This window comes from Neobacillus niacini (assembly GCF_030817695.1).
Classification (GTDB): Bacteria; Bacillota; Bacilli; order Bacillales; family Cytobacillaceae; genus Neobacillus; species Neobacillus niacini_F.
Genome location: NZ_JAUSZQ010000003.1, coordinates 300,858 through 531,543, shown reverse-complemented (window position 1 = coordinate 531,543; position 230,686 = coordinate 300,858). Strand labels below are relative to the sequence as shown.

The 230,686-nt window shown below is 38.7% G+C and carries 215 protein-coding genes, 7 tRNA genes, 3 rRNA genes, 2 pseudogenes, 2 riboswitches and 1 other annotated feature (1 of these 230 running past the window's edge); of the genes and pseudogenes, 68 read left to right on the top strand and 159 right to left on the bottom strand.

Annotated elements, in window-relative coordinates; translation table 11 throughout:
- Positions 1 to 74: 74 nt before the first annotated feature.
- The 3 genes from QFZ28_RS26085 to QFZ28_RS26075 all read right to left on the bottom strand — a co-directional run bounded on the left by QFZ28_RS26085 (position 75) and on the right by QFZ28_RS26075 (position 1,156).
- Positions 75 to 512 (bottom strand): DUF2085 domain-containing protein, encoded by a 438-nt coding sequence (locus QFZ28_RS26085; protein ID WP_307197541.1) that lies wholly within the window; start codon positions 510 to 512, stop codon positions 75 to 77.
- Positions 509 to 655, bottom strand: coding sequence for a hypothetical protein (locus QFZ28_RS26080; RefSeq protein WP_307197540.1), 147 nt, complete (start codon positions 653 to 655; stop codon positions 509 to 511). The genes QFZ28_RS26085 and QFZ28_RS26080 overlap by 4 nt, the downstream gene beginning before the upstream one ends.
- Positions 656 to 841: 186 nt before the next feature.
- Complete coding sequence (locus QFZ28_RS26075) at positions 842 to 1,156, bottom strand: DUF3892 domain-containing protein (RefSeq protein WP_307197539.1); 315 nt, start codon at positions 1,154 to 1,156, stop codon at positions 842 to 844.
- A gap of 552 nt (positions 1,157 to 1,708) precedes the next feature.
- Between QFZ28_RS26075 and QFZ28_RS26070 the strand changes: the two genes are divergently transcribed.
- Positions 1,709 to 3,253 (top strand): glycosyl hydrolase family 28-related protein, encoded by a 1,545-nt coding sequence (locus QFZ28_RS26070; RefSeq protein WP_307197538.1) that lies wholly within the window; start codon positions 1,709 to 1,711, stop codon positions 3,251 to 3,253.
- Between the two features lie 21 nt (positions 3,254 to 3,274).
- Here the strand turns inward: QFZ28_RS26070 and QFZ28_RS26065 are convergent, their stop codons facing one another.
- A complete protein-coding gene (locus tag QFZ28_RS26065; RefSeq protein WP_307197537.1) occupies positions 3,275 to 3,865 on the bottom strand; it encodes a DUF1836 domain-containing protein in 591 nt (196 codons plus the stop codon).
- A gap of 131 nt (positions 3,866 to 3,996) precedes the next feature.
- On the opposite strand from QFZ28_RS26065, the gene trhA reads away from it, so the two are divergent.
- Complete coding sequence (gene trhA, locus QFZ28_RS26060) at positions 3,997 to 4,644, top strand: PAQR family membrane homeostasis protein TrhA (protein ID WP_307197536.1); 648 nt, start codon at positions 3,997 to 3,999, stop codon at positions 4,642 to 4,644.
- Between the two features lie 39 nt (positions 4,645 to 4,683).
- On the opposite strand, the gene QFZ28_RS26055 is transcribed toward trhA, so the two are convergent.
- The 6 genes from QFZ28_RS26055 to QFZ28_RS26030 all read right to left on the bottom strand — a co-directional run bounded on the left by QFZ28_RS26055 (position 4,684) and on the right by QFZ28_RS26030 (position 8,777).
- A complete protein-coding gene (locus QFZ28_RS26055; protein ID WP_307197535.1) occupies positions 4,684 to 4,818 on the bottom strand; it encodes a hypothetical protein in 135 nt (44 codons plus the stop codon).
- Between the two features lie 186 nt (positions 4,819 to 5,004).
- Positions 5,005 to 5,472 carry an SRPBCC family protein gene (locus QFZ28_RS26050; protein WP_307197534.1) on the bottom strand — a complete coding sequence of 156 codons (468 nt, stop codon included), beginning with the start codon at positions 5,470 to 5,472 and terminating at the stop codon, positions 5,005 to 5,007.
- Positions 5,473 to 5,524: 52 nt separating this feature from the next.
- Complete coding sequence (locus QFZ28_RS26045; protein ID WP_307197533.1) at positions 5,525 to 6,247, bottom strand: GDSL-type esterase/lipase family protein; 723 nt, start codon at positions 6,245 to 6,247, stop codon at positions 5,525 to 5,527.
- 331 nt (positions 6,248 to 6,578) lie between these two features.
- Complete coding sequence (locus QFZ28_RS26040; protein ID WP_307197532.1) at positions 6,579 to 6,809, bottom strand: excisionase family DNA-binding protein; 231 nt, start codon at positions 6,807 to 6,809, stop codon at positions 6,579 to 6,581.
- Between the two features lie 4 nt (positions 6,810 to 6,813).
- Positions 6,814 to 7,842: a DmpA family aminopeptidase gene (locus tag QFZ28_RS26035; protein WP_307197531.1), complete on the bottom strand. Its 1,029-nt coding sequence runs from the start codon at positions 7,840 to 7,842 to the stop codon at positions 6,814 to 6,816.
- Positions 7,839 to 8,777, bottom strand: a complete 939-nt coding sequence (locus QFZ28_RS26030) for a dipeptidase (RefSeq protein WP_307197530.1) — start codon at positions 8,775 to 8,777, stop codon at positions 7,839 to 7,841. The genes QFZ28_RS26035 and QFZ28_RS26030 overlap by 4 nt, the downstream gene beginning before the upstream one ends.
- 201 nt (positions 8,778 to 8,978) lie before the next feature.
- Between QFZ28_RS26030 and QFZ28_RS26025 the strand changes: the two genes are divergently transcribed.
- Positions 8,979 to 9,128, top strand: coding sequence for a hypothetical protein (locus QFZ28_RS26025; protein ID WP_307197529.1), 150 nt, complete (start codon positions 8,979 to 8,981; stop codon positions 9,126 to 9,128).
- Between the two features lie 131 nt (positions 9,129 to 9,259).
- The gene (locus QFZ28_RS26020; RefSeq protein WP_307197528.1) at positions 9,260 to 9,895 is read left to right on the top strand and encodes an FMN-dependent NADH-azoreductase; all 636 of its coding nucleotides are present in this window, start codon (positions 9,260 to 9,262) and stop codon (positions 9,893 to 9,895) included.
- 37 nt (positions 9,896 to 9,932) lie between these two features.
- Here QFZ28_RS26020 and QFZ28_RS26015 read toward each other — a convergent pair whose 3' ends face one another.
- The 6 genes from QFZ28_RS26015 to uraD form a co-directional block, all read right to left on the bottom strand.
- Complete coding sequence (locus QFZ28_RS26015; protein ID WP_307197527.1) at positions 9,933 to 11,174, bottom strand: ArgE/DapE family deacylase; 1,242 nt, start codon at positions 11,172 to 11,174, stop codon at positions 9,933 to 9,935.
- Positions 11,175 to 11,186: 12 nt separating this feature from the next.
- A complete protein-coding gene (locus tag QFZ28_RS26010; RefSeq protein WP_307197526.1) occupies positions 11,187 to 12,401 on the bottom strand; it encodes a M20 family metallo-hydrolase in 1,215 nt (404 codons plus the stop codon).
- A 4-nt stretch (positions 12,402 to 12,405) separates the two neighbouring features.
- Positions 12,406 to 13,779, bottom strand: coding sequence for an allantoinase AllB (gene allB / locus QFZ28_RS26005; RefSeq protein ID WP_307197525.1), 1,374 nt, complete (start codon positions 13,777 to 13,779; stop codon positions 12,406 to 12,408).
- A 7-nt stretch (positions 13,780 to 13,786) separates the two neighbouring features.
- Positions 13,787 to 14,146: a hydroxyisourate hydrolase gene (gene uraH / locus QFZ28_RS26000; protein ID WP_307197524.1), complete on the bottom strand. Its 360-nt coding sequence runs from the start codon at positions 14,144 to 14,146 to the stop codon at positions 13,787 to 13,789.
- Positions 14,143 to 15,096, bottom strand: a complete 954-nt coding sequence (gene pucL / locus QFZ28_RS25995; RefSeq protein ID WP_307197523.1) for a factor-independent urate hydroxylase — start codon at positions 15,094 to 15,096, stop codon at positions 14,143 to 14,145. Before pucL ends, uraH begins: the two co-directional genes overlap by 4 nt.
- Before the next feature lie 205 nt (positions 15,097 to 15,301).
- On the bottom strand, positions 15,302 to 15,787 hold the full coding sequence (gene uraD, locus QFZ28_RS25990) for a 2-oxo-4-hydroxy-4-carboxy-5-ureidoimidazoline decarboxylase (RefSeq protein ID WP_307197522.1): 486 nt from the start codon (positions 15,785 to 15,787) through the stop codon (positions 15,302 to 15,304).
- 379 nt (positions 15,788 to 16,166) lie between these two features.
- On the opposite strand from uraD, the gene QFZ28_RS25985 reads away from it, so the two are divergent.
- The 5 genes from QFZ28_RS25985 (at position 16,167) to adhE (ending at position 22,037) form a co-directional block, all read left to right on the top strand.
- Positions 16,167 to 16,637, top strand: a complete 471-nt coding sequence (locus tag QFZ28_RS25985; protein WP_307197521.1) for a nucleoside deaminase — start codon at positions 16,167 to 16,169, stop codon at positions 16,635 to 16,637.
- Positions 16,638 to 16,661: 24 nt separating this feature from the next.
- Positions 16,662 to 18,401, top strand: a complete 1,740-nt coding sequence (ade, locus tag QFZ28_RS25980; RefSeq protein WP_307197520.1) for an adenine deaminase — start codon at positions 16,662 to 16,664, stop codon at positions 18,399 to 18,401.
- Between the two features lie 152 nt (positions 18,402 to 18,553).
- Positions 18,554 to 18,943 carry an SET domain-containing protein gene (locus QFZ28_RS25975; RefSeq protein ID WP_307197519.1) on the top strand — a complete coding sequence of 130 codons (390 nt, stop codon included), beginning with the start codon at positions 18,554 to 18,556 and terminating at the stop codon, positions 18,941 to 18,943.
- A 167-nt stretch (positions 18,944 to 19,110) separates the two neighbouring features.
- On the top strand, positions 19,111 to 19,338 hold the full coding sequence (locus QFZ28_RS25970) for a hypothetical protein (RefSeq protein ID WP_307197518.1): 228 nt from the start codon (positions 19,111 to 19,113) through the stop codon (positions 19,336 to 19,338).
- Positions 19,339 to 19,433: 95 nt separating this feature from the next.
- Entirely contained in the window at positions 19,434 to 22,037 is a 2,604-nt protein-coding gene (gene adhE, locus QFZ28_RS25965) for a bifunctional acetaldehyde-CoA/alcohol dehydrogenase (RefSeq protein ID WP_307197517.1), read from the top strand.
- A 57-nt stretch (positions 22,038 to 22,094) separates the two neighbouring features.
- Here the strand turns inward: adhE and htpG are convergent, their stop codons facing one another.
- The 4 genes from htpG to QFZ28_RS25945 all read right to left on the bottom strand — a co-directional run bounded on the left by htpG (position 22,095) and on the right by QFZ28_RS25945 (position 26,062).
- Positions 22,095 to 23,975 (bottom strand): molecular chaperone HtpG, encoded by a 1,881-nt coding sequence (htpG, locus tag QFZ28_RS25960; RefSeq protein ID WP_307197516.1) that lies wholly within the window; start codon positions 23,973 to 23,975, stop codon positions 22,095 to 22,097.
- Between the two features lie 153 nt (positions 23,976 to 24,128).
- Positions 24,129 to 24,467 carry an ArsR/SmtB family transcription factor gene (locus QFZ28_RS25955; RefSeq protein WP_307197515.1) on the bottom strand — a complete coding sequence of 113 codons (339 nt, stop codon included), beginning with the start codon at positions 24,465 to 24,467 and terminating at the stop codon, positions 24,129 to 24,131.
- Positions 24,468 to 24,887: an SRPBCC family protein gene (locus QFZ28_RS25950; RefSeq protein WP_307197514.1), complete on the bottom strand. Its 420-nt coding sequence runs from the start codon at positions 24,885 to 24,887 to the stop codon at positions 24,468 to 24,470.
- Positions 24,888 to 25,075: 188 nt separating this feature from the next.
- On the bottom strand, positions 25,076 to 26,062 hold the full coding sequence (locus tag QFZ28_RS25945; protein WP_307197513.1) for a bile acid:sodium symporter family protein: 987 nt from the start codon (positions 26,060 to 26,062) through the stop codon (positions 25,076 to 25,078).
- 201 nt (positions 26,063 to 26,263) lie between these two features.
- Between QFZ28_RS25945 and QFZ28_RS25940 the strand changes: the two genes are divergently transcribed.
- On the top strand, positions 26,264 to 26,653 hold the full coding sequence (locus tag QFZ28_RS25940) for a hypothetical protein (protein WP_307197512.1): 390 nt from the start codon (positions 26,264 to 26,266) through the stop codon (positions 26,651 to 26,653).
- 52 nt (positions 26,654 to 26,705) lie between these two features.
- Here the strand turns inward: QFZ28_RS25940 and QFZ28_RS25935 are convergent, their stop codons facing one another.
- The 9 genes and pseudogenes from QFZ28_RS25935 to QFZ28_RS25895 form a co-directional block, all read right to left on the bottom strand.
- Entirely contained in the window at positions 26,706 to 28,940 is a 2,235-nt protein-coding gene (locus QFZ28_RS25935; protein ID WP_307197511.1) for a sensor domain-containing protein, read from the bottom strand.
- Between the two features lie 545 nt (positions 28,941 to 29,485).
- The gene (locus tag QFZ28_RS25930; protein ID WP_307197510.1) at positions 29,486 to 31,156 is read right to left on the bottom strand and encodes a glycoside hydrolase family 13 protein; all 1,671 of its coding nucleotides are present in this window, start codon (positions 31,154 to 31,156) and stop codon (positions 29,486 to 29,488) included.
- A 22-nt stretch (positions 31,157 to 31,178) separates the two neighbouring features.
- Positions 31,179 to 32,147, bottom strand: coding sequence for a sugar phosphate isomerase/epimerase family protein (locus tag QFZ28_RS25925; protein WP_307197509.1), 969 nt, complete (start codon positions 32,145 to 32,147; stop codon positions 31,179 to 31,181).
- Positions 32,144 to 33,163 (bottom strand): Gfo/Idh/MocA family protein, encoded by a 1,020-nt coding sequence (locus QFZ28_RS25920; RefSeq protein WP_307197508.1) that lies wholly within the window; start codon positions 33,161 to 33,163, stop codon positions 32,144 to 32,146. The genes QFZ28_RS25925 and QFZ28_RS25920 overlap by 4 nt, the downstream gene beginning before the upstream one ends.
- Positions 33,160 to 34,194: a Gfo/Idh/MocA family protein gene (locus QFZ28_RS25915; protein ID WP_307197507.1), complete on the bottom strand. Its 1,035-nt coding sequence runs from the start codon at positions 34,192 to 34,194 to the stop codon at positions 33,160 to 33,162. The genes QFZ28_RS25920 and QFZ28_RS25915 overlap by 4 nt, the downstream gene beginning before the upstream one ends.
- 2 nt (positions 34,195 to 34,196) lie before the next feature.
- Entirely contained in the window at positions 34,197 to 34,919 is a 723-nt protein-coding gene (locus QFZ28_RS25910) for a ThuA domain-containing protein (RefSeq protein WP_307197506.1), read from the bottom strand.
- Positions 34,920 to 35,031: 112 nt separating this feature from the next.
- Positions 35,032 to 35,229, bottom strand: coding sequence for a hypothetical protein (locus QFZ28_RS25905; RefSeq protein ID WP_307197505.1), 198 nt, complete (start codon positions 35,227 to 35,229; stop codon positions 35,032 to 35,034).
- A gap of 41 nt (positions 35,230 to 35,270) precedes the next feature.
- Positions 35,271 to 36,248 carry an ROK family glucokinase gene (locus tag QFZ28_RS25900; protein WP_307197504.1) on the bottom strand — a complete coding sequence of 326 codons (978 nt, stop codon included), beginning with the start codon at positions 36,246 to 36,248 and terminating at the stop codon, positions 35,271 to 35,273.
- Positions 36,249 to 36,280: 32 nt separating this feature from the next.
- Positions 36,281 to 36,523, bottom strand: a pseudogene (locus QFZ28_RS25895) (sugar phosphate isomerase/epimerase family protein); the annotation flags it as partial.
- A 161-nt stretch (positions 36,524 to 36,684) separates the two neighbouring features.
- Here QFZ28_RS25895 and QFZ28_RS25890 point away from each other — a divergent pair.
- On the top strand, positions 36,685 to 37,458 hold the full coding sequence (locus QFZ28_RS25890) for an AraC family transcriptional regulator (protein ID WP_307197503.1): 774 nt from the start codon (positions 36,685 to 36,687) through the stop codon (positions 37,456 to 37,458).
- A gap of 39 nt (positions 37,459 to 37,497) precedes the next feature.
- Entirely contained in the window at positions 37,498 to 37,593 is a 96-nt protein-coding gene (locus QFZ28_RS29900) for an AraC family transcriptional regulator (RefSeq protein WP_373428169.1), read from the top strand.
- 129 nt (positions 37,594 to 37,722) lie between these two features.
- Here the strand turns inward: QFZ28_RS29900 and QFZ28_RS25885 are convergent, their stop codons facing one another.
- Both QFZ28_RS25885 and QFZ28_RS25880 read right to left on the bottom strand, forming a co-directional pair.
- Positions 37,723 to 38,895, bottom strand: coding sequence for a Ger(x)C family spore germination protein (locus QFZ28_RS25885; RefSeq protein WP_307197502.1), 1,173 nt, complete (start codon positions 38,893 to 38,895; stop codon positions 37,723 to 37,725).
- 27 nt (positions 38,896 to 38,922) lie between these two features.
- A complete protein-coding gene (locus QFZ28_RS25880; RefSeq protein WP_307197501.1) occupies positions 38,923 to 40,524 on the bottom strand; it encodes a spore germination protein in 1,602 nt (533 codons plus the stop codon).
- 121 nt (positions 40,525 to 40,645) lie between these two features.
- Between QFZ28_RS25880 and QFZ28_RS25875 the strand changes: the two genes are divergently transcribed.
- Positions 40,646 to 41,749, top strand: a complete 1,104-nt coding sequence (locus QFZ28_RS25875; RefSeq protein ID WP_307197500.1) for a GerAB/ArcD/ProY family transporter — start codon at positions 40,646 to 40,648, stop codon at positions 41,747 to 41,749.
- 307 nt (positions 41,750 to 42,056) lie between these two features.
- Positions 42,057 to 42,356, top strand: coding sequence for a helix-turn-helix domain-containing protein (locus QFZ28_RS25870; RefSeq protein ID WP_373428168.1), 300 nt, complete (start codon positions 42,057 to 42,059; stop codon positions 42,354 to 42,356).
- Between the two features lie 45 nt (positions 42,357 to 42,401).
- Here QFZ28_RS25870 and QFZ28_RS25865 read toward each other — a convergent pair whose 3' ends face one another.
- From QFZ28_RS25865 to QFZ28_RS25850, 4 genes are all read right to left on the bottom strand, one after another.
- Positions 42,402 to 43,229, bottom strand: coding sequence for a glycerophosphodiester phosphodiesterase (locus QFZ28_RS25865; protein ID WP_307197499.1), 828 nt, complete (start codon positions 43,227 to 43,229; stop codon positions 42,402 to 42,404).
- A 203-nt stretch (positions 43,230 to 43,432) separates the two neighbouring features.
- A complete protein-coding gene (locus tag QFZ28_RS25860) occupies positions 43,433 to 45,019 on the bottom strand; it encodes a response regulator transcription factor (protein ID WP_307197498.1) in 1,587 nt (528 codons plus the stop codon).
- Positions 45,016 to 45,903, bottom strand: a complete 888-nt coding sequence (locus QFZ28_RS25855; protein ID WP_307197497.1) for a sensor histidine kinase — start codon at positions 45,901 to 45,903, stop codon at positions 45,016 to 45,018. Before QFZ28_RS25855 ends, QFZ28_RS25860 begins: the two co-directional genes overlap by 4 nt.
- 145 nt (positions 45,904 to 46,048) lie before the next feature.
- A complete protein-coding gene (locus QFZ28_RS25850) occupies positions 46,049 to 46,837 on the bottom strand; it encodes a hypothetical protein (RefSeq protein WP_307197496.1) in 789 nt (262 codons plus the stop codon).
- A 194-nt stretch (positions 46,838 to 47,031) separates the two neighbouring features.
- Between QFZ28_RS25850 and QFZ28_RS25845 the strand changes: the two genes are divergently transcribed.
- The 4 genes from QFZ28_RS25845 to QFZ28_RS25830 all read left to right on the top strand — a co-directional run bounded on the left by QFZ28_RS25845 (position 47,032) and on the right by QFZ28_RS25830 (position 51,115).
- Positions 47,032 to 48,000, top strand: a complete 969-nt coding sequence (locus tag QFZ28_RS25845; protein WP_307197495.1) for a carbohydrate ABC transporter permease — start codon at positions 47,032 to 47,034, stop codon at positions 47,998 to 48,000.
- Positions 48,000 to 48,827: a carbohydrate ABC transporter permease gene (locus QFZ28_RS25840; RefSeq protein ID WP_307197494.1), complete on the top strand. Its 828-nt coding sequence runs from the start codon at positions 48,000 to 48,002 to the stop codon at positions 48,825 to 48,827. The genes QFZ28_RS25845 and QFZ28_RS25840 overlap by 1 nt, the downstream gene beginning before the upstream one ends.
- Positions 48,828 to 48,913: 86 nt before the next feature.
- Positions 48,914 to 50,206 (top strand): ABC transporter substrate-binding protein, encoded by a 1,293-nt coding sequence (locus tag QFZ28_RS25835; protein ID WP_307197493.1) that lies wholly within the window; start codon positions 48,914 to 48,916, stop codon positions 50,204 to 50,206.
- Positions 50,207 to 50,359: 153 nt separating this feature from the next.
- Positions 50,360 to 51,115, top strand: coding sequence for an SDR family oxidoreductase (locus QFZ28_RS25830; RefSeq protein WP_307197764.1), 756 nt, complete (start codon positions 50,360 to 50,362; stop codon positions 51,113 to 51,115).
- A 631-nt stretch (positions 51,116 to 51,746) separates the two neighbouring features.
- Here the strand turns inward: QFZ28_RS25830 and QFZ28_RS25825 are convergent.
- The 19 genes from QFZ28_RS25825 to QFZ28_RS25735 form a co-directional block, all read right to left on the bottom strand.
- Entirely contained in the window at positions 51,747 to 52,139 is a 393-nt protein-coding gene (locus tag QFZ28_RS25825; protein WP_307197492.1) for a globin domain-containing protein, read from the bottom strand.
- A gap of 103 nt (positions 52,140 to 52,242) precedes the next feature.
- Positions 52,243 to 53,898 (bottom strand): SWIM zinc finger family protein, encoded by a 1,656-nt coding sequence (locus tag QFZ28_RS25820; RefSeq protein WP_307197491.1) that lies wholly within the window; start codon positions 53,896 to 53,898, stop codon positions 52,243 to 52,245.
- Between the two features lie 75 nt (positions 53,899 to 53,973).
- A complete protein-coding gene (locus QFZ28_RS25815) occupies positions 53,974 to 54,522 on the bottom strand; it encodes an ECF transporter S component (RefSeq protein WP_307197490.1) in 549 nt (182 codons plus the stop codon).
- Positions 54,523 to 54,547: 25 nt separating this feature from the next.
- Complete coding sequence (locus tag QFZ28_RS25810) at positions 54,548 to 55,390, bottom strand: energy-coupling factor transporter transmembrane component T family protein (protein WP_307197489.1); 843 nt, start codon at positions 55,388 to 55,390, stop codon at positions 54,548 to 54,550.
- Positions 55,380 to 56,267 carry an energy-coupling factor transporter ATPase gene (locus QFZ28_RS25805; protein ID WP_307197488.1) on the bottom strand — a complete coding sequence of 296 codons (888 nt, stop codon included), beginning with the start codon at positions 56,265 to 56,267 and terminating at the stop codon, positions 55,380 to 55,382. The genes QFZ28_RS25810 and QFZ28_RS25805 overlap by 11 nt, the downstream gene beginning before the upstream one ends.
- Positions 56,267 to 57,127 carry an energy-coupling factor transporter ATPase gene (locus QFZ28_RS25800; RefSeq protein ID WP_307197487.1) on the bottom strand — a complete coding sequence of 287 codons (861 nt, stop codon included), beginning with the start codon at positions 57,125 to 57,127 and terminating at the stop codon, positions 56,267 to 56,269. The genes QFZ28_RS25805 and QFZ28_RS25800 overlap by 1 nt, the downstream gene beginning before the upstream one ends.
- A 396-nt stretch (positions 57,128 to 57,523) precedes the next feature.
- Positions 57,524 to 59,794, bottom strand: a complete 2,271-nt coding sequence (locus QFZ28_RS25795; RefSeq protein WP_307197486.1) for a glycoside hydrolase family 3 protein — start codon at positions 59,792 to 59,794, stop codon at positions 57,524 to 57,526.
- A 213-nt stretch (positions 59,795 to 60,007) separates the two neighbouring features.
- Positions 60,008 to 60,778, bottom strand: a complete 771-nt coding sequence (locus QFZ28_RS25790) for a response regulator transcription factor (protein ID WP_307197485.1) — start codon at positions 60,776 to 60,778, stop codon at positions 60,008 to 60,010.
- Complete coding sequence (locus QFZ28_RS25785; protein WP_307197484.1) at positions 60,775 to 62,604, bottom strand: sensor histidine kinase; 1,830 nt, start codon at positions 62,602 to 62,604, stop codon at positions 60,775 to 60,777. Before QFZ28_RS25785 ends, QFZ28_RS25790 begins: the two co-directional genes overlap by 4 nt.
- A gap of 105 nt (positions 62,605 to 62,709) precedes the next feature.
- Positions 62,710 to 63,738 (bottom strand): TRAP transporter substrate-binding protein, encoded by a 1,029-nt coding sequence (locus tag QFZ28_RS25780; RefSeq protein ID WP_307197483.1) that lies wholly within the window; start codon positions 63,736 to 63,738, stop codon positions 62,710 to 62,712.
- A gap of 50 nt (positions 63,739 to 63,788) precedes the next feature.
- Positions 63,789 to 65,084: a TRAP transporter large permease gene (locus tag QFZ28_RS25775; RefSeq protein ID WP_307197482.1), complete on the bottom strand. Its 1,296-nt coding sequence runs from the start codon at positions 65,082 to 65,084 to the stop codon at positions 63,789 to 63,791.
- Positions 65,085 to 65,582 carry a TRAP transporter small permease gene (locus tag QFZ28_RS25770; RefSeq protein ID WP_307197481.1) on the bottom strand — a complete coding sequence of 166 codons (498 nt, stop codon included), beginning with the start codon at positions 65,580 to 65,582 and terminating at the stop codon, positions 65,085 to 65,087.
- A 283-nt stretch (positions 65,583 to 65,865) separates the two neighbouring features.
- On the bottom strand, positions 65,866 to 66,333 hold the full coding sequence (larC, locus tag QFZ28_RS25765) for a nickel insertion protein (protein WP_307197480.1): 468 nt from the start codon (positions 66,331 to 66,333) through the stop codon (positions 65,866 to 65,868).
- Positions 66,334 to 66,349: 16 nt separating this feature from the next.
- A complete protein-coding gene (larC, locus tag QFZ28_RS25760) occupies positions 66,350 to 67,402 on the bottom strand; it encodes a LarC family nickel insertion protein (RefSeq protein ID WP_307197479.1) in 1,053 nt (350 codons plus the stop codon).
- A complete protein-coding gene (gene larB / locus QFZ28_RS25755; protein ID WP_307197478.1) occupies positions 67,383 to 68,153 on the bottom strand; it encodes a nickel pincer cofactor biosynthesis protein LarB in 771 nt (256 codons plus the stop codon). Before larB ends, larC (QFZ28_RS25760) begins: the two co-directional genes overlap by 20 nt.
- 479 nt (positions 68,154 to 68,632) lie before the next feature.
- Positions 68,633 to 70,105 carry a gluconokinase gene (locus QFZ28_RS25750; protein WP_307197477.1) on the bottom strand — a complete coding sequence of 491 codons (1,473 nt, stop codon included), beginning with the start codon at positions 70,103 to 70,105 and terminating at the stop codon, positions 68,633 to 68,635.
- 81 nt (positions 70,106 to 70,186) lie between these two features.
- On the bottom strand, positions 70,187 to 70,987 hold the full coding sequence (larE, locus tag QFZ28_RS25745; protein WP_307197763.1) for an ATP-dependent sacrificial sulfur transferase LarE: 801 nt from the start codon (positions 70,985 to 70,987) through the stop codon (positions 70,187 to 70,189).
- A 77-nt stretch (positions 70,988 to 71,064) separates the two neighbouring features.
- The gene (locus tag QFZ28_RS25740; protein ID WP_307197476.1) at positions 71,065 to 71,835 is read right to left on the bottom strand and encodes an SDR family oxidoreductase; all 771 of its coding nucleotides are present in this window, start codon (positions 71,833 to 71,835) and stop codon (positions 71,065 to 71,067) included.
- A gap of 19 nt (positions 71,836 to 71,854) precedes the next feature.
- The gene (locus QFZ28_RS25735) at positions 71,855 to 73,123 is read right to left on the bottom strand and encodes a lactate racemase domain-containing protein (protein WP_307197475.1); all 1,269 of its coding nucleotides are present in this window, start codon (positions 73,121 to 73,123) and stop codon (positions 71,855 to 71,857) included.
- 271 nt (positions 73,124 to 73,394) lie between these two features.
- Here QFZ28_RS25735 and QFZ28_RS25730 point away from each other — a divergent pair, with 271 nt between their 5' ends.
- Positions 73,395 to 74,588 carry an ROK family transcriptional regulator gene (locus QFZ28_RS25730; protein WP_307197474.1) on the top strand — a complete coding sequence of 398 codons (1,194 nt, stop codon included), beginning with the start codon at positions 73,395 to 73,397 and terminating at the stop codon, positions 74,586 to 74,588.
- Positions 74,589 to 74,965: 377 nt separating this feature from the next.
- Here the strand turns inward: QFZ28_RS25730 and QFZ28_RS25725 are convergent, their stop codons facing one another.
- The 9 genes from QFZ28_RS25725 to uxaC all read right to left on the bottom strand — a co-directional run bounded on the left by QFZ28_RS25725 (position 74,966) and on the right by uxaC (position 87,461).
- Positions 74,966 to 76,444 (bottom strand): MFS transporter, encoded by a 1,479-nt coding sequence (locus tag QFZ28_RS25725; protein ID WP_307197473.1) that lies wholly within the window; start codon positions 76,442 to 76,444, stop codon positions 74,966 to 74,968.
- A gap of 829 nt (positions 76,445 to 77,273) precedes the next feature.
- Complete coding sequence (locus QFZ28_RS25720) at positions 77,274 to 78,731, bottom strand: MFS transporter (protein ID WP_307197472.1); 1,458 nt, start codon at positions 78,729 to 78,731, stop codon at positions 77,274 to 77,276.
- A gap of 477 nt (positions 78,732 to 79,208) precedes the next feature.
- On the bottom strand, positions 79,209 to 80,072 hold the full coding sequence (locus tag QFZ28_RS25715) for a sugar phosphate isomerase/epimerase family protein (RefSeq protein WP_307197471.1): 864 nt from the start codon (positions 80,070 to 80,072) through the stop codon (positions 79,209 to 79,211).
- A complete protein-coding gene (locus QFZ28_RS25710; protein WP_307197470.1) occupies positions 80,069 to 81,079 on the bottom strand; it encodes a Gfo/Idh/MocA family protein in 1,011 nt (336 codons plus the stop codon). Before QFZ28_RS25710 ends, QFZ28_RS25715 begins: the two co-directional genes overlap by 4 nt.
- 69 nt (positions 81,080 to 81,148) lie before the next feature.
- Positions 81,149 to 82,309: a Gfo/Idh/MocA family protein gene (locus QFZ28_RS25705; RefSeq protein ID WP_307197469.1), complete on the bottom strand. Its 1,161-nt coding sequence runs from the start codon at positions 82,307 to 82,309 to the stop codon at positions 81,149 to 81,151.
- A 2-nt stretch (positions 82,310 to 82,311) separates the two neighbouring features.
- Positions 82,312 to 83,199, bottom strand: a complete 888-nt coding sequence (locus QFZ28_RS25700; RefSeq protein WP_307197468.1) for a sugar phosphate isomerase/epimerase family protein — start codon at positions 83,197 to 83,199, stop codon at positions 82,312 to 82,314.
- Positions 83,196 to 84,110 carry an AraC family transcriptional regulator gene (locus QFZ28_RS25695; protein ID WP_307197467.1) on the bottom strand — a complete coding sequence of 305 codons (915 nt, stop codon included), beginning with the start codon at positions 84,108 to 84,110 and terminating at the stop codon, positions 83,196 to 83,198. The genes QFZ28_RS25700 and QFZ28_RS25695 overlap by 4 nt, the downstream gene beginning before the upstream one ends.
- Before the next feature lie 265 nt (positions 84,111 to 84,375).
- Entirely contained in the window at positions 84,376 to 85,788 is a 1,413-nt protein-coding gene (gene gndA, locus QFZ28_RS25690) for an NADP-dependent phosphogluconate dehydrogenase (RefSeq protein ID WP_307197466.1), read from the bottom strand.
- 269 nt (positions 85,789 to 86,057) lie between these two features.
- Entirely contained in the window at positions 86,058 to 87,461 is a 1,404-nt protein-coding gene (gene uxaC, locus QFZ28_RS25685) for a glucuronate isomerase (protein ID WP_307197465.1), read from the bottom strand.
- A 236-nt stretch (positions 87,462 to 87,697) separates the two neighbouring features.
- On the opposite strand from uxaC, the gene QFZ28_RS25680 reads away from it, so the two are divergent.
- Positions 87,698 to 88,894: an ROK family transcriptional regulator gene (locus QFZ28_RS25680; protein ID WP_307197464.1), complete on the top strand. Its 1,197-nt coding sequence runs from the start codon at positions 87,698 to 87,700 to the stop codon at positions 88,892 to 88,894.
- Between the two features lie 145 nt (positions 88,895 to 89,039).
- On the opposite strand, the gene QFZ28_RS25675 is transcribed toward QFZ28_RS25680, so the two are convergent.
- Both QFZ28_RS25675 and QFZ28_RS25670 read right to left on the bottom strand, forming a co-directional pair.
- Entirely contained in the window at positions 89,040 to 90,446 is a 1,407-nt protein-coding gene (locus QFZ28_RS25675) for an MFS transporter (protein WP_307197463.1), read from the bottom strand.
- Positions 90,447 to 90,659: 213 nt separating this feature from the next.
- Positions 90,660 to 92,069 (bottom strand): MFS transporter, encoded by a 1,410-nt coding sequence (locus tag QFZ28_RS25670; RefSeq protein ID WP_307197462.1) that lies wholly within the window; start codon positions 92,067 to 92,069, stop codon positions 90,660 to 90,662.
- A gap of 384 nt (positions 92,070 to 92,453) precedes the next feature.
- Here QFZ28_RS25670 and QFZ28_RS25665 point away from each other — a divergent pair, with 384 nt between their 5' ends.
- Positions 92,454 to 92,972 carry a DinB family protein gene (locus QFZ28_RS25665; protein WP_307197461.1) on the top strand — a complete coding sequence of 173 codons (519 nt, stop codon included), beginning with the start codon at positions 92,454 to 92,456 and terminating at the stop codon, positions 92,970 to 92,972.
- A gap of 625 nt (positions 92,973 to 93,597) precedes the next feature.
- On the opposite strand, the gene QFZ28_RS25660 is transcribed toward QFZ28_RS25665, so the two are convergent.
- The 3 genes from QFZ28_RS25660 to QFZ28_RS25650 all read right to left on the bottom strand — a co-directional run bounded on the left by QFZ28_RS25660 (position 93,598) and on the right by QFZ28_RS25650 (position 95,643).
- Positions 93,598 to 94,206 (bottom strand): exonuclease domain-containing protein, encoded by a 609-nt coding sequence (locus tag QFZ28_RS25660; protein WP_307197460.1) that lies wholly within the window; start codon positions 94,204 to 94,206, stop codon positions 93,598 to 93,600.
- 145 nt (positions 94,207 to 94,351) lie between these two features.
- Positions 94,352 to 94,921, bottom strand: a complete 570-nt coding sequence (locus QFZ28_RS25655; protein WP_307197459.1) for a TetR/AcrR family transcriptional regulator — start codon at positions 94,919 to 94,921, stop codon at positions 94,352 to 94,354.
- 14 nt (positions 94,922 to 94,935) lie between these two features.
- A complete protein-coding gene (locus QFZ28_RS25650; RefSeq protein WP_307197458.1) occupies positions 94,936 to 95,643 on the bottom strand; it encodes an MBL fold metallo-hydrolase in 708 nt (235 codons plus the stop codon).
- 285 nt (positions 95,644 to 95,928) lie between these two features.
- Between QFZ28_RS25650 and QFZ28_RS25645 the strand changes: the two genes are divergently transcribed.
- Positions 95,929 to 96,441, top strand: a complete 513-nt coding sequence (locus QFZ28_RS25645) for a DoxX family membrane protein (protein ID WP_307197457.1) — start codon at positions 95,929 to 95,931, stop codon at positions 96,439 to 96,441.
- A gap of 40 nt (positions 96,442 to 96,481) precedes the next feature.
- Here the strand turns inward: QFZ28_RS25645 and QFZ28_RS25640 are convergent, their stop codons facing one another.
- The gene (locus QFZ28_RS25640; protein ID WP_307197456.1) at positions 96,482 to 96,727 is read right to left on the bottom strand and encodes a hypothetical protein; all 246 of its coding nucleotides are present in this window, start codon (positions 96,725 to 96,727) and stop codon (positions 96,482 to 96,484) included.
- Between the two features lie 285 nt (positions 96,728 to 97,012).
- On the opposite strand from QFZ28_RS25640, the gene QFZ28_RS25635 reads away from it, so the two are divergent.
- Together QFZ28_RS25635 and QFZ28_RS25630 are read left to right on the top strand one after the other, a co-directional pair.
- Positions 97,013 to 97,807 (top strand): nucleotidyltransferase domain-containing protein, encoded by a 795-nt coding sequence (locus tag QFZ28_RS25635; RefSeq protein ID WP_307197455.1) that lies wholly within the window; start codon positions 97,013 to 97,015, stop codon positions 97,805 to 97,807.
- 123 nt (positions 97,808 to 97,930) lie between these two features.
- The gene (locus QFZ28_RS25630) at positions 97,931 to 99,226 is read left to right on the top strand and encodes an NCS2 family permease (protein WP_307197454.1); all 1,296 of its coding nucleotides are present in this window, start codon (positions 97,931 to 97,933) and stop codon (positions 99,224 to 99,226) included.
- Positions 99,227 to 99,264: 38 nt separating this feature from the next.
- Here QFZ28_RS25630 and QFZ28_RS25625 read toward each other — a convergent pair whose 3' ends face one another.
- Positions 99,265 to 99,915, bottom strand: a complete 651-nt coding sequence (locus QFZ28_RS25625; RefSeq protein ID WP_307197453.1) for a glycosyltransferase — start codon at positions 99,913 to 99,915, stop codon at positions 99,265 to 99,267.
- A gap of 344 nt (positions 99,916 to 100,259) precedes the next feature.
- On the opposite strand from QFZ28_RS25625, the gene QFZ28_RS25620 reads away from it, so the two are divergent.
- Together QFZ28_RS25620 and QFZ28_RS25615 are read left to right on the top strand one after the other, a co-directional pair.
- Positions 100,260 to 100,559 carry a YfjL-like protein gene (locus tag QFZ28_RS25620; protein WP_307197452.1) on the top strand — a complete coding sequence of 100 codons (300 nt, stop codon included), beginning with the start codon at positions 100,260 to 100,262 and terminating at the stop codon, positions 100,557 to 100,559.
- A gap of 73 nt (positions 100,560 to 100,632) precedes the next feature.
- A complete protein-coding gene (locus tag QFZ28_RS25615; RefSeq protein ID WP_307197451.1) occupies positions 100,633 to 100,926 on the top strand; it encodes a hypothetical protein in 294 nt (97 codons plus the stop codon).
- Between the two features lie 1,009 nt (positions 100,927 to 101,935).
- Here QFZ28_RS25615 and QFZ28_RS25610 read toward each other — a convergent pair.
- Positions 101,936 to 104,014, bottom strand: coding sequence for a helix-turn-helix domain-containing protein (locus tag QFZ28_RS25610; protein ID WP_307197450.1), 2,079 nt, complete (start codon positions 104,012 to 104,014; stop codon positions 101,936 to 101,938).
- Between the two features lie 163 nt (positions 104,015 to 104,177).
- Between QFZ28_RS25610 and QFZ28_RS25605 the strand changes: the two genes are divergently transcribed.
- From QFZ28_RS25605 to QFZ28_RS25590, 4 genes are all read left to right on the top strand, one after another.
- A complete protein-coding gene (locus QFZ28_RS25605; protein WP_307197449.1) occupies positions 104,178 to 105,413 on the top strand; it encodes an MFS transporter in 1,236 nt (411 codons plus the stop codon).
- Positions 105,414 to 105,586: 173 nt separating this feature from the next.
- Positions 105,587 to 107,020 carry an amidohydrolase gene (locus QFZ28_RS25600; protein WP_307197448.1) on the top strand — a complete coding sequence of 478 codons (1,434 nt, stop codon included), beginning with the start codon at positions 105,587 to 105,589 and terminating at the stop codon, positions 107,018 to 107,020.
- Between the two features lie 444 nt (positions 107,021 to 107,464).
- Positions 107,465 to 107,938: a hypothetical protein gene (locus QFZ28_RS25595; protein ID WP_307197447.1), complete on the top strand. Its 474-nt coding sequence runs from the start codon at positions 107,465 to 107,467 to the stop codon at positions 107,936 to 107,938.
- Between the two features lie 162 nt (positions 107,939 to 108,100).
- Positions 108,101 to 108,307, top strand: a complete 207-nt coding sequence (locus tag QFZ28_RS25590; RefSeq protein ID WP_307197446.1) for a hypothetical protein — start codon at positions 108,101 to 108,103, stop codon at positions 108,305 to 108,307.
- Between the two features lie 51 nt (positions 108,308 to 108,358).
- On the opposite strand, the gene QFZ28_RS25585 is transcribed toward QFZ28_RS25590, so the two are convergent.
- On the bottom strand, positions 108,359 to 109,036 hold the full coding sequence (locus QFZ28_RS25585) for an AlkZ-related protein (RefSeq protein ID WP_307197445.1): 678 nt from the start codon (positions 109,034 to 109,036) through the stop codon (positions 108,359 to 108,361).
- Position 109,037: 1 nt separating this feature from the next.
- A complete protein-coding gene (locus QFZ28_RS25580) occupies positions 109,038 to 109,583 on the bottom strand; it encodes an HD domain-containing protein (protein ID WP_307197444.1) in 546 nt (181 codons plus the stop codon).
- 187 nt (positions 109,584 to 109,770) lie between these two features.
- Between QFZ28_RS25580 and QFZ28_RS25575 the strand changes: the two genes are divergently transcribed.
- Together QFZ28_RS25575 and QFZ28_RS25570 are read left to right on the top strand one after the other, a co-directional pair.
- Positions 109,771 to 109,947: a hypothetical protein gene (locus QFZ28_RS25575; protein ID WP_307197443.1), complete on the top strand. Its 177-nt coding sequence runs from the start codon at positions 109,771 to 109,773 to the stop codon at positions 109,945 to 109,947.
- Between the two features lie 133 nt (positions 109,948 to 110,080).
- Positions 110,081 to 110,857: an alpha/beta hydrolase gene (locus QFZ28_RS25570; protein WP_307197442.1), complete on the top strand. Its 777-nt coding sequence runs from the start codon at positions 110,081 to 110,083 to the stop codon at positions 110,855 to 110,857.
- Positions 110,858 to 111,083: 226 nt separating this feature from the next.
- Here the strand turns inward: QFZ28_RS25570 and QFZ28_RS25565 are convergent, their stop codons facing one another.
- On the bottom strand, positions 111,084 to 111,551 hold the full coding sequence (locus tag QFZ28_RS25565; protein WP_307197441.1) for a DUF2269 family protein: 468 nt from the start codon (positions 111,549 to 111,551) through the stop codon (positions 111,084 to 111,086).
- A gap of 124 nt (positions 111,552 to 111,675) precedes the next feature.
- On the opposite strand from QFZ28_RS25565, the gene QFZ28_RS25560 reads away from it, so the two are divergent.
- The gene (locus QFZ28_RS25560) at positions 111,676 to 112,059 is read left to right on the top strand and encodes a DUF454 family protein (protein WP_307197440.1); all 384 of its coding nucleotides are present in this window, start codon (positions 111,676 to 111,678) and stop codon (positions 112,057 to 112,059) included.
- 185 nt (positions 112,060 to 112,244) lie between these two features.
- Here the strand turns inward: QFZ28_RS25560 and QFZ28_RS25555 are convergent, their stop codons facing one another.
- The 6 genes from QFZ28_RS25555 to QFZ28_RS25530 form a co-directional block, all read right to left on the bottom strand.
- On the bottom strand, positions 112,245 to 112,754 hold the full coding sequence (locus QFZ28_RS25555; protein ID WP_307197439.1) for a GNAT family N-acetyltransferase: 510 nt from the start codon (positions 112,752 to 112,754) through the stop codon (positions 112,245 to 112,247).
- 9 nt (positions 112,755 to 112,763) lie between these two features.
- The gene (locus QFZ28_RS25550) at positions 112,764 to 113,765 is read right to left on the bottom strand and encodes a glutathione S-transferase family protein (protein WP_307197438.1); all 1,002 of its coding nucleotides are present in this window, start codon (positions 113,763 to 113,765) and stop codon (positions 112,764 to 112,766) included.
- Positions 113,766 to 113,781: 16 nt separating this feature from the next.
- A complete protein-coding gene (locus QFZ28_RS25545; protein ID WP_307197437.1) occupies positions 113,782 to 114,231 on the bottom strand; it encodes a GNAT family N-acetyltransferase in 450 nt (149 codons plus the stop codon).
- On the bottom strand, positions 114,228 to 114,737 hold the full coding sequence (locus tag QFZ28_RS25540) for a GNAT family N-acetyltransferase (RefSeq protein ID WP_307197436.1): 510 nt from the start codon (positions 114,735 to 114,737) through the stop codon (positions 114,228 to 114,230). Before QFZ28_RS25540 ends, QFZ28_RS25545 begins: the two co-directional genes overlap by 4 nt.
- 175 nt (positions 114,738 to 114,912) lie before the next feature.
- Positions 114,913 to 116,547 (bottom strand): methionine--tRNA ligase, encoded by a 1,635-nt coding sequence (gene metG / locus QFZ28_RS25535; RefSeq protein WP_307197435.1) that lies wholly within the window; start codon positions 116,545 to 116,547, stop codon positions 114,913 to 114,915.
- Positions 116,548 to 116,597: 50 nt separating this feature from the next.
- Positions 116,598 to 116,873: a binding site (T-box leader), on the bottom strand.
- Positions 116,874 to 116,973: 100 nt separating this feature from the next.
- A complete protein-coding gene (locus QFZ28_RS25530; protein ID WP_307197434.1) occupies positions 116,974 to 117,105 on the bottom strand; it encodes a hypothetical protein in 132 nt (43 codons plus the stop codon).
- Positions 117,106 to 117,326: 221 nt separating this feature from the next.
- Between QFZ28_RS25530 and QFZ28_RS25525 the strand changes: the two genes are divergently transcribed.
- Entirely contained in the window at positions 117,327 to 118,103 is a 777-nt protein-coding gene (locus tag QFZ28_RS25525; protein WP_307197433.1) for a GntR family transcriptional regulator, read from the top strand.
- Positions 118,104 to 118,177: 74 nt separating this feature from the next.
- On the opposite strand, the gene QFZ28_RS25520 is transcribed toward QFZ28_RS25525, so the two are convergent.
- The 3 genes from QFZ28_RS25520 to ttdA are packed head-to-tail and all read right to left on the bottom strand — an operon-like array spanning position 118,178 to position 120,515.
- Positions 118,178 to 118,975: a fumarylacetoacetate hydrolase family protein gene (locus tag QFZ28_RS25520; RefSeq protein ID WP_307197432.1), complete on the bottom strand. Its 798-nt coding sequence runs from the start codon at positions 118,973 to 118,975 to the stop codon at positions 118,178 to 118,180.
- A gap of 20 nt (positions 118,976 to 118,995) precedes the next feature.
- Positions 118,996 to 119,607: a L(+)-tartrate dehydratase subunit beta gene (gene ttdB, locus QFZ28_RS25515; protein ID WP_307197431.1), complete on the bottom strand. Its 612-nt coding sequence runs from the start codon at positions 119,605 to 119,607 to the stop codon at positions 118,996 to 118,998.
- The gene (gene ttdA, locus QFZ28_RS25510; protein ID WP_307197430.1) at positions 119,604 to 120,515 is read right to left on the bottom strand and encodes a L(+)-tartrate dehydratase subunit alpha; all 912 of its coding nucleotides are present in this window, start codon (positions 120,513 to 120,515) and stop codon (positions 119,604 to 119,606) included. The genes ttdB and ttdA overlap by 4 nt, the downstream gene beginning before the upstream one ends.
- A gap of 746 nt (positions 120,516 to 121,261) precedes the next feature.
- Between ttdA and QFZ28_RS25505 the strand changes: the two genes are divergently transcribed.
- Positions 121,262 to 122,626 (top strand): citrate:proton symporter, encoded by a 1,365-nt coding sequence (locus tag QFZ28_RS25505; protein WP_307197429.1) that lies wholly within the window; start codon positions 121,262 to 121,264, stop codon positions 122,624 to 122,626.
- Between the two features lie 129 nt (positions 122,627 to 122,755).
- On the opposite strand, the gene QFZ28_RS25500 is transcribed toward QFZ28_RS25505, so the two are convergent.
- The 4 genes from QFZ28_RS25500 to QFZ28_RS25485 all read right to left on the bottom strand — a co-directional run bounded on the left by QFZ28_RS25500 (position 122,756) and on the right by QFZ28_RS25485 (position 124,528).
- The gene (locus QFZ28_RS25500; RefSeq protein ID WP_307197428.1) at positions 122,756 to 123,193 is read right to left on the bottom strand and encodes a GNAT family N-acetyltransferase; all 438 of its coding nucleotides are present in this window, start codon (positions 123,191 to 123,193) and stop codon (positions 122,756 to 122,758) included.
- Between the two features lie 19 nt (positions 123,194 to 123,212).
- Positions 123,213 to 123,821: a hypothetical protein gene (locus QFZ28_RS25495; RefSeq protein ID WP_307197427.1), complete on the bottom strand. Its 609-nt coding sequence runs from the start codon at positions 123,819 to 123,821 to the stop codon at positions 123,213 to 123,215.
- Positions 123,772 to 124,083, bottom strand: coding sequence for an NAD-dependent epimerase/dehydratase family protein (locus tag QFZ28_RS25490; RefSeq protein WP_307197426.1), 312 nt, complete (start codon positions 124,081 to 124,083; stop codon positions 123,772 to 123,774). Before QFZ28_RS25490 ends, QFZ28_RS25495 begins: the two co-directional genes overlap by 50 nt.
- A 160-nt stretch (positions 124,084 to 124,243) precedes the next feature.
- On the bottom strand, positions 124,244 to 124,528 hold the full coding sequence (locus tag QFZ28_RS25485; RefSeq protein WP_307197425.1) for a YggT family protein: 285 nt from the start codon (positions 124,526 to 124,528) through the stop codon (positions 124,244 to 124,246).
- A gap of 565 nt (positions 124,529 to 125,093) precedes the next feature.
- Between QFZ28_RS25485 and QFZ28_RS25480 the strand changes: the two genes are divergently transcribed.
- The 3 genes from QFZ28_RS25480 to QFZ28_RS25470 are packed head-to-tail and all read left to right on the top strand — an operon-like array spanning position 125,094 to position 128,643.
- Complete coding sequence (locus tag QFZ28_RS25480) at positions 125,094 to 125,843, top strand: DeoR/GlpR family DNA-binding transcription regulator (RefSeq protein ID WP_307197424.1); 750 nt, start codon at positions 125,094 to 125,096, stop codon at positions 125,841 to 125,843.
- Positions 125,840 to 126,766 carry a 1-phosphofructokinase gene (gene pfkB / locus QFZ28_RS25475; protein ID WP_307197423.1) on the top strand — a complete coding sequence of 309 codons (927 nt, stop codon included), beginning with the start codon at positions 125,840 to 125,842 and terminating at the stop codon, positions 126,764 to 126,766. Before QFZ28_RS25480 ends, pfkB begins: the two co-directional genes overlap by 4 nt.
- A 2-nt stretch (positions 126,767 to 126,768) precedes the next feature.
- Entirely contained in the window at positions 126,769 to 128,643 is a 1,875-nt protein-coding gene (locus tag QFZ28_RS25470) for a PTS fructose transporter subunit IIABC (protein ID WP_307197422.1), read from the top strand.
- Positions 128,644 to 128,974: 331 nt separating this feature from the next.
- Here the strand turns inward: QFZ28_RS25470 and QFZ28_RS25465 are convergent, their stop codons facing one another.
- From QFZ28_RS25465 to QFZ28_RS25450, 4 genes are all read right to left on the bottom strand, one after another.
- A complete protein-coding gene (locus QFZ28_RS25465; protein ID WP_307197421.1) occupies positions 128,975 to 129,772 on the bottom strand; it encodes an HAD family hydrolase in 798 nt (265 codons plus the stop codon).
- A gap of 99 nt (positions 129,773 to 129,871) precedes the next feature.
- Positions 129,872 to 130,264: a hypothetical protein gene (locus tag QFZ28_RS25460; RefSeq protein ID WP_307197420.1), complete on the bottom strand. Its 393-nt coding sequence runs from the start codon at positions 130,262 to 130,264 to the stop codon at positions 129,872 to 129,874.
- A 380-nt stretch (positions 130,265 to 130,644) separates the two neighbouring features.
- A complete protein-coding gene (locus QFZ28_RS25455) occupies positions 130,645 to 130,833 on the bottom strand; it encodes a hypothetical protein (protein ID WP_307197419.1) in 189 nt (62 codons plus the stop codon).
- A gap of 136 nt (positions 130,834 to 130,969) precedes the next feature.
- Positions 130,970 to 131,377 carry an NUDIX hydrolase gene (locus QFZ28_RS25450; RefSeq protein WP_307197418.1) on the bottom strand — a complete coding sequence of 136 codons (408 nt, stop codon included), beginning with the start codon at positions 131,375 to 131,377 and terminating at the stop codon, positions 130,970 to 130,972.
- Between the two features lie 98 nt (positions 131,378 to 131,475).
- Between QFZ28_RS25450 and QFZ28_RS25445 the strand changes: the two genes are divergently transcribed.
- The 4 genes from QFZ28_RS25445 to QFZ28_RS25430 all read left to right on the top strand — a co-directional run bounded on the left by QFZ28_RS25445 (position 131,476) and on the right by QFZ28_RS25430 (position 134,521).
- The gene (locus QFZ28_RS25445; RefSeq protein ID WP_307197417.1) at positions 131,476 to 131,610 is read left to right on the top strand and encodes a hypothetical protein; all 135 of its coding nucleotides are present in this window, start codon (positions 131,476 to 131,478) and stop codon (positions 131,608 to 131,610) included.
- A gap of 234 nt (positions 131,611 to 131,844) precedes the next feature.
- The gene (locus QFZ28_RS25440; protein WP_307197416.1) at positions 131,845 to 133,098 is read left to right on the top strand and encodes a dicarboxylate/amino acid:cation symporter; all 1,254 of its coding nucleotides are present in this window, start codon (positions 131,845 to 131,847) and stop codon (positions 133,096 to 133,098) included.
- Between the two features lie 237 nt (positions 133,099 to 133,335).
- Positions 133,336 to 133,959: a chromate transporter gene (locus QFZ28_RS25435; protein WP_307197415.1), complete on the top strand. Its 624-nt coding sequence runs from the start codon at positions 133,336 to 133,338 to the stop codon at positions 133,957 to 133,959.
- 19 nt (positions 133,960 to 133,978) lie between these two features.
- Positions 133,979 to 134,521: a chromate transporter gene (locus QFZ28_RS25430; protein ID WP_307197414.1), complete on the top strand. Its 543-nt coding sequence runs from the start codon at positions 133,979 to 133,981 to the stop codon at positions 134,519 to 134,521.
- 29 nt (positions 134,522 to 134,550) lie between these two features.
- On the opposite strand, the gene QFZ28_RS25425 is transcribed toward QFZ28_RS25430, so the two are convergent.
- From QFZ28_RS25425 to QFZ28_RS25395, 7 genes are all read right to left on the bottom strand, one after another.
- Positions 134,551 to 135,264 (bottom strand): response regulator, encoded by a 714-nt coding sequence (locus QFZ28_RS25425; RefSeq protein ID WP_307197413.1) that lies wholly within the window; start codon positions 135,262 to 135,264, stop codon positions 134,551 to 134,553.
- Entirely contained in the window at positions 135,257 to 136,867 is a 1,611-nt protein-coding gene (gene dcuS, locus QFZ28_RS25420) for a DcuS/MalK family sensor histidine kinase (RefSeq protein WP_307197412.1), read from the bottom strand. The genes QFZ28_RS25425 and dcuS overlap by 8 nt, the downstream gene beginning before the upstream one ends.
- Before the next feature lie 193 nt (positions 136,868 to 137,060).
- The gene (locus QFZ28_RS25415) at positions 137,061 to 137,588 is read right to left on the bottom strand and encodes a DUF3231 family protein (protein WP_307197411.1); all 528 of its coding nucleotides are present in this window, start codon (positions 137,586 to 137,588) and stop codon (positions 137,061 to 137,063) included.
- Positions 137,589 to 137,655: 67 nt separating this feature from the next.
- Complete coding sequence (locus tag QFZ28_RS25410) at positions 137,656 to 139,359, bottom strand: GMC family oxidoreductase N-terminal domain-containing protein (protein WP_307197410.1); 1,704 nt, start codon at positions 139,357 to 139,359, stop codon at positions 137,656 to 137,658.
- Complete coding sequence (locus QFZ28_RS25405) at positions 139,359 to 140,021, bottom strand: hypothetical protein (protein ID WP_307197409.1); 663 nt, start codon at positions 140,019 to 140,021, stop codon at positions 139,359 to 139,361. The genes QFZ28_RS25410 and QFZ28_RS25405 overlap by 1 nt, the downstream gene beginning before the upstream one ends.
- A gap of 235 nt (positions 140,022 to 140,256) precedes the next feature.
- Complete coding sequence (locus QFZ28_RS25400; RefSeq protein ID WP_307197408.1) at positions 140,257 to 141,189, bottom strand: LCP family glycopolymer transferase; 933 nt, start codon at positions 141,187 to 141,189, stop codon at positions 140,257 to 140,259.
- A 332-nt stretch (positions 141,190 to 141,521) separates the two neighbouring features.
- Positions 141,522 to 142,235 carry a CAP domain-containing protein gene (locus tag QFZ28_RS25395; protein ID WP_307197407.1) on the bottom strand — a complete coding sequence of 238 codons (714 nt, stop codon included), beginning with the start codon at positions 142,233 to 142,235 and terminating at the stop codon, positions 141,522 to 141,524.
- 718 nt (positions 142,236 to 142,953) lie between these two features.
- Positions 142,954 to 143,068, top strand: a riboswitch (TPP riboswitch).
- Between the two features lie 144 nt (positions 143,069 to 143,212).
- On the opposite strand from QFZ28_RS25395, the gene thiC reads away from it, so the two are divergent.
- Positions 143,213 to 144,991 (top strand): phosphomethylpyrimidine synthase ThiC, encoded by a 1,779-nt coding sequence (gene thiC, locus QFZ28_RS25390; protein WP_307197406.1) that lies wholly within the window; start codon positions 143,213 to 143,215, stop codon positions 144,989 to 144,991.
- Positions 144,992 to 145,046: 55 nt separating this feature from the next.
- Here the strand turns inward: thiC and QFZ28_RS25385 are convergent, their stop codons facing one another.
- Positions 145,047 to 146,111 (bottom strand): Gfo/Idh/MocA family protein, encoded by a 1,065-nt coding sequence (locus QFZ28_RS25385; RefSeq protein ID WP_307197405.1) that lies wholly within the window; start codon positions 146,109 to 146,111, stop codon positions 145,047 to 145,049.
- Between the two features lie 169 nt (positions 146,112 to 146,280).
- Between QFZ28_RS25385 and QFZ28_RS25380 the strand changes: the two genes are divergently transcribed.
- On the top strand, positions 146,281 to 147,045 hold the full coding sequence (locus QFZ28_RS25380) for an IclR family transcriptional regulator (RefSeq protein ID WP_307197404.1): 765 nt from the start codon (positions 146,281 to 146,283) through the stop codon (positions 147,043 to 147,045).
- A 61-nt stretch (positions 147,046 to 147,106) separates the two neighbouring features.
- On the opposite strand, the gene QFZ28_RS25375 is transcribed toward QFZ28_RS25380, so the two are convergent.
- From QFZ28_RS25375 to rpiA, 5 genes are all read right to left on the bottom strand, one after another.
- The gene (locus QFZ28_RS25375) at positions 147,107 to 147,739 is read right to left on the bottom strand and encodes an FMN-dependent NADH-azoreductase (protein ID WP_307197403.1); all 633 of its coding nucleotides are present in this window, start codon (positions 147,737 to 147,739) and stop codon (positions 147,107 to 147,109) included.
- A gap of 195 nt (positions 147,740 to 147,934) precedes the next feature.
- Positions 147,935 to 148,354: a DoxX family protein gene (locus QFZ28_RS25370; RefSeq protein WP_307197402.1), complete on the bottom strand. Its 420-nt coding sequence runs from the start codon at positions 148,352 to 148,354 to the stop codon at positions 147,935 to 147,937.
- 57 nt (positions 148,355 to 148,411) lie between these two features.
- The gene (locus QFZ28_RS25365; RefSeq protein WP_307197401.1) at positions 148,412 to 148,840 is read right to left on the bottom strand and encodes a MarR family winged helix-turn-helix transcriptional regulator; all 429 of its coding nucleotides are present in this window, start codon (positions 148,838 to 148,840) and stop codon (positions 148,412 to 148,414) included.
- 293 nt (positions 148,841 to 149,133) lie between these two features.
- On the bottom strand, positions 149,134 to 149,793 hold the full coding sequence (gene fsa / locus QFZ28_RS25360) for a fructose-6-phosphate aldolase (RefSeq protein WP_307197400.1): 660 nt from the start codon (positions 149,791 to 149,793) through the stop codon (positions 149,134 to 149,136).
- Positions 149,794 to 150,151: 358 nt separating this feature from the next.
- A complete protein-coding gene (gene rpiA, locus QFZ28_RS25355) occupies positions 150,152 to 150,820 on the bottom strand; it encodes a ribose-5-phosphate isomerase RpiA (protein WP_307197399.1) in 669 nt (222 codons plus the stop codon).
- A 227-nt stretch (positions 150,821 to 151,047) separates the two neighbouring features.
- On the opposite strand from rpiA, the gene QFZ28_RS25350 reads away from it, so the two are divergent.
- On the top strand, positions 151,048 to 151,488 hold the full coding sequence (locus QFZ28_RS25350; protein ID WP_307197398.1) for a YaiI/YqxD family protein: 441 nt from the start codon (positions 151,048 to 151,050) through the stop codon (positions 151,486 to 151,488).
- 80 nt (positions 151,489 to 151,568) lie between these two features.
- Here the strand turns inward: QFZ28_RS25350 and QFZ28_RS25345 are convergent, their stop codons facing one another.
- Positions 151,569 to 152,792, bottom strand: coding sequence for a helix-turn-helix transcriptional regulator (locus QFZ28_RS25345; protein WP_307197397.1), 1,224 nt, complete (start codon positions 152,790 to 152,792; stop codon positions 151,569 to 151,571).
- A 209-nt stretch (positions 152,793 to 153,001) separates the two neighbouring features.
- On the opposite strand from QFZ28_RS25345, the gene QFZ28_RS25340 reads away from it, so the two are divergent.
- The gene (locus QFZ28_RS25340) at positions 153,002 to 154,120 is read left to right on the top strand and encodes a PTS transporter subunit EIIC (protein WP_307197396.1); all 1,119 of its coding nucleotides are present in this window, start codon (positions 153,002 to 153,004) and stop codon (positions 154,118 to 154,120) included.
- Between the two features lie 63 nt (positions 154,121 to 154,183).
- Here the strand turns inward: QFZ28_RS25340 and QFZ28_RS25335 are convergent.
- From QFZ28_RS25335 to acsA, 11 genes and pseudogenes are all read right to left on the bottom strand, one after another.
- Positions 154,184 to 154,276: pseudogene (locus tag QFZ28_RS25335) on the bottom strand (fructokinase); the annotation flags it as partial.
- 86 nt (positions 154,277 to 154,362) lie between these two features.
- The gene (locus QFZ28_RS25330) at positions 154,363 to 155,796 is read right to left on the bottom strand and encodes a glycoside hydrolase family 32 protein (RefSeq protein WP_307197395.1); all 1,434 of its coding nucleotides are present in this window, start codon (positions 155,794 to 155,796) and stop codon (positions 154,363 to 154,365) included.
- A 12-nt stretch (positions 155,797 to 155,808) separates the two neighbouring features.
- Complete coding sequence (locus QFZ28_RS25325; protein ID WP_307197394.1) at positions 155,809 to 156,642, bottom strand: carbohydrate ABC transporter permease; 834 nt, start codon at positions 156,640 to 156,642, stop codon at positions 155,809 to 155,811.
- The gene (locus QFZ28_RS25320) at positions 156,639 to 157,580 is read right to left on the bottom strand and encodes a carbohydrate ABC transporter permease (RefSeq protein WP_192651042.1); all 942 of its coding nucleotides are present in this window, start codon (positions 157,578 to 157,580) and stop codon (positions 156,639 to 156,641) included. Before QFZ28_RS25320 ends, QFZ28_RS25325 begins: the two co-directional genes overlap by 4 nt.
- A 68-nt stretch (positions 157,581 to 157,648) precedes the next feature.
- The gene (locus QFZ28_RS25315) at positions 157,649 to 159,028 is read right to left on the bottom strand and encodes an ABC transporter substrate-binding protein (protein WP_307197393.1); all 1,380 of its coding nucleotides are present in this window, start codon (positions 159,026 to 159,028) and stop codon (positions 157,649 to 157,651) included.
- Between the two features lie 221 nt (positions 159,029 to 159,249).
- On the bottom strand, positions 159,250 to 160,437 hold the full coding sequence (locus QFZ28_RS25310; protein ID WP_307197392.1) for a response regulator transcription factor: 1,188 nt from the start codon (positions 160,435 to 160,437) through the stop codon (positions 159,250 to 159,252).
- Complete coding sequence (locus QFZ28_RS25305; protein WP_307197391.1) at positions 160,438 to 162,192, bottom strand: cache domain-containing sensor histidine kinase; 1,755 nt, start codon at positions 162,190 to 162,192, stop codon at positions 160,438 to 160,440.
- A 17-nt stretch (positions 162,193 to 162,209) separates the two neighbouring features.
- On the bottom strand, positions 162,210 to 163,445 hold the full coding sequence (locus QFZ28_RS25300) for an ABC transporter substrate-binding protein (RefSeq protein ID WP_307197390.1): 1,236 nt from the start codon (positions 163,443 to 163,445) through the stop codon (positions 162,210 to 162,212).
- 118 nt (positions 163,446 to 163,563) lie between these two features.
- Positions 163,564 to 164,349, bottom strand: coding sequence for a DUF4240 domain-containing protein (locus tag QFZ28_RS25295; RefSeq protein ID WP_307197389.1), 786 nt, complete (start codon positions 164,347 to 164,349; stop codon positions 163,564 to 163,566).
- A 460-nt stretch (positions 164,350 to 164,809) separates the two neighbouring features.
- Positions 164,810 to 166,075 carry an L-lactate MFS transporter gene (locus QFZ28_RS25290; RefSeq protein WP_307197388.1) on the bottom strand — a complete coding sequence of 422 codons (1,266 nt, stop codon included), beginning with the start codon at positions 166,073 to 166,075 and terminating at the stop codon, positions 164,810 to 164,812.
- Between the two features lie 95 nt (positions 166,076 to 166,170).
- Complete coding sequence (gene acsA / locus QFZ28_RS25285) at positions 166,171 to 167,886, bottom strand: acetate--CoA ligase (protein WP_307197387.1); 1,716 nt, start codon at positions 167,884 to 167,886, stop codon at positions 166,171 to 166,173.
- A 279-nt stretch (positions 167,887 to 168,165) separates the two neighbouring features.
- On the opposite strand from acsA, the gene QFZ28_RS25280 reads away from it, so the two are divergent.
- Positions 168,166 to 168,828 (top strand): LytTR family DNA-binding domain-containing protein, encoded by a 663-nt coding sequence (locus tag QFZ28_RS25280; protein WP_307197386.1) that lies wholly within the window; start codon positions 168,166 to 168,168, stop codon positions 168,826 to 168,828.
- A 94-nt stretch (positions 168,829 to 168,922) separates the two neighbouring features.
- Here the strand turns inward: QFZ28_RS25280 and QFZ28_RS25275 are convergent, their stop codons facing one another.
- The 3 genes from QFZ28_RS25275 to QFZ28_RS25265 all read right to left on the bottom strand — a co-directional run bounded on the left by QFZ28_RS25275 (position 168,923) and on the right by QFZ28_RS25265 (position 170,087).
- A complete protein-coding gene (locus QFZ28_RS25275) occupies positions 168,923 to 169,153 on the bottom strand; it encodes an ankyrin repeat domain-containing protein (RefSeq protein ID WP_307197385.1) in 231 nt (76 codons plus the stop codon).
- Between the two features lie 86 nt (positions 169,154 to 169,239).
- Positions 169,240 to 169,707, bottom strand: coding sequence for a MazG nucleotide pyrophosphohydrolase domain-containing protein (locus tag QFZ28_RS25270; RefSeq protein ID WP_307197384.1), 468 nt, complete (start codon positions 169,705 to 169,707; stop codon positions 169,240 to 169,242).
- 77 nt (positions 169,708 to 169,784) lie between these two features.
- A complete protein-coding gene (locus QFZ28_RS25265) occupies positions 169,785 to 170,087 on the bottom strand; it encodes a hypothetical protein (protein ID WP_307197383.1) in 303 nt (100 codons plus the stop codon).
- 196 nt (positions 170,088 to 170,283) lie between these two features.
- Between QFZ28_RS25265 and QFZ28_RS25260 the strand changes: the two genes are divergently transcribed.
- Entirely contained in the window at positions 170,284 to 170,682 is a 399-nt protein-coding gene (locus QFZ28_RS25260) for a (deoxy)nucleoside triphosphate pyrophosphohydrolase (protein WP_307197382.1), read from the top strand.
- Between the two features lie 244 nt (positions 170,683 to 170,926).
- Here QFZ28_RS25260 and QFZ28_RS25255 read toward each other — a convergent pair whose 3' ends face one another.
- On the bottom strand, positions 170,927 to 171,298 hold the full coding sequence (locus QFZ28_RS25255; RefSeq protein ID WP_307197381.1) for a phospholipase D-like domain-containing protein: 372 nt from the start codon (positions 171,296 to 171,298) through the stop codon (positions 170,927 to 170,929).
- A 185-nt stretch (positions 171,299 to 171,483) separates the two neighbouring features.
- Positions 171,484 to 172,158, bottom strand: coding sequence for a uracil-DNA glycosylase (locus tag QFZ28_RS25250; protein WP_307197380.1), 675 nt, complete (start codon positions 172,156 to 172,158; stop codon positions 171,484 to 171,486).
- Between the two features lie 263 nt (positions 172,159 to 172,421).
- Between QFZ28_RS25250 and QFZ28_RS25245 the strand changes: the two genes are divergently transcribed.
- Together QFZ28_RS25245 and QFZ28_RS25240 are read left to right on the top strand one after the other, a co-directional pair.
- Positions 172,422 to 172,709 (top strand): hypothetical protein, encoded by a 288-nt coding sequence (locus tag QFZ28_RS25245; RefSeq protein WP_307197379.1) that lies wholly within the window; start codon positions 172,422 to 172,424, stop codon positions 172,707 to 172,709.
- A gap of 102 nt (positions 172,710 to 172,811) precedes the next feature.
- The gene (locus QFZ28_RS25240) at positions 172,812 to 173,264 is read left to right on the top strand and encodes a hypothetical protein (protein WP_307197378.1); all 453 of its coding nucleotides are present in this window, start codon (positions 172,812 to 172,814) and stop codon (positions 173,262 to 173,264) included.
- 699 nt (positions 173,265 to 173,963) lie between these two features.
- On the opposite strand, the gene QFZ28_RS25235 is transcribed toward QFZ28_RS25240, so the two are convergent.
- The 6 genes from QFZ28_RS25235 to QFZ28_RS25210 all read right to left on the bottom strand — a co-directional run bounded on the left by QFZ28_RS25235 (position 173,964) and on the right by QFZ28_RS25210 (position 181,257).
- On the bottom strand, positions 173,964 to 175,466 hold the full coding sequence (locus tag QFZ28_RS25235; RefSeq protein ID WP_307197377.1) for an alanine/glycine:cation symporter family protein: 1,503 nt from the start codon (positions 175,464 to 175,466) through the stop codon (positions 173,964 to 173,966).
- A 156-nt stretch (positions 175,467 to 175,622) separates the two neighbouring features.
- Complete coding sequence (locus QFZ28_RS25230) at positions 175,623 to 177,125, bottom strand: aldehyde dehydrogenase family protein (RefSeq protein ID WP_307197376.1); 1,503 nt, start codon at positions 177,123 to 177,125, stop codon at positions 175,623 to 175,625.
- An 18-nt stretch (positions 177,126 to 177,143) separates the two neighbouring features.
- A complete protein-coding gene (gene dapA / locus QFZ28_RS25225; RefSeq protein WP_307197375.1) occupies positions 177,144 to 178,037 on the bottom strand; it encodes a 4-hydroxy-tetrahydrodipicolinate synthase in 894 nt (297 codons plus the stop codon).
- Positions 178,038 to 178,067: 30 nt separating this feature from the next.
- Positions 178,068 to 179,021, bottom strand: coding sequence for a proline racemase family protein (locus QFZ28_RS25220; RefSeq protein WP_307197374.1), 954 nt, complete (start codon positions 179,019 to 179,021; stop codon positions 178,068 to 178,070).
- Entirely contained in the window at positions 179,018 to 180,055 is a 1,038-nt protein-coding gene (locus QFZ28_RS25215) for a proline racemase family protein (protein ID WP_307197373.1), read from the bottom strand. The genes QFZ28_RS25220 and QFZ28_RS25215 overlap by 4 nt, the downstream gene beginning before the upstream one ends.
- Complete coding sequence (locus QFZ28_RS25210) at positions 180,055 to 181,257, bottom strand: NAD(P)/FAD-dependent oxidoreductase (protein ID WP_373428161.1); 1,203 nt, start codon at positions 181,255 to 181,257, stop codon at positions 180,055 to 180,057. The genes QFZ28_RS25215 and QFZ28_RS25210 overlap by 1 nt, the downstream gene beginning before the upstream one ends.
- Before the next feature lie 184 nt (positions 181,258 to 181,441).
- Here QFZ28_RS25210 and QFZ28_RS25205 point away from each other — a divergent pair, with 184 nt between their 5' ends.
- From QFZ28_RS25205 to QFZ28_RS25190, 4 genes are all read left to right on the top strand, one after another.
- Positions 181,442 to 183,055 carry a sigma-54 interaction domain-containing protein gene (locus QFZ28_RS25205; RefSeq protein WP_373428160.1) on the top strand — a complete coding sequence of 538 codons (1,614 nt, stop codon included), beginning with the start codon at positions 181,442 to 181,444 and terminating at the stop codon, positions 183,053 to 183,055.
- A gap of 77 nt (positions 183,056 to 183,132) precedes the next feature.
- Positions 183,133 to 183,408 (top strand): (2Fe-2S)-binding protein, encoded by a 276-nt coding sequence (locus tag QFZ28_RS25200; RefSeq protein ID WP_307197371.1) that lies wholly within the window; start codon positions 183,133 to 183,135, stop codon positions 183,406 to 183,408.
- Complete coding sequence (locus QFZ28_RS25195; protein ID WP_307197370.1) at positions 183,401 to 183,733, top strand: (2Fe-2S)-binding protein; 333 nt, start codon at positions 183,401 to 183,403, stop codon at positions 183,731 to 183,733. The genes QFZ28_RS25200 and QFZ28_RS25195 overlap by 8 nt, the downstream gene beginning before the upstream one ends.
- Positions 183,730 to 184,968, top strand: coding sequence for an NAD(P)/FAD-dependent oxidoreductase (locus tag QFZ28_RS25190; RefSeq protein WP_307197369.1), 1,239 nt, complete (start codon positions 183,730 to 183,732; stop codon positions 184,966 to 184,968). The genes QFZ28_RS25195 and QFZ28_RS25190 overlap by 4 nt, the downstream gene beginning before the upstream one ends.
- Before the next feature lie 375 nt (positions 184,969 to 185,343).
- Here the strand turns inward: QFZ28_RS25190 and QFZ28_RS25185 are convergent, their stop codons facing one another.
- The 3 genes from QFZ28_RS25185 to QFZ28_RS25175 all read right to left on the bottom strand — a co-directional run bounded on the left by QFZ28_RS25185 (position 185,344) and on the right by QFZ28_RS25175 (position 188,214).
- Positions 185,344 to 186,459 carry an amidohydrolase gene (locus QFZ28_RS25185; protein WP_307197368.1) on the bottom strand — a complete coding sequence of 372 codons (1,116 nt, stop codon included), beginning with the start codon at positions 186,457 to 186,459 and terminating at the stop codon, positions 185,344 to 185,346.
- Between the two features lie 177 nt (positions 186,460 to 186,636).
- Positions 186,637 to 187,065 (bottom strand): DUF6508 domain-containing protein, encoded by a 429-nt coding sequence (locus tag QFZ28_RS25180; RefSeq protein WP_307197367.1) that lies wholly within the window; start codon positions 187,063 to 187,065, stop codon positions 186,637 to 186,639.
- A 183-nt stretch (positions 187,066 to 187,248) separates the two neighbouring features.
- Positions 187,249 to 188,214, bottom strand: coding sequence for an SHOCT domain-containing protein (locus tag QFZ28_RS25175; RefSeq protein WP_307197366.1), 966 nt, complete (start codon positions 188,212 to 188,214; stop codon positions 187,249 to 187,251).
- Positions 188,215 to 188,515: 301 nt separating this feature from the next.
- Between QFZ28_RS25175 and QFZ28_RS25170 the strand changes: the two genes are divergently transcribed.
- The 3 genes from QFZ28_RS25170 (at position 188,516) to QFZ28_RS25160 (ending at position 190,814) form a co-directional block, all read left to right on the top strand.
- On the top strand, positions 188,516 to 189,082 hold the full coding sequence (locus QFZ28_RS25170) for a hypothetical protein (protein WP_307197365.1): 567 nt from the start codon (positions 188,516 to 188,518) through the stop codon (positions 189,080 to 189,082).
- 144 nt (positions 189,083 to 189,226) lie between these two features.
- Complete coding sequence (locus tag QFZ28_RS25165; protein ID WP_307197364.1) at positions 189,227 to 190,432, top strand: thiamine pyrophosphate-binding protein; 1,206 nt, start codon at positions 189,227 to 189,229, stop codon at positions 190,430 to 190,432.
- Positions 190,383 to 190,814, top strand: a complete 432-nt coding sequence (locus tag QFZ28_RS25160) for a thiamine pyrophosphate-dependent enzyme (RefSeq protein WP_307197363.1) — start codon at positions 190,383 to 190,385, stop codon at positions 190,812 to 190,814. The genes QFZ28_RS25165 and QFZ28_RS25160 overlap by 50 nt, the downstream gene beginning before the upstream one ends.
- A gap of 367 nt (positions 190,815 to 191,181) precedes the next feature.
- On the opposite strand, the gene QFZ28_RS25155 is transcribed toward QFZ28_RS25160, so the two are convergent.
- The gene (locus QFZ28_RS25155) at positions 191,182 to 191,745 is read right to left on the bottom strand and encodes a YhcN/YlaJ family sporulation lipoprotein (RefSeq protein WP_307197362.1); all 564 of its coding nucleotides are present in this window, start codon (positions 191,743 to 191,745) and stop codon (positions 191,182 to 191,184) included.
- A gap of 148 nt (positions 191,746 to 191,893) precedes the next feature.
- On the opposite strand from QFZ28_RS25155, the gene guaC reads away from it, so the two are divergent.
- Complete coding sequence (gene guaC, locus QFZ28_RS25150; RefSeq protein WP_307197361.1) at positions 191,894 to 192,877, top strand: GMP reductase; 984 nt, start codon at positions 191,894 to 191,896, stop codon at positions 192,875 to 192,877.
- Between the two features lie 42 nt (positions 192,878 to 192,919).
- Here the strand turns inward: guaC and QFZ28_RS25145 are convergent, their stop codons facing one another.
- A complete protein-coding gene (locus QFZ28_RS25145; protein ID WP_307197360.1) occupies positions 192,920 to 193,780 on the bottom strand; it encodes an EamA family transporter in 861 nt (286 codons plus the stop codon).
- Positions 193,781 to 194,182: 402 nt separating this feature from the next.
- Positions 194,183 to 195,031, bottom strand: coding sequence for a DegV family protein (locus QFZ28_RS25140; protein WP_307197359.1), 849 nt, complete (start codon positions 195,029 to 195,031; stop codon positions 194,183 to 194,185).
- A 329-nt stretch (positions 195,032 to 195,360) separates the two neighbouring features.
- Between QFZ28_RS25140 and QFZ28_RS25135 the strand changes: the two genes are divergently transcribed.
- The 6 genes from QFZ28_RS25135 to QFZ28_RS25110 all read left to right on the top strand — a co-directional run bounded on the left by QFZ28_RS25135 (position 195,361) and on the right by QFZ28_RS25110 (position 200,320).
- On the top strand, positions 195,361 to 196,443 hold the full coding sequence (locus tag QFZ28_RS25135) for a branched-chain amino acid aminotransferase (RefSeq protein ID WP_307197358.1): 1,083 nt from the start codon (positions 195,361 to 195,363) through the stop codon (positions 196,441 to 196,443).
- A 206-nt stretch (positions 196,444 to 196,649) separates the two neighbouring features.
- Positions 196,650 to 196,830: riboswitch (Lysine riboswitch) on the top strand.
- A gap of 127 nt (positions 196,831 to 196,957) precedes the next feature.
- Positions 196,958 to 197,836 (top strand): 4-hydroxy-tetrahydrodipicolinate synthase, encoded by an 879-nt coding sequence (gene dapA, locus QFZ28_RS25130; protein ID WP_307197357.1) that lies wholly within the window; start codon positions 196,958 to 196,960, stop codon positions 197,834 to 197,836.
- A gap of 117 nt (positions 197,837 to 197,953) precedes the next feature.
- On the top strand, positions 197,954 to 198,580 hold the full coding sequence (locus tag QFZ28_RS25125) for a class I SAM-dependent methyltransferase (protein WP_307197356.1): 627 nt from the start codon (positions 197,954 to 197,956) through the stop codon (positions 198,578 to 198,580).
- Positions 198,581 to 198,720: 140 nt separating this feature from the next.
- Positions 198,721 to 199,200 carry a DUF2243 domain-containing protein gene (locus QFZ28_RS25120; RefSeq protein WP_307197355.1) on the top strand — a complete coding sequence of 160 codons (480 nt, stop codon included), beginning with the start codon at positions 198,721 to 198,723 and terminating at the stop codon, positions 199,198 to 199,200.
- Positions 199,201 to 199,989, top strand: coding sequence for a cytochrome c oxidase assembly protein (locus QFZ28_RS25115; RefSeq protein WP_307197354.1), 789 nt, complete (start codon positions 199,201 to 199,203; stop codon positions 199,987 to 199,989). It abuts the gene before it with no gap.
- Positions 199,990 to 200,131: 142 nt separating this feature from the next.
- Positions 200,132 to 200,320, top strand: a complete 189-nt coding sequence (locus QFZ28_RS25110) for a hypothetical protein (RefSeq protein WP_307197353.1) — start codon at positions 200,132 to 200,134, stop codon at positions 200,318 to 200,320.
- A gap of 142 nt (positions 200,321 to 200,462) precedes the next feature.
- On the opposite strand, the gene QFZ28_RS25105 is transcribed toward QFZ28_RS25110, so the two are convergent.
- The 12 genes from QFZ28_RS25105 to QFZ28_RS25050 all read right to left on the bottom strand — a co-directional run bounded on the left by QFZ28_RS25105 (position 200,463) and on the right by QFZ28_RS25050 (position 211,022).
- The gene (locus tag QFZ28_RS25105) at positions 200,463 to 201,326 is read right to left on the bottom strand and encodes a nitroreductase family protein (RefSeq protein ID WP_307197352.1); all 864 of its coding nucleotides are present in this window, start codon (positions 201,324 to 201,326) and stop codon (positions 200,463 to 200,465) included.
- Between the two features lie 263 nt (positions 201,327 to 201,589).
- Positions 201,590 to 201,663 (bottom strand) — tRNA-Ile (locus QFZ28_RS25100).
- Positions 201,664 to 201,671: 8 nt separating this feature from the next.
- Positions 201,672 to 201,745: transfer RNA gene (locus QFZ28_RS25095), tRNA-Gly, on the bottom strand.
- Positions 201,746 to 201,759: 14 nt separating this feature from the next.
- A tRNA-Gln gene (locus QFZ28_RS25090) sits at positions 201,760 to 201,834 on the bottom strand.
- 10 nt (positions 201,835 to 201,844) lie between these two features.
- Positions 201,845 to 201,920: transfer RNA gene (locus tag QFZ28_RS25085), tRNA-His, on the bottom strand.
- A 49-nt stretch (positions 201,921 to 201,969) separates the two neighbouring features.
- Positions 201,970 to 202,046, bottom strand: a tRNA-Met gene (locus QFZ28_RS25080).
- Between the two features lie 30 nt (positions 202,047 to 202,076).
- Positions 202,077 to 202,152 (bottom strand) — tRNA-Val (locus QFZ28_RS25075).
- 93 nt (positions 202,153 to 202,245) lie between these two features.
- Positions 202,246 to 202,320, bottom strand: a tRNA-Glu gene (locus tag QFZ28_RS25070).
- Between the two features lie 39 nt (positions 202,321 to 202,359).
- A 5S ribosomal RNA gene (rrf, locus tag QFZ28_RS25065) occupies positions 202,360 to 202,475 on the bottom strand.
- A gap of 78 nt (positions 202,476 to 202,553) precedes the next feature.
- A 23S ribosomal RNA gene (locus QFZ28_RS25060) occupies positions 202,554 to 205,490 on the bottom strand.
- A 299-nt stretch (positions 205,491 to 205,789) separates the two neighbouring features.
- Positions 205,790 to 207,339, bottom strand: a 16S ribosomal RNA gene (locus QFZ28_RS25055).
- The 16S, 23S and 5S rRNA genes sit together here with 7 tRNA genes alongside, the layout of an rRNA operon.
- 458 nt (positions 207,340 to 207,797) lie before the next feature.
- Positions 207,798 to 211,022, bottom strand: coding sequence for a DEAD/DEAH box helicase (locus QFZ28_RS25050; protein ID WP_307197351.1), 3,225 nt, complete (start codon positions 211,020 to 211,022; stop codon positions 207,798 to 207,800).
- A gap of 217 nt (positions 211,023 to 211,239) precedes the next feature.
- On the opposite strand from QFZ28_RS25050, the gene QFZ28_RS25045 reads away from it, so the two are divergent.
- Positions 211,240 to 212,139 carry a DMT family transporter gene (locus QFZ28_RS25045; protein ID WP_307197350.1) on the top strand — a complete coding sequence of 300 codons (900 nt, stop codon included), beginning with the start codon at positions 211,240 to 211,242 and terminating at the stop codon, positions 212,137 to 212,139.
- A 71-nt stretch (positions 212,140 to 212,210) separates the two neighbouring features.
- Here the strand turns inward: QFZ28_RS25045 and QFZ28_RS25040 are convergent, their stop codons facing one another.
- Complete coding sequence (locus QFZ28_RS25040; protein WP_307197349.1) at positions 212,211 to 213,053, bottom strand: VOC family protein; 843 nt, start codon at positions 213,051 to 213,053, stop codon at positions 212,211 to 212,213.
- A 651-nt stretch (positions 213,054 to 213,704) separates the two neighbouring features.
- Between QFZ28_RS25040 and QFZ28_RS25035 the strand changes: the two genes are divergently transcribed.
- The 3 genes from QFZ28_RS25035 to tatC all read left to right on the top strand — a co-directional run bounded on the left by QFZ28_RS25035 (position 213,705) and on the right by tatC (position 216,525).
- Complete coding sequence (locus tag QFZ28_RS25035) at positions 213,705 to 215,321, top strand: PhoX family protein (protein ID WP_307197348.1); 1,617 nt, start codon at positions 213,705 to 213,707, stop codon at positions 215,319 to 215,321.
- Between the two features lie 213 nt (positions 215,322 to 215,534).
- Positions 215,535 to 215,732, top strand: coding sequence for a twin-arginine translocase TatA/TatE family subunit (locus QFZ28_RS25030; protein ID WP_307197347.1), 198 nt, complete (start codon positions 215,535 to 215,537; stop codon positions 215,730 to 215,732).
- A 67-nt stretch (positions 215,733 to 215,799) separates the two neighbouring features.
- On the top strand, positions 215,800 to 216,525 hold the full coding sequence (tatC, locus tag QFZ28_RS25025; protein ID WP_307197346.1) for a twin-arginine translocase subunit TatC: 726 nt from the start codon (positions 215,800 to 215,802) through the stop codon (positions 216,523 to 216,525).
- Between the two features lie 49 nt (positions 216,526 to 216,574).
- On the opposite strand, the gene QFZ28_RS25020 is transcribed toward tatC, so the two are convergent.
- From QFZ28_RS25020 to araD, 13 genes are all read right to left on the bottom strand, one after another.
- Complete coding sequence (locus QFZ28_RS25020) at positions 216,575 to 217,516, bottom strand: family 43 glycosylhydrolase (RefSeq protein WP_307197345.1); 942 nt, start codon at positions 217,514 to 217,516, stop codon at positions 216,575 to 216,577.
- A gap of 48 nt (positions 217,517 to 217,564) precedes the next feature.
- Positions 217,565 to 218,413, bottom strand: a complete 849-nt coding sequence (locus QFZ28_RS25015; RefSeq protein ID WP_307197344.1) for an MBL fold metallo-hydrolase — start codon at positions 218,411 to 218,413, stop codon at positions 217,565 to 217,567.
- 31 nt (positions 218,414 to 218,444) lie between these two features.
- A complete protein-coding gene (locus QFZ28_RS25010; RefSeq protein ID WP_307197343.1) occupies positions 218,445 to 219,419 on the bottom strand; it encodes an aldo/keto reductase family protein in 975 nt (324 codons plus the stop codon).
- Positions 219,420 to 219,441: 22 nt separating this feature from the next.
- A complete protein-coding gene (locus tag QFZ28_RS25005) occupies positions 219,442 to 220,812 on the bottom strand; it encodes an MATE family efflux transporter (RefSeq protein ID WP_307197342.1) in 1,371 nt (456 codons plus the stop codon).
- 80 nt (positions 220,813 to 220,892) lie between these two features.
- The gene (locus QFZ28_RS25000) at positions 220,893 to 221,858 is read right to left on the bottom strand and encodes a glycoside hydrolase family 43 protein (RefSeq protein WP_307197341.1); all 966 of its coding nucleotides are present in this window, start codon (positions 221,856 to 221,858) and stop codon (positions 220,893 to 220,895) included.
- A gap of 39 nt (positions 221,859 to 221,897) precedes the next feature.
- Entirely contained in the window at positions 221,898 to 222,848 is a 951-nt protein-coding gene (locus QFZ28_RS24995) for a glycoside hydrolase family 43 protein (protein ID WP_307197340.1), read from the bottom strand.
- Between the two features lie 25 nt (positions 222,849 to 222,873).
- Positions 222,874 to 224,073 (bottom strand): sn-glycerol-1-phosphate dehydrogenase, encoded by a 1,200-nt coding sequence (locus QFZ28_RS24990; protein ID WP_307197339.1) that lies wholly within the window; start codon positions 224,071 to 224,073, stop codon positions 222,874 to 222,876.
- Between the two features lie 30 nt (positions 224,074 to 224,103).
- Positions 224,104 to 225,156 carry an aldose epimerase family protein gene (locus QFZ28_RS24985; protein ID WP_307197338.1) on the bottom strand — a complete coding sequence of 351 codons (1,053 nt, stop codon included), beginning with the start codon at positions 225,154 to 225,156 and terminating at the stop codon, positions 224,104 to 224,106.
- 85 nt (positions 225,157 to 225,241) lie between these two features.
- A complete protein-coding gene (arfA, locus tag QFZ28_RS24980; protein ID WP_307197337.1) occupies positions 225,242 to 226,756 on the bottom strand; it encodes an arabinosylfuranosidase ArfA in 1,515 nt (504 codons plus the stop codon).
- A gap of 72 nt (positions 226,757 to 226,828) precedes the next feature.
- Complete coding sequence (locus tag QFZ28_RS24975) at positions 226,829 to 227,101, bottom strand: DUF6171 family protein (protein ID WP_307197336.1); 273 nt, start codon at positions 227,099 to 227,101, stop codon at positions 226,829 to 226,831.
- Between the two features lie 21 nt (positions 227,102 to 227,122).
- Positions 227,123 to 228,610: an alpha-N-arabinofuranosidase gene (locus QFZ28_RS24970; protein WP_307197335.1), complete on the bottom strand. Its 1,488-nt coding sequence runs from the start codon at positions 228,608 to 228,610 to the stop codon at positions 227,123 to 227,125.
- Between the two features lie 85 nt (positions 228,611 to 228,695).
- The gene (gene araA / locus QFZ28_RS24965) at positions 228,696 to 230,180 is read right to left on the bottom strand and encodes an L-arabinose isomerase (protein ID WP_307197334.1); all 1,485 of its coding nucleotides are present in this window, start codon (positions 230,178 to 230,180) and stop codon (positions 228,696 to 228,698) included.
- A 78-nt stretch (positions 230,181 to 230,258) separates the two neighbouring features.
- Positions 230,259 to 230,686: the 3' portion of an L-ribulose-5-phosphate 4-epimerase gene (gene araD / locus QFZ28_RS24960; protein WP_307197333.1), read on the bottom strand. It continues 292 nt past the right edge of the window; the window shows 428 of its 720 coding nt (coding positions 293-720); its start codon lies beyond the right edge, outside the window — the gene reads right to left on this strand; the stop codon is at positions 230,259 to 230,261.

Sequence of the window (230,686 nt, the reverse complement as noted above, 5' to 3'; positions counted from 1 at the left end):
ATACTTCCTTTCATAACGTCCTAATTTATACTATGCTTTCTAGGACGAGCATGAAACGGGTAGTGGTTTACTTTTTACAATAAAATTGAAAGAATAATTTGACTCAGACTAACGATTATGATGCTCTGACCAAAGCCGCTCACGATACCAGTTGATAATCTCAATGTGTTATTACTCATTCGAACTTTCTTTTTTTGGGTCCATCCATCCAAAACCATTGGAACATTTAAAATGATCCCTAGCCAAAGTGGAAAATATAAATTCAAAAAAAACAGTAAAGGAAAGAATAAATATCCTAATAAAATTCCCGTGCACCTAGCACATATGGGCAGTGTATATCCTTTTATTGTTAGACTCCTAGACTTCATACGATGACAAGGTACAATGTCAGTCATCCACTTCAGATTAATTACAATTTGGTCCACAATCACAATCCGGTCCCCCATCACAATCTGATTTACGGTCACAGTCCGGTCCACAATCAAAAGTCGGACAGTCTGGAGTACAATCATCCTTCTTTTTGCGATCCTTCTTTCTCCGATAATAAAACAGTATAAAACAGCAAAAATAATATACCTAGTACAGTGGCGAGTATGCCAAAGACCATTTCACCATTTATTAATAACGTAGTACCAACTACAAATGAAATTATCATCCCTGTCAGCAATAAAAAAAACATAGAGGCTCACCTTTTCTCTAGGAAATTCTCTTATTCTTTAAAATTATGATTCCTAAAATAAGTAAAACACAGTTAATTATTTATATTCCATTGTTTTGTTAAAAAACCTTTTTCTAAAGAAAGAAAAAGAGAGCAGCAACGTTGTGCCACTCCCTTTGCAAACTAAAATTCGGGAAGTCGATCAAGATTGTTTTCTTTTATCCCATCTGGTTCGCTTCGAATAATATCTCTGCCGTATTTATGAAAAACATCGACGTGGGCAATCTCACCTGATTTCGCTTCCGTTAAGGCAGTGATGTAATCCAGCTCCCTGCCTGAGCTGGTTTTGAAAGCGATGATGTCCCCGTCGTTATTTTTCCTCACAGCGACAAATTCCTCTTTTCCATCAGGATTGCTTTGACTTGCCTCTGCCTGCGCTTCGTGCTCACTTTGCTGCTTGTATTCTTCATAGATTTTTTCGTAATCCTTATCTTCCATAGTTTCCACCTCCGAACGTATGTTAGTATTCTGCTGTTTAAGGTCAATAAATATTCAAAATACACAAAACTGACAAAAAAGGTCAATTGTCAGGGATGGTCTATTGGAGGAGGCGATGAAATGAAATCAAATAATGAAAATGTTTGGTTTTTTATTAAGGATTCTCAACAACAAGGACCTGTCTGCCTTTTCGAATTAAGGAAGTTACATTTAATATAAAATAAGCGGAGATTTTTCGGTTAGATTCAGAATGGAGCTCGTTTCGGGGTATATAAGGGGAGGTTTTCCGACTATGCAAAGCAAAATCTCCCATATTCGAATTTTCCGAGCCAATAGGCGGAATCACTCCGTCTATTTAAGCCTTTTTAAATAATAATTATTAATTAAGCGGAATTTTTCCGTCTATTGATTAGCTCAGGTGCTTAATCTAACCTGATCCCCTACCGATAAGTGCGGACTCTCTTATTCCTAGATACGGAATCAGCAGCTAGAGCTTTTCCTTTTAATCAGCCATAATAGTTATATTATGTTTGTTCTTGGAGTGAAGAAGAAATGATGAATTTCAATAAATTCCATGACCCACGAGAAAATGGAAAACTGCTTTCAGAGATTACAGGGAAACATCTTGATATAGCAAAAGTCATTACGGAGACACAGCAGCTTTTTCAGCAATGTCTGAAGAAAGAGCCGGCTCCTCAATTCAACAAGCCATTAATCACAGTTCCCTTTTCAAAAAAAATAAAAGAAGGATTGTTTCGATTATTTGCCAAGCCCTATAGTATATTAGACCCTACACAGATTTACGTCGATGCTGAAGGGAATGTATATCCTGAATGGAAACGTAAACTGGATGACGAGTACGAAGACTTATTGGCTAGCATTACTGAGGAGGTAAATATTGAAGATTATGGCGGGATTGGGGATGGAATTACAGATAACACCGCCGCATTTAAAAAAGCTCTTGGGCATGGGCGGGTAAAAGTAATAGTTCCTGAGGGCGTCTTTATCACAAGAGGTATTCGTCTTCCTTCTAGGACATGCCTTATTGGTTCCGGAAAGGGAAAAACAACGATTAAACTGCATGAGAGTGCCCCCAGAGGAACTAGATTAATTACCAATGCCAACCATTGGAAAGGAAATCATCATGTATATGTGCAGGGAATGAGTCTAGATTGGAATGTCGAAAGGCTTAGGGATGTAAAAAAGACGAGTACGTGGGGTAACCATTCAAGCTGTCTAACATATGCAAACGTCAGCTATGGCTGGGTAAAAGATGTTGAAGCAATCAACCCAGGTCTCCATTGTTTTGATATTTCCTCTACCTTGTACAATTATGCCGGAGACGGATTTCGTGCCAAAGGTGGCAGCCAGTATGTTTGGCTCGATAATCTAAATGGGTATGGTTTTGGTGATGATGGAATTACTACCCATCATAGTGATTACATACTTATTTCAAATTCTCATATGTGTGATCCTAGCGGCCGTGCTCATCAGAAGGGTTTTTCAAATTCAAATGGGTTTGAAATAGATGATGGTTCTAGGAATGTTATATTAGTTAATAATTCATCAGCAAGGTGCTTTGGGGGCATTGAAAGTAAGGCCCATCAAAACTCATCTGCTGCGTCTAATGTGCAAATCGTTGGACATATTTCGGTAAACGATAACCGTTCCTATAACTTCCGCCATATCGGACACCACAAAAGTACAGATACAGAATCAAAGTCGGCTTACAATATTACGGCTGTGAATCTTGCTGCAATTAGACCGATTTTTACAGAGTTATATAAATACTCCACGCCTAGAGGCTTAGTGGTATCAGCGTATAAAAATGTTGTTATCAACCACTTTACTTTGATTGGTGACCCCGATTATGACTACAAAGGCAACCCTGTTATTGCGGTTCAATTCCGTGCAAGGAATGTGGTCCTAAATAATCTTTCATTCAAAGGGTTTAAAAGTGCTAGTACCGATATTAAAATTTACGGAGGGACAAACCGGGCTGATTCCGTCTCCATCATGAATGTTTTGGTTTATGATTCTGCACCCAACTTAATTGATATTGGCAAAGAAGTTAAAGATATACTGGTGAAAAAGTGAATGAACATAAAAAAGCGTCAATTATTTATGACGCTTTCCTTCTTTTTCCACTACAATTTCGTCAACCAGCTTTTCTGCGACTTTACGATATAGGTTACTCATGTGTACCAGCGAAGAAATCATAAGTACCTGCTCGAGATAAGGAGCGTTACGATCTTCCATTTTTGCTACTTCTTCATTAACATCCTTTACCCGCTCATTAATATCCTCATTAAAATCAGCAACATTTTTTTGCGAGAGGTTTAAATAACTATTGTACAAAGAATCTATCTCTATATCCTCTTTGATAATCCTTTTATTTAGCCCATCAAGTGTTCTCTGAATATCGTTAATAGAAAGAGCCCCTTTTAATTGATAAATTAAACTCATCAAAATCAAATGCTCTTTTGAGTACTTCTTATTTTTTATCGGAAAAATAAGCTTCCCTTTCGCATAGTTATTAATCATGGTTTTGGTAAGAATCTTTTCCTCATCATTACGTTTTGAATCTGCAAATTTATTCTCAAATAACTGAATTACTTGATCCATGTATAAATCAATATTCGGTATTTCATCTAGTTTAAGATTGGACTCCAGCCCAAGTCCCTCGAGTATTTCATTGATTTTCTCCATAATAATAACTCCGATCGTGTGTTATCTGATTAACATTATATCGTAACAATTATTCGTTGACTAGTTGTTGTTTTACAAGTATCATTATAAGTAGTTATTAAAACTACATGTTGTATTAGGAGGGTTTTTTCTTGAGTAATTTTATTCGGGAACCGATTAATGGACTGACTCATTTAACGGGAGCGCTGTTATCGTTTGTAGGACTTCTTGCGATGGTAATTAAAGTATCGAGTACAACCTCGTCAACGATGGCCATTGCGGCAGTCATCATTTTCGGAGTCAGCATGATTCTTCTTTATTCTGCATCGGCCACCTACCATATGGTAATAGCGAAAGATCATGTAATTGCTTTTTTAAGACGACTTGACCACTCGATGATTTTTATTTTGATTGCAGGTACCTATACACCTTTTTGCTTCATCAGTTTAAATGGAACAACCGGCAATATTCTATTTTCGATTATTGCAGCGGTAGCTTTAAGCGGGGTTGTTTTTAAGATGGTGTGGTTTAATTGTCCACGCTGGATATCAACAGCGTTGTATCTTGTCATGGGTTGGATGATTGTGTTTGTTTTCTCACCATTAGCCGGGAGCTTGGATCCGAAAGGTTTATTCCTATTAATACTCGGAGGAATTTTTTATACCATTGGCGGTGTCATATATGGAGCTAAGCCAAAATTCCTTCAATCCAAGTACATGGGTTTTCATGAAATCTTCCATATTTTTATCATGCTTGGGAGTTTGTCTCACTTCTTATGTGTGTTTTACTTTGTAATATAAAATAGAAAAACGCCCCTGGAGGCGTTTTTCTATTTACAATTATAAGTTCTTTTTATCTGCTCTTGCAGCTTGTTTCCTTGCTTTTTTACTTAGTCCTTGTTCTGCACCAAATTCCGTATCTGCTTTACTTCCACCCGTATGCGGTTGGTTACGATTGTTATTCTTATTGGTCACTGTTTTATTTCCTCCCTTTATGTAAAGTGGCTAGCAACAACATCTATATACTGCATAAATCAGTAGGAAATTATACCTATTTTTCTTTATTTCTTTATCACAGCAAAGCTTCGTAATATTAGTAGATTAATTGGTTTTGAAAAACGGCAGAATGTATTCCTTGTGGATTTAGCTGCCTCTTTCCTTTCACCAATTTACGTTCGCATCTGGTGCCTTGTCGGCTACGAGATTTAGTTGAATGTTATGCTCTAGATATGCCTTTAATCCGGAGAGTACCATTATATACCCTCCCATAGAATCAATGGCTTGAGCGACCATTTCATCGCCACTCCCAGAAAAGCCAAAGTTTGTAATCGAAACAAACGTTTCATTATCGGTTCGAGAAGTAAATACCCACTCAACCTGGGTGCCATCGGTCCATTCAATCCTTATTAGCTTGTTTTGCTCTAATTCCTTAACATATAATTCATCCCCGACACCATACATTTCCCAGTCCCACCTAATCGTTTTACCTTCTTCTAATCTTCCGCTGCTTTTAGTGAACCAGAATTTTGTAGTGATTTCAGGGTTGATAAATGCTTCATATACTTCCTCAACTGGTCTGCGTATAAGCATTTCTGCTTTTACAATTGGTATTTCGTTTAGTGTTATCATTTGTATATCTCCTTTTCCTATAGCACTATATCTATGTTTTCTCGTTCATTTCTTATTTAAAACTAAATTCCTTTACTACTTTTTCAGATAAGCGATCGGCGATTAATTGATATCCGGCTGGATTCAAATGTAAGGAATCACTGAAATAGGTGCTTTTTGGTCTATCTTGAAAAAGATCAAGCGTAGGAACAAAGTGAGTTCGGTCAAAATTACCAGCTATCTTAACAATCCAATTGTTCCAATCATTTATGGTGTATAAAATTTGCTCGCGATTCGAGTATTCTACATATGGTTGATATAAACCTAAAACAAAAATAGGAGCAACAGAATTGTCTTTTCTAATGTTCTCTAGGATCTTATAAAGGTTTGTTGAGAAAAGAACTTTACCCTCATTTATTCTTTTTACATCAAGTGGATTAAATTGATAATTGGCACTTTTTCTAAAATCATTCGTACCGATATAAAGAATAATACAATTTGCCTTTTTTATTTGTGCCGTGATTTTCTCATCCTGCATTTGTTCAAGAACTTTATCTGTTGAATACCTTGGTATAGCAAAATTACTCACCTTGATAGGAGTCTTATGTAGTTCTTCCAATTTCACTTTAACTCCTTCTATATATCCCTTCTTTGCAGGGTCCCCTACTCCATGTGTGATGGAATCACCGAGGGCTACAAGGTTAATGACCTTTGTACTAGCTGAAGAACCACGAAAACCGGTATAGGTGCCAAACAGGACCAAAATAATACACAATAAAAAGATATAATTTTTCATAATAAAACTCCCAATTGTGTGATTTATTTAGGAGTTTTCCCCGTGACACCCCGACTCATGTAGTATCTGTGAGATTAACTCCATTCATATTGTTATTCTTTAAAGGCACCAAAAAACCATTTATATCTCTTACATATTCAAGAAATTCATGCAATAATCCTCTAAAAAATATGGACATAAATAAAAGAGGAGCCCCTTTATTATTGCGGGCACCTCTTCTATGCATTTACATCATCTATAATTCGGTTTTAGGTTTTTGAGGGCAGTGTCCATACCAGGTGGACACTGTCCACGGATGGTGACAGGCACCATATCATTGGCACCATATCATTTAGTCCTCGTCTTTTATGTCTAGGTCTTCGGGGATGGGTTCGTTTAGGATTTCTTCGATTAGATGTTTGTATTTTTCGATTTGTTTTAAATGGGTGTTGAATTGGTCTTTGTTAATAATCCAATTTTCTCCGTCATGGATGGCGCGGATTTTTTTTTGTTTGATTAGGTCTTCTATTTTTGATTCTGTCATTGATAAATATTCAGCTGTTTCTTTTATTGTTAGATACATGTATTCATTCCTCATCGGTAAAGGTGATTTTATTTACTATTCTTCCTGCTCTTCCTTTTGTTGTGACTGCCTGTGACAGCGAGTTTAAGATCGCTTCCTCTGTTGCTTCTGCGGCTCCCGTAAATAATTGATTCACAAAGGGATGGTCTTCTCGAAGTTGGATTCTTTGTTCCGTCAGTTCATCTGTAAAATGCTCTGACATGTGAGCAGTGGAAAAGGCGATGACGATATCACCGCTGCCATGGCTAAAATGACTGCCTGTTCTTCCCAGACCAATTCCACAGCGTTTTGAAATACGCAAAAGCTGCCTATCACTTAACGGGGCATTTGTTGCCATCACAATAATTATAGAGCCATCTGCAGGATCTGAAAGCCCCTCTACTTTTGAATAGTGAAACTTCTGGTGCTCCTCCTTTTTACCAAAGTTGGTTAGGACTAAGCACCCGATTGTGTACTCTCCAATCATACGAGAGGAAGAACCAATTCCGCCTTTATATCCAAAGCAAATCATCCCTTTTCCGGCTCCAACCGCACCTTCCTCTGTCTGCTGGCCAGAAGCCTTTCTAATCGCTTCAATTGCATGCTCTGGTTTAACTGCAAATTCCCTTATTGAATTCAAATAACTATCATTGCATTCTCCGACTACTATATTAATCGTGCCAGTGGTTTCTCCAATTTCAGGATTCTGAGCCAGCATATATTCTAATGTTCCTTGGGTAACAGCAGGTACTGCAAAAGTATTCGTTAACATAATCGGAGATTCAAGCTGTCCTAATTCATTCACTTGAACAAGCCCGGTCGTTTTTCCAAACCCATTTATGACATAACTTGCAGCGGTCACTTTTTGTCTAAAAACATTTCCAGGATGAGGCAGCACCGCTGTAACACCCGTACAGGCATATTCTTTTCCGGCTGCGTCAAGCGGATAATCAAGCGTTACATGACCTACCATTACACCCTCTACATCCGTTATGCAATTTTTATGTCCGGTTGGCAGTACACCAACAGTTATTCCTGTCTGTCTAACCTTCATCCTAACACTCCCGGCCGATGGTTAAGGAAGTTTTGATAAGCAAATCCTCTCACCTCATCCTCTTTGAAATGCTTCAATAATTCGTTAATGAGATTCTGCGTTTTTGAGGCGTCCTCTAAATCCGTTATAAATGTTCCAATCCCATCAAAATCAGACCCTAATCCAATATGATTTACACCACCTAATGAGCAGAAATAATCGATATGCCTTATTAGATCAGAAATCGTTACCTCTCCTGCTTCTGCTTTTACAAATGGAGGAAAATAAACAACATGAATCATGGCGTTTCTTTTAAACATTGCTTGTGCCTGTTCATCCGTTAAATTACGGAGGTGATGACAAAGTGTTCGTGAATTAGAATGGCTTGCAATTGGATACTTGGCTAATTCGATAACCTCCCAAATCCCTTTATCGCTAAGATGAGATATATCTGTCAAAATTTGATGTTCATTATTAAACTGCACAATCTCTTTTCCAAAAAGCGTTAGCCCGCCACCACGTGGTTCTCCAGCACCATCTGCTGCTAGGTTTGCATTATTCCATGTCAAACCCACTGAACGAACACCCAGCTGATATAAGATATGAAGCTTCGTTAAATCGTTGCCGATGGCGTCGACTCCTTCAAGGGTTAGCATGGCGCCAATTTGACCGATATTGATTTTTTCAAAATCGGACCAATCTTTGAGATGAACCATATCAGGATTTTTCCCTAGTACTTCCTTATAAAAATAATCAATTTGTGTAAGCGCCTCTTGAAACTTTTGGTCTGAGGGAATGTCCGGCTCAATGAAAATGGCAAAGCATTGAACCTTGACCTGCCCTCTATGTAATCTTTTTTTATTGGTCTGTAATTCTGTCGCGTCCGCAAAACGCAGCGACCCTTTTCCTTCGGAAAGTTTAAGTAATGCGTCACAATGCAGATCAATTAATTTCATAGTGAGCTGACTCCTTTTTTAAAAATTTTATCATAAATAACAAAGAAAGGTGAAAAACACTTTACTTGGACACTCTCGTACAACTATAGTAAAAAAATACTAACAAAAATAACATTCAGAATATTAAAAATTACCTATGAATAATAGCAAATAAATAGTAAAATTTATGTATATACTATGTTAATAGAGGTGAATATACCTATGACAAACGGCCCAATTCATTATGATGGAAGTATTCAAAACAATGAACCTTCCACTAGCAATTCAGCAGTAAATGAGCCATTTACGTTAACTGATGAAATGCGTGCAAACATTAGTGGAAACCCTTACTTTACCGAAAATAATAACTAAAGAATAAAAGGAGTTTGCTAACACGCAAATTCCTTTTATTTTTTGTTTATATTTGTTTTTGAATCTGCATATCTATCCATTCAATGCACAAACTAGAATGTATGCTTAGATATGAAAGGATTGATAAGAAAATGACAAAAGTATTGTACATAACTGCTCATCCTCATGATGATACTCAGTCTTATAGTATGGCGGTTGGTAAAGCATTTATTGACACATACAAAGATGTGAATCCTGATCATGAAATTATTAATGTGGATCTTTACAAAGTAGATGTTCCTCAAATTGATGTTGATGTATTCAGCGGCTGGGGAAAACTTCGTTCAGGTACGGATTTTGAACAGTTATCAACGGAGGAGAAAGCAAAGGTTGGCAGACTTTCTGAGATTTGTGAGCAATTTATTTCTGCTGATAAATATATCTTTGTAACACCATTATGGAATTTTTCCTTCCCTCCTGTCATGAAAGCCTATATAGATGCCGTATCGGTTGCAGGAAAAACCTTCAGCTACACGGAAAAAGGTCCAATTGGACTTTTAACCGACAAAAAGGCTTTGCATATCCAAGCGCGTGGAGGTATCTATTCGGAAGGACCTGCTGCAGCAATGGAGATGGGTCACCGTTACCTTGAAATTATCATGCAATTCTATGGAGTCCCGTCTTTTGAAGGTTTATTTGTTGAGGGGCATAATGCAATGCCTGATAAAGCACAAGAAATCAAAGAAAACGCCATCGCCCGGGCTAAAGATTTAGCACATACATTTTAAATTTCTAAGAGCCAACACGCTTCGTTGGCTCTTTGAATTATTTTTCCACTAATAAATCATAAAGGGTACAGGCAATGATCTTGGTAGCAGCCTGTAAATCTGAAAGACGAATATTTTCATCTGCTCGGTGTCCATTTGCCTCTTCTAACACTTTTGGTCCAACTCCAAACATAATCGTGGGAATTCCTGCTGCGAAGAAGTGGCGGGCATCTGTATATAATGGGACCCCGTGGACAGGTAACTCTCCGTCCTCCTTAACTATTGATTTCCAGTTTACTGCCAAAGTTTGGACTAAAGGTGTGTTTTCAGGAGTTGGTCCAAAACTTTTTGCATGAAGGATTTTCCTAATTTCAATTTTAATACCTGGAATATTTGATACAGCTTGCTGAACAAGTCCCCTAAACTCAGCCTCTGCGGCAACAAAGTCTTCTTCAGGAATTAATCGTCGGTCCACCCTAATCGTGCATTCATCTGGTACAACATTGGTATTGATCCCGCCTGAAATAAGCCCCACATTCAAGGTCGGAAAGTCAATTCCTGGGATAGATGATTTTATATCTGCTAGTTTCTTACGATATTCATATAAAACATTTAAAATTTTAGTAGTCGCCTCAATCGCGTCAGTTCCTGTATGAGGAAGGGCCGCATGCGCTGACTTTCCTGTTGTTTTGATTTCAAAATGTAAACAGCCATTATGTGCGTTAACAGCTGAATAGGTGAATCCTGCAACAATTGCATGATCCGGCTTGATATACCCTTGGTCAATTAACCTCTTAGGACCTATCTCCCCTCCTGTTTCTTCATCAAACGTAAACGCCAGGTCTACCCTTCCAGAAAGCTGAGCACTAACCTGTTTTAAGGCAAGCACTGCATAGGTATAAGCAGCGATATCAGACTTTGATACAGCCACCCCTCTCCCATACATTTTCCCATCAACGATTTCTCCGCCATACGGGTCGACACTCCACCCTAAACCGGGAGGAACCACATCTCCATGCGCATTTAATACAACATTTGTCCCTTCACCAAACACTGTGGGTGCGAGGACGTTTGCCATACTAATCATCCCATTTTCTTTGACACTTTCTTCGTCTACTTCGAGAAGCGATACATTTTCAAACCCAAGCTCGGAAAGCTGTTTCTCTAAAACTCTAGCTATCGGTAAACAATCACCAGCGGGATTATCCGAAGGTGTTTTCACTAATTTTTTCAAAAAAGCGATTAGTTCTTCCTCATGGTCCTGTATCCATTGTACAATCTTTGCTTTATCCTCATTCATCGTAATCACTCCTCAGTGGTTGTACGCCAATTGATGTAATAATTGTATGAGTACCTCCAGACCCGTTTCTAAATCCTTTGTCGATGTATACTCGAGTGGTGAGTGGCTAATCCCGCCTTTACTTGGAACGAATAGGATTGTTGTAGGGCAAATTCGTGCAAACAGCTGGGCGTCATGCCCCGCACCGCTATTCATCCAATGGAAGGGAATAGTGCTCCTAGTGCAAATACTTTGTAAAATTTCATTAAGTGTACGATCCATCTGAGCTGGCTGAACTTCATGCCACATCTCAATCTGTATATCCAAATCGTGTTTTTTAGCATGGGTTTTAAAAATTTCGGTGAATTGCTGACAAAAAGAACTTAAAACTGATTCGTTCGGATGTCGCGCGTCTACTGTAAACTGAACTTGATTTGGAATGACATTAGGTACATTGGGTTCGACAAAAAGCTGACCCACACTTGTTACAAGATCTTCATCGTATTCCTTTACACTCTCGTATAAACCATGAATCATGTTTACCGCACCATGAAGAGCATCTCTCCTCCATTTCATCGAGGTGGTACCAACATGATTCGATTCACCATTCAAGGTAATTCGAAACCGTTTTTGTCCGACAATGGCCTTAACAATGCCAATAGATTTTTCTACCTTCTCAAGAGTGGGTCCTTGTTCGATATGTAGTTCAATAAACGTTTGGATATCATTCCGGACCCTGTAGTCAGTAAGACCAAATCCTGCTGCCATCATAGCTGTCTCAAAACTTATACCCTCTGAATCCTTGATATCACTAATATCCTTAAATGAATAAATCCCCGTCATCATACCTGAACCCCAGAGAGCCACCGGAAAGCGGCTTCCTTCTTCTTCGCAAAAAGAGACCACTTCAAGGTTTATGGATGGTGCCCCATATTTCTTTTTTAAAAAGTCTAAGGCCATTATTCCCGCAATGATTCCATAGGCACCATCGTATTTACCACCTGACTTAACGGTGTCGACATGTGATCCAATTAAAATAGTCTGGACATTTGGATTCGATGAAGGTAATCTGCCAAATAAATTTCCAATAGAATCATAAGTTGTGACAAGCCCAGTCTCCTCCATCCATCCTTTTAAGGCTTGCTGGGCTTCTTTCCAAGGTTGAGAATAAAGTGTTCGAGTTACACCTCCATCTGGCTCTCCCCCAAATGAAGCTAACCACTCAATTGCCTCTTCTAAATTACCCATAAACTCACTTCCTTGGCTGGATATACTGACCAAACTTTTCTTGGGATACCCCGGTTTGGTCGTCATAAATTACTTTTCCTCGTAAAATCGTTTTCTTTACTTTTAATAAAAATTTTCTATTTTCATAGGGGGAATATTGATTTCGAAAGGCAATTGATTGCCGATCCGCAACCGTTGTGTCATCCAAAGAAATCAAGGCTAAATCTGCGTCCAAACCGGGTTGAATTCTCCCTTTCTTTCCCGATATTCCAAACACATCGGCAACATTAGCTGTGCCTAGAGGAATTATGTCTTTGAGTGGAATTTTCCTTTTCAATGCCTCATCGAGTAAGGCAAGCCAGGTAAATTGTACTCCTTGAATTCCACCCCATGCATCCCAAATAGAGTCCGTGTTTTTCATGGAATAAAGACAGGGGGAATGATCGGAACCAATGGTATCAATCCAGCCATTTGAAATACACGCCCATAGCCCTTCTACATCCTCCCTTGGTCGAAGCGGCGGGGCACATTTTAGAATGGCACCAGCTTTAAGAAAATCTTCTTCATCAAAAATTAAATAATGAGGACAGGTTTCTACTGTAGCGTTTATTCCACTTTTCTTTGCTTCTTGAATGAGTTCAACTACTCTAGGCGAACTGATATGAACGAAGTGGACCAATGTCCCATATTTTGCAGCTGCCTCTAACGCGTATTTAACCGCCTGTTCTTCCGCTGATATTGGCCTGCTGGCAAGAAAGGCCATACGTTCGTTGATACCGTTTTGTTTTTTATAAAAAGTAGTAAGGTTATTAATTTCTTCCTCCCATTCTGCATGCAGAGCGAGGATTTTATTTTGTTGTGCTGCTATTTTCATCGCCATATTCAACTGGTCTGGTGAAACAAAGGGAAAATCATCGATACCGCTCTCCGACATAAATGCCTTCCAAGCAATAATGCCCTCACTCATTTGGACCAGTTCCTCGTTATTAGTAACGGAATTACCGGTCATGCCGCCCCACAAGGCATAATCCACATAAGATTTGGAGGTTAAATACTCTCTTTTATTGTGTAAATTTTTCACGGTTGTCACAGATGGAGAACAATTTAGCGGCATATCAAAAATAGTTGTCGTTCCTCCAATGGCTGCAGCACGGCTGCCGGTGTCAATTCCTTCCCAATCCGTTCGACCGGGATCATTAAAATGAACATGTGCGTCGATAAATCCAGGAACTACAAGACAGCCACTTGCATCAATGAAATTGACTTTGTTTTCTTTCATGGGTTCAGGTTCGCTTTCGTAGAGAGCCTCAATCTTGCCGCCTCTAATTTTTATACAAGCGTACCGAAACCCTTCTTCTGTAAAAACATACCCATTTTTCACCCAAAGTTCAGTTTTCATAGTTCTCCTAACTCCCTCTGTACGTACTGTACCCTCCTGGTGATATCAAAAGCGGCACATGATAATGAGAAGCCGGTTCAGAAATACCAAATCGAACGGGCACACAATCCAGGAACGAAGGATCTTCAGTAGTTGCTCCACGATTTCGGTAATAGTCTCCTATATAAAAATGAAGTTCATAGATTCCCTTTTTCATATTGTCCCCCTCCAAAAGGGGTTGATTTAATCTGCCATCTTCATTTGTATAGATAGCTTGGAGGAATTCTATTTCTTTGTGAGACCCTATACGTACTAACTCTATCAACACACCATAGGCTGGCTTTCCAATACTAATATCAAGGACATGTGTTGTTAGTTTCCCTGTCATTTACTTGATTCCTCATTCGCATCGAGATCATCACGGGTCATTGAAAAACATTGGAAACCATAAGGGGGACGAGGTTCAGTAAATACTTTCCCTTCTTGTGAGGCAGGAATTTCATCTAAAATCGTTTCCCATGTACGGTTATTTGATTCGAAACAAACCTCTACTAACTGGGGAAAACGTTCCAGGATTCTAGTACCGATTCGGTAAATAAGATTTTGGATGGAGGGAGAGTTTTCTTCATGAAAGACGGTGTACGCAATATCCCTGACCTGTTCTGCTGCTACATAACCATCAGGTGTATTTCCCCTGGCATCCTCCAGGTCGTTATAACGCCAATCAATATTTAAAAAGATAAACAGCGGGCGGTCAAAGGATTCTGGCAAAGTCGTATATTCATCTTTCACATAGCCGTAAAACGAGCTGCCCTTTACCTTAATCAGCTTAAGACCCTTTAAACTGCTTAGGTGATTGGTTGTGATAATTTCATCTTTTTTTCGTTTCACTTCAATGGTGGCTCCAGCCTGTTCGTTTAATGAATAACGAAACACTAATGGGCTTGGTTCAAAACTGCCATTGGTCGGGACAGGAAGCTCTTCAAAGGAAATCTGTTCACCTGAGATGATAATGCCTGTCATGTGTGAATACGTCTCAAGAAAGCGGTGTGAGACAAATTCAAGAAACCCTTCCTGGGTGGCTCCCTGATAATCTCCTGCATGTTTAAGGATGAAGTTTTTCATTGAATCCGTTGCAACAACTAAGGTGTTATCACCATCCTTAAATGAGGAAAAAAATGCTTCGCCTTCAACAGCGACTTTTACATTCATGCCAAAAAGAATGTTTTTTCTACCTGAGAAGGTAGATTCTGGGATGTTTCGAATTTCGGTTAACGGCTTAGCGTAGGTGCGATAAACCCATACATCTGCTTTTCCATAGCTCATCGTTCTTTTCATATTGTATTAGCCTCCTCTTGTCATTTTAAAAGGCTTTAAAATAAGTTATGGTTACCACTTTAGAGATTTTTTTCGGATTTCGGTAACCATGAGCGCTTCATGGTTGCCACTTTTCTAATTTTTCTTGGGTTTTGGTCATCATGAGCCCTTCATGGTTACCACTTTTTCAATTTCCCTCGGATTTCGAGCCTCATAATACGTTATTCTATGAAAATATGTCATTCAATCGAAACTCGGCGATCTTAAACACTTCACGTAAGGCGATGTTATATTCTTCCTCGTACGAATTATGGAACCTTTGCTTCATTGCAGCTAAAATGGTTTCCTTGCTTTGCCCCTTAACTGCCATAATAAACGGAAATTCAAATTTATTAACATACATCTTATTCAGCGATACAAACTCCTCAAATTCCTCTTTCGAAAGCCTATCAAGTCCTGCTCCAGCCTGCTCCTTTTGGGAAACCTTAGACATTTGCAATCTTGTTCCCAAATCTGGGTGCGCACGAAGCAATGCCAACTGCTTCGTTTCATCTGCATTTTGAACAACAGAAATCATCGTTTGTAAGAGATTCTCACGCGATTCAAATGGCATGCAATCCCACGCTTCCGCAGTCACCCACGGAGAGTGTTCAAACACCCAGCCCACTTTTTGAACAAATTCCTCCTTATTCATTTGATTTACTTCCTCCATAGCTTCACCTCTCATCCTCCAGCTGATGACCATTCAGCAGGGGTTCATTTAAACTATATATATTCTAGACCTCTTAAAAATACATCACTGTTCTCTCTATTTATGAATCCTCATAAGCTCGGGGTTTGTCAGCTATGGTTGCACAGCAAACTCGTCCTGCCAATTTTTTACTATAATATCGAAATGCCGAAATAGTATCTACAAACGTGTCATATAATTTAACAAGTTTTTTAAATAGCCCCTCCCAAAAAAGCGTGTAAACAAACCTAACAATAAGGAAGAAATTCTACATGTGTTATAGAATAATGAACTTCAAGTAAACTACCTGTAAATCACTAGCTTAAAATGATAAAAATAGATCAAAGAATGGAGAGATTCCATGTCAGATATCCAATTTATGCAAAAAGCAATCGAGGAAGCGCTGAATAATGTCCTAACCAATCACGGTGGACCGTTCGGAGCGATCGTGGTGAAGGATGGAAAAATAATTGGGGTTGGCCGTAATGAAGTGACTGCATCTAATGATCCAACAGCGCATGCAGAGGTCCAAGCCATTCGCGCAGCCTGCAGTTATTTAAAGGATTTTCAACTGACGGATTGTGAAATCTATACCAGCTGTGAACCTTGTCCAATGTGCATTGGTGCGATTTACTGGGCGAGACCAAAGGCGGTTTACTATGCCTGCACGAAACAGGAGGCCGCCAAGATAGGGTTTGATGATCAGTTCATTTATGAACAGCTCGAACTTCCAATGGAAAATCGAAAAATACCAATGAAACAAATTTTCCCGGACGATGGGGATATTCCTTTTCGTACATGGGAAAACTCTAACAATAAAGTAGAATACTAATCTGATTGTAGAGGGTGTCGAGCAATGGAGAGAAAACAATTAACTCGAAGAATCTCTGTGGCTTCAGGAAAAGAACCGGCGGATACAGTTGTTAAAAATGGCAGGATTATTGATGTTTTTAACGGAGAAATCATCGTAGGTGATATTGCCATTGTCGATGGTTATTTTGCAGGAGTAGGACAATATGAGGGGAAAAATATAGTTGATGCCGAGGGGCGTTATGTACTTCCTGCCTTTATCGATGGGCATGTTCATATTGAATCGTCCTTGGTGACGCCAAGTGAATTCGCTAAAGTACTGCTTCCTCACGGAGTAACGACCGTTATCGCTGACCCCCATGAAATTGCGAATGTCCTAGGTACCGCCGGCATCCACTATATGCTTGATTCTTCAGAAAATATTCCCTTTGATATTTATATTATGCTTCCTTCAAGTGTTCCTGCGACAAGCTTTGAAAACTCAGGAGCTATTTTAAAAGCAGAGAGTTTATTTCCCTTTTATCAACATCCACGAGTCCTAGGATTAGCAGAGGTTATGAATTTCCCTGCAGTCCTAAATGCCGAGGATGATATGCTCAACAAAATATCTGACGCCAAACAGGTCGGCAAAAAGGTCGATGGTCATGCTGCGGGATTATCTGGAAGTGATTTGAATGTTTATATGGCGGCAGGTATTCAGACCGATCATGAAAGTACAACAGCGGAAGAAGCGAAAGAACGCCTTCGGAACGGAATGTATTTAATGATTCGTGAAGGGACTGTTGCAAAAGATTTACAGAATTTGATCCCGGCAATAAATGAGTATAATTCGCGGAGGTGCTTATTTGTTACCGACGATAAGCACTTAGATGACCTTGTGCTTGAAGGCAGCATCGACCACAATATCAGGCTGGCAATCCAAGAAGGAATATCCCCAATAACCGCTATTCAAATGGCTACCATCAATGCAGCAGAATGTTTTGGGCTTAGTGATAAGGGGGCAATCGCCGCCGGTTACAAAGCGGATTTTTCTTTAGTTGAAGATCTTGACACTTTAAAAATCAAACATGTTTATAAAGATGGAAAAGCTGTTGTACATGATGGCAAGCTGGTTGCTGATTTCAGTACCATCCCTAAGGACGGCAGTGACTCCTTAAAAAATTCAGTCCATTTTGAAGATATCAAAAAAGAACATTTTGATATTCCCCTATTTACGAGTAAAGCAAATATCATTGAGATTATCCCTAACAGTCTTGTTACACGGCATATCGTAGAAGAAGTAGGTATCTCCGGCCAAGGATTGTTCCTGCCCTCGTCTAGTACGGATCAATTAAAGCTTGCGGTTATTGAGCGCCATCATTTAACAAAGCAAATTGGTTTGGGCATTATCAAAGGCTTAGGATTAAAATTTGGTGCCATTGCCACTACGATTGCCCATGATTCACATAACCTCATTATTGCTGGGACGAATGATGATGACATGATTTTAGCTACAAAAGTGATTAAAGAAATGCAGGGCGGGATGGTTGTTATTAAAGAAGGTCAAATCCTGGCATCATTAAACTTACCCATTGCAGGATTAATTTCTGACCTTCCCTACCAAGAGGTCAATGCTACTCTTAAAGAACTTCACCTTGCTCTTAAAAAGCTTGGAGCAACCGATCAATTCAATCCCTTTTTAACCCTTTCCTTTTTAGCTCTTCCTGTTATTCCAGAGTTAAAACTTACAGATAAAGGTTTATTTAAGGTTTCAACATTCGAGCATATTAACATCAGTTCCGATTAAATTTCGTGCTTTTTAGACAAACTATCATGCGAGAAACTGAAAAACGGTTGCTTTCAACACCATTACCTGTCAAACTATAAGGATAATGGCACAAATTCATAGAAAAGAGCCTTGATAATTGACTTCATAGAAAGTAAATGTAGGTGACGAACATGATAGAAGTAAAATCTTCAAAACTTAGTGACGGAGAGTTCAATCGAGGAGTATTCGCTACACGTGATATAAAAAAAGGCGAACTGATCCATGAAGCACCTGTTATTGCTTATCCTAATGCAGAGCATGAACACATTGAAAAAACATTGCTTGCCGATTATGCGTTTGAATATGGAATCAACCATACATGCATTCTCTTAGGCTACGGGATGCTATTTAATCATTCCTATCAGCCTAATGCCACGTATGAGATAAATTTTCCAAACCATACCTTTGACTTTTTTGCTTACAAAGACATAAAAGCTGGCGAAGAGATTCTGATCAACTATAATGGTGATGAAGAAGATCAAGAACTGCTTTGGTTCGATAAGGAAAAGCAAGAAAAATAACAGCCAAACTCGGGCTGTTATTTTTTTTGCCTCCTTTCTTCCACTTAGGTAAAAGGAACCATTTTTGGTATTATTGTTAATAGTTCAAAGTTTGTTCAATATTTCACAAACTTTTATCGAAAATTGGTGTTATGATAAAAACATAAAGGAACTAGGAGTGATATGACATGATGATATGTGAATGGAAATCCTTTTCAACAGATTCTGAAACGTATACCCAAAAAGCGTTCGAAGAAACGGTTGGTGATGAATTTGAGGCAATGATGTTTAAAGATAATGAAAATATCCCATGTTACATTTGGACAGTGAATTTTGTCATCATTGTAAAAAAATACTCTAAAGTACTTAATGATATCTCTTTTGAAAAAATACCACGAAATCCAGTTTGTGAGTAAACATGTAATTCCCTATCAATTCGTTTGTTATTATTTTTTTATATAATCTTGTGAAATATTTCACAAGTATATTTTAAGTAATTGGAGGAATTAAAATGGCAGTGGCAGAAAAAATGGGCAATGACAAGGTAAGTGTGACTACAATGATTGATACCCTAGTGGTAAATGGTCTAAAAGCGTTAGAGGAATTCCGCAGCTTTGACCAAGATATGATTGATACGATTGTGAAGCAAATGGCCTTGGCTGGACTTGATCAGCATATGCAGCTTGCAAAACTTGCTGTTGAAGAAACCAAACGAGGCGTTTATGAAGATAAAATCATTAAAAATATGTTTGCAACTGAATATGTCTATCACAATATCAAATATGATAAAACCGTCGGCATCATAAACGAAAACGAACACGAAGGAATCATTGAAATCGCAGAACCTGTCGGTGTTATCGCTGGTGTTACACCTGTAACCAATCCAACATCTACTACAATGTTTAAAGCACTTATATCGATAAAAACGAGAAATCCAATTGTGTTCGCCTTCCATCCATCTGCTCAAAAATGCAGCAGTGAAGCAGCAAGAATTCTTAGGGACGCAGCGATTAAGGCAGGAGCCCCTGAGAATTGTATTCAATGGATTGAAACACCCTCCATTGAGGCTACTCAAGCACTGATGAATCACTCAAAAGTGTCTATGATTCTAGCAACAGGCGGTGCGGGAATGGTCAAATCCGCATATAGCTCTGGTAAACCAGCTCTCGGCGTTGGCCCTGGAAACGTTCCATGTTATATGGAGAAATCAGCCAACATTCATCAAGCAGTAAATGACTTAATTTTATCAAAGACGTTTGACAACGGAATGATTTGTGCTTCTGAGCAGGCAGTTATTATTGACCAAGAGATTTACTCAGCTGTCAAAAATGAGATGATTGCAAATAATTGTTATTTCTTAAATGAAGAAGAAAAAGGAAAAGTTGAAAAATTAGTGATTAATGAAATTTCATGTGCGGTTAATCCGAATATTGTTGGGATGGCTGCTAGCAAAATTGCCGCTTTAGCAGGAGTCACCGTTCCTGAAAACACAAAAATACTTGTTGCTGAATTAGACGGCGTTGGACCAGGATATCCGCTATCAAGAGAAAAATTAAGCCCTGTCCTAGCCTGTTACAAGGTTACTAGTCTTGAAGAAGGCTTAAAAAGAGCAGAAGAAATGTTAGAATTCGGCGGTCTTGGACATTCTGCCGTCATCCATTCTCAAGACCAAAATGTGATTAAGCAGTATGGCTACCGAATGAAAGCCGGAAGAATCATTGTCAATGCCCCATCTTCACAGGGTGCCATCGGTGATATTTACAATGCTTATATGCCTTCTCTTACACTTGGCTGTGGTTCATATGGAGGAAACTCTGTTTCTACTAACGTTGGTGCAATTCACTTAATCAACATTAAAAAAGTAGCCCAAAGGAATGTTAATATGCAATGGTTTAAAGTTCCGTCCAAAATCTATTTCGAGAAAAATGCCACTCAGTATTTAGCTAAAATGCCGAAGATTTCTAAAGCATTCATTGTAACGGACCCTGGAATGGTGAAACTAGGCTATGTAGATAAAGTACTATACTATTTAAGGAAAAGACCGGATTATGTACACTGTGAAATTTTTTCAGAGGTGGAACCAGATCCATCCATTGAAACCGTCATGAAGGGTACCGAAATGATGGCGAAATTCCAGCCAGATGTAATCATTGCCCTTGGCGGCGGTTCAGCGATGGATGCGGCTAAAGGAATGTGGCTGTTCTATGAAAACCCAGAATCTGAATTCTTTGGTTTAAAACAGAAGTTTCTCGATATCCGTAAACGAATTGTGAAATATCCTAAGTTAGGTGAAAAAGCACAATTTGTAGCGATACCAACAACATCAGGAACAGGATCAGAAGTAACGTCATTCTCAGTTATTACCGATAAAGAAGCAAATATTAAATATCCGCTTGCCGATTATGAATTAACACCAGATGTAGCCATTATTGATCCACAGTTCGTTATGACTGTACCTAAACATATTACAGCTGATACTGGAATGGACGTATTAACTCATGCTATAGAGGCATATGTATCTTGTATGGCTAACGATTATACAGATGGACTTGCGATGAAAGCAATCCAGCTTGTATTTGAATATCTGCCAAGAGCTTACCGAAATGGCAGTGATGAATTAGCACGTGAAAAAGTTCATAATGCGTCAACGATTGCTGGGATGGCCTTTGCCAATGCCTTCCTTGGTATCAACCATAGCCTTGCCCATAAGCTTGGTTCAGAATTCCATATTGCACATGGACGTGCAAATACGATCTTAATGCCGCATGTCATTCGTTATAATGCTGCTAAACCGAATAAATTTACAGCATTTCCGAAGTATGCCCACTTTGTAGCAGATAAGCGTTATACGGAAATTGCAAGAACCCTTGGACTGCCTGCGAGTACAACGGAAGAAGGTGTGGAAAGCCTTGTTCAGGCAATCATTCGCCTTGCAAAAGAACTAGAGATTCCGATGAGCATTGAGGCAAATGGTGTTGACGCTCAAGCTTTTGAAAACAAGGTTGACTACCTTGCAGATAAAGCATTTGAAGACCAATGTACCACTGCTAACCCTAAGCTTCCTTTAGTAACAGAATTAGCTGAAATTTACCGTCAAGCATATAAGGGAGTTTAAAAGAGTTCTATAAACAAGCTGAAAAAGCCATCCACAGTGGATGGCTTTTTCGATTTTTTACACCATTATCTTACAAATATCATTCGTAAATTCAACAGGATCCTGGATTGGCAGTCCTTCAATAAGCAGTGCTTGATTGTAAAGTAACTTTGTATATAGGTCTAGTTTTCCTTTATCTTTCTCAAAAGCTTCTTTTAATGATTGGAACACTTCATGATTTTTATTTATCTCCAAGACCTTATCTGCTTTAATATTTTGGTTATCAGGCATTGCTGCTAGGATTTTCTCCATTTCAATTGAAATGTCACCTTCAGTTGCTAGGCAGACAGGGTGAGATTTTAGACGTTTTGAAACTCTGACATCCTTGATCTTACCCTCTAAGATATTTTTCATATAGTCAAAGATTTCTTTGTATTCCTTCTCTTCTGCTTCGGATTTGTTCTTGTTTTCTTCTCCTTCAATTCCTAAGTCACCCGAGGAGATGGATTTAAACTCTTTCTCCTTATAGGTCATTAACATTTTGATCGCAAATTCATCGATATCCTCAGTGAAGTACAGAATCTCATAGCCTTTTTCAGAGACAAACTCTGCTTGTGGCAGTTTATCGATTCTTTCAATAGATTCACCAGAAGCATAATAGATATATTTTTGGTCTTCTGGCATTCTTGATACATATTCATCCAATGTAACAAGCTTCTTCTCTTTAGAAGAGTAGAACATAATGAGGTCTTGTAATACTTCTTTATTTGCACCGAATTCACTATAAACGCCGTATTTTAATTGACGGCCAAACGATTTATAAAATTCTTCATATTTTTCACGTTCATTTTTTAACAAGCTTTGCAATTCACTCTTAATTTTTTTGTTAATGTTTTTAGAGATCAGCTTCAGTTGACGATCATGCTGCAGCATTTCTCTTGAGATATTAAGAGATAGGTCCTCAGAATCCACCATCCCTTTGACGAAGCTAAAATGGTCAGGAAGCAGATCCGCACACTTGTCCATAATTAAGACGCCATTGGAATAAAGCTCTAAGCCTTTTTCAAATTCTTTTGAGTAGAAGTCAAATGGAGTTTTCTCCGGGATATATAAAATCGCATTATAGCGGATAGTCCCGTCAACACTGATATGGATATGTTTAAGCGGCTTATCAAAACCGTAGCGTTTTTCCGCATAGAAATTCGCGTAATCTTCGTCGGTTAATTCACTTTTATTTTTTCTCCAAATAGGAACCATGCTATTGATGACTTGTTCTTCAACATAGTCCTCAAACTCATTATCGCTGCCCTCTTTTGGTCTTCTGCTAGAAATGTCCATTTTAATTGGATAGCGAATAAAGTCAGAGTACTTTTTGATAATAGACTTTAAACGGTACTCTTCTAAGAACTCATCATAATTTTCATCTTCGGTATTTTCTTTGATTTTAAGAATGATCTCTGTACCAATAGAATCTTTCTCAGCGGTCTCAATTGTATACCCTTCGGCTCCATCCGATTCCCACTTGTAAGCTTCATCGCTTCCTAACGCTTTACTGATTACCGTCACAACATCCGCAACCATAAAGGCCGCATAGAAGCCGACACCGAACTGACCAATAATGTCATAGCCATCTTTTAATTCGGTTTCCTTTTTAAAAGCTAAAGATCCACTTTTGGCAATCGTACCAAGGTTTGTCTCAAGCTCGTCCTTCGTCATACCAATCCCAGTATCAATAATTTTCAAGGTTCTATTTTCCTTGTCAGGGATAACTTTAATAAAGTAACTATCCTTGTCGAAGCTTAACGCGTCATCTGTTAAAGCTTTGTAGTAGATTTTATCAATCGCGTCACTTGCATTCGAGATTAACTCTCTTAAAAATACCTCGCGGTGTGTATAGATAGAGTTAATCATCATTTCTAACAGCCTTTTAGACTCAGCTTTAAACTGCTTTTTCGCCATAGAAACCTCTCCTTACTCAAATTTGTTAAATAAATTTTACCTTTGATTAGCACTCTCAACTTAAGAGTGCTAATGCCGACATTAATTAAATATCATATATCCCTGTACAATGTCAATAAAATAGCGGCACACTTTTTAATGTGCCGCTTACTTTTATTTTTTGTAAGTATCTCCTGGGTTTTCAACAATATGTTTAAGGATTGAAAGTTTGTTTTCCCAAAACTTTTCGTAGTAAGACAACCAGTCTTTTAGCTGAGTTAACGGCTCCGGATGCAAACGATAAATTTTTTCCCTTCCTACCTTCCTTCCGCTGACTAATTCGGCTTCAGAAAGGACCTGAAGATGCTTGGCAACCGCCGTTCTGCTTATCGGAAAATGAGCGGTTATTTCTGAAATAGGTAATTCCTTTTCCGCAAGCAGTCTTAGTACCTCTCTCCGCGTTGGATCAGCGATTGCTTGAAAAACATCATGCTTTTGGGCTGAAGCTGACACTTAGCTCTCCAAAAGCTTACGAAGGTTTTCAAGGATGCCTGTCCAGCCATGAGACATACGTTCACGAATAACAGAAGCTTTCTCGCCTGCTTTTCCAACGATTTCATCTGGAGATTTCCATCCGCCATGAATAAGTGTAAATTCGGTATTATCACCCAACTCTTTTAAAATGAAAGTTAAAAACCAGCCGTCCGTATCCCAATTAAACGAAAGAGTATTAGGCGGATCAACTTCGGTCACTTTACATGGTGATGGGCCAAATGGGGATTGTATGTGAAATTCATAACCGACTTCTGGCTTGAAGTCATTTGGCATGAACCAAGCTGCAATACCCTCTGCAGTTGATACCTGATCCCATACCTTTTGAATAGGTGCGTTAATGACAACCGTTTGTTTAATATCTGCTAATGTATTTTGCAAGATTTTCTCCTACTTTCGAATTTTAATATAAAACCATTTGGTTTCACTTCTTGAATTATATAAAACCTTTTGGTTTCATGTCAACGATTTTTTCTCCATTTACTTTACCCCAAATTACCATTTAACAATCAAAAAAAGACACTTCTATTTGAAGTGCCTTGGTTGTTATATACATTTCCTCTTCCTTGTTATAATCCTTGATTTTGATTTACACTTTGAAGATTTAAATATATCGTTTTCTTGTTAAAATACCGGGCGAGGAAATATCCTGCAAGGGAAGCCAGTACTTGCTGGAAAAGCATGCCGACAATAACAGGAACAGCAACAGCTGGTGAAAAATAGGTGACAGCGATAACAGCACCGGCACTAATATTTCTCATCCCGCCAGACAATGTCAATGATACAACTGTATCTCTGTCACTTCGGATTAGTTTACCGATTAGAAACGAAAACAAGTAACCCGTTGCAGCAATAAAAAAGACCATTACCGTTATGCCGATTAGCTTTAGGTTAATATCCTTTAAATAAGGCGCAACAATCGCACCGTTTAGCATGACGACAATGCCGAGGGAAATTTTTGAAAAAGGTGCCAAGCTCGTGCTCAACCTCTTCGTCATGTTCCCATTTAAATATTGATTTAGTAACATGCCGAGAAGTGAGGGCAATACAATCATCCCAACCAATCCCTGCATGATACCCAAGAAGTCCATTTCAATTTTTTCACCTATTAAGACAGATAAACAATAAGGAACAATTACCGGAGACAGGATGGTATCAATTAAGATAATCGATAGGGTCAACGGAATATTTCCTTTATATATCGAAACCCAAATAACGCTAGTCACACCAGTAGGTATTACCATACTTAACACGATGCCAGTGATGGTTAATATATCACCTTGAAAAGCTATATGCCCAACACCCCAAGCCCAGAGTGGCATAAGTAAATGTAATAACACCATTGCAGCAAGAATCGGAAGTGGATGGCGGACCACATCTGATAAAGATGCAAAATTTGAATTCAAGCTCCCGGCAAAAGTCATAAAGGCGAAAATCCATGGGATTAAATAGGAAAAATCCTTTATATAAACAGATAGTAAAACTCCCAATACAACACTTGTTGGAGTAATAAGCGGCATAATTTTTTCTAATTGTTTATTTAGCTTTATGAGCATATAAGTTTCTCCTAGACAGCTTCTATTTTTTTATTACATATAAAAGAATACCACAATTTTATTATTTCGGTATTCGAAAAAACTTCCATATACCATGCCTTTATAATATTAATGTCATGCGTTTTTTCATGTAACCAAAATAGTCCAAATCTCATATCGTATAGAGCCGTGTTTGACTTGAATGATGAAAGGAGCGTTATGATGTATTATTATCACTATCCTTATCCACCGCACCCACACCAGCCCGCTTACCCTGGTTATCATTATTACTACCCAATAACCAGGCAGTATCCGCAGGTGGATGTAAATGTGTTCACCAAGTCGATTAAAGCCTACCGATTATTAATGGACCAGGGCAGTATTTTATTGGACCGGTTAGGTGATGGAGATTTTGACGTTAAGTTAATGACAGCTGCTCAACAGGGGAACCAAGCCGAAGTAGATAGGCTAATTAAAACGATTGGTCTAAAAGTTCCTGTGAAGACAAAATATACACCAACCGGTGTGACCTTTGAACTCTCAACACAACCAGACCCGAGCAGTTACATGAGCTGCTGTACCTTAACCGTACAGTTAAAATGGGGAAATTAAAAGACCTTCAGATGAAGGTCTCCTTTATGGAAACGTAAAGCTTTTCTTACATTCAAGCTTGAGTATGCCCCTTACCTTCTAATAGAAACTTTTCCAGTTTCTCAGCAGATAATGGTTTACTATAGTAGTAGCCTTGTCCGATTTGACAAGCATTCTGTGTTAAAAACTTAACCTGTTCTTCTGTTTCGATTCCTTCCGCGATGACAGTGAACTTAAGGTTGACACCCATATCAATAATTGTTTTCACCATCATCCCTTGATTAGTATGATAGATAATATCGTCGACGAATGATTTATCAATCTTAATTTTATCAATGGGAAGATGTTTTAAATAACTCAATGAGGAGTAGCCTGTCCCAAAATCATCCACCGATAACAGAACACCCAGGCTCTTTAATTGATTTAGAATGATGGTGGAGTTCTCAAGGTTTTGCATGAGACTCTCAGTAATTTCTAGTTCTAAATAATTAGCCTCTAGTCCAACTTCTTCGAGCATGTCCGAAATAAATTCAATGATATATTCATCCTGGAATTGCCTTACTGAAACGTTTACAGCAATGGGAAAGTCACTGAATCCTGCATCGCACCATGCCTTTCTCTGTTCACATGCCTCTCGTAAAATCCATTTTCCCAGTGGAACAATAAGTCCTGTTTCTTCCGCTAACGGAATAAATTCTGACGGTGCAATATAGCCATATTCAGGATGGTACCAACGGATTAATGCTTCGACACCAACAATTTTACCTGTACCTAAATCAAACTGCGGTTGATAGTGGAGCGTCATTTGATTTTGCTCCATGGCTCTTCTTAACCAATTCTCCATCTTCATTTTCCAAGTCGAAATTCCATCAAGATTATTTGAGTAAAATTGATAGGTATTTTTCCCACGATCTTTTGCTTGGTACATAGCTTTATCTGCATTTTTAATCAGTGTCTCTTCATCGCAGCCATCTTTAGGATAAATACTGATACCGATACTTGGCGTGACATAAAACTCTTCATTATTCACTTCAATTGGGTGTGAAAACTCATTAAGAATTCGTTTAGCTACTTGAGAAGCATTTTCTTTATTAACACCTTCTAGGACGATAATAAATTCATCCCCGCCCTGGCGGGAAACTAGCCCTTCATTTTGAACCGCTTTCTCTAATCTGCGTGCTACTTTTTGAAGAATAGTATCGCCAACTGAATGACCTTTCGTATCATTAATAATTTTAAAGCGATCTAAATCTAAGAATATAACTGCGTGTGTTTCATTTTCTTGATGGTGTAAAACTTCATTAAGATGGTTTCTAAACTGATTGCGATTTGGCAAACCTGTTAATGTATCATAAAAAGCCATGAATTTTATCGTTTGTTCTGATTTCTTTCTCTGCGTAATATCTCTGCCTACTACCTGAATGGCAAAACGGCCTTCGTAAAGAATAGACCTAGCTGCCATCTCGACATCTATACTTTCACCATCTATCCGCCTCACTTGGAATTCAAAATTATATGTCTCATTTTCCACCTTATGAGGGGATAAGACCTTATTTTTAATTAAGTCGGTGATTTGAGAAGGGACAAAAATCTTAGCTGATTGACCAATCACTTGGTCAAGACTTTCAGCTCCAATTAATTTACAGCCTGCTTCATTTATATATTCAATGATTCCATCATAAACGACAGCAATTATGTCAGGTGACATCTCTACTAAACTTTGATAGAGACCCTCACTTTCTTTCCGATCTGTTATATCGAATAACACACTGTTAAAATCAACTAACTCTCCTTTTGGGTCAAAGGTCGGTATCCCGCTATCCTGAATCCAGCGAACCTCACCATCGGGGCGAATAATACGATATTGGCTTGTCACATTTTCACCGATGGCAATTTTCCTTGCCCTCTCTTCTAAAACATACAAATCTTCTGGATAAATAACTTCTTTCCAAAGGTGGGAGTTTCGGTAAAATTCTTCCAGCTTGTGGCCGTATAATTTTTCTATCCCAGGAGTAATTAATAGCGTATCGTTCTTTAAATCATGTGACCAAATGGCAACATCAAGAGTATCAAAAATATTTTTCATTTTTTGCTGATTTTTTTGAAGTTCTTTTGTCTTTTTATCAAATTCTATTATAAGAAGGAACAGAGTAAAGATTGCTGCCATATATATGGCGATAGTTACGTAGCCTGTTATTTTTATAGAATGAAAATAGTTAGGTAATAAAATATCAGCAGCCTCCAAAGAGACCAATAAACAAAAAATGAGAATTAACAAAAACCTATATAGATTTCCTTTTATTATCATGGTTGTCTCCCATTTTAGAATTGTTATAGTTTTAAAATAGCAAATCCAAGGATTTATAACAATCTTATTATTTTTCCATATTCCTATTTCTAATTCACCCATATAAGAGAATTTTGAGAAAAAACTTACTCTCTTTTAGTTAAGATGTCTTGTACTTAATTGAGTAAACAGCAAAAGTAAAATAAGCGGAGTTTTTCCGGTTAAATGCAGAATGGAGCTCGTTTCGGGGTAAATAAGCGGAGGTTTTCCGCTTAATCAAAAAAAATCGCCCATTTTTGGATTTTTCGAGTCAATAGGCGGAATTTCTCCGTCTATTTAAGCTTTTTTTAATACTAATTACGAATTAAGCGGAATTTCTCCGCCTATTTCAGCTCAGGTGCCAACCTAATCCCCCTAATGAAATCTTCTAGAAACTCTGATAAACAAAAAAAAGGACGTATGCCAATTCATACGTCAATTCTTGTATCTTTTAATAAGAAAGCACCAAAACGGAACCTTTTAAACTTCACTCCTTACGTTTTTCATATTCATACAACCATTGTTTCTTATTTCAATAGGTATACTCTCGTTTCATATGGCTTAAGTGTAAACTCTTTCCGCAGCTTTTTATCCGCACAGTCATAATTATGAAGGACAAGTTCTGACTTTGAATAAGATACACTCTTAGGTATATGGCACCTCGTTGATTCGTCACTAAAATTATTGATGACGATTGCTTTTTTTCCACCTAATTTACGGGTATAGACAAACAATTTAGGATGGTTAGCTAATAACAATTCATATGTTCCATATACAAACAAGTGATGTTCTTTGCGTAATTGGATCAATTTTTTATAGAAGGAAAGAATAGATTCCGGGTCGTTTAATTGGGCTTCTACATTAATATCCCGATAATTAGGATTAACACCCAGCCAAGTTTGGCTTGCTGTTGTAAATCCACCCATGCTGCTGGAATTCCATTGCATCGGCGTTCGGGCGTTGTCACGGCATTGCTTCCAAATAATTTCCATGATTTCACCATGAGGACGGCCCTTTGCTGTTTCTACCTTATAAAAGTTCACCATCCCGACGTCATTGTAATCTTCAATAGAAGGAAATTGGACGTTGGTCATTCCTATCTCCTGGCCCTGATAGATAAACGGAGTTCCCTTCATAAGGAAATACATCGCGCCAAGCATTTTCGCGCTTTCTTTCCAATATTTCTTGTCATTTCCCCAGCTTGAAACCCGGCGGGGCTGGTCATGGTTTTCGATAAACAAGGCATTCCAGCCTTTGCCTTCAAGACCTTTTTGCCATTTGGTTAAATTCTTTTTCAACGCTGTAATGTCGACTTTCCCCTCTGCATTTTTATCCCATAGGCCTAAAAACTCAAATTGAAAAATCATGTTGAAATAACCGTTTTCTTCGCCAACCCATTTATCGGCATCATCTAGTCCTACACCATTTGCTTCGCCTACAGTCATAATGTCATAGTTTTTAATGGTTTTCTGAGATAACTCCGTTAACCATTCATCAATTCCGTCCACATTCATCATGTAAGGAAAACAAGGCACATAATCTAAATTTTCCGGATTTGGCATATCAGGAAACCCTGGTTCTTTTCTGATATGAGAAATCGCGTCAACACGGAAACCGTCGATTTCCTTGTTTAGCCACCAGTTCACCATATCGTATAAAGCATTCCGAACCTCAGGGTTTTCCCAATTTAAATCAGGCTGCCTCTCGGAAAAAATATGCATGAAATATTCATCTGTGGCTTCATCATATTTCCATGCAGACCCGCTGAATATTGATTCCCAGTTATTCGGTTCCTTTCCATCCTTGCCCTCACTCCAAATGTACCAATCCCGTTTTGGATTGTTTTTTGAAGAGCGGGACTCAATAAACCAAGGATGCTCATCACTTGTGTGATTGATGACCAAATCAAGAATCAACTTCATTCCACGGCGATGTACTCCTTCGAGCAATTCATCAAAATCTGCCATAGTTCCAAATTCATCCATAATATCCTGATAATCGGAAATATCGTAACCGTTATCATCATTAGGAGATTTGTACATGGGAGACAGCCAAATGACATCAATTCCTAATTCTTTCAGGTAGTCCAATTTGGAAGTAACTCCTTTTAAATCGCCAATTCCGTCACCATTGGAATCCATGAAACTTCGGGGGTATACCTGATAGGCGACACTTTCTTTCCACCATTTTTTATTCATTTAAGCACCTCATTCCTTGATTTTACACCCACCACATCTGTGAAACAGGCTCTTCAATCAAGATAGATTTCAAGTTGGATACTGCACGTGTGAACCCTTCTTCTATCGACATAATTGGGTCCTCATGTTCAATACTGACAACATAATCGTATCCATAGGTACGAAGTGCACTCATCATATCAGACCAATCTTTTAAACTATGTCCGCACCCAACAGACCGGAATGTCCAAGCCCGGGTTCTTACTTCCCCGTAGGGCTGCATATCCGTTAATCCATACATATTCACATTTTCTTGGTCAATGTATGTGTCTTTTGCATGGAAATGGTGAATCGCGTTTTCTTTAGCCAAAATTTTGATCGCAGCCACTGGATCAATTCCCTGCCACCATAAATGGCTTGGGTCTAAGTTGGCACCAATCGCATCACACGTTTGCTCACGAAGTTTTAAAAGTGTGTAAGGTGTGTGGACTAAAAAGCCTCCATGAAGCTCCAGCCCAATTTTCACATTATGCTCCTTCGCATACTGCCCGACTTCTTTCCAGTATGGGATTAATTTTTCTTCCCATTGCCATTTCAGCACATCACCATATTCATTCGGCCATGGAGTCACCGGCCAGTTTGGATATTTCGCTCCCTCATGATCTCCTGCCGTACCAGAAAAACAGTTAACAACCGGTACACCAAGAAGTGAAGCTAGCTTAATGGTTTTTAAAAGAGTTTCATGAGAGTTTTTCGCAAATGCTTCTTCAGGCGAAATCGGATTTCCATGACAGCTAAATGCACTTATGATTAGATTCCGCTCCTCGACTTTTTGAATGAATTGCTTTCGGGCTTCTTCACTCTCTAATAAACCGTCTAAGTCACAATGACTGTTCCCTGGGTAACAGCCTGTTCCAATTTCAACGGCATGAAGGCCAGCTTCCTTGACAGTATCGAGCATTTCTTCAAAAGACTTTTCCGCAAATAGGACGGTAAAAACCCCTAGTTTCATAAATGATTTCCCCCACTCTCATATATTCGATCAATAATTTGTGAAACTTGAAGTGCCTCTACTGGCTTCACTACTAACTCTTCCATTCCTAGACAAGTATGAATAAAATTCCTAGCCTGAGAGAGACCTGGTTCTTCTTCACCCGGAATCCAGGCAGCTTGACTATTTAACAGCATGCCATTCTTTGTGGTATAAAGTTCAAATGGAAAAACACTTAAGCCTCCGTCAACTCCGGAAATGCTGAGGTGCTCTTTGTCATCCTTTATATTGGCGGCCCATGATGTTTCAAACAACAGCGAGGCGCCACTTTCAAATTGAATATAGGCTGTTACATGATCATCGACATTAAAGGTTTCATGGTCAAACGAACCCCATTGATTCACTTGATTTGGCATTTTACTTAACGTGTTATAGGCGGTGCCTGTCACCGTTCGATGTTTTGGATTTCCCATCAGCCATAGCGCTAAGTCTAGCAGATGACATCCGTAATCAATCAAACTGCCGCCGCCCTGGAGGTCTTTGTTGGTAAAAACACCCCATCCTGGAACTTTACGGCGTCTTAACGCCTGAACCCTAACCACAAGGGGCAACCCAACTTCCTGCATGGCTTTCTTGGCAGCTAGTGCTTCCTTTATAAAACGGTAATGATAGGCAATCGCGAGAATTTTATCTGCTTTCTTAGAAGCCGCGACCATAAGTTCACATTCCTCTGCAGTTAATGCCATCGGTTTCTCACACAATACATGTACTCCTGCCTCAAAAGCTGCAATCGTAATTTCTGCGTGGAATTTATTTGGCGTACAAATACAAACCGCATCCACCAGTGAAAAAAGCTCTTGATAATCACCGAAAACATGAGGAATGTTATATTTTTCTCCTATTTCTCTAGCTCGGTCGATGTTAATATCACTTAGAGCTGTAACTTCACAAATATCATTCAACTGAAGAAAAGCTGGGATATGGCGGCCTTGTGCAATACCGCCAACCCCGATAATTCCAATCCGTAGTTTTTTCATCGTTCTTTCACTCTTACAATTTGTTTTGTTTCATTGGACTCAAGCGCCGCCAATATAACCTCCAACGATTTCATGCCTTCCTCACCGCTGACAGGGACTTCTTGGTCAAGAACTACAGCGTCTACGAATTTATTAATCACATGTGAAGTATTTTGACCGCCAGCTTCATTAGACTGAATTTTTCCAAGTTGGTAATTCACTACTTCTCCGTTCGCGTATTGAACCACTAATGAATTAACTGGGTCGTCTTCAAGACGAAGAATTGCTTTTTCTCCATAAATAATCGTGGAGTTATCTTCCTTGCTTACGTAAGCCCAGCTTGCCGCAAGGGTACCGATAATACCACTTTCGGTTTTAAGTACACAAACTGCATTATCATCAACGTCAGCAAAATCTTTTGCACTTGTTTCAACAAAAGAACCTACTTCTGTAATTTCTTCACCCAAGATATAGCGAAGTAAATCTGCCTTATGAACGCCTAAATCACCCATCGCTCCAACAAATGCTTTATCCTTTTGGAAAAACCAGCCCTCTTTCCCTTCTACACTCCAGCCTTCTGGTCCACCGTGACCGAATGCAGTCCTGAAACTATAAATCTTTCCGATTTCACCACTTTGGATTAACTGGCGAGCTTTTTGGTGAGAAGGAACAAAACGCTGATTATGGCCGATCATTAACTTCTTGCCGCTTTCTTGTGATGCTGCAATCATCGCTTCGGCTTCATCCTTGGAAGTTGCCATTGGTTTTTCACATAGTACGTGAATACCAGCTTTTAAAGCCGCGATCGAAATTGGGGCATGAAGATAATTGGGAGTGCAAACACTAACTGCATCCACTGACCCGCTGCTTACTAACTCTTCATAGTTCGTATAAGCCTTTACACCATATTTTTCCGCTACGACTAACGCACGTTCCTCATTGATATCACAAACAGCAATAAGCTCAACATTTTTATTCGATTTATATTCAGGTAAATGGCGGTGCTGGGCAATGCTGCCACAGCCGATTACAGCTACTCTTAATTTTTCCATGCTTACTTCCCTCCAATTACTTCAAGTGGTTTCGCATTTCCATAGACTGGACGCTCACGTTTTACCGGTTCTGCCCATTTTACGGCATTGCTAATGACACGTTGAATGTCTTTGTTGTGGTAAGTAGGATAGGTTTCATGACCTGGACGGAAGTAGAATAACTTCCCGTTCCCGCGTTTGTATGTACATCCGCTGCGAAACACTTCCCCTCCTTCAAACCAACTTGTAAAAATCAGTTCATCTGGCTGCGGGATATCAAAATGCTCCCCATACATTTCTTCTTTTTCTAATTCAATATACTCTGAGATACCTTCTACAATTGGGTGGCTTGGGCTTACAACCCAAAGTCGTTCTTTTTCGTCTGCTTCCCGCCATTTTAAATCACAGCTTGTTCCCATTAAGGTTTTGAAAATTTTCGAGAAATGCCCGGAGTGAAGAACAATCAAACCCATGCCGTCAAGGACACGCTGCTGAACCTTTTGAACAATTTCATCCTTTACTTCACCATGTGCTAAATGCCCCCACCAAACTAATACATCGGTATTGGCTAGAACCTCATCAGTTAAGCCATGCTCCGGTTCGTCTAGAGTAGCTGTTTTTACTTCATGACCGTTTTCCTTTAAAAATTCTGCTATTGTACCGTGAATTCCGTTAGGGTATATATCTCTTACTACCGGATTTTTTTGTTCGTGACGGTTTTCATTCCATACAGTTACTTTCAACATAAACAAACCACTCCTTTTTTATCGTTCACTTTACCTTATATTTTAGAGAATATGAAAATTAATGAAACGGCTTACATTGACAAATAGGGTGTAAAATATTGAACCACCCTTATTAACTATGATCCTGTCTGTGTACCCTTACCCCCGTCTTTTCTACAACCTCAGGCCAACTAAGCTTCAATCGGCGGCAGATGGTAGTACTTAAAACCTGCCCTTTCCTCTTTAACAAATCGTATTCCGCTTGTTTGGTTGATCCGATGCGCAGCAATTCTCTTTTTAAATCTTCAAGGGTTTCTTCATTTGATTTCAAGTAATCCACCCCCATCTTTTAAAATAAAAACTAGACCATTATTATTCTTTAGATTTATTTGTTAGTCCTTCTTTTGCCAGCCAAGCTCCTCCAATGACGCCTGCATTATTGCCTAGAGTTGCCGTTACAATCTCAACACCTTGGGCCACTCTAGGAAAAGTAAATTGAGCAAACTCCTCTTTCAGAGGTTCCAACAATGTGTCGCCTGCTTTCGAAACGCCGCCGCCTATGACAATTTTTTCTGGATTTAAGCCATTCGCTAAATTGGCTAAAGCCAATCCTAAATGATAGGCAACCTGATGAATGACCCGCACGGCGATGTCATCCCCATTGTTCGCCGCATCAAAAACTTGCTTTGCTGTTAGATTCTTTTCAAAAAAATCTCTTAATCTACTACTATGATCAGCAGCAGCAAGTTCCTCTGTTGCTAAGCGGACAATTCCTGTTGCAGATGCGACTGTTTCTAAACATCCTACTTTCCCACAATTACAAGGTGAGCCGACTTTAGGAACAGATGTAATATGGCCAATTTCACCACCGGCTCCATTTACACCATGTACAATTTCACCATTGACGATGATTCCGCCTCCTACACCTGTCCCTAAAGTTACACAAATTAAGTTTTTAGCCTCTTGGCCGGCACCTTTCCACATTTCACCTAATGCAGCAATATTGGCATCATTGTCTACCACAACGGGCAGGGAAGTTTCCCGCTCGAGAATAGCTTGTAAAGGGAAGTTCTCCCACCCTAAGTTAACAGCCACCTCAATGGAACCGTCATTCCCATTAACAGGCCCGGGTGCTCCGATTCCTATTCCCGCTAGCCGGCTTTTGTTTTGGCTTAATTCGTTCAGCTTTAGATCAATCGATCTTGCAATATCTGTGGGAATATGTATACCTCTTTCCCTTTTGTCCGTATCGATTTCCCAGTTGGAAAGGATCTCTCCATCCTGACTGATAAAGGCCATTTTAATCGTGGTGCCGCCTATATCAACACCCACTAACCATTTTTCATCCATTACCATTCACTCTTTTTCTTTTTAGTATTAAAACCGTTTTCTTCCCCTTTTCGAAGCACGGCTTCAATATCCACACCGCATGTTCCAAGCTCGGTAAAAAATTGTTCACCGTCTGTTGTCATGTCCTTTAAATGAATAAGGGGTGTTCGATTTTTGTAACGATTCATCCACTCAACCGGATTTTCGCCCGCTTTTGTCAGCCAATAAGTTTTTTCAAAAATGGCTTCAAGTTTTGTTTTACCATTGGACAACTTGGGCACTTTCTTCCCGCAATGTGAACATTTGGACAGCAACTGGAATAAATGTCATCCTTCTCCCCCATATCTTGAAACCTTGATTATTTGATTACATCTTATAGGGTGTTACAGCATTTAAACATAGATGATATAATCAAAACATCTACTATTTTGCTATTTTATTTAAAAAGAGGGAGCATATGACAACAAATATTTTATTCTGCGGCTATTCGTACCACACTCATGGATATCATTCTCAGCACAAATCCGGCTACCCCTCCTATCTATTCCGCTTGCAAACAGAAGGTCATTGCGAAGTAGTGGTTAAGGGTAGAAAGATGCTGGTCGAGAAAGGAGATCTTCTGCTCATTAAACCAGGGGATCACTATGAGCTGCTGGTTAAAGCGGGCCAAAACAGCGGAGATTATCACCTAGTCTGTGATGGTGTTTGGATTGATGAATGGTGGAACCGTACAGAAAAGCCCGATGTCTCCCGAATCGGTCTAGATGATAAGCTATTGGCTTTATGGCGTCATATCATGATCGAAAAACGTCGTCCAACTTCCAGCCAAAACGAAGAACTCATGAGCAATTTGCTGCGAGCTCTCTGTTTAACTCTAGAACGGACAATCAGCGAAACGGTTCCCTCTTTCAATCGCCCCTATACAGTGACACGGATGATGCGTTATATAGAAGAGCATGCTACAACTGCATTTAAAGTAGAGGATGTGGCGCGGCACGTTGGACTCAGCGTCTCACGGTCCGTTCATCTATTTAAAAGCAGCACCGAGAAAACAATGATGGAATATGCACAGGAAATCCGCTTGTCCGCAGCCATAGAGCTGATGAAATATACGAACATGACACTTGAGCAGATTGCAGAAGACTGCGGCTTTGGCACCTATCCTTATTTTCATAGGGTCTTTAAAAAGAAATATAGTGTAGCACCTGGAGCGTACAGACGGTATGAATAAACATCTCCTTATTTTTTTAAAGAATGGGAAGATTTACACATTATTTCTGGTAGAGTAGGTTATGAAAATAATTCATATTTTATAAAACTTTTTAAGAAAGAAACAAATTATTCTCCTGTCGACTACGAAAAATAGCCAACTCAAAAAGTTATAAATTAAAAAGGATTTTCTTACTGTAAATACACAAAATAGCTGGCTTAAAAGTCTAATCAGGCTTCTAAGTCAGCTCAAGGTTCAAATATTATCATTTGCTGCTTCTTCATTTTAATCTTTCATTTCTGGAGACTTAATGGTAAGCCCTGTGCGGACAATGGAAACATGGGGATGTATACTCACCTCGAGGTCGGGGAATTCCTCCATCCATTGTTTTTTATACTGTTCTTTCCATACTTTCGGATATGTGCGGTAAAGAGCATTGCCAAATCCAAATATATCGGAATGAAGCTGTTTTTGCCCCTTATCGAGGGCTAATTGGCATTTTTTCTTTACATCCTTTTCCAGCAATGTTTGAACATAGTGCAACTCTTTAGGGTTGCCTAAATCTAATTTCGAGCCATTTTCAAAGAGTTCAACTTCCGCATTAATATTCACGTTCATCTTTACCTTACGCTGCTCAAGAATCGGTTTCACCTTTGACTGTCCTTTCATAAGCTGAACACTGATTTTTCCCCCTCCCTTTTCCTTCGGTACCGACACTGTGATGTTAGCTTTTTCTATCTCATTACGAATCCATAGAACCCCTTTTGTATCCTGATCATTCATCCATCCTGCCAATTTATCTCCATGAAAAACTGCGGTTCCAACGATGGCGGGAGTCTGCTTGGAATTTTTCCCGCCCTTTTCTTCAGGCATAATGGCGACTTGAGCCCCAAGCGGGGAAATCCCTTCAGTTGTAAGCATATCGATAAAATCCTTAATTCTGATCCGAATTCCCGCTCCCAGTTTCTGCTCTTCCCTAATAGTTTCTGAAGTGTATCTCTCCATGGAAGGAGTCAGTTTCAAAAGAGGTGCTGCTTCTCCCTTTGTAAACAAAATAAAACTACGCATACGTGCTTCCCTTACTCTCGAAATGAAATCTAGAGTCTGAAAAATACCATCCCTGGCTGCCCTTTCCCCAATGATTAGATTCCGGTTATGAGAAAAGAAAATACGACGAGGCAATTTTACTTGAAGTCTCTGGATGGCGTCCATCACCGATTCTCCTGTCTCTGAAATAAGAACAGTAGTTCCATCCCCGGATCCAGTACCACCGGCACCAACTGGTCCAAGCTGCTTTGGGATCGCTACCTGAACCGAGACACGGAATTTTCCGTTATTCATCTTATCGATGGCTGTAGCCATTACGATTGAAAGATCATTGACCTCTATTCTGCTCCAACAGCCAGTCAGTAAGACTATTAAGATGCAGTTGATGATCAGGACTCCTCGTTTTCTCATTGCGTTTCCCTCCAAACCAAGACTCTTCTAGTTCCTTCGACGGGGCGGCCGCGGACGCATGAAATGATTCATCCGTTCTTGATTCTTTTTCCCAGTTTGATTTGAACGATTAATCATTCCCCACCATGGTGTACGAACATAAATATCTTTCAGACCAGTTAAATTCAAAGGTGCCACTGGTGACAAATAAGGGACACCGAATGAGCGAAGCCGTGCCATATGGGTCAAAAGAATCAACGTTGCCACTAAGATTCCATACAAACCCAATGTCGCTGCACAGATCATCATAGGAAATCGAAGTAACCGAATGGCAATCCCTTGACTAAAGGCAGGAAAAATAAAGGAAGATATACCGGTAATCGAAACAATAATGACCATCGATGCAGAAACAATTCCGGCTTGCACGGCCGCCTGCCCAATCACAAGAGCTCCAACAATACTCACGGCCTGTCCAACGGGCCGCGGCAGACGAACACCAGCTTCCCGCAAGCCCTCAAAGGATATTTCCATAATTAAGGCTTCGACAAAGGCTGGGAAGGGAACGGTTTCCCTCCCGGAAGAGACACTTAGTAAAAGAGGCGTTGGAAGCATTTCTTGATGAAAGGCGGTTATCGCAATATAAAGAGAGGGCAAAAGCAAGGCGCCTGCCAACATAAAAAAGCGAAGCCATCGGATTACCGTCGCAACCATAAAATGCTGATAGTAATCCTCACTCGATTGGAGCATTTCATAAAAAGAAACAGGTACAAGGAGAGCAAAGGGGGTATTATCAACCAGAACCCCTATTTTCCCTTCCAATAAATAAGCAGCTACTTTATCCGGTCGTTCGGTATTGTTCACTTGGGGGAAAACAGAATAGGGGTTGTCCTGAATGAGTTCTTCAATATAATTACTTTCTAAAATGGCATCGATATCAATTTGCCCTATCCTTTCCTTTACCTCTGCAACAAGGGCTTGCTCTGCAATTCCCTCTAGATAAGTAATGGCGATTTTCGTATTAGATAACCGTCCGACAGTCATCTCTTCCATTTTAAGCTGAGGGGTTTTTAACCTCCTGCGAATCAAACTGGTGTTGGTTCTAAGGTTCTCTGTAAATCCTTCTCTAGGACCACGGATCACTGCTTCCGTCGAAGGTTCTTCAACCGATCTCATTTCCCATGCTTGGGCGCTAATAAATAGGGCTTGTTTTACTCCCTCCAATATTAAAACCGTTCCCCCGTTCAAAATATGATCCACGACTTCCTTCATCGTATGTCCTATACTCACCTGTGAAATATAGATGACTTGATCCCGTAGAAAAATCTCCATTTCTTTTAGTGGAATTGTTGCAGAAAGAGATGTCCTCTTCCCTAAATCCAAAAGGGGTTTCATCACGTCAGAATCAATCATCTGGGTGTCCACCATGCCATCTAAAAAAATAAGCCCTCCTTTTTGTATCCCGCCTAACTGAAATTCACGGAACACAATGTCGGAAGATCGTTCAAAAATCATTTTCAATTGCTTTAATTCATCCAGAAAATGACCTTTAAGCTGGTTGGAATGTAAATCATCCGCCTTGTTAAATAATCGATGATCATCATTTTGATTCGATTTTAAGATTTTCTTTTCTAACCATCGCAATAGCCGCATCTCTATCCCCCCTTTTTCTAAAAATTTTTCTTATTTTAACCATTTATTAAATAAATTACTAAATTTTGTTTATGTTAATAACTGTTGATTAACAAAAAATGGGATAGGAGGTGGCGAAACCATGGAGAGAATATCAACCGGTCAATTATTTATGCTTACCCTATTGTTCCAGATTGGCACTTCGGTGATATTTGGGTTTGCATCTGCAGCCGGAAGAGATGCTTGGCTGTCAACCCTGCTATCTACTGGAATCGGGACATGTCTCATCTTAATGTATCTAATCTTAATGCGTCTTCAGCCGGGATTGACTCTTGTTGAATGGTTTCCTGCCCAGTTTGGATTTTGGCTTGGAACCCCCATTGCCTGGTTTTATTGCCTTCATTTTATATATAACGCGGGTCGTACAATGGGTGATATAAAGGATCTGATCCCAACGACTATTTTGCCGGGTACACCTAATTGGATCATACTTGGCATATTTATGATTGCCATTACGTATGCGTTGTTTAGTGGAATCGAGGTTCTTGCCCGGCTGGCAGAAATAATATTACCTGTTATTTTAGTGTTGTTTTTGATTGAGATCATCTTAATATATGCCTCTGATATAACCGATATCAAGCGATTGCAGCCGGTTCTGGGGGAAGGATGGGGTCGTATTTGGAAAGCTGTATGGCCGTCAGGTATTCAACAATCATTTGGGGAGACCCTTGAGTTTGCGATGATCTGGACACTATGTTCACCTTCAAAACGGATAATTAAAACGACTCTTTTCGCATCCATTGTATACGGAATTCTCCTTTCCAGTTTCGATGCACTGGCGATTCTTGTCTTTGGCGAAGGCACTTTTTCAACGAGCAGGTACCCCTTATACCGATTAGTCAAAGTCATCTCTGTTGCGGACTTTCTCGAAAACCTGGATGCATTAGGAATTTTGTATTTTATGGGAACCGCCTTTTTTAAAGTGACAATACAAATGTATGGAGCCATTCGGGGAATACAGCAATTGTTGTCCCTTGGTGACAGCAGATTACTCGTTTTTCCTATTGGAGCCGTTGTCTTCTTTTTAGGATTGACAATGTCCAAGAGCACATCAGAACATTGGTTTTCAACAACGTACCTTGGGCAGCCTGGACTAATAATGTATCTGTTCCTTCCTGGTCTGCTATTGATCCTGGTACTCATTCGCAAGAAAATATCGAACGCTAAAATGGAGAAAAGTGGATAACAGTATGAATTGGAGTTGAAATTGAAAATGGAAAAATTTCTTTGGCCGTGGCAGTCGGAAGTAATCATTGATTATCCTTGGATATTTTACGTATTCCTTTTTTCTCTGTCTATTATTTTCTCCTTCATAACATGGGTAAGAAAGAAAAGCAGATAAACCCAAGCAATACATGATTGAAAAACACCGTCCAGCCACAAGCCAAAACGAAGAGCTCACAAGCTATTTGCTGTGAGCTCTCTGCTTAACTTTAGAGCGGGCCATTAATGAAATAGCGCCTTCCTTCAACGTTCCCTATACGGTGACAAGGATGTTGCGATACATAGAAGAACATGCTACAACTCCATTTAAAGTCGAGGATGTCGCTAGGCATGCCGGTCTTAGCATCTCTCGGTCCGTTCATCTTTTCAAAAGCAGCGTTGGAAAAACGATGATTGAATATGCCCTTGAAATCCGTTTATCCGCTGCAATGGAGCGAATGAAATACACAGCCTTAACGCTTGAGCAAATTGCAGAGGATTGCGGCTTTGGAAGCTATCCTTATTTTCATAGAGTATTTCATAAGAGGTATGGTGTTGCTCCAGGGGTATATAGACGGATGGAATACTAGAAAAAAGAGGGATGAAAGCATTCCCTCTTGTGGTGATAGTTTGTCCTATTTGCTTGGAGATACATAATCAGGATAATCGGTAATAATTCCATCTACGTTCATTTCTAAAAGGAACTCTGCTGCTTCTTGGCTGCGAACCGTCCAGGATTGAATTTTCATCCCAAGAGAATGGACTTGATCAACCAATTCTTTTGATACGATTCCGTAGCTCGGGTTAAAGTAATCAGCATACGTTGCAAATTCTTTCAAAGCTTGTTCGGTTGTGTGGGCTCTATTGGATGTAAGGACACCAATCGGTACCTTTGGCAGCAAGCTGTTTGTTATTTTCATAGATAGAAAATTAAACGATTGAATAATAATCTTTTCATTTTGCGGTTTATCGAGGTTTCGCTCTTTTAATTCCTGTGCAACCTGTGCTTCAATTCCAGGATAAAGCTCAGGTGCCTTTAATTCTATTAAAATACCCACTTTTCCATGATAACGGTCAAGGATTTCATCGAAGGTAGGAATCACTTCTCCTTTGAATTCTTCACCCTTCCAGCTGCCAGCATCAAGGCTTCTGATTTGTTCAAAGGTTAAATCCTTCACCATCCCTGTCCCATCTGTTGTTCTGTCAACCGTTGTATCATGAATAATGACCAATTCCCCATCCTTGCTTCTTTGGACATCAATTTCAATATAATCAGCTTTCATTTCGACGCCTTTATCAAAAGCGGCAATCGTATTTTCCGGTGCATAACCTGATGCACCACGGTGAGCAACATTATCCACTTTTCGTAACTCCCCAGTTGTTTCTGCTGCAAAAGCCTGTTGAAAAGGACTAAATAATAAACTAAAAGCCAGGCCTGCTCCAACCACAAATGCTTTTTTCATTTTTCTCCATCTCCCTTTTAAATGTCTACTACTGCAATTAAAATTGTAAGGGAGAATTGTATAGTACATATGTAATTACCATTTAGACTTGGTTAAAGTCATGTAAATAAACATAGTGAAATATTCATAAATTAATTTACAAAAAATTCGTTCTTTTTTCCATTGAAAAAAAGCAGAGAAATGGTACCTATCTCTGCTTATCACTATTTCACATATTTTGCTCGATATTCATTTGGAGTTATTCCCACAACCTTTTTAAATACCTTTCGAAAATACTTGTCATCTTGATAGCCAATCATATTAGCAATTTCATAAATTTTTAACTGACTATTCTTCAATAATGATTTTGCCTTATCCATTCTGATTCTTACAATGTAATCGGAGATGTTCTCGTTAAATTCCTGTTTAAATTTCCTGGAGATATATTCTCTGCTGATATAAAAATGGTCTGAAATCTCCTGCAGCTTTACATCCCGATCAAAATTTTCCTGAAGGTACTTTTCAATATCTGTAATGATATTATTACTTCTTTGCAGTGCACGTTTCTTTACTTTTTTCAAAAATATAGTGATTTCACGCGTTTTTCTCTCTTTATATTTTTCTAAACTAAACGTGCCATTTGAATCCAAAAAGAAATCTATCCGCTCTTCAATATCTTCCGGAGTCTTAAATGAAATATTGTAATGTTTAAACCATTTATTGCTGATGACCATATACTCATTTTCTAGATTTATCACCTGTCTTACAGATAAATATTCTTTTTCTATAATGTCCTTTTCGATTCGATCCATTAATTCTTCGAAAGCCCTAATTTCTCCCGTTTGAATAGCCATTTCTATATCTGAAGAATACACAATTAAACTCTTTAATGAAGGGGGTGCCTCTATATCCGACAGATAGACTCTGCTTTTGCAATCAGTCAATATATTTCTATTTAATAAAACTTTTCTGGCATGTTGATAAGAATCTATCAGCTTGCAGCTATTATTTACAGCTTTCCCGGCAGCAATTGGACAAGAGACGTCTAACATATTTTTTAGCGTCTTATAGATATGGACTAATATCTCTTCTACTAACTCGAACTTGTCCCAAAAAATTAATACAATTTTACCCTTTTTGGTTAAGTAACGAAAACCAATTCCACATCCAGTTTCCTTCAGGATTTCATTAATAATATTCAAAATCGTAAAGTAAGTTAAATCTCGATCCCCTTGAAAAGTCTCGATTGTTTTTCCGTTAACTTGGACGAGAGCCACTATATAACCTCGTGACTGTTTTAACCAGCCGAATTCTTCAAATAAATCTTTCTGTAAATGATCATTGTTTACTAACTGTGTTAGTTTGCGATCTCGATAAACAGGAGTCATTTCATTAATCAGCAGTGTGCTAGTTTCTTTCCTCAGCCTATCTTCTTCTTCTTTCTTCCATTCGTTAACTGCTTTTTCCAATGTTTGATTTAAAATACCTGGTTCGATAGGCTTTAAGAGATAATCCGAACTGCCGAAATGGATCGCTTTTCTCATATAATGGTAGTCATCGTAACCTGTCACTACGATTGTCTTCCTGTTCGGCTGATTTTCTTTAATCCACTCTAGAAGCTGCGTCCCATCCATTTTTGGCATTTTCATATCAGAGAAAATAATCTCTGGCCGAATGGATAGGATAAGCTGAATGGCTTCCTCCCCGTTTCCTGCCTCATATATTTCTGTAATTCCATTTTTCTCCCAATCAGCTAGTATCTTAATTCCATCTCGCACATGTTTTTCATCATCAACGATTAATGCTTTCATGAATGTTCCACCTCTTTCGGCATTACCTTTGGAATTTGAATGGTAACCGTAAAACCACCTTCTTCATTACGGTTAACAGACATGTTTGCCTGGTTATGATAATAGATCCGCAATCGATCATATATATTTTTTAACCCAATTTCTTCTCTTTGCTCGTCTCCTTTTGAAATACCCTGGAACAGTTCCTGACGGATTTTTTCAAGCTGCTCCTCGCTTGGACCCATGCCATTATCCTTCACATTGATTTGGACTCTATTGTCATTCTCGTAGAAGGCCTCAATTTGAATCCATGCTTTTTCTACGTGCTGGTCAAAGCCATGCTTAAAACAGTTCTCTACAATCGGCTGTAAAATCATTTTCGGGACATGTATCTCTTTGACTTTTTCCTCGATATTCAGTTCAAATTCAAACTGTTCGTCAAATCGCTGCTTTTGTAAGGATAGGTAGGATTTCACATGGTTTAGCTCTGAAGCAAACGGAACAATATCGTCCTTCATATTCATACTGTATCTCATAATCGTAGATAACGATGTCAATAATGAATACACCGGAACCGCGTTTAATTTCAGTGCCAATGTTCCAATAGACTGAAAGGCATTATAAAGGAAATGCGGATTAATTTGTGATTGCAGTACTCGGAGCTGTGAGGCTTTATTTTCAATCTCCAATTTATATTCACTCTCAATCAACTCATCAATTTTAGCAATCATTAGTTTAAAATGCCTTCCCAGCATACCAATTTCATCGGTTCCTAATGATTCGAAATCAGCCTTGAATTCACCTTTCTCGACTTTTTTCATATTACCGATTAACACTTTTATAGGTGCCGTAAGCTTAAAGGAAACAAACATGGTTCCCAGTAAAGCAAATACAAGTGTAGCCAATCCTATTAAAATGTTAATAATAGCCGTTTCTCTTGCACCTTTATAAAGGACATCATAAGGGATCCTTTTTACGATTGACCAATCCTTAAAAGAATCAGTAAATTTTTCATGGACAATGACACCCGAAAACTGTTCATCCTTCCACTCAAGACTTTTTCCCGCCTTCCGGCTCCTTCTTCACTTGCTTAAACCACTTTTCTTTATTTTCCTTTCCAATCTCATTTTCATTGGAAGAATAAATAATCATCCCTTTTTCATTCATAATATAAAGATCTTCAACGTCCTTCGTATATAATCGTTCAGAGATTGCACTAATCCTGGAAAGATTAATATCTATCGAAAAAAAGCCTAAAACATCCGCTAACGGGACATCCCGAATCACATTATGGAAACTTAATACTTTCACCTTCTGGGAATTAGGAATCACAGAAATATTGTTATAGCTATAAATCTCATGCGGCGGTTCAATAAGGGAATAGCCCTCAATGGCTGTTAACACCCCATAGTATGGGTGTGAAAATATATTTTCATATGTTGCTCTTCCGCTGATTCTTGAATGATAGTTGGTGTAGGATTCCTTTTCTTCATGAATATAAAGATGCATTTGTTCAATTTCAGGACGTGAATTAAATAAATAAGCAAGCACCCTGCGTACTTCCTCTTGGTTAACAACCAAGTTCGAGGAAACCCCATTTCGCATTACATTCATAAAAGGGGTATACCGGTAAGGGACCGATGACATTTGAGCAACATCGTTCAAATAAACAGTGAGCTCTTCCTTGCCTTTTAAAATCAAATCATGATTCGTTGAAACAGATTGTTCATTAAGTGACTTAGTCGTATAAAAATAAGTAACGGTGATCGCTGTCCCAAAAGGGAGAACGGTGACAAGCATTAAAAAGATAATAAGCTTTTTCCGAATACCCCATCGCATATAATCTTGGTTAGTCTTGTTTGATTCGAAAAACTAACCTGTCCTCCCTTGCAGCGTTTTTAGAACATTGTAGCACAACTTTAAATTTAGTAGAGCAATATTTTGACTGTTCAATATTTTCCACCCTAGTGGTCAATGTAAGCCGTTTCATAATTTTTGTTAATCACTAAAATAAGGTTATGGAGGTGCAGGGAATGAATAACGAAAGTAAGCTGAATACAGTTAAGGGGTCACCCCTCACAAATCAGAGCATCACGAAAGTTTCTCCGTCCGTTTCTTTTCTGAATAAGAAGAAATGGAAAGAAGCTGGATTATTTACCCTATTTGTCGGGCCAGTCTTATTAGCTTTTATCCTTATTGTTTTAATCCCTTTCTTTACAGGTATTTATTATGCATTTACCGATTGGAACGGGGTAACAGGATCCGTCAAATGGGTGGGACTTGATAATTTCAAATACTTATTTACAGAGGACAAGCAATTTCAAGCGTCCTTCATTCTTACAACAAAATACACAGTTGTTGCCATTATCTTAACAAATCTAATCGGGTTTGGGTTAGCCTTATTGGTTGCTCAGAAGTTGAAAACCAAAAATGTCTTACGAACTGTTTTCTTCATGCCTAACCTAATCGGCGGATTAATCCTAGGATTTATCTGGCAGTTTATTTTTGTAAAGGGATTTGCTTCTATTGGTACGTTAACAGGGATTCCTCTTTTTGAGCTAGCGTGGCTAGGAGATGCAAAGTCAGCATTCTGGGGAATCGTCATTGTCAGTGTTTGGCAGGGTGCAGGATATATCATGATTATCTATATTGCTGCCTTGCAGAACGTGCCGCAGGAATTAATTGAAGCAGCAAGAATCGACGGAGCGAATCGATTCCAAGTCCTTCGTCATATCACAATGCCGCTTGTTGCACCAGCCGTAACAATTTGTTTATTTTTAACCACCGCTTCATCCTTTAAAGTCTTTGATGCCAACCTATCATTAACAAACGGCGGTCCATTTAAATCAACAGAAATGCTCGCACTTAACATTTACACAGAAGCATTCGTTAATAACCGATATGGTATCGGTGAGGCAAAAGCATTAATTTTCTTCATTGTCGTAGCAGCGATTACAGTCCTTCAAGTTACGATTTCAAAGAAAAGGGAGGTTGAATCCTAATGGGTAACAGGTATACATGGAGAACATCTATTATTGAAATCCTTGCGATCCTGCTGGGTCTAGTCTTTTTAGTCCCATTCTATTATGTATTTTCAAACTCCTTGAAACCATTTGCTGAGATTTTAACCAATACATCTGCTCTGCCAAAAGTTTTAATGTTTGATAACTATGTAAACGCATTTGAAAAGTTAGATTTTCTAACTGTATTTAAAAACTCGTTAATCATTACCATTGGCAGTAATATCGTTCTCGTTATCTTTTGTTCAATGGCAGCGTATATGCTAGTTCGAACCAAAAAGAAAATCAGCAATATCATTTTTATGACATTCGTGGCTGCGATGATCATTCCATTCCAATCTCTCATGATTCCGCTTATTAAAACGGCTGGTAACTTGGGACTATTAAACAGCATGTGGGGACTTATCTTCATGTACCTTGGCTTTGGATCAGGTATGACCATCTTCTTGTATCACGGTTTTATCAAAGGAATTCCATTAGAGCTTGAAGAAGCTGCAATTATCGATGGCTGTACACGGTTTGGCGTTTTCTGGAGAATTGTTTTTCCGCTATTAAAACCAATTACGGTCACCATTGTTATCTTAAACAGCTTATGGATATGGAACGACTTCCTATTACCTTCTTTGGTGCTTCAGGATCCAGAATTGAGAACGATTCCATTGGCAACGTTCTTCTTCTTTGGGCAGTATACAAAGCAATGGGATTTAGCACTTGCAGCATTAGTAATCGGTATTATTCCATTATTAATCTTCTTCTTCACTATGCAAAAACACATTATCCAAGGAATTACCAGCGGTTCTATCAAGTAATTTTTTAGGGGAACACCTTCTGCTGTCTTAAATAAAGACAGCAGAGTTTTAAAAATATATAATTATTATTTTAGGGGGAAAACCAAATGGCATTCAAAAAGTATTCATTGGCTGCAGGTGTACTATCCGCTTCACTTCTTTTAGGCGCGTGTTCTAGCGACAGTACATCTGGAGATAAAAAAAGCAGCGGTGGTAAGGACGATAAAGTAGTTGTAGATATCTTCCAAGGGAAGGTTGAAATCGCAGACCAATTGAAAGCGTTAACAGAAGAATATACAAAACAAAATCCAAACGTGACTTTTAACATTGAAACAGTAGGCGGCGGTGCGGATGGTGCTGCAGCTCTTAAAGCAAAATTCGCTTCTAACCAAGCACCTGATATTTTTACAAATGGCGGTGACCAGGAAGCTCTAGTGTGGAAAGATAAATTTGAAGATTTATCTGATCAGCCTTGGATTAAGGATGCCTTTGAAGGTACGTTAGACGGAATGACGATTGATGGCAAAGTATACGGTATGCCTTTTAATATGGAAGGTTACGGATTTGCGTATAATAAGAAGTTATTCGAAAAAGCTGGGATTAAGGAACTTCCAACCACATATTCTGAGTTAGAAGAAGCAGCGAAAAAGCTAGATGCTGCCGGCATTACACCATTCTCAATCGGTTATGCTGAGTGGTGGGTATTAGCAAACCATGGGATGAACGTTCCGTTTGCACACCAAGCAGATCCGGATGCTTTTATCAAAGGTTTAAATGAAGGTACAGCTAAAATTGAAGGTAATAAAGAATTTGATAATTTCTTCAAACTATTAGACCTAACTATGAAATACGGCAACAAAAATCCTTTAACAACCGACTATAACACTCAAGTAACATTATTTGCTACTGGTGAAGCTGCGATGATCCAGCAAGGTAACTGGATTCAGCCAATGCTAGATAAATTAGATCCAAACTTAGAAGTTGGTTTCATTCCATTAGCACTTAGCGATGATCCAGCTCAATCTGATAAATTAATGATTGACGTTCCTAGTAACTGGGTTCTCTACAATAAAGCACCAGAAGCAGACAAAGAAGCAGCAAAAGATTTCTTAAATTGGATGGTTACATCTGAAGAAGGGAAAACAGCATTAACAAAGGAATTCAAATACATTCCAGCCTTTAAAACGATTGACGCCAATCCTGAAGATATCGGTGCTCTAGGTGCGGACCTTCTTAAATATTCTAAAGAAGGCAAAGCATATCAATGGCAGTTCATGAAATATCCTGATGGAGCAGGTCAAGAGTTTGGCGCTACTCTTCAAGCATATGTAGGCGGCCAAAAATCAAAAGAGGAAGCCATGAAAGCACTTGACGCAACATGGGCTAAATTGAAAAAATAACATTAAAAAGAAAAGCACATCATTTGAGTCTGATGTGCTTTTTGTCAAGCTATCCGCAACTAAATTTGGCTTATCCGCAACTAAATTTAGCCATCCTCAACTAATTTTGGCTTATCCGCAACTAAATTTAGCATACTTTAGGAGGGGATTTTTATTTATAAACAAAATGGCAGTATTGGATTGATTACAGGTGTAAGTCATGAAAATGGAATTGGGGCCGCTATTTGCCATAAATTAGCGTCAGAAGGTGTAGATATTTTCTTTACTCATTGGGGTGCTAATATTGATTGGGTTAAACAGTTTGAAAACAGCATTAGAGAATATGGTGTTGGTTGTGGAAACCTAGAAATTGATTTGGCTGATCCGGAAGCACCATTTAATGTACTCGAGACCGTCACTACTGAACTGGGTTTGCCTTCTATTCTAGTTAATAATGCAGCACATTCTACAACAGATGGTTATATGAATTTAGACGCAAAAACACTAGATGACCATTATGCAGTAAATATGAGAGCTACTTTCCTATTATCTGTAGAATTTGCCCGTCGGTTTAAACAATCCCGAATTAACGCGGGCAGAATTATTAACCTGACATCCGGTCAAGCCCTTGGCCCAATGCCCGGTGAATTAGCTTATGCTGCTACCAAGGGGGCTATTTCCGCCTTTACCCTTTCCTTATCCGCAGAGCTTGCTCCTCTTGGAATTACCGTTAATGCAGTAAATCCAGGACCTACCGATACTGGATGGATGAACGAAGCAATAAGGCAATCGATATTGCCAAAGTTCCCATTAGGACGTATTGGAATGCCTGAAGATGCAGCACGCCTCGTTGCATTCCTTGCCAGTGAAGAAGCTGAGTGGATTACAGGGCAGGTATTGAATTCTGAAGGCGGCTTCCTTAGAGGCTAGCGGTTATTATTCGCTAAAAAAGGGTACTCAAATTTTTTAAAAGGTTTCCTTTTTCGGGTGCATTCTTATTAAAAGACACAAAATTGGCGTATGAATTTGCATGCGTTCTTTTTGTCTATTTATCAAAGTTTCTCGGTTGGGGGATTAGGTTAAGCACCTGAGTGATTAATAGGCGGAGAAATTCCGCCTAATTCGTAATTAGTATTAAAAAAAGCAAAAATAGCCGGAGAAATTCCGCCTATTAGCTCTAAAAATTTGAAAGTGGGGGATTTTGCTTTGATTAAGCGGAAAACCTCCGCTTATTTACCCCGAAACGAGCTCCATTCTGTAATTAACCGGAAAATCTCCGCTTATTTTACTTTTGGTGGTTACTCGATTATGGACAAGACCTCTTTACTCAAAGAGAGTGAGTTTAGAACCTCATTTTGGTGCAAAATAATGAACCGTATTACATGTAAGTAAGGTTGTATATAAATAAGGTATTTTTAAACTCGCCAATAGCTGAACTGGCGAGTTTTACTTTTTATATACCAATAACGTTGCCAATACGACTGTCATTTCGGCACATATTTTAAGAAAAGCACCTCAAAACGTAACCCTTTAAGTTTTTTGTGGACACCCTTTTAATCCTTTACTCCCTATCCGGGCTATTTACCATAATTCCAGCAACTTGTGTTAACCGATCATAAAAAGCAAATCCCGCTGGTTTATCATAAAGACCAATTTCTTGAAAGGCTTCTTTCATACAGCGAAGCCAGCACTGCGCTCTCCTTGGTGTTACTTCAAATGGAAGATGACGTTCTCTCATCGCCGGCGGTCCAAATTCCTGACGGTAAAGAGCAGGACCACCTAAGAATTGCGGAAGAAACATTCGTTGCTTCCTCATAATTTCCTCCATATCACCCTCAAACAACGGTCTTAATTCAGGATCGGTATATACACGAGGATAAAATGCTGCAAGTAGTTTATCAATCGTTTCCTGCCCGCCAATTTCACTATAAAGAGATTTAAACTTATATTCCATATCATACACCCCTTTTACTTACTTTTGATTATAAAGATAAAAGCGATGTATTTTAGTGATTTAAATCATACTTTTAAAAAACAGAAACCTAGACTTAACCCTTTTATCTAATCTTCCCTAATTCATCTATAAAGGCTGGGCGCTTTTGATATGTTAGTTTTAATTCCCCTATTAATTTATAGGAATTGATAGTGCCAAAGGCTTTTTTGTAGGTTTTTATTAGCTTACAAACATTTCTGTAACCTCTTCTGTCCAAGGTTCCCTCTGCGGATTGTTCAATATAGTTAATAAACAGACCATTAGCTTCTTCAAAATGACTCTCCATAAGGTATGGATAGAAATCCATTATTAATGATTTATGCTTATTACAATATTCTATCATCTGTTTCGTTAGTTTTTCTTCTTTCAGGATTTCAATATAGACAGTTGATTGGTATCGCTCTTTTTCAAAAGCTTCAATTAATCGATCTAAAACTTCTGTCCATTCATCTTGCTCATACAACTCTTTCAGTTTCACATAATAAGAGAATTCATTTTGAAACAGAAACTCATAGGCCAATTTCCGTTGATTTTCTACATCACCAAGACCTTCATAGGCATGGTAACGGAACTCCCTCCACTTATGCACCAGCCCGCGATAGCTTTTATCAACCTCTTCCCCCGAAATACTTAGCTCGAGAACTTTCGCATAATCACCATTTTCCAATGCCCTAGTAATTGCTTTTTCACGAAAATCGCTTATTTTAATATTCTCATAAATAAACTTCTCAGCTGCTGACGTTCCATCACACTTTTCTATTATTTCAAATTGGAGGAGCTTTACCTGTTTCTTTTCATATTCATCACTCCATGAAGTAGCTGCTTTTTGTTCTAGGGTGTCCAACTGCTTTTCTAGCATTTTCCGCAAATTCTTCTTATGTGCAAATATCGAACAAACATTTAATAGCCCAAAGCACCAATCACTCCAGCCATCATATTGTTTTTTCAAAGCTTCTTTTAAAATCACCTCAAAAAGCTTCTTTTGCGCTTTTTCATCTAAATGTTCCAAAGCTGTCGTTACTGCTTGTTCAATTGTAGAAATAGCCCGATTCATAATAAAACTAACCCCGCCATTGGAGTCATCGCAATATTGGATCATCTTTACAACAGGAGTTAACACTTCTAGTGCTAGTAAAACAGCTATCTCACTATCACCCAATTCTATCTTTTCGCGGGCTTTTCTCAGCGTCATTTCGGCCCCTTGCAGCGCAGAATCAACATGCCGCCAATCAATAAATCCATTACGCTTTGCATTATTGATATATTCTCTGATGAGTTTCTTACTAGCAGTAATTTCATCTTCATTGTTTGCAAACTTAAACAGCAAACGTTTTTCTATATCAGGATATGCATCTGAAATTTCAAGTAAAATACGAACCAATTCATCCTTGTTTTGTTCTGCTAAGACCTTTTTTAAATCATTTTCTGCCACTACAGCTGGTTCCCCTAAAGCCTTCATATTTTTCAATGCAAATAGAACCGCTGCCTCATGCTTGCAAAACTCCCCTAAATCATATGGGCAATCACAGTACGATTCTACTATTTCATTGTTTATATCTAATGATATCTCTACTCGATAAACTTCAGATCCCTCTACACTGGCCTTGTATCTTTTTTTATCCTTTGTTTCAAGACTTACGACATGTCCCAGTTCAAAATAATCAAGTCCGCGTTTTAGAATCCGATTGTCGATGGAGTGTTCAAAATTCAAAAGTTTCACATCTCTCAACTCCCCATTTACTAACAAACCCATTGGTGCCTAAGCCACAATGGGTTATTTTTATTATAAGAATTATTAATCCTCTGAAATTCTAGATTTTTTCCCCTTACCTATTTGCTTCCAAGATAAAACGACTGCTAGTGTCACAACCGTACCAACGACTGCTTCAGGAATACCGCTTGTCAGCGCTACTGTCCAAGCTACCTCTGCACCCATATAACCTCTAACTACTGCCATTGTTAATACTAGCACCGTATTGGTCAAGGTCCCTAAGAATGCTGCAGTTCCAATAGCCAGATATTCACTCTTCCTGCGAATTCCTACATACACAAGCCATGCGACAACCCCAATAAAAAGTCTTGGCAGGATAGCAACTAATGGATCTTTAAATAGAGGAACGGTAGCATTTAAGAAAGAAGAAACACCAAAAATAATACCAACGATTGCACCTACAATCGGACCCTGCATAATTCCCCCAATAATCGCAGGTATATGCATGATTGTGGCATTACCAGCCGCTGTTGGGACGGGAATATAACCTAACCGGGTTACACCTAAAAGAATCGCAACCGCACCAAGTACACCAGCAATAACAATATTCCGAACCGATAATGAACCTTTCATTCTATTCACCCCCTTTATTATTTATCTAAAACGGAAACGGATAAAAAAGTAATAGTAGCGATAATAATAGCCCTATAATTAATACTATATAATCACGCCCGATTGCCTTATAAACCGAATAGGCACTCCTGTCATTTCCAGGTGTATAGCAGCGGGATTCCATTGCGAGAATAAGATCCTCTGCTCTAGACAACGCGATATTAAATAGAGGGATAATAATGGGAAGCATATCCTTCGTCCTCTGAATGATTCTCCACCATTCCCCCGATCCAAAATCCGCCCCCCTTGATGCTTGCGCCTTCATCATTTTCTCCATTTCAATCGCGAAGGTTGGTACAAAACGAATGGCAATGGTAATAATCAAGGAAAATTCATGAACGGGAAATTTTACCTTTTTCAAAGGACTTAATAGACTTTGGATGGCATGGGTTAATTCAGTTGTTGATGTGGATAGCGTCAATACACTGCTTAATAAAATGATTTCCACAAAACGTACAGCCGAAACTATGACAAGTCGAATACTCTCACTGGTAATCATGATAAACCCATATTCAAAGAATACAGTTCCGCCGGAAAAGACATTGCCTTGGAAGATAAGTTGTAGCACAGCCAATATAATAATAAATGGAATAGCAGGTTTTATGCCCGATAACCCATAACTAACAGGTATTTTTGAAGCCCAGAATAAATAAATAGATAATAGCAGACCAAACGCATTTCCTACATAACTAGTATTTAGGGCTATCGCTAAAACAAGAATCGTGAACACTAACAGCTTTATTCTTGGGTCAAGCCGATGAATAAACGAACTAGTCGGTACATACTGACCAATGGTAATATTCCTAGACAATTCAAATTCACTTGCCATGATTCTCCACCTCTCCATTGGTAAGAACCTTAATGATTTCGTCAGCTGCCTCGGACACCGTAAAAGCAGAAGTTTTTACATTGTATCCAAGGTCTTTTAGCCGGTACAGAGCCTGTACGGTTTCTGGCGTTCCAATTTGGTAACGCTGCAATTTTTCCTTATCCGTAAAGATATCTTCTGGAGTACCGGATAACACATCCGAACCATTTGCCATAACATAAACTCGATCGGCTAAATAAGCCACTTCTTCCATATTGTGTGATACGAAAATAACCGTTAAGTTTTCTAGTTTATTTAAGGCTTTTATCTTATCCAGCAACTCATTTCGAGACCTTGGGTCTAGCCCAGCTGTAGGTTCATCGAGAACTAATATCTTAGGCTTTAGAGCTAGGATACCAGCAAGTGCAACTTTACGCTTCTGCCCGCCGCTTAAGGCAAACGTCTGGCGATCCTTCATTTCTTCAAAGTTCAGGCCGACCATGTCCATCGCCCATTTAACTCGTTCCTTTACTTCCTTCAAGGGTAATCCCAGTTTAAAAGGACCATATGCGATATCATCGCCTATTAATTTTTCAAAGATTTGATCCTCAGGATTTTGAAAAACCAATCCTACATTTCTCCTCAAGGCCTTAATATCAATACGTTTTTTCGATAAATCTACTCCATCGATGATGACTTTCCCTGAATCCGGCCGAATCAGCCCATTAAAATGCTGGATAAGGGTGGATTTACCTGAACCGGTATGCCCGATAATGGCGATACACTCCCCCTCATTGACCACCATGCTTGTCCCCTTTAAGGCTTTATGTTCCATAGGGGTTCCCTTCATATATGTATGAAATAAATTTTCTATCTCGATGATCGGTTTTCCACGCATTAAACCACTTCCCCGCTCCTTGCTTTTGAAACTCTCTTTACTTCGTTAATTAGTTCTTCTTCTTGGATTAAGTGTTTAGAAAAAGTTGGGATTTGCTTATGGACCATCTCAGCTATCTGACTAACAGCTGGAATATCTAATTGGAGTTCCATTAAAACCTCTTTATGTTTAAAAATATCACGAGGTTTTCCATCCATAACAATCATCCCGTCTTCTACAACTATAATTCGGTCTGCTTCAGCTGCTTCTGACATACGATGGGTAACGGTTATAATCGTCATTCCCATTCGATTCATTTTTCTCATGACCTGCAGGACTTCGTTTCTTCCAAAGGTATCCAGCATGCTGGTCGACTCATCGAATACGATACAGTCTGGCTGCATGGCCAGCACTCCAGCAATCGCTACTCTCTGTTTTTGTCCACCTGATAAATGGTGTGGCGGCCTTTTCCGAAATTCTGACATTTTCACGACTTCTAAAGCCTCATCGATTTTTTGCTTCATTTCTTCTCTTGGGACGCCAATATTTTCTAACCCAAATGCTACATCCTCTTCGACAATGGTCGCAACAATTTGATTATCAGGATGTTGAAAAACCATTCCAACAGCTTTGCGGATGTCGAGTTTTCTGCTCGCGTCCTTTGTATTGTGGCCACGTACCCAAACATCCCCTGAGCCAGGTGTTAGGAGCCCATTTAAATGCTTGGATAATGTTGATTTCCCCGAACCGTTATGTCCAATAATGGCAACATATTCACCTGGAAAAATGGAAAAAGAGACATCCTTAAGAACATCCACTGAATGAGTCTCATTGATTTTATATGAAAATGTAACATTTTCTAAAGCAATAATTGGTTCCATCTAGACACCCCCTCTCCTTCTATTTTATTAATATTCTGAATATTATTCAACCATAGTAAATGATTTACAAGAAATATAATAGCACGAAGTTATGAAAGGGGATATCCTGAAGCATTAATCTATCTATTTATTTATCAATATGTAGGTCATTCTATTTTAATAATTAGAGTGTACAAAAAGGGAAATATTATCCAATAAGAACACATATAATATACCTTGCTCAGAGACTTTCCAGCCTTATATTGATTAGTCAGTACATTTATACTAATATATTTTTTGTCAGTAAAACGTGGTTCGAGAACCATAGATAAAAGAGGTGCAGCTTCAGGTATGAAGCTGCACCTCTTTTTAGTTTCTTGTAATATTAAAGCTAGTTAACGTGCATGATCTTAGGTACTACTTTTTTCCATCGGCATGGTCAGGCTTACCAACAGCTTTTCCGTTGTTGCCATCGCTGTAAGATAAACCAAATCCATATTCGTATTTGTCACCATTTTTATTTACATATTCAAAATCAGCATATTCTTCTGGCGCAAAGCTTGGAACATCCCCGACTTCCTTTTCTACCGCTTCTGTACTAGCTGGAATAGCAAATGGAAGTTTTCCAACAGGTTTGAATTTTCCAGTGATTACATCAAATACTGCCTCTTGAAGCGTACCGAAAGTACCAATTAATGCTGCAGCATTTGGTTCCAGCTCGTTAATTAACCATTGGTTAGTAAAGTTTACCGCAGTAATGGTTGGAACAGCTTTTTGAATTTCAATGATTCGATCTAATTCAAGAATACCTGTTGTTTCATTAACATCGATCCTTGGGTTATTATCCCAGTTAGATTGAGTTGGCTTAATATATAAATATGCATGAGTTGCTTGATCAACACTCTCTACTAACGTAATGTTAGGGAATTTTTCTTTGAGCATTTTCTTTAGGTCTGCATTAAATGCAGCAGTTTGTTTTGCTGATTCTTCATTAATCGTTTTTTGAGGATTTGGATTATTTCTTCCTGGAGCAACCCCAATAAATCCTTCAACATAAAGCTTCACATCTTTTAACTTTCCATTCGTTAATGGTATTAGTTTTTTACCGCCATCGATTTTATCATTACGCATTAAAACGACAGACTTTTGGTGCGCTTCATATGCTAAAGCTCTGTTTTCTTCATTGTTTGCCGCTGCAATAGCTTCTGCAGGATTTACATATGGGTCTTCGAAAAGACCTAATGTAATCATTTCTGATAGTGTATAAGTAATAGATTCATCCAGCTTCGATTCTTCTAGTAAGTCACTATTAATGGCCTCAATTACATACTCTGGATTTGCTCCACCTGAAATAATATTTGTTCCTGCATTGATGGCTTTGGCCACTTTTTGTGCATTTGGAATTGGATTTCCATCTTCATCCACTAGATAACCCCATGCACTGCCGGCAACTGCACCTGAGTCAGAGTTAATATATCCTTTGAAACCAAGACCTTCACGCAAGTAACGAATGATTCCCTCATTTAAGGTCATACCAACTTCTTCAAATTGCTCGGTTTCTGAATGCCATGGTAATCCTTGATCTGCACTATCATTACTTGGATATGCGTAATAAGGCATTACCGATGCTACACCAGCTTCAATCGCCCTCATGAAAGGAGGAATATGATACTTTTCCATGCTTCCTTCAGTAGGATAAATGTTAAAGCTGCCGTTTGCAAAGTGAGGATCCTGTCCATCATCACGAGCTCCGCCGCCAGGGAAGTGTTTAACAGTGATGGCTACACTGTCTTTGCCAAGAGTTTCAGTTTGGAACCCTCTGACGATTTCATAATTCATGTCACCAACTAATTTTGGATCTTCTCCAAATGTCTCCTCAATTCGTGCCCAAAGTGGATCTGTTGCAACGTCAGCCATATATCCATAAACCTTACGAATACCGGCAGCTCTCCATTCCTGACGGGCAATTTCCGCAAATTCAGCAACAGCTTCTACATCCTGGGCCGCTGCTAAACCTAATGTTCCTGGCCAGAAGGTATGTTGATCTTGAGCATTGGTAATATTGGTATAATCTGTTGAGGCAGAGTTTCTTGGATTGGAAGTAATTACAACCGGAATACCTAATTCAAGGCCCTCTGCTAATTGTTGCATTTGGTTATTATAATTAGCAATATCGCCTAAGTTTTGAGTTAGACGGTATATAACATGGCGCATTTGCTTGTTAATAACATTATTGGCATTTACTTCGGTTACAAATTTCCCATCGGCTGGATCTGCCACTGGTGTGTGAGTAGTTATGTACATCAATCCAGCTTTTTGCTCAAGACTCATCTTACTAATCAAATCCGCTACACGTGTTGAAACTGGCTTTGTCCAGTCTTCGTAAATATCCAAGCTTTTACTGCCATTGGCATCCCTAAAATATTTACCGTTAATTTCAAGAATTCGATCTTGAGTGGCTACTTCAATTTCTGGCTGGCCTTCAGCTTTTGCAATTTTATAAGTTGTAATTGCACCTCGTCCAGAATATAGCGAAGCTGCTCCTTCCTCACCAGTATAACCTTGGTCATCTGCAAAACCTACCTGTGGTCCAATCACTGGCGCTACTAATGATAGAGTAAGTGCCGTTGCGAGAAGTTTTTTTCTAAGCTTTGAAGACTTTCTAATCTGCTTTGATAATGAAGCCATTTTTCTTCCTCCCCTTTTATAAATTGAATGCGTTTACAAAAACTAAGTTAGCGTATCTATATATAATGATATAATTCAAAATAGCCTTCCAAATAGCGAGTTTTTTTAGGTATTTTTGTGATATTTTAATATTTTGAATTTTTAGTTAGTAATACCTATGACTTTCTACCTACTTATAAAAAAAGAATCAGAAATATACATTCTGACTCGACCTTATCTTTTAGTTAAATGACCATCGCTGGTTTTGCTGTTGAGATTCCGATACTCAGATGGGGAACTTCCTACTATCTTCTTAAAATTGTTACTAAAGTAAGCTAAGTCAGAATATCCCACTCTTTCGGCAATCTCAGACATTCTTAAGGTTGTATTTTGCAATAATCGCTTACTTTCTTCAATTCGTAGTTCCGTAATATAATCAACAAACTTTTTATTAAGCTGTTGTTTGAACAATTGGCTAAGGTAACTAGGATTGATATGAATACTCTCTGCTGCTTCTTTTAAAGTGATTTGATCTAAAGGTGTTTTCTCTATATAATCCAAGATTCGATCAATTGTCGATAAAGGAAGAGTATCTTTCTCAGCCAACATCTGCTTACTCGTATTATCTTCGTTACTTTTTTTATTTAGCCATTTTTCAAGACAAGCCTTTATTTCATTCTCCTCGATTGGTTTAAGAAGGTAATCCGTGACACCACTTCTTATTGCTTGCTGAACAAACTGAAACTCATCATGGACAGAGATGACAATCACTTCATACGACTCGTTTAACGTACTAAGTTCCTTAACCAAAGATAGACCGTCCATTACCGGCATTCGGATATCCGTTAAGATTAGGTCCACTTCGTTCATCTTTATCCAATCCAGTGCTTCTAGTCCATTTTGGCATTCATGGATAACCTGCAAGGGAAGATTCAATTTATTTATCGTCCACTTAAGAGCGGTACGTACCCATCTCTCATCGTCAACTAACAAGATCTTTTTCATCCAATCTCCCTTTCCTCTATATTTTCCCTCATTGGCAGCTCCATCTCGACCACTGTGCCTGCTCCCAACTGACTTCTAACACTTAGTCCGAAACCTTCGCCAAACACATAATGGATCCTTTGTTGGACATTTAATAATCCGATATGTTTACCATCTGAGTTTGTCGTTTTCTGTTCAAGCTTTCTAGTAAGTTCTTCTAAAATGTGGTTCGGTATTCCTGCGCCTGTATCTTCTATTCGAATCATAAATGAAGATTCAGAAAGGGAAAGTGCTGATATAGTAATTCTAAGCTTTTGAAGGCTTCGACCGTAGGCGTGAACAAAGCAATTCTCAACTATTGGTTGAAGAGAGAATTTCACGACCTGAAGCTCCATTGCCCATTCAGGAATATCCAACTCATACTCAAATCTGTCTTCGAAACGAAACTTCTGAATCTGAAGATATGTCCTGCAAAACCTAATTTCTTCTCCCAGGCTAACGGTGGAAGAATCATTTTTAAGATTATATCGAAGCAGCTTTGCAAGGGAAATGGACATGATTGCAATATTTTCTTGACCTTCTTCTAATGCCATCCCTCTAATCGTCTCAAGGGAATTATATAAAAAATGAGGGTTCATTTGAGATTGAAGCATTTTTATTTCAATCTCTTTCTGTTTGAGTGACATCTCTGTTTCTCTTAATTTGGAGACATATACTTCTTCAAGTAAATCTGATAGTTTTTCAACCGTATGATTGAATCCAGCAGATAACTGTCCAATTTCATCGTTTGATTCCACTGGGACCCGGCCGTTAAGATTTCCAATTTCAACTTCCTTCATAAACCTCTTCAAGCGCCGAATCGGGCGGATGAGACTTGTTGCAAAGCCAAATCCTATACTGTAGGCAATGATTAACGAGATGATTATGGTCAGAACAATCGTTCTTCCGATTTGAATAATTCCTCCCGTTAAATCCTTATATGGTACGGCGGTAAAAAAACTCCAGCCTATATTTGAGGAATACGTATAAGTGACAAAATCCTCCCTCTCGTTCTGTAAGATTTGTGTCTTGCTTTCGTTATTTTGGAGTTGTGCAAGCTGGCTAAACTCTACTTTTTTTCCAAGCTTTGAATAATCAGGATGATATACATAATGCCCTTTTGAATCCAAAATAAAAAAATAACCGTTTTTACTAATCGTTACTTTGTTTGAGATCTCCTCAATTCTTCTAAAATTAATATCAATAACGAGCATTCCCACTGGACGAAGGGTATCAGGGTTATATAATCTCCTAACAAGAGAAATAACCGGCTGTTCTTTATTTCTTAACTTTAGGGTTCTAGTTACCAACATCGGCATTCCGTTCATTGGAACGGATGAATACCAATATTCATCTTTTATTTTAGTAGAAGGATAGAAATTATTGACCCCAAGGGTATCGATGACAATATCGTCATCCACTAAAACAGTGATATTAGATATATCTGCGCGAGAATACGCGGCATACTTAAGTGTGTTTCTAGCTGCTGCGACTATATCATCACTTTTTTCATGTTTAAATAAGCTGGATAATTCCGGAGAGTTAATAATTTTTAAACTTGTAATCTCAAATTCTTGAAAATAATATTCAATATGTGATTCTACCTGACCTATTATTTGACCGCTATATTGCCGGAGTTCGTTTTCCAATTCAGCTGACGATCGATTATAGGAGATAATCCCAACTGAAAGAACAGGCAGAATAACGAGAAAGCTAGAAAAAATGCAAAGCTTCATCATTAATGATTGATTCTTTAAGAGAATATACTTTTTAATAAATTCTGTTATTTTTCCCCCATGCTGCTGCATTCTTCCACTTCCTAATGATTTATCTAATCCTTACTACAATCAAAATAGAAAAGACCCAGCCGGTAAGTGGTGAACTTATCAGCCAGGCATTTTTGTTCGTACAGATTAAGGGCGAGCTTCCTCAATCGCATCCATTACTTCTTTAAACTCTTTTGCATATTCAGCATTCATAGACTTTACAGCATCTGTCCAAGGTTTAAGATCTTTGACTTCAGTGAATGTAACACCTGCATCTTTTAATTTCTTTTCAGAACGCTCTTCGTATTTATCCCACTCTGCTCTTTGCGTTTCAACAGAATCAAGCGCTGCTTGTTTAATAATCTTTTGGTCTTCGGCGTCAAGCTTATCCCAAGCTACTTTACTAATTAAAAGAACTTCAGGTATACGTTGATGATGATCAAGAATCAAGTTTTTAGCTTCTTGATAATGGTTAGATGAATCTAAACTTGGCAGGTTGTTTTCTGCTCCGTCAATGATTCCAGTTTGAAGGGCACTGAATACTTCTCCATAAGGCATTGGAGTAGCACTTGCTCCTAATGCAGCCATGAAATCAATATTGATTTTACTTTGTTGTACACGAATCTTTTGACCTTTTAGATCCTCAACACCTTTAAGCGGTTTAGTCGAGTAGAAACTGCGGGATCCTGAATCGTAATAGGCAAGACCTTTCATCTTAGATTGCTCAAGTCCGTCTAGTAATTTTGTTCCCATGTCTCCATTTAAGAAGTTCCAAAGATGATCTTCACTCTCAAACACATAAGGAAGTCCCAGCGGAGTAAACTGATTATTAAATTCAGCAAGTGGACTAGAATTGATACGAGTAAACTCAATCGCTCCAAGCTGAACCTGTTCAAGTACTGATTTTTCATCGCCCAATTGTGCAGATGGATATACTTCAATTTTAATGCGTCCTTCTGTTCTTTCCTCTACTAATTCAGCAAACTTTTTGTCACCAAGTACAGTTGGATAATCTGGCGGCTGATTGTCAGCTAAGCGGAACGTATAGGATGGTTTTTCTTTTTCCTTGTCTCCCTCGCCACTAGTGTTCGTTGTTTCTTTCCCGCCACATGCAGCAAGGATTGAGCCCATTAATAGCGTTGCGGCTAAAATACCTGTAAACTTTTTAGTAATCAAAATCTACACCCCTTTTTATTTTTTATATAATCTTCACCATTTACCCAAGGTTACTTGACTAACAAGTTTGGCAGCCACATTACAACCTCAGGAATATAGGTGATAATTAACAGAACAACAAGTAACGCATAGAAAAATGGCATCATGGCTTTAGTACCTTGCTGGATGGAGACCTTTCCTATCGCACATCCGACAAATAAGACGGTTCCAACCGGCGGTGTCAATAAGCCAATTCCGGCGTTTAAGATAAGAACGATACCGAAATGGACAGGATCCATACCAAAGCTTGTTACAACTGGAAGAAGGATTGGCGTCATAATTAATATCATTGGTGCCATGTCCATTGGCGCACCGAGTAACAGCAATAAGATATTGATAATTAATAAAATGATGAGTGGATTATCTGAAATACTTAAGAACAAGTCGGTTACCATTGCAGGAATTTGCAAATAGGCAAGTATCCAGCCGAATGAAGCAGATGCTGCAATTAAGAAGAATACCATCGAAACCGTTCTCATTGTTCTTGTGAGTATTTTCCAAATACTAGAGATAGGTGCTTCTCTATAAATAACAAATGCGAGAATAAAAGAATATAAACATGCTAACGCACCTGACTCAGTAGCTGTAAACCAACCGCTCATGATTCCACCTAGGATAATGATGGCTGGACTTAACGATAAGAGACCGTGTAAGAGAATACCGCCAATTTGTGATTTTGGGACTGGATCTGCTTTCCCGTATCCACGTTTTCTAGCAATAATATAAGATGTAATCATAAGAGAAATTAACATAATGAATCCAGGTACCACACCGGCCATAAATAGACTGGCGATTGATACGCCGCCGGCTGCTAGCGAGTATAGGACAAGGTTATGACTTGGTGGTACTACTACACCTTGGATAGCCGAAGCAATGGTAACACCTACTGCATAATCTGCTTCGTATCCTTTCTTTTTCATCATTGGAATCATGACAGATCCGACAGATGATACGTCTGCTACTGCAGAGCCTGAGATGTTCCCAAAGAACAAGGCTGCCACACTATTTACCATGGCAAGTCCACCGCGTATTCTTCCTACTAGTAAACTCGCAAAATTTACTATCCTTGTCGCTAGTCCCCCTTCACTCATGATTTGTCCTGTCAGGATAAAAAATGGGATGGCTAGCAGAGAAAAGGAATTCATTCCTTGAATCATTTGCTGTCCAATAACCGGAAGCGGAATTTTCATGTAGATTACTGTTAGCAAGGACGATGCCACAAGCGTAAGAGCAATCGGAAAACGAAGCAGGACTAGAATAACAAAGCTTGAAAGTAAGATGATAATTCCGATTGTGTTCGTGTCCATTTACAAACCCTCCTCCAAATCTTTATGTCTAGTTGTATTAATATTGAAGAATTGCAGGAGTGAGTAACCGCAAATCATAATACCAGTGACTGGCATTGCCAAATATGTGATACTACTAGGAAGTTTTGTTGCTGGAAGAGTCGATTCCGCCGTCAACAATGTAAACTCCCATCCCTGGACTACTAGGTAAAAACCAAAAGCAAAAATAGAAGCACTAATGATTTTATCTAAGACCTTATTAAAAGATTTAGGAAATAGGTTGGTAAACGAATCAATACCTAAATGGATATACTCCCTAAACCCAATCGCAATGGCCATAAAGGCGAACCAAGCAAGCAGTAACAGTGTGATTTCTTCGGACCAAAAGAATACAAAATTAAATAATTTCCTTGTCATGACCTGTGTGGTTACAACAAAAATTAACGCTACTAAAAATAGTAAAGTGAATTTTTCGAAAATAGAGTCGATAACTTTAAACACCTTTTTAATATAATCCAAGTGAATCCCCCCTTCTCTTTGAAAACGTTTACTTCTTACTTAACATTTTACGAATCGGGAGGGTTATTTAAAATATTGTTTTTTTAGATAAATTTGTGATTTTTTTAGGTTTAAAATAATTCGAAAGCCCTTACATTTGTGTTTGGTTTTTTGTTTGTTTGATAAACTAACTATTTACATTTAGTCTAACATTGACTTTTAGTAGCGTCAATATGGTCGGAGAGGGGGAGTTTTTCTAAATAAAACAAAAGGCTGGCCCAAATTTTTGGGACAGCCTTTTGTTTTAGGTATCAATTTCCTTCCATACCTGTTCATATATCTTTTTTAAAGGAATGTCGTGGAGTTGGGCGAGGTTCTTACAATCCTCATATTCCGGTGCCCGTTGTACCACTGTTCCATTTAGCAGCCCTTCTTTTACAGTGACGGGTCCCCACTGAGTTTCTACTTTTTTGAATACTCTTTCTAACCGGTGAACCGTTAAAGGATAATAACGCACACCCAGTGTGGTTGTTTCTTTAAAGAGTATTTCCTTCATTTGATTTACCTTTTCAACAGAACAAAGCAGTTGAAGTAAGATTCCCGGCCGGTTTTTTTTCATATAAATCGGGGTATAAAAAACATCATTAGCCCCGGCTTCAAAAAGCAAATCCATGACATAACCCAGCCATTCTCCAGGAGTATTGTCCAGGTTTACTTCAATTTTTATCATTTGATCATCGAGGTGTTCATAATTAGGAGGGTGAGAACTCATCTAGTTTACTCCTCTCCTACTCGCCAATGATGACTCGAACGACATTAGGATGATCTTTAAACGTTTTTGTTCCGGCACCATAACCAATGGAGCTGACCTTCATGGAAGGAATGGCGCAGAATTCCTCGGCCAGAACAGCGACAATCGCGGCTCCAGTTGGTGTCGTAAGTTCAAATCTCACCTCTGAATGTTCAATCGGGATTCCTTTTAAAATTTCGAGTGTTGCTGGTGCTGGTACTGGATAGATTCCATGGTCGATTCGAATTTTCCCAGTGCCAACAGGAATGGGCGATGATTTAATTACCGATATTTCTAATTGTTCAATCAGGATGGCAGCCCCAATTATATCAATAATGGAATCTACAGCACCAACTTCATGGAAATGTACCTTCTCTAAAGGAACACCATGAATATGCCCTTCTGCTTCAGCGATTTTTTTAAATATCCTGAAGGAAATATCTTTCACTTGCTGCGAAAAATCAGCTTCTTCAATTAATTGTACAATATCTTTATATGATCGATGGTCATGATGGTGGTGGTGATCATGGTCATGCTGATGGGTATGTTCATGCGTATGTACGTGTTCATGCTCGTGATGGTGGTCATGACTATGGGTATGCGCATGATCATGTGTGTGAACATGGTCATGTGTATGTCCATGGTCATGAGCATGATCATGGCTATGAGTATGGACATGTTCATGAGCGTGGTCATGGCTATGTGTATGTCCTTCGTCATGAGCGTGATCGTGGCTATGTGTATGTCCTTCGTCATGAGCGTGATCGTGGCTATGTGTATGTCCATGGTCATGAGTGTGTTCGTGGCTATGTGTATGCTCGTGACCATGATGATGATGATGGTTATGTTGGTTTTTTAGTACCACATCAAACTTTGTACTTGTAATTCCGTTCTTAACGACCTTTTTCCATGTTAATTCATATTCATCTTCAATATTTAGCTTTTTTAATTCTTCTACTAATTTTTCAGGGTCAGCACCAGCGTCTATTAGTGCTCCAATCACCATATCTCCGCTAACTCCTGAAAAACAATCAAAGTAAAGTGTCTTCATTTCTTTCCCCTTTTTGTGCAAGTTGATGAATTAATACGGCGTTATACCCTCCGCCAAAACCATTATCAATATTAACAACACTAATTCCCGAAGCACATGAATTCAGCATCGTCAATAAAGCCGATAATCCATTAAAGTTAGCCCCATATCCGACACTTGTGGGAACGGCAATTACAGGATGTGAAACAAGTCCTCCTACCACGCTCGGCAGTGCCCCTTCCATTCCGGCGACCACGACAGAGACTGTTGCCTTTTGAATTTCTTCTGCATGACTTAACAGACGATGGATTCCCGCTACACCGACGTCATAAATCCGATGGACGGTACTTCCCATTATTTCTGCAGTAACCGCCGCTTCTTCTGCGACCCGTAAATCAGACGTTCCTGCAGCAACAACGGCAATATAACCTTGAGTGTTTACTTTTGGGTTCTTTTCGGCTTTCCAATAAAGAATCCGAGCTACTTCATTATAAGTAAATTCAGGGCAAGCTTGTTGCACGACTGCTGCCTTCTCTTCTGAAATCCTTGTTACCATTACTTGATTGTTCCTAGCCCTTAATGCTGTGGTGATGGAGATAATTTGTTCTGCCGTTTTCCCTTCTCCATAGACCACTTCTGGAAAACCCTGTCGTTTCTTCCGATGGTGGTCAACCTTTGCAAATCCCAAATTCTCAAACGTTGCCAATTGATCTTTTGCTTCCATAATACTGAGGGTTCCTTTTTGAACTTGTTTTAAAATATCCTCAAGCACATGATTCCCCCCTTTTACTGTAGTGTGATTCTAAGCATAAGCCTTGGTGAAGGACAAATCTTTTGGTTCCTTGATGAGATTTGTCCTTCATTGCCTTGATGAAAGACAAATCGTTTGGTTCCTCGATGAGATTTGTCCTTCATTGCCTTGATAAAAGACAAATCGTTTGGGTCTGCAACGAGATTTGTCCTTCATCGCCTATATGAAAGACAAATCGTTTGGGTCTGCAACGAGATTTGTTCTTAAGACACTGTATTAAGGACTAATCTCAGTCCCTCATAACGAGATTTGTCCTCAATACCCCTCATTAAGGACTAATCTCCAGTCCCACAAAACGCGATTTGTCCTCAAGACCCCTCATTAAGGACTAATCTCCAGTCCCACAAAACGAGATTTGTCCTCAATAACCCTTATTAAGGACTAATCTCTAGCTCGAGATACGACATTTGCCCTTAAAAGTTTATATCAGTAACGCTCATTTAGAAATACTTCACCATATCCCTAGCAAGCTTCTCATAATTTTCATAAAGCGCCTTATACACTTTACTGTTTTCCTTATTAGGCAGGACTGGAACACCCATCGGGATATTCTTTTTGATATCTTCAAATGAATCTACTTTGCCAATTCCAACAAGAGCGGTCCAGGCTGCTCCCCATGCAGCACTGTGATGGCTTTCGGATACGTAAATCTCCGCTTCAAAGATGTCAGCCATCATTTGCAGCCATAGTGGTGATCTCGCCAACCCGCCGTTAACGTAGATTTTTTCTGGCTCGCCTGCCAACCTTTCCAGCGCTTTGCCGATTTGATAGAGATTAAACGTAATCCCTTCAAGGACAGCGCGGATAAAATGTTCTTTTTTATGGGTAATCGAAACTCCATAAAAATTACCTTTAGCCTTTTGATTCCAAATCGGTGCTCTTTCCCCATTTAAATAAGGCAGAAACAGAATACCCTCAGCTCCAGGAGCTACCTTTTCAGCATCCCCTAAGAACTCAGAAAAGTCCCTTTGGTCATTCAAAAGATCTTTTAACCATTGTAAGACGATGCCGCCATTGTTTGTGGGACCGCCTACGATGGTTGAATCGGCCGTAAAGGAATAACAAAAGGTTTCCTGATTTTCATCAATTTTTACCCCTTTATTAATTTGCCTTATCGCGCCGCTTGTCCCAACGGATACCGCCACTTCTCCAGGTAAAATTGCGCCAATCCCCAGGTTGGCCAATTGCCCGTCAGCTGCCCCCATTACAAATGGCATTTCTGGGTTAATTCCCATCTCATCAGCAATTTCTCTTTTAATACCGGACAACACGTTAGTAGGCGGCACGATCTCAGAAAGCTGCTCCCTAGTTATCCCGGTCATCTCTAATAATTCAGGCTCCCAATCCAGCACAGACGGATTAAATAAACCCGTAGCAGAAGCCATTGAGTAATCAATCACCCTTTGATCAAACCAGCATTGTAATAAATATTCCTTTATGGACATAAAATACGCTGCATCTTTATAAGGCTGATAGTTTGTTTCTTTCATCCACAAAAGCTTACTGAATGGAGTCATAGGATGTATTGGCGTGCCTGTTTTTGAATAAACGCTGCTCCCAATCGTCCCTTTTACTGCTTCTGCCTGAGCATAGCTTCTTCCATCTGCCCAAATAAGCCCAGGAGAAATCGGACTGCCCTGTTCATTCACACATAAAAGGGAATGCATGGCAGCTGAAAAACCAAGAGCAATTAATTCATCTTTATTAATCTCAGCTATTTCAATGGCTTCCTTAATTGCCAGCACCGCAGATCGTTCAATTTCAATTGGGTCTTGTTCAGACCAGCCTGGCTCTGGATAATGGAAGCTGTTCATTTTCTCAGTTTCCGCGATTAGTTTTCCTTTGATATCAAATATACACGCTTTTACGCTGGTCGTTCCGATATCTAGTCCCATTACGAACTCTCTTGACATACGTTTCATCTTCCTTTTCAACTTACATGTTGTAATTATGTTAGAAAAGGCTTTGGAAATCTCCAAAGCCTTCTTCTGTTATTAGGATAACACCTTGTTCATACTGCCGCTCTGATATCCAAGTAAATCTAAAGTTATATATTTATATCCATACTCTTGGAGTTCACGAACAATGGAATCATGATTTTCTAGAACGATTTTCATATCAGTTGGTTCTACTTCAATTCTAGCGATTTCATCATGAGTCCGAACTCTCACCTGGCGAATACGTAGACCTTTTAAAAAGCTTTCAGCCCGCTCAACCTTTGTCAGCTTTTCTTTTGTAATGTATTCACCGTACGCAATCCTTGAAGATAAACAGGCAAAGGATGGTTTATCCCATGTAGGCAAATCAAACTGCTGTGAAAGCTCTCTAATTTCTTGTTTAAACAAATTTGCCTCTAGTAAAGGACCTCGAATACCCTTCTCCTTAGCCGCCTGCATTCCTGGCCGGTGTTCATTCATATCATCGGCAATAACCCCATAAATCACATTATGAAATCCCTTTTCTTCCATTACTGGAATTAAATGATCGAATAAACTGCTTTTACAAAAGTAACAACGGTTTTTGTTATTCTCTGCATAACCAGGAATGGCTAGTTCAGATGTTTCAATGACCTGGTGCTTAACGCCAATTTTTTTTGCAAGTTCCCTAGCCTCTTCAAGCTCACTTGAAGGGTAGGTTTCCGAGTCTGCTGTGACGGCTAAGACATGTTCTTCCCCTAATGTGTCAACAGCTGCCTTTAGCAAAAATGTACTATCTACACCACCTGAGAATGCTACAACGACTGATTCCATGTCACGGAGAATAGACTGTAATTTATTATATTTCTCTGTTAGCAAGGTCTCATCTCCCCACGTACGTTCTGAATAATCCACTATTTAACATATTAATTGGACATTCACCTTATGTCCAAGAATTAGATTGTCATTGCTCCAAATCCGCCGTCTACACGAATTAATGCACCTGTAACAAAACTAGAAGCTTTATCAGACGCAAGGAAAACGGTAGCACCTTGAAGTTCTTCTGCTTCTCCAAAACGTTTCATTGGCGTATGACCCATGATGGATTCAATTCTCTCTTTGTCTAAAATCTTACGGTTTTGTTCCGCAGGGAAGAATCCTGGAATAATGGCATTTACACGGATTCCGCTAGTCGCAAATTCACGAGCTAAGAATTGAGTTACGCTATTAAGTCCAGCTTTTGAAACAGAATAAGTAAATACTCTTGATAATGGTGTTGTAGAAGAAACAGATGAAATATTAATAATACTTCCTTTTCTTTCTTGCTCAATCATGCGTTTCGCAAAGATTTGGCAAGTCATGACGATTCCTTTTAAGTTAATATCCATAATTTTATCGTACTCGTCCATGTCTAAATCAAAAAACGGTGTTGGGCTGTTAGTTCCTGGTGCATTCAAAAGAATATCCCAGCCGCCGGACCATTGCTCAATATCATTTGCAACTTGTACTAATGATTCCTTCGAGCTTACATCTGCTGAGAATGCTTTTGCTTCCCCGCCATTTTCAACGATTTCCTTCACAACTTGTTCAGCAGTTTCTAAGTTACGGCCAACGATTGCAACTTTAGCACCGTGCTCAGCCAAGCCTTTTGCCATTGCTGAACCTAATACACCATTACCTCCAATTGCTACCGCGGTTTTACCCGTTAAATCGAATAAATTTGTCATGTTTCAACTCTCCCTAGTTTTAAAATAAATTTCCTTTATCATCAAAAGGCAAATCATAAAGTTCTGAAATCAGCTCCATGTTTGGATGTTGTTTCACGTGTTCCACTAAAGCTTCTGATACTTCAATTTCACTCAACTCTAACGTATTTTTAATACGAACCATTTTTACTTTTGTAAAATCTAAGATATTACTCGTTTTCACAGCCGCTTGTATCGCTTCACGGTCATTTGGCAATGTAGTAGCAATTTTGGTTGGTGCTACAACCGTTGAAGTTAACCCGTTTGCATAGGTTACCTCCAAATCCATTCGGTCAACTAAACGCTTTGTTGTAAAATCAGCTGTTCCAACACCATTGGCATTTCCCTCTGTTTGTGGAGTTAATCCGAGAACAACCATTTTGTTAACATCCGGTCCGCCGTGTGCATATGGAGTTGGATATCGGCCTGTAATATTCGGATCCATCCCATCACCAGAGATGTTTTTACCAATTTGATCAATGACAAGAACCTCTAATTGTTCAAAGAAAAGCTTAGGTAATAATTCTTTCGCCTTAGCCTGCAGGTCTGCTTCTCTTTCGATAATTTCCTGAGGAGAAAGGACATCCACCACAGCCACTTTATCAAAAGCATTTTCAATTGTTGCCACACCAAAAAGAAATGGTTTTTTCTCCATAATCATTTTTGCCATTGCAGGTACGTTTTCAGCCATATACTTAAAGCCTAATTGGTGACAAGCCTCGGCACCCCGCTGCTTCCCTAACCCAATACTAATCATTTTCATAATGCCGCTTTCAACCGGACCCCTAAAAGCCGTATGTGGCTTTACACGATTGATGACGACCATGCCATCTGCCTCTGAAGCATATTTATCAATATAAACAGGAAGTCCATTTGGAAGTTCGCCAATTTTCACTACTTCCATGGAGGAACGAATTTCACAGCCTGCACTCTCTTCTGTTACACCAAGATGAGCTAGAACCTCGCGCTGCCCTTCCGCCGTTGCACCGCCATGACTCCCCATGCTCGGTACGATAAACGGTTTTGCTCCTAAATCTTTTAAAAATTTCACTGTTACTGCCGTTAATTCTACAAGGCGGTCAAGGCCCCGGCTTCCAACTGCCACAGCAATTTCCATTCCAGGCTGGATTTTTGCTTTTATATGCTCTTGCTGTAATTTTTCCATTAAAATTGGCTCTAACTCATCAATCTTACTATCGTCAAACTTTACTTTGACTTTTGCCATTTTAGGTACTGGTATGTCTTTCAATAAGTCTTGAAGAATGCCCATACAATTCTCACTCCTTTTATAAACTAAGTATTCCACAGGGAATTATATTCCATGTATGGAAATAAACCAAATCAAGTTTGAATATGGCGCTTGTAATCCCTTTCAAACTCACGTATGTAAAAAATATTATGAAGATCAATTTAATTTGTTTACCAAACAAACTAATTACCTGTATAATATCATTATGGATTGTTCACGTCAATGAATATGCAGCCCTGCTTACTTAAAAATTTTTATCTTTTTACTAGAAATTCAAAAAGGAAGTGATTATTTGATCACGGGAGATGCTTCATATATTAAAAAGATAAATCGATCATTAATTATTAGTAAAATAATTGAACATGGCATGATATCACGAGCCGACTTAGCGAAGATTACCGGCTTAAACAAAGCTACAATTTCTGTACAGGCGGCAGAGTTACTAGCAGAAGAGTTAATTATAGAAACTCAGCAAGAACATAAAAATCTAGGACGAAGACCTATTATGTTATCGATTAACCATCATGCGGGGTACTCTTTAGGAATTGACCTAGATAAAAGAGTGATAACCTTCACCTTATCAGATTTAAGTGGTTCACCGCTGGACTCCCGTTCTATTGAAATAGCAGCTTCTGATTACAATCAAATCATAGAATTGTTAGCGGAACAAATTAATCACTATAAACAAAGATGTACTCATGCACCCTATGGGCTCATTGGAGTTGTAATTGGTATTCACGGTATCGTTAATAACGATGAAAGTATATATTTCGTCCCTTACCATCGTTGGCATAATAAAAATATGAAGGCTGACCTTCAAAATGAAACCGGTATCAACATCTATATAGAAAATAACGCTAACCTTTGTTCATTTGCTGAAATCGTCTATAAACATTATCAAAGCGAAAACCTATTATCTGTTAGTTTGTATTCAGGAATCGGGCTTGGAATCATGGTGAATAGTAAATTATTAAAAGGGTGCGATGGCTATGCTGGTGAGATTGGCCACATGATTATTGTCCCTGATGGTCTTCCCTGCGGATGTGGAAATCTAGGCTGTTGGGAACAATATGCTTCGGAATCAAGCTTTATGAAGCAATTGTCAAAAAATCATCATAAAGAAAATGTCACCTATGATGAGATTCAGCATTGGTTGTTGGAGCAAGATCCTGTTACGTCTAAATTAATGAAAGATTATATTAAATTTTTATCATATGGACTTAACAATATTATCAACCTCTATAACCCAGAGATTTTAGTGATTAATAGTGAATTGCTCAGATTGTATCCAAATGCATTAGATGAAATTAAAGCACATCTAACCTCTACTGTCGGACAATATCGAAAACTACAGATTTCAGAATTTGGTAAAAATGCTTGTAGTATGGGTGCTTGTGCCTTAGGTATTAAGAACTTTTTAGAAATTAACGAGTTATGTTTAGCAATTGATGAATCCAAAATGCAAAAAGAGTTTATCTCTCAGTAACTTGAGGGATGTTTTTCTTGTAAATGCTTTCTAAATATGTAAATCAATGAAAAAGCAAGGAAAACGAAGAAAAGGTAAGAAAACAAGTGGTGATACTCGCTTTCTTCGAGATTGTTCTCGTTTTCATTGCCTTTGTTTCCGTTTTCAGCAATATTGTGAAAAATCCCCAAATCCTAGATAATAAGAGTATCAAATCACTGGGGGTTAAACACATGAAAAAAATCTTATTAACGTTAATTGAGAAGTTTGAGAAGAACGCAGATTACTTACCATTCGATACACACGAACCAATCGTAACCAATTCACGTAAATAAAATGTGAATTGGTTTTTTTATGCAAAAAAACCCTAGCAATATGCCAGGGCTAAATGAATTCACTTATGATATTACTGCAATATCGTCATTTTTTCCTTTTGCCTTAATTTCGGCAATACCTGATTGAATTTTTTCCATTTCTTTATGATCTAGTTTGTAGAATTTCATTGCGGTAATGGAAACTGCCAAACATAGTGCCGGTAAACCGAATGCCAGTAGTAAGGTTACAACAAACAATGGTGTTGTTAACGCTTCCCCAACCTCAGGGAATTTTTCTTTGTAACCAATGAAACCAACCACTACACCTACTATTGTTGGAGCTAACGAAGAAACGAGTTGATCAATGAATGAGAAAATCGTGCCCATCATACCTGGTACATAACGACCTGATTTATGTGTTTCATAGTCCGAAACATCGGCAATCATAGGAACAACAAGCGTTGTTGGAATACTAGCAAATCCAATTGCTAATGAATATAAGGCTAAGAATAATATAGTAGTAATTCCAATATTAGATAGTGAAACCGATGCAGGATCAATTAATAAGAATAGAGCAACTAACGCCGCGTAAGAAAGCATTCCGATCCACGCTGAAGTAACATAGGATTTCTTTAAACCTGTCTTTCTTGCAATTCCAACTACTAAGAAAGTAATCAATAATGTTGGTACTAGTGTAATAAGACCAATTTTTCCGCTTAATGCGTAATCTCCTAGCAAAATACCAAACAACATAACTCCGACTACAGAATATCGACCGATACTCGTTGCTAGTTTATCAAAAGACGCCGAAAGTGAAAGCAATTGTAATTGTTTGTTTCCTTTAATAACGCCCCAATATTCACGAAGAGTAGTTTGTGTTCCTTCTTCTGCTAATCCATAGTATTCTTTCTTATCTTTTGACCAAATACCTACGATTGCTAGTGCCGCAAATACTGCTGATAGAAATAGGCCATAGCCGTTTAATTCCGTAAACAAACCAAGATTAAACCCGCCATGCTTTGCAACTAGAACAGCCGAAACCCAAATTTGTCCGCCAGTGAAAAGTGCAGCATTATAGACTCCGTCAAAAATTGCATATAATGGACGCTGCTTTGGATTATTTGTTAAAACCGTTTGCGCAGCCTTCGTAACACTTGTTTGCAATGAATATCCAATCTTATTCACAATTAACATTGCAGTAAAGAAAAGAAATTGTGCAGACTCTGGTAAATGATGCGTTACATTATAGATTATTAGGATTGTACCTGCTGAAATGATATTACCTAAAACAATTAACGGCGTAAACTTACCAAATTTCCCCTCTGTTTTATCGATGATATAGCCAATCGCCGGATCGATGATACCATCGAATAACCGTGCCGCCATTAATAGCGAACTTACCACCATAACTGCTAGTCCAGCTATCCCAGTTGCATAATAAGTAACAAAACCTAATACAAATAAATGGAGATTTGATGAGGTATTATTTAAAGTAAACAAACCTATTTGCCATAATTTTGCTGTGTTATACTGATCCCCTTTTTCCACTTTTACATTTGACATGATTTCGCCCCCTTGTAGTTAACCGCTTTCATTATTCCTAATATTAAAAAAACTCTCTGGCCAATTATCCCCTGTTTATAGCAACAATCTTATTTCATCTAAAAATGATCCCCTTTTACTTGCCACTCCCTTCCATGAAACCCCTTTCATTATCGAATAAAAAAATATAATTGCTAGAAAAATACTATTCTGTTTTTTAATTAGTTTAATGAACTAATTATTAAACTAAGAATATCATCTCTGCTATCTTTAGTCAATATATTTTTAATTTTCTAAAGATTTCGTTGATAGAATACTTTTTTTCGTAAGAAAATACCTAAAAAGGCTATAAATGTACCAAATTTCACCGATACAAAAAAGACGGAGAAAGCCTACAGTATTTCTGGTTTTTATTTTTTTACTATATTAAAACCATACAGCGTATCCTAGTTCTCTTAAGTGATTAGCAGAGTCTCTTAGACAATCAAATGATCGCGTCTATACAATTCATCCTGCTCTACTAAGAAATGGTACCGTTTCGCTGCATTTCATTGTCAATATCTGATAGTGAGCCTGGCTATTTCTTTCATCAGCTTACATACTGTCATTATATTGCACCAAGATACAATAATCATTCTCTAATCCTGCTATATAATTCTAATTTTTTTACTCATATTGTTTTCAGTTGATAAAACAAATTAAAACCAATTCACAAAAATAAAATGTGGATTGGTTTTTTTATGAAAATAATCCCCTTTGGATTTAGTATTGCTACTAACAAAGGGGATTTAACTATGAATAATTTAAATTATTAAACGTTTACATAATCTTCAAAGAAATCGTTATCAAATTATGCAACTTTACTCTTTGATTTCTTCGCATTTATACTTTCTTGTATTTCTGCCATTTTCTTATCATCAAGTTCATAGCGAGACATCGTTAGACCTGAAATAATCAATGCAACAGCTGGAATAACAAATGCTAAAATAATCGTTACTAGTTTTAATCCTGGTGTTAACATATCTGTAACTGTTGGGAATGCATCTTTAAACCCGATTAAGGCTACTGCAAAACCAACAATGGCTGGTGCTAAAGATGTGATTAATTTATCAATGAAAGAGAACAATGTTCCAATCATACCTGGTACATATCTTCCTGATTTATCTGTTTCATAATCGGATACATCCGCAATCATTGGGTTAACAAGTGTTGATGGAACGCCCCCAAAGCCCATTGCCATTGTGTATAAAACAAAGAATAAGATTGTTGTGACTCCAAGGTTAGACATGGAGATGCTTGAACCATCAATTAGCGTAAACATTGCAATTAATGCGACGAAACTACCTAATGCAATCCAAGTTGAGAAAAGGAAAGCTTTTTTCATACCAGTTTTTCTTGCTTTTGCCACTGCCCAGAATGTAATCAATAAGGTTGGAACAATAGTAATCATCGATACTGTACCGCTCAACGCATAATCGCCAATTAAGATTCCGAACAACATAACCATTACTACTGAATGGCGCAGAAGTGAGAATGCTAATTTGTCAACTGTTACAGCAAAAATTAGCTTTAGTAACGCTTTATTACCTTTTAGAAGTGGCCAGAAATCACTGAACTTAGTTTTAACTGTATCCTCTGCCAATCCAAAAAACTCTTTTTTGTCTTTGCTTGAGATACCAATTACAGCTAATACGGTAAATACACCTGAAAGAATAAGAGCTAGAGTGTTTAGTTCAGTAAATAAGCCCATATTAAAGTCGCCATGTTTTTTAATCAAATAAGATGCTACATAAACTTGTCCGCCAGTGAAAAGCAATGTGTTGTAAATTCCATCAAATATTGCGAATAAAGGACGCTGTTTAGGGTCATTTGTTAAGACAGTTTGTGCTGCCTTTGTAACGGAAGTTTGACATGTATATCCGATAATATGAATGGCATAGATTGCGATAAAGAATAGCAGTCTGAAAGATTCCGGTAATAAGTGTGTAACATTATATAATACTAGAATAGTAGCGGCTAAGATAATATTACCAATCACCATATACGGTCGGAACTTTCCGAACTTACCTTCTGTTTTATCAACCAAGAAACCAATGATTGGATCCGTAACTCCGTCCCAAATTCTCATACTCATTAAGATGGTACTTACCACAACTACTGCAATACCCGCAACTCCTGCTGCGTAGTAGGACACAAAAGCCAAAATAAACATGTATAGATTTGTTGCCGTGTTATTTAAAGCGAAGAAACCAATTTCCCAAAGTTTTGCTTTATTGTATTGCTGATTATTTACGCCCGATGTTGCCATGCTAGTTTCCTCCCCTAAGCGTTTAACCGCTTTCATTAAATTTAATGTTTAATCATTCCCCTGTGGAAATTTTACCCTTTAATTTGTTTAATGAACTAATTAATTCCACACTCTTATAATAATTGAATCCGCTTACATATGCAATGCCTTTTTTACTAATTTATCTAGAGCATTTTGGGATAACTCCCAATACCTTCTATTACTAGCCACTCCTTCCCCTGAAAACCTTTTCATTCTCATATAAAAAAATATAAATGGCTATAAACTATTATTCCGTTTTTTAATTAGTTTAATAAACTAACTATTAAATTAAAGATATCATCTCTATTATCAATAGTCAATAGGTTTTTAATTTTCTAAAAAATTGTTGTTTAGAATAACTTTTTTTCTAAATCCAAGCGATACCTCTACTAGTTTTTCCCAATACAAAAGGCAGTGAAAATCCACTGCCTTTTGCATTTTATTTATTTCAATATATTAAAACCAGTCAGCGAATCCTAGTTTTCTTAAATGGTTTGCAGAAACTTCCAGGCACTCAAATGGGTCACGTCCATAGGTATTGTCTTGTTCTACTAAGAAATACTGTACTCCACTCTCAAGTCCAGCTTCTATGATTGATTTGAGATCAAGGTTTCCTTCACCAAGTTCTGCAAATTCAATCGTATTTGTGAATCTGTCAAAGAATTTAGCCATATCTTTCTGGAAGTCAACATCACTTAAATCCATTTGTCCAATTCGATAATCCTTCAAGTGTAAGAGTGAAATACGGCCGGCATATCCTTTAACAAATTCCACAGGATTTACGCCTGCTCTTTGAATCCAGTGAACATCTAATTCAAAACCAAGTTTTGTCGTGTTGTTTTTAATAATATCCAATAAATATTCACCGTCAAATTTTTGGAATTCCAAGTGGTGTGTATGGTAATACAATTCAATTCCATGCTCAGCTAATCTGTGAGCCATTTCTTCTGCCTTACTAATAAATTCCATAATAGTATCTTTATTCCCCATAGCCATTAACGGCATCATGCCAATTCGTAAATAATTACAATCAAGGGTCTTGCAATCGTTTACGATTTTTTCAAAGTCACTTGTCAATGTCTCACCCGGCATCCCAGGCAGCATTGGCTCTACAGCAGCAGACATAGCCGCAATCTTAATACCAAAATCTGTACTCGCTCTTTTTAGTTCTGCTACGTTTTCAGCTGTCATAGGGATTTGAGATACTTCTACAGCATGATATCCAAGTTCACTAATCTTTCTCATTGTTTCATAGGCACCAAGTTCTTCGACTTTGCCTTTAAGCATCATCATCTGAACGCCGATTTTTCCCTTTTTCATTGAAATACCTCCATTTTTATTGATTGTTTTTTCTCTGAGGACAGGTGAATTGCATCAATAATCGCAATTGATGCAAGTGCGTCTTTTGCATGAATATAATCTTGTGTATTCTCAATAATCGCGGAATAAAATTGATTGATTGTTTTTGCATGACTAGCTCCGTAATAGTGTTTTGAACCTGGCAGCTTGGCATCCTCCATCAATTCTTCTTTTTCCCCTGCTTCATTCACTCTTATCAGGATGCTATCTTTGATGATGAACCTTTCTTTTTCAAAAAGAACCTCGAGTTCAACACTAGAATTATCTGCATTTGCATTCGTAGCGAAGAATAATCCCTTAGCACCATTTTTAAACTGGATACGTGCGGAAGCCGTATCTTCTACTTCGATGTTATAATCCAATAGTTGATCAACTGAACCTCTAATCGATTCAATTTCACCGCCAACCAACTGCATGAGGTCTAACGTATGGAGCGCTTGATTGATCATCACCCCACCACCGGCATATTTCCATTGCCCGCGCCACGGCTGGATGTCATAGTAATCTTTTGGCCGAAACCATGCTACTAGCCCCTTAACCCCTCTAATAGGACCATATTCACCAGAACGGATAATCTCTTGGAGTTTTTCAAAGGATTCGTTGTTCCGATTTTGCAGACATACACCGATTTTAATGTCCTTGTGGTCTTCCTCTAATTTCACTAGAGCAAGCCCTTCTTCTGCGTTCAGGCCCAATGGTTTTTCTAGAAAAACATGAACACCTTTTTCTACACAAGCTGTCGTAACAGGGTAGTGCAGATAATGGGGCAGACAAATATGAACACAATCTAATTCTTCTTTTTCTAGCATTACTTCATAGTTACTGTAAAAGTTTGCTCCTGGTACTGAATTTGATAAGGATTTGTCATTATCACAAACAGCCACCAACTCAGCATTTGGGTTTGCTTTTATCGCTGGAATATGGATATGTGAAATCGTCCCCAGCCCAATTACTGCAACTTTAAGCATTTGCTTCTCCCCTTACTTTTTAAAGGAACTCAAAGCTGCATCAGCGATGAGTTCCTTTCGTGTGGTTGATTATTTTCTAACTGGATATTTACCTTCTTCTGCAATACGTTTATTTAATTCTTCTAGGAATAAATCTTCATCAAATGGTACTTCAATTTCCTTGCCTAACCAGCTTGACAAGTGCATAGCATTTGCAAGTCTAACACCATTAATACCGTCGCTGCCTGGTGCTAATAATGGTGTACCTTCTACGATAGCTGAAGCAAAGTCTTCTAATACAGCAATGTGTTGTTCGCCCCAAACATTACCAAAGTCAAGTACTTCTTCAGTGAAAATATCACCTGCACCGCCGCCCATAAACAGCTTCATAACATCTGACATATCCATGGAATCGCTCATTTCCTTCTCAGATTGTTTCAGGCGCTTGATGGTAACTTTCTTACTATCATCTACAACGATTTTTCCTTTATCACCATGGATCTCTAAACGGTCAGTCCCCATTACATCGTGTGTCTTCGTTACAAATACACCAGTAGCACCATTCCCATAGTCAAATACTGCTGTTACATCGTCTTCCACCACAATATTTCTTTGATAGCCATAGTTTACTTTTGCATAAACCTTTTTCGGCATGCCGCATATCCATTGAAGCAAGTCAATTTGGTGTGGTGCTTGGTTTACAAGGACACCGCCGCCTTCTCCGCCCCAAGTTGCTCTCCATTCACTTTGATTGTAATACCCTTGAGGTCTCCACCATGTAGTAATAATCCAATTGGTACTGCGAATGCTGCCAATCTCACCATTATCAATAAGTTCTTTAACTTTTTTATAAAGTGGATTTGTACGCTGGTTAAAGAAGATTGCAAACTTAAGTTCAGGCTTAGATGCTGCAAAGTCGTTTAGCTCTTGTACTTGTTTTGTATAAACACCAGCTGGTTTTTCCACTAATGCATGAATGTTTCTTTTTAGTGATTCGATTCCCATTTCAGGATGTAGATAATGCGGAACAGTTGTAACAACTGCATCAACATCACCACTTTCAAGCATATCGATATAATTATCGTAGAAAGGAACACCAGGATACTTCTCTTCTGCTACTTGTTTTTTAGCAGGATCATTATCACAGATTGCACCAATCACCATGTTTTTTACCTTGCCTTCAGCGATGAAATTAGCGTACATACCACCTTCTGCACCTAATCCAATAATCCCTAATCTTACATCTGCCATAATTAAATTCCCTCACTTTCAATTTTTTTAAGAATGTCTAAAAGTGCTTCATATTGAAGCTTGTAACCGCCGGCACCATCCAGCCCTTTGTTGTCCTTAATGATCTCGGTCGCATCCTCAAGTTCTAAATCCTTTAGAGAATCAAAGAGAACGAGATGTGGCTCAAGAGTTAAAAATCCTTTGTAGCCGCTCTTAATAAATTGAGCTAACAATTCCGGTATTTTTCCTTCGCCAGTTCCACAGACAACGTTTTGACTATCTGATGTTACAGCATCCTTTATGTGTATATAAACAATCTCATCTCTTAAGAGATCGTAACACTCCTGTGTATCCTCACCGCACTGTACGAAATTTGCGAAGTCAAAAATTCCTTTAAAGTATGGAGAACCAACTTCTGTCAAAATCTCATGACAACGTCTAGCGATATCACCAAAGATATCCTTTTCATTTTCATGCAGCAAAATCACATTGTATTTTTCTGCAATTGCAGCAAATTCCTTTAACTTGCTAACAACTTGGCTGCGATATTGATCTGCATCCTCACCCTTAGGAATATAGAAGCTGAAAATTCGCATATACTTGCAATCAAGCAGGTTGCTGATTTGACAAAGCGTGTCCAACATAAGCTTTTGCTTTGCAAAACCTTCTTCATCATTGATAAAGACTTTACCAATTGGCGAACCGATGGAAGAAACACCAATTCCTGCTTTTTGCAGTCTTGGCTGCACTGTTTCTTTGATTTCATCGACAGTAAAATCACCAATATTCTTCCCATCAATGCCCCTTAACGAAATATATTTCATCCCTAAATTTGAGACAACCTCAAGCTGGGTATCAAAATCAGATGAGATTTCATCTGAAAATCCAGAAATCAATAAATCTTGATTCATTTATTCTTCTCCTCCTTATTCCTAGGAATATGGCTATTGAGCTTCGTTTTACGATATTGTGAAGGGGTGGTACCTACCTTCTCTTTAAAAAAGCGACTGAAATGTGCAACGCTTTCAAAGCCTGTTGAGCGGGCCACATCCGTAAGTGATTGATCGGGCTCCATTTCCAATAAATACTTCACCTGATTTAGCCGGCAAGCCATCACATATTCCATCACCGTAAAGCCAGTAACTTCCTTAAAAATATGTGAAGCATAATACTTACTCAAACTTAACTCTTCTGCAATTCTGTCTAAACTGACTTTTTCAGCATAATGATCATTAATCCAAGAGGCAATGGACTCGGCATGAAGCTCCTTTTCTGACCTTTTACCCGTCACTTGAGCCAATTCTTTTTGACTTATTTTGTAGATCCCCATCAATAACTGAATCAACTCAAGTTTTATTTCTGCTTCCAAAAACTGATTTTTTTTACCTGTCCGCTGTACTTCTTCATCTATATGAGTAAGCGAGCTGGCTATTTCCTTTATCCTGCCATCCACAAATTGTCCAAATTCATCGTAGCCTGTACGAAGAAAGCAATTATGAAGTTTTTTAAACGGGTCTAACAGATTAGGGATCCCCAGCCCATTTAATGATTCCTGCAGCCATAAAGGTGAAAAATGAAGCATACTTCTTGTATACGTACTGTCTGTCCCAGGATTGGCTTTATGCAACGTCATACCGTCTAAGAGGATGATATCACCAGGCTGCAACTCGTAAATCCGATTGTTAATTAAATACTTACAATCACCCGAGTGAAAAAAATAAATCTCATATTCTTGATGTGAATGAAAATTAAAGTTGTAAAAGTCAACACCTTGAACTCGGTAGAAACCGTATATCCACTCATCCATTATTCTTTTTTTCAATGAAGAGCTTGTTAACTTTTCCACTGCTTTCACACCCTTAGTAGTAAGCGTTAACATTAAAGTTTGTTAACTGAACATGTTTATATTATATTGCAGATAGAATCAAAAAACATTCTCTAAAACTGCTCAATAAAAGTTATTATTTGACTGATATTGCTTTTTTATTATGACTTTCAGACAAATAAAAAAGGAGACAATTACAGCGTTTAGGGCTAGTTTTTGTCTCCTTTTACAGGCAGTTCTTTAATACCTTTTTACGAAGCGATTACTCCATCCAATTGGTGTGGAATACTCCTTCTTTATCAACACGTTGATACGTATGTGCTCCAAAATAGTCGCGTTGTGCTTGAAGCAGGTTGGCTGGAAGAGTTTCAGTACGGTAGCTGTCATAATAAGCAATGGCACTTGCAAATGACGGCACTGGAATTCCACGTTCAATCGCTACAGCAAGAACTTGACGTAATGGCTGCTGATAGTTCTCAACAATTTCCTTAAAGTAAGGATCTAATAATAGGTTTCTTAATTCTGGATCACGATCATAAGCGTCTTTAATTTTTTGTAAGAATTGTGCACGAATGATACATCCGCCGCGGAAAATCATCGCGATATCGCCGTAACGAAGATTCCAATCGTACTCTTCAGACGCAGCTCGCATTTGTGCAAAACCTTGTGCATAAGAAACAATTTTACTCATATACAAAGCTTTACGTACTGCTTCGATTAATTCTTCTTTATTACCTTCAAAGCCCTTAACTTCCGGTCCGCTAAGAACCTTGCTTGCCTTGATACGCTCATCCTTCATTGCTGAAATAAAGCGGGCAAATACAGATTCAGTGATAATTGGAAGCGGAACGCCTAGGTCAAGTGCATTTTGGCTTGTCCATTTTCCTGTACCCTTTTGACCAGCAGTATCTAAAATCAAGTCAACCATCGGCTTACCTGTTTCTTCGTCCACTTTTGTAAAGATGTCTGCAGTGATTTCAATTAAATAGCTGTCTAGTTCGCCTTTGTTCCATTCAGCAAAGACTTCATGAAGCTCCTGAGCATTTAAACCAAGAACGTTTTTCAAAATAAAGTAAGCTTCACAGATTAACTGCATATCTCCATATTCGATTCCGTTATGAACCATTTTCACATAGTGACCGGCACCGTTTGGACCAATGTATGTACAGCAAGGGTCACCTTCCACTTTTGCAGAAATAGCTTCTAATATTGGTCTTACAAGATTATAAGCTTCTTCCTTACCGCCAGGCATGATAGAAGGACCTTTTAATGCGCCTTCCTCTCCACCAGAAACACCTGTACCAATGAAATGGAAACCTGCCGTTTCAAGTTCCTTATTACGTCTGATTGTATCTTGGAAGAATGTATTTCCACCGTCGATTAAGATATCGCCTTCTTCAAGAAATGGCTTTAAAGAGTCGATCGTTGCATCTGTTGCAGTACCTGCTTTAACCATTAATAAAATTTTACGAGGCTTTTCTAAAGAATTAACAAATTCTTCAACAGTACGTGCGCCTACAAAGTTCTTTCCTTCTGCTTCATTCTTTAGAAACTCTTCTGTTTTGTCATAAGAACGGTTGAATACAGCGACAGAATAACCACGGCTTTCAATATTTAAAGCTAGGTTTTTACCCATTACTGCCAAACCAACGACACCAATTTGTTGTTTAGACATTTTTATCCCTCTTTCTCTTGATTTAGTTAAAGTATTTTTAACTTATCTTTGTAGTTGAAGTCTGGAATTGCACTCTTGCTCTTCCTTCACTCATAACATCCATAATAACGATTAAAGATTAGAACATCAATTATTTCGGTCATTTTGTCATGCGAAAATAAAATAAATCACGCTAATTGTAGCTTGCTCAATTAAATAAATTTAACACTTTATTCTATGTATTAAAGGGGGAGGCCCTTTTAAAGGCACCCCTTAATCCAACGAAAAACTTAGCGCTCTAAAAAGTACTTTTCCGCGTTATTGTAGCCAATATTTCTAACCATTTGCTCAAGGTATTCCATATCATTTGGCGCTAGTCCTCTTTCTACCCAGTCACCTAATAGGTTGCAAAGAATACGGCGGAAGTATTCATGACGCGCATAAGAAAGGAAGCTGCGTGAATCTGTCAGCATTCCAATGAAATGGCTCAAGAGACCAACGTTAGCAAGATCTTTCATTTGTCTTTCCATTCCATCGATATGGTCGTTAAACCACCAGCCAGAACCAAACTGAATTTTACCAGGAACGCCTTCTTCATAGAAGTTACCCATCATACCAGCTAGAACTGGATTATCTTTAGGGTTTAGGTTAAACAATACAGTTCTAGGTAAAGCATTTTGTTGTTCAAGAATATCAAGGAATTTGGATACACCTTCAGCAAAATTAGCTTCACCAACAGAATCAAATCCTGTATCTGGACCAATAAGCTCTTTCATTTTTGTATTGTTATTTCTTAATGCACCCATATGAAGCTGCATGACCCACTGTTTTCCAGCATACATTTTTCCAAGCTCTGTTAATAGGAACCAACGGTAAGCAATCAGTTCTTCATTAAAAAGCTGTTCACCGTTTAACCCTTTTTTGAAAATTACTTCAATTTCTTCCTTTGTTGTTTCTACATATTCCATTTTTTGAATATCGTGGTCAGATGCACGACCGCCATTTTCATGGAAGAAATCAACACGCTGCTGCAGTGCATTCAAGAAACCTTCTAGTGAATCTACTTTAACTCCAGAAACCTCTTCTAATTTTCCAATCCAGCTGACAAATGTAGGACGCTCAATGAAAAGCGCTCCATCTGGACGGAATGTTGGTGCGATGATAGGGGCGAAGGTTTCATCATTCTTTAATAAACGATGGTATTCTAATGTTGAATTAGGATCATCCGTTGTACCAATAAACTTAACATTCGACTTCGCAATAAAAGCTCTTGCTGTATAATCCGGAGATTTTAGTTTCTCATTGCATTCATCGTAAATTTCACGTGCAGTAGAAGGAGTAAGTAATTTTTCAATTCCAAAATACATTTTCAACTCCATGTGAGTCCAATGATAAAGCGGGTTACCAATTAGGTTTGGTACCGTTTCTGCCCATGCGGCAAATTTCTCCCAATCTGTTGCGTCACCGGTAATATACTTCTCACCGATACCGTTCATACGCATGGTACGCCATTTATAATGGTCTCCACCGAGCCATAATTGAGTAATATTTTCATATGACTTATTTTCCCATACCTCTTGCGGATCTAAGTGGCAATGGAAGTCAAAAATCGGCAGGCCATCTGCTGCATTTTCGTATAATTTTACGGATGTTTCTGTATCTAACAAGAAGTCTTTGTCTAAAAAATTTTTCATTTGACACCCTCCAATTACTACTATTTTCTGTAAACCCTTACAAATTTATTAGATAATTTCATGAACTTTTTCTTAATTTGTTTAGTAAACAAATTAATTACACTACTAACTTATCATGTTTAATTTGTTAAGTCAATTGACAGTTTATATTTTTTTGCCATTTTAGAGAGACCTACAGGAAATAACCTGTTATACTATTGTTATAGTAGAAAAGCGCTTTTAAATGGGGGGTACAAATGATTACCGGTGACGCGTCATATATAAAAAGAATCAATCGCTCGATTATTCTCAGAGAGATTGTCAAAGAAGGATTAATTTCTAGGGCAGATTTATCAAAAGTTACAGCACTTACACGTGCAACCATCTCTGCACAGGTTGCAGATTTAATAGATGAAGGTCTTGTAATTGAAACACAACTTGAGCATTATACCGTTGGAAGAAAACCTATTATGCTTTCGATCAACAGTGAGGCAGGCTGCGCGCTTGGCATTGACCTTGATTTTGACCATATTTCTTTTACGGTTTCTGATCTTACAGGATCTCCTATCAACTCCAAGAGGATTGAGACAAATACGACAGACTACGGAGAGATATTGAATCTCTTAGTTGAGCAAATTAAAGTGTTTAAATCTGAATACGCTTACAGTCGGTATGGAATTGTGGGAATTGTTATTGCCATTCACGGTCTAGTTGGAAAAGATGAAACTATCCACTATGTACCACGATTACGCTGGAATAACATTACCCTTAAGAATGATATTGAAAGACAAATCGACATAAACGTGTATATAGAAAACAATGCAAATCTTAGTGCTTTTGCTGAGCGGGTTTATGTTCATCATGAAACGGATAACTTATTATCAGCGACACTTTATTCCGGTATTGGTCTAGGAATGATGATGAACAACGAGTTTTTTCGCGGGCATGACGGATTTGCTGGTGAAATCGGCCACATGATTGTTGTGCCAAATGGAATACAATGCAATTGTGGTAATAAAGGGTGTTGGGAAAGATATGCTTCTGAAAGGGCTATTTTCAAGTATCTATCAGAAACAAAGCAAATGAATTCTGTGACGTATGAGAATATTCAGAAATGGCTTGATGAAGGTGACGAAGAAGTACATCAATTGATGGAACAATTTATTTTCTACCTCTCCATTGGTTTAAATAATATGATTAACATGTACAATCCTGACATGCTTGTGCTTGATAGCGAGCTTTTGCGCATGTACCCGAATTCCCTCGATAAAATAAGAGGAAATTTGAATTCTTCTATTAGCCATTATCGTGCACTACAGATTTCATCAATCGGAAGAAACTCCGCTGTTCTTGGAGCTTGTGCACTTGCGATTAAACATTTCTTGGAAGTACCAATGTTGAATTTAAATTATGATACTGAGGCAAATAAAAAAAATGCAAGCGTTAACATCTAATCATAGGACTAACAATCGCACACATAAAAATCCCCTTTCAACTTCAGAAAGGGGATTTTCTAAAGAAACTCACTAATGCTTTCGTATTGTAAAAAAAGATAAGGTTGTTATGAAACAGACATAACAACCTTATCTTAAATTAAAATTATGCTTTTCTTTTTGCTGCTATATCCTTTGCAAGTTGTGTAGTACGTTTTTTGTTTAATGGGTATAAGAATACAATCAGTAGGAACACGACACCAAGTGTAAGTGCAGGTACTAAAGTTGCAAGTGTATGAATTCCTTGTAATGTTTCAGCTGATTGTGTTTCGGCACCCGCATGGTAACCAACTGCTGCAATCGCTGCACCGCCAACACCACCAGCAACCGCTTGTCCGATTTTACGTGCCATTGAGTAGATTGAATAAACGGTACCGTCTTCTCTGAGACCTGTTAAATACTCGTGATAATCAATTACGTCTGTAACAAACGCCCACACTACAAGGTTAAACACACCATAACCAAACATAGCAACTGTTAATACAACGATAAATTGTGTTGCTGTTAAATTTGGGAGGAAATATAGAACTCCGTATACAAGCGCCGCGACTAATAATCCACCGGAAGCCACTTCTTTTTTACCAAATTTCTTAACCAATGGTTGAATAAATGGCATGGCGATAAATACAGCAACTGCTTGAAGAAGACCCACTATACTTAATGCTTTAGCATTCGTGAAATAATCTTTAAATAGATAAACGTTAACCGTACCAATTAACATAAAGACAACCATGAATACCAATGCAGCCACAAGGAAAACCATTAATGGTTTGTTTTTCGTAAGCCCCTTCATGGTTTGGCCAAAATTGACTTTTTCTTTATTTGATTCATCCACGACGATACGTTCAACAGATAACTTATAACAAGCAAGGTAACAAGCAAGTGCAAGTCCACCGAAAATTAATGCTGCAAGAATGAAGCGATTTGCGTCCGGTTTATTATTAACGAATAAAATAATTGGTCCAACTACATTAATAATTAAACCTGCCATTTGACCACCTAACGTTCTCCAGCTTGATAGGGAAGTACGTTCTACCGGATCACCTGTAATCACTGAAGCCATGGAGCCATAAGGAATATTAACAGTAGAATATAATGTTCCCCACACAATATATGTTACATATGCATAAGCGAGGTAAAACCCTTCAGACATGCCAGGTATCTTTACGAACATTAATATACCCATGATTACAAGTGGAAATGACATTCTTAAAATCCATGGTCTAAATTTCCCTTGAGGAGTTGCCTTTCTCGTATCAATGAAACGACCCCATGTTACGTCGGCAAAAGCATCCCAAAGACGGGCAACCGTGAATAATAGTCCGACATGAGCAGGATTAATATGAAAAATATCCGTATAAAATACCATCAAGAATGAGGCGGCTAAGATAAAGAAGAAATCGTTTCCAAAGTCTCCAAACAAGTAACCTAATTTATCTTTAAAACCAAATGGACGTACTGTTTTCCCACCCGATTGTGGGGATTCTACTTTCTTTTGCAATGCTCGAGCCATTTCTTTACCCTCCCAATAAAATATTCTAAAAAATCATTTTTAAAATGCATGAAATTGCTTTTAAAACTATTTTGTGTAACCCCTTACTAAATTACTCACAACAAAAGACTGACTTCTCGAGAGTGTTTCTGCTTTAATTAATTTGTCGGTATTGATCATGTAAAAGAAAAAAGAAAAGGGAGCAAACAGTGTTTGCTCCCTTTTTAAATATGATTATTTTGAATTTCGTCTTGCAGCTAAATCAATTGCAAGTTGTTCAGTACGTTTTTTGTTTAATGGATACAAGAATACAATCATTAAGAATATAACGAACAGTATCACCGCTGGTACTAATGTAGCAAGTGTATGAATTCCTTGCAGCGTTTCAGCTGTTTGTGCTTCTGCACCTGCAGTATAACCAACCGCTGCAATCGCTGCACCCCCAACACCACCAGCAACTGCTTGTCCAATTTTACGAGCCATTGAGTAGATAGAGTAAACGGTTCCATCCTCACGTAGTCCAGTTAAAAATTCGTGGTAATCAATGATGTCTGTAACGAAAGCCCAAATAACTAGGTTGAAAATTCCATATCCAAACATACCCACTGTTAAAACTGCGATAAATTGTGTTGCTGTTAAGTTAGGTAAGAAATATAAAACCGCATATACAAGTGCTGCTAGTAAGAGACCAGCTGAAGCCACTTCTTTTTTACCAAATTTTGAAACTAGCGGTTTTACCATTGGCATACCAACAAATACTGCCACTGATTGAAGAAGACCAACCATACTTAATGCTTTAGCGTTTCCAAAGAAATCTTTAAATAAATATACGTTTACAGTACCAATTAACATAAAGCAAACCAAGAACAGTAAAGAAAGAGTAAGGAACACAATGAGTGGTCTGTTTTTACCAAGACCTTTTACAGTTTTGCCAAAGTTCGCTTTTGGTTTATTTGTTTCATCGATTACAATACGTTCAACAGATAATTTATAGCATGCCATATAACAAGCGATTGCAAGAACACCGAAAATGATAGCACCTAAAAGGAATCGATTTGCATCTGCTTTATTGTCAACAAACAAAATCATTGGACCTACAACATTAATGATTAACCCAGCTAAGTTCCCCCCTAATGTTCTCCAGCTAGATAATGCCGTACGTTCAACAGGATCACCTGTGATTACAGAAGCCATAGAGCCATAAGGAATATTAACAGTAGAATATAAAGTTCCCCAAATAATATAGGTTACATATGCATACGCAAGGTAAAATCCATCAGACATTCCTGGAATATGAACAAACATTAATATACCAGTAATGACAAGTGGAAACGACATTCTAAAGATCCAAGGTCTGAACTTTCCATTCTTTCCTGCTTTCCTCGTATCGATGAAACGACCCCAAGTAATGTCAGCAACTGCATCCCATAAACGTGCAATTAGGAATAGTCCCCCGACAGCAGCTGGATTAAGACCATAAACGTCGGTGTAATAAACCATAAGGAAAGCTGCAACTAGAACAAAGAAGAAATCGTTTCCAAAATCACCGAATAAGTAACCCAACTTATCTCTCATCCCAAATGGACGAACTGCTTTCCCACCATTTTGTGGGGTTTCAACTTTTTGTTGTAATGCTCTAGCCATTATTAACCCTCCTATTAATTCTTCTAAAACTATAAAATGTAACCCCTTTAAATAATTGCTAAGACACTTTGATGCTAAATTTATGAATCCCTTTACAAAAATACTAATTGCATATTATTTAACTTCTCGAGAGTGTTTAAATATTTTCAATTAATTTGTTTAATGAACTAACAAATTAACCGTATACATAGAATATCACCCTCGACAAATTTCGTCAATAATATTTTTGTAAGCGCAAAACAAACTTTTTTCCTCTTTGTGAACCTTCCATCTTTATACAAATGAGATCTTTAGTTAAGCGATTCAAACAGCTTTAATATTGTGATAGGATAAATTTAGTAATGGAGGTATTTCCAGATATAAGTGAGAGGAGTGGAAAATTCAATGATTCAACGTCCAACAGAAAACGAATATCCAGATTATTATCAGCCCTATATTAAGCTGGTACCAAATGGTGATATTGTGGAGATTTTGCAGGAAAACCTTTTAGAGGTGACTAACCTTTTTAAGGGGCTTTCCGAAGAGGAGACTAACCTTCGTTACGCTACAGGAAAATGGAGTGTGAAAGAAGTGCTTGGACATATCATCGATACAGAAAGAATTATGACCTATCGCCTGCTTCGTGTAAGCCGCGGGGATCAAAGCCCTTTAGCCGGGTTTAATGAAACAGATTATGTTGAAGCAGCCCAAACCCATAACCTATCAATGGAGGCAATCCTTGAAGACTTCAAAGCAACAAGAAATGCCGCTATCACCCTTATCCAAAACACCCCAAGAGAAGCATGGGCAAACAAAGGCAATGCAAACGGAATGGAAATCACCACAAGAGCTATCGCCTACATCATCGCCGGACACGAAATGCACCACCGAAAAATCGTTGAAGAGCGATATTTAAAAAAGTAATGGTTTGGTGCCTGTCACCAAGGTGACACCTAAAAGGTGTTCACCATCCGTGGACACTGTCTGCCTTAGGCGGACAGTCACAAAATAAAAACAGACCGCCTCTTCCTAACGGGTGTACTTGTGATGTGCAAAACCGTTAATCACAACCTAATCTATAGCAAATCACATAAATTTCACAATACCATTCACAGTATATTGCTCAGTAAAAAAGGCTTAGAGATACACATATCTCTAAGCCTTTTTTTTCACTGAAGCACCCGTAAGTTGCACAAGTTGGATTAGGCGCTAAAGCAAGTTTGATAAATAAGCGGAGAAATTCCTCTTATTTATGAAATCAGCACTGAAAATAGCTTAAATAGACGGAGGAATTCCGTCTAATGACTCAAAAAAACGTGGAAATGGGGGATTTTGCTTTGCATAAGCGGAAAACCTCCGCTTATTTACCCCGAAACGAGCTCCCTTTTGGATTTAACCGGAAAACCTCCGCTTATTTTAAGTATCACTGGTTACTCAATTAAGGATATATTGTGAAGCAAGTACGTTTTCCTATGTTTTTAACAATGTTTGCACCTCAAAAGTAAACCCGTTTGACTTTTACAAGATTGATCTGTTTTTTTGAGTGTAATTATCCCATTTTGGTTCGTGTGGCTGCTGGCTGGTATTTTCTCATTGGTCCGTTTTCGAGTACTTCTTGAAGATAGAGATTGCCACTAGGACTTGTTTTTCTGAGCAGGTCCATAAGATATGTAATATCATCGAGTGCTCTATGTGTTTGGTGATTTGTAATTTCATGTGCCTGTAATAGGGTTAGCAGTTTGCCATTTGGAAAACCATAGTTCTTCCATTTAACACCGCGCATCGTACAATACCATTTTAAATCATTCACTTCTGGGTACATATGAAATAGAAAGCTGCGGTCAAAGGAAGCATTATGAGCAAAAACGGAATCTGCACGATGGAAATAAGATTTAATCTTTACATCGGTGAAACTCTTCCCTGCTACTAATTCATACGGAATCCCATGAATTTGGTATGCACGGTCATAATTCCTTCTAGCTGAACTAGTAAGGGGTTCTCGCAAGAAAGAATCCTCCTCAATGATTTCTTGGATTTCCCCCGTGTCTGTCCGGTAGGAAAATAATTTAAGTGCAAGTTCAATTACTTCATCAGTAGTCGGCCCTAATCCTGTTGTTTCAACGTCCAATACTAACCCTAACTTCTCAAGTTCTCGCATTCATTTCATTCCTTTAATCAAGATATTACTACCATTATAACATCTTACATAAGAAAGAAGACTTGCCAATTGGCAGTCTCATTGGAGTTTATCGAAAATAGTACTGTTTCAAAGGTTTCTGCATTACTTGGTAACTTTTAGTTAATTAGTGATCATGTATTCCATCAATAAATGCTTTTATTATGATTTCCAAACTTTCATTTAAATCCAACTGCATTTTAAAACCGCCCCGCTGCTCTAATGAGGAAAATCCGTGTAATATGCTCCTTAACCCTCTTACAGCATGTAATGCCAAATCATCTTTTAATTCATAGTTTTGTAAAACAGTAACCGTTAAATCAACAATTTTTTTACCGGCCTGCTGGACCTCTTCATCCCCCATTTCAGGTGCCATCAATGTTGCTTCATAAATACCTGGGTGTTTCCGGGCGAAATTCACATAGGCTTTACTAATAGCAAGCACAGCTTCGTCTCCAGCAACTCCAATGGCCGCATGCGCTAATTCCTCGTATAGCCGATTAAGTCCGTATATTGCCATTTTTTTTCGTAATCCACCCAGCCCATCAAAATGGTTATATAACGAAGGTGGCCGGATTCCTAATTGTTTGGCCAAGTTAGCCAATGTAACTTCCTGCATTCCTTGAACATCTGCGATTTGCCCTGCCACATCTAGAATGGCGGTTATTTCCAGTCCGACTTTAGGTCTCGGTGACATATTTTTAAACTCCTCTATTTCAATTTCTGCTCTAAAATCCGAATTGCCTGTTCCATTGCCCTACTTGGATTCTCGACCATCTCTCCATGTCCAATCGCAAGGACACTTGGTTGATAGCCTGCTAATTTCTTGGCACTAGCGAGTGCAGTTTCTTTACTCCATGTACCAAATGCCGGGAATGGAAACCATGGTTTAATATCTCCTGCCACCGCCATCCCACCTCGAGTTTGAAATGCGTCCCCTGCAATTAGCGCCTGTGTTCTTGTATCAAAAAATGACATTGAACCTGGTGTGTGTCCAGGGGTTTCAATTGCCGCTAACGAACCAACAAGAACGCCTTCCTTCAATAGTATATCCGCTCTCGTCTTCAGCTTTTTAGGAACTCCGCCCTTTATCGGTGTTTGGTGTTCGTGCAGGTCCAGCGAAATGTCCCCATTCATTAATCTGTTATCTCTAACAGAAATATAAACTGGCACATCTGGAAGTTCCTCCTTTAACTTATCTAGTGCACCCACATGATCTTCATGGGCATGCGTTAAGATTATTTTTGTAATCGGTTTTCCAACATTTTTCGCTGCCTTCACTATCCCCTTCATACTATAAGGCAGTGCCGCGTCAATTAGGGTTAACTCCCTCTCTTCCTCCACTAAATAACAATTGACTGGAAACATATTCGCCAAAAATGTCACTTGGTATAAAAACCCTTTATTTATCGCTCTCATTTTCAGCTCTCCTTTTTAACTAATTCAATTAGTTTTATAATAACTAATCATATTAGTTTAATCAAGAGATATTCCTTATTTTTATCAAGGCTCCAGTTAAAATTTTAGTTCTAGGAACCATCCCTCCGTTTTGCTCCTAAAGAAAAGATGTTGTTTACAATTTGTTCAAATCTTTTTTACACATATGTGAATTAGTGAACAATTTATCCTCAATTCAAGATTAATTTGTTATATTAACAGTGTAATAATTAATTAAAAATTATTTAACAAGGAGATGGCTTTAAAATGTTTATGAACTTTTTAAGGGAAAACAAAATTGCGGCTGGCATACTAACAGTCTTACGTTTATACCTAGGATACGCATGGTTCACTGCTGGTTTAGGCAAATTAACAAGCGGCGGATTTGATGCTTCAGGGTTTCTAGGAAATGCAGTAAAGAATCCAGTAAAAGGTCCAGATGGCAACATGGTTTACGGCTGGTACGTTAACTTCTTAGAAAGCTTTGCTTTACCAAACGTTGATGTGTTCAACTTCATTGTTCCTTGGGGCGAAACGTTAATCGGTTTAGGACTTCTATTAGGATGTTTAACAACTGCGGCAATGTTCTTTGGACTAGTAATGAACTTCTCATTCTTCTTAGCAGGAACAGTATCTCATAACCCAACTGACATTTTCTTAGGCTTTATCATCTTAACAGCTGGATACAACGCAGGCCGCATTGGTCTTGACCGCTGGGTGGTTCCATTCATCCGTAAAACTGTTTTAAAAGGTAAAGAAACAGCTAAACAACACGCGTAACGAATAGTGCCTCAATCAATTCTTGATTGAGGCACTTTTTTTAATATATATTATCTTCTTCACCATTTTCAAAACCTACACGGTCTTGATACCAATTAGTGATTTGCGTGATTATAGCAAATACTAAAAAGAAATTCATCGCCCATACATTAATAAATGGTGCTAAACCGCCAAATTCAATTCCATGATACCCTTTAATTTTCATCACGATCAACGATTCTATAAAAATTAAAACAAAACCCAAGACACCAGCAACAGCCATTCTAATCATTTCCGTTCCCTCCATATCTACCGATTATGTTTATTCATTTGCATTATAGTAATAAAATAAATTTGACAATTTTGTGAACGCTTTATAAGCCTATTATATGGCAGATTTTATAGAAACCACAACAATAAATATTTGTGTTTTTCAAAGAAAATTTTTTACAAACGATTCAACAGTAAGAACGGTATTCCCTTGACCTTGGCAGAGGTTAGTAGAAAGGCTTTTCAGGTGTTAAGATGGTATCAAATCAATAAATTTGTTTTTAAAGGGAATTTACAAATAGTGTAAGTGAGGTAGTACAAATTGAGAGAGCACATCTTATTGGTCCTTAAACAGATTGAAAAAGAGTATGATGTAGTAATCCTTTATGCCTGTGAATCAGGCAGCAGATCCTGGGGCTTTCCCTCTAATGATAGTGATTATGATGTCCGCTTTATTTATGTTCATAAAAAGGAATGGTATCTCTCAATCGATCAAAGGCGCGACGTGCTGGAAGTTCCGAAGCATGACAAGATTTCCATACAAGTAGACAAACTGCTGGACTTGAATGGCTGGGAACTAACGAAAGCACTGCGGTTATTTCGCAAGTCGAATCCGCCGCTGCTGGAATGGCTCCATTCAAATATCGTATACTATCAGGCATCCTCTGCAATCAATAAAATGAAAGCGGTAGAAAGCCAAATTTTTTCTCCCATTTCTGGCATTCACCACTATTTAAAAATGGCAAAAGGTAATTACAGAGATTATAAAAATCGCAAGGAAGTAAAAATAAAAAGATATTTCAACATTTTCCGGCCGCTGTTAGCAGCTAAATGGATTGCAAAAAACGATGCATTTCCCCCTATTAAATTTACTCAACTAGTTGAGGATATCCTTCCCACTAGTGAGATTAGAGTAGTACTCGACGATATTATCAGGTTGAAAAAAGCTGGCGAAGTTCTTGACCCAAATCCTAGAACGCAGATCATTGATTACTTCGTTGAAACCGAGGTTGAGTACTTAGAGCAATATGTAAGGGAAGTATCTGTTAATAAATCCAACCCAACTGAACTTCTAAATCAATTATTTCGCGAAACACTTGAGCAGGTATGGGGTTAAAGGTAAAACTGCACTTTCAAAGATTTTGGCAGTTTTTATTTTTCAAAGGAATGCTTGAAAATCTCTTCAAAAACGAATATTATATAAAGGTTGCAAAATAATGTTCGTGTTTTGGAGGAACCAATGTTTAAACTAAAAGAAAATCAAACAAATACAAAAACAGAATTACTCGCGGGAATCACAACCTTCTTTACCATGGTTTACATTGTAGTTGTTAACCCCGTCATTCTCGCAGATGCAGGTGTTCCGTTTGAACAAGTCTTCACGGCAACTATTATATCTGCAGTTGTTGGGACACTTTGGATGGCATTGTTTGCAAACTATCCAATCGCCATTGCACCAGGTATGGGGCTTAACGCATACTTCGCTTATTCTGTTGTCGGCGGCGGTCAAAACTACGAGACAGCCTTTGCTGCTGTTTTCATTGCCGGTATTATTTTTGTCATCTTATCATTAACACCGTTTAGAGAAAAATTAATTGATGCGATTCCGGATAACCTCAAACATGGAATTACAGCAGGTATTGGGTTATTCGTTGCTTTTATTGGATTAAGACTTACACACATTATTACCGCTCATCCTACCAATCTAGTCGGATTGGGTGATCTGGGGTCTCCTTCAGCACTGCTGGCAATCGTCGGATTAGCGATAACACTTATTTTGATGGTGCTGCGGATTAATGGTGCTTTATTTTTTGGAATGATTATTACAGGATTTATTGCCTTTTTTACGAACCAACTTTCATTTGATCAAGGCTTTGTTTCGTTACCATCCCTTCCTGAGGGATTAATTGTAGGCAATCCGCTAACAGCTTTAAGTGATGTCATTGAGCACAGTCTATATGCAGTTGTCTTTTCATTCATTCTAGTAACAATCTTTGACACCACCGGAACAATGATCGGTGTTGCAAACCAGGCTGGTTTAATGAAAAATGGAAAATTACCACGTGCACGTCAAGCATTGCTCTCCGACTCTGTTGCTACATCCATCGGAGCCATGTTTGGTACAAGCCCAACAACTGCTTATATTGAATCCACATCAGGGGTTGCAGCTGGCGGACGGACAGGATTAACTTCGCTTACAGTTGCTGTATTGTTTATTCTATCAGCATTTTTTGGACCTCTCGTCAGTGCCGTTTCAGGAATTTCTGCCATTACTGCTCCTGCCCTAATTATTGTCGGAAGTATGATGATGGGAAGCATCGCAAAAATTAAATGGAATGAATTAGATGAAGCTTTTCCAGCATTCCTTGTGATTCTGAGCATGCCGCTAACATCCAGCATTGCCACCGGTATTGCACTTGGTTTCATCAGCTACCCGCTTCTGAAGATAGTGAAAGGAAAGTGGCGTGAAGTTCACCCGCTTCTTTATGTTTTTGCTGTATTGTTTTTTTATCAACTGGCATTTTTATCGCATTAAAAAATGGAGTCCCAACCACTCAGTTGGGCTCCATTTTTTTAAAACTTATCTGGGAACTGTTTAATAATCCCTTCAGTTATCGCGTCTGACATATGCAGCAGATGAGCTAAATTTTTGTCAAACGCAGCAATATCAGCATTGTAATCCTTATTAATTCTTGCCGCTACACTTTGTGTGACCAGTTTTAAATGCATGTAAAACATTTCTTTTATGACATTTTTGTCGAACTGCGGATTTGCAGAAGTTAGAAAATCAGTAAGATCATCTGCGTTTTTAAACCATTCATCATTATATTTTTTGAAATCAGGCTGATTTCCACTTTTGGCGGCCGCCAGTACTTTACCGGCAATTTGAATATGCTCTCTTAAAAGCTTCGCAAGCGTGCTGCCTGCTTCCTCACCATAAAATGGTTTGATTGCATTTCCGATATCGTCCTGATTTTTCAGTAATCTAGCCAGTACAACTTCTTGGTCCTCATGCCCTGCTATTGCACTTACTACATACCTTTCAGTCCAAAAAGCATGTTCCGTCCATAGTACCCTCAAATCAGCCATCAGCTGGGCAGCTTTTGGACTTAGCTCTTGTGTTTGCCGCTCTGTTTGCTTAGGGCCTTCGGCATTTATGAATGCTGGGCAGATTAATAAAAATGAAAGAAACAAAAGCATGATTTTTGAAAACTGTCTGTTCATTCGATCATCTCCTAATAATAAATTTAACTGGTCAATTTATTATTAGATATTTTATCCATTTTCACTCATACGGGGAAAAATTTGGTTTTAACATCTTCACAATTTCCACATAACTTCTCTATAACTTCTACAAATGTTTATCCTATTATAAAGATAACTTATTTGAGACTTAGGTTTTAAGAACCTAATTCTTAAAACTTCCCATAATTTAGCTTGGTACCCGTGTACCAGGCTCTTTTTTTGCCCATTTTTAAAAAAGTAAATACAAACGGTACCAAATAGTGTAATTTTACACTATAATATAAATATAATAATAGTAAGTTTCGCTAAGGAGGTGTGTATTTATGAAGGGAAAAGCCATCTTTTTATCTGTTCTTATGGTTGTGCTGTTGATGTCTGGATTTATTTATTTCTTTTTTAATGGAAACCCTATTACAAAGGAAAAAAGCAGGGAGATTGTATCCAGCTACCTTGAGGAAAATTACCCTGAAGAATCTTTTAAGATTACAAACATTGCCTATTATCCTGGTGAAGGAACGTATATCGTTCATGTCATTTCGGCAAATGAAAAAATAGAAGGCAATATTGATGTAAGAAATGGAAGGATCATAACAGAAGGTGGAGAATTTCCATTTCGGGAATGAGAGGTGACACGTTTTGAATCTCCCCAAAGGAATCACGGGTTTTCACTCTGGAAACGATAACGAACTCCCTTTAATGGATTCATTTCAATTTAAACAATTGAGCCATACATTTGTAAGAGAGTTGGGTGGAGAGCTTGTAGGTTTCAGTGAACATTCCTCTAATCGAAACTATTATACCGTAGAATATATGCTCAGTGGAAAATCATATAGTGTTCTTCTGAATTGCCATTATCCATTTCTTGCCTTTGCCTTAACACTGGGGAACATTACCTTTTTGGATATTCCAGTATTGTCAGCAAAATATCAACCTTACTATACTGTATTACAAAGGATTATCTGGATACACCAATATCGTCTGAACATTTAACTGCATTATCAAAGGCAGAATTAAATCAAGTCTCATATTGGAAACCAAGGACAGTTGGAGAAGTTATTTTTAATCATTGGGATTAATGATTGGAAACAAAAATTAAGGACAGATTTTTCCCTTTAAAGGATATCTGTTCTTTTTCTTATTATTTCAATTTTCTTTTAAATTCCGAGTAAATAATAGTTGAATGGTGATATATAGAAATAAAGGCAGAGTCTTTTGGCTATCACTCACGAAAAAAGAACCTTTTTCAAAAAATTAATCTTATACATACTCCTTACTCTCGTTCCATCGATATTAATCAGTTACTACTTTGCCGATCATCAGGTTAAAGATGATATGATTCAAAATAAAAGCATAGCTCAAAAACATGCCAATATACATGCAATCAACTTGAGGATAATACAAGTTTAATGAGTGTTAGGTATAGAAAAAGACAATGGTCAAAGTATCATTGTCTTTTTTCAATGTTAAATGAACATGAGCTGCATTAAGCCTTTTTTCTGTTCATTTAAAGCCGTTAATTAATCCTCTTCTTTTTTGTTTTTTAAATCAATCTTAGAAAAGAATTCTGCGATTTTTTTCTGCTCATACACTAAGGTAGTATAATGTTTCCAACTAAAACTTTTTGATTATTTACTTTCATTTCGTTTTTTGTACCTTTATGGTTGGTCAGTAATCGGTATAGGGCAATTTGATAATGAAATAGCAATCTTTAAAAGACCTAATGGACCAAATCCCACCTTTTGTCAGATCTTCCTATCAACAAATTGCGTTTATTTGGTGGGACCACCTAATTGGAAATAAATATTTACTACTTTTTATTTACCTTGCCTTTCCTAATTGCTGGTGGTGACAGCTTCGCTGTTGACATCCCTATTCATCAGTTAGATGGTTTGTTTGTATGACTAGACTAGAATTGTGCTGGTAAATACCCATGAGAACAGCAGACATCTACCCCTTCTCATCCTAATCCTTCATTTGCTATTGTATTAAGATGAGAATTTCAGTACAAATCACTAAGATGACAAGCTAGGAGCAATTTTAGCCAATCACTAGAATCGTTTAGATTGACTGCAAGTATTTCCTCAATTTTTCTTATTCGATGGTAGAGTGTATTTTGATGAATATGCAGGCGTTCTGCTGTTTCGGATATCGATCGATTAGCAGCAATGTATGTTCTCAGTGTCAACTCCAGATCACTTGACTTGGCCTTAGGAGAATGGAGTGGTGCGAACACCTCCTGAATGAATTGTTGAATATCCTCAACTTGCTGACTTATAAACAATCGGTTAAGGCCAATACTTCCATAACTGATAATGCCAGGAGTTTCACGATTTGAGATATAGGCTAATGATTTATTCGCTTCTTCAAAGCTCCTCGCAACAAATTCAAGGCCTTGGTAAACCATCCCTATACCTCCCATAAGGACTGGTGCATCCTTATTTTTGTATAACTCTACAATATTCTCTAGTTTCTGGATTGCAACTTCTTGTTGGGACTCAGAAGAGACATTCATAATGATTGATACTTTATCCTGAAAGCCAAATAGAAGGTACTGAAAAGATTTCAGTTCACTATGTAGAGCGGCAATTAGCTTTCTCTGGTATCTTTCGAGTTTCTTGCTGACTTGCACATTCCCATTCAGTTGCATGACTGTGACAAAGAGTGGTTTGTCAGGAGAAAGACCAAAATCTTTTGATTTAGAAACAAGTAGATTCGGTTCCTTATATTGGAGAAGTTCATTAAAAAATTCATAACATTGTTTATAGTACATATCCGTCATGGAATAGGTATTGACCATTTTTAGTGCAACCAAAGCACTACCCTGCTCTAACACTACGGTATCAATTGGAGAGAGTAATCGCTGAAGCTCCACGACAAAAAAACCGATTGGAATCCCCTCATTTACAATGGGATACAAATGAACAGGAATTTCATTAATCGTGACTGTTAATGTGTCTACAGAATCTTCCCATCCATTCAATAATTCTGAATCCTTTAGCTTCTTTGAAAGCGGGGTGTAATGTGGATGGCATTCATTTTTAGTCACATCAAAAAGAGAAACAGGGAGGTTGATCATTCGTTCAACGGTTTTAGCAATCATGATCAAATCAGAATCTTTTAAAGACAGTTTTGTAAAAACTTCATGAATATGGTTTCGTCTAACTAAATATTCATTTGTTTCTCTTAGTTCTGAGAAAAGTCTTGCATTGGTAATGGCAATCGCTGCCTGATCAGCAAAACCCTGCAGCTGGCGTAAATCTGCGTGAGTCAACTTTCGTTTTTTCGTAATCTGATGGACAATCATCACACCAATCTTTTCCTTGTTCATTCTTACAGGAACAGCCATTGCTAGTATATTGGGAAATTTATCTGTAACTCCCATTGCAGCCATCATACTTTTCATACTGTTTTCCTGAACATTAGACATCGTTGCCAATCCTTGTTCAGTATTGACGATACGGCCGATTCCATCCTGATATACCTTCCCTCCAATACCCTCACCTAAGCTAGTCTTGAAATCATAAATAGACGGGCCGAATCCAACACTTGCTTTTGGAGTAAGTTTCTGTGTCTCAGCGTCATAAAGCATTAGAAATCCACGATCCACTGCTGGAATAGCGATCAATACGTTGTGCATAATGTTGTTTAACAGTTCATCCAACTCAAGCATTGAGGTGAGCGAATGCAAACCCTCTAGCCATGCAGCATTCTCTTGCCAATATTGCTCTATTGTTTGTTGAAGCAGCAAATTACGGACCTTCAGTACAAAATAATCGCACTCAAATTCAGATAACGCTCTACCAGAATGTATACAAGCGCGGACTAAATTTGATGTAGGAGCTTCCATTGCAAACTCAAACAATTGGCTGCCCATCTGAGAATTGTAGCAAGTAGAATAGTTATGACTTTCTATATCGGATGAATACGTCCATAAATCTTCATTTAAAAAAAGGGTTTCCTCATGATCGGTAAGTGGGTCGTTAAATAAGTGGACCCACTCTTCTGTGCAAGACAACATCCAAACATGGTATGTCAAAGCACCATCAAATCCGCGCATTGTCATCTCATTCTGTTTCATACGATTCACCCCTTAACTAATTGTACAATTCTTCATTTATCATCCTATACATTGTAGAAATTTACAATAAAATTTCGAAAATTATGTGAATTTCAACAATGACATGAATGGCTTGTTTATTTATAGTTAATTTACACACATTTTACAAAAGGGAGGTTTTACAATGAATGGAAGCGCTAACAAATTGAATAGCAAAATGATTTTATTAGTTCTCTATTTTGGATGGATTATATCTTACATTGACAGAACTGTTATAAGTCTTGCAATTGTACAGATTGGAGCAGATTTAACACTTGATGCGTCAAAATTAGGGATTGTACTAAGTGCCTTCTTCATGGGTTATGCATTAATGCAGATTCCAGGTGGCTGGCTCGCAGACCGTTTTGGATCACGAAAAGTCATCGTGGTGGCTGTTGTGGCCTGGTCGATATTTACTGCATTGTCTGGACTTGCCTGGTCCCTTACTTCGTTAATTCTAATTCGGTTTCTTTTTGGAATTGGTGAAGGGGGATATCCTGCAGCAAGTACTAAAGCAATATCTGATTATTTTCCCGCTGATAAAAGGACGAAAGCTCAATCCACAATGATGTCTTCAAATGCACTTGGTGCTGCTCTTGCACCGATTATTTGTGCCCCACTATTAGTCGCATTTGGTTGGCGGAACGTGTTTTTGTTCGTCGGTCTATTAGGTGTTGTTTTTGTAGTCTGGTTCCTTCTATCTACTAGACAAGCAGGGAATTACTCTAATTCTGGGGTAGCAGTTAAGCCTAGTAGAAAAGAATATACACAGCTACTCCGCAATTCGTATTTATGGAAAGTTCTATTAATCTTCTTTTTTGTTAATGTTACAAATTGGGGTCTTATTTCTTGGATGCCTTCATACTTAATGCAGGGGCTTGGAATCGATCTTAAATCAGTTGGGTTATTCAGTGCGATTCCTACCTTGTTTCTGACAATAGGGATGATTATTAGTGGAAGAATCATTAATAAGATTGGTTCGAAGGCAAAATATGGAGTAATAACGGGAATTATTATTACAGGGGCTTCTCTTTATTTAATGTCACTTTCATCCGGTGTTTTTCAGGTCATTATGTATCAGAGCATTGCTTTTACTTTTATGTCATTTGTCATGAGCTTTGTCTTTACAGTGCCACACCGGGTTATGGAACAGAAAGTAGTGGGTACCGCATTTGGCATCATAAATTTTGGAGGTCAGGCTGCAGGTATTTTTTCCCCACTGATTATGGGTGCCCTTATCGCTTCGACAGGGTCTTACAAAGCCGCGTTCATTTTCTTAACAATATGCTGCCTAATCGCTGCAGTTGTTGCTTGTTTCTTACCATTAGCTAAAAAGAGCCAAACAGCAACAGATTATTCTACCGTAAAAACAGCAAATTGAGTGACTGATCGCGGGATTGAATGAATCATTAGGCTGCTTTAAAAATTCGTGTTGATCAAATAGTAGCCATTACGTTATTCATTTGAATAAAACCGATACGCATAAAGACTACTAGATTATTTTCAACATTGAACTTTAACAGAGCTAATCATGAAAGAAAAGGGTGAGGAGAAATGGGTAAATCGAACATTAGTAAATGGATGGATGAGAATGAAGCTAAATTTACAGACTTGGCCAAACAAATTTGGGCAAATCCTGAATTAGGCTATAATGAAACGTTTGCATCTACCTTGCAAAGTAAGACTTTAGAGGAAGCTGGGTTTGAGGTTACTTCTGGGATTGGTGATGTGCCAACCGCTTTTGTTGCACAATACGGAAAAGGAAAACCAGTCATAGGGATTCTTGGTGAATTTGATGCCCTACCAGGATTATCCCAAGACATCACTCCAAATTATAACCCAATCGTTCCAAATGGCCCAGGCCATGGATGTGGTCACAATTTGCTCGGAACAGCTGGGGTAAATGCTGTGATTGCTCTTAAGGAAAGAATGGAAGCGGAAATGCTACCAGGAACCATTCGATACTATGGGTGCCCTGCTGAAGAACTTCTCTCCGGAAAAACGTTTATGGCAAGAGCTGGTGTATTTGATGATTTAGATTGCGCCCTTACATGGCACCCTGGAACGGTCAATACGACAGCTAATTTCCGTATGCAGGCATTAACTGCAATCGAATTTTATTTCTCTGGGAGAACTTCCCACGCCGGTGCTGCTCCACATCTTGGACGCAGTGCACTAGACGCCGTTGAGTTAATGAATGTTGGTGCTAACTATTTACGGGAGCATGTTCTAGATGGTACCCGAATTCACTATCAGATTACAAACGGGGGAATGGCACCCAATGTCGTACCAGATAAGGCTAGTGTTTATTATTTCTTACGTGGGGCAGACCGTAAGCAGGTGGAGGAATTAGAGGAAAGGCTAATAAAAGTTGCTCAGGGGGCAGCTATGATGACAGAGACCTCAGTACGCTGGGAAATCAAATCTGGATGCTATGAAACATTGCCAAACGAAACGTTGAATGAGCTTATGTATAGGCAAGCGGAAGCAGCAGGACCATTTACTTTTACCCAAGAGGATGAGGAATTTGCTGAAGAACTTCTCCAAACGGTTGAGCCATCTGTATTGGCAGGTGCTAAAAATCATCTCATGAGTGCGAATGCAAGCAAAATGCTCGATACAGCCTTTTACCACAACATGAATCATTTCGGTTTATCCATTGGTGGATCATCCGATGTAGGAGATGTATCTTGGATTGTTCCAATGGGGCAAATCATGACCACCTGCGCACCACTCGGGGTTCAATTCCACACTTGGCAGGCTACGGCCTCATTTGGTTCATCAATCGGCCTGAAGGGAATGCACTATTCAGCAAAAATAATGGCATTATCTGCTTACGAATTATTGCTAGATCAAGATGGTATTCTTGAAAAAGCAAAGACCGAATTCAAAGCAAGTACAAAAGGAATGAGTTACAAACCAGTTATTCCAGCTAACGCTAAACCACCTGTACCAAAAGGAGAAGCTATTCCTATTTCGGCAATCTGAAATACTCATTATTTATAGTGAACAAAAAATGTCGGACAAAAAAATGGTGATAGTTAACTGAAAAATTAATAAATGAATATTAGTAAAGAAAACTGGTTGGTGAATAACTCCAACCAGTTTTCTTTTCATCTCCATTTTAATTGGAGTACCGTACCATGTTATTCAGACAGGTTAATAGTTGTTGTCGAGATGAGAGAAATAACAATACAAGGGATAACCCATAAATAAATGCGTATTTTAAGCTCATTTAGTGATTCAAATCTCTTTAACATTAAATTTGTTTCGTCTCCCGCCTGCACCTCCACCCACTATTATATCCAACGTACTATTAAGAAAACTATAATGTAAAAATTATTAAAAATGTTAGACCGCCATTATTCAAATCATCGAACCCTTGCATAGGCCATAAACGGATGGGCATATTAAAATAAAAAGGGAATTTTCATGATAGGACTTTTGATTGCAATTGCCGCATTTAATTTTTTGGGGTTTAAAACAAATAAATTACTTACTGGAAACCAAATTCTACATATTTGGTTATTTACCATTTCCTTGCAAGTGCTTTTCGATCTCTTTGTTGAATTCAAATTTCATGCTTATTGGTACTTTGACAAAGAATTAAACTGGGCGGGAATTCTCCCACATGTGTTCCTTATTCCGCCAGTAAATATGTTTTTTCTAAATTGGTTCCCTTATAAAAAGGGATGGGTAAAACAAGTAATTTACTTAACTGTTTTTGTGATTGCAATTTTAATCTATGAAATCATTGCCCTGCTGCCTGACCCTTGGGGATATTTTCACTATGGCTGGTGGAAACTATGGTACGCGGCTATCCTTGACCCAATACTGTTACTTATCTTATTAGGTTTCTATAAGTGGGTTTGTATATTAGAAGAAAAAGCCTGTTCAAAATATTAATTAATCTAGCATTTTTTCTGATGACCACAGGTGATATTGGTCTTTAGCTTCATGAAGTTATACATAACATTTGCTTGTCTGCCCTTTTTTGTGCAGGGATTTCTTTTGGAATGAAGGCATTCCAAAAACTTTTTATCGCAGTAACAAGAGGAGTATCCTCGTTTGAGACAAAGATCATGTTTAAAACAGCAGGAATCCACATCATTAATAGGTGCTCCTGGACCGTTGCAGCCTGGTCCACACCATCTATATCCTGGAAAAATACAAAACGGAAACGGTTTTCTTCTACAACTCATATTTTTCATCTCCATTTTATTAAAATATGAAGTTGTAGGACTTGGGGGACATGCTAGTATCACGGCTGTCTGAAAAAATGCCCTTTGACTAGATACGCAAAAAAGGAAATCAGTGTGATTCCCTTTAAAATCCAAATATTTTATTAATAGATTTCATTGCCTCTGGGCTGCAAATGGCAGCAAAATGATCTTTTAACATCATTTTAGCATCTTCCACTTTGATTGTACTTTCCTTAACGCTATGATTCTGTGCCCAATATTCCATTGTCTCAAAAGAAGTACTGCTCCAGCCGTTTTTCTCTCCAGCTTCGTTTGTCTTTGCCTTCGTTCCAGAAACCACAATATCCATGGAACCCTGCAAGTCAAGCAAAGCATGATCAAATGGCTTCTTTTTATCTTTATCCTTCATTCCTGCCTCGACTCTCAGAACTCTTGTGTCTATTCCTTGATTCTCGCTAATCAGCGTATACAGATCAACAGCTTCTCTTGACATTAACCCATCCTGATAACGCTCCTTTACGGAAAGAGATGAACCCAAAATGGAACGAATCAATGGTAACAACTCAGTAGATATTAAAACAGATTTCTTTTTAACGAACTTTCCGTAAGCAGCTGCTCCATCTCCAGGGAATTTTGCACGCCATATCCATGGATCCAGCTCGGAACCAGTATACCAATGCTCTTTCAACGTTATACTGTCGAGGGAAGGAAAATCAGGGATGAGCTTTGCCAAAGGCAGAAATCCAATTTCTTTCATTACATCTATCGCTTCTTCATATGTATGAACCATATAATCCTTCATCCTAAGTCATCTCCCTGAAAAGTCTATCTACTTCATCTCGTAATTCAGTTAGTAATTCAAAAGAAGATTGGGCGCCCAAACTATCTCCAATATTGGTGTAATACCACTTTTGCTGCTCTTTACCAGCATTAAATCTACTCCAAACCTCTTCGCCAACTTGTTCATAATCTCTAATGATTGAACGGATATTATGAAGTTTATCAGCACACACCACAGCCCGAACATCCTCCGATGCAGTTTTTAAAAATTCGATAGTATGTTCCTTCCTATGCTTCCATGATAGAGATTTATCAGGTTCTGAACTGCCTTCAACAATATCAGCAATGTTTGACCCAAATTCCCTTTTGATTTCATCAAGTGTTAGTGTTGTATCCTCAACCGTGTCATGTAAGATTCCAGCTGCTACAACTTCCTCACTGTACCCTTTCTTTAATAACATAAATCCTACAGTGACAGGGTGTGTAATATAAGGAATATCGGTGTTTTTCCGATATTGTCCTTCATGACTTTTACTAGCTGCCAGCAGAGCCTTTTCTAAAATATCCACTTTTTGACCTTCCTTCCATCATTCTAACAATCCTTTATTTTTACCTTATTTCAACATGTTATACAAATTTCCTTCTTACTTTTCAATATGGATAATTTATTTCAAAAGAAAATATGTGTAATTTGTCCAATCACATACTTTTATACAAGCATATTCTGTAGTACGAGTCTGAAAGGGGGGATATGGAATGAGTAATGATAGAAGACGTCGTGATGATGATCGCAGAGAAGTCAGAAGAGTATTTATTGATGCAGAAGAGGTTATTATCCGTGCTGATAGAGTAAGAATTGTTGGCGATGATGACAGAAGAGACGACAGAAGAGATGACAGAAGAGACGACAGAAGACGCCCATTCTGGTTTTAATCAGTTTGTCTAGGGAATAATTGATTCCTCAGGCTGGTGAGACAAAAAAATCTCACCAGCCTGTTTTTATTGCTCCTAAACGTTAAGGAATATGGTAAATTAATGAAATAAAATATAAAGAATAGCAGGTGAAATGGTGTTAAAAAAATTTCATGTTTATATGTCCTCATTCAAACAAGAAAGAATGATTAGAGTGTATTTGCCTGTAAATTATCATGAGTCAAACAAACGTTATCCCGTATTGTATATGCACGATGGGCAAAATGTTTTTGAAGATGAAGGTGCCATTAAAGGGGTATCTTTAGGATTGAAGGATTACCTAGATCAAAACAAAGTAGAAATAATGGTAGTAGTAATTGATTTAAATCCTGAAGGAGAAGAACGCATTAATGAATACTGCCCATGGGTAAATGGCGCGATCGCCGAAAAAATCATTGGTCACCCTGTTTCTGCTGGCGGTAAAGGTGAACAATACTTAGAATTTATCGTAAATGAACTTAAACCATTAATAGACAGTAAATACCAAACTAGTAAGGAGCATACTTCAATGGCCGGAATTTCGTTAGGAGGACTTATCTCTACATATGCTGAATTCCGATATCCACAAATTTTCAAGCGAATTGCGGCGATATCACCTGGATATTATCGAAACCAAGAGGAACTTGAGTTATTCGTAAGAAATTCCGACCTGTCTGGAGTCGAGAGGTTTTATATGGAATTTGGCACCCATGAAATACGTAATGATAAGCTTAACAACGAGTTTACAGATATGATTCAATCCATCTATGAAATCGTGAGCAGTAAAATTGCGGATACCCGCTATGAAACTATTCAAAATGGTGAGCATAACTATACATCGTTTAAAAAGAGAATTGGTGAAGTAATCTCTTATCTTTATTCCGATTTGTAAGTTTAAGTAGGTATGGCCGAGAATAGACCATACCTTTTAAGTGACCATCATTTTGTTTTTTTTTGAGCTTTTCAGTCACTATGCGCCTCTTATAGTTACCATAAATCCTGCTCTTTTCATTTATCGGCACTATAAACCTCTTATAGTTACCCAAATCCCAGCTCGGTTACTATGAACCGCTTATGTTATTCGAGCAACCTATGTTTGAGTCACCTTTGGCGTTAATCTAAAATGGTTTTAGTATCATTAAAGCTATAATGACAATAAAAATAGCATTTTCCAAATGTTCATAGCGGAACAGTATTCTTGATAACCGATAATAATCTTCAGGTATTTCTTCGCCCTTGTGTGAAGCTAACAAAGCCTTAACCGGTTTAGATCTTGGTGATAGAACAAGCGGGCCAATTGCTAGTGCAGCTAAAAAGAGAACAAGACTTGTTACATACCAGCCCATTCGGAACAGGCTTGGATTCATAAAGCCCATGATTAAACCTGTGATAAGTAAAAGCGTACCGCCCACCATCACAAAGATATGCAGTTTATGTCGAATAGCATAGGAATGCCTTAACTCTGTCATGGTTTTTCCCGACTTTACCACTGTGGTTAAGATAAAACCAGGACCCATTCCCATAATCGCCGAAAAAATATGTAAAACTACGATAATTTGATAGAAAGTCATTTGATCAACCCCCATTATCTTGACTCCATTATTCTAACATAATGGTGGTTGAAACGGTTTTTATGTACTAATTCTGTCAAAAAACTTTCTTTTTTTTAATGATATAATATACATAAATTAGACAGAAAGGGCAGCGAACATGAGTAAAATTATTAAATTTCTATATATCATCATCGGATTTATTGCCCTAGGCTTAGGCGTGTTGGGTCTGGTTTTACCAGTGTTACCGACAACTCCTTTGCTTCTTTTAGCCTCCTACTGCTTTGTGAAGGGGTCTGAACGGTTCGAAACCTGGTTTAAAGGAACAATTCTTTATAAACGTCATATAGAGACATTTGTAAAAGTGAGGGCCATGACATTAAAACAAAAACTGTCGATACTGTTATTTGCTGACATAATGATTGCCATTCCCTTCTTTATCCTAGAAAGCCTTTTCGTCCGGCTCATGCTGTTATTGATTGTTTTTTATAAATATTATTACTTTATCTATAAAATAAAAACGGTGCCAGAAGCAAAGAAATAACCGAGAGCCAAGGAAACAACTCCAAGCTCTCGGTTATTTATAGTTGACGACAATATCTCAGTGATATGTAATTTTCCCCATCTGGATTTCCATACCCATTTTGTTCATGTTGAAAAATAAATCCTCTTGCCTCATAAAAAGGGATACCTTTTTCATTCCCTTTTTGCATGGAAACCCACTGTTCCTTAATCTTTAGTAAGAGAAAGTCGATAGGCTTTTACAATGATTCCATCGTTAGCCGGTTCAAAGTCATATTGTGGCATTCGTTCGAATCCCATTGTTTCATATAGCTTCATTGCCGTAACCATGAATTCTCCGGTATGCAGCCCAATCGCCTGATAGCCTTGCGCTTTAGCCCGTTGAATACATTCAGACACTAGAGCTGAAGCAACACCTTTTCCTCGCATTTCTGGTGAAACAGCAAGCATTCTAATTTCCGGATAATCCAGTATTTCCACATTTCCTTCATATGCATCGATTTTAGCCGGAAATAGAACCACACTTCCTGCAATTTTCCCATCGATTTCAACTACTATTCTCTCAACACCTGGAAGTCTATCACCCTCTGATAAAATTGCCTGCTTTAGAGCCTGCCAATGACCTTCAGGAATTTTTACTGCATGTTCTACATAAGCCTGGACTCTTTGCTCTCGTAAATAAGGTAATTCATTTTCCATTGCTTCTCGAATGATCATATCGTTCTCCTAATCAATTAAAAATTTTTCCACTTTATTACTTAAATACTGTCGATTTTGTTCGGAATAAAGTCCAGATAAATCCGGTCCTTTTGGCAATATCCCATTATGACCTTTTTGATCATTGCTCGCTATGTGATTCGAGAGGTGATAATGTCTCTTAATGGCGTCAAAATCAGTGGTATCACCAAAACCAGGTGTTTGAAACAAATCTCTTACATAACCCCAAAGATGTGGGAAATCAACGATCCGGTTACGATTGGTTTTAAATGCTGAATAATAAGCTGCATCGAAGCGAATTAATGTTGCATATAGCCGTACATCTGAGTCAGTAATGTAGTCTCCGAATAAGAAACGCTGTTTTGATAGCCGCTCCTCTAATTCATCTAATCTTGCAAATAAGGTATCATACGCCTGTTCATAGGCTTCCTGGGACTGTGCAAAGCCACATTTATATACCCCATTGTTCACTTCATGGAAGATGACATCGTTTAAGGCATCAATCTCATCACGTAAAGACTCCGGATATAAATTTGGCGCATTTTCTTTATGAAAGGCAGACCAGACTGTTTCTAAATAGTTTGTTAGTTTGAAATAATCATTGTTCACAACCTTTTGTTCCTTTACATCCACCATCACAGGTACCGTTGGCCTGCCAGCGTAATCCGGTTCAGTCTTCTTATAAATTTCACTCATATAGCGAATGCCCAATACAGTGTCTACCCCGTCTTCATCTAAGGAGAATTCCCAATCTACATGTGGAAGTTTAGGACGCATCGGACTTGCCGTACCTAAACTAATTACATCTTCTAACCCAAGAATACTTCTGACAATTACGGAACGATGCGCCCATGGGCAGACTGCTGACCATAATAAACGATATCGTCCTGCCTCTACAGGCAGCTCGCCTTCACCGAATCCAAACGGTGTATTAAATCTATTTTTTTGCCGTTTAAACGACCCATCCCCGCTAATTTCAGCAGCAAGGCCGCCCTGCTCTTTTTGAACCATTTATAATCCACCCCTTCTATATCTTATAAAAATAATAACGAAATTCCTCATCCACCTTAAATCCTTGCTTCTCCCAAAACGCCCATGCCTTTTCATTTGTATGTTCGACCGAAAGTTCTATACCTTTGGACTTTGTTAATAGAGTAAATTCTTTCACACTTGCAAAAAGCTGTGTTCCAACGCCGCTGCCCCTAAATTCCTCGGCAATGAAAAAGTCGTTTAGCAGCCAAACACGCTGGAGGGTTAACGAAGAAAAGACAGGATAAAGCTGTGCAAATCCAACCACTTCATCCTCTAGCAGTGCAATAAAAATGACCGATTCAAGGTGCTCGAATTTTTCAAATAGAAATTGTTCCACCATCACCGGATTCTTTGTCTGTTTAAAACACTCACGGTAGTCATCAAAAATAGGTACTAGTTTTGATAACTCCTGTATGGTTGCCTGTCTAATCGTAAGTTTGTTCATTTTAAATGCAGCACCCTATGTTCATCATCCAAATAAACACCATTCAGTTTGATTGCTTTTTCTTCCAGTCCAAATACTTTAAATCCAAGTTTTGTATAAAGCTTCTTCGCTGGTTCATTGCTTGCAACGACTGATAAGTTAATTTTTTCAATTGCTTCTATCGATTTTGCTTTATTGATTGCTTGTGTAAGTAATGCTTCTCCTACACCCGCTCCTTGTCTTCTTGGCGTCACGTACATCGCAAAGATGTTTGCTCTGTGCTGTATCTTCTCGGCTTTTTCTTGTAGGAGTGTTACCACACCAATTAGCTCATCACCCTCAAACGCCCCAAAAGTGTAATTTCCTTCTGTCGAGAGATTACTTTCAACCTGAGCAATCGGATTTTCTCTTTTTATAGCGTCTTCATAACTAGTAAGAAACGCTTCCGGAGCCTGCTGTAAAGCTTCTAATCTAAGATCCCAGTATTTTTCTGCATCCGAAGAGGTGAGTTGTCTAATTTCCACCATGGGACGTCCTCCCTTTAAAATATAATAAGATACTTACTATATTACTAAAATTCAAAAAAGATAGAAATTAAAAAAGAGCGTCTTTTAATGCAATTCTTCACAGACTTCTTATTGACCACTTTTCCCTTTTCGAATGATTTACGGTCACCAAGAACCCTCCTTGTCTCGTATCCTGCTAAACAGTTTGTTTGTTTAACGTTTCAAGCTCTTTTTCGATTCTAGCTGGATCGATTCTTTTAAATAACGGCTCAACGTTGGATAGAACGATTGGTTTTACCAAAAATGGTTTCCAGTTTGTCTCTGAAATATGAAGAAAATCCTTAACCTTTTGGCTCGAAAAAGGAAGGAACGGTGTTAAGATATGTGCTAAATTAGCAATTAAATAAACGCAATCGGCTAGGGTTTGCTTGCAAGATTCTACGTTTTCGTAAATCTGCTTCCATGGTTGTTGTTCATCAAAGTATTTATTAGAAAACCGCACCAGCTCGAATACTTTTTCTAACCCTTGTTTGAATGAGGCCTCTTCAATTAAGCGGCAAGTATCCTTATATAAAGTAACGACTTTATCTTGAAGTACAGAAGAAACAACTTTATCGGGAATAACACCATCAAATGCTTTCATTATAAATTTCAACGTTCGATTTACTAAGTTCCCATATGCCCCTAATAATTCACTGTTATGACTATAAATAAATTCCTTCCACGAAAAATCAGCGTCCCGACTCTCTGGTGCATTTATTGTTAAGAAATAACGGATAGAATCAGGTTCATACCTCTCTAAAATATCAGGAACCCATACTGCCCAATTCCTGCTGGTCGATAATTTCTTTTTTTCTAAGGTCAAATACTCATTGGAAACGATATGGGTAGGTAATGGTTCCTTACCAAGTCCAGCTAGAATCCCTGGCCAAATAATCGAGTGGAACGGAATATTATCCTTTCCATGAATGTAATTGGATTTAGCAGAAACATTCCAAAACGAAGAATCATCTTTATCTGCTTCCTTTGCCCAAAGCTTGCTGGCAGTATAGTATCCCGAAACAGCCTCAATCCAAACATAGATTTTCTTTTCTTCATATCCAGCAACAGGCACGCTCACTCCAATAGGTAAATCGCGAGAAACTGCTCGATCCTGCAAACCTTCCTTTAAATATCTCTTCGTAAGAGAAACAGCATTCTCCCGCCAAAGCTTGTTATTTTCCGCTTTTTGTACATAGTTTTCCAATTGAGCTTGGAACGAGCTTAATGCAAAATAGAAATGCTCCGTGAATCTTGTAGTAGGTGGATTTCCGCATATTTTGCATTTGCTATTCAGCAATTCAAGGGGTTCTAAAATAGTTGAACAATGATCACATTGATCCCCCCGAGAGGGTTCTTTACATACAGGACAGATTCCTTCCACATATCGTTCCGGCAAGAATTGGGCGCATTCCTCACAATAGGTTTGTTCAATTTCTTTTCTATAGATATGACCTTTTTCAAGAAGCTCTAAAAAAATCTCTTGAACTAATTTATGGTGATGCTCAGTATCGGTTCGAGTATAGCAATCATATGAAAATCCCAATTTCGAAAAACATTCGAGGAATTCCTGGTGATAACGGTCTGTAATTATGTGAGGTGCTACTCCTTCTTGTCTCGCGCGAATGGTTATTGGAGTTCCGTTACAATCACTTCCTGAAACATAAAGTACTTGTTCCCCTTTTAGACGATAATATCTTGCCAATATATCCCCTGGCAGCAAACTTGAAATATGACCTAGATGCAATGAACCATTTGCATAGGCCCATGCACCTCCAATAAAAATACTCATCCAATAAAACCTCCTATAAAAATAAAAAAACCCCGCCCTTAACTGTAATAGTTAAGGACGAGGTTTGATAATCCACGTGATACCACCTTATTTCGCAAATAGCTCACACTATTTGCCTTAGCAAGTACGGAGTATTCTAATCTACTCTTATACTGTGACATGGATAACGAGTGCCAAAACTCGTCGCAGCCTACTAATACCATTAAGTATGTTCAGTACGAAGCTCAGAGACCATTGTTCAAATGAGTGTTTTTGCTTCTTTTCAGCTGCCGAAGCTCTCTGTGGAAAAACCATTTCATTTTACTTTTTCTCTTCTTTGCCTTTATTTGTAAATTTAACAATATAGTATTCGATAAATTCGAAAAAGTCAATTTTAATTAACATCATAAATAAAAGAGGCAAATTCAGCCTCCTAACACTCGCAAATTATTTTTCCTTTTTCTTATGAGTAGTGCTATTTAGGTTCCCTTCTGTAATAACACGGTCAATATCAAGATACGGTTTACCACGCAATGCTTCATTTGAAATAATAGTATTATTTTGATTTTCATTATTCATTAAAACTACCTCCAAATAATTTTTCTTCTAAAGATAGTGTGTGCAATCTTTAGTGGTTAATCCTATTATGTTGTTTTTTCTATTATACCAATTGAGGCATTGATTGTTTTTCTGTTATGATTAAAAAGAAATAATACAACTTATTGATCATAACCCTAATCACAGCATTTGGTTATACTGATACATAAAATTTGAGTTTTATATGGATGAGTGATAATGAAATGAATAATGAAAAAACACCTCTAACACCTGATTCTAATGTTCAAAGTCTAGATCAATCTGATCTTGCCCTAGCCGTACGTTCATTTTTGTCCTCTTTAGATGTAAACGGGGAGTCACGATTACCACAACGTGCTTATCTAGCTATTCGAAATGCGATTCGCCACCTTCAATTGCCTCCCGGAAAGACTGTACTTGAGAGGGAGATGGCAGAAATCCTCGGCATGAGCAGGACACCTGTACGTGAATCACTTGTCCGTTTGGAAACGGAAGGATGGGTACGGCTCATACCGCGCCGAGGTTTTATTGTTGCACCACTTGTCGCAGATGATCTTCAACAAATTTATGAAGTAGTGGAATCACTGGATGGTGTAGCTGGCAGACTCGCCGCCAGTCGTGCTACTAACGAAGAGTTAAACCAACTTGAGCACCTGATTAAAGAACAAGAAAAGGCACTAGAATTAAACGATCTGCTTGCATGGACAGACCTTGATGATCAATTTCATAATTATATTGTTGATTTGGCCCGAAACCCACGCCTTAGAGGGATTGTTGACAGTCAGTCTGATCAACTATATCGCGCTCGCTTATACACAATTGGACATCGACCTAAGCCAATACATTCAGTAATTGAACATAAGGCAATCCTAGCAGTCATGCGAGCAGGCGAACCTGAAGCTGTACGAACTATGTTGCAATCTCACCGCCATAGAGCACGCAACGAAATTCTAGAGGCTCTTCAATCTATGCCTGCATCACCGGAAGAAACGCTAAATTAGGAGACTTTATAAAAAAAGGCTGTAGAGATTTCATAGAAATCAACTACAGCCTTTCTTTTTCAGTATAGAAACTTTTATTTTACATAGTTACAGAGCTTACCAATCTGCTCTACTTCAATAACTACAATATCTCCCGACTTCATCGGGCAGCTTCCAGAAGGAGAACCGGTAGCCAAAACATCACCCGGCTCTAGTGTCATCACCTGCGAAATCCAACTGATAAGGAAAGGAATTGAAAGAGACATCTGATTGGTATTACCATCTTGTACGACATTGCCGTTTAATGTTGTAACGATACGTAAATTAGTGGGATTAATTCCTTTTACAATACACGGCCCCAACGGACCAAAGGTATCAAAACCTTTACCACGCGTAAACTGGGGATCCTTTTTTGTAAGATCTCTTGCAGTCACATCATTAAATATAGTACAGCCAAAAACATAATCCAACGCTTCTTCTTCTTTTATATTTTTGCACCGTTTACCAATTACGAGTGCCACTTCCCCCTCCATTTCCACCTGAGTGGTTAAATCACTTGAAGGAAGGATAATTTCCCCCTGATCTGGAATTACCGAAGATGTCGGTTTTAAAAACAAGAACGGTTCTTTCAGATTTGCCTTTCCCCCAGTCTCTTTTGCATGTTCAACATATGTCCATCCAAAATTAACGACCTTCGAGGGTACTACTGGCGCCAAAATCTTCACACCACTATACTTAACTCTTGATCCATCATATTTTAGTTCATCGTTTACAATTTCAGTAAAATCACTAGATAATTGTAAAATTTCATCACCTTCAACGATTCCGTAATATATTTTTCCGTTATGTTGCTGATAGCGAACTATCGTTTGTGTTTTTTGTAGCACCAGCATGACTACACCAACTCCATAACTTATTTGATGAATCTTACTTGCTGACTGATTAACTGATATTGTTCTTCCTTCTTTTTATTGAACTCTATCTTATTTTCTTCAAAGATGTTATTTCCTTCTGTATCAATGGAAACAATTAGAGGACCAAACTCATTCACTTCACACACCCAAAGAGATTCAGGCATTCCAAGGTCTTTCCAGTGTACTTCTCTAATTTGTTCTACCTTTGTGGCCGCAAAAACAGCATTTCCGGCTGGAAAGACGAGATGCAGCGCCTTATGATTCTTGCAACCTTCTTCGGTGTTCTTCCCCATTCCACCTTTTCCAACAATAAGCTTAACACCTGTTTCTTCAATAAATTCCTTTTCAAACTTCTCCATTCTCATGCTGGTTGTCGGACCAATAGAAACAATTTCGTACTCTTCATTTCCAAGGTCTCTAACAATTGGCCCCGCGTGAAATATAGCCTTCCCCTTAAGATCTACTGGTAAAGGGATTTTTTCTTCAATGAGTCTTCTGTGTGCCACATCCCTGCAAGTAACGAGTGTACCAGTTAGGTAGATGATGTCTCCAATTCGTATATCCTTAAGATCCTCATCTTTTATAGGCGTGGTTAATACTTTCTTACTCATAGTGTTACCCCCTCGTGAGTACTAATTTCATAGTTCAAATTACTGTCAAAGGTGATCTTTCCTCTTCTATGGGACCAGCACCCTGTATTAACTGCAACACCAATAGTAGACGGATGTCTTGCCGTGTTCACAACATTTACACCCATGACAGATTTAGATCCCTTAAGACCCTGAGGTCCAAGGCCGATAGCATTGATCCCATCTTCAAGAAGCTTTTCCATCTTTGCAGCATTTTCATTTTCATTACGACTTCCAACAGGTCTCATAAGAGCTTTTTTAGAGTTCATAGCTGCTGTTTCTACAGAAGTACCAACGCCTACACCAACAAGCAGTGGAGGACAGGCGTTAATTCCATAACTAGTCATCCGATCAAGTACAAACTTTACGACACCCTCGTAGCCTTCACCCGGCATTAGAACTGTCGCCACACCAGGAAGGGTACAACCTCCGCCTGCCATATAAGTATAAATTTCCACTTTGTCACTGTCTTCTTCAATTTCCCAGAAGATGCTTGGTGAACCGTCACCGATGTTCTTTCCTGTATTGTATTCATCAAATGTTTCTACAGAATTGTGTCGTAATGGAGTTTCTTGAGTTGACTTATACACGCTATTCTTCAGAATACTATCTAACTGCCCAATCAAGGGGAAGTTCTCTCCGCACTTAACAAAAAACTGGAGAACACCTGTATCCTGGCATGAAGGTCTCTTTAACTCAGAAGCTAGCTTTTGGTTTTCAAACATAGTTTTGTAGATAATTTTTGCAAGCTTATTATCTTCCTCTTCACTTAGCTCTTTCAGTTTATTTTCCACATCATCAGGAAGTTTGTAGCTGACAAGGGATATAAACTTTGACATCAAATCAGTCATCTTTTCCTTTTGCTGAATCTTATCCATCATAACGCTCATAGTAACCTCTCCTTTTTAAGCTTTATTTTTTGTAGAAAGGGCAGAAAATTGTAACAGTCCAAAGCTCCTCAAAATCATAAAGGGGTAATCGCTTTCAAAAGAGTATATCCCGTCTAATGCTGAGCTAAATGAGCCTGTACATATAAACTTGTGAGTCAGCTTAATGTGAATATCTTATGAGCTAATTATTAAATAATGTATACATTAATGTCAATAGATTTCATGAAAATTAATAAATCAATAATATGATTGATTGTCTACACGCAACAATTCACCTAATCATTAAGTGTAATCCGTTTTTTATTATTTTTATATTTAAAAAGGTGAAATATTCTAAAAATTGAATTGACATTAATGTATACGTTAACATACAATCTAATCAATGGTATACTATCGATTTAATTTCCTTGCACCATTTAAATTAAAAATAAAGGAGTGATATTATTGAATGCGCTTTCAAACTAATGTATTTTTCATCTCTGATCATTCTTAACCTGGATATTACTGACACGATTTGTTTTTCGTATTATCATAAGGGATGAACACTTTTGTATACGCTCCCATTGCTAACAAGTTAGTTTCATCAAGTAAATGAATAAGAAACTAGAACCTCATTAAAAGTTGACCCTTATGATGATGTTCTGGATAAAAGATCACTATATTCATAGCTTAACAACGTAGTAATACTCTTAACTATTTAATATTACTAATAATTTGACTTTATATTTTTAAGGGAGCTGGTTTGTATGTTAACAATCCTAGCATTATTAATGATCATTGTATTCATTGTTCTTCTCGCAAAAAATAAATTATCTATATTCGGTGCATTAACAATTGTTCCATTTGTTTTCGGAGCAATTGCAACCTTTGTAACGGGTGCTTCCTTTTTGGATCTCTTTGAATGGATTAAAGAAGGTATTTTATTTAGTGTAAATGAAGAAACAGGAAAAGTTTCTACTGGGGTTATTTCACCTGCTATTGTAATTTTATTTGCGGTATTGTATTTTGGTGTAATGCTTAATGTCGGTTTGTTTGACCCTTTATGCGAATTCTTTATTAAAAAAGCAAAAGGCGATCCATTAAAAGTTACATTGGCAACAGTTTTAACTGCGACAGTAGTTACGATGAACGGTGATACTACTACAACTGTTATTATTTGTATTGCTGCTTTCCTTCAACTTTATAAACAAATGAATATTAAGCTCATTTATTTAGCTGTAATCATTGTTACCCCTATTGGAATCTTTAATCAGCTGCCTTGGGGAGGTCCAACAATCGCTGCAGCCACAGCTATGGATGTAAGTATTAGTAAATTGTTTGCAGATTTATTGCCAGGAATGTTAGTTGCTGAAGTATTTGCTATTTTTATGGCTTATTTTATCGGAATTAAAGAAAGAAAACGTTTAAACTATGATCCTAAGACTGCTAAAGAAATTTCTCCAGAGCATATGGAAAGCATGTTAAACGCTATTCGTTTAAAAGATCCAGAATTAAAGAGACCTAAACTATATGGTTTTAATTTGATTTTAACGCTTGCTATTTTAGTTATGCTTGTGATGGATATTGCACATGGCGGTGTTTTATTTGGTATAGGTGCAGCAATTGCCCTTACGGTAAACTATAGGTCTGCAAGTCTTATTAATGAACGAATTGATGACTTAGCAGCAGATGCTTTAGCTCCAGCTATGGCAACTTTGGCTGCGGGGGTTTTCTCTGGCGTTTTATCAGGCAGCGGGATGTCAACTGCTTTAGCAACGTCTATTACAGGTATTATTCCAGAAGCTTTAGGTTCACAAATGGCACCCGTTTACGCGTTAATGGCAGCACCTGCAATTACATTTTTACCGCAAGATGCTTTCTACTTTGGGATTGCCGGCGTTATGGCAGATGTTATGGGGGAATATGGAATTTCCGCAAGCGGGGCGGCTGTAGCTTCCATGGTGGGACAAGCATTCCGTCTCATTTCACCGGTTATTCCGGCTCTATATATGTTAGTTGATTCTACAGAGACAAACTTTATCGACTTTCAAAAAACGTATGTAATTTATGCTTGGCCCATTATCTTTATATACCTAGGTGTTTATATATTAACCGGGGCATTGCCGATTTAGAAAAAATCCTTTTATAATTTAACAACAAAAAGCTGAATTCCTTAGCGTATAGGAATTCAGCTTTTTATATTTGAAATTCTGTTAGAGGACAAAAATTTACCGGACGACACTCATATTATTTTAATCCTATTATATAGAAAAATAGTAAAAGTAATTGGACTCCTTTATAAACCCTATTTTTTCATATAGTCTCTGCGCTGTCTGATTTTCTTGACCTGTCTCTAATGACACGCCTTTTGCACCTGTTTCCTCCGCAAATTCAATCGCCTTTTTTATTAACTTCTCACCGAACCCCTTCTTGCGGGCAGAAGCATTTACATATAAATCGTTAAGAATCCATGACTTTTTCATACTCACAGATGAAAAAGTCGGGTATAGCTGAACAAAGCCAACCGGATTACTCTCATCAAAGGCAATGAAAACTACTGAATCCTCATTTATTAATCTTTCTTTTAAGAAAGCTCTTGCACCTTCAATATCAGATTCCTGTTTGTAAAACACCCGATAAGAATCAAATAACTCAGTTAAAGAATTAAGTTCATTTAATGAAGCCTTGAAAATACTCATGGTATACCCCCTATTAAAACTATGAATAACGAATGATTAATTTTTTCAAAAGTTTATCTAATGATGTAAAACTGAATCCCAATGACTGAACAAAGCTCGTATTGACTGACCACGACCCAGGGAAATTATAGGGAGAAGGATTTCCATCTTTGTTTAATTTTGCTTCTGTCCCAGTTAGATTCTCTATTAATCCAATTAACTCACCCAAACTAATATCTTCCTCACAGCCTGGATTAACCGGACCTTGATAGTCGGAATTTGCCATACTTAATAAAAAGGAAGCCGCTTCGCCTGAGTCAATAAAACTATATCTAAAGTTAAGATGTTCAATGAACATCGGTTTCCCCTCTTTTACATGCTCCACATGAAAATGCAAACGATTCGTATAATCGTCCTTGCCAATAATAATCGGAAAGCGGACGGCAACGACCGGGAAGTTAGCATTCTGAAAAAGGATGGCTTCGGCCGCTCGTTTTGCTTCCTGATATCCAGCATATCCTATGTAATCTCTTCTGGATTTTAATACTGGCTGGTAATGGGATGGATTGAAACTTTCCTCCAATTGATTAGTTCCAAAATCATAAACTGCCTGACTCGATGTAAAAAATATACTTTTGAACTTTTCCATTTAGTGCTTGCAGTGAATCAAGCGCTTCTTGTGAGGAATAACAGGTTTGATCAAAGGCAACATCCCATTTCTTATCTTTAAAAGCTTTTTCTAGAGAATCTGTATGTTCACGGTTTATAATCAATCGGGAAACTTGATTGCCGAAGTCATCCGTCGTCAAACCTCTTGTTGCAATGGTAACTTCGACCCCTTCGTCGATTAATAATTGTACCAGCCGCTTGCCAACAAATTGCGTTCCCCCAAGTATTAACGCTGATTTCATCCTTAATCCCCCCAATTGTTCATCCTATTCTCTAGAATACCTCAATTTACCATTTTGGCGATACTCTCAATATGACCTGAAACAAAGGAAAATTTTAAAAAACGGCAATAGGGCTTTACTTACGGCAAAAGTAAGTAAAGCCCTATATGTACGCTTTTAATTAAAATGCACCGAGCATGATTAATAATTGGCGAAGACCCTCTAATGCAAATCTCCCTATAAAGCTATAAGCAAAAATCGCAACGATTGGCGAGAAATCAATCATACCAAGAGGCGGGATAAACTTCCTAAAAACCGATAAGTAAGGGTTAACCAGCCTGCCAACCAGCGAACCTATTTTGGATGTTTGAAATTGCGGGAACCAGGAACCAAAAATATTAATCAAAATTAACCAATAATAAATATCATAGATATAATTTGCTATTACTAAAATATTTGTGCCCAAATTTATTCTTCCTATCTATAAAATTTTTTTCAATACCGCTACTGTTCATATACGTATTATACTCAATAAGGTTTCAAATATATCTATATTTTTAACTAAATCTGTATTATTTCTTAAAAGCATGAAGAATCTAAAAAGTTTAGAAAAGGTCACCTCCTTCCCAATTCCCAATTAGTATTATTAAACTATGAAATATGCTTTGGTTTTACTAATTACTTGGGGAATTGCTAAATGGCACCATGCAATTATCGTACAATAATTTTAAGATTTTTGTATTAGGAAACAAAGCGGAACGATGGCGCTGTTTACTGGAAGAGTTCGAGTGCTAGGAAACTTGAGTACAGCCATGAGTATTGAGACCATTTTACGTCGATACAATATTAGAAACCATTTTAAATTTATTTTGGGAATACTATCTGTTACAAGGATGCTATAGAGGCATTCTTTTTTATTTGGCGCTTTTTGAATGAAAAAGAATGTTTTTGAATATTTTTGATTGATTTTTGTTGTTTTCAATTGTAAAATAAAATTAGTAATCATGAAAGCGTTTTAGGAGGCGGTAATGATGTTAGAGCCAGAACGCCATCAAATTATATTAGAAGCATTAAAAATAAAAAATTCTGTAAAACTTCAAGAACTCGTGGAATTAACCAATTCCTCTGAGTCAACCATCCGAAGAGATCTAATACAGTTAGAACAAGGAAGATTTCTCAAGAGGGTTCATGGAGGTGCTGCAAGGCTCCAAGGAAAGCTGCAGGAACCAAGCATGATGGAGAAATCCTCCAAAAACCTTCAACCAAAACGTCAAATTGCACAATACGCCGGGAGCTTAGTAGAAGAAGGAGACTGTATTTATTTAGATGCAGGTTCCACCATATTTGAAATGATTCCTTTCCTTCCAGAAAACATCGTGGTCGTAACAAACGGATTAACACACGTAAATGAACTACTAGAAAGAAATATAAAAACTTTTTTAATAGGCGGCTATGCTAAGCCATCAACAAAAGCTTTAATCGGACGCGGGGCCTTAGATAGTCTAGAACATTATCGTTTCGATAAGTGCTTTATGGGTGTAAACGGAATTCACTCACAATTTGGCTATACCACTCCCGACCCTGAAGAGGCGATGGTCAAAAAATTAGCAATGTCATTATCTCGTGAAGCATTTGTGGTGTCTGATGAATCAAAGTTCTCAGAGATTGCTTTTGCAAAAATTGCTGACTTACATCTGGCAACGATTATCACAAATGAATTAGACCCTGATACCGAGGAGCAATATCACAGCAAAACAAAAATTAAGGTGGTTACATCATGATTTATACAGTTACGTTAAACCCATCACTTGATTATATCGTAGAGGTAGATCAGGTAACGCTGGGTGAATTAAACCGAACTAAGAATGAAACGAAATTTCCAGGCGGAAAAGGAATTAATGTTTCTCAAGTTTTAAAAAGATTAGACGTTGATAGTCGTGCGCTTGGATTTTTAGGCGGCTTTACCGGGGATTATATTGAAGAGTTTCTCACTTCGCACGGTATACAAACCGACTTTGTGAAGGTCGATGAAGATACAAGAATTAATATAAAACTCAAATCTGATAAAGAAACAGAAATAAATGCAAAAGGTCCCAATATTACAAAAGAAAACTTTGAGGCCTTAAAAGGAAAAATTAGAGAGCTAACAAGCGAAGATATCCTTGTTCTTGCTGGCAGCATTCCGTCAACTATGCCAGAAAGTACGTATGAAGAGCTTGTGAAACTATGTAACGAAAATGGCACGAAATTTGTTGTCGATGCGGAAGGTGAATTACTTAAAAAGGTACTTCCATTAAACCCCTTCCTAATAAAACCAAATCATCATGAGCTTGGTGACTTATTCAATACCGTTATAAATTCTTGTGAAGAGGTCATTCCTTATGCAAAAGAGCTTATAAGACAAGGTACTCAAAACGTGATCGTATCTCTTGCCGATAAAGGCGCTGTCCTCATTAATAAGGACCAGGCCCTAATTGCCACTAGCCCAAAAGGTGATGTAAAAAGCTCAGTTGGTGCAGGGGATTCCATGGTGGCTGGTTTTATCGCAACCTACGAAAAAACAAAATCGATAGAAGAAGCTTTTCGTTTTAGTGTGGCAGCTGGCAGTGCAACTGCATTTTCAATCGGATTATGCACACGCGAAAAAATGGAAGGCTTGCTCCCTCAAGTAAAAGTAGAAAAGTCGAACCTAAGAGGAGAATGATGATGAGAATTACAGAGCTATTAACAAAAGAAACCATCAACCTTTCATTAACAAGTACAACTAAGACTGGTGCAATTGAAGAGTTAGTAACCGTTTTAGACAATGCAGGCAAGTTAAATGACCGTTCAGAATATAAAAATGCGATTATCAATAGAGAAGAACAAAGCACGACAGGAATTGGTGAAGGTATTGCGATTCCCCATGCTAAAACAAACGCTGTTAAACATGCAGCGATTGCATTCGGAAGATCAAAAGCTGGTGTAAACTATGAATCTCTTGACGGTCAGCCTTCCCACCTTTTCTTTATGATTGCAGCTACCGAAGGAGCAAACAATACACATTTAGAAGCTCTTTCTCGACTTTCAACGATTCTATTAAAGGATGAAGTACGTAAAAAGCTTTTAGAAGCTAATAGTGCTGATGAGGTCTTAACAATCATTAATTCTTACGACCAAGAGGAAAAAGAAGAAGAACAATCGATGGCTGGCAAAAAACAATTTATCGTTGCTGTCACCGCTTGTCCTACTGGTATTGCTCATACCTATATGTCTGCGGATTCCCTAAAAGCGAAGGCAGCTGAAATGGGTGTTGATATTAAAGTTGAAACAAACGGTTCTGGCGGGGCTAAAAACGTTTTAACACCTGAAGAGATTGAAAATGCTGTTGCAGTTATTGTAGCAGCTGATACAAAAGTGGAAATGAATCGTTTTAACGGCAAACATGTAATTGAAACGGCCGTCGCTGATGGGATTCGTAAGCCAAAAGAACTCATCGAAAGAGCTTTAAAGCAAGATGCCCCAATATACAGCGGCACCGGCAAATCTAGTCAGGAAAGCGAACAAACTGGCGGAAGAGGATTCGGATCGACTATTTATAAGCACTTAATGAACGGTGTTTCTAATATGCTTCCATTCGTTGTTGGCGGCGGTATCTTAATTGCCATTAGTTTTATGTTCGGGATTAATTCAGCCAATCCTGATGATCCAACCTATCACCCAATAGCTGAAGCACTGATGACGATTGGCGGAGGAAATGCATTCGCGTTAATGGTTCCAATTTTAGCAGGATTCATCGCGATGAGTATTGCGGACCGCCCAGGTTTCGCTGCAGGTATGGTCGGCGGTATGCTGGCTACTAGCGGTGGAGCCGGATTTTTAGGCGGCCTTGTTGCAGGTTTCTTAGCAGGTTATTTAGTAGTAGGATTGAAAAAGCTTTTATCTGGTATGCCATCGTCTCTTGAAGGAATTAAAACCATCTTGTTATATCCTTTATTAGGGATTGCTTTAACCGGATTCATTATGTTATTTGTTGTAAATAAGCCTGTTGGTGCGTTAAATACAGCTATTTCTGAGTGGTTATCTGGTTTAGGTACAGGAAATGCTGTCTTACTAGGAATTATTTTAGGATTAATGATGTCGTTTGATATGGGTGGTCCGGTTAACAAAGCTGCCTATGTATTTGGTACAGGTTTATTAGCTAATGGAGTTTATGAGCCGATGGCTGCAATAATGGCTGCTGGTATGGTTCCTCCATTAGGAATTGCGATTGCTACAACAATATTTAAGAAAAAGTTTAGCAAACAGGATCAAGAAGCAGGTAAAGTGAACTATATTATGGGACTTTCTTTTATCACAGAAGGAGCGATTCCATTTGCAGCAGCTGACCCGCTTCGAGTTATCCCTTCTGTTATGGCTGGTTCAGCCGTTGCAGGTGCTTTATCGATGATGTTCAGTATTGGACTGCGTGCTCCACATGGTGGATTATTCGTTATCCCACTTGTTGACGGCAGCTGGATCATGTATTTACTTGCCGTTGTAATTGGTGCAATCGTTGCAGCATTGTTAATGGGCTTCTTGAAAAAGCCGGTTTCTAACTAAAAATATAAAACAGCCCAATTCCTTTTAAGGAAAATGGGCTGTTTTTTTATTTTTTGGACCTGTTATTATTTATTGTTGGTTTTTCGTGAAGGGTTGAGGATTCATAGGAGGAGAATTTCCGGCTATTGTATATAGAGGAACCTTAAGAAGCAGATATAAGCGGAGATATTCCGGTTAACTGCTTTAAATAAGACAAAATCCAATGATTTGGTTAAAATAAGCGGAAAAACTCCGCTTATTTTTAAGGAAATATGGGTATATCCCAATTTAAACGGAAATTCTCCGCTTATTTTCCAAACACAGTGAAATCAACATTCAGTTTTAACAGAGCCTATTTTTTAAGTAAATGACGAACAGCGTAGGCAAATCCGTCCTCATCGTTTGATTTTGTAATGATATCTGCTTTTTCTTGAATATTCAACGGAGCGTTTGCCATCGCAACAGAGGTATCTGCAACCTCAAATTGTGCAAGGTCATTTCCTCCATCTCCAAAAGCAATAATCTCATCAAATTCTAGGTTCAACATTTTTTGATAGCGCAATAATGCTTTTCCTTTATGCGCTTCGTTTGAAGTGATTTCAACATTATTAGGGAATGAAGATGCCATGGAAATATCGAACGTATCTCCAAGTGCCTTGTTAACTATTTCTACTTTTTCTAATTCGTCATGGTGTGTCAACGCAATTAATTTATAGATTTTCAACTGATCTTTTTCAAGAATTTCATCATAATTAAATTGTTCAAAAAGAGTATTGAGTTCCTCTTTACTTTTTTTATGCAATGGAGGTAAAGTGGACGGGAAGCCTCCATAATTGGTATAGACTAATATTCCAACACCTAGTCCCTTTAATATCGGGAAAATTTCTTTATATGTTTCAAGCGATATTGTCGCCTCATATAGCAGTTCTCTTGTTTCCGAGAATAAAACAGCTCCGTTGACACAAAAAATAGGAATCTGTAAATTTTCTAACGCTTTTAATTTAATGACATCGCCATAAGCACGTCCTGTGTTCAAAATAACAGAATGACCTTCTTCAAGTAATTCATTCATAGTTTGCAGGCTGGCTTCCGTTATATCATGTTCAGAATTTAACAAAGTGCCATCTAAATCGATTGAGAAACATTTCATCGGTGTAATCTTCCTTTCCCCTATCTTTCTTAAAAACTACTATATCAGATATTCGGTAAATTAAAAAAGTTTAATTCTGGAAGTAAATGACAAGGAACATCAGGCGTCTGATTGCCCCTTACCATTTTTTCTTTCCTTTAATATATCTTGAATGATTTCCATATGAAAAGCCGCCCATGCTTTTTCCCGAAAGTGTATCAACACACTGACCGCAAGTGCAACGATGTAAACAATACTAAAACCAGCCCATAGCCATTTTCCCTCATGAAATAAATAGGTAGATAATTGCTTTGAAAATAAAAGTAACAACCAGGGAGCAGAGGAAACCAAAATAGGAATCATTCCCGACCCGTTATATTCTTTTATCATGCGGTAATGAATCAATTGCAAGGTATTGCTGTCAAGTGAATTGTAAAGAGTTTGGATTTCTTCAATTTCTTGATATTCTTTCATATTTTTAATTGTCTCGCCATTGTGTACCGTTCGTTTCAAACGCAGAAAAACCTTGTGAGCATCCCCTTTTGTAGTAAACATCACCAGCGCATCCCTCCACTGTATAGGATTTCCTAGAGGGCTGTTCTTTTATTAAAAAATTTAATCAAGCGATTGATTAGTTTCTTGGGGGTTGAGGAACGGGGCTCATAATTCCTACAAAGTGTCTGAGAAAAATTGGTTTCATAATGTGTCATTAATACCAAAAACATACTCGTTCAGAGATAATGACTCCATGAAGCCTTCATGTGGCCTAAAAACGTGGTTGTTCTGAAATAATGGGTCTCATGAGCTTTAGTTAAAAAAATGATTATTTTTTCAAACAGAATGGCACTCATTTTGAGTGCCATATCTTCAGCTATTTCTAATTAAGTGCTATTTTACTCACCTTCGTTAACGACGATTTTATATCCTTCTTGCTTAGGTCCATCTTCGTAAACTTCTCGTGATACTATGTAAAAGGTTTCCTCTTTTTCGTCAGTGATTACCATTTCACTTGGACTTTTATCAACTGCTGCAGCGTCTAGACTAAAATAACCCATCCCTAACAATGAAACATCAAATGCCACATTCATCCCTCTTTTCTAGTTTTATTGCATTTTACCTTTTTTTATCTAAGGGTACAAGCTAAAATATTTGATTATTGGGTAGATAATTCCACTCACCAAAATCGGTTCCACACTGGAGGCGGCTATTTTATGTATTTTAAAAACTAATGCAAAAAGGATGGAGTTTCTCATTTAAGCAATATTCAATTCGTTGTCTAAAGTTTCCCCATGTGACCATTTCTAATGCTTCTTCTAGTTGAAAAAAACCTACTTCTAAACTTTCTAGACTGGTTGTAGGTACCCCGCCGACAGGTTTCCCTAAAAATAAGGTATTACAAATCGACCCCTCAATATTTTGAAAAATCCCACAAAACTTAACAACCTCAATATCGATCCCGGATTCTTCCTTTGTTTCTCTGATAACGGCGTCCGTTAAGGATTCCCCTTCTTCAACCTGACCGCCAGGCATTTCCCATCCTCTTCGCGGGCCTTTAATCAGTAAAATTTCATTCTTATCATTTAAAACAATTGCTGCAGCAGAAACAACATGTTTTGGTACCTCCATCTTTTCTCCTCCCACTCTGTCTTATAAATATAATCTAATCAATCTCGTTGTATTTGTCATTTACTTTTCATCCATACTATTACATGGAGGTGTAAATAATGCCAAAAAATAATCCAATTGAATTTACTGGAAAGGTTCTTAATCAAAGGAACCAACTCTCTGGTCCAGATGATCCCGGGAAAGAACGGGTATCCGGAACGACCGAAGAATGTTTCTATTCAGGACTCAACTGATAAAAAGGATCAATAATTTAACAGATTGGCTGCCAAACAGGCAGCTTTTTCTACGTCAGCCGCTTTCTTATTGACAATCCCCGCGAAAACAGTAACCACTCTTTCTACTTATTTTAATTACAAAACAATTTATAAAGTATTATAAACTATTTTAGTTGTTCACAAAGTTGTAATATATTGATAATTCAATGAATTGTTACCGTTTTCAAAAAATAAGAGTCGGAGGCGTTGAGAATGAAAATTAATTTTAAGAGTCTCACTACCCAGGTAATTCTGGGAATTCTTCTTGGTATTTCAGTAGGTTTTGTTTTTCCTGAGATTGGCTCACAACTAAAGGTTATTGCAGATGTTTTTATAAAACTAGTAAAAATGGTGATTGCTCCAATTATTTTCCTTACAATCGTAATTGGAATCGCAGGTATGGGGGATTTAAAGAAAGTTGGTAAAATCGGCGGGAAGGCATTGCTTTATTTTGAAATCGTATCCACTATCGCTTTAGCCATTGGGATTATTGTCGCCAATATTTTTAAAGCAGGAAAAGGGATTGATGCAGAAGCTGGAAAAGGCGACATCTCCCAATACACAGAAAAAGCAGCCGAAACAAGTCACGGATTTATGGATTTTGTGTTATCCATCATTCCTGATAGCTTCATAGGTGCTTTCGCAAATGGTGAATTATTACCAGTACTACTGTTAGCTATATTATTTGGTGCTTCTTTGGCCCACTTAGGTAAAAAAGGAAAACCTGTTCTTGAGTTTTTTGAAAAAACGGCTGAGGTGTTCTTCGGAATCGTAAATATGATTATGAAGGTTTCTCCTTATGCAGCATTTGGTGCTATGGCTTACACGATCGGAGAATTTGGTGTTGAATCATTATTCTATCTTGGAAAATTAATGGGCTCTGTTTATATAACAATGGCTTTATTCATTGTTTTAGTTCTTGGCGGTATTGCCAAATTGTTCGGTTTCAATATCTTCAAATTCATTGCATTTATTAAAGAAGAAATCCTTTTGGTCGTTGGAACATCATCCTCTGAAGCAGCTCTGCCAAAAATGATGGAAAAGCTTGAAAAATACGGTTGTTCAAAGCCGGTTGTAGGATTGGTTCTTCCAACAGGATATTCCTTTAACCTAGATGGAACGTCCATCTATCTCTCGATGGCCGCATTATTCATCGCTCAGGCCTATGGAGTGGACCTAACTATTTGGCAGCAAATCACGCTTCTTGCCATCCTAATGTTGACATCAAAAGGAGCAGCAGGCGTAACAGGATCAGGTTTTGTAACTCTGGCAGCCACTCTAGCCGTATTCCCAACCATTCCAGTGGAAGGAATGGCGCTTATCCTTGGGGTAGACCGATTCATGTCAGAAGCACGTGCCATCACAAACCTCATCGGAAACGGAGTAGCCACCGTCGTCATCTCCAAAACAGAAGGCGAATTCAAACCAATCCAAGAGGTTACGGACAAAAAACAAATCACAGCCTAAACCTGCAAAATGTGAGCCCCTCCGGCTCACATTTTTTATTTCCCTTTCCCTATCCACATTCCCTTTCCTTTTTACTACTGTCCGCCTGAGGTGGACAGTGTCCACGGGCGGTGCCTGTCACCGCATCTAATTTACATTTGTTGCTATTTACCCATCTTCTTTCTTTTGGTACCTTTATATATGGTACTAGATTGATAGTGGTACATTTTCTTTAGTTTTGTGGAGAGAAGGATATTTATGATTGTTGAATGGAAGTTGGTATTTGAGGTTTTTTGGACGTTTTTTAAGATTAGTCCTGTTACGTTTGGCGGGGGATTTGCGATGATTCCTTTAATCATAAAAGAGATAGTAGAAAAGAGAAAATGGTTAACACATGAAGAGATTACTGATGTCATCGCTTTGTCTCAAACAGTACCGGGTGCGGTTGCCGTGAATTCAGCGACCTTTATCGGGCATAAAATTGGCGGAATCAGAGGCGCTTTGGCTGCAATGATTGGCGTTTCACTTCCAACCTTTTTAATTGTCCTTTCTATAGGAGTGTCATATTTTTACCTGGATGATAATCCAAAGCTAGAAGCAGCCTTTGTTTCGATCCGTGTTACTATTGTAGCAATCATTGTGTATGCCGCCATTAAAATAGCAAAAACAGCTATATTTGATAAGACCACATTTTTCATAATGGCCGCAGGAGTACCAGCACTGTTTTTTATCCATCCAATTGTAGCCATCTTTCTTGGGGCGATTACAGGATTAATCGTGGTTTCCGTTAAGACAAAATTAGGCTGCATGATTGAAATGAAAAATAGTAAGGAAGAAGATCCAGCCAATGATCCTGAATATTACATGGGTGCCGGAATTTAAGAATAAGGGGGTGAACGGAATGGTATTGTGGGAACTTTTCCAAACCTTTTTTATCATGGGGTTTGTCTCATTTGGCGGTGGTTATGCAATGATTCCCATTATTGAATCAGCAGTAACAGAATACGGATGGATGTCTTCAGAACAGTTGACAAATATCATTGCAATTGCCGGTATGTCTCCTGGACCTGTTGCTTCTAATAGTGCCATTTTAATAGGTTATACAGCGGCAGGCATTAGCGGTGCTTTTGTATCTGCCATAGCCATTTTACTGCCCTCGCTTACCTTAGTGATTGGTGTTGCAGCCTTTTTCTTAAAATTGCACCATAATCCAGTGGTTGAGAAAATGTTTTATGGCTTAAAACCTATAGTAACAAGTTTAATTATTTTTGCTGCCATTAAATTTGCTTTAGCCAATAATCTGGTTACCATCGATTTATCCTTCCGTTCAATAAGCTTAGTCATCATCTTTGGACTATCCCTATTTGCCTTATTAAAACTTCGGTGGAATCCGGTTTATGTCATTCTACTCTCTGGCTTGGTGGGAGTAGCCCTATATTCTTGAATAATAAAAAAGTGGCAATTGCCACTTTTTCATAGATACATAGATATTTGTTTTAGCTTATCCTTTTTCAATGTGTAAAAATAAACTGGTCTACCAATTCCATAAGTTAATGATTCTTCTAGGACTCCAAGCTGGGTTAGATATTTCAAGTATTTTCGTACAGACACTCTGGAAATATATGTACTTTCGGCAATTTCGTCGGTTGAAAAAAGGGTTCCATCCTTTGATTTAATCACATTAATAATGTTCTGCAGCGTACTATTGGTTAACCCTTTAGGCAAAACCTGCGCTAATTCCCCAGAAGCCCTCTGATCACCATGAAGAATTCTGTCATCTAAATCTTCCTGATTAAGTACTTGTTTTCTTTCAAATAAGGCAGATTTATCTTTATATTTCTCCATTGCCTGACTAAATCGCTCAAACTCAAATGGCTTGATTAAATAATCTGTCACCCCAAGTCTTAAGGCTGTTTGAATTTTATCTGTATCAGCTGCAGCAGAGATGAGAATAACATCGACTGCCATCTTTTGTTCTCTAATATAATGAAGCAGTTCAAGGCCATTTGTACCTGGCATATAGACATCAAGCAAAATGAGGTTAACCTTTTCCTTTTCAAGAAACTCTTTGGCGTCCTTAACGTTATGCACAATGCCCAATAAACTAAAACCTTTTATTTCTTTTAGATATCGTTTGTTAAATTCCGCTACCATCGGGTCATCTTCAACAATTAGAACCTTAATCATGATTTCCCCCCTTAACCTCATATGGAATGGTGATATGAATCTCTGTTCCAAGCAGAGCTTTAGAATCTATGTTTATTTCCCCGCCTACGTTTTCAATGCTTTTTGAAACGAGATAAAGGCCAAAACCACGGTTTTCACCTTTTGTGGAATACCCTTTTTCAAGTACATTCCTTTGAATTTCATCAGGAATTCCGGGTCCTGAATCCGAAACTTCCAAGGTTAATAACTTATCCGAAAAATAAAGGGTAACATCTAGTGTTTTATCGGTAGAATTAACCATAGCCTCAATGGAATTATCTATTAAATTACCAAGAATGGTAATTAATTCATGGGTCATCTTAGGGTTTACTGGCTCAGGAATAACCGTAGGAACGTCAATGTTAAACTCCACTTGTTCTTCCCTGGCATAGCTTAATTTACCCATAAGAAAACCAGCCAGTGCAGGATCTTTAATCTGTTGTGTAATGTTTCCGAGCTCTTGGTTGTGGTGGCCGACTAACACACGAATATAATCTGATAGTTCATCGTAACACTTCATTTGAACCATTCCTAGAATTACATGAAGACGATTCATAAATTCATGGGATTGGGCGCGGAGTGCTTCCGCATAGGTTTTCACACCTGTTAACTGCTCTGCCAATTGATTAACATCGGTCTTGTCCCTAAAGGTAGATATCGCTCCAACTACCTCGCCATTTACAATAAGCGGAACCCGATTAACCAAGATGGAAACCCCGTTAATCATTTGTTCTTCATCCAGTACAGGTTTCCCTTTCTCCAGGACTTGATCTAGTTTTGTTGATGGCAGAAACTCATGGATTTTCATGCCAACCGGGTCCTTAGAAAGCCCTGCTTTTTTAAAAATTTGCCTTGCTGATCGATTTACCAGCGTAATGGTTTGTTCATTATCTACCGCAATAATTCCCTCATGTACAGATTGAAGCATGGTATTCCGTTCCACAAAAATCTTGGCAATTGCAAAAGGTTCTAGTCCAAATAGGATTCTCTTGATATACCTCGCTAGTAATACAGCACCAATGATACCAACAAGCAACCCTAGTATTGTAACCGTAAGAATACTTCGATGGCTTTTACCCAGAGCCGCCTCTACACTTTCAAGTGCAATTCCGACCGCAGCCACACCAATCTGGTCCCCAGTCTCATTGTAGATAGGTGTAAAGGCTCGTAAGGATTCGCCTAGTGTCCCTTTGGAGCTTGATACATACTCTTTCCCTTTAAGTGCCTCCTTTTCATCCCCGCCAACAAAGTGTTTCCCAATTTGTTCTGGATTAGGGTGGGACCTCCGTATTCCGTTCATATCCATAACTGTTATAAACATCATGTCAGTGGCAGCCTGAATACTTTTTGTATACTCCTGAATCTCCATAGATTTTTGGTCATCCTCTAATGCCTCGATAATAATATGAGAGGTTGCAACCGACCGTGAAACAAGCCTTGCTTTCTCCTCTTGATGTTTTCTGATATTCTCACTTACCGTACTACTTATCAATAAATCTGTAATCATTAATGATACAAGTACCACTATACAAACGAAGAAAATGATGACCGTGCTTAATTTAACCTTAAACGCCTGAGTCTGCACATAAAATCCCTCACTTTCAACTTTATCTATTATTTTATCAATATTTGCACTAGTAGGGAAAAGATAAATTATTGTACAAGCTGCAGTAACTGTGATTTTCTTCTTACCTTGAACAGTAACCTAAACGCAGCACTAATTGTTGCATTAGAAAAAGCCACAGATTTTCTCTGCGACTTAAAAGTATGTTAAAAACCTATGCTTTGTAATAAGGGGGAATCCGAAGCCATTCATGCTTATCCAAATACTGTTTTACAGTTAAACCAGCTGCTGTTTTCCTCAACATAATTTTTGAAAAAATTAATCCAACATCAGCTCGAATAGATTCAGTAAGCCCTTTAGAAGCATAATTAACACCCATAGCAAGATTATAGGACATTAAATTAGCTATTTCTTCATCGTTTAATTTAGCACCCTCAGGAATACTCCTAAAATCTCCTATCGGTTTTTCCGGTGTTGATTGCGGAAAGGGGACCCCTTCCTTCATAAGAAACTCTTTAAGCTCGTCTCTAATAGGTATATGCACGGTTTCTCTTATATCCTTTAAAATTTGTTTTAATTCCGGGTCTTGGGCCAGATTGTACCCAATTTCCTCATTTCGCATCGTTGTTTCTGTACCTAAAAGAAAAAACCATAGATTCGAAACTTCCATCACATTTAACGGTCTTTTCTTACCGTCCATAAATGGTTGAAATATATCTTGAATTAGTTCGAATACCTTCATGTTGAAAGATCCCACCAAACTTTTATTAGTTATGAAGGTAGCTTTTCCATTACGTCAATAAAGCATGCTAATTGAAATACTTTTTAAATAGTTTTTCCGCTGTACGGGTAGCTAATGCCTGCGTCGTCAGGGTAGGATTGACCCCGCCCAAACTATTGTAATGGACGCTGTTGTCAGCGATATATAACCGTTTTACTTGAAATGATTCGCAATCCTGATTAACGACAAAGCCCATACGCATTGTACTTTCAATATGAATCATCATTCCAGTTGGCCAATTTGACCATATTATTTTTTTTGCCCCCGCTTTTCGTAACAGGTCTGCTGCCATTTTAACCAGTTCGCTTCGTCTCCTGCTGGATTGTTTGGTTGGCTGATAAGTCACAACAGGAACAAATCCATTTTCATCACTAATTAACGGATCGAGAGTAATCCCGTTCCTCTGATCTACATCATCATCGGTACTCACCAAAATATTCAAAGTTCTACGGTAGGCGTCCATTGATTCTTTTAATTCATAACCGTATAGACGCCCCTTTATATCCCATGGATCATTCAGGTCAGGCTTGTTTAGGAAAGAGTATCCAGACTCACTCACTCCATAGAAAGAAGCGGTTAATCCCGGACTCATCCCAACCGACTGCAGCGCTCCAAGTCCGGGATAATCCATCCTTGCCCCACATGTATTCCCTACAAAGGGATTAATATCTGAAGTTCCCAATATTGGGATCAAATCTTTTTCATCAAATATTCCGGATACCCAATCCATATAATGATTAACCAATCCTCTCCCTACCCATGGATTATCAGGCAGTCCTGAATTTAACCAAAGCCGTGGACTTTCAATGCTTCCGGAGGCCATTACAATGATTTCTGCCCTTAGCTCTTCCTGCTCCCCCGTCCAAGTATCCCTAATATTGACTCCAATAGCATGGAGCCCTTTTGACGGGTTATTTTCTGTTACTATTTTTATAACAAAGGCATTTGGTCTAATACAGACATTTCCTGTTTTTAAGGCAAGTGGCACATAGCTGACATTTGTGGACCGTTTTGCAATTTTATCCATAGATGGGCCATGTGGACAGCCGTTGATGCAATGTCCCGCAAGCGTACAGCCTTCCATCCAGGATAATTGTTCGTCAGTGATGTTTGGATTTGTGATATTTTCATTAGGAGGCAAAATGGCATTCGGCTGCGGCCTATACCCTGGACCTGTCACATCCAGTGTAGGAATCAAATTCCATCCAGCCTTCTTTGCACCATAATAAAATAATTCTTCCTTTGCCGTGGTGGCAGCGAAGTTCACCGGTAATGTCGCTTCCACCTTTTCATAATATGGTACAAGTTCCCGGTAAGAAATCGGCCAGACATTATCGATTGCTGCTGGATATGCCCGGGGACAATTAGCCGTATAGGTTTGGGTTGTTCCTCCAACACCGGAGCATTGCCAAATTACGCCTTTTTGGTTAGCGTTCCGAAACCATTGGGAACGACTTCGATCCGCCGGTCCCCATCGAAACCTTCCTGAAACTAAATCATTCATATTCATTTCAAACTTGTTCAACAATTGTTTATAGAGCATGACATCCAAATCATCTGTTGTGGAACTGGATACTCCTCCGGGCTGTAAATTTGGATGGGGCCACTTTTTATTCCCGTACCAGGGGCCAGCTTCTAAAACCAAAACCTTTAATCCCTTTTCTCCCAGCTCTTTAGCTATAACTGCTCCTCCACCGCCAGCACCAATTACAATCACGTCTTGATTAGCCATTAGTCAACCACCTTCTTGTGCTGGATGATGGCTAAGAACCCGCGAAAATCCCGGTATCCAAAAGATGGGCCTGGATATTGGGTCAGTTCCCATCCAAGTGGAAAATATTCGACTCTTCTATATTCAGGAGAAAATAGTCGTGTTGTTCCGTACGCTGTCCATTCTGAATAGTAGCCAAACATGGGAAGTTCATTTAGTACATCCATCATATTTCGAACGAGTCCCGGGTTATTTTTGTATGGAATACTCAAGTTTTTAAGATTAATTTCTAGTCGTTCTATTAGGGTAATCGCCCTTAACCTATCTATTGGCGAAAGTGCAGAGAAAGGACCGCCGTTAGGATATGCTGTTACATTTAATGGATAAAGAATCTGCCCCTTCTGGATTAATTGGGCAGCTCCAGCGTCCAGCAATTCAGCAGTGGATTTCAACATGGAACTATTAACTAAATTAAGCTGCTCTTTTACCTGGAGAGAAATTGAATGATCTAATATCCAAATAACATACTCATAAACATGTAATTCCTGTGCACCTGCCACGTGAACAGTTCCTATATACTCTTTATATTTAAGATGGGTTGGAATGATAGCATGAACTAGTGCCTGAAAAGTGGACTTGATATAACGATTCAAAGAACGTTCACCTTCACTTATCCCCAACATTTTTCACACCCTTTATTTAAGAATGGGTTTCTTACCCTTCCTATTAATATTTATGTTTTCATTTTTCTATGTATGGAAATTAGTTGGTAAAGAAAATGCCCCTATCATTATATGAAAATTAATATGGCGAACAGTGATGACACTCTTTTGTATAGTTAACCATTCAGGAATAGAAAAAAGGACTGGGTATGATAATCATCGCCAGTCCTTTAATCGGATTTATATACTAATAAAATCAGCTATCAATATTCATTTCTAATTGTGATTTCAATTCATCTTGAATACGCTGTTGTTCTGCTATTGTTACGATTCCATAATAGATATTTTCAATCATTTTTCCTTCTAATTGTATGGTCAGCTGTTCGATGTTTTTTCCAGCTTCTTTATAATTCTTTTGAATGTTAATCATTTCTTCGAAGGTAAGATTCGTTTTGACATTGCTGCCAATCGCTTGAAAGATATCCGGGGCTTTCGATAAGCTTGAGATGCTTGCACCCTCTTTGATTACTGCTTGAATCACTTGGCGTTGACGTTCTTGACGGCCGAAGTCGCCATTCGGATCATCATATCTCATTCTAATAAAAGTTAGTGCTTCCTCGCCATTCAGATGAATCTTACCAGCAGGAAAATTAAATTCCTCTACTTCAAAAGCAAGATCATTCTCGACATTAATTCCGCCCACGGTATCAACAATATCCTTAAAACCTTCCATATTAATTTTCACATAATAATCTATTGGAATATCAAGGAACTCCTCGACCGTATCTACCGCCATTGAAACACCGCCAAATGCGTAAGCATGGTTGATTTTATCTTCTGTCCCCTTACCGACAATCTCTGTCATGGTATCTCTTGGAATACTCAGCATTTTTACAGAATTATTGTTTGGGTTTACTGTTAACACAATCATCGTGTCAGAACGGCCGCTATCCCCTTCCCGTTCATCCACACCAAGCATTAAAACAGAAAATGGTTCTTTCTTTTCTAAGGCTTCAGGCTGCTTCTTCTTACTTTGTTTGTCTTCGAGCGGTTCATGCATAGTTGCTGCTGCCTTATTAAATGAATGATAGACTGTAAACCCATAAATGCCACCGGCAATAAGCAGAATAAATAAAAACAAGCCTATTATATTTCGCCAGTTAAGCCTCCGCCTTTTTCTCGTTCTCATTTCATGGTCTCCTAACCAAAATCAGCATTTTAAAAATAGGTTACCAAAGGGTTGTGTCAAAGGAATTACAGGGACATGTCGATTTATTGTTTTTTACTTTACATATTTACTAGGTTATCGACATAATTTGGAGGAAATATTGTTAAACAAATGCTTAGTTAAAGTCAGATTCGCCCCTTTAGTAAAACCAACTTTATTTATTTCCTAGAAAATTTTTTGTCGATTAGTGATTTTCATTTCTTTCTAAAAGTCTACAAACACTGCAAAATATATAAGATTGCACTAAAAAAAGCCTGGGGAAAAACTTTATCCCCAGGCCATTTTTATTAGATCTATTTACCGATAAACTCTTGTGTCCAATAATTTCCTTGTGCAACATATCCAACACCAATATAGTTAAAGTTCGGGCTAAGGATGTTCTTGCGGTGCCCTTCACTATTCATCCAAGCTTTGACCACTTCTTCAGGAGTTCGCTGCCCCATGGCAATATTTTCACCTGCATATCGATACGAGATCCCGTATTTTTTCATCATATCAAATGGAGAACCGTATGTTGGGCTTGTATGGCTAAAGTAGCCATTTGCAGACATATCACGTGATTTTTCACGTGCCATTTTGCTAAGTGTTAAATCTACTTTAAGGGCAGGTAAGCCATTCTTTGCACGTTCTTGATTGGTTAGCTCCACCACTTTTTGCTCATAAACACTTAAAGCACTTGCCGTTTGTGTTGTTGTAGCTGGTTGTGTTTCTGTCACAGGCTGTTGCTGTTCAGGTTTTGGTGTCGTTGACTGAGCAGGCTGTTGTGTTGGTGCTGGTTGATTTGGTTGTGTCTGCACTGGCTGCTCAACTGAAAATTTATATCCAAAACTAGCTAGATATTTTTCTATTACACTATTAATTTCATTCAGATTTGATCCTTGATACACATAAACCTTTTCCTGAACAACAGGAATATAAGTAGCAGCCTCTGCTTTATTTAATGCTGGATTTGCCATTAAAACTGCGGCTGCAGCAGCTATGGTTAAAAGAGCCTTTTTCTTAATCATTTTAAATCCTCCTAAAGTTAGCGTTTTTAACAAATTCATCGTAACATATGATTTTTGTCATATTTTTGGGAGGATTTAACATATGTAAAACAATCTTAATTATTTATTGCTCCAAATCAGATTTTTCCACTAAAATACAAGCCTTTAAGAATATTCATTCATAATCTACCTGTATTCCATTTTAATGAACCATTACCAGTATTTGTATTAAAAAGAGGGTTGACAACTTCTAATAAGAAGAACGTTTTTAACAAATATTTCAGAAGAATATCATTACTAACAGAAATATTAATCTTAAAAAAATATCTTAAATTAAACTACTATTCACCATACGTACTATGTTAATATCTAACTACCAAACATAAGGGGTCACATTATGAATAATTCGAAAAAATCGCTATGGAAAGCATTAGTTAACAATGGTTTCTTAACATCGATATTCATATTGTTACTGGGAGTTATCGTGTTCATTTATGTACTGATTGATTAATCTAGTCGTTTTAGATAAATTCTATTTATTATAACTTTCAATGCCGCTAAAATATCATGATTTCATCAATTAGGAGTTTTTTTATCTTCTATGGCACTTCCTTCGATTGTCATATCTCCCACTACTTTGACTAGACGAAATGTCTCATTATAAAGTTTTTTAGATTTATATTTTTATAAAAAGGTTTCCTTTTATTAGCAACTCTTGTATACTAAAGTCAAACTTAATAGTAATAACTAGGGGAGTCCAATGAGTTGGGCTGAGAGGGAAACACTCTGAAGTTTCTTGACCCTTTGGACCTGATCTAGATCATACTAGCGTGGGGAAGTTAGAATCATAATCTCTATATTTATTGAGTATACTTCTACATACAAAGCCGGTCCATCCTTTATGGAATCCGGCTTTTTTTATGTACTTCATTTTTACCCACGTATTTTATTCTAGATCTCGGCCCTCTAATTTTAAAAACAAGGGAGAGATTTACACTATGTCAACCACTTCATTAAACGAAAAAAGTATTTCCATCATGTCTAGTTTTTCAGGTAGTAAAAAAGTTTACGTTGAGGGCTCACGGCCCGATATTAAGGTTCCAATGCGTGAAATTGAACTCAGTCCGACAGCTGGCACCTTCGGCGAAGAAGAAAATCCACCTGTTCGTGTCTACGATACCAGCGGACCTTATACGGACGCTAATTATTCAGTGGATATTACAAAAGGTCTCCCTGCTCTTCGAAGCACATGGATACATGAACGAGGGGATATTGAGGAGTATACGGGGAGGGAAATTAAACCTGAAGACAATGGTTACCAGGATGAGAATGATCCTCGCGCCAATCATAACGTTTTTCCTGGTTTAAAGCGTAAACCATTACGTGCAAAAAAAGGAAGAAATGTCACACAGCTTCATTACGCAAAGAAGGGAATCATTACTCCTGAAATGGAATTTATCGCAATAAGGGAAAATATGAAACCTGAATTTGTGCGTGAAGAAGTAGCTAGAGGGCGAGCCATTATTCCTTCCAATATCAATCATCCAGAGGCAGAGCCTATGATAATCGGGCGTAATTTCCATGTCAAAATTAATGCAAATATCGGAAATTCGGCTGTTTCTTCCTCTATCGAAGAAGAGGTTGAAAAAATGACATGGGCCACACGTTGGGGTGCTGATAATATTATGGACCTATCAACAGGTAAAAACATTCACACCACAAGGGAATGGATTATTCGCAATTCAGCTGTTCCTGTCGGTACCGTACCTATTTATCAAGCACTAGAAAAAGTAAATGGTGTTGCTGAAGACCTTACATGGGAGGTTTACCGTGATACCTTAATTGAACAAGCCGAGCAAGGCGTGGATTACTTCACCATTCATGCTGGTGTTCTTTTACGCTATGTTCCGTTAACAGCAAAGCGTTTAACAGGTATTGTATCCCGAGGTGGATCTATTATGGCACAATGGTGTCTTCACCACCATAAAGAAAACTTTTTATATACTCACTTTGAAGAAATTTGTGAGATTATGAAAACGTATGATGTTTCATTCTCCTTAGGAGATGGTCTACGTCCTGGTTCAATTGCGGATGCCAATGATGAAGCACAATTTGCGGAATTAGAAACTCTAGGAGAACTAACAAAAATTGCTTGGGAGCATGATGTACAGGTAATGGTTGAAGGCCCAGGACACGTACCAATGCACCTTATAAAAGAAAACATGGATAAACAACTGGAGATTTGTAAGGAAGCTCCTTTTTATACGCTTGGCCCACTTACAACCGACATCGCTCCTGGCTATGATCATATTACATCTGCGATTGGTGCAGCCATGATTGGTTGGTATGGAACGGCTATGCTTTGTTATGTAACACCAAAAGAGCATTTAGGTTTGCCAAATCGAGATGATGTGCGTACAGGTGTTATAACTTATAAAATAGCTGCACATGCAGCTGATTTAGCAAAAGGTCATCCAGGAGCACACAAAAGAGACGATGCCTTATCAAAAGCTCGGTTTGAATTCCGCTGGAGAGATCAGTTTAACTTATCTTTGGATCCAGAGCGTGCTTTGGAATATCATGATGAAACCCTACCTGCAGAAGGGGCTAAAACAGCACATTTCTGTTCAATGTGTGGACCGAAATTTTGCAGCATGAGAATTTCCCATGATATTCGGAATAACGCCAACAAGCTTGATACAATAGAAGCTATAGAAAAAGGAATGAAAGAAAAAGCTGAAGAGTTTAAGGAATCTGGCGGTAAGTTATATCAATAACGCTTTCCGTTATGAGGTGTTGGGGCCATTTTGGCACCCAACCCTTTTTTTGCATCTATAAATTCTCTATTTGTATAGGTTGACCTGTACGTGCGGATTGATAAATAGCTAAAATAATTTTCAGTGGTTTTAATCCTTCTTCACCATTTATAAGAGGTTCTCTATCCTCCTGTACAGCATTTATCATATCAATAAACTGTAACCGATGGGAAGCTCCATCAAGAGCTGAAGGATCAACAGATGCATGATCACGATCTTCCCCATTATGATTTTTATTATCCGCTAAGTTGATGGCTTCACTTTCATTATTTAGATTTCGTAAATAATGTTTTATTAATTGATCATTCTCAATTATTGCTGTACCGGTAGTTCCGATAATCTCCAAGCGGGCTGACAGGCCCGGATAAGCAGTTGTAGTTCCAACAATGATTCCTAATCCGCCATTTTTAAATTTCACTGTGGCAACAGCCACATCCTCCACTTCAATTCCTTCATGAGCTAATATGGCAGTATGTGCATATACACTTTCCACCTCTCCCATAAGGAACTGAAATAAATCTATGGTATGAATGGCCTGATTAATTAATACACCTCCTCCATCCATTTTTATTGTTCCCCTCCATTTACTAGTATCATAGTAGCTTTGAGGACGATACCAATTCACAGAGGCTTGCCCAAGGACCATTTTTCCGAATCGACCTGAATCGATATCTGCTTTAATCCTCACAGATGATGCATCAAAGCGATGTTGTGAGATAACACTCAATTTAACACCATGTTCACGGCATACATCAATCATTTGCTGTGCTTTTTCAAGGGAAATATCCATTGGCTTTTCAACAATTACATGCTTTCCTGCCCGCGCAGCCTCTATTGCCATATCAGCATGAGTGCCGCTTGGTGTAATAATCGATACAATATCTATATCTTTTCTCTTTAGCATTTCTTGATAGTCTATATACCAATCTGCGCCTGCCTTTTCCGCAAGGGATTTTGCTTTACTCTCACTTCTGGAATATACAGCAACCACTTTTGCTCCTTCAATCGCTGAAATTTGCTCATAATGCGTGGTACTAATGAGCCCGGTTCCGACAATAGCAAACCCGAATTCCCTTTTCATCTCAACCGTTCTCCTTCATATAGTTTATTATAAAAGAACCTGTCAATTATTCTTTCTTGATAATTTTGTTATTATAGATGATATATGCATAGCTTTTCTGAATTTGTTGAATTTGAAATTTTAATCGTACTATTTTATATAAGAAATGTTATAGGATGGAGTGTATATCTTGAACGACAACGACCAAAATCAAAATAAAGCATCTAGTATCCAAGTTATAACGCGTGCAGCTAAAATACTGCGGACGCTTAAGGAGCATCCAAAAGGACTAAGCCTTACACAAATAGCAAAAGAGGTCGACCTGCCTAGATCAACCGTCCAAAGAATTGTAGCTGCATTAGAGCAAGAATACCTAGTCACAGCAGCATCTCCTACTAGCGGCTTTCGCCTTGGGCCAGAGATTGCAAGACTTGCTGGCGCTGTACATAGTGATTTAAGAGAAGAACTGAGACCATTTTTAATCGAGCTTTCTAATATGATTAATGAAACGGTCGATTTATCTATATTAGATAATGGTAAAGTTCTGTTCGTTGATCAAATTATTGCGGCTCACCCCCTGCAAGCAACCTCACAGCCTGGTGCCTCTTTTCCTTTGCATTGCACAGCAAACGGCAAAGCTATTCTCGCTTCGCTGTCTATAGCTGAAGTTGAAAACCTGCTGCCGGAAGAGCTAAAACGGTATACGGTTAAAACCATTACGAATCGGAATGAACTGTTACAGGAGTTAGAAACTGTCCGAAGAGAAGGAGTTGCTTTTACAAGAGAAGAGCATATTGAAGGTGTTTGTGCAGTTGGGGCTGTTGTAGTAGATCGATTGGGTAATCGGAGTGCAGTCTCCATTCCGCTTCCATCTATACGTTTTTATGGGAATGAAGAAAGGCTGGTTAGTGCCCTTCTCAACACATGTCAAAAAATCAATCAACATTTCAGGTAAAAAAAGAAAGGCGCTGGAATATGGTTTATTCCAAGCGCCTTACTTATGGTTTAGTTCAATATTATACTGCTACTGGTGATAATTTCTTTGCTGCTTCTTTTACTTTTTCTAGACCCTCAGCAATAATCTGTTCAGCTTGGGCTGCATTTGCAGCATGACCTTCGATAATAACTTCGTCAATGATTTCCATACCGAATACGCCGCCAACCACGTTTTTAATATAATTTGCAGCCATTTCCATTGGTGCTGCTTCTGGTGTTGAGTAAACGCCGCCGCGTGCGCTTAGGATTACTGCTTTTTTATCTTTCATTAATTGTACAAGTTGACCATTTTCATCGTACTTGAATGTAAAACCAGCTTGGTATACATAATCAATGAACGTTTGTAATGGTGCTGGGATTGTTAAGTTCCATAATGGGAATGCGAATACAACTAAATCAGCTGCTGTAAGAGCATCCATTGCTTTTTGTTTTGCAGCTAAAAGACGTTTTTCTAGGTCTGTCATTTCTTCGCCTGATTGTACTTTGCCGAAAGCATTAAATAAATCTTGACCAAAATAGGGCATATCTTCAGCAAAAACATCGAAAGTCGTAACATTCACACCTTCAACGTTTTCCATAAAAGTTTCATACATTTTACTTGATACAGCCTCGGAAGCTGGACGGTTATTTGCTTTTACTACTAATACATTCATTATATTTAAATCTCCTTTATTAAAGTTATTTTTAAATCATATATCTCGAATTGATAATATATTAATCTATTATTATTGTCAATCAAACTCGCATAGTATATTTATGTTTTAGATACCATAGAGATACTAATAAAGTCCTGGTATGATTAATCCCATCAGAATAATTATATATATTCTACGTAATAGACAGATTTCTTAAAGTGCCTTTGCGTTCGCTGAATCACGATGAAATAGCAGCTTACTTAATGAGAATAACTTGCTTCCATTAATAACAAGATAAACCGCAATAACTAAGAATGCTAAATCTAATTCATAACCGGCCATTTGACCATTCCCTAATAATCCAATGGCTAATTTTGCCTTTAATGTTGCTCCAATCATTAATAAGGCAAACAAAGCAGCTACTAGTCTTGTTGCCAATCCAACAATTAATAGGATACCCCCAATAATCTCGAGTAAGGCAACTCCATATGCCATAACTCCTGGTAAGCCAAGACTTTCAAACCAGCCTGCCGTGTTTTCTATACCACCTTGAAACTTTACAACTCCATGAATAAAAAATAGTGCTCCTAATGTAACGCGTAAAATAAGTGCTCCAATTTCATTTTTTATCATTTTAATTTCCTCCTAGTTGTTGTTTGTCTCAATTTCGAGATATTAATTTAAAAAAATTTATGATTTCACTTTGGCTTGTACTTTCTTTAAAAAATTGATCATTAACATGGACTCATCATCTGTTATATCTTCAAAAAAGGAATCAACCATCTCTTGATACTTCGGCATGATATTTTTCATCAATTCCATGCCATCAGCAGTTAAGGTTATATGAATAACCCGCCTGTCTTCTTTACAGTCGTTTCTTTTTATGATTCCTTTTTCCTCAAGTTTATCTATCACATACGTCATCGAACCGCTAGAGATTAGGATTCTATTTCCAATCTGTTGTATGGTTTGCTTTCCTTGGTAGTAAAGTACCTCTAAAACAGAAAATTCGGTAATACTAAGATTATTTATGGACATTTCATCTCTAATTCGTTCCTGAATCGCTTTTGAGGTTTGCATTAACAGTAAAAATGGCTGGTTTGAACATTTCCTTTCCATATTTCCACCTCCTGCCAATACTTTTAATTAATTAATCTCGAATTCGAGATAATGGTAATACAAATTTACTAATAAGTCAAATACAACTTTTCTTTAAAACGTAGACAGATTAGTGCCACAAGTTTTATCTCAACTTTGAATATCTTTAAATTGAGATATTTTTATTATATATTATCTTTTTCATTTGTCAACTAAGATATTTTTCTCATTCATAGAAAAAAACACCCTTATCTTTGACTAAGATAAGAGTGTTTGCGACGTTACCCCTCTTTAGGAGTGAAATGTATACGAGATTAAACAGTTTTCCAGTCAGCAGCAAATTTTTCAAGACCTTGATCTGTTAATGGATGTTTTGATAATTGCTCAATAACCTTAAATGGAATGGTTGCAATATGAGCTCCTGCCAACGCCACACGAGTAACATGGTCAGGATGACGAACTGATGCTGCAATGATTTGTGTATCCAAGTTTTGAACCTGGAACATCTTTGCGATTTTTGCAACTAATTCTACACCATCTTCGTTAATATCATCTAAACGGCCTAAGAAAGGTGAAACATATGTAGCTCCTGCACGCGCAGCCAATAATGCTTGGTTCACACTAAAAATAAGTGTAACATTTGTTTTAACACCTTTTTTAGTTAAATAGCGGCAAGCCTCTAACCCATCAAGTGTCATTGGAAGTTTGATGGTAATATTCTTATCGCCACCGTTAATTTTAATAAGCTCATCTGCTTCCGCAATCATTTGTTCAGCTGTCAACGCGTTTGGTGTTACCTCTGCTGAAACAGACTCAACCTCTGGTACGGCATTTAAAATTTCAGCAATACGATCTTCAAATTTCACGCCTTCTTTAGCTACTAAAGACGGGTTTGTTGTTACTCCTGATAATACGCCAATTTTATAGGCTTTTTTAATTTCTTCAAGATTTGCAGTATCGATAAAAAATTTCATTAATCTTTTCCTCCAATTTTTATAAATATATGATTATTTTAACTCTTTTCGACAGCTTGTCCACTAAAATCGACTCTTATGTGTCCACAAATTTACCAGCAAGGCGCCATCCTCTAGATGAACGATAGCTTATTATTAAGGACAATGCAATGACTGGTGTTGCTTTTTATGAGAACTAAAGTTTATCTTCCGACCATTTTCATTCCTAAAGCAATGCAGAATCCCTTTAATTTCTTTATAATTTGAATATTTTAAACAAAGCAATCTCAGTCAATTTTTATCAGCCATGAATTTTTAAAAAGTAAACCATTGTTTCAAATTTCGTGCACCCTTTTTGATTTCGAATTCTCTGCTAACACTATTTACGAACTTGGGTTACAAGTTTTTTATCAATAATGGTAATAGCAGCATCTGCCATTTCAACAAATAAGCCACTGTCCACCACGCCGGGTATGAGGTTTAGATTTTTCTCTAATTCTTTTGGCTGCCTAATTTTTTGAAAACTGGTGTCCACAATATAGTTACCGTTATCAGTTAAAAAAGGATTCCCCTGATGCTGTCGTAACTTCGTTGTGCTGCCAAGATCTCGGATATGCTTCATTGTCATTTTAAATCCGTATGGGACCACTTCTATTGGCAGTGGAAAAAATCCTAATGTATCTACATTTTTGTGGGAGTCCGCAATGACAATAAAAGTCTTAGAAGCCTTTGCGATAATTTTCTCTCTTAAAAGCGCCCCTCCGCCTCCTTTAATGAGATTTAACTCTGGATCGACTTCATCTGCTCCATCGACTGCCAGATCAATTTGCTCTATCTCATTGAATGAAACAAGTGGGATGCCAAGTTCACTTGCTAATTTTTCTGTTTGCTTAGAAGTAGGGACTCCCTTAATGCTTAGTCCTTGCTGTACTAATTCGCCAAGTTTAGTAATGAAATAAAATGCAGTTGACCCTGTACCCAGTCCAACTACCATCCCATCTTTTACGTACTCTACAGCTTTTTCTCCAACGACCTTTTTTTCATTCAAGGCTTTGTCCCCCTTCAACGAAGCTGGATACTACATTGATAATTTGTCCATTATTTAAAAAATCACTCAGTCCTAATCTGGATAGCGTGATATACTTTTCTTATTCTTACTCCACCTCTAAGAGTTGTATATTTTCTTAATGAGGTGGAAATGACTAATCGCACTATCCCTCTCTACCATGTGTTTCTTTAATTGAAGTTCCCATAAAATTTATAGGAGAGATAATGATGAAAATTTATGTTGATGCAGATGCTTGTCCGGTAAAGGATATTATTATCTCAGAAGGTACCAAGGCTGATATACCTGTAATTCTAGTTACTAGCTTTTCTCATTTTTCGACTGCGGAACAACCATCAGGTGTGGAAACGATATATGTCGATTCTGGAGCAGATGCGGCGGATTATCGGATTATGAAGTTAGCAAAAACAGGTGATATAATCATTACCCAAGATTATGGTCTCGCTTCTTTAGGATTGGCAAAAGGGTGTACAGTTCTTCACCATACTGGGTATACCTATACAAATGAAAACATTGACCAATTATTACAAACACGTTATTTGAGTGCAATGGCTCGAAAAGGCGGAAAGCGTACAAAGGGTCCAAAACCTTTCACAGCAGAAGATAAGGAGAAATTTAGGGGGCTTTTTAAAAGCACGATTTTATCTTAAAAATTGTTCCTCCAATTAAAGGAACCCTTGCCCCTGGTTATGTCCCTTCTCCATTTCCTAACCTTTCTACTTTACTTTTCTTATTCTACAGCCTCATCTCGATATTGAGAGGGAGACCTTCCTGTTTCCTTTTTAAAGACTCTTGCAAAGTAGGAAGGATCTTCGTAGCCTATCGTCCAGGCAATTTCCTCAACAGTTAGATTCTCTGTTTTTAACAAATGTTTAGCCTGGTTAATTCGTAACATCTGCTGGTAAGCAGTTAGTGTCATCTTTGTTTCTTCTTTAAATTTGCGGGACAGATGACTAGGATGGATAGACAGTTTTGCTGCCAACTCTTCTTTAATGATTGGTTGATTATAAAAACTGTGGATGTACTCAATCACCTGTTGAGTCATATAGGTGTATTTACTTAATGAGTTTGAGATAACTAAATCGCAATATTCCTCAATCATTCGATCTTCTAACTGCTGCAGTGTTTCAACTTGATTCGCCTTTACAATATCATAGGCAAACTTTTCTGAAATCCGGTGAATCATAATGGCAGGTACATGACTATTTCTTGCCGCCATCCGCAGAAGAGTATTTAGTATAATGGCCACATTTTTGAGTCGTTGCAACGGCTGATTTGGAAAACGTTCTGAAAAAGAAAACAGCATATTTTGAGAATTAATGAGTGCCAGCGCCGTTTTTTTATCTCCACATTCAACCGCATGCATAAAATTTTTTTCCGTCTTATACCTCAATTTAACGATTTCGGCTTCTTCATCAACGTTAAGGTGGTCCTCCTGATTGAGAACAGAACCGCTGCTTTTTTTAGAAAAAATAACGACTGGGGCCAATTCCTGCTCCATCATGTTTATAAACTGCTGAAGGACACTTCCATAACTGCTTGCCTCGTCAACAGTTAGTACATCAATTTTAACTGCTATCAGCCTTAAATCCTCACGTTGTGTTCCTGAGAGACGATATTCCTTTGACAAAAGGAATAAATTCGGTGTCTTGTCAAAATAAGGGCCGATAATAATGGTATAGACTTCATCCCTTTCGAAGAAGGAATATCCGAAATAGTGTAAGTCCCATTCATTTATATAGGAATACAGTTGTCCTCGCTGCTCGATAGTGTCATACAAAAATAAAACATCTCTCCTCCTTGAACCCGGCATGAAGGCTGGGATAATAATCATTTCATAATGGTAAACAAGCTCCCGATTTCGATTCAATACATATGTATTTAAATTGGTTATATGTTGTATTTTCATTGCTGTTGAGACGATTTTTGATTGTTCCAGGTGACGTTCCTCCAAATGGACACTTGCAAAAAAACATTTTCTGTCCAGATATTATCAAATAAATCCTACTGATAAATTTTTGAGTTCATTATACTAATATTGCATAAACGATTTCAATCAAGACTATGTAAAATGAAAGCGTTAAAAAATATTTATGATTTAAGTGATAGTAATACCGGAAACTAAAGCAAAAGATAAAGGATATGGGAGTGTGAAAAACAACTATGAGTAATCAAAAACAAATTCATCCTGATCAAATACATTCACCCAATCAGACAAAAGAAACGAAATTGGCTAAAGTCTTAGGTGTTATCTCAGGAAGTTTCGCCCCAATTATCGGCGTTCTTGCCGGTGCTGGTCTATTAAAAGCATTATTATCGGTATTAAACACTATCGGCTGGCTGTCCAATGAAAGCGGTGCCTATATTATTTTATCAGCTGCCGGAGATGCCATTTTTCACTTTCTTCCCTTGTTTCTCGGAATATCCATTGCGCTTAAATTGGGTGCAAACGGATATGTAGGCGGTGTTATTGGTGCCTCTATTCTGACTCCTGAAATTATGCACCTTGTTGAAAACGATGTGAAGACCATCGACTTTTTTGGCCTTCCAGTCTTATTAGCAGATTATTCTTCTACTGTTTTTCCAATTTTTATTGCAATGTTTGTGTATGCAGGTGTAGATCGCTTCTTAAAGAAAGTTATTTATAAAGATATCCAAATGTTTATCAACCCTATGATTTCATTAATTATTCTCGTTCCACTAACGATGCTGGTGTTTGGTCCTATCGGTACTCTTCTAGGAGAAGGATTAGGTTCGGTCATTAATTTCCTAAGCGGCAAAAGCGGACTTTTAGCAGGGGCTGTTTTAGGTGCTTCTTGGACGTTCCTAACCATTATGGGCTTGCATTGGACCATTATTCCATTAGCTATTGTCAATCTGGCAACGGGTCCAGACCCTATTATTGCCATGGCGGCGGCAGCTCCATTTGCACAAGTGGGAATCGGAATGGCTGTTTTCCTAAAAACACGTGATAAAGATTTGAAGGCTCTAGCAGCAAGCGGAATCGTTCCTGGCGCATTGGCCGGAACAACCGAAGCAATCAATTATGGTATCATCCTTCGCTACCGAAAAACCATGATATATGTTATCATTGCGGCAGCAATAGGCGGGGCAATCAATGGAAGTGTCGGAGTTGTAATGAATGACTTTGTTCTTCCAAGTGTACTTTCCATTCCTGCATTTACACCAGTTTGGGAATATTTAATTGGAATTGGCGCTGCTTTTGCGATTGGATTTTTATTGACGTATCTTCTAGGCTATGAAGGCAAGAATTCAAAGTAGATGGTGGTTTTACCCAAAATTTTTTTGGTGTTAAACCTGAAAGTATTAAAAGTCCTTTACGAGCTGTATGGCAGGTCCTGCAGCTAGTCCGTCAAAACATGTGTTATGATACGGACAGTGTCCTTCATATGTATCTTCTGGCTGCTTCCTTAGGACTCCTTCTTCAATTGCTCATAGATTTTCCTCCTATATGTATAAATAAAACAGCCCTGTTGTTAAACAGAGCTGTTTTATTTCGTTTATTAAGAACTAAACATCTCGTAACGAACTTCTTTTATTTGGGCTCCTTTTCCTGAAAGGATAATGCTTGTTCCTTTTTCTTTTTCATATGCCGTAAATGTTACGACTTTTTCTCCCTTATTCACAAAGATTTCAACTGAATGAAGATCCACATAAAATTCTAGTGTGTTTTCTTCATTGTTAAAACAGTCACGTACGGTAATTGGTTCACTATCTCCATAATCAGAAGTAATCACAACAGAATTGGATGATGGATCCACACTCACGCGTGTTGCTGTTTTATCTTTCTTGTTTAATTCAACAACAAACGATTCACTATTAGATAAAAGTGATAGGGATAAATATCCTGTTCTTCCGCTTTCAATTTGCAAGTCCTCATTTAATGAAACATGTTCATGAACAGCAACGGGTGTGAAATAATCGTCATGGCTAATATAGGCTTGTTGGATCAATGTGTTGTTTTTGATGTGTAACTTTCTTGGTAAACTCATCATGCCGTTATAGCCGTACTCTTTTGGTGGTGTTGCTTTTGTCCAACGATGCATCCATCCAATTAAAAGTCTCTCTTCGTTTTGACCGTCCGTTGTTTGAGGTGCGTAAAACGTTGCATAATCTAGCAAACCCTTTGACTCAGGAGTGAATGCTCCGTTTTCAAAATCCAAGTGTCCAATCACATAAGACGTCTTTTTCTCTACTTCTCCGTCAAATTCAGGGTCGCATGGCATTTCTGAGAAAATTAGCACATCTTTTCCGTCTAAGTGGAAGAGATCTGGACATTCTAGTAACGTATTTTCTTCAAATGGCAATTGAAAAATAGAAGAATGAAAGCTCCACTGTAGTAAATCCTTTGATTGGAACATGATGATTTCACCACGTCGTTCCGCGTTTCTTACCGCTAATACACAGTAGTATATCCCGTCACGCTCTAACACTTTAGGGTCTCTAAAATCACAAATGAGATACCCTTCTGGCAATTCCTTTTCTCCAATTACAGGATTTAATTTGTATTTCTCGAAATGGATACCATCGTCTGATACTGCAACACACTGACGTTCAGCAATTTGTGATTCATCTTTATCAAACCCTAAGTTAGGATCAATATGACCTGTATAAATGAGATAGAGCTTCCCATCCTTTTCAATTGCACTTCCAGAAAAACATCCGTTTGCATCATACGCTTTGTCATTGGCCATCGCTACGGGAAGGTACTCCCAATTGACAAAATCATTTGTTGTTGCATGACCCCAATGCATGTCATTCCATACAATGTCATACGGGTAATACTGATAAAAGAGCTGGTATTTCCCTTTGTAAAAGGAAAAACCATTTGGGTCATTGAGCCATCCGATTTCTGGTGAAAAGTGAAAAAGGGGGCGGTTATTGGTTTTATGTTTGTTTTCTTTGATATAGTCGTTTGCTTTTTGTAGTCGATTCATAGGGCACCTCTTTTATTTAATTCCACTTTGCATGGAACCTTCCACAATGTATTTTTGGAAAATGATATAAAGAATAACAATTGGAATCGTTACGATTGTTAGTGCTGCCATCATGTGACTTGTGAAAATGTTATACGTGTCAGCAAAAACCGCATTAAGGGCAACTTGAATTGGCATCAAATCTGCGTTTGATAACGCCATAACCGGCCATAAGAAATCGTTCCATGATGCTAAGAACGTTAAAATTCCAACTGTAATATACATAGTTAAGCTTGATGGCATGACGATTCGAAAGAAACATCCTACTTCACTTAGTCCATCAATTTTTCCTGATTCAATCAATTCACCAGGGAAGGATAAGAAATGTTGTCTGAATAAGAATATGTTCATCACATTGATGATAAATGGCATCAAATAACCTGGAATCGTGTTGATTAATCCCATTTCATTTACCACTAAAAACAAGGGAAGAATGGTCGCTTCAATTGGCACAATCATAAGTGCGATAATAAAAATTAAAATCCAATCTTTATATGGAAATTTAAATCTTGCTAGAGCATATCCTGCCAATGAATTGATGGTTAATCCTACAACCACTGTAACGGATGCATAAATCAAACTATTTCCAACGTTCTTAAAGATGTTATAAAAACCTAATAACTCCACATAGGAATCAAACGAAAGATCAGAAAATCTTGGAACAAAGGCAAAGATTGTATCAATATCTCTGTAAATCACTTCATCGATTTTAAATGAAGAAAGAATCATCCAAATAAGAGGAAGTAAAAATTGTAATGCCACAAGAGACGCCAAGATATAAAACAAGGTTTTCTTTACAATTTTCATGCTGCTTTCTCCTCTCTAAATAGCTTTTTAATAATGATTGAGATAACGACTAAGAAAATCGTGAATACTAATGTAATGGCACTTGCATATCCAATGTTTCGGTGACGGAATCCATACTCATAAATGTATTGCAAAATGGTAATCGTTGAGTAATCCGGACCTCCACCTGTCATAACCATCGGTTGAACAATGAGTTTAAACGCCTGAATCGTGGTGGTGATCACTAAAAACATCAGAATGGGTTTTAATGACGGAATGGTGATAAATAAAAACTTTTGGAACGCATTGGCTCCGTCAATGTCCGCTGCTTCATAAAGGCTTCCATCAATATTTTTAAGTCCTGCTAAAAAGATCATCATTTGATACCCACACCCTGACCATGCAGAGATCGCAATGATCGTATACATTGCTTGAGAGGCACTTGAGAGGAAAGGCTGCTTTGAAATCCCAACATTCGCAAGGAGTTCATTCATTAATCCAGATGTTGGGTTTAACATGACCGTCCATAGGATTGAGATGACAACAAGTGATAAAACAGCTGGTGAAAAATAGGCGGTACGGAAGAACCCTACGCCTCTGATTTTTTTGTTGACAATCAGCGCAAGTCCAAGTGCCATCGACAGTTGCAGAGGAACAACAAATACCACAAACTTAATCGTGTTTTTAAAACTTTGGATCAACACTTCATCTGTCATCATTCGCTTAAAGTTTTCAAGTCCATTAAATTCTTTGTCGTTTGGTTTTAATAAATAGTAGTCCGTAAAGCCGTACGTAAACGCTAAAATAATTGGTAATACAATGAAAAGAATCGCTAGAATTAAAGCAGGTGTTAAAAATCCGTAAGCGGACACGATATCTCTTGTTTTATAATGTTCGCTATGTCTGAAGTGTTCGGTTGTATTTCTCACTTTTACAAAACGTTTGATAAATTTCTTCATAGTTCACACCCCTTTTAAAAAAGCGTAAGAGGTGAGGTCCTCGCCTCACCTCTTACTTTTACAAACGATTATTTTTTGTACTTTGCAAATTCTAATTCAATTTTCTTCGCTGCATCGTCTAAATATTTCTTGATTGTTGCTTCATCTGTCGCTTTGTTTTGAGCGATTTTAAGAATGACGTCTTTTGCAAAGGTTTCAGAAAGATAAGGATATCCTGGGGATACAGGACGAGATTTGTTTGTATTTTCCACTTGATACTTTAATACTGACCATGCATCGTTGTGATATGGGTTGTCAGTATTTGTATCAATTGCATCCACGGAATTGATTCTTGTTGGAATAGAACCGTTTTTAGCAAAATATTCCTTTGATGCTTCGTCGTTAGTTAACCATTCCATGACTTCAACGATTTGCTTGATGCGATCTTCGTCTTCTTCTTGTCCGTTACGAACAAATGCCCAAGATCCTGATGGTGTGTATAACCCGTTCAAGTTTTCACTCATTTTTGGATAACGAACCGTTTTGAATTTTAAGTCAGGATAATTATTGATAAGCTCATTTACATACCAGAATCCGCTAACAGATAGTGCTGATTTTCCTGTATGGAATGTTTTTTCGGATTCTGTCGCACTAGCAAGTGCTGGTTCAGCAAATAATTGTGCATACTTTGTTAATGCTTCTACACTTTTGTCACTGTTTAATACGCCATCAACTGTTACACCATCTTCAGCGACAATGTTTGCATCATTTCCCCAAAGAAGTGGTGTGAAGTAGTATGTTCCTAATTCATAGGCACCTGCAGGAATGTCTGTTAGTAATAAACTTACAGCCATTTCATAATTTGCAAACGCTGGATCATCCGTCGTTTTTGCGAACTCGTCCACTTTTCTTGATAACTCAATAAATTGATCCCATGTCCAGTCTTGATCAAGTGAAGGAACTAATGCTTTTACATCTTCAGGTAATGCATTGATCATGTCTTCGTTATACATGATAGCTACGCCTGAGTCTGAATAACCCATTCCATAGAATTTTCCGTCCACTGTTCCTTGGTCGATAATCGCTTGCGTGAATCCATCTTTGAATCCTTCGCTCATGTATTCATCTAGTTCACCAAGTAATCCTGAATCAACGTAAGCCCCAATATCAGGTCCGTCTAATGTGAAAATATCAGGCATGTCATTTGCTGTAATTGCTGCATTCAGCTTATCTATATAGCCTGAACCAGCTCCTGCACGTGTGATGTTTTGTATTTCGACTTTAGGTCCATCTGGATGAGCCTCATTGTAGCTCTTTACCCGGTCAGCAAACATCTTTCCTTCTGGATGATCTGCTGCGGCTTGTGTCCAAACTACAATTTTGTCACTGCTGCTAGTTTTGTCAGAACTACATGCTACTAACGAAAAGACTAAAGACAGTATTGAAACAAACAACATTAACTTTTTCATACTTCTCCCCCTTGTTCTCTTAATATCTTATCAAGCGCTTTCATTGTTGAATTGTGAGTTAGTTTAGCGCTTTCATAAGCTAATGATAAGGTAATTAAAGCGCCTTCGAAATGCGGCATTTTTCTAAAAAATGTTTAAATTCTTATTATTGAAAAAGAAAAGAGTAAGGTGCCCGCTTATCAGCAACAAGCACAAGGCAATAAACAAAAAAGCCTCATCACCTAGTAGGGAGAGGCTTCATTATTTTTTACTAGTTTACGATATTCACTTGGTGTTTTTTTCATTTTCCTTTTAAATACTTGGCTGAAGTAGCGCTGATCGGTATAGCCGACTTTTTCGGCAATTTCATATGTTTTAAGATCTGTATTTTGCAGGAAAAGGCATGCATATTCCATTCTGACATTTGTTAAATAATCGAGAAAGGTAAGACCGGTTTTTTGTTTAAAAAGCAGGCTAAAATAGCTAACACTTAATCCTACATGTTCGGCAATCTGTTCCATACCAAGATCTGTTTGAAAGTTATTTCGGATATAGTCGAGCGCCTCTTCCATCATATCTGCAGCTGATTGGCTGGGCTTATATTCCTTCTTTAGCCGCTCTTCTGTCAGAATATTGCCGGTTATATAGTTATCATATTTTAGTAATTCCTTGGCAGCATCAACGGAATGCTTTATTTCAAATAACTGCTCAACGACTTTACCAACCGAGATGATGCACTGATCAGAGCCTGCATGAAAAAGCTGCTGTGAAAATGCATCCGTAATATCCACTGCTTGATTGATGAAGTGTTTTGCCATTTCAACGACTACCATCACTTCTCTATCTGACAGCGTGTAAACAAATAGGTTCGCATTCCACTTAGAAAGGAAGTCTTTACTTTTTGTAAGAATTAATTCGATATCTTCCTTATAGTTTTTTAGGATCATTGAGAAATAAAAAGCTTGCTTGTTGTTGATTTGAGCGTCCACTTTCCCTGATGTAATCAGCTCATAGATTGCATTTTTCTCATGTCGATAAACACTTACCTTTTGCTCTTTTAATTTGTTAAGCGCTCTTTTAACGCAATCTTCCAATTCGTCATAATCAATCGGCTTTAAAATATAGTCGAACGCGTTATTTTTAATTGCTTCTTTTGCATATTCAAAATCATCATAACCGCTTATTAAAATAACCATTGGCTTATTATCGATCTGATTTAATGTCTTTAACAGTTCAATCCCGCTCATTTCAGGCATTGAAATATCTGTTAATAGAAGATCTGCTTGTTGATTTTCGATGATCCCCATGACTTCTTGTCCATTTTGAGCTGTCCCAATGATTTCACAGTCTAATCCCTGCCAATCGATGATTTGTGCAAGATTTTTTAAGATTAACTTTTCGTCATCCGCAATTACTACTTTATATCCCATTTAACCACCTTTAATCGGAAATGAAATTTTAATTAATGTACCCTCATTTTTCGCCGAACAAATGATGAGACCATATTTCTCTCCATAAAAAAGTCTTATCCGCTCATCAACATTGCGTACACCGTGACCATTACTTGTTTGAGTATGATGATTTTCTAGTTTCCACTTATTTAATTCCATTAGTACACGTCCATCAATACCCTTACCATTGTCTTCAATCCAAAACTCGCCATGGCCGTTTGAAACCGTACCTCTAATCTTAATCAGCCCTTCTTCATCATCTCTGTTTGAAAACGCATGGATTAATACATTTTCTACGAGCGGCTGCAGAATTAGTTTAAGGACCGGATAATTATTCAGTTCTTCCTCTACATCTACTTCGAAAGAAAAACGATTATCAAATCTTATTTTCTGTATTTCCAGATAGCTGATTACATGACGGATCTCATCTTTTACTTTCACTTCATATCCACCATTAATGCTAATGCGCAGCAGCTTACCGAGGTTAATCGTCATTTTACTAATTTCCCTTTGCCCATTTGAAGCAGCCAGTGCATTAATTGATTCAAGGGTATTGTATAAAAAATGAGGATTGATTTGCTGCTGCAGCACTCTAAACTGAGCCTCTCGCTTGCGTTCCTGTTCAGTCTCAATGTCGCTCATCAATTGTTGAAGTTTTCCGATCATGTTATTAAAGCCCTGCGAAATGTTTTGTAATTCTTGAAAATTAAATCTTCCCATTCGTTTGCTGAGCCTGCCACTTTCAACTTGCTTCATCCTTATTAACAGTTCATGAATAAAACGAGAAATTCTTTTTAAATACAATAAATTAAATATACCCGCAGTTAACACCGTAAACCCAACAACGACTAACATGGTGTTTCGGATATTGACGATATCACTGGCAATAGTTTTCCAAGGCTTTATTGAAACTAGGAAGAGCTGTGAGTTACCACCCGTTTCAAAACTAGACGGTATATAAGTAATCAAACTTTTTTCATCGTCCCATACATCAGTAAGGTAACCACTTTTATTGGTTGGAAAATCAGAAAAACTTTGAATGTCCAGACTTTTACCAATGAAATTCCGGTTTAATGAATAAAGCACAATTCCCTCTTTATTTACAATCAATTCATGGCTGGGACCTCCATAAATATTTTTAAAAATGGGATCAAATAAATCTAGTTTTACATGCAGTATTAAATACCCTAAATTATCAAGCGTGTTAATATCCTTTATGACTCTTGATTGAGTTAGAATATAATCCTGACTAAAAAAAAGGTTTTGATTTTCATATGGAGTTAACCAAACCGGACGACCTTTCTGCTGTAATACCTCATCCAAAAACAAACTTGAGCGAAGGGCATCTAAGCTCGTAACCTTATCGTCGGTATAAGTAATCACATTCCCATCAAGTGTAAAAAGAACGAGATTATCAATCTGTGAATTTCCATACATCTTTCCGGCGATTTCCTGCTGATCGCTGTAGAATTCATAAATCGAGGACGTATTTTGTGTATTTAAATAGTTCTGAATAGCACTCGATGAAACAACATAATCAGAAAAGGAATTCACTTCAGAAACAGCAGCTAATAAATTTCGATCAACCGCCTTTAAAGTTTGAATCATTTGCTCACTAATATTTTTTTGTAATGTGGTGGATGAAATTTTGTAAGAAACAACCCCTAGTATAATAATCGGAATTAATACAAAACAGATAAAGGCTATAATTACCTTATGCTGAAATTTTAACATAACGGCACCTAATTCTTTTATTTAGCATTCGAATAGCGGTTAAACATCTTTTCTAGATTCTTAAGATAAACATCCATATTTTGATCATAGTAAAACTGTGCCGTATGCTTTCGAAACTCGGATTCTGCAGCAGTCCCTCCTGCCCAGTAATGATTTGGCCAATTTACCACTTGCCCGCTTGCAATTTTTGCTCTTATTAAATGACCTTCTTTATGGGTGTTTGTAACCCCTTTAACAGCACTAATCGAACCTTCAAAACTGGAAATTCTTTGGGCATTTTCCTTTTTTATTAAAAACGATAAAAACGCTTTCGCTTCTTCAGGATGTTTCGTATCAGCTGAAATGGCAAAGCCGATATCAACTCCACCCAATACATTTTGATCCGTTTGATTCGATACTGGAAACGGAAAAATGCCATAATTTAAATAAGGATTCGACTTTTCGATCATCGTTAACGCCCATGTTCCCATAATGTACATAGAACCTTCACCGTTTGCAAATTTTTTATTTACATCATAATAGCTGTCTTCAAAAGAGTTTGGCTGCACATATGACAGCACTGTAAGGGTTTTTTCTAATATTTTTCTCCACCTTGGATCAGATACAATTGAAAACTCATCCTTTTCCCAATAACTCGTTTCGAATTCATTTGCGACTAAGTTTAGATTAAAAATACTCGCCTGGTTCACATCTTTGTTAGGCATGACTAAAGCTGTTTTTCCATTAGACTTTAACTCTCCCAAAACTTGAACAAACGAATTCCAACTGTTAGGAACAGATAAATTTAATTCCTCGAAATGATCCTTATTATATAGAACTCCTACCGCATTTTGCGTTAAGGCAGCACCGTACATCTTTCCATTTATAAGATAACGATTTTGGATAGTGGGTTGGATATTTTTAATGAAGGGTTCATTTGATAAATCAAGCAGATAACCTTTTTCAGCTCTTACTTTATAATCTTGTTCAATCGGATAAGTAATAAAAAGATCTGGAATATCACCTCTTGCAATTCTTGCTTTTAACACTGTCATCGGTTCAGGTACAATGACCTGATTAATCGTAACGTTAGGATGCAGCTTTTCAAACTCTTGAATAAGTTCATTAAAGACCACTTCTGTTTCAGGTTTCGGTGAAAAAAATTCTAGTTCAATCTTATCTTCTTCTAGGAGAGATTGATCTAATTCATTTCCTGTACATCCGGCTAACAAGAGAATAATAAGAATGGGACTGATAGAAAGAAATCGCTTCATATACCCTCCTATATAATTTCTGACTAATATTTTGTCTATCCATTATATACTATAAATCTCACTGTTTTGCTAACCAATATCTCCTTTTTCCAATTTCAGCTATCCTTAAATAAAATATTTATAATGGATTTTCACTATACGCTTTCCACAACCTAGGAAACCTTTTACTTAGCCCCTCTTCATCCTCTTCATTCCAATCCAATTCAAGTTCAGGTAATACATAATCATCTTTTGCCAAATGAGTATATAACTTGTAATACTCCTCATCATCATGGCCCGTTTTCTCTTCGTATGCCAAACTTGCTATAGATGACAATTCTTCTAATTGGGGAATTTTATCTTGCTCTTCCAACAGCTTGAAGTAGGGAAGGAGTGTTTCAGGATTTTCTATGGCAGCTTCGTACTCCTCTTTTCCAATGTAGAGTGCCCATGCTCTAAAATAATCAAAGCAATCATCTGAACAGCCTCCCATAACGATATAACCAGCTGCCCACAAACTGGAGGTGTACGACTTACGGTAATACTGATTGAATATAGAATTAAACATAATAATGTCTTTTACAGGTCTCTTTGACAGATGAGTCACTAACCACTCCATTTGCTCATCAATATCTTCTCCATTTTGCTTGCACATCTCCAGCAATTCCCAAAACAGAGTCTCAGTCATTTCGCTTTCCTTTATTAGCTGGCAGGTCGCCTCTGCTACTATATATCCTTTCTTTAATTTGGATTTAATTAGCTTTTCACTTTCGTTTTGGCAGGCTTCTACAGAGTGAAACTCTTTTGTTTTCACTGCCCCTACAGTACCAATCTTCCCATACGTAACTGTAAATGATTTTCCCTTAACGGATAATTTCCAGAATTTATTAAATGTACCATTGTTATAGACTAATAGAGTTTCCAAAGCAATTCACTCCTAAATACTTTTCTATCTATTTGTTAATCAAACGTTTGATTAGTTTTAGAAACCAGATGTGCGATGGCTTCCCGCCTCTTAATCAATCGTTTGATTAGTTTACCACCCGATTTAATTAAACGTTTGATTAGTATTTTCTATCCCTATATACCAATGCTTCCACCGTTTAATCAACGTTCGATTAGTTGTAAGCTTTTCCTAGCTGCAGCTTAGTAATATCATCGATACCACTTAGGCTTATTACAATTTAATTGTGTTATTAGCAAGAACATCGAAGTATTTTAATCACCTCTAGTGTTGCTCTTATAGCGACCTTATTATAGTCTGAGACATATCGGTCGGGCGAATAAAACAGAAAGAACTAAAACCTTCAGGCTCTAGTTCTTTAGCTGTATTTCCATATTTATAATGTCTACTTTTGGGATTGCAACGCACAGGCACCGCGATGTTAAGCAATTCCTTGTTGTTGTTTTTGTTTGGCCTCTATTTCGAATTTTTTAATGTCTAATCGAAGTAAGATCGAGACAAGGAATGCGACAATAATTAATGCTGTAAATACATAGAAGACTGGGATGTAGCTTTCTGTTCTTTCTCTAATTTGTGATACTAATAGTGGACCTAAAATACCGCCTAACGACCATGTTGTTAATAAATAGCCATGAATGGCACCAAGCTGCTTGGTTCCGAATAAATCTCCGATGAATGCAGGGAGGTTTGAGAAGCCGCCGCCATAACAGCTCACAACAATTAAAATTAGTGCTTGGAACAATAATACATTTGTTGTATTCGGAAGTGTTAAAAAAGCGATTAACTGCAGGATAAAGAACGTCATGAATACAGTATTTCGGCCGATATAATCGGAAATGGCTGCCCAGCCAAGTCTTCCGCCGCCGTTAAAAATTCCCATGACCCCTACCATCGCAGCTGCTCCAGCTGCTGATAATCCAACTACTTCTTGAGCCATAGGAGAAGCGACAGAAATCATCATAATACCAGCGGTAGTATTAATAAGCATCATTGTCCATAGCATCCAAAAACGCTTTGTTTTCACAGCTTGTTTTGCAGTTAATTGAGACAAATCTTTTTTAACGACTTTTTTACCAGCTGCAATATCTTTTTTCAACCCATGTGGCATCCAGCCTTTAGGCGGGGGTGCGATATAGGAAGCGCCTAGTACCATAAGTACAAAATAACTGATCCCTAAAATATAAAAATTCATTTGAATGCCGATCGATTCCATGAGGCTAGCTGCCACCGGAGCTGTAATCATAGCTCCCGTACCAAAGCCCAGGACGGCCATACCAGTTGCTAACCCTCTACGGTCAGGGAACCATTTAACGAGTGTCGACACTGGTGAGATGTAGCCAAGACCCATTCCTAACCCACTTGCTAATCCATAGGTAAGAAGGAAAAGAACGAGTGAATCGACCGCAACGGCAACACCGGCACCAGCTTGGCCAGCTCCAAAAAGTATCGCTGCAAGGATCGCTGATTTTCTTGGACCATTGCGTTCAACAAAATTGCCAAAGAAAGCTGCTGCGATCCCTGCGAGCGCCATCATAATCGTAAAGGATAACGTAATTCCTGTCTTTGACCAGCCCATTGCCTCATGAATGGGATTTGTATAGACACTGTATGCGTATGCAGCACCAATGGAAAGGTGGATCGCAATTGCCGATAAAGCGATCAACCACCTGTTTTTACTAGTTTTCATGTATTTCCTCCTTTGATTATATGGTAGTTTTTAAACATCTCGGCTCACGAATAGAAGGGTGGACCTATCCATTCATGAGCAGCCACAGATTCCTACTAGTCTTCCATTGTAGATAAATCACCTGTCGGAAGGTCCAGCTCCCAAGCCTTTAACACTCTTCTCATAATTTTACCGCTTCTCGTTTTTGGCAATTTATCTTTAAATTCAATTTCTCTTGGAGCAGCATGTGCAGCCAATCCTTTTTTTACAAAGTTACGGATATCTTCTTGAAGTTCAGCGCTTTGCTCATATCCGTCTCGTAACGCAATAAATGCTTTAATAATTTCCCCGCGTACAGGATCTGGTTTTCCAATGACCCCAGCCTCAGCTATAGCTGGATGTTCAAGAAGTTTGCTTTCGATTTCAAAAGGTCCGACACGTTCACCTGATGTCATGATTACATCGTCGATACGTCCTTGGAACCAGAAATATCCCTCTTCATCCATGTAGGCCGAGTCTCCCGAAACATACCAATCTCCTGCAAGAAAATAGGATTCATATTTCTCCATGTTATTCCAGATTGCTCTCATCATTGATGGCCAGCCTTTTTTGATCGCTAGATTGCCCATTCGGTTTGGAGGCAGGACGTTCCCTTCGTCATCGACAATCGCAGCTTCGACCCCTGGAATTGGTTTGCCCATGGAACCTGGTTTCATTTCCATGGAAGGATAGTTACAAATGAGCTGAGATCCCGTTTCTGTCATCCACCATGTATCATGGATTCTCAAGTTCGTGACTTTTATTCCCCAGCGGATTACTTCAGGATTTAGCGGCTCACCTACACTAACGACATGTCGCAATGAAGAAAGATTGTAGTTTTTAATAAGTTCATCTCCAGCTCCCATTAACATTCGGAAAGCTGTCGGAGCACTATACCATACGGTTACGTTATAATTTTCGAGAGTCTGATACCAATCAGAGGGGCTAAATCGTCCACCACGGATGACGTTTGACACACCCGCAAGCCAAGGCGCAAAAACTCCATAAGTGGTTCCTGTTACCCAGCCCGGGTCGGCGGTACACCAGTAGACATCATCGTCTTTTAGATCGAGGACCCATTTAGCAGTTTGGTAATGTTGGATCATCGCGTTGTGTACGTGTAAAACGCCTTTAGGCTTTCCTGTTGAACCGGATGTATAATGAAGGATCATTCCATCTTCACGGTCAACCCATTTAACATCGAGCGTAGCGCTTGCTTGTTCAAAGTTTTTAGTAAAATCTATGTACGTTTCATCTTCTTTCACATCTTCTCCAACGATAACAACTTTCTCAAGATTAGGAAGTTCGTTAACTGGGACACGTTTGAGCAATTCAGAGGTTGTGACAAGGACTTTTGCGCTGCTGTCTTCAAGGCGATCCTTTACAGCCCCTTCCATAAAAGCTTCAAATAATGGCCCAGCAATGGCACCAAGCTTTATTGTTCCTAGTAAAACGAAATAGAGTTCTGGAGAGCGAGGCATAAAGATGAACACTCGATTACCTTTGTTTACGCCAATATTTTTTAAAACATTTCCAGCTTTATTCGAGTAATCTTTCATTTCTTTAAACGTATATTGTTCTTTTCTGTATTGATCTGAATAATAGAGAGCCACTTTGTTGGCTTTTTCTGTCTTGGCGTGGCGGTCGATGGCTTCATGCGCGATGTTAACAAGGCCGGTTGCGTGCCAAGAAAAATTTTGTTCTACTTGAGACCATTGGAATGAGTTGTACACTTCATCATAATTTTTTAAGTTGTAATGATCCGTTTTTGCAGAAAGAGTTTGTGTTGTCATTTTGAATATCCTCCTCAGAAATTTTATTGGTTTTTATTGTGTAATTTGAAGCGCTTTCATTCTCGTTGTATAATAAAAAAGTGATACAGGGAAATATTAGTAACACTGTTATAAAATGCTTCCTCAATATTCCAATAATTCTATCTATTCTAAAAATATATAGTAGATTGATTACTTTGTGACAAAAAAGTGACAAACCATAATATTCCATGACAGAATACAAATACATGCGATAAAACAAAAAATAAATAGATATTTTGAAATGGGGGAAGAGAAACCATGGCAAGAAATGTTGTTCATCAATTTTCGAAGTTCATTGAAGATTGGGTTCCAGCAGAGGCTTCTATCGCAATTGCAGGTGGAGATAAGTATGTATCGTACATCCCCGGGAGTCATGATATTCAAATTAGGCAAGGTCAGCCTGTTCCTTTGGGGAGTATTACGGAGCGTGTGTATTCACAGAAACGTCGAGTTGAATCGATGGTTGATGAATCCGTTTTTGGTATTCCTTATTATGGAGTTGGTTACCCGCTTGAGGATGCAGAAACAGGTTTTAGCGGGGCTTTAACCGTTATTCTGCCGCCGGAATATTCGTTTAAAAAGCACAAACCGCTTTCTTTTATCATCGGTAGAAAAGATGACCTGTGGATTCCGATCTCTATTGAACAGGTGATATATATAGAAAGTAAAGAAAAAAAAACTTTCATTTATACAGAGGATGGCTGTTATAATTCAAAATTCCCTCTTAAAACACTGGAACAACGAATACCAGACACGTTTATCCGAATTCATCGCTCTTATATCGTAAATATTTCTTCGATTAAACACATCTCCCGTGACCTGATATCCAATTTAGAGGTCACATTAAAAGGATCAGAGGGTACCGTCCTTCCGGTAAGCCAGAGCTACGTTCAGTACGTTCGAAAAAACTTAGGATTTTGAGGTGTGGTGTCTAGTGCAGTAATTACATAAAAGTACTATAAATAGAGTAGGCACATGAAAAATTTCATGCGCCTCTCGCAGGTGTGTACGTGCGTTATTCCTGGGTGTTCATCAGTTCCACGAGCTCGGTGTAGCCAGAATCCTCTGCATAGGTAATAGCAGACATCCCTTCCTCATTTTCAAAATTAGGATCTGCACCTGCCTCTAATAGTAACTGCACCATCTCTTTGTTTTCCATAAAAACAGCCCCCATTAATGGTGTGTAACCATAATTATCCGGTAAGTTAGGATGGCCCCATTCTTTAGTCCTGGACAGATCTCTCAATTCCTACATCCTCCACTAATTTAGAAAAAAATGACCAAGATTATTTTGAATAATTTTCAAAATAAAACTCGGCCATTACGAACATTTCAAATCTTTGTCTTTACTTTATCCTTGTTCTTGCGATTTTTAACTTCTTCCATTTTTGTGTAAAAGCTTTCTTCTACATCGATTCCAAAATAATTATAAAATTTAAGCATGTAAGCCAGACAGTCTGATAACTCCTTGCCCATGTTTTCTTTAATCTGATTCTTAGCTAATTCAAATGCCTGTTCTTCGTCCATACCCTTTTCGACATAGGAAGCCGTTAGATTAAATGCCTTTCGCAGCTCCTCCGCAACTTCGGCAACCTCCGTCGTTAGCAGCATGTAATTATTTAAAAGAGAGCCTCGACTCTTAGCATAGCTCTCCTCAGAAATTTCCCATCCCATTTCTTCTTGATACTGTTTCGCAAAAGTTTGTAATTCTTTCATGATAGTCCTTTCCGTCATTTGACCACTAAATTTGTTAATCAAACGTTTGATTAGTTTTTCTATCCCTTTGACCAACACGTCCATTTGATAAATCAACGTTCGGTTAGTTATAGCTTTTCATAGCTGCAGCTTAGCAGTATCATCGATACCTCTTAGGCGTATTACAATTTAATTGTTTTATTAACTGTTTGAATAGTGCTGATTTCCTTAGATAATGCTTCTCCCATTTTATCTCCACACTTCTCACTACATATAGGAAAAATACCATCCATCCCTTGTTTATCTGCTTCAGAATTTTCACCAGGAACAATCATTGGAACACTTGTATTTCTTGACTCAAGATGTATATGTACCATTCTTCCATCGGAATCAGAAATCTTCTTCTCTTCAACAAACTTTACATTCAGCCCATAAACTGGTTTAGCATTCTTAAACTTTTTCATACACCAAGAACATCGCAGCATTTTAATCACCTATCATTAATAATTTTCCAAATATTCACTATTAAATAGTATAGCAAAAACATGCTGGCCACAATCATCACGGTAGAATATTTGAATGAAATTTAAATTTATTTATGTCCAAGCCATTATCCTGTTAAAAGAATCTAATTTAAAAAAGTGATATTATTATGATTATAGATATCATTAGGAGGCTATCATGAAAAAACTTGTAAAAGTAGTTGCTGCAATTATTGAAAATGAAAATAATGAAATCTTATGTGCACTTAGATCTCCAGAAATGTCAATTCCTAATATGTGGGAGTTCCCAGGCGGGAAAGTGGAAGCGAATGAAGATATTTACTCAGCGCTTGAAAGAGAAATAGATGAGGAATTAGGTTGCAAGATTGAAACAACAAAAGAAGTCTTTAACGACAACACACATGAATACGAAACCTTTATCATTAATTTAATTTCGATTAAATGCAAAGTAGTTGAAGGTACTCCAACTCCGGGTGAACATTCCAAGTTAATCTGGTTAAAAAGAGAAAATCTTAAATCACTCGTGTGGGCACCAGCAGATATTCCCGCTGTTGAGCAGTTAATTCAAGAAAAATAGTCTTCTCACATGAGAAGACTAAACCTTTTTTTGTAAACTCTGTATATAAACTTGCCGGTACTTCATTCTCTAATTCCATCCATACCGTAATTGGCTTATCCCCTTCAAACTTGACTGAATTCCCTTTACCGATATAAATATAGGGCTCCGTCTTCCCATCAATCTCTTTATACTTTCGTTCATATCTACTAATAAAATCTTGATCCGCAACCTCACTCATACTCCAAAGATAATCATATTCCTTTTAAACATCCTGGATAAATCGGCCATTCTCTTTAGTGATGATTTCGACATTCCATTCAATATTACTCTTCAAAGCACTTTGGGTAATGTTCGAGGAACCAATAATCACCTTATAGCTATCTTTATACTCAAAAATGTATGCTTTTGTATGGAACCCGATCTCTTTATCTGTAACAAAAACCTTTACATCCACATTAGTAAACTCTCTAATCTTTTCTAATGCCTTTGCATCAGTGAAATTAAGATAAGTGGACGTAATGATTTTCCCTTTGACTCCCTTTTCCTCCGCTTCTTTTAAGGGATCAAGCAAAAGCTGCAGGCCGCTAAAATTAATAAAGGCTACACTAAAATAGAACCGCTCGCACTCGTTCATAGATCTCACTAATTCTCTTAATAAATTCCCTTTATCGGAATTCACAATTTACTTCTTTTCGACCGTATCCATTGACTTTCCCCTGACTATCTTTGTTAATGTTATTTTTTGGATATATAAAAATTGTACAATATATGGGGAGAAATAAAAAGATCCTCAATTCGAGGACAAGGTGAAAATTAGATCTATAAATTATTTATTTGCCAATCAATTTCCCTGCTACCTATTTCCCTCAAAAACATATTGGCTTTGGAAAATGGCCGGCTGCCAAAGAAGCCATTATGGGCAGAAAATGGGCTCGGGTGAGGGGATTTAATAATGTAGTGGTGAGAGGAGGTAATTAAATGTTGTTTTTGCTGTGCGAAATTACCCCACAGGATGAATATGACAGGTGTCTCCCTTTGATTCAATATTTCTATGACTCTATTGGTGAACAACTCCCAACCGATACCTTTATGAGAGTTTGCCTTTCCAGCTTGCACAGTCAGTACTGCATTTAACATCAAAACCCCCTGTTTGGCCCATTCTACTAGGTAACCATGATTAGGAATAGAGCAACCCACATCCTCTTGAACCTCTTTATAAATATTGCGTAATGATGGAGGGATCTTCACTCCCGGTTTAACAGAAAAACTTAATCCATGAGCTTGTCCAGGACCATGATAAGGATCTTGGCCGATAATAACTACTTTCGTATCTTTATAGGAAGTATAGTGCAGCGCATTAAAAATATCCTGTTGATCAGGATATATGACCTTTGTTTGGTATTCCTCCAGTAGTTTTTTCCTTAATTGTTGATAATATGGTTTCTCAAATTCCTCCTCCAATAAAGGCGCCCAATCATTTTTTAAAATTGCCATTCTCTTTCACACTCTTTTCTAGATTGTTAATTTAATTATAAATATATAAAAAAACTTTGCACCAAAAAAATCAAACAGTGCCTAGCAATGTTTGCATTAAGAATGGGGTTGCATGCCTATAATCTACCAAAAATTAGTTCGACATTTGTAAGATTCTTTTCTATTCGAAGAAGTACACAATTCTGTAACAATTTTTAGCATACCACCATGTCCTTTTACCCCCTAATTCCATATATAGAGGGTAGAAAGGGTGGTGCATTTTTATGAATTTGAAATCTGGCAGAATTGAAGGGTTTGAAGGGTATTCTCAGTTTAAAAGTGTGAAAGAGTTTAATACACATGTGGAGATTTGGTTAGCGGTGAAGAAGCAGGATTTCTCGAAGGGGGAATTGGTCGGGTTGAAACGGCTAGTTCGTTTTTCTGCAAAGGTTCCAGGGGTTTGTAATGCAAAGATTGGTACATTGCTAAAGGCGATTAATGAAGATTATCAAGGTAATGGAATCTCCCGCTCTACTTTTAAACGGATGATCATCAAAGCGAAGGATTTATGAATCCTCACCATCTATGAAACTGAACGAAAAAATGGTTCACAGTCGAGCAATCTTTACAGCTTTAATCGTTTCCCACAAAGTGAACCACCCAAGGCGAAAAAATTGGACCAGCCTAAAGAAACTAATAATCTTTTAAAAACAAATAATCAAAAGAATACTAAACGTAACGAAGCGCCGATTGAAATTGATCACACCTTTGTTAGTGATAAAGTTCCACAGGCATTTGTTCAGCTTGTAAAATACTTTTTCACTGACGCGAAAACCATCGATGACTACTGGCATATGGTACAAGTCGCTGCTTTTCGATTTGAATGTGACCATACCACAGAGGACGTTCTCTCTATTGCTATTAAGTCATTTAAGCAGCTAGTCCGTAAGTTGAAATCTACCAAACTGGTTGTAAAACCGATTGCCTTCTTTTATGGAATCTTAACCAACAAATTTAAAGAACTCTATCTCAATCAATTGTCTGAAATCAGGAATGAAAATAAGCCCTGGCGCTATGTACTCGAAACAGGCGAAGTTATGTACTATGATTGGCTGTACGGAAATTAAGCTTAATAGGAGTAAAATAATAAAAGATTTTACAATCCGTAATTGAAATGGCTCTACCGCTGTCTCTTTTTATTAGCGTGCTTATTATATTAACAAATACAAATCCTTGTTCCATTTAGGTCACATTAACTTAATTCATAACAAGGTTGCTAACTATTCTTCTAATCAATCGTTTGATTAAAACTGGCTTAAACCCTTTTACTAAACGAAATTTTGGTTGTTTTTAAGAATTTTTTGTCGAGGATTAGACCACTATTTTAAGGCTAGACAAATAATAAGTTCCCATAAAATTCACCCTTCAAAATAGGATCTTAAATTAAGTATCAAAGTTTAGTTCCATACTTTACTTACAAAGACATTAATGCAAAAAAAGGCGCATGACCCCCATTGCGTTACACATTAACGCAATGGGAGTCATACACTTCCTTTTGTGAACAGTGCCTGGCACTGTTCGCATTTTCATCTACTATTTGTCCTGTAACCGCTTTCTAATTGAATTGAGTTATTAAGCTAAATGATTATGCACAGTCATTGTAAAGCATGCATTGGCGACTCGGCTAAGTCTTACCAAGCAGGATTTCCACCTGCTAAATTGCGCAACCTTGCTTGGTCGGACCGAAAGTTGAGTTAATAACAAATCAAAAAATTATAAGAATCATGCTACACCAGCGAAGCTGTCACCACCCGTAGGTTTTAAAATTAAAAATTGATAGTGTTCTCTGGTTCCGCTTGCTTTCCTTCTATTTTCTTCTTACCTTTTGAATTGCCTTCCTTCACTTTCTCTTCCCAAAAATCAGCACCTTTAATCCCGAGTTTAATAGGGTCGAAGACTGGTTCAATGCCTGCTTTCTTCTGTTCTTCATAATCTTTAAACACTTTTAAGGCTGTTTTAGTTAGTAATAGAATAGCGACTAAGTTAAGCCAGGCCATGCTTCCGAAACCAAAGTCACCGAGTGCCCATAGTAGGGATGCGTTTTCGACACTTCCAATGTAGATCATTCCTAAGAAAAGAATCATTAAGCCTACTTTAAACCCTTTTAAATTTCTATTTCTACCAAGGTAAAAAAGGGTTGTTTCAGAAATATAGTAATAAGCCATCAGAGTTGTAAAAGCAAAGAAGAAGATAGCAATAGCAACAAACAAACTGCCAAATCCAGGGATAACACTTTCAACAGCCGCCTGTGTCCACATTGGTCCAGCTTCAACACCTGGGATTTTGTCAACAATCGGCTGCTGTCCTTCTGGCGTAACGCTGTACATGCCTGTGATTAGAATCATAAGTGCAGTAGCTGTACAAACAACGAGTGTATCAATATAAACAGAGAATGCTTGAACAAGACCTTGTTTTGCTGGATGGGATACAGCAGCAGCGGCTGAACTATAGGTTCCTTCCCCTACACCAGCAACGTTGGAAAATACCGCTCTCTTAACACCCCATGCAATCGCTGCACCGATCATACCGCCAAACATTTCATTTGCTCCAAATGCACTTGAAATAATTAACCCAAACATTGCTGGAATTTCTGATGCATTAGCAATTAAAAGAACGAAGGTGACAATCACATACCCTAAAGCCATAAAAGGTACAACTTTATCCGCAACAGAAGCGATTCGCTTAACACCGCCAAAAATAATGATGGCAAGTAATGCAACAAGGATAAGGCCGGTAATGCTTTTATTGAGACCCATTGTGTTTTCAAATCCAACAGCAATCGTGTTAGCCTGAATACCTGGAACTAATATTCCATAACACAGTGTAACGACAATCGCAACAAACACCCCGAACCACTTCATATTTAAACCTTTTTCAATAAAATAAGGAGTTCCGCCTCGGTATTGGTTACCATCTTTTACTTTATAGACCTGAGCGAGAGTCGATTCAACAAAAGCACTTGCTCCTCCTAATAAAGCCATGATCCACATCCAGAAAACCGCTCCCGGACCGCCAAATGCAATCGCAGTAGCAACCCCGGCGATATTTCCAATACCGACCCGGCCGGCTAGAGCCATACAAAACGCCTGGAAAGAGGACACACCAGATTCCGGTTCACCCTTATCAAAAAGAAGCTTAATCATTTCCTTAAAATATCTAATTTGTACAAAACGCGTTATTATGGAAAAGAACAATCCAGCACCAAGTGCAAACGCTACTAATCCCAGACTCCAAACCATACCCGACGCTTTATTCACCAATTCTTCCATCTTAAACCCCCTCCGCAAACTCCAAGTTATTTCCATCTCTGGTTTTATCCACAACATTAGCAATTTTCAGATAAAATAAGGGTGTGGAATGGGACATGGGACAGACCCGTTGTCCCACTCCCATCCGATTAGTAAACGAGATTTATCCCATTGTCCTTATAATAAATCATCCTGCTTGATGTTAACAAATACACTTTTCACTTCCGTATAGTTTTGTAAGCCATAATCTCCACCCATTTCGCGGCCGATTCCTGATTGTTTGTAGCCACCGAAAGGCATTGTTTCCCATTCAAGACCAAAATCATTGATCCAGACTGTACCTGCTTGCAGCTTGCTTGCAATGTAATGGCCCTTTTTCATACTTTCTGTCCAGATACTTGCAGCTAAGCCATAGTCACTATCGTTTGCCCGTTTAATTACCTCTTCAATCGTGTCGAAAACAAAAATCGACATGACTGGACCAAATATTTCCTCACGAGCAATCACCATATGATCTTCTACATCAGCAAAAATAGTTGGCTGAACAAAATATCCTTTTTCGAAGGCTTTTTCGCCGCCAGCCACAACACGTGCTCCTTCTTTTTTTCCTTGTTCAATATAACTAAGAACAGTTTGATGCTGTTTAGCTGAAACGAGTGGGCCCATTTCTGTTTCAGGATCCATACCCGGTCCAACCTTCAGGGAATTTGCTCGTTCTGCTAAAGCTTCTACGACACGGCCATAAATGTTTCGCTGTACAAATACACGTGTACAAGCACTACAATTTTGCCCATGATTGTACATCGTTCCGTTAAAGGCCCCTTCAATTGCTTCTTCGAGATTGGCATCCTCTAAAATAATAGCTGGTGATTTTCCGCCAAGCTCTAGCGTAACGCCTTTCATTTGATCTGCAGCCTTTTTCATGACTTCTTTTCCGACAGCCGTTGAACCAGTAAATGCTACTTTATCAACATCTTTATGGGTGATGATTGCTTCTCCTGCAATTCTTCCTGTTCCTGGCACAATATTCACAACACCGTCTGGAAAACCAGCTTCTTTAAATAACTTTCCTACGTATAGAAGAGATAACGGTGTTTCAGTTGCTGGCTTAATAACAATCGTACAGCCAACAGCAAGTGCGGATCCGAGCTTCCATGCTGCCATGGCAAGCGGGAAGTTCCATGGAATAATTTGACCTACAACGCCAACTGGCTCATGAACAGTATAGGTTACATAATCCTTTGAAATCTGAGTTGTCTTACCAAATATTTTCGTAGCCCATCCGGCATAGTATCTAAAATGCTGAATGGTTCCATCGACGTCGTCGGCAAGAGCGACATGATATGGTTTTCCATTATCCAATGATTCCAGCTGAGCAAGCTCTTCTCGGTTCTCTTCTAAGAGATCGGCAAATTTATAAATTAGATGAGAGCGCTCAGCCGCATCCATTTTTGTCCATTCACCCTCATCAAATGCCTTTCTTGCAGCAGCTACTGCAACATTGATATCTTCCTCTACCGCTTCACTTACTTCCACAATGACCTCTTCATTTGCAGGATTAACGACGGAAAACGTTTTACCTCCAATCGATGGAACATATTTACCATTTATAAATAGTCCTTTTACACCTTCTAAAAATTCCTGCACCTTTGGTTTCAATATATAATTCGTCGCTTGCATGTTCTCTCTCCTTCACTATTAGATATTTACTGTTTCTAAACTTGCAAGAAGGTCTTTTAGCTTTTGATCTTCCTCTGGTGATAGACCTAAACGAGGGTAACGAGCAGGGCCTCCAGCCTGGCCAGTTAATTCCATGGCTCTCTTCACAATTTGCACATACTTTCCGGATCCTTCAAGGAACGCACAAAGCGGTAAAATACGATCATTGATTGCCCATGCTTCTTCTAACTTACCGTTTTGGAAATGGTTATACATGTCTGTAACAAGTTTTGGCACGATATTTCCTGCAACAGAAATCCAGCCAGTTGCTCCAACTAAGTAAGACTCCATTACAAGTTCTTCAGCGCCGCAAAATACTTCAAAGTCTCCCTTGCCTTTTCTTGCAAGATCTCTTACCTTGCCAATTTCACCGCTTGATTCCTTAATGTGAGTCACATTTTCACAATCCTTACCAATCTGTAACATTAAATCTGTGCTCATATTAACGCCAGAAGTAAATGGGTTGTTATAAAACATGATTGGTAGATTAACAGCACTAGATACTTCTTTGAAATGATGATAGATTTCATTTTCCTTCGGCTTCATGTAATAAGGGTTAATGATTAGGGAACAATCAGCCCCATGTGCTTCAGCCTGCTTAGTATACTCGATTGTTTCTTTTGTTGTTTCAGCAGCAGTACCAACAATAACAGGGATGCGGCCGTTTACTTCCTTCATGACGGTTTCTACCATTTGGAATTTTTCTTCTTTTGATAGACTAACAAATTCACCAGTACTCCCATTGATTACGATACCTGCCACACCTTGGTTCACGAAGTAATTAACATTATTTTTTACTCCACCCCAATCGATTTCTTGCTCCTGTGTCATTGGCGTAATTAATACTGGATAAGCTCCTCTAATTGTAGTCATTGTATTTTCCTCCTAATATTTAATAGTTTTTTATTTTAATAAAAACCCTGCGGATAATGGATCTGTTGGGTCTAATACATATGTCTGCATACCCGTAATAAATCCGCGGGCTGAAAAACTAAACTCGTAATCAGTTTCAAGTTGTGCTGAAAGTTCGGCTGTCAATTTGCCATTAAAAATGCTTTCATTTTCAATTGGGCTGTCTGCAGATATATCGCCATTTCCTATTAAATAGGTGCTGCAAGCAGCTAGAGTGCCAAATCCTGGAGAACGCACAATATAACGATCCGGACGGAATGTTACCGTTTTGATTTTGCCTTCACTTTTTTGCGAATGATCCAGCAAGATCACTCGGCTGACATCATGTTTGCATTCTAAGGCTTCAATCGCCTTTTGCCCCCATTGATTAATGTCAGGAAGGTTCTCCATCTCAATCTCAAATGGTAACTCTGCTTTATCAAAAATCGCATAGAGATGATCGGCTTGAACGAGAGCAGCCTCTGTCTGTAAATCTAAATAAGACACTGGCAAATGGGTTTGTACAACCTGGCATGGCTCGCTTTTTAACTTAACTAATTTCACTTCATCGTCTTTCATAACAGCCGTAACAGTAACAACACCGCTGACGGTTTCAACGCTGTATTCATTTGAAGATTTTGCCTTTAGTTGGCCAGACTCCAGCAATGCGGTTATGACAGCAACAATTCCGCCATATTGCATGGGAACGGTTCCGTTATGATCGAAAAAGACAACAGCTACATCGGCACCGCTCTTAAAAGGTGGAACAACCAAACAGCCATTCAATCCAGCAAATCCACGGGGCTCATTTAAAAGAAGTTTAATTTCTTCCTCATAGGCAAGCGAAAATTGCTCATTCAGCTCCTGTAAACTTTGATAATGAATAAATGGTGCATCCTTAATAATACGGTAAGCCTCGCCTGCTACGTGTACATCGGTTGCTGTATAAGCCTTTTGAATGTTCATTTCACATCCTCCATTTCATGTTCCATTGGGGGAATGAGTAAAAATCCTTCTTTAAGCGGATCTTCCTCGTTATAAAAGAACCGGTGCATTCCCATTAGCCATGCTGAACCAGTGATTCTTGTAATAACAGCCTCCACCCCCTGAACATCTGTTATTCTAAGGACTCGTCCACGGAATAAAGAGCCAACAATACTCTCATGCACAAATTCCTCATCGAGACCTATCTCCTTTTTGGAATAAAGGACAGATAATTTGGCCGATGTACCTGTACCGCATGGTGAACGATCGATTCCGCCTGGAGGGACGATGACCGTATTTTTCACATCTGCTTCTTCATGGGTTGGCTCAGTGAAAAATTCAATATGGGTCAAACCGCGAATAAATGGATATTGCGGATGAATGATATCCGTTTTTTCGTTAATCGTATTTCTAATTTTGATACCTATTTCAATGATTTTTGATGCATTCTCCGGTATGAGTTCTAATCCAACAGATTGGGCATCAATAATTCCATAGAAATTGCCGCCATAAGCAATGTCTGCATCAACGATTCCAATTCCCTCAACATCAATTGAAACACTCTTTAACAGAAAAGCAGGGACATTACAGAAGGAAACCTCTTTTGCTTTTCCGTTCTCAATCTTAATCTCTACCTCAACAAGGCCTGCTGGTGTATCAAGTTTGATTGAGGTAACTGGTTCTTGAACAGGGATTAGTCCCGCTTCAACTAATGCTGTACAAACACCGATTGTGTCATGTCCGCACATTGGCAAATATCCGCCGGTTTCGATATAGATAACACCAATATCTGCTTCCGGATGGCATGGATCTGTCAATAGCGCACCTGACATCACGTCATGTCCTCTTGGTTCATTCATCAGCAGCTTACGAATCCAGTCATACTCCTTTTGCATATGTAGCATTTTTTCAGACATTGTTGCTCCTATTAGATCTGGGAGTCCACTAATCAATGTCCTTGTCGGGTTTCCACCCGTATGTGTATCAATTGTTGTAAAAATTCGATTTGCCTTCATCAGTACAACACCCTTTCCTTAAATCGAGAAAATCTTAGCGGTTCAATTGGGATGCAAGTATCCTTTTTGTTAAGCATTTCCTCTATCACTTTTCCAGTTACAGCAGCAAGGCTAATTCCGTCTCCCTCATGACCGGCAGCAATATAATAGTTTGGAATTCCCTCAACCTCTGACACAATTGGCAAGTGATCCTCTGTCCAAGGACGTAAGCCTGCATAAGAGCGTATGACCATCATGTCAGCCATTTTCGGATAAAATCTAATGGCGCGATTGGCAATACATTTAATAATTTCATTGTTGATTTTTGTATTAAATCCAACAAATTCACGGCTGCTTCCAATCAGGAAGTTTTGACTTTCAGTTGGTTCGAAAACAAGGGCTACGCCGTATTTTTCAGTAATCGGATCAACCTGACGCTTTCCACCAAATTTGGAGATAAGATAGCCAAATTCCATCACTTTCCTTGGCCCTACAAATTCTTGGCGTGATGCCACAATGATGTGGCCTTTTCTTGGTTTAATGGGAATGGACAGATCCAGCATCTCGCCAATATATGGAGCCCATACACCTGCAGCATTAATGACATGGTTTGCGGTAAAAATCCCATTAGATGTTTCAACGGAAAATGTACCGTCCGTTTTCCTTCTCATTCCAGTAACCTCAGTTTGTTTATGGGCTTTAGCGCCCATCTTCTTTGCACCCTCAAGAAGGTTAAAGGCAAGAAGATATGGGTTAACAGTTGAATCTGTTGCACACTCTAAGCCGCCTAATAAATCATCAGCAAAATACTTAGAATCTTGGCGAATATCTTGACGGTCCAGCATCCTGAACGGCAAACCGGCCTCCTTCTGACGGTCAACCCACTTTTGTGCGGCTTCCATTTCTTCTTCTGTCTCACAGACAAGGATGCTTCCAGGGGCTCGATAATCAAAAGGTTGTTTCAATTCTTTGCTTAATTCATCCACTAATTTCTGGCTGACAAGTGACATTTGACTGTCAAAGCCAGGATCTTTATCAATAGCTAAAATATTTCCATCACAGCGGGATGAAGTACCACTGACAAATTCACCTTTTTCAATAACTGTTACATCTCGTCCAGATTTAGAAGTATAATAGGCAATTGCACAGCCTATGATCCCCCCGCCTATAACCAAAACATCACAATGATAGCTCACAAAACCAACCTCCCTTCGTCTGTACATCATTTATTAATGCAAGTGGCGTGCCAACTTTTATAAATGTATAAAAACAACAAATCCCAAACCATTTTTACAATTATTCAAAATATTCTCTTTGTAACCGTATACAGTTGTCAAAATTTTTGATAAATTAGTGTATAAAATATTAAACTGTGTAAAAGAATTTTTACATACCAAGGAGGCTGTCATGTTTGAATTACCATCAGTCAAAGAAATAATTGAAAATAATTTTATCCATCTAAATCGAGTAGATAATGAAAGCACTTTAGGAAGAGTTTATTTGCATGATTCCTTCTCTGTACTAGCTGATGCTTGCAAGCACTATCCATTCGTTGCCGTCACCGATTCAAGCGGTCAAGCGCTTGGCTGCATCACAAATGAACAAATCATTGATTTTTTGCATGATTCTTATAATCAATTAAAAGCTTTCTATGAAACTGTCATTGAAACGATGGACGCCTCAGTGACAGTGATCGATGCGAATGAGCGTGTCCGTACTTGGACACAAGGAGCCGAAAAAATCTTCTCCGTTAAAAAAGATGAGATTTTAGGCAAACCAATAATAGAATTCTTTGAACATCAGAACCTAGAAATCTTAGAATCATTGCACAAAGGAAAAAGAATTCGGGGAAAGCATCACCAAGCAAGATCTAATCTATTTGTTCATATAAATGCAAACCCTGTTTACTTCAATGAAAGTATTATCGGGGCAGTTGTATCGGAAACCGATGTGACAAACCAGGTTGTTCTTAATGAAAAATTATTTAATATGTCGACAGAGGTTCACCGTTTAGAACAGGAAATGGCGAAATACAGGCCTTCAGATCCCTTTAATGACATTAAAGGGAAAAGCGCTGTGATGGAAAAAACGTTGCAAATGGCGAAAAAGGTGTGCTCTGTCCGATCAACTGTATTGATCTTAGGAGAAAGCGGGGTCGGCAAGGAGGTCTTTGCCAAATCCATTCATGAAGCAACCGAAGGGCCTGATGCACCATTTATTTCAATCAACTGCGGCGCCATTCCTGCCTCATTATTTGAAAGTGAATTATTCGGCTATGAACGCGGTGCCTTTTCCGGTGCGGATCATAGAGGTAAAAGAGGAAAAATTGAACTTGCTAAAGGCGGGACTCTTTTTCTTGATGAAATTGGCGAAATGCCATTAGAAATGCAGGTCAAGATGCTTCGAGTGCTTCAGGAAAGAAAGTATTACAAGGTTGGCGGCGAAAAAGAAATTGAGGCTGATTTCCGGGTAATTGCCGCAACAAATAGGGATTTAAAAGAATTAATAAAAGAAGGCCAATTTCGTGAGGATTTATATTATCGGCTGAATGTCGTTAGTTTAAAAATTCCTCCTTTAAAAGAACGTCGCGAAGATATCATTGAACTAATTCATTATTTTTTAAATGATTTTTCCCTACGCTATCAGCGACCGATCCATCATTTTTCACAAGAAGTTATGCAAGAGATGCTTCAATATGATTGGCCAGGCAATGTCCGGGAACTGCGTAATGTCATTGAACGTCTTGTTGTTTTTGCGACAGATGGTGTCATTCGAAAAGAATATTTGCCATTTCATTCAGTAATGAGCTATTCGGCTTCATCTGATACAGACTTTCTGGAAAACAACATGGAAATGGACATGGTTATTTTGCCGCTTCAAGAGGAAATGGATCATCACGAGAGAAAGGTGCTCGATAAAGCATTGGCATTAACCCATGGCAACAAATTAGAATGCTCGAAAAAACTAGGAATCACCCGAGCGACCCTTTACAATCGTCTAAAACGCCTCGGCTTAAGCTAATTTAAAATATAGCCTTCAAAATTGGTACGATTCTTGCATTATATTTTTACATATAGCTGAAGAGAGGGGTTTCCCAAATGAATAACAAAGAAGCACTTGTGATCTGCCGTTGTGAAGAGGTTACCTATGAACAAGTTTTCGAAACAGCAAAAGAACATCAATGCACATCCAGGGAACTTAAGCTTAGAACAAGGGCAGGAATGGGTTTTTGTGGAGGACGCACTTGCAGAGTCATGGTCGATCGGATCATTGAAAGTATCGTACCTAATACAGAAGAAGGAGATATCCCATTAAAATATCAGCCTCCAATTCGCCCTGTAACATTTGGAATGGTAGGTGAAAATCATGAATAGAATTATAGATCATCCAGTTTTAGGGAAATTAGATGATAGAAAAAGGATTCCATTCACATTTGAGGGAAAAGAATATGAAGCACATGAAAATGAAACAATTGCGGCAGCTCTGCTGGCAAACGGTGTGAGAAGACTGCGTGTTCATGAGGAAAGTGGAACACCAAGAGGGTTTTATTGCAATATCGGCCACTGCATGGAATGTCGTGTAAATGTAAATGGACAGGCCAATGTAAGAGCTTGTTTAACTGTTGTGAAGGAAAAGATGGTTGTTGAAAGCGGGAAACAACATCCTAATATTGTGAAAAGGATGGTGGAGAAACAATGATTGATGTAATCGTAATTGGAGCTGGACCAGCCGGTTTAGCTGGTGCCATATCCTGTGCTGAAAATGGCTTAAAAGTAACCGTCATTGATGAATTTGTCAGACCCGGTGGAAGATTACTCGGACAATTGCACCAGGAACCGTCTGGTGAATGGTGGAATGGAATAAAAGAATCAGAGCGTCTGCACAATGAAGCTCAAAAACGGTCAGTAGATATCCGCTGCGGCGTTTCCGTATATAACCTTGAAAAAGATAAGGATTCATGGAATGTTCATACTAATATAGGAACACTGATAGCCCCTTATGTGCTGGTAGCCACTGGGGCAGCTGAGTTCCCAATTCCTGTGCCAGGCTGGACTCTTCCAGGTGTTATGTCCATCGGGGCTGCACAGGTCATGACCAATGTTCATCGCGTCGAGGTCGGCAAAAAAGGCATCATCATTGGTGCTAACATTCTAGCATTTGCGATTTTAAACGAGCTACAATTAGCTGGAATTAATGTGGAACGTATTGTTCTGCCAGAAAAGAGCCCTCTTAGCCAAAATGCCGGAGAACCAGAGGAAGTCATGAAGTCGCTTCTAAATGCGGCCCATCTTGCCCCGTCACCAATCTTGCGTTTCGGTAGTGGTTTTATGAAAAATGAAGGATTCCGCAAATTAGGAATGAAATTTTTCCCTAAGAGCGGCGTTAAGGTGAATGGCACACCATTGCAGCTTAGAAAAGCAGCCCTTGAAATTCTTGGCAAGGATCAGGTAGAAGGCGTCCTAACCGTAGATATTGATGTAAATGGAAATGTGATCAAAGGTACGGAAAAAATTTACGAAGCAGATTTCGTATGTATCGCAGGTGGCTTGTATCCGTTAGCAGAGCTTACAGCAGTTGCCGGCTGCCCATTCCAATATGTTCCGGAACTTGGTGGACATGTTCCGCATCATTCTGAAAAAATGGAAACTCCGCTCGAAGGATTATTTGTTGCCGGAAATATCACTGGCATCGAGAGCGGGAAAATCGCCATGGCCCAAGGAACAACTGCCGGCATTTCGATTGCTAAACACGCCGGAAAAGGTAGCACTGATATCAACGAGAAACTTGAACAGGCAATGAAGAACGTTCATACTGTCCGTCAAAACGCTGCTATCCAATTCAACCCTGAAATTGCAAACGGTCGCGGAAAAATTTATGAGCTTTGGGACGATCTTTATGGGAAAGAACTGGATTCTTTACAGGAGATAGGCTAAAAGAAAGAATGAATGATTCTGGAAATAACATGACTGAAATTTTTATGATCTAACCATCAATTTTATTGCAATTTTCCAATCTACGTTATCCAACGGTTACTAACAAAAAATAAAGATACAGATTAATTCACGAATATGAAGATGCTCTTGTGTTTGTAGCATAGGTTTCCCCTCAAATTGGATAGAGCTTTTATCTAATCTAAATAACAAAAAGAAATAACCCGGAGCATCCCTATTCTCCAGGTTATTTCTTAAATACAATTTTACAAGCGACGGAATCCGTAGAAACCCCGCCTTAGTTAAATTCCTATACTTCACACGACACCTAACCAGATCGATAAGGTCTCTATACCCCTAGCTTATACTTCGGGTTTCTCATATTTCAGCAAGTCCTTTGAAAAGTTCCACTGCGGTTTCGATGATTTCATCGCGGAAGTCATACTCATAGGTATGGATATGAGGGTAATTTTCACCGTTTCCGATGAAGCATATAGCACCTTTTGTTAACTTCGTATAGTGGCCGAAATCTTCTGAGGCACGGAAGGCTTCCTTCATTTCAACCAACTGAAATCCTTTTCGTTGGCTAACCTTACGGATTTTATCAGAACTTTCTTTGTGGTTTACAGTTTCCGGAAATTCATCGTTATAGGAGAAGCTTATCTTCAGTCCGTACTTTACTGCTTGCTTTCGTGCAAGATTTTCAAGGTTTTTCTGAAGTTTATCCAATTCTGCTTCGTACAGTGCACGGATTGTTAAAAGAAGGTCACCTTTGCTTGCTGCTAAACCGAATGCTCTTTCCCCTATGTTTACATGTACAACAGTACAAAGTACCAAACCCTCATAGTTTTCAGGAGAGCTAAGCTCTGGAATGGCATCAATGATCTTTGCAATAGCAAATGAAGGATTGACTCCATTCTCAGGCTGGCTGGCATGAGCAGGAGAACCTTCCATGTGGATTGTCATGCCCTTGGATGCACAATGAGCGGTTCCGTCAATTACATTAATCGAATTAAAGGCCATTCCACTCATATTATGAAAGGCGAAAATTTCTTCAATGTTATGTTCCTTAATAAAATTGGCACATTGGATAGCGCCATCTCCCGTTTCCTCCGCGTGCTGGAAAAGGAAAAAGATGTTTTTGTCCGCACCCTTTTGGTCGACTTCCAGTGCAAATCCGGCTAGGCTTGCAGCATGCCCGTCATGTCCACATTTGTGGGAAACCCCTGGATTCTTGGAAGCGTGTGGAATGTCAATTACTTCCGGCATAGGAAGTGCATCAAAGTCTGCACGAAAAGCAATATTACTTTTATCTTCACCTGCTCGATAAATCGCATAGAACCATTGGCCTCTATCTACGATTTCCAGCATCGTATGCCTTTTTAGGAAATTGATTAAATGCTGTTTCGTCCAAACCTCTTCATTAGAAATTTCAGGATGCCGGTGCAATTCATGACGCAGTTGTTTAGCTAATTCAAAATTTTTTAAATTCAACGGATTCTTTACTCCCTTCCTAGAGTTTATCTGCAATGTATCTGCAAGCCTAAACTTACTCTTAAGACTTTCCCTATAGTTACTGTAATATTTAACCTCTTATTTGCCAAATGACAAAGTCTATTTTTTTAATATCTGTTATACCGGTGTTTGGATACTCTTCATCATATAATTCTATTATTTTCTGTCCTCGTTCATCTGCCCTGGCTTTGCTTTTTTAATGGCTTCTTGTAATTTTATATCGTCCACTTTTAGATATCCGTCTAATTCCTTTAATCGATTGAGAATTCTTAAAAATACACCATCTTTAGCAGAACCAGCCCATGCACCTTCAAAGAAACGGTCTTGACGCACATAAAAAGTTAAGATAGCTCTTAATAATTCAAAATCAGCCGTAGGAATAGCAGCAGAATAATCCCTGTCTAATAACCTTTCATCTAGGTAAGGTAAATAATCGCTTTTCATCAAATCCGTATTATAAACTTCCTTTATAAATTCCTTTAACTTTTCATCATAATTTGGATACATCCCCTCCCATCTGCAAAACTCTATATTCTCAGCTTTAAAATAAGGTATGTAGTTTAGTAGCTGTATATAGGTATGCATTGGATACTCCTCATATTACATCAGTTTAGATTCCTTTTACTTCCAACTTCTATTATAGTACGATTTAAAAATATTTTTCTCGATATTTCTTCATAATCCTCTACTAATAAAAAATAAAAGCGGTACCTTCTCAAAAGAAGTTACCGCCTTAGTATTGCCAACAGTTCCTAAGAATGTTTACTGCTAGAGATTACTGGAGCTAAATAGTAATTCTTCTTTTTTCTTATCAAATTCTTCTTGTGTTAGGACACCCATATCTAATAGTTGTTTGTACTTAAGGATTTCATCAGCTGCACTATATCCTACATTTTTTCCTTTGTTTTCCTCGGCCGCGTTTTCTTCTATATCAGTAAACTCAGCATCAATAAAATCAGGCATTTCTTTTCTCATATTTTGTAAATCTTTATTTAAGTCATCTTTTGTATAGTTATTAACAGAATCATATAAAGTAGTCCTTAGCCGTGTTCCCATCGGTTTCATGGATGCATAGGTTAAACCACCTGAGATCACACCGCCCAATAATGGAATCGCTTTTGAAACACCTTGAGCAAATGTTTTCTTCGTTACTTTTACTCCAATTGTTGCGGCTACCTTCTTAATGATAGGATAATAGATTGTTTTCATCAGTGCCTTTTGCGGCAGCTTTTTTAACACCTGCTGTGCAACCTTAGAGGACAACACCTTCAGTGCGGAAGCAGTACCGCCAACCCCAAACATAACTCCTAAAAATAAGGTAAGTTCACCTCTTACTCTTTCAGCATCTACTTTATCGTCTTCCCACAAGTCTTTGTAACCGAATAGATACGCTAACTCTTGAGCTAAACGCAAGGATACACCATAAAATTGAAGAGTGTCTGCAGGAATTGTAGCAGCCATTGCTAATCCGCCAGGTATTCCGGCAGCGAAGGATGCTCCGGTACTTTGAAGAGTCCTTTTCTCTATTAAGGATTTAGCCAGTTTGTCCAGAGTAGTAATGTTTACTCCCGCTTCAATTGGTCCTTTTTCTAATACAACAGCCAAATCATTGTAACCTATATGATCCACCAAGGCCTTAGATAAGAACTCTGTACGGTTCACCTTAACTCCTGGTACTCTTAATGCATTCGTCAAAATTAACTCTAATGAATTATTTGTTTCTGGGTTGCTCAACTGGACGACTTCCTTTCGAAATGCTTTCTTTTTTAGGTTTATTTACCTAGCAAATTTACTAATCTTGTAAGTAAATAATTCGATAAGTATTTCATTTTTCCTATCAAATATTTAAAATTTTTGACAAAAAATTTATTTCCCCTTTTTTCATCATTTATACTGGCGGCAAAAAAACTTTTCTTTGCACCCTATCATAGGTATCAAAAATCATCATATATTAATCCAAGCTATCTTTTACATAGGAAGAGAGCTTGGCACTATTCCTAATTTTCTTACCTGAGACAAAAAGGGTGATTACTTAATGTTTTTGAATAAAGATATAAAGGAAACCATCTTACCAATTAGCAATATACTAAGTAATCAGAAAAGCTTCGCCTTTAAATTGGTTGCTTCTGCATTAATGGCTTTAATCGCCGCTATCTTGCAGGCTGCAGGAGGAGTCATCCCAGGAATCGGAATGCTCATAAGTCCCTTTTCCACTGCCCCCATCATCATAAGCGTGTTGATTTTACCATCGTATGGGATCTTGAGCTATCTTCTTACAATTTTCCTATTACTGCTCATTCAGCCTTCTGAATTGTTTGTCTTTCCATTTACGACTGGCGCAATGGCGATTGGGATAGGCCTTGGGTTTGTCCTATTTAGCAAGCTTTGGAAGGTTATTACTTTTTCAAGTTTGTTTCTATGCATAGGGATTTGCCTCTTACTCTATGTCTTTCAATTCCCTGTTTTAGGGCCATTTTTAATAGAATTTAGAGTATTGAATATCTTCATTATTTACTCCTTTTCACTTGTATATTGTTGGTTATGGATTGAACTTGTCTTGCGATTACTGCCTAAAATTACAAACTCACTTAGACCAAGGTGAAAGTTCTGATTCCTGTTGATTATTACGGATATAGACCAATAGAACCGTCCCCATGGCACATAAAAAACTATTTCACGACGAAATAGTTTTTTTAGTTTGCGAAAGGGGAAAATAGGAAAAAGGCAGTTTCGAAAGGAGCGTTTTATGAAGGCAACAGATTTACTCGTTCAATGCTTAGAAACTGAAGGCGTTGAGTATATTTTTGGCATCTTGGGGAAGGAAACCCTTGACCTGATGGACTCTATATCCAAATCTAAACAAATTAAGTTTGTAAATGTTCGTCATGAACAGGGAGCAGCGTTTATGGCAGATGTTTACGGTAGATTATCCAGCAAAGTTGGCGTTTGCTTAGCGACATTAGGGCCGGGAGCAACCAATCTTTTGACAGGCTTAGCAAGTGCAAATCTTGATCATTCGCCGGTAGTAGCTATTACAGGACAAGCAGGTTTTGAAAGGCAGCATCAAGACTCACACCAATATGTAGATATTGTTAAAATCTTTGAACCCGCTACAAAGTGGAGTGTTCAAATTAAAGATCCACAAACCATATCATCGATCATTCGTAAGGCATTTAGAGTGGCGCAGATGGAAAAGCCGGGAGCTGTTTTAATTGAACTGCCAGAGAATCTAGCAACCCAAATGGTTACATCCCGTCCAATACCTGTAACACCTATTCCAAAAACTACACCTATTTCTCAATCTTTTGAGGCTGCTCGTACTCTAATAGAACAAAGCCAAAAATCACTTGTTCTTGTAGGAAATGGAGTAATAAGGCAAAACGCAGTGGCAGAACTCCGCACATTTGTAGAGAACCTTCAGTCACCTGTTATCCATAGTTTTATGGGAAAAGGGATTTTGCCTAAAGACCATCCGCTTAATTATTTTACATTTGGTTTTAATAAGAAGGATGAAGTATTACCGATTATGGAGGAATCTGATTTATTAATTGTAGTTGGTTTTGATTTTATTGAAAGTCTCCCTAAAGACTGGAATAAAAAAATGCGACCAATTTTACATATCGATCCACTGCCCGCTGAAATCGATGAATACTACCCTGTTAGAGAGGAATTGGTCGGGGATTTAACGGAGACATTTAAGGCCCTTAATAAACTGGATATCGCTTCTAAACCGTGGGTTCCTTCAGGAAATCGAAAAGGACAGATTATCGATTCTTATCAAATGAATCTAAGCCCTCAGGGCAGTCAAACATTAACGATAGAAAATATCCTAACAATTATTGAAAAACTTTCAACAGAAGAGACTATCGTGGTTTCTGATGTAGGTGCGCACAAGGTATCCATTGCCCGTACCTATCAACCAAAACAAGCCGGCCGACTTGATTATCTCTAATGGATTAGCCTCAATGGGAATTGCCTTGCCTGGTGCCATTGGTGCCAAATTAGCCTGCCCTAATGCTCCCGTTATTTGTATTACCGGGGACGGAGGAGCATTAATGAATATTGCTGAGTTGGAAACGGCGAAACGATTAGGCCTATCGTTTATCGTTATTGTGTTAAATAATTCTTCGTTGTTTTTAGAAGAACAAATGATGCAGGAAAAATTCAGTCATAGCTTTGGTACAGACTTTGGAAACCCTGACTTTGTACAGCTTGCTGAAAGCTTTGGAGTAAAAGGAGTAAGGCCCACTCTATTGAGTGAGTTCGAACAAGCATTGAAGGATGCTTTACATCAGACCAATGAACTTACACTGATCGATGCTTTCCAAAAATAGACTTTTTTTGAAAAAGGCTCTGTTATTATTCATTGTTGATTTTCGTGTAGGTAAGAGAACTCATAGGCGGATAATTTCCGGCTAATGTATATAGAGGCAGCTTAAGAAGCAGATATAAGCGGAGATATTCCGATTAACTGTTTTAAATAAGACAAAATCCAAAGATTTGGATAATATAACCGGAAAAACTTCCTTTATTTTTAAGGAAATATGGGTATTTCCCAATTTAGCCGGAATTTTTCCGTTTATTTTTCAAACACAGTGAAATCAACATTCAGATACAGAGCCTTGAAAAAAGAAAAGGAGAAAACATCTTCACCTACTCAGGTATGTTTTCTCCCTTCCATATTTATGACATATAGTCAGATTAGTCCTGGTTAACCCCAGTATGATTATTAAAGACTCTGCGAACCATGTTATTAAATCCTCCATTTAGTCCATCTGCATGTCTGCCATTTTGTATTTTGTCTCGATATTGGCCCATTTGTCTGACAAAGTCACGATTGGTTGAGATGTATACATTTTGGATGGTTCCGTCCGCAGAACGTACTTGTTGTGCAATTTCATCTTCAACGTATGGGTAAAGTTCACCATGAAAGTCATCAACCATAACAACCCCTACATAGGCATTACGGTTCACCGCAATGACATTCGCACGTTTGACTTCCTCTAATTTCTGTACGTTATCTTCTGCTTCCTCCACTACCCATAAACCATTTCTATCCGTCCTAGTGTTATTATTATTGTTAGTGTTAGTGTCCATAAAGTTTAAATCTGGATTACCTAAACTTTTTACCGGATTGAGGGCACCAAAATTGCGGTTACTCATCTCGCCGTGCTGATCCGTTTCTCTTCCTTCTTCCTTCATATTACACCCAGCCACGAATACAGCTATAATGAGGCAGGTCAATATGATTTTAATTGTTTTCATAAAATTCCTCCTAAAATGAGTTCATGCTTACAATTACCTTTATCTCCTCTTTTTATGTGGAGATTTGGCGGAATTTTTTTAAAAAGAATAAAAAGATACGATTCCAAAAACACTAAACCATTGATGATATTGTTTGAGGAGGCTCCTTATGGATAGTGTATTCGATTATGAAGATATTCAATTAATTCCGGCAAAAAGTGTAGTCAATAGCAGATCAGAATGTGATACAACCGTTGCTTTTGGCAACAGAACCTTTAAGCTGCCTGTGGTCCCTGCCAATATGCAGACCATTATTGACGACAAGATTGCAATTTTTTTAGCGGAAAAAGGTTATTTTTATATCATGCATCGTTTTGAACCGGAAAAGCGGCTTAATTTTATTAAAGATATGCAATCACGCGGATTATTCGCCTCGATTAGTGTTGGCGTTAAAGAGGAGGAATATCGTTTCATTGAACAATTAGCAGAAGAACAGCTTTCTCCAGAATACATAACAATCGATATTGCACACGGTCATTCCAATGCTGTGATTAAGATGATTCAACATATTAAGCAATACTTACCCCAGAGTTTTGTGATTGCGGGCAATGTTGGAACTCCAGAAGCTGTTCGTGAGTTAGAACGAGCGGGTGCGGACGCAACAAAGGTTGGGATTGGACCTGGAAAGGTATGTATCACGAAGATTAAGACGGGATTTGGAACGGGCGGCTGGCAGTTAGCAGCTCTTCGCTGGTGCGCAAAGGCAGCAAGTAAGCCGATTATTGCTGACGGTGGAATTCGTACCCATGGAGATATTGCGAAATCAATAAGATTTGGTGCCTGTATGGTGATGATTGGCTCCTTATTTGCTGGTCATGAAGAATCTCCTGGCGAAACAATTGAAAGAGATGGGAAGCTTTATAAAGAATACTTCGGCTCCGCTTCGGAATATCAAAAAGGAGAACGTAAAAACGTAGAAGGCAAAAAAATGCTAGTCGAACACAAAGGTTCATTAATCGATACACTTGTTGAAATGGAGCAAGATTTACAATCGTCTATTTCCTATGCTGGGGGAAAAGAGTTAGACGCCATCCGTCATGTCGATTATGTTATTGTCAAGAATTCTATTTTTAACGGCGATAAGGTTTATTAAAGCTTGAGCGGGGTTATCTCCGCTCAAGCTTTTACTTTTTGCTTATAGAATCAGTAGTACAGTCCCAATCGTTATGACAATACCGCCGATTATCGTATGTTTAGCCGCTTTTTCTTTTAAAATAACAAAACTTAATATCATCGTGACGACAACGCTAAATTTGTCTATGGGGGCGACAATTGAAACTTTCCCCATCGCAAGAGCAGCAAAATAGCATAGCCAAGATAAGCCAGTAGCCACCCCGGATAACACTAAAAAGACGTACCCCTTTTTCGAAATGTCTTTCAACTTCTTATTAGTTCCTTGGAAAAATACGATTACCCACGCAAATAACAGGATCACGACAGTGCGTAGAAAAGTAGCGACATTGGAATCGACCCCTTCCATACCGACTTTTGCCAGTATTGACGTTAAGGCGGCAAATACAGCTGCTAAAATCGCGTACACAATATAACGCTGCGATCCTGAGAATCGTTTCTTCTCTTCATTTTTTCCAATCAAAATAAATGTTCCAATTGCTATAATTGCTCCCCCAGCCATAATCAAAGGTTCCGCCGGCTCCCCTAAGACTAGGATTGAAAAAATAATCGTAAGCACTACGCTCGATTTATCAATCGGTACAACTTTGGAAACATCACCAATGGCGAGAGCTTTAAAGAAAAATAACCAGGAAAAGCCCGTCGCAAAACCAGATAACAGAATAAACCATAGAGCGGTAGTTGAAATCTGAGAAATTGTCTCAAGCTTTCCTGTTATCATCACCATGATAAACGCCATGATTAAGACCACAATTGTTCGAACGGCAGTTGCTAGGTTGGAATTTACATTTTCAATTCCTACTTTTGCTAAAATTGCTGTGAATGAAGCAAACAAGGCCGCCAATAACGCTAATATGATACTCATTTCATTTTACACCTGCCTTTTTCTATATTTACATGTTTTATAGTAAGTCTATACCTCAAAAGATAAGTAAGTTGTTATTTAATGGAAGCATGAGTGTGTCATACATCCTTTTTGTCGAGAATTAAATGAAATATTTTTACCAGGGATGAATATATATAGTTTAAAACCAAATTTTCACTGGAAAGGGGAGTCTCGTCTTATGGATATCTGTATTTCTTGTGGAAACGAATTATCTCTCCCAGAGAGAAATCGAAGTGAATGCTGGGATTGCAGAGATACGACAACGGAAGCTTATACGGAAGATGAATGACGTAAGGTACTAATTTTAGTCTCGACATTCGAAATTATAGCATAATGATAAGAGACACCCTATTACAATGGATAGGGTGTCTCTTATTTTTTTTATTCGGTAACCCATGAAAGACCAAGTGTTCCAACACCTGTATGCACACCTGCAACGGTGATGAGCATTAACTTTTCTGTTTCAATAGTTGGGAATGTTTCATTTATGATTTGTTCCAGACCCTCTGCCTTTTCTCGATCGTTCGCATGGACAATCGCCACTTTCTTGACTGTTTTTGTTTCTAGGTCTTCTTTTAAATTATTTACCAGCCAAGCTAGCGCCTTTTTTTCAGTGCGGACTTTATCTTTTATCTTTGCGGCTCCATCTTCAATGGATAAAATCGGCTTGATATTAAAGAGTGAGGCCAGTATTTTTTGACTGCCAGATACCCTGCCGCTTTTATGAAGCTGATCCAAGTTAGATGGTACCAAAAATAATCGAGTGTGTTCGCGTAAAGAGTTTAATTGTGAAACAACCTCGTCAATATCGATACCCTTTTCAACTAGCTCTACCCCTCTTTTCACAAGAAACGATAAAGGATAGGAACCGGTATGTGAATCAATCGCAAATAATTTAAATCCAGCCATTTCTGCTGCCATCACAGAGGTTTGATAGGTGCCAGTTAAGGTACTGGAGGCGTGAATGGCAATTCCAAAGTCATATTCTTCTTTCAACTTTTCATAGAGTTCAACGATGTCTCCGATATTTGGCTGAGATGATTGGAATTTCCCTTCCTCATTTTTCATACGCTCATAGAAATCTTCTGCAGTAATATCAATTGTTTCTTTGTAAAATGTATAATTAATGACAACATGCAAGGGAATAACATGTATATGGTGCTTTTTAACAAACTCTTGACTAAGAGTGGCAGTCGTATCCGTAATCAATGCAATTTTAGGCTTGTTCATTTTATCACTTTCCTTCAAAATTCTCTTATCTACATAGGATGAACTTAAAATAGTAGTGTTGTAACGAGGTTACATTACAAAAATTGATAATTACTCACAAGTTATATTTGTCATATATGACAGAGTTTTTTGGTATAGGACGTACGATTGTCACTGCTTAGACAAAAATAAAATCAAAATTAACCTGTTTGAATTAAAATAATGGTATAGTATAGAAAAGTATTTTTACTATTTCAAAAATATAATTATTAGCGGTTTCGACATATTTCAGTTTAGATTGATTGAATTGTGTTTAAAACTGAACCTATTATTAAAAATGAGGTGTGAGCATGAAGCAGGAGATTACATTTATTCAAAGAGAACAATTAAAAACGAAGCCTGATACAGCTTCGCTCGGTTTCGGAAGGTATTTCAGTGATTACATGTTTGAAATGGATTATCATAGTGACCTAGGCTGGTTTAATCCGAGAATTACTCCTTATGAGCCGTTAACGCTCGAGCCTTCGTCGATGGTTTTTCACTATGGACAAGCTATCTTTGAAGGGATGAAGGCATATAAGACGCCAGATAGCTCTATCCAGCTTTTCCGTCCAGAGAAAAATATGAAGCGATTAAATGACTCATGCGATAGGCTTTGTATTCCCCGAATTGATGAGGAATTTTTATTAGAAGGTATTAAACAATTAATTGTTACCGAAAAAGATTGGGTTCCTAATGGTGAAGGTACATCCCTTTATATTCGTCCATTTATTTTTTCAACAGAGCCCTATCTAGGTGTACGTCCAGCCAACCAATATAAGCTGCTCGTCATTCTCTCTCCGTCTGGTGCTTATTATGGCAGCCAATTAAGTCCAGTTAAAATATACGTGGAAGAGCAATATGTCCGCGCGGTAATTGGCGGAGTTGGCCATGTGAAGACCGCTGGCAACTATGCAGCCAGCTTGAAAGCACAAGAAAAGGCAGATGCAGGCGGCTATGCCCAAATCCTTTGGCTTGACGCGAAAGAGAATAAATATGTCGAAGAAGTCGGCAGCATGAATATCTTCTTTAAGATTAAAGGAGAAGTGGTAACTCCAAGGTTAAATGGCAGTATTTTGCCAGGTGTCACCCGTGATTCAGTTATTGAATTACTAAAATATTGGAACATTCCTGTACGCGAGGAGAAAATCTCTATCGAAGAAGTATTTGCTGCACACCAGCGTGGTGAACTCGAGGAAGTTTTTGGAGCAGGAACCGCTGCTGTTATTTCTCCTGTAGGTGAACTTACTTGGAAAGACCAATCTATTACCATCAATGGCAATAATATCGGTCAGTTGTCTCAGGATATTTATAATGAACTGACAGGGATACAACTTGGGAAAAAAGAAGATCCATTTAATTGGACAGTGAAAGTTACTGAAGTAGAGGTTTAATATTAATATACTGAATAGAAAAATCCAGATAAGCTGGGGCTGTCCGCCTGAGGTGGACAGTGTCCACGGGTGGTGCCTGTCACCAAAACGGTCACCGCAGACTGCGGGTGACCGTTTTGGTGACAGGCACCTTTCTCTTGAATAGTATAGAATTTTCTGGTATATTTATATATAATTAAATATTTTCTTACTTCATTACCTTTTGAAGTGAGGATAGAGGCGCAAAGACCATTAGTACACAGTTGGAGGATAATGAGGTCCTATGATGATTGTGGAAAGGGGAATTTGCCGAAGTGGATAGAATCTCATTTGTCTATGCCGCTGGTTCTGCTGTTGAATAAATACAGAACTGTCATATAGGTGACTATATGGAGGGCTATCTTACGCAAAGGAACGGTTTTAAATTATGTTTCTACTGCAGTAGCGAGCCTTCGTTGCTGCTTTTTTGCGTTTACTATTGATTGACCTGATCTACCTCTAATTTTTATTAAAAATTATGTAAAGGGTGAGCTTGATGATTTTTGGCCAAGTTTTAACAGCTATGGTGACGCCATTTGATCAACATGGAGAGATTGACTTTAACGCAGCTAAAACACTAGTTAATTACTTAATTGATAATGGTACGGATGGATTAGTAGTTGCAGGAACCACTGGAGAATCTCCAACATTAACAACAGAGGAAAAAATTTCGTTATTTAAATTCGTGGTCGAGGTTGCAGCCGGCAGAGTCCCTGTCATTGCTGGAACTGGCTCAAATAACACGAGAGCTTCTATCAGCCTAACGAAACAGGCGGAAGAAGCAGGCGTTGATGGAATTATGCTCGTTGGTCCCTATTATAATAAGCCATCTCAAGAAGGTTTGTTTCAGCACTTTAAAGCCATTGCGGAAGCTACTTCCTTACCAGTAATGCTTTATAATATTCCCGGACGCAGTGCTGTCAACATCTCAGTAGAGACTATTGTCCGTCTCTCTGAAATTAGTAATATTGTGGCAGTAAAAGAAGCAAGCGGTAATCTAGATGCTATGGCAGAAATCATTGACCGTACTCCAGATACATTTACTTTGTACAGCGGTGATGATGCATTAACCTTACCAGTTCTAGCAATCGGCGGTGCAGGTGTTGTATCCGTTGCTTCGCATATCATTGGCAATCAAATGCAGGAAATGGTTACTCTGTTTAAAAATGGCCATGTTCAAGAAGCAGCTGTTATTCATCGCAGCCTCCTTCCCATTATGAAAGCCTTATTTACAGCGCCGAACCCTACACCTGTAAAGACCGCATTAAATATGCAAGGTGTCCAGGTTGGAGAAGTCCGACTGCCATTAGTTCCTTTAAATGAAGAGGAAAAAATCGCACTTCAAAAAGTCCTGCCCATTAAATCATTAGTATAAACCTTATCCTGTCCCTCCATGGGGCAGGCTTTTTTTATTAAGGCTAAGTTTTAATCTAATGTTGAAATTTGATATAATTTCGTGAACAAGCCAATAGCTGTAAAGGAGGTGAACGGTATGACAGAATGTTGGGAATCAAGTTTTATAGAAAATCAAACGATGTGGGGATTTGAACCTTCAGATTCCGCCTTCTTAACAAAGGACTTTTTCCTTGAAAAGAAAGTTAAAGATATATTGATCCCCGGTATTGGATATGGCAGAAATGCCAAGGTTTTTATTGATAACGGAATCAATGTAACAGGGATTGAAATCTCAAAAACTGCAATAGAAATAGCAAGGCAAAATGAGCTTAATTTTAGTATTTTCCATGGTTCAGTGACCGATATGCCTTTTGATAACAAACTTTATGACGGTATATTTTGTTATGCACTTATTCACTTATTGAATCATCGTGAGAGAGAGAAGTTTATTAAGGATTGCTACAATCAGTTAAAGCCAAACGGATATATGATTTTTACTACTATTTCAAAAGAAGCTCCCATGTTTGGAAAGGGCAAACAACTAGGTAAAGACTATTTTGAGATCAGAGAAGGGGTAAAAATGTTTTTTTATGATTCTGACTCGGTGAACCAAGAGTTTGGAAAATATGGATTGTTAGAAATTACGGAAGTTGTTGAGCCACATAAGAATATGGGAAGTAAGCCTCCATTTAAATTTTTAATGATAAAGTGTCAGAAATTGTAATAGATAAACTTTTAGCAGTTCTTTTTTCACATTTCTTTCCTGTCTTCCCAACCATGTAATGAAATTTAATGGCTGTTTGGATTTTCTTGGTGCTGGTTAAACTAAATACCGAGGAAAAATGTGGAATAAAGGAGAAAATTATGACAACAAATCATGCTGATCGCTCTGCCTATTCAGGACGAAATCTTTTTTCGGGCTGCTTACTAGGAATAGGTTTTGTTGCTTTTATCGACGAGGCTGTTTTTCATCAGATTCTGCATTGGCACCATTTTTATGATAAATTTACCCCTGATATTGGACTGGTATCAGATGGGATTTTTCATGCGTTTAGCTGGTTCTCAACTGTTGCAGGAGCATTTCTTGTTTCTGATCTCCGGCGAAGAAATGCTTGGTGGCCAAAGAGATGGTTTGGAGGATTTCTCATCGGTGGAGGCGGGTTTAATTTATTCGATGGCACGGTTCAACATAAATTAATGAGGATCCATCAAATTCGTTATAATGTGGAGATTGCGCCTTACGATTGGGTATGGAACATCCTTGCCGCTATCATGCTAATTGCTGGGTTATTTATCATATTTCGGACAGGCCGAGAATCAAAAGTCATGGAAGGAACCGCCTAAATGATACATAATCATGCCCATCATGCAAGTGAACTGCCGAACGAACTTCTTTTGGCTCTCCCTTTTGTCCTGGCTGTTTCGATTTATCTTCTATTAGCACTAGTCTCAAACCAAGGTCATAAAAAGTGGCCCATTTACCGGTACGTCTACTGGGTAAGCGGCGTTCTTTGCGCTGCAGCTGCATTAATAGGTCCTATCGCCAACGCTGCCCATGAAAATTTCATGGCGCATATGGTTGGCCATTTGTTCCTCGGAATGCTGGCTCCGCTCTTTCTAGCACATGCTGCTCCTATGACACTTCTGATGAGAACACTCGGAGTTGGACATGCTAGAAAACTATCCCGAATGTTAAAGAGTTTCCCCGTTAGCATTTATTGTCATCCGATTGCTGCCTCCATACTCAATATCGGAGGCTTATGGGTATTGTATACGACAGAGCTGTACTCGGCGATGCAGCATAACGCCCTTCTTCATACGGTTGTACATCTACACGTATTCTTAGCAGGTTATCTCTATACCGTTTCGATTATCTATCTTGACCCCACACCCCACAGATATAGTTTTATTTATCGTGCTATTATATTAATCCTATCTTTAGCGGCCCACAGTGTCCTTTCAAAATACATTTATGCCTATCCCCCAGCCGGTGTACCAATTGACCAGGCCCAAGCGGGAGGAATGATTATGTATTATGGTGGAGATATAATAGAAATTGGCTTGATATTCTTATTTTGCCGGCAATGGTATAAAGCGGCACGACCACGAACCTCGGCAGCGTTAAATCATTAAAATAAGTTGGAAAGCCTGTATGGATCTGAACAGGTTTTTTGTGCTCCCCAGAAGAAACAATTACAAATGCCTCATGCCCTGCATAAGTTTAACTCTAATTAAATAAGATAAAAATAAGTATCCTAAAAAAGGAGTTGTTCAGATGGAAATCTTTAATAAAATCGCTCTATTTTTTGTAGTCTTATACTCTGTCATCATTATCTTAAATACTTATTTAGGAGAAACTGAACGGGTACAGTCTAATGTTATTTACTTTCTAATGAATGGATTCGCATATATTGTATCAGCAATGGATATTGAAAAAAGAAAAGTGGAGCTTTCAAAGTCATAATTAAGTTAATTAAACGTTTGATTAGTTTTTCTATTTCTTTTGAAAATCCTTTTAGTTAAAGGTGTCCCCCCATTTAATCAAACGTTTGATTAGTTTTTACTTCTGCCGGGTAACAATTTCTAACTACTACAGTCGTGGTTCATTAAAGGGTGTTCCAACTGACAATGTACTCAAAATTCTCGTTTGGGAGTTTTATAGTTGGATTTGCAACAGACCAACGTCCTTCAACATTTAATTCCTTACATGCTAATTCGAACTGACACATGGCAATTCCTATATCTAAAAGCTGCATATCATATCCCAATTTAGAACTGTAATTCGGTGTATGCTCAATGAAAAAATGACAAACCTTTCTATCGCGAGACAATAGCAGTCTCCAAGGCTGTTTATTGGAAGCAGATGGTCCAATCCTAACCATTTCAATTGGAATTTCAAGTAAACCTGCATTTTCTTTGTTCAATGGGACTTCAAATGTTGAATCGTAAAACAGTTGATCCCAAGGCTTCTTATTATCAGCTTTTACAACGTACCGGAGTGCCTTATCAAATACCCGTTGTTTTTGGTTCGGGTAGCCGATTGGTGTTATGCAGGGGATAAACACCCCATCCTCTAGCTGGATTTCCTGTTCAAAGGAATTTCGGTTGAACGTTCCTCCCATCCAGCAAGTACCGATTTCTAACCCCGTTAACCATACAACTAGTTTTTGAAAGGTGTACGCAAACTCAACGAGGCTGTATTTACAGTTTTGTGCCACACCTACTAAATATGCCTGTGGATTTTTAATAAATCCATATGTGCCCAGCTTAATGCCTTTATCACTTACGTTATTGGTTACTTGAATAAACTCCATTCTCCCCTTATTTCCGAATGGTCCAACTAAGTTCTCTTTATTACTTATGTATTCCTTTATTCTCTCAACAAGGGATTTATCAATATTTTTAGTTTCAAAGTTTCGAACGGATTGGCGTTTTTTCATGGTGTCTATGATCGACCTTTCAAAAATCATAGAATCCCCCTTTCTATAAACACATTTATTTGAGGAAATCTTTAATGGTATCCCACCCCTATTGTAACCTTTCACAATCATCAGCTACTAATAAAACATTGATTTTTATCCATTCGAAAAACGATGCACCTTTCATGATTATTGCTATTCGTTACCTTTAACCTGAATAATTGATGATTGAAGTAACGATTAGAAGGTAAAAATAAATCAGCAAAAAAAAGAGCGATTACTATTATTAGCAATCACTCTTTTCTAAGTATTTATGGGCCTAAATGGACTCGAACCATCGACCTCACGCTTATCAGGCGTGCGCTCTAACCAGCTGAGCTATAGGCCCTTAATTATTGGAGCGGGTGATGAGAATCGAACTCACAACATCAGCTTGGAAGGCTGAGGTTTTACCACTAAACTACACCCGCAAATAAAGAAAAAATGGCTGGGCTAGCTGGATTTGAACCAACGCATGTCGCAGTCAAAGTGCGATGCCTTACCGCTTGGCTATAGCCCAATATGTTAAATGGGGCGGCTGATGGGAATCGAACCCACGAATGCCTGAACCACAATCAGGTGCGTTAACCACTTCGCCACAACCGCCAAAATTATATAGTTGAGGTTTAAAAATTGTAAACCTAGTTAATTTAATTGGTTGCGGGGACAGGATTTGAACCTGCGACCTTCGGGTTATGAGCCCGACGAGCTACCAGACTGCTCCACCCCGCGGCAATATTAACGAAAATAAAATAATATTTATGGTGGAGGATGACGGGATCGAACCGCCGACCCTCTGCTTGTAAGGCAGATGCTCTCCCAGCTGAGCTAATCCTCCATAGTATGGAAAGTTATTTTTCGCTATCGCGATGGAACGTTATTTTCTCTATCGCGAATGGAAAATTATTTTTCGCTATCGCGAAAAAAATTCTGGTGACCCCTACGGGATTCGAACCCGTGTTACCTCCGTGAAAGGGAGGTGTCTTAACCACTTGACCAAGGGGCCATTCAAAAATTCACAAAATAAAAACCCCAAGGGGGCAATGCCTGGCAACGTCCTACTCTCACAGGGACAAAGTCCCAACTACCATCGGCGCTGAGAAGCTTAACTTCCGTGTTCGGTATGGGAACGGGTGTGACCTTCTCGCCATTGCTGCCAGACTATTTATTTTGAGGTTTCATTCCCTCAAAACTAGATAATTTCAGAAGAAGTTTGTAAAACGAGTTCACCTTTAAAAATTGGTTAAGTCCTCGAACGATTAGTATCAGTCAGCTCCACATGTTACCACGCTTCCACCTCTGACCTATCAACCTGATCATCTTTCAGGGTTCTTACTAGCTTGACGCTATGGGAAATCTCATCTTGAGGGGGGCTTCATGCTTAGATGCTTTCAGCACTTATCCCGTCCGCACATAGCTACCCAGCGATGCCTTTGGCAAGACAACTGGTACACCAGCGGTGCGTCCATCCCGGTCCTCTCGTACTAAGGACAGCTCCTCTCAAATTTCCTGCGCCCACGACGGATAGGGACCGAACTGTCTCACGACGTTCTGAACCCAGCTCGCGTACCGCTTTAATGGGCGAACAGCCCAACCCTTGGGACCGACTACAGCCCCAGGATGCGATGAGCCGACATCGAGGTGCCAAACCTCCCCGTCGATGTGGACTCTTGGGGGAGATAAGCCTGTTATCCCCGGGGTAGCTTTTATCCGTTGAGCGATGGCCCTTCCATGCGGAACCACCGGATCACTAAGCCCGACTTTCGTCCCTGCTCGACTTGTAGGTCTCGCAGTCAAGCTCCCTTGTGCCTTTACACTCTGCGAATGATTTCCAACCATTCTGAGGGAACCTTTGGGCGCCTCCGTTACTCTTTAGGAGGCGACCGCCCCAGTCAAACTGCCCACCTGACACTGTCTCCCACCCCGATAAGGGGTGAGGGTTAGAATTTCAATACAGCCAGGGTAGTATCCCACCGACGCCTCCACCGAAGCTGGCGCTCCGGTTTCTCAGGCTCCTACCTATCCTGTACAAGCTGTACCAAAATTCAATATCAGGCTACAGTAAAGCTCCACGGGGTCTTTCCGTCCTGTCGCGGGTAACCTGCATCTTCACAGGTACTATAATTTCACCGAGTCTCTCGTTGAGACAGTGCCCAGATCGTTACGCCTTTCGTGCGGGTCGGAACTTACCCGACAAGGAATTTCGCTACCTTAGGACCGTTATAGTTACGGCCGCCGTTTACTGGGGCTTCGATTCAGAGCTTCGCTTGCGCTAACCCCTCCTCTTAACCTTCCAGCACCGGGCAGGCGTCAGCCCCTATACTTCGCCTTGCGGCTTCGCAGAGACCTGTGTTTTTGCTAAACAGTCGCCTGGGCCTATTCACTGCGGCTCTTCGAGGCTATTCACCTCAAAAAGCACCCCTTCTCCCGAAGTTACGGGGTCATTTTGCCGAGTTCCTTAACGAGAGTTCTCTCGCTCACCTTAGGATTCTCTCCTCGCCTACCTGTGTCGGTTTGCGGTACGGGCACCTTTTATCTCGCTAGAGGCTTTTCTTGGCAGTGTGGAATCAGGAACTTCGGTACTATATTTCCCTCGGCATTACAGCTCAGCCTTAACGGTAAGCGGATTTTCCTACTTACCAGCCTAACTGCTTACACGCACATATCCAACAGTGCGCTTACCCTATCCTCCTGCGTCCCCCCATCACTCAAACGATAAAGAGGTGGTACAGGAATATCAACCTGTTGTCCATCGCCTACGCCTTTCGGCCTCGGCTTAGGTCCCGACTAACCCTGAGAGGACGAGCCTTCCTCAGGAAACCTTAGGCATACGGTGGATGGGATTCTCACCCATCTTTCGCTACTCATACCGGCATTCTCACTTCTAAGCGCTCCACCAGTCCTTACGGTCTAGCTTCAACGCCCTTAGAACGCTCTCCTACCACTGACACCATATGGTGTCAATCCACAGCTTCGGTGTTACGTTTAGCCCCGGTACATTTTCGGCGCAGAGTCACTCGACCAGTGAGCTATTACGCACTCTTTAAATGGTGGCTGCTTCTAAGCCAACATCCTGGTTGTCTAAGCAACTCCACATCCTTTTCCACTTAACGTAAACTTTGGGACCTTAGCTGGTGGTCTGGGCTGTTTCCCTTTTGACTACGGATCTTATCACTCGCAGTCTGACTCCCACGGATAAGTCTTTGGCATTCGGAGTTTGTCTGAATTCGGTAACCCGATGAGGGCCCCTAGTCCAAACAGTGCTCTACCTCCAAGACTCTTACAACGTGAGGCTAGCCCTAAAGCTATTTCGGAGAGAACCAGCTATCTCCAAGTTCGATTGGAATTTCTCCGCTACCCACACCTCATCCCCGCACTTTTCAACGTGCGTGGGTTCGGGCCTCCATCCAGTGTTACCTGGACTTCACCCTGGACATGGGTAGATCACCTGGTTTCGGGTCTACGACCACATACTCATACGCCCTATTCAGACTCGCTTTCGCTGCGGCTCCGTCTCTTCAACTTAACCTTGCATGGGATCGTAACTCGCCGGTTCATTCTACAAAAGGCACGCCATCACCCATAAACGGGCTCTGACTACTTGTAGGCACACGGTTTCAGGATCTCTTTCACTCCCCTTCCGGGGTGCTTTTCACCTTTCCCTCACGGTACTGGTTCACTATCGGTCACTAGGGAGTATTTAGCCTTGGGAGATGGTCCTCCCAGCTTCCGACCGGATTTCACGTGTCCGGCCGTACTCAGGATCCACTCAGGAGGGAACGAAGTTTCAACTACAGGGTTTTTACCTTCTATGACGGACCTTTCCAGATCGCTTCATCTACCCCGTTCCTTTGTAACTCCATGTTGAGTGTCCTACAACCCCAAGAGGCAAGCCTCTTGGTTTGGGCTATGTCCCGTTTCGCTCGCCGCTACTCAGGGAATCGCGTTTGCTTTCTCTTCCTCCGGGTACTTAGATGTTTCAGTTCCCCGGGTCTGCCTTCAATACCCTATGTATTCAGGTAAAGATACTGCTCCATTACGAGCAGTGGGTTCCCCCATTCGGAAATCTCCGGATCAAAGCTTACTTACAGCTCCCCGAAGCATATCGGTGTTAGTCCCGTCCTTCATCGGCTCCTAGTGCCAAGGCATCCACCGTGCGCCCTTTCTAACTTAACCTAAATGGTTATACTCTTATTAAAATAAGAGAGAAAAACTAATGTGGCGATTCTCGGTTTTACTTTGACTTCTTCTTACGATTATCTAGTTTTCAAGGAACGAGGCTACTGATTTCAATCACATCGTGATTAAACTTCAGAGCTTTACATCATGCTGCCTTGCGACGAGCTGAAGGATAACACCTTCGAATACGCTTTGGCGCAGGAGCAAATGTTTTATGAGAGAAATTGCACTCTCAAAACTAAACAAACAAGTAGCGGTCAACGTTTATCAGTCCACAAGGACTGCATATTCCTTAGAAAGGAGGTGATCCAGCCGCACCTTCCGATACGGCTACCTTGTTACGACTTCACCCCAATCATCTGTCCCACCTTAGGCGGCTGGCTCCTTGCGGTTACCCCACCGACTTCGGGTGTTACAAACTCTCGTGGTGTGACGGGCGGTGTGTACAAGGCCCGGGAACGTATTCACCGCGGCATGCTGATCCGCGATTACTAGCGATTCCGGCTTCATGTAGGCGAGTTGCAGCCTACAATCCGAACTGAGAATGGTTTTATGGGATTGGCTAAACCTCGCGGTCTTGCAGCCCTTTGTACCATCCATTGTAGCACGTGTGTAGCCCAGGTCATAAGGGGCATGATGATTTGACGTCATCCCCACCTTCCTCCGGTTTGTCACCGGCAGTCTCCTTAGAGTGCCCAACTGAATGCTGGCAACTAAGAACAAGGGTTGCGCTCGTTGCGGGACTTAACCCAACATCTCACGACACGAGCTGACGACAACCATGCACCACCTGTCACTCTGTCCCCCGAAGAGGAAATTCCTATCTCTAGGAGTGTCAGAGGATGTCAAGACCTGGTAAGGTTCTTCGCGTTGCTTCGAATTAAACCACATGCTCCACCGCTTGTGCGGGCCCCCGTCAATTCCTTTGAGTTTCAGCCTTGCGGCCGTACTCCCCAGGCGGAGTGCTTAATGCGTTAGCTGCAGCACTAAAGGGCGGAAACCCTCTAACACTTAGCACTCATCGTTTACGGCGTGGACTACCAGGGTATCTAATCCTGTTTGCTCCCCACGCTTTCGCGCCTCAGCGTCAGTTACAGACCAGAAAGCCGCCTTCGCCACTGGTGTTCCTCCACATCTCTACGCATTTCACCGCTACACGTGGAATTCCGCTTTCCTCTTCTGTACTCAAGTCCCCCAGTTTCCAATGACCCTCCACGGTTGAGCCGTGGGCTTTCACATCAGACTTAAAGGACCGCCTGCGCGCGCTTTACGCCCAATAATTCCGGACAACGCTTGCCACCTACGTATTACCGCGGCTGCTGGCACGTAGTTAGCCGTGGCTTTCTGGTTAGGTACCGTCAAGGTACCGGCAGTTACTCCGGTACTTGTTCTTCCCTAACAACAGAGCTTTACGACCCGAAGGCCTTCATCGCTCACGCGGCGTTGCTCCGTCAGACTTTCGTCCATTGCGGAAGATTCCCTACTGCTGCCTCCCGTAGGAGTCTGGGCCGTGTCTCAGTCCCAGTGTGGCCGATCACCCTCTCAGGTCGGCTACGCATCGTCGCCTTGGTGAGCCGTTACCTCACCAACTAGCTAATGCGCCGCGGGCCCATCTGTAAGTGTCAGCGTAAACCGACTTTCAGCTTTTCCTCATGAGAGGAAAAGGATTATCCGGTATTAGCTCCGGTTTCCCGAAGTTATCCCAGTCTTACAGGCAGGTTGCCCACGTGTTACTCACCCGTCCGCCGCTAACCATAAGGTGCAAGCACCTTAAGATTCGCTCGACTTGCATGTATTAGGCACGCCGCCAGCGTTCGTCCTGAGCCAGGATCAAACTCTCCAAGAAAGTTGATTTAGCTCATTTGTTACGTTGGCTAGTTTCTATAGAAGAAACTAATATTTTTTGTTGACGTTCTTGTTTGTTTAGTTTTCAAAGAACAATGTGTTTTTCACAACAGGATATCAGTATAACATTTCTTGTTGTTTCGTGTCAATAACTTTTTTAAAATATCTTTTTTTCGTAATCGACAACGTATATTATATTACATTATATCATTCAAAAAGTCAACCATTTTCTTTTCACTCATAAGGAAACACCTTGTTTTAAAATGTTTCCCCCGAGGGAATTACTATATTACTATTGTTTTAAAAAAGAGTCAACACTTTTATAACAATATTTTTATAGTATAGGCAAAGTGTTTTGGTTTAATCAAACGTTTGATTAGTTTTTTTATAAAAGTTTTTGTTGGTAATTAATCAAACGTTTGATTAGTTAAAATATCTTATGATCTCGAAGAATGTTTTTCAGATCATTAATATCTCTCTAATATCTTCTTCCGTTAGAGTAGAAGTTCCTTTATCTTTCGAATCGATAATTTCCTCTATTAATTCTCTTTTTTTCTCCTGAAGTTGATTCATTTTTTCTTCTATTGTACCTCGTGCAACCAATTTAATGACTTGCACGATATTGGTTTGCCCCATCCTGTGCGCCCGGTCTGCTGCTTGTTCCTCAACCGCTGGATTCCACCATAGATCATAGAGGATAACAGTGTCCGCACCGGTTAAATTCAGACCCGTTCCGCCTGCTTTTAAGGAAATAAGAAAAAGGTCACGCTCTCCTGAATTAAACCGATTTGTGAGTTCTAACCTTTCTTCTGATGGGGTTTGTCCATCAAGATAGAAATAAGGGATCCCTTGAAGCGTCATTTCCCTGCCGATTAACTGGAGCATTTTTGTGAACTGCGAAAATATCAAAACTCTCCTTCCAGCCTGCCTGGATTCCTCTAAGATTCTTAGCAGCTGTTCGAATTTAGCAGAACTCCCTTTATATCCATCAATAAACAACGATGGATGGCAGCAGATTTGCCTGAGTCTGGTCAGACCAGCGAGAATTTTAATTTTATTTTTTCTAAGGGTGTCTTTATCCAAATGCTTTAGCGTGTCATGTCTTAGTTTTGCTAAATAAGCTCCATAGAGTTTTTTCTGTTCTGGCAGTAACTCCACTAAATCGACAGACTCTATTTTTTCAGGAAGTTCTGAGAGAACATCTTCCTTTACCCTTCGAAGTAAAAACGGACGGACTCTTCTCGCAATCTGCTTTCTCGTTAAGTGACTAAAATCCCTAAGCCCTTGAAATAGTTCTGGGAAAACAACATGAAAAATCGACCACAGCTCCTCAGTTGAGTTTTCTACAGGGGTACCAGTTAGAGCAAAACGGTGATCCGCCTTGATTCTTTTTACAGTTCTAGCGGTTTGCGTTATAGGGTTTTTAAATGCCTGAGCTTCATCAAAAAACACCGTATGAAAAGTTTGCTTCTCGTACCAGAGTATATCCTTACGCAGCAAAGGATATGAAGTTATCACAATGTCTGAATCAAAAATTTGTTTTTGTTTAGCTGTCCGTTCTGATTTATTTCCATCTAATATGACAGCATGCACTCCTGGGGCAAACTTCTTAAATTCGCTAAGCCAGTTATAGGTTAATGATGCAGGACAGACAACCAATATCGGCAGATTTTTTTTGCGAACGTGAGGAAGTTCTGAAAGAATATAGGTAATACTTTGAAGTGTTTTCCCTAGTCCCATATCATCTGCAAGAATTCCTCCAAATCCATAACTGGCCAGAGTTTTCAACCATTTATAGCCATGAACTTGATAGTCCCGCAAAATGGGTGCTACCAAATTAGGCACCTCAAACTGCATACTATTGGGATTTTGAATGGTATCTAAAAACTGACGGAACGATTCCTCAAGTGTAAATGTAGAGTTATCTTCAACAGAGTCAAGCAGCTTTAATCCCCGAAGTATGGGTACATTCAACCCTGCTTCAAGATCCTCCGCCTGTACAGGTGCTGCTTGTAAAAAGCGTTGAATTTCTTCAAATTCTCTGGTTTCTAATGAGAGCAGCGCCCCATTCCACAATCGATAATATTTTCTTTTTTCCTCAAGCGCGGATAAAACCTCTTTTATCTGTTTCTCCGGGATTCCATCCATATCAAATTTAAATTCCAGCCAATTTGTTCGCTCTTTGATTACCTTTACTCTAATCCTTGGAATGGTATTTTCTTTAAAAATCCGGTTCCTGACAGCGGTTGTTGCATAAATTTGGACAAGCTTTTGCAACTTAGGAACAACATGATATAAAAACTCATACTCCAACTCTTCATTATGCAAGTAATAGCCACTATCGGTGGTAGCAAATGAGCTTTCTTCCATCAGTTGGATGATTTGATTTTCCTTCTCTAAATCCCTTATTAGTACGAGGCCGTTCTGCAATTCTCGGGGGATATCTAACGGGTTAATCACGATATTTCCGTAATGAAACTCCAAGCCCGCCAGCAGGCGATTTTTTAACCGATCCAAATAAAGTTTGGCGACCAAAGGCATTTCCCTATAGGCGCGCGTTAAATTGGGAGGCAGTTCAACCTTACCAAGTCTTTTTAAACCCGGAACCACATTTTCTACAAAAGGGTCCATTTGTTCTTGTGGGATCTCAATTTGATTTGTTTTTGAAGCTTCGAGCATTTCTTTAAGGTTGGCCAATCGTTTGCTGTCATTTTCTTCAAGCCTAATGAATTTACCTTTATATAGAACAAAGTGGTAAGAATCCAATACAGTTAAATGATTCAATCCCTTTATTCTGAGATAGCAGACACCTCCCACTGAGGACGTAAAAACAAACTGTAGAGGCAGCATTTTTTCCATTAGAACAAGACCTTCATATGTTTCCCCATCATTTTCAACTTTCACTAGTGGAGCTTTTATAAGTAAAGGTAAAAGTTGTTCAAAGGATGAGGGCGGTACGAGCAAAAGATCTGAGGAGGATGATTCTTTTAAGCTGTCAGCCATTGCATTCACGTATGATTTTTCATCTTGAAGCATAAGAAATAGCTGCTGAATGACATCATCTGTCTCCTTATTAAAGCAATGAAGACTTGTATCAAAGATTAATGTATCGGATAGTGCACTCGGAAGCCCTTCTTTTAGCTGAGAAAGAAACTGGCGGATGTTTGTTATTTTTTTGTCTTCAATCTCCATTTCTATCCCTAACAGCTTCCTACCCTTTTCGATATCCACAGGTTTACATCGAAATTTCACTCGTAAAACCTGTCTATTCTCAAAATGAAGCTGATGTCTGCTTGGCCTTTTGGGTTGATTTGCGAAAAGAGTGAGCAATCCTTTTGTCAGTGCCTGACTTGTTGAAGGATCAACATGTTCATCACTTCGGACTTTAGGTACTGTTCCTTGCTGTTGATGTTCATAAATAGCTAGTAAAACAGCTGCAATATGCTGACATTCGGTTTTTACGGAAGCAAGGGTTGGGCAGCTGCATGTTGTCCGAATGTCCCCGCTCTCTTCTTTATTTATAGTGACATAGAAGTCTTCTGAACCTTTAACAGTAGCCTCACAACGATTATTGCTTACATAATCAAACGAAACTTTCCCCGCTCTATAAAAAGAATCCCCTCGTTTAAAGGAGACAGTTCCGCACATTTCTTTTATCTGTTTCTGACTTAAAGTAAGATTCACATGTCCCGCTCCTCTCCAAGGTTTACTTATATAAAAAAGTGTAAGACATTCACTTCCACTGTCCATTCCACACGGACAGTGTCCACGAGCGGTGCCTGTCACCCATACTGTTTCATCACACTGTTTATCATTATAACAAATCTTTTTGTAATTATTATAGTGATTGACGACAGAAGGCTGCTGGTTTATCGTTGTGTATGGATGGGGGATGAGTAGGATGGCGAGGTTATATGGGGCTTTATTTACTCTTAGTTTTATTTGGGGATTGTCCTTTTTATTTATTAAGCTTTTAGTTGTGCCACTCGGAGCTTGGGGAGTCGTTTTTGGACGATGTTTATTTGGAACGGTTATTCTTTTGTTAATTATTGCCTTTCGAAAGGAATGGAAGGGACTTAAAGGGTTACCGGTGGGAATGATTATTCTAGTTTCACTTTTAAATAATGCTATTCCTTGGTACTTAATTGCGCTAAGTGAGACGAAAATTACTAGCAGCTATGCTTCTTTGATAAATGCTACAACACCGATTTGGACACTGATTATAGGATTTCTATTCTTTCATAATAAATTACGGTTATTTCAGTGGTTAGGAATTGCACTAGGTTTTTTTGGAATTATCATACTGTCTGGTGTTGATGCAACGAATATTAAGGATCAGTCCATTGTTGGTTTATTCACGATGGTTGGCGCTACTCTATGTTACGGTTCTTCAACACATCTTACGAAGAAATACTTATCAACCGTTAGTATTACTATGATTTCCTTTAGCACATTGTTAGTTTCAGCAATTATTAGTTTTATTATGGTACTAATCACAGATGGGACCATTATTACAATGTTACTTGAACCTTCTATTTTCGGTTCATTAATTGGTCTTGGTGTTTTCGGATCTGGCATAGCCTATCTCTTGTATTATTATTGTATTCAAAAAGGAAGCCCCGAATTTGCATCCTTAGTCACATATCTTGTACCAATATCCGCTTTGCTCTGGGGTGCAATTGTTCTTAACGAAGACATACACTTATCAATGATCACTGGGTTTATTTTAATTTTAGGAGGAGTGTACGTATCTTCTAAAAAGCCAAAAGAAAAGAATATTAGAATGAGCAAAACTGCATAGTAATGTACTCTAGAATAGTAAAAAACCTAATCTCGCTAATAAGGGATTAGGTTTTTGTGTATTCATTCCACCTATTTCAATCTTATTTGATTACCTGACGGATCACTTGTTACATAATAATCTGCTTCTTTTTCGACACTTGCACCTAGTTGGTTCAGGCGTTCAATTGCTGATTCTCTCGCCCCTTCGTCCGGAAAAACGAGGGTATACCAATTTAGTCCGACACTATTTTTGGGTGGAGTTTTGGCCCCTATTCCCTGCCACGTATTAATAGCAATATGATGGTGATAACCTCCTGTTGATAAAAAGACCGCCTGTGGATAATAACTTACAATATTAAATCCAAGGCCCTTTGTGTAAAACTCTTCTGCCTTCTGCAAATCTCCCACGTGAAGGTGAATATGCCCCATAATCGTTCCAGACGGCAATCCTGTCCATTCAGCGTCACTTTCCGCAAGGATACTATTCCCATCTAGTTCCACTGTTGCCATGTCCACCAATCCGTTTTTCCATGTCCACTCGTTTGAAGGGCGATCTCGGTATACTTCTATCCCGTTACCATCCGGATCCGTAATATAAAGTGCTTCACTTACATAATGATCCGCTGCACCGAGCCCATATCCTGTACCAAGAAAATGACGTAAAAACACAGATAAATCAGCACGGCTTGGAAGGAGAATAGCAAAGTGATAAAGTCCTGACATGTGTTCTTCCTTAGCTATCACATTTTCAGGCTGTTCTAACATTACTAACGGTGTTTTCCCATCAGTAGTTAGAACGGCCTTCTTATCCGTCTTCTCTAGTACCTTAAATCCCATAATATTTTGATAAAAAGTTAGTGCATTGTCTAAATCTTTCACTTTAATATTGACTTCACTTGCATAGATATTTGGACTCTGATGAAAACCTTCCATTGTCTTATCCCCTCCATCACACTGTAATACTATTATTCATTAACTCAAAAAAGAAATTCATTATTAATACTTATATTAGAGATGTTCCTTTATTTATTGCAAAATAAACGCACATTAAAAAATAACTAAAGGATTCCGTTTTCGGGTGCATTCTTAATAATCAAGAGGGTCCTCATTTATCGGTTGGGGGGATCAAGTTAAGCACCCGAGCTGATAAATAGGCGGGGAAATTCCGCTTAATAAGTAAAAAAAATTAAAAAAGGCCTTAATAGACGGAGAGATTCCGCCTATTGACTCAAAAAATTCGAAAATGGGTGATTTTGCTTTGCATAAGCGGAAAACCTCCGCTTATTAACCCCGAAACGAGCTCCATTTTGCATTTAACCGGAAAATCTCCGCTTATTTACTTTTGCTGGTTACCCGGCACATATTTTAAAAAAGCACCTCAGAACTTAACCCTTAAAAAACAACTATATGTTTATTTCGTCAAAAATTTGGTTTTTGTGACAGTGATAGCAGCAATTTACAAATTATTAAAATAATTAAAGTTTTCTTAACAAATCTTTACACTACCTTAATTAACATTGGGTTTTGGACTGCCTATAATCTAGGAGAAAGATATTTAATCAGCTAAAAGAGGAGAATGATTATATGGATCGCCGTTTATTTTTAACCTATGTTGGAAGTGGTACTGCCGCACTCGTTGCAGCTTCATCAGGAATTGGGGCTTTAACTGGAAACGCAATGACTGGAAACCACTTAATGAATGGACAGCCTTCTGGAAAGGGTAAATCACTTACTGCGCCGTTCCAACCAGTTAGCCGTACATGGGAAAACGATATGGTACTGCCTAACGGATACAACTATTCTATTATTGCTTCTTATGGAGATAAGATAAATTCTAAGGGTGAAATATTTGGGGATGCAGCTGACCTAACTGTTTACTTTCCAATAGATAGCTTACAAGGCGGAAACAATTCCGAAGAAGGCTTGATCTGGGTAAATCACGAGTTCCCTGAACCAGGAAACTATATGAAGATGTTAGGAATCAATGAAGCTACTTTTAAAAAGGAAAATCTAGCAAACTATCCTGAGCTTCTAAAGATGGAAAAAGAAGCAGTCGGCGGTTCTGTCATCCACGTTAAGAAAGAAAAAGATGGATGGAAGCTTGTGTTAGATGATGTATATAATCGCCGTGTCGATGGTACAACTCAAATCGAATTAACCGGTCCTGCACGTGGCAGTAAAGCTGTAAATGGCGCTACTAGCGTAGTTGGCTCCCTTGGTAACTGCAGTGGCGGACGTACACTTTGGAATACCGCCCTATCTTGTGAAGAAAATACCGAATATGGCGATGATTATGGATGGCCTAATTTCGATGATAGTCATTACGGCTGGGTTGTTGAGGTAGATCCGTTTGATCCAAAAAAACCTGTCCGCAAACACACTGCCCTCGGTCGCTTTGCTCATGAAAATACAGCAATGGGCTTAACAAATGACGGCAGAGTAGTTGTTTATATGGGCGATGATAAGAGTGACGCATGTTTCTATAAATTCATTAGCAGCAAGAAATTTAACCCTGCCAATCGTGAAGCAAACTTCGATATCTTGGAAAGCGGAACATTATATGTGGCAAGTATGAGCCAGCAAAAATGGATTGCTCTTGATTATGCAACAAATTCTAAATTGCAAGAGAAATATACCGACCAAGCTGCTGTACTAACTAATGCACGTGAAGCTGGTATTTTAGTTGGCGGAACAAAATTAGACCGTCCAGAAGACGTAGAAATTCACCCTCATGATGGTACTGTTTTCTTAGCATTAACTAACAATACTGGTCACGGAAATTTCCATGGTCAAATTGTTCGCTTTGCTCCAGCTAATGGTGATCATGCTAGTGAATCATTCACGTTTGAAGTATTTGTTGCCGGCGGTCAGCAAAGCGGGATTACTTGCCCAGATAACTTGCATTTTGACAGCAAAGGTAACCTTTGGGTTGTAGAAGATTACTTTGCAACCGAAACGAATCAGTATGCTGCTTATAAAAACTGTGGAGTATTCATGATTCCAACTGATGGAAAGAACTACGGAGAACCTTTCCAATTTGCTTCAGGTCCAAAAGGCTGTGAAGTAACAGGTCCATGGTTAACTCCAGATGAAAAGACATTATTCTTAGATGTGCAGCACCCAGAGACATGGAATCCATACCCTGGTCAAACTTTCGGACGTTCTTGTTTAATAGCGGTACAGGGTGGAAGCTTTAAATAATCAAGTGGAAGGGGCACTTTTCATCATGTTTGTTTGTACAAACCACGTCAAGGATGCCTTGGAGCTTATGTATGTTCCTCATATAAAATTAATTTCAGAGGAAGAAAGTTTTCGTTGTCATCTTTGTAAAAACAAAGCTAAGTATAAGCTATTCCAATATTGCTATCAGCGTAATCAGACCAAAAAAGCTATCTAAAGGAGGGTACAACAATTATGCTTCAGAACATAGGCATTCCAGGTTTAATTCTTGTTTTAGTCATTGCGTTAATCATTTTCGGACCTTCAAAGTTACCAGAATTAGGACGTGCTGTGGGATCCACTTTAAAGGAATTTAAAAAGTCGACACGTGAATTGGTTTCCGATGAAGACTCTAGTAAAGTACAGCCTAAAAAAGAGGAAAAGACTATTTAACACTTATTTCGGGAAGATGCAGGCAGAATATGGTGCTTGCGTCTTCTTTTTCTAAGGAGGATTTTGGATGTCTAATCATGACATGGCTTTGATTGGCCATTTTGAAGAATTACGGAAACGACTGATCATCATACTTGGCGCCTTTTTGGTTTTATTTATTGCAGCCTTTGTCTATGTTCAAGATATTTATCAATGGCTGGTTCAGGACTTAGAGGTACAACTGGCTATTTTAGGGCCAAGCGATATTTTATGGGTATATCTGATGCTAGCCTGTGTGGTTTCCATTTCAGGGACGATACCTATAGCAGCCTATCAAATTTGGCTTTTTGTTCGTCCAGCCTTGAAAGATAGTGAGCGAAAAGTAACATTAGCTTATATACCGTCATTATTCCTTTTATTTATTCTTGGAATTAGTTTCGGATACTTTATCATTTTCCCGATTGTTTTTCAGTTCCTTCTCTCCATGTCAGAGGGTATGTTTATGACCTTTTTCACAACAGAAAAGTATTTTAAGTTTCTACTGCATATGACCCTGCCCTTTGGATTTTTATTCGAACTTCCAGTGGTGATTATGTTTTTAACTAGTCTTGGAGTATTAAATCCATACCGATTACAAAAAATTCGCAAGTACTCCTACTTTGTTCTCATCGTAACTGCGGTTTTAATCACTCCGCCGGATTTCCTATCTGATATTTTGGTAGTTATCCCGCTTATCTTTTTATATGAGTGCAGTGTATTATTATCAAAAGTAGTCTATAAGCGAAAACAAAAATTAAACTTGGCACCACAATAATTGTAAAAAAGACTTTGGGATCGCACTTCCCCAAAGTCTTTTTCTATTCTTAGATATGCGGCCAGCCTTCTTGATCCCAATACAATGGTTTAATCCGCAGCGTTGGCTTTCCTTTTTTCAGGGCATCATAAGCGTGGTTGACTAGAAGGGACGATTCGCCTGAAAAATAAACCGCACAATGCCCAGGACCTATCCATCTATCATCACCTGCGTCAATTAAGGTTCCTCCTCCCTCCATCATCGACACCCCATCTCGATCAAAATAAGGCCCTGTTATATTCTTTGATCGGCCCACAACAATTTTATAGGTACTTTCAATTCCACGGCAGCAAAAATCAAAAGATACAAACTGATAATAATAGCCGTTACGATAGACAATGAAAGGCGCTTCAATCGTATTTGGCTGTTCCGTTCTGCTTGAAATCGACAATAACTTCGCACCCTCAGCAAGCTTCATCGTTACAGGGTCCAATTGAATGAGCTTGATTCCGGACCAGAATGAACCAAAATTCAACCATGGCACACCTTCTTGGTCGAAAATCAAATTAGCATCAATCGCATTGTAGTTGTCAGTCTCACTTGAATGGATAACATATCCCTTGTCTACCCATTTATAATCCGGATTTTCAGGGTTAAGCGTGGTATTGGTTACTAATCCGATAGCGGAAGTATTCTTACCAAAGGTAGACACAGAATAGTAGATATAATACGTTCCATCGTGGAAATATATATCTGGTGCCCAAATACTTTCTTCCTCTTTCTCAGGTACATACTGTTTAGACCACTCGGGTAATGTAGGGAATATTTGTCCTGCCTGCTTCCAGTTAACCCCATCTTCAGACGTTTTTATTTGAATTCCATTTCCAGTATGAAAAATATACCAGCGAGAACCGTCCTTCGCTATAACCGGATCGTGGGCCCATAAATCACCTTTTAGGTCCCAATCGATTTCGTAAAAATTTACGTTATCAAAGCCTTTTATGTTATTCATATTTTAATCCTCCAATTGTTTGAATTCTCGAGACTTTACAGCTCTTGCTTATAAGTGATAAATAAAACGTTCTCCTGGTGCCATCATATGAAACTTTTGATTTGGATAACGAGTAAACAAGTAATCTACAAAATAAGCAGGATTATCCCGATTATTCGGAAACAAATCATAATGAATCGGAATAATAAGATCAGCACCGACAGCAATTGAAAATTCCACAGCTTCACGGAAGCTCATGTTTCCAACGATCTCTCGTGATGAACGGAAATAATCCCCGCCATTAATCGGCAGGAATACAACATGAGGTTTGAAGTCTTTTACCTTTTCTATCAATTCCGGGGTCACAATTGTGTCACCACTATGGAACAGGCGAACACCATTTACCTCTAGACAATAACCTAAATACAGATGATTACCCTTTAAATCGATTTGATAACTAGTATGTGCTGCTGGAACAGGTGTAATTTTAAAACCTTTTATCTGAAAAGATTCATTTGCTTTTGCACCTACTATGTTCTTGTTGCCTGTTTCCGACCGCACCATCGATACGAGTGGAGCGGGAACTACAAAAATAGGATTCTCACTATTTTGCCCGACTTCCCTTAACGTGGCGAAATCCAGATGGTCATCATGTTCGTGAGTAATTAAAATAGCGTCTGCGTTCTCCAGCATAACCGGAGAGAGAACAGGGTGATAAGCCCGCTTAAATTCTGTTTCAGGATTTACTTGTTCAATGCTATTTGATAGATATGGATCGATACAAATAAATCCATCTTCCTCGTGCCCTTTAATCAAGATTCCTGCCTGCCCTAAATTCCAAAACGAAATAGCGTCATCATGAATACGCGTGTCATTAATTTCTATTAGTAAAGGACTCCCATGTTTATAAACCATCATTTATAATACTCACCCGCTTTTCTTAAAAAAATTATCTCAATGGTGCGAAGTGTTTTACTTCTTCTAGTATTGAATCTACGGCTTGTAAAACATGTTGATCCAATCGGATATCCACCGCTATTACATTTTCTTCAATTTGCTCTGTCCTGCTCGCTCCAATAATTGCCGAGCTGATGGCTGGGTGACGGAGAGTCCATGCCAATGCTAACTGACTTAAAGTAACCCCAAGTTCAGAAGCTAAATCTTCTAATTTCTGTACCACTGTCAGGACATCTTCCCGTAAATAGCTATTGATAACAAAGTTTGTTGCATCATTCGCACCCCTGCTATTAACCGGTTTTTCAGTATGAGGTTTATATTTACCTGTTAAGACTCCCTGCGCTAACGGGGAGAAAACGATTTGTCCAATCCCATTTTCTGTCGATACAGGCAGGACTTCATCCTCAATATATCTTTCAAACATATTATAAATAGGTTGATTAGAAATAATCGGTCTTAATCGATAATCCTTGCCTATCCCAACCGCTTTTTCGATTTGGGCAGCGCTCCATTCGCTCACACCTGCATAAAGGATCTTCCCTTGCCTAATCAAATCATCAAGAGCAAACAAAGTCTCCTCCATCGGTACCTCTGGGTCATAGCGGTGACATTGATAGAGGTCAATATAATCCAAACCCAACCGTTTTAAACTAGCGTCACACTGTTCGACAATATGTTTTCTTGAAAGCCCGCGCTCATTCGGCCCTGTACCCATTGGGAAAAATAGCTTCGTTGCTACAACATATGAACTTCTAGGATATTCTTTTAACGCCTCACCCAATACCTCTTCTGCCTTTCCACCTTCATAGGCGTTGGCTGTATCAAAGAAGTTAATACCCAGTTCATATGCTTTATGAATACAATCATGCGCTGTCTGAGTATTTACCGACTTTCCATAGGTAAGCCAGCTGCCTAATCCAATTTCACTTACTTTTAATCCACTGTTTCCAAGTCTACGATATTTCATTTAACGTTCGCCCCCTTAGCCTTTAACTAGTAATTGCTTGTTTTTTATCAACAAGGACTTTCTTTTCCCACGCTCTGCTTTTCCATCTAAAATACATGACGATTCCTCTGAACCATTCATCCGCAATAAAGGCAACCCATACCCCGGCTAACCCTATTCCAAACTGTATTCCTAATATATAGGATATAGGAACGGCAATTCCCCACATCGACAGAACGCCCATTTTCACAGTAAAAACGGCATCACCGGTAGCACGTAGTGAGTTAACCACGATGAGATTCAATGTCCTCCCAGGCTCTAGAATTAAACATAATAATAAAAGTGTACTTCCGACTTTAATAATTTCTGGATCATCTGTGAAAAGACCCATAATGGTTTCTCTAAAAATAGCAATAAATATGGCTATAATAATAGTAATAATAAAACTTACTTTTAGGCTTTTAAGTAATTGCTTATAGGCTCCTGCAAAGTCACCAGCTCCAACACGATAACCGATTAGAATTTGTGTTCCCTGGCCAACGGCTAATGCGAACAGCATAATAAAGGACATAATATTCCAGGTATAAACACGGGTAGACAAAGCTGCAGCTCCGAGAAGGGCTGTTATAGCAGTCATTGCCATCTGGCTCGTATTGTAACTTAGTTGTTCTCCGGCAGAAGGAATTCCTATTTTTAATATTTTTTTAATATGGGTCATTTGAAAATCGATATAATCCTTCCATTCAATTCTGATTGGAAGTCTCTTATACATGAACCAAAACGCGATGACTAGTGCTGCTGCTCTGCTGAAAGCAGTCGATAACGCAACCCCTTTAACGCCCATTTCAGGAAATCCAAACCATCCATAAATGACTAAGGCATTTCCAACTAAATGGATGAGGTTCATCATAACAGAAACAAACATCGCTTCCCTTGTGAAGCCATTTGACCTTAGAATAGCCGAAACAGTCACAAGCATAGCCTGTAGAAATAAAGTACCGCCGACTATGGATAAATAATCATACCCGATTACTGCTATATCCTTATCAAGGTGAAAAATATTTAATAATGGACCTTTAAAAATCACAAATAATACACTTACAACCAGACCCATACCCAGATTTATGGTTAAGGATATGGCAGAGGCTTCTTTGGCATCTTTTTTCAAACCAGCACCTAAATACTGTGAGATTAAAACTGCTGTTCCGGTAGCTGTAAAGCTAAAAAGAAGAATAGCAAAGAAGACGAGTTGATTTGCTACACCTATGGCTGCGACAACATCATCAGAAATATGGGATAGCATGATGATATCTGTACTTCCCATAATCATTTGCAAAAACAGTTCTATAAATATCGGCCATGTTATGGCACGCAGGGTCAAACGTCTTTCCTGTGAATCTTGTAAACTTTCCATCTTTCTGCCCGCCTTTTGTTTACAGAAAAGGGTTCATATCAAGAGAATGATATGAACCTTATCGTTCGTCATTTATTCCATTATTTCGGGAAACCAAAGTTTGGTGTCCCATCAGGGTTCCATGTAAATTCCTTCGCGCAGGTATGGCGGTTCGGATCATATAACGGATCTCCGACAATCTCTGTGTAATTTCTTACATGGTAAACCAAAACATCCTTGCTTCCATCTTCTGAGACGGTAAAGCTGTTATGACCTGGACCGTATTGTCCTGTTTCATAACAAGTTTTAAACACAGGCTCTGTGGACTTACTCCAAGATGCTGGATCCATCACGTCGCTGTTTTCATCCGCTGTCAGAATTCCCATTGCATAATTTTCATCTGTGGCACTGCCAGAGAATGAAATGAAGATTTTACCGTCCCGCTTTAAAACTGCTGGTCCTTCATTTACCCAGAATCCAATGGTTTCCCAATCATATTCTGGTTTAGTAATCATGACTTGAGGTCCCTGAATCGTCCATGGGTTTTCTAATGGAGCAATATAAAGGTTTGAGTTTCCTCTTATGTTTGGATCTTTTTGTGCCCAGACAAGGTACTGCTGACCTTTATGCTCAAACGAAGTCGCATCAAGGGCAAAGGACTCCCAGTCTGTTTTGATTTGTCCCTTTTCTTCCCAGCTGCCTTCTAAAGGATTAGCAGATTTATTTTCAATGACAAACATGCGATGTTGAAAAAGTCCATCTACGATTTCCTTTGACGGTGCTGCTGCATAATAGATATACCAGCTTTCGTTGATATAATGGATTTCAGGTGCCCAAATAAGCGCACTCAATGGTCCCGTCTCATGCTTTCTCCATGCAACAACAGGTTCCGCTTCTGCGATCCCTTTAATGGTTTTAGAACGCCTTACTTCAATTCGGTCATATTCAGGGACTGAAGCAGTGAAATAATAGTAGCCATCACTGTGTTTATAAATCCAGGGATCTGCCCTTTGCTCTATTATGAGGTCCTGTGCTCTTTTGGCTTCTTCGATCGTTACTTTTACCATAAAAATCTCCCTTTAGAAAATGATATCGACTGAATCAACTTAGTTTGCATCTGGTACCGGAATGCCAAAGTTAGGAGTTCCATCTTCATTCCACGTGAACACTTGTGCACGTGTATGACGATTCGGATCCCAAAGCGGGTCACCTACGATTTCACGGTAGTTACGAGCATGGTAAATCAGGATGTCTTGGCTGCCATCTTCTGAAACCGTGAAACTGTTATGACCTGGACCAAATTGGCTGTTTTCCTCATTTGTTTGGAAAACAGGTTGTGGCGATTTAACCCATGATTTTGGATTAAGCAGGTCGCTGTCTTCGTCTGCCGAAAGCAGACCCATGCAGTAGTTATAATCAGTAGCACTGGCAGAATACGAAATAAAGATTTTTCCGTTTCTTTTTAGTACAGCAGCACCTTCATTCACTAAAAATCCAATTTTCTCCCAATCATATTCAGGTGTGGTAATCATGACTTGAGGACCTGTAAGTGTCCAAGGGTTCGCCATTTTCGCAATGTATAGGTTGGAGTTTCCTTCGATTTCAGGATCTTTCTGAGCCCAAACATAGTATAAGTTACCGTTATGTTTAAAGGTGGTCGCATCAAGAGAAAAGGATTCCCAAGCAGTTCTTACCTGTCCCTTTTCAACCCAATTTCCTTCGAGCGGATTTTGTGAGTCATTTTCAATCACATACATCCGATGGTCAAAAATCGCATCCTTGCGGGCTGCAGCAAAATAGATATACCATTTTCCGTCAATGAAATGAATTTCTGGAGCCCAAATATTTGCGCTCATGATTCCATCTTCGTGTTTCGTCCAAGCAACCACTGGTTCAGCATTCCCTAGGCCTTGAATCGTTTTTGACCTTCTTACCTCGATTCGGTCATATTCAGGTACTGAAGCAGTTAAATAGTAGTACCCATCTGTATGCTTATAAACCCAAGGATCTGCTCGCTGCTCGACAATAGGGTTTTTCAACGTTTCAACTGTTTGCATGATATTTCACCTTTCCTTATAAAAATCATCGACGTATGAGGGGGCTGCTTTCGGCAGCAACATTCATAAATTTTAAAGCTGTATATCGATTTCTTAACGTATGTGCACTACTTAAACTTGCAGCAACTAGCTGTTCATCAATGCCCAGCTGTTCCGGCATGATTTCCCCGCCTGTCTGGGTTAACAGATTTTTTAGGTGTCCGGGGGTTGGGATCTCTTCGTATATTTTCATGATTTCTTTTAAACTTTCATTGTTAAGAGAGTTTTGCATTGATTCAGATAGTAAAGGAAGAAACTTTCCTTTATATACTTCCGCAAGCAGCACCGTTGATACTCCAACTTTTGCTCCATGGAGCACAGCAGGGCGCTTTCGCTGTAAAAAGTCCATTTCCCAGTAATGCGACAGATGATGTTCGCCGCCAGAAGCGGGATGTGACTGACCAAATATAAGCATGGCCAGCCCTGACTTGATTAGAGCTTCAATTAGAAGCTGAATTCCTTCTTCATCAGCTGCAGCAATCCTTTCTACTTTCTCCACACATGACTCTAAAGCTTCAAGGGTAATAGCGGCAACTAGCGGACAATATGGTTCTCCCTTTGCAAGATGGCCAAATTTCCAGTCCGCAAGCGAAGTATATTTGGCCAGCATATCCCCAAATCCTGCTGCCACCATTTTTCGTGGTGACGCCTTCAGTACAGATAAATCAGCAAACACGGCAATCGGAGCACACATTTGGAAGGTTGTTTTGACACCCCTAACAATTAATGGAGCCCCCATTGATGTGAAACCATCCACAGACGGTGCAGTAGGAACTGAAATAAATGGCAATTTCATTTTTGTACTGCAAAAACGAGCAATATCATGGAGTGTCCCTGCACCTACAGCGATGATTACGTCTGTTTCTACTGGTATCTCTAATAATGCCTGGACCAATGATTGCTCATCAGCAACAACATCATTATTTTCATCAGGCTTTATCACACTAAGAGAAATGCTGATACCTGTTTCTTTTAAAATTTCTGACAGACTTTTCCCTGCAGCTTGGTAGGTATTTTCATCAGCGATTATAACAACATGTTTAAATCCCTTATACTCTGCATAGGCAGCAAGTTCTCTGTAAACACTGTTTCCAATCTTGATTCTTTCAATTGGAATAGTGTGATGATGATTTCCACAATCGCAGGATTGAGCTAGAGTCATAAGTTCAGCAATATAATTTTCCACTTAAATTCCCCCTGCTCCACTGAAACAGTATTAGTCTTGTAATGTCCCAAATTTATAGATTGTTACCGTAGAATACTCTTTGTCTTTTTCTAGAACCCAGGAAGGAAACTGAGGGTGATGAATCGCGTCCGGTAATCCCTGTGTCTCCAGGCAAATCCCCAAGTACTTTCGTGACGGCACTCCGGCAATCTCTCCTTCAGACTTCATCTGATTGCCAGAATAAACGACCACTCCTGCTTCATCTGTTTCAATCGTTAGAGTCCGTCCACTTTCGATATCCTTTAGGACAATTTCTTGATCATGTTGTGTATTCAATAAAAATGGATGGTCATACCCCGAGCCGGCTAACTTATTTTGGTGATGGTCTGACACCACTCCAGTTTCAATCTTTCTCTCTGTTGTAAAATCAAATGCAGTACCTGTAACATCCAGCATTTCACCGGTAGGAAGCAGTTCATCATTTAATTCAAGAAACTTATCGCTTTTTATTCGTAGAGAATGATTTAATATATCTCGTTTTAAATTCCCACTTAAATTGAAATAAGAGTGATTCGTTATATTTAGCAGTGTATCCTCATCAGACACGCCAGAATATCGAATCGAAAGTTCATTGTCATTGTTCAAAGTGTAGGTAACGGAAACATTTAAATTTCCAGGATACCCCTCTTCGCCATTCGGGCTTACATAAGTAAATCGAACGCCAATCTCCTGATCATTTTCGATGACCTCACTATCCCAAACGACCTGGTTAAACCCTTTATTGCCGCCATGCAGATGATTATTACCTTCATTTTTTGCTAGTGTATAAGTTTGACCGTTCAAATCAAAGGAACCAGCCTTGATTCTTCCAGCGACTCGGCCAATTGCAGCACCTAGAAAATAAGTATCCTTTTCATATTCGTTCAACGTATCATATCCAACAACAACATTTTCAAAGTTTCCATCTTTATCAGGAGTGATGATTTTTGTAATAATACAGCCATAATTAATACAGCCAATTTCTACTCCATGATCATTAACTAGATTAAATAAAAAAACAGTTTGGTTATCTTTCCTTCCAAACTCCTCTTTCAAGACCTTCATATCGTTCAATCCTTCCTTCTAGAAAAAATGATTCCATACCTCTCCGTCAACACATGCTAACAGAACAGGTATGGAATGAGGCATATTAGTTACGCTTCGCCAGGCGGATTACATTCCAAGATAACTTTGGTAATACCGCGGTAACTCCGCCATTTTCAGATTTTGCATTACCATTAGAATGTGGGGCAACTGGTGTACCTTTAGCAGAGTTCGTTTGTTTTAGATTACCGTCGTTTTCTAAAACAATATGCTCGACTACTTCATAACCATTAAAGTTACGGATGTCCACAGCCAGTTCTAATCCTTCTTCGAGATGACGGTTTACAGCAAAGATTGTTAATGTTTCATGCTCTTCATTGTAAACAGCTGTTGACTCTAAATATGGTACATCAGTGAAATCCTTACTGTCATACTTAGGACTTGAAATAATTGGGTTTAATGAAACGCCGCGTCCATACACAGAAGTATGCATATATGGATAAAAAATCGTTTGCTTCCAAGCAGGTCCATTGTCTTCTGTCATGATTGGTGCAATTACATTAACCAACTGAGCCAGGCAGGCAATTTTCACACGGTCGGCATGCTTTAATAAGGTAATGAGCATACATCCAACCAATAAAGCGTCTTCAAAATTATAAATATCTTCTAATTGAGGCGGTGCAATACTCCATGGCTCAATTTTTTTATCAGCCTCATTGCTGTGATACCATACGTTCCATTCATCAAAGCTGAGATTGATACTCTTTTTACCGCGTTTTTTCGCTTTAATATAGTCTGCAATTGAAATAACCGATTTAATAAAGTCATCCATTTCTAGAGACAATGCTAAATAGTTAGAAATCTCATTGTCACGGTTGCCGTAATACTGGTGCAAAGAGATGAATTCTACATGATCATACGTATGATCAAGTACAGTTGCTTCCCAGTCAGCAAAGGTCGGCATATTGCGGTGTGAGCTTCCACATGCAACCAGCTCGATTGTAGGATCTACCCACTTCATTACTTTCGCAGCTTCTTGAGCGAGGCGGCCATATTCCGCAGCTGTTTTGTGCCCGATTTGCCATGGACCGTCCATTTCGTTACCAAGACACCAAGTTTTAATTTTGTATGGATCCTTTACGCCGTGAGAAATACGGAGGTCACTATAGTAAGAACCGCCTGGGTGGTTGCAATATTCCACTAGATTTCTAGCTGCGTCAATACCGCGGGTTCCAAGGTTAACAGCCATATTTACATCAGCATTGACTAACTGCGCCCATTTCATGAACTCATTGGTACCCATTTCGTTCGTTTCAGTTGTACGCCAAGCTAAATCTAAACGACGTGGACGGCTTTCTACCGGTCCTACACCATCCTCCCAGTTATATCCGGAAACAAAGTTACCGCCCGGGTAGCGGACAAGCGGAACTTGAAGTTCCTTAACCATTTCAATTACATCCTGACGGAATCCATTTTCATCAGCTTGCGGATGTCCTGGCTCATAAATGCCGCCATATACGGCACGGCCTAAATGTTCAATAAAAGAACCATAGATTCGGTTATCAATTTCAGAGATTTTAAAGTCTTTTTCTAGAATCATTTTTGCTTTATTATTGGCCATGTTCCCTGTTCCTTTCTCGGTCTGATAGAGTTTGCAAAAGCAGCGGCTTCGTTTCTATAAAACTATGAGTAGTTATCCAACCTTTTCCCATTTTGGCTTTCCCGTAAAAGGACAGCTTTTGTTCTTAAACTTGGCACGATAGCGGACAATACATCCGCTATGGGCACAGGTGGTGCCATATTGAAGAGAAGGGCAGCTTTCACAAATCTTCAGTCGTTCTGAGTAGATTTCGTCCGATACGATAACAGATAAATCTTCTTCCGTTTCCCTAACAAGCTCCTGGATGACTTCCTCTGTTACCATCACACTTTCAACGCAGCCTTTACATAGATTTCGCTTACTCACTGCTCCGATCCCCCTCATTCATTATTCAACCGCTAATGTAACAACAGACATTGCTGGAAGTTTAATAGATAATTTATTATTTTCAACACTTACTCCTGTAAACGCAGCAGGTTTTACAACCTCTAGCTGTTCGAACGTGTTATGCGCATTCATAGAGTCAGCTGTAATGATGGTTCCTGACACCTTTGTTTCAACACCGATTACACCACGAAGATCTAAATCTAGGACTGCTTCGTTCTGATGGTCAATGTTACATAAGCTGATGTGAACGATACCTTCAGCATTTTTCGAAGCAGATACGGTTACTTGCGGTAACGTTTCTCCGTTATATTCATAGCTGCCAAATGTAGAATCAACAGCAAGCAGTTCAGCATCTTGGTGAACTTTGTACATATCAAATACATGATAGGTTGGAGTAAGAATCATCTTCTCGCCTTCCGTTAAAATCATCGCTTGAAGTACGTTGACGGTTTGAGCAATATTCGTCATTTGAACCCGGTCAGCATGATTGTGGAAAATGTTAAAGTGTAAACCTGCCACAAGCGCGTCACGGATCGTGTTTTGCTGATATAAGAATCCAGGATTTGTTCCAGGCTCTACATCAAACCATGTTCCCCACTCATCAATAATCATACCGATTCGCTTATCTGGATCATATTTATCCATAATCGTACTATGCTTTGTGATTAACTGATCCATATGAAGAGCTTTCTTCATCGTAATGAACCATTCGTCTTCAGGGAAATCAATCGCTGAGCCTTTACCAAGCCAGAAATCTCCTGGGATTGTGTAATAATGAAGACTTAAACCATCCATTAACCAGTGAGCGTTCTTCATTAACACTTCTGTCCAGTTATAGTCATCAACATTTGCTCCGCCGGCAATTTTATAGATTTTATTGCCGCCATAGTTACGTACATAAGTTTGATAGCGGCGATAAAGGTCTGCATAATATTCAGGACGCATGTTTCCACCGCAGCCCCAGTTTTCGTTCCCTACACCAAAATATTTTAATTTCCAAGGCTCATCCTGACCATTTTCCCGGCGCCAGTTTGCCATTGGCGATTCACCTTCAAATGTCATATATTCAACCCATTCAGACATTTCTTGAACCGTACCGCTTCCTACGTTTCCGCAAATATACGGCTCACACTCTAATAATTCACACAATAGCATGAACTCGTGGGTTCCGAAGTGGTTGTTTTCCACTACACCGCCCCAGTGAGTATTAACCATACGCTTACGGTTTTCTCTAGGACCGACACCGTCCTTCCAGTGATACTCATCAGCAAAACAGCCGCCCGGCCAGCGAAGAACAGGAACTTTTATATTCTTTAATGCTGCTAATACATCGTTGCGGATACCCTTCGTATTTGGAATTGAAGAATCTTCGCCTACCCAGATTCCTTCATATATACATCTGCCTAAATGCTCTGCAAAGTGACCATATATATTTTTATTAATTTTGCCTTTTGTAATATCGGCATTTACAATGACATTATTTTTCATAGATTAATCCTCCAGTCGTTTATGTAATCAAAGCTTCCCTAGTAAACCTTAGGGCTATTATTGCTAATAGCCCTAAGGTTAAAAATTAACGATAGATAACGTCATTCCAGCGTAATTCGTTAATAAAAGATTCTGTTTTTGTGTCGTTATTAATGACAACCATTTCAATTCCAGCTAATTCTGCAAAGTCTCTTAATTGTTCTGTTGTTACTTTATAAGAGAATCCAGTATGGTGAGCTCCACCTGCTTCGATCCAGTTTTCAACGGCTTGGTTAAGGGATGGCTGACACTTCCATAGCACACGTGCAACAGGAAGATTTGGCATATCCTTCTCTAGTTGTACCGCATCTACTTCATTTACAAGAAGACGGAAACGATGTCCAAGGTCGATAATTGATGCATTTAATGCAGAGCCGCCTCTTCCATCAAATACAATCCTTGCAGGGTCTTCCTTGCCGCCAATTCCTAGTGGATGAACCTCAATTTTTGGACGAGTGGCTGAAATTGTTGGGCAAACCTCAAGCATATGTGCACCAAGAACCAATTCATTTCCTGGTTCAAAGTGATACGTGTAGTCTTCCATAAAGGATGTACCTTCATTGCCAGCAATGATTTTCATCAAGCGAACAAGTGCCGCAGTTTTCCAGTCACCTTCACCTGCAAAGCCGTAGCCTTGTTCCATTAAACGTTGAACAGCAAGACCTGGAAGCTGACGCATACCATGTAAATCTTCAAAAGTAGTAGTAAATGCTGTATATCCACCTTCAGTTAAGAATGCTTTCATTCCTAGTTCGATTCTTGCTTGATAACGAATGCTGTCTCTTACTGGTCCGTCAGTAAGACCTTCTGGTGTAATATCATATTGCTCTTCATATTCGGCCATTAACTGATCAAGTTCTTGTTCACTTACATCATTCATGCGTTGAACGAGGTCACCAACGCCGTAACCATTCACTGTCCAGCCAAATTTGATTTGAGCTTCTACTTTGTCACCCTCAGTAACCGCTACTTGGCGCATATTATCACCAAATCTTGCTACTTTTAGATTTTTACTTTCTTCAAAAGCTGCAGCCGTTCTCATCCAGCTTCCAACACGTTCTTTAACTTCTGCGTTTTCCCAATGCCCGACAACTACCTTACGCTTAACCTTTAAGCGGCTTGCAATAAATCCATGTTCACGATCTCCGTGTGCAGCCTGGTTAAGATTCATGAAATCCATATCAATTGAATTCCATGGGATATCACGATTAAATTGGGTTGCTAGATGAAGATATGGTTTTTGAAGAGATGAAAGTCCTGCAATCCACATTTTTGAAGGTGAGAATGTATGCATCCACGTAATGATCCCTGCACAATTTTCATCAGCATTAGCTTCAAGAATCAAGCGGCGAATCGCTTCGGAATCCTTTACCACTGATTTAAAAACTAATTTATATGGAACCGCTGGATCATTATCTAGACCGCTTACAATTGTTTTTGAATTTTCTTCTACTGATCTAAGTACATCTTCTCCGTAAAGTAATTGACTTCCAGTTACAAACCAAAATTCGTAGGCTTTTGTCGTTAACAAGGTAAATCCCCCTAAAGTAGTTAATATATTATTAAAATCAACCTGCTTATGCGTACAAGTTATTCTATAAAACAACTATTAAAGCGTTTGCTCTGATGTTTTTTTTGTTTGACCATAATAGGCATTCTTACCATGCTTTCGCAGGTAATGCTTATCTAACAAGAATTGTTGAATTGGGTTTACGCTAGGATTTAGCTGGAAGGTATGCAGCGCCATTTTCGCTACTTCTTCTAGTACCACGGCATTGTGTACAGCCTCATTGGCATTTTTCCCCCAGCAGAACGGTGCATGATTAAACACTAGAACTCCTGGCATAGCCGCAGGGTCCAATCCTTGTTTTTCAAACGTTTCAATAATTACATTTCCTGTTTCAAGTTCATAAGCACGATCAATTTCCTCTTGAGTCATCTCACGTGTACAAGGAACCTCACCATAATAATAATCCGCATGTGTAGTTCCAAGTGAAGGAATTGGACGTCCTGCTTGTGCCCAGCTCGTTGCCCATG

Coding starts and splice junctions, on each gene's coding strand:
- QFZ28_RS26085 (WP_307197541.1), bottom strand. CDS start 512: ATGATTGTACTCCAGACTGTCCGACTTTTGATTGTGGACCGGACTGTG.
- QFZ28_RS26080 (WP_307197540.1), bottom strand. CDS start 655: ATGATAATTTCATTTGTAGTTGGTACTACGTTATTAATAAATGGTGAA.
- QFZ28_RS26075 (WP_307197539.1), bottom strand. CDS start 1,156: ATGGAAGATAAGGATTACGAAAAAATCTATGAAGAATACAAGCAGCAA.
- QFZ28_RS26070 (WP_307197538.1), top strand. CDS start 1,709: ATGATGAATTTCAATAAATTCCATGACCCACGAGAAAATGGAAAACTG.
- QFZ28_RS26065 (WP_307197537.1), bottom strand. CDS start 3,865: ATGGAGAAAATCAATGAAATACTCGAGGGACTTGGGCTGGAGTCCAAT.
- QFZ28_RS26050 (WP_307197534.1), bottom strand. CDS start 5,472: ATGATAACACTAAACGAAATACCAATTGTAAAAGCAGAAATGCTTATA.
- QFZ28_RS26045 (WP_307197533.1), bottom strand. CDS start 6,247: ATGAAAAATTATATCTTTTTATTGTGTATTATTTTGGTCCTGTTTGGC.
- QFZ28_RS26040 (WP_307197532.1), bottom strand. CDS start 6,809: ATGTATCTAACAATAAAAGAAACAGCTGAATATTTATCAATGACAGAA.
- QFZ28_RS26035 (WP_307197531.1), bottom strand. CDS start 7,842: ATGAAGGTTAGACAGACAGGAATAACTGTTGGTGTACTGCCAACCGGA.
- QFZ28_RS26030 (WP_307197530.1), bottom strand. CDS start 8,777: ATGAAATTAATTGATCTGCATTGTGACGCATTACTTAAACTTTCCGAA.
- QFZ28_RS26025 (WP_307197529.1), top strand. CDS start 8,979: ATGACAAACGGCCCAATTCATTATGATGGAAGTATTCAAAACAATGAA.
- QFZ28_RS26020 (WP_307197528.1), top strand. CDS start 9,260: ATGACAAAAGTATTGTACATAACTGCTCATCCTCATGATGATACTCAG.
- QFZ28_RS26015 (WP_307197527.1), bottom strand. CDS start 11,174: ATGAATGAGGATAAAGCAAAGATTGTACAATGGATACAGGACCATGAG.
- QFZ28_RS26010 (WP_307197526.1), bottom strand. CDS start 12,401: ATGGGTAATTTAGAAGAGGCAATTGAGTGGTTAGCTTCATTTGGGGGA.
- allB (WP_307197525.1), bottom strand. CDS start 13,779: ATGAAAACTGAACTTTGGGTGAAAAATGGGTATGTTTTTACAGAAGAA.
- uraH (WP_307197524.1), bottom strand. CDS start 14,146: ATGACAGGGAAACTAACAACACATGTCCTTGATATTAGTATTGGAAAG.
- pucL (WP_307197523.1), bottom strand. CDS start 15,096: ATGAAAAGAACGATGAGCTATGGAAAAGCAGATGTATGGGTTTATCGC.
- uraD (WP_307197522.1), bottom strand. CDS start 15,787: ATGGAGGAAGTAAATCAAATGAATAAGGAGGAATTTGTTCAAAAAGTG.
- QFZ28_RS25985 (WP_307197521.1), top strand. CDS start 16,167: ATGTCAGATATCCAATTTATGCAAAAAGCAATCGAGGAAGCGCTGAAT.
- ade (WP_307197520.1), top strand. CDS start 16,662: ATGGAGAGAAAACAATTAACTCGAAGAATCTCTGTGGCTTCAGGAAAA.
- QFZ28_RS25975 (WP_307197519.1), top strand. CDS start 18,554: ATGATAGAAGTAAAATCTTCAAAACTTAGTGACGGAGAGTTCAATCGA.
- QFZ28_RS25970 (WP_307197518.1), top strand. CDS start 19,111: ATGATGATATGTGAATGGAAATCCTTTTCAACAGATTCTGAAACGTAT.
- adhE (WP_307197517.1), top strand. CDS start 19,434: ATGGCAGTGGCAGAAAAAATGGGCAATGACAAGGTAAGTGTGACTACA.
- htpG (WP_307197516.1), bottom strand. CDS start 23,975: ATGGCGAAAAAGCAGTTTAAAGCTGAGTCTAAAAGGCTGTTAGAAATG.
- QFZ28_RS25945 (WP_307197513.1), bottom strand. CDS start 26,062: ATGCTCATAAAGCTAAATAAACAATTAGAAAAAATTATGCCGCTTATT.
- QFZ28_RS25940 (WP_307197512.1), top strand. CDS start 26,264: ATGTATTATTATCACTATCCTTATCCACCGCACCCACACCAGCCCGCT.
- QFZ28_RS25935 (WP_307197511.1), bottom strand. CDS start 28,940: ATGATAATAAAAGGAAATCTATATAGGTTTTTGTTAATTCTCATTTTT.
- QFZ28_RS25930 (WP_307197510.1), bottom strand. CDS start 31,156: ATGAATAAAAAATGGTGGAAAGAAAGTGTCGCCTATCAGGTATACCCC.
- QFZ28_RS25925 (WP_307197509.1), bottom strand. CDS start 32,147: ATGAAACTAGGGGTTTTTACCGTCCTATTTGCGGAAAAGTCTTTTGAA.
- QFZ28_RS25920 (WP_307197508.1), bottom strand. CDS start 33,163: ATGAAAAAACTACGGATTGGAATTATCGGGGTTGGCGGTATTGCACAA.
- QFZ28_RS25915 (WP_307197507.1), bottom strand. CDS start 34,194: ATGGAAAAATTAAGAGTAGCTGTAATCGGCTGTGGCAGCATTGCCCAG.
- QFZ28_RS25910 (WP_307197506.1), bottom strand. CDS start 34,919: ATGTTGAAAGTAACTGTATGGAATGAAAACCGTCACGAACAAAAAAAT.
- QFZ28_RS25900 (WP_307197504.1), bottom strand. CDS start 36,248: ATGGATGAAAAATGGTTAGTGGGTGTTGATATAGGCGGCACCACGATT.
- QFZ28_RS25890 (WP_307197503.1), top strand. CDS start 36,685: ATGACAACAAATATTTTATTCTGCGGCTATTCGTACCACACTCATGGA.
- QFZ28_RS25885 (WP_307197502.1), bottom strand. CDS start 38,895: ATGAGAAAACGAGGAGTCCTGATCATCAACTGCATCTTAATAGTCTTA.
- QFZ28_RS25880 (WP_307197501.1), bottom strand. CDS start 40,524: ATGCGGCTATTGCGATGGTTAGAAAAGAAAATCTTAAAATCGAATCAA.
- QFZ28_RS25875 (WP_307197500.1), top strand. CDS start 40,646: ATGGAGAGAATATCAACCGGTCAATTATTTATGCTTACCCTATTGTTC.
- QFZ28_RS25870 (WP_373428168.1), top strand. CDS start 42,057: ATGTTGCGATACATAGAAGAACATGCTACAACTCCATTTAAAGTCGAG.
- QFZ28_RS25865 (WP_307197499.1), bottom strand. CDS start 43,229: ATGAAAAAAGCATTTGTGGTTGGAGCAGGCCTGGCTTTTAGTTTATTA.
- QFZ28_RS25860 (WP_307197498.1), bottom strand. CDS start 45,019: ATGAAAGCATTAATCGTTGATGATGAAAAACATGTGCGAGATGGAATT.
- QFZ28_RS25850 (WP_307197496.1), bottom strand. CDS start 46,837: ATGCGATGGGGTATTCGGAAAAAGCTTATTATCTTTTTAATGCTTGTC.
- QFZ28_RS25845 (WP_307197495.1), top strand. CDS start 47,032: ATGAATAACGAAAGTAAGCTGAATACAGTTAAGGGGTCACCCCTCACA.
- QFZ28_RS25840 (WP_307197494.1), top strand. CDS start 48,000: ATGGGTAACAGGTATACATGGAGAACATCTATTATTGAAATCCTTGCG.
- QFZ28_RS25835 (WP_307197493.1), top strand. CDS start 48,914: ATGGCATTCAAAAAGTATTCATTGGCTGCAGGTGTACTATCCGCTTCA.
- QFZ28_RS25825 (WP_307197492.1), bottom strand. CDS start 52,139: ATGGAATATAAGTTTAAATCTCTTTATAGTGAAATTGGCGGGCAGGAA.
- QFZ28_RS25815 (WP_307197490.1), bottom strand. CDS start 54,522: ATGAAAGGTTCATTATCGGTTCGGAATATTGTTATTGCTGGTGTACTT.
- QFZ28_RS25810 (WP_307197489.1), bottom strand. CDS start 55,390: ATGGCAAGTGAATTTGAATTGTCTAGGAATATTACCATTGGTCAGTAT.
- QFZ28_RS25805 (WP_307197488.1), bottom strand. CDS start 56,267: ATGCGTGGAAAACCGATCATCGAGATAGAAAATTTATTTCATACATAT.
- QFZ28_RS25800 (WP_307197487.1), bottom strand. CDS start 57,127: ATGGAACCAATTATTGCTTTAGAAAATGTTACATTTTCATATAAAATC.
- QFZ28_RS25795 (WP_307197486.1), bottom strand. CDS start 59,794: ATGGCTTCATTATCAAAGCAGATTAGAAAGTCTTCAAAGCTTAGAAAA.
- QFZ28_RS25790 (WP_307197485.1), bottom strand. CDS start 60,778: ATGAAAAAGATCTTGTTAGTTGACGATGAGAGATGGGTACGTACCGCT.
- QFZ28_RS25785 (WP_307197484.1), bottom strand. CDS start 62,604: ATGCAGCAGCATGGGGGAAAAATAACAGAATTTATTAAAAAGTATATT.
- QFZ28_RS25775 (WP_307197482.1), bottom strand. CDS start 65,084: ATGGACACGAACACAATCGGAATTATCATCTTACTTTCAAGCTTTGTT.
- larC (WP_307197480.1), bottom strand. CDS start 66,333: ATGAGTTCTCACCCTCCTAATTATGAACACCTCGATGATCAAATGATA.
- larC (WP_307197479.1), bottom strand. CDS start 67,402: ATGAAGACACTTTACTTTGATTGTTTTTCAGGAGTTAGCGGAGATATG.
- QFZ28_RS25750 (WP_307197477.1), bottom strand. CDS start 70,105: ATGTCAAGAGAGTTCGTAATGGGACTAGATATCGGAACGACCAGCGTA.
- QFZ28_RS25740 (WP_307197476.1), bottom strand. CDS start 71,835: ATGACAAATTTATTCGATTTAACGGGTAAAACCGCGGTAGCAATTGGA.
- QFZ28_RS25735 (WP_307197475.1), bottom strand. CDS start 73,123: ATGGGCATTCTTCAAGACTTATTGAAAGACATACCAGTACCTAAAATG.
- QFZ28_RS25725 (WP_307197473.1), bottom strand. CDS start 76,444: ATGTCAAATGTAAAAGTGGAAAAAGGGGATCAGTATAACACAGCAAAA.
- QFZ28_RS25720 (WP_307197472.1), bottom strand. CDS start 78,731: ATGGCAACATCGGGCGTAAATAATCAGCAATACAATAAAGCAAAACTT.
- QFZ28_RS25715 (WP_307197471.1), bottom strand. CDS start 80,072: ATGAAAAAGGGAAAAATCGGCGTTCAGATGATGATGCTTAAAGGCAAA.
- QFZ28_RS25710 (WP_307197470.1), bottom strand. CDS start 81,079: ATGCTTAAAGTTGCAGTAATTGGGCTGGGGACGATTTCACATATCCAT.
- QFZ28_RS25705 (WP_307197469.1), bottom strand. CDS start 82,309: ATGGCAGATGTAAGATTAGGGATTATTGGATTAGGTGCAGAAGGTGGT.
- QFZ28_RS25700 (WP_307197468.1), bottom strand. CDS start 83,199: ATGAATCAAGATTTATTGATTTCTGGATTTTCAGATGAAATCTCATCT.
- gndA (WP_307197466.1), bottom strand. CDS start 85,788: ATGTCTAAACAACAAATTGGTGTCGTTGGTTTGGCAGTAATGGGTAAA.
- uxaC (WP_307197465.1), bottom strand. CDS start 87,461: ATGAAAAATTTTTTAGACAAAGACTTCTTGTTAGATACAGAAACATCC.
- QFZ28_RS25680 (WP_307197464.1), top strand. CDS start 87,698: ATGATTACCGGTGACGCGTCATATATAAAAAGAATCAATCGCTCGATT.
- QFZ28_RS25675 (WP_307197463.1), bottom strand. CDS start 90,446: ATGGCTCGAGCATTGCAAAAGAAAGTAGAATCCCCACAATCGGGTGGG.
- QFZ28_RS25670 (WP_307197462.1), bottom strand. CDS start 92,069: ATGGCTAGAGCATTACAACAAAAAGTTGAAACCCCACAAAATGGTGGG.
- QFZ28_RS25665 (WP_307197461.1), top strand. CDS start 92,454: ATGATTCAACGTCCAACAGAAAACGAATATCCAGATTATTATCAGCCC.
- QFZ28_RS25660 (WP_307197460.1), bottom strand. CDS start 94,206: ATGCGAGAACTTGAGAAGTTAGGGTTAGTATTGGACGTTGAAACAACA.
- QFZ28_RS25655 (WP_307197459.1), bottom strand. CDS start 94,921: ATGTCACCGAGACCTAAAGTCGGACTGGAAATAACCGCCATTCTAGAT.
- QFZ28_RS25650 (WP_307197458.1), bottom strand. CDS start 95,643: ATGAGAGCGATAAATAAAGGGTTTTTATACCAAGTGACATTTTTGGCG.
- QFZ28_RS25645 (WP_307197457.1), top strand. CDS start 95,929: ATGTTTATGAACTTTTTAAGGGAAAACAAAATTGCGGCTGGCATACTA.
- QFZ28_RS25640 (WP_307197456.1), bottom strand. CDS start 96,727: ATGGAGGGAACGGAAATGATTAGAATGGCTGTTGCTGGTGTCTTGGGT.
- QFZ28_RS25630 (WP_307197454.1), top strand. CDS start 97,931: ATGTTTAAACTAAAAGAAAATCAAACAAATACAAAAACAGAATTACTC.
- QFZ28_RS25625 (WP_307197453.1), bottom strand. CDS start 99,915: ATGAACAGACAGTTTTCAAAAATCATGCTTTTGTTTCTTTCATTTTTA.
- QFZ28_RS25620 (WP_307197452.1), top strand. CDS start 100,260: ATGAAGGGAAAAGCCATCTTTTTATCTGTTCTTATGGTTGTGCTGTTG.
- QFZ28_RS25615 (WP_307197451.1), top strand. CDS start 100,633: ATGGATTCATTTCAATTTAAACAATTGAGCCATACATTTGTAAGAGAG.
- QFZ28_RS25610 (WP_307197450.1), bottom strand. CDS start 104,014: ATGAAACAGAATGAGATGACAATGCGCGGATTTGATGGTGCTTTGACA.
- QFZ28_RS25605 (WP_307197449.1), top strand. CDS start 104,178: ATGAATGGAAGCGCTAACAAATTGAATAGCAAAATGATTTTATTAGTT.
- QFZ28_RS25600 (WP_307197448.1), top strand. CDS start 105,587: ATGGGTAAATCGAACATTAGTAAATGGATGGATGAGAATGAAGCTAAA.
- QFZ28_RS25595 (WP_307197447.1), top strand. CDS start 107,465: ATGATAGGACTTTTGATTGCAATTGCCGCATTTAATTTTTTGGGGTTT.
- QFZ28_RS25585 (WP_307197445.1), bottom strand. CDS start 109,036: ATGAAGGATTATATGGTTCATACATATGAAGAAGCGATAGATGTAATG.
- QFZ28_RS25575 (WP_307197443.1), top strand. CDS start 109,771: ATGAGTAATGATAGAAGACGTCGTGATGATGATCGCAGAGAAGTCAGA.
- QFZ28_RS25570 (WP_307197442.1), top strand. CDS start 110,081: ATGGTGTTAAAAAAATTTCATGTTTATATGTCCTCATTCAAACAAGAA.
- QFZ28_RS25565 (WP_307197441.1), bottom strand. CDS start 111,551: ATGGGGGTTGATCAAATGACTTTCTATCAAATTATCGTAGTTTTACAT.
- QFZ28_RS25560 (WP_307197440.1), top strand. CDS start 111,676: ATGAGTAAAATTATTAAATTTCTATATATCATCATCGGATTTATTGCC.
- QFZ28_RS25555 (WP_307197439.1), bottom strand. CDS start 112,754: ATGATCATTCGAGAAGCAATGGAAAATGAATTACCTTATTTACGAGAG.
- QFZ28_RS25550 (WP_307197438.1), bottom strand. CDS start 113,765: ATGGTTCAAAAAGAGCAGGGCGGCCTTGCTGCTGAAATTAGCGGGGAT.
- QFZ28_RS25545 (WP_307197437.1), bottom strand. CDS start 114,231: ATGAACAAACTTACGATTAGACAGGCAACCATACAGGAGTTATCAAAA.
- QFZ28_RS25540 (WP_307197436.1), bottom strand. CDS start 114,737: ATGGTGGAAATTAGACAACTCACCTCTTCGGATGCAGAAAAATACTGG.
- metG (WP_307197435.1), bottom strand. CDS start 116,547: ATGAGTATTTTTATTGGAGGTGCATGGGCCTATGCAAATGGTTCATTG.
- QFZ28_RS25530 (WP_307197434.1), bottom strand. CDS start 117,105: ATGAATAATGAAAATCAAAATAATACTATTATTTCAAATGAAGCATTG.
- QFZ28_RS25525 (WP_307197433.1), top strand. CDS start 117,327: ATGAATAATGAAAAAACACCTCTAACACCTGATTCTAATGTTCAAAGT.
- QFZ28_RS25520 (WP_307197432.1), bottom strand. CDS start 118,975: ATGCTGGTGCTACAAAAAACACAAACGATAGTTCGCTATCAGCAACAT.
- ttdB (WP_307197431.1), bottom strand. CDS start 119,607: ATGAGTAAGAAAGTATTAACCACGCCTATAAAAGATGAGGATCTTAAG.
- ttdA (WP_307197430.1), bottom strand. CDS start 120,515: ATGAGCGTTATGATGGATAAGATTCAGCAAAAGGAAAAGATGACTGAT.
- QFZ28_RS25505 (WP_307197429.1), top strand. CDS start 121,262: ATGTTAACAATCCTAGCATTATTAATGATCATTGTATTCATTGTTCTT.
- QFZ28_RS25500 (WP_307197428.1), bottom strand. CDS start 123,193: ATGAGTATTTTCAAGGCTTCATTAAATGAACTTAATTCTTTAACTGAG.
- QFZ28_RS25495 (WP_307197427.1), bottom strand. CDS start 123,821: ATGGAAAAGTTCAAAAGTATATTTTTTACATCGAGTCAGGCAGTTTAT.
- QFZ28_RS25490 (WP_307197426.1), bottom strand. CDS start 124,083: ATGAAATCAGCGTTAATACTTGGGGGAACGCAATTTGTTGGCAAGCGG.
- QFZ28_RS25480 (WP_307197424.1), top strand. CDS start 125,094: ATGTTAGAGCCAGAACGCCATCAAATTATATTAGAAGCATTAAAAATA.
- pfkB (WP_307197423.1), top strand. CDS start 125,840: ATGATTTATACAGTTACGTTAAACCCATCACTTGATTATATCGTAGAG.
- QFZ28_RS25470 (WP_307197422.1), top strand. CDS start 126,769: ATGAGAATTACAGAGCTATTAACAAAAGAAACCATCAACCTTTCATTA.
- QFZ28_RS25465 (WP_307197421.1), bottom strand. CDS start 129,772: ATGAAATGTTTCTCAATCGATTTAGATGGCACTTTGTTAAATTCTGAA.
- QFZ28_RS25450 (WP_307197418.1), bottom strand. CDS start 131,377: ATGGAGGTACCAAAACATGTTGTTTCTGCTGCAGCAATTGTTTTAAAT.
- QFZ28_RS25445 (WP_307197417.1), top strand. CDS start 131,476: ATGCCAAAAAATAATCCAATTGAATTTACTGGAAAGGTTCTTAATCAA.
- QFZ28_RS25440 (WP_307197416.1), top strand. CDS start 131,845: ATGAAAATTAATTTTAAGAGTCTCACTACCCAGGTAATTCTGGGAATT.
- QFZ28_RS25435 (WP_307197415.1), top strand. CDS start 133,336: ATGATTGTTGAATGGAAGTTGGTATTTGAGGTTTTTTGGACGTTTTTT.
- QFZ28_RS25430 (WP_307197414.1), top strand. CDS start 133,979: ATGGTATTGTGGGAACTTTTCCAAACCTTTTTTATCATGGGGTTTGTC.
- QFZ28_RS25425 (WP_307197413.1), bottom strand. CDS start 135,264: ATGATTAAGGTTCTAATTGTTGAAGATGACCCGATGGTAGCGGAATTT.
- QFZ28_RS25415 (WP_307197411.1), bottom strand. CDS start 137,588: ATGAAGGTATTCGAACTAATTCAAGATATATTTCAACCATTTATGGAC.
- QFZ28_RS25410 (WP_307197410.1), bottom strand. CDS start 139,359: ATGGCTAATCAAGACGTGATTGTAATTGGTGCTGGCGGTGGAGGAGCA.
- QFZ28_RS25405 (WP_307197409.1), bottom strand. CDS start 140,021: ATGTTGGGGATAAGTGAAGGTGAACGTTCTTTGAATCGTTATATCAAG.
- QFZ28_RS25400 (WP_307197408.1), bottom strand. CDS start 141,189: ATGAGAACGAGAAAAAGGCGGAGGCTTAACTGGCGAAATATAATAGGC.
- QFZ28_RS25395 (WP_307197407.1), bottom strand. CDS start 142,235: ATGATTAAGAAAAAGGCTCTTTTAACCATAGCTGCTGCAGCCGCAGTT.
- thiC (WP_307197406.1), top strand. CDS start 143,213: ATGTCAACCACTTCATTAAACGAAAAAAGTATTTCCATCATGTCTAGT.
- QFZ28_RS25385 (WP_307197405.1), bottom strand. CDS start 146,111: ATGAAAAGGGAATTCGGGTTTGCTATTGTCGGAACCGGGCTCATTAGT.
- QFZ28_RS25375 (WP_307197403.1), bottom strand. CDS start 147,739: ATGAATGTATTAGTAGTAAAAGCAAATAACCGTCCAGCTTCCGAGGCT.
- QFZ28_RS25370 (WP_307197402.1), bottom strand. CDS start 148,354: ATGATAAAAAATGAAATTGGAGCACTTATTTTACGCGTTACATTAGGA.
- QFZ28_RS25365 (WP_307197401.1), bottom strand. CDS start 148,840: ATGGAAAGGAAATGTTCAAACCAGCCATTTTTACTGTTAATGCAAACC.
- fsa (WP_307197400.1), bottom strand. CDS start 149,793: ATGAAATTTTTTATCGATACTGCAAATCTTGAAGAAATTAAAAAAGCC.
- QFZ28_RS25350 (WP_307197398.1), top strand. CDS start 151,048: ATGAAAATTTATGTTGATGCAGATGCTTGTCCGGTAAAGGATATTATT.
- QFZ28_RS25340 (WP_307197396.1), top strand. CDS start 153,002: ATGAGTAATCAAAAACAAATTCATCCTGATCAAATACATTCACCCAAT.
- QFZ28_RS25330 (WP_307197395.1), bottom strand. CDS start 155,796: ATGAATCGACTACAAAAAGCAAACGACTATATCAAAGAAAACAAACAT.
- QFZ28_RS25325 (WP_307197394.1), bottom strand. CDS start 156,642: ATGAAAATTGTAAAGAAAACCTTGTTTTATATCTTGGCGTCTCTTGTG.
- QFZ28_RS25320 (WP_192651042.1), bottom strand. CDS start 157,580: ATGAAGAAATTTATCAAACGTTTTGTAAAAGTGAGAAATACAACCGAA.
- QFZ28_RS25315 (WP_307197393.1), bottom strand. CDS start 159,028: ATGAAAAAGTTAATGTTGTTTGTTTCAATACTGTCTTTAGTCTTTTCG.
- QFZ28_RS25310 (WP_307197392.1), bottom strand. CDS start 160,437: ATGGGATATAAAGTAGTAATTGCGGATGACGAAAAGTTAATCTTAAAA.
- QFZ28_RS25305 (WP_307197391.1), bottom strand. CDS start 162,192: ATGTTAAAATTTCAGCATAAGGTAATTATAGCCTTTATCTGTTTTGTA.
- QFZ28_RS25300 (WP_307197390.1), bottom strand. CDS start 163,445: ATGAAGCGATTTCTTTCTATCAGTCCCATTCTTATTATTCTCTTGTTA.
- QFZ28_RS25290 (WP_307197388.1), bottom strand. CDS start 166,075: ATGAAAACTAGTAAAAACAGGTGGTTGATCGCTTTATCGGCAATTGCG.
- acsA (WP_307197387.1), bottom strand. CDS start 167,886: ATGACAACACAAACTCTTTCTGCAAAAACGGATCATTACAACTTAAAA.
- QFZ28_RS25280 (WP_307197386.1), top strand. CDS start 168,166: ATGGCAAGAAATGTTGTTCATCAATTTTCGAAGTTCATTGAAGATTGG.
- QFZ28_RS25270 (WP_307197384.1), bottom strand. CDS start 169,707: ATGGACGTGTTGGTCAAAGGGATAGAAAAACTAATCAAACGTTTGATT.
- QFZ28_RS25265 (WP_307197383.1), bottom strand. CDS start 170,087: ATGCTGCGATGTTCTTGGTGTATGAAAAAGTTTAAGAATGCTAAACCA.
- QFZ28_RS25260 (WP_307197382.1), top strand. CDS start 170,284: ATGAAAAAACTTGTAAAAGTAGTTGCTGCAATTATTGAAAATGAAAAT.
- QFZ28_RS25255 (WP_307197381.1), bottom strand. CDS start 171,298: ATGAACGAGTGCGAGCGGTTCTATTTTAGTGTAGCCTTTATTAATTTT.
- QFZ28_RS25250 (WP_307197380.1), bottom strand. CDS start 172,158: ATGGCAATTTTAAAAAATGATTGGGCGCCTTTATTGGAGGAGGAATTT.
- QFZ28_RS25245 (WP_307197379.1), top strand. CDS start 172,422: ATGAATTTGAAATCTGGCAGAATTGAAGGGTTTGAAGGGTATTCTCAG.
- QFZ28_RS25235 (WP_307197377.1), bottom strand. CDS start 175,466: ATGGAAGAATTGGTGAATAAAGCGTCGGGTATGGTTTGGAGTCTGGGA.
- QFZ28_RS25230 (WP_307197376.1), bottom strand. CDS start 177,125: ATGCAAGCGACGAATTATATATTGAAACCAAAGGTGCAGGAATTTTTA.
- dapA (WP_307197375.1), bottom strand. CDS start 178,037: ATGACTACAATTAGAGGAGCTTATCCAGTATTAATTACGCCAATGACA.
- QFZ28_RS25220 (WP_307197374.1), bottom strand. CDS start 179,021: ATGAACATTCAAAAGGCTTATACAGCAACCGATGTACACGTAGCAGGC.
- QFZ28_RS25215 (WP_307197373.1), bottom strand. CDS start 180,055: ATGAAGGCAAATCGAATTTTTACAACAATTGATACACATACGGGTGGA.
- QFZ28_RS25210 (WP_373428161.1), bottom strand. CDS start 181,257: ATGTACAGACGAAGGGAGGTTGGTTTTGTGAGCTATCATTGTGATGTT.
- QFZ28_RS25205 (WP_373428160.1), top strand. CDS start 181,442: ATGTTTGAATTACCATCAGTCAAAGAAATAATTGAAAATAATTTTATC.
- QFZ28_RS25200 (WP_307197371.1), top strand. CDS start 183,133: ATGAATAACAAAGAAGCACTTGTGATCTGCCGTTGTGAAGAGGTTACC.
- QFZ28_RS25195 (WP_307197370.1), top strand. CDS start 183,401: ATGAATAGAATTATAGATCATCCAGTTTTAGGGAAATTAGATGATAGA.
- QFZ28_RS25190 (WP_307197369.1), top strand. CDS start 183,730: ATGATTGATGTAATCGTAATTGGAGCTGGACCAGCCGGTTTAGCTGGT.
- QFZ28_RS25180 (WP_307197367.1), bottom strand. CDS start 187,065: ATGCATACCTATATACAGCTACTAAACTACATACCTTATTTTAAAGCT.
- QFZ28_RS25170 (WP_307197365.1), top strand. CDS start 188,516: ATGTTTTTGAATAAAGATATAAAGGAAACCATCTTACCAATTAGCAAT.
- QFZ28_RS25165 (WP_307197364.1), top strand. CDS start 189,227: ATGAAGGCAACAGATTTACTCGTTCAATGCTTAGAAACTGAAGGCGTT.
- QFZ28_RS25155 (WP_307197362.1), bottom strand. CDS start 191,745: ATGAAAACAATTAAAATCATATTGACCTGCCTCATTATAGCTGTATTC.
- guaC (WP_307197361.1), top strand. CDS start 191,894: ATGGATAGTGTATTCGATTATGAAGATATTCAATTAATTCCGGCAAAA.
- QFZ28_RS25145 (WP_307197360.1), bottom strand. CDS start 193,780: ATGAGTATCATATTAGCGTTATTGGCGGCCTTGTTTGCTTCATTCACA.
- QFZ28_RS25140 (WP_307197359.1), bottom strand. CDS start 195,031: ATGAACAAGCCTAAAATTGCATTGATTACGGATACGACTGCCACTCTT.
- QFZ28_RS25135 (WP_307197358.1), top strand. CDS start 195,361: ATGAAGCAGGAGATTACATTTATTCAAAGAGAACAATTAAAAACGAAG.
- dapA (WP_307197357.1), top strand. CDS start 196,958: ATGATTTTTGGCCAAGTTTTAACAGCTATGGTGACGCCATTTGATCAA.
- QFZ28_RS25125 (WP_307197356.1), top strand. CDS start 197,954: ATGACAGAATGTTGGGAATCAAGTTTTATAGAAAATCAAACGATGTGG.
- QFZ28_RS25120 (WP_307197355.1), top strand. CDS start 198,721: ATGACAACAAATCATGCTGATCGCTCTGCCTATTCAGGACGAAATCTT.
- QFZ28_RS25115 (WP_307197354.1), top strand. CDS start 199,201: ATGATACATAATCATGCCCATCATGCAAGTGAACTGCCGAACGAACTT.
- QFZ28_RS25110 (WP_307197353.1), top strand. CDS start 200,132: ATGGAAATCTTTAATAAAATCGCTCTATTTTTTGTAGTCTTATACTCT.
- QFZ28_RS25105 (WP_307197352.1), bottom strand. CDS start 201,326: ATGATTTTTGAAAGGTCGATCATAGACACCATGAAAAAACGCCAATCC.
- QFZ28_RS25045 (WP_307197350.1), top strand. CDS start 211,240: ATGGCGAGGTTATATGGGGCTTTATTTACTCTTAGTTTTATTTGGGGA.
- QFZ28_RS25040 (WP_307197349.1), bottom strand. CDS start 213,053: ATGGAAGGTTTTCATCAGAGTCCAAATATCTATGCAAGTGAAGTCAAT.
- QFZ28_RS25035 (WP_307197348.1), top strand. CDS start 213,705: ATGGATCGCCGTTTATTTTTAACCTATGTTGGAAGTGGTACTGCCGCA.
- QFZ28_RS25030 (WP_307197347.1), top strand. CDS start 215,535: ATGCTTCAGAACATAGGCATTCCAGGTTTAATTCTTGTTTTAGTCATT.
- tatC (WP_307197346.1), top strand. CDS start 215,800: ATGTCTAATCATGACATGGCTTTGATTGGCCATTTTGAAGAATTACGG.
- QFZ28_RS25020 (WP_307197345.1), bottom strand. CDS start 217,516: ATGAATAACATAAAAGGCTTTGATAACGTAAATTTTTACGAAATCGAT.
- QFZ28_RS25015 (WP_307197344.1), bottom strand. CDS start 218,413: ATGATGGTTTATAAACATGGGAGTCCTTTACTAATAGAAATTAATGAC.
- QFZ28_RS25010 (WP_307197343.1), bottom strand. CDS start 219,419: ATGAAATATCGTAGACTTGGAAACAGTGGATTAAAAGTAAGTGAAATT.
- QFZ28_RS25005 (WP_307197342.1), bottom strand. CDS start 220,812: ATGGAAAGTTTACAAGATTCACAGGAAAGACGTTTGACCCTGCGTGCC.
- QFZ28_RS25000 (WP_307197341.1), bottom strand. CDS start 221,858: ATGGTAAAAGTAACGATCGAAGAAGCCAAAAGAGCACAGGACCTCATA.
- QFZ28_RS24995 (WP_307197340.1), bottom strand. CDS start 222,848: ATGCAAACAGTTGAAACGTTGAAAAACCCTATTGTCGAGCAGCGAGCA.
- QFZ28_RS24985 (WP_307197338.1), bottom strand. CDS start 225,156: ATGAAGGTCTTGAAAGAGGAGTTTGGAAGGAAAGATAACCAAACTGTT.
- arfA (WP_307197337.1), bottom strand. CDS start 226,756: ATGGCCAATAATAAAGCAAAAATGATTCTAGAAAAAGACTTTAAAATC.
- QFZ28_RS24970 (WP_307197335.1), bottom strand. CDS start 228,610: ATGAAAAATAATGTCATTGTAAATGCCGATATTACAAAAGGCAAAATT.